195 protein-coding genes and 8 pseudogenes (2 of these 203 cut by a window edge) are annotated in these 230,686 nt (G+C 58.0%); 94 read left to right on the forward strand and 109 right to left on the reverse strand.

The genetic code is table 11. The annotated features are described in order from the left end of the window. The 4 genes in view from O987_RS13925 to O987_RS13940 are tightly spaced (at most 20 nt apart) and all read left to right on the forward strand, a layout consistent with a single transcriptional unit that may run on beyond the window. Positions 1–1,181, forward strand: partial view of a TraU family protein gene (locus O987_RS13925; RefSeq protein WP_019042343.1) — the 3' portion only. It extends 49 nt beyond the left edge of the window; 1,181 of the gene's 1,230 nt are visible here — the last part of the coding sequence; its start codon lies beyond the left edge, outside the window; it ends in the stop codon at positions 1,179–1,181. Positions 1,182–1,201: 20 nt separating this feature from the next. Then, the gene (locus tag O987_RS13930) at positions 1,202–2,584 is read left to right on the forward strand and encodes an integrating conjugative element protein (RefSeq protein ID WP_019042342.1); all 1,383 of its coding nucleotides are present in this window, start codon (positions 1,202–1,204) and stop codon (positions 2,582–2,584) included. Further along, complete coding sequence (locus O987_RS13935; RefSeq protein WP_019042341.1) at positions 2,581–2,994, forward strand: hypothetical protein; 414 nt, start codon at positions 2,581–2,583, stop codon at positions 2,992–2,994. Before O987_RS13930 ends, O987_RS13935 begins: the two co-directional genes overlap by 4 nt. Positions 2,995–2,999: 5 nt before the next feature. Next, positions 3,000–4,616 carry a conjugal transfer protein TraG N-terminal domain-containing protein gene (locus O987_RS13940; RefSeq protein WP_019042340.1) on the forward strand — a complete coding sequence of 539 codons (1,617 nt, stop codon included), beginning with the start codon at positions 3,000–3,002 and terminating at the stop codon, positions 4,614–4,616. 7 nt (positions 4,617–4,623) lie between these two features. Here O987_RS13940 and O987_RS13945 read toward each other — a convergent pair whose 3' ends face one another. The 9 genes from O987_RS13945 to O987_RS13980 form a co-directional block, all read right to left on the reverse strand. Further along, positions 4,624–4,857: a hypothetical protein gene (locus tag O987_RS13945; RefSeq protein ID WP_230629839.1), complete on the reverse strand. Its 234-nt coding sequence runs from the start codon at positions 4,855–4,857 to the stop codon at positions 4,624–4,626. Positions 4,858–5,053: 196 nt separating this feature from the next. Further along, on the reverse strand, positions 5,054–5,263 hold the full coding sequence (locus O987_RS28810; protein WP_034385147.1) for a hypothetical protein: 210 nt from the start codon (positions 5,261–5,263) through the stop codon (positions 5,054–5,056). Positions 5,264–5,349: 86 nt separating this feature from the next. Beyond that, positions 5,350–6,060, reverse strand: a complete 711-nt coding sequence (locus O987_RS13950; RefSeq protein ID WP_131326353.1) for a hypothetical protein — start codon at positions 6,058–6,060, stop codon at positions 5,350–5,352. Positions 6,061–6,143: 83 nt separating this feature from the next. Next, complete coding sequence (locus O987_RS13955) at positions 6,144–9,257, reverse strand: error-prone DNA polymerase (protein WP_019042336.1); 3,114 nt, start codon at positions 9,255–9,257, stop codon at positions 6,144–6,146. A 15-nt stretch (positions 9,258–9,272) separates the two neighbouring features. Further along, entirely contained in the window at positions 9,273–10,583 is a 1,311-nt protein-coding gene (locus tag O987_RS13960) for a Y-family DNA polymerase (RefSeq protein ID WP_034356769.1), read from the reverse strand. Beyond that, positions 10,528–11,328, reverse strand: a complete 801-nt coding sequence (imuA, locus tag O987_RS13965) for a translesion DNA synthesis-associated protein ImuA (protein ID WP_122974731.1) — start codon at positions 11,326–11,328, stop codon at positions 10,528–10,530. The genes O987_RS13960 and imuA overlap by 56 nt, the downstream gene beginning before the upstream one ends. 179 nt (positions 11,329–11,507) lie before the next feature. Next, entirely contained in the window at positions 11,508–11,717 is a 210-nt protein-coding gene (locus O987_RS13970; RefSeq protein ID WP_034356767.1) for a hypothetical protein, read from the reverse strand. An 88-nt stretch (positions 11,718–11,805) separates the two neighbouring features. Further along, complete coding sequence (locus tag O987_RS13975) at positions 11,806–12,192, reverse strand: type II toxin-antitoxin system VapC family toxin (protein WP_019042333.1); 387 nt, start codon at positions 12,190–12,192, stop codon at positions 11,806–11,808. Then, positions 12,192–12,407 carry a DUF2191 domain-containing protein gene (locus O987_RS13980; RefSeq protein WP_034356765.1) on the reverse strand — a complete coding sequence of 72 codons (216 nt, stop codon included), beginning with the start codon at positions 12,405–12,407 and terminating at the stop codon, positions 12,192–12,194. Before O987_RS13980 ends, O987_RS13975 begins: the two co-directional genes overlap by 1 nt. Before the next feature lie 84 nt (positions 12,408–12,491). Here O987_RS13980 and O987_RS13985 point away from each other — a divergent pair. Together O987_RS13985 and O987_RS29840 are read left to right on the forward strand one after the other, a co-directional pair. After that, positions 12,492–13,309: pseudogene (locus O987_RS13985) on the forward strand (SprT-like domain-containing protein). Between the two features lie 147 nt (positions 13,310–13,456). Further along, positions 13,457–14,057: pseudogene (locus O987_RS29840) on the forward strand (IS5 family transposase); the annotation flags it as partial. Between the two features lie 68 nt (positions 14,058–14,125). Here the strand turns inward: O987_RS29840 and O987_RS29480 are convergent. Next, on the reverse strand, positions 14,126–15,799 hold the full coding sequence (locus O987_RS29480) for a phosphoethanolamine transferase (protein ID WP_230629841.1): 1,674 nt from the start codon (positions 15,797–15,799) through the stop codon (positions 14,126–14,128). 251 nt (positions 15,800–16,050) lie between these two features. Here O987_RS29480 and O987_RS28075 point away from each other — a divergent pair, with 251 nt between their 5' ends. Next, entirely contained in the window at positions 16,051–16,440 is a 390-nt protein-coding gene (locus O987_RS28075) for a CzcE family metal-binding protein (RefSeq protein WP_080571250.1), read from the forward strand. Positions 16,441–16,519: 79 nt separating this feature from the next. Here O987_RS28075 and cadR (O987_RS28080) read toward each other — a convergent pair whose 3' ends face one another. Further along, positions 16,520–16,966, reverse strand: a complete 447-nt coding sequence (cadR, locus tag O987_RS28080; protein ID WP_080731523.1) for a Cd(II)/Pb(II)-responsive transcriptional regulator — start codon at positions 16,964–16,966, stop codon at positions 16,520–16,522. A 76-nt stretch (positions 16,967–17,042) separates the two neighbouring features. On the opposite strand from cadR (O987_RS28080), the gene O987_RS14000 reads away from it, so the two are divergent. From O987_RS14000 to O987_RS28085, 5 genes are all read left to right on the forward strand, one after another. Continuing rightward, the gene (locus tag O987_RS14000) at positions 17,043–19,274 is read left to right on the forward strand and encodes a heavy metal translocating P-type ATPase (RefSeq protein ID WP_029158351.1); all 2,232 of its coding nucleotides are present in this window, start codon (positions 17,043–17,045) and stop codon (positions 19,272–19,274) included. Between the two features lie 49 nt (positions 19,275–19,323). After that, the gene (locus O987_RS29845; protein ID WP_080571249.1) at positions 19,324–19,596 is read left to right on the forward strand and encodes a double zinc ribbon domain-containing protein; all 273 of its coding nucleotides are present in this window, start codon (positions 19,324–19,326) and stop codon (positions 19,594–19,596) included. 181 nt (positions 19,597–19,777) lie between these two features. Further along, a complete protein-coding gene (gene flgB, locus O987_RS14010) occupies positions 19,778–20,161 on the forward strand; it encodes a flagellar basal body rod protein FlgB (RefSeq protein ID WP_019042325.1) in 384 nt (127 codons plus the stop codon). Positions 20,162–20,309: 148 nt separating this feature from the next. Next, positions 20,310–21,044, forward strand: a complete 735-nt coding sequence (locus tag O987_RS14015) for a phosphatase PAP2 family protein (protein WP_034356759.1) — start codon at positions 20,310–20,312, stop codon at positions 21,042–21,044. Beyond that, on the forward strand, positions 21,013–21,414 hold the full coding sequence (locus tag O987_RS28085) for a diacylglycerol kinase (protein ID WP_019042324.1): 402 nt from the start codon (positions 21,013–21,015) through the stop codon (positions 21,412–21,414). The genes O987_RS14015 and O987_RS28085 overlap by 32 nt, the downstream gene beginning before the upstream one ends. A 1,355-nt stretch (positions 21,415–22,769) precedes the next feature. Here the strand turns inward: O987_RS28085 and O987_RS14030 are convergent. Continuing rightward, positions 22,770–24,164 carry a heavy metal sensor histidine kinase gene (locus tag O987_RS14030; protein ID WP_019042322.1) on the reverse strand — a complete coding sequence of 465 codons (1,395 nt, stop codon included), beginning with the start codon at positions 24,162–24,164 and terminating at the stop codon, positions 22,770–22,772. Continuing rightward, positions 24,161–24,853 carry a heavy metal response regulator transcription factor gene (locus O987_RS14035; RefSeq protein WP_019042321.1) on the reverse strand — a complete coding sequence of 231 codons (693 nt, stop codon included), beginning with the start codon at positions 24,851–24,853 and terminating at the stop codon, positions 24,161–24,163. Before O987_RS14035 ends, O987_RS14030 begins: the two co-directional genes overlap by 4 nt. A 175-nt stretch (positions 24,854–25,028) precedes the next feature. Here O987_RS14035 and O987_RS14040 point away from each other — a divergent pair, with 175 nt between their 5' ends. The 5 genes from O987_RS14040 (at position 25,029) to O987_RS28095 (ending at position 33,246) form a co-directional block, all read left to right on the forward strand. Continuing rightward, positions 25,029–26,306 carry a TolC family protein gene (locus O987_RS14040; RefSeq protein ID WP_034356756.1) on the forward strand — a complete coding sequence of 426 codons (1,278 nt, stop codon included), beginning with the start codon at positions 25,029–25,031 and terminating at the stop codon, positions 26,304–26,306. A gap of 22 nt (positions 26,307–26,328) precedes the next feature. Next, positions 26,329–27,678 carry an efflux RND transporter periplasmic adaptor subunit gene (locus tag O987_RS14045; RefSeq protein WP_029158349.1) on the forward strand — a complete coding sequence of 450 codons (1,350 nt, stop codon included), beginning with the start codon at positions 26,329–26,331 and terminating at the stop codon, positions 27,676–27,678. 13 nt (positions 27,679–27,691) lie between these two features. Beyond that, entirely contained in the window at positions 27,692–30,865 is a 3,174-nt protein-coding gene (locus O987_RS14050; protein ID WP_019042317.1) for an efflux RND transporter permease subunit, read from the forward strand. A gap of 200 nt (positions 30,866–31,065) precedes the next feature. Then, positions 31,066–31,410, forward strand: a complete 345-nt coding sequence (locus O987_RS28090; RefSeq protein WP_019042316.1) for a DUF4148 domain-containing protein — start codon at positions 31,066–31,068, stop codon at positions 31,408–31,410. 252 nt (positions 31,411–31,662) lie between these two features. Continuing rightward, positions 31,663–33,246: a phosphoethanolamine transferase gene (locus O987_RS28095; protein ID WP_235214139.1), complete on the forward strand. Its 1,584-nt coding sequence runs from the start codon at positions 31,663–31,665 to the stop codon at positions 33,244–33,246. Positions 33,247–33,875: 629 nt separating this feature from the next. On the opposite strand, the gene O987_RS14060 is transcribed toward O987_RS28095, so the two are convergent. Continuing rightward, the gene (locus O987_RS14060) at positions 33,876–34,844 is read right to left on the reverse strand and encodes a tyrosine-type recombinase/integrase (RefSeq protein ID WP_235214140.1); all 969 of its coding nucleotides are present in this window, start codon (positions 34,842–34,844) and stop codon (positions 33,876–33,878) included. A gap of 215 nt (positions 34,845–35,059) precedes the next feature. Between O987_RS14060 and O987_RS14065 the strand changes: the two genes are divergently transcribed. The 12 genes from O987_RS14065 to O987_RS14120 are packed head-to-tail and all read left to right on the forward strand — an operon-like array spanning position 35,060 to position 47,221. Beyond that, a complete protein-coding gene (locus O987_RS14065; protein ID WP_019042139.1) occupies positions 35,060–35,821 on the forward strand; it encodes a DsbC family protein in 762 nt (253 codons plus the stop codon). After that, entirely contained in the window at positions 35,818–36,390 is a 573-nt protein-coding gene (locus tag O987_RS14070) for a hypothetical protein (protein ID WP_019042140.1), read from the forward strand. Before O987_RS14065 ends, O987_RS14070 begins: the two co-directional genes overlap by 4 nt. Before the next feature lie 2 nt (positions 36,391–36,392). Continuing rightward, positions 36,393–37,289, forward strand: coding sequence for a hypothetical protein (locus O987_RS14075; RefSeq protein ID WP_019042141.1), 897 nt, complete (start codon positions 36,393–36,395; stop codon positions 37,287–37,289). Between the two features lie 7 nt (positions 37,290–37,296). Next, complete coding sequence (locus tag O987_RS14080; protein ID WP_019042142.1) at positions 37,297–37,878, forward strand: lytic transglycosylase domain-containing protein; 582 nt, start codon at positions 37,297–37,299, stop codon at positions 37,876–37,878. An 8-nt stretch (positions 37,879–37,886) separates the two neighbouring features. Continuing rightward, entirely contained in the window at positions 37,887–38,690 is an 804-nt protein-coding gene (locus tag O987_RS14085; protein ID WP_230629849.1) for a TcpQ domain-containing protein, read from the forward strand. Then, positions 38,687–40,477, forward strand: coding sequence for a hypothetical protein (locus O987_RS14090; protein WP_019042144.1), 1,791 nt, complete (start codon positions 38,687–38,689; stop codon positions 40,475–40,477). The genes O987_RS14085 and O987_RS14090 overlap by 4 nt, the downstream gene beginning before the upstream one ends. A gap of 7 nt (positions 40,478–40,484) precedes the next feature. Further along, positions 40,485–41,828: a type 4b pilus protein PilO2 gene (pilO2, locus tag O987_RS14095; RefSeq protein ID WP_019042145.1), complete on the forward strand. Its 1,344-nt coding sequence runs from the start codon at positions 40,485–40,487 to the stop codon at positions 41,826–41,828. Positions 41,829–41,862: 34 nt separating this feature from the next. Next, positions 41,863–42,267 carry a hypothetical protein gene (locus O987_RS14100; RefSeq protein WP_019042146.1) on the forward strand — a complete coding sequence of 135 codons (405 nt, stop codon included), beginning with the start codon at positions 41,863–41,865 and terminating at the stop codon, positions 42,265–42,267. A 10-nt stretch (positions 42,268–42,277) separates the two neighbouring features. Then, the gene (locus O987_RS14105) at positions 42,278–44,068 is read left to right on the forward strand and encodes an ATPase, T2SS/T4P/T4SS family (RefSeq protein ID WP_019042147.1); all 1,791 of its coding nucleotides are present in this window, start codon (positions 42,278–42,280) and stop codon (positions 44,066–44,068) included. Beyond that, the gene (locus O987_RS14110) at positions 44,068–45,192 is read left to right on the forward strand and encodes a hypothetical protein (protein ID WP_043372978.1); all 1,125 of its coding nucleotides are present in this window, start codon (positions 44,068–44,070) and stop codon (positions 45,190–45,192) included. The genes O987_RS14105 and O987_RS14110 overlap by 1 nt, the downstream gene beginning before the upstream one ends. Positions 45,193–45,228: 36 nt before the next feature. Next, positions 45,229–45,810, forward strand: a complete 582-nt coding sequence (locus O987_RS14115; protein ID WP_019042149.1) for a prepilin-type N-terminal cleavage/methylation domain-containing protein — start codon at positions 45,229–45,231, stop codon at positions 45,808–45,810. Positions 45,811–45,853: 43 nt separating this feature from the next. Next, a complete protein-coding gene (locus O987_RS14120; RefSeq protein WP_019042150.1) occupies positions 45,854–47,221 on the forward strand; it encodes a type II secretion system protein in 1,368 nt (455 codons plus the stop codon). Positions 47,222–47,645: 424 nt separating this feature from the next. On the opposite strand, the gene O987_RS28820 is transcribed toward O987_RS14120, so the two are convergent. The 26 genes and pseudogenes from O987_RS28820 to O987_RS14255 all read right to left on the reverse strand — a co-directional run bounded on the left by O987_RS28820 (position 47,646) and on the right by O987_RS14255 (position 74,008). Next, a complete protein-coding gene (locus O987_RS28820) occupies positions 47,646–48,716 on the reverse strand; it encodes a CAP domain-containing protein (RefSeq protein WP_131326365.1) in 1,071 nt (356 codons plus the stop codon). Positions 48,717–49,016: 300 nt separating this feature from the next. Then, complete coding sequence (locus tag O987_RS14130; RefSeq protein ID WP_034398723.1) at positions 49,017–51,410, reverse strand: DEAD/DEAH box helicase; 2,394 nt, start codon at positions 51,408–51,410, stop codon at positions 49,017–49,019. A gap of 101 nt (positions 51,411–51,511) precedes the next feature. After that, on the reverse strand, positions 51,512–52,027 hold the full coding sequence (locus O987_RS14135; protein ID WP_231879660.1) for a hypothetical protein: 516 nt from the start codon (positions 52,025–52,027) through the stop codon (positions 51,512–51,514). Between the two features lie 141 nt (positions 52,028–52,168). Next, positions 52,169–52,420 carry a hypothetical protein gene (locus tag O987_RS14140; protein ID WP_019042155.1) on the reverse strand — a complete coding sequence of 84 codons (252 nt, stop codon included), beginning with the start codon at positions 52,418–52,420 and terminating at the stop codon, positions 52,169–52,171. Next, the gene (locus O987_RS14145; protein WP_029158312.1) at positions 52,413–52,760 is read right to left on the reverse strand and encodes a hypothetical protein; all 348 of its coding nucleotides are present in this window, start codon (positions 52,758–52,760) and stop codon (positions 52,413–52,415) included. Before O987_RS14145 ends, O987_RS14140 begins: the two co-directional genes overlap by 8 nt. A gap of 223 nt (positions 52,761–52,983) precedes the next feature. Continuing rightward, on the reverse strand, positions 52,984–53,280 hold the full coding sequence (locus O987_RS14150; protein WP_230629851.1) for a hypothetical protein: 297 nt from the start codon (positions 53,278–53,280) through the stop codon (positions 52,984–52,986). An 845-nt stretch (positions 53,281–54,125) separates the two neighbouring features. Beyond that, a complete protein-coding gene (locus O987_RS14160) occupies positions 54,126–55,253 on the reverse strand; it encodes a DUF6094 domain-containing protein (RefSeq protein ID WP_019042159.1) in 1,128 nt (375 codons plus the stop codon). 77 nt (positions 55,254–55,330) lie between these two features. Then, a complete protein-coding gene (locus tag O987_RS14165; protein ID WP_019042160.1) occupies positions 55,331–55,891 on the reverse strand; it encodes a hypothetical protein in 561 nt (186 codons plus the stop codon). Between the two features lie 101 nt (positions 55,892–55,992). Beyond that, the gene (locus O987_RS14170; RefSeq protein WP_019042161.1) at positions 55,993–56,226 is read right to left on the reverse strand and encodes a hypothetical protein; all 234 of its coding nucleotides are present in this window, start codon (positions 56,224–56,226) and stop codon (positions 55,993–55,995) included. 214 nt (positions 56,227–56,440) lie between these two features. Then, positions 56,441–56,725, reverse strand: a complete 285-nt coding sequence (locus O987_RS14175) for a hypothetical protein (RefSeq protein WP_003054979.1) — start codon at positions 56,723–56,725, stop codon at positions 56,441–56,443. A gap of 453 nt (positions 56,726–57,178) precedes the next feature. Continuing rightward, complete coding sequence (locus O987_RS14180; protein WP_019042162.1) at positions 57,179–57,853, reverse strand: DUF3275 family protein; 675 nt, start codon at positions 57,851–57,853, stop codon at positions 57,179–57,181. A gap of 383 nt (positions 57,854–58,236) precedes the next feature. Then, positions 58,237–58,968, reverse strand: a complete 732-nt coding sequence (locus O987_RS28100; RefSeq protein ID WP_080731525.1) for a DUF3577 domain-containing protein — start codon at positions 58,966–58,968, stop codon at positions 58,237–58,239. 537 nt (positions 58,969–59,505) lie between these two features. Then, positions 59,506–60,570 carry an NAD(P)-binding domain-containing protein gene (locus O987_RS14195; RefSeq protein WP_197565159.1) on the reverse strand — a complete coding sequence of 355 codons (1,065 nt, stop codon included), beginning with the start codon at positions 60,568–60,570 and terminating at the stop codon, positions 59,506–59,508. Positions 60,571–60,603: 33 nt separating this feature from the next. Beyond that, positions 60,604–60,954: an ArsR/SmtB family transcription factor gene (locus O987_RS14200; protein WP_034359702.1), complete on the reverse strand. Its 351-nt coding sequence runs from the start codon at positions 60,952–60,954 to the stop codon at positions 60,604–60,606. Positions 60,955–61,040: 86 nt separating this feature from the next. Continuing rightward, positions 61,041–62,090: an ArsO family NAD(P)H-dependent flavin-containing monooxygenase gene (locus O987_RS14205; protein ID WP_019042281.1), complete on the reverse strand. Its 1,050-nt coding sequence runs from the start codon at positions 62,088–62,090 to the stop codon at positions 61,041–61,043. A 19-nt stretch (positions 62,091–62,109) separates the two neighbouring features. After that, a complete protein-coding gene (locus O987_RS14210) occupies positions 62,110–63,294 on the reverse strand; it encodes an MFS transporter (protein WP_043372985.1) in 1,185 nt (394 codons plus the stop codon). A 9-nt stretch (positions 63,295–63,303) separates the two neighbouring features. Then, positions 63,304–64,021: pseudogene (gene arsH, locus O987_RS14215) on the reverse strand (arsenical resistance protein ArsH). After that, the gene (gene arsC, locus O987_RS14220) at positions 64,008–64,439 is read right to left on the reverse strand and encodes an arsenate reductase (glutaredoxin) (protein ID WP_019042278.1); all 432 of its coding nucleotides are present in this window, start codon (positions 64,437–64,439) and stop codon (positions 64,008–64,010) included. Before arsC ends, arsH begins: the two are co-directional and overlap by 14 nt. A gap of 25 nt (positions 64,440–64,464) precedes the next feature. Beyond that, on the reverse strand, positions 64,465–65,754 hold the full coding sequence (locus O987_RS14225; RefSeq protein WP_019042277.1) for an arsenic transporter: 1,290 nt from the start codon (positions 65,752–65,754) through the stop codon (positions 64,465–64,467). Positions 65,755–65,875: 121 nt separating this feature from the next. Continuing rightward, positions 65,876–66,382: an arsenate reductase ArsC gene (locus tag O987_RS14230; protein ID WP_043372988.1), complete on the reverse strand. Its 507-nt coding sequence runs from the start codon at positions 66,380–66,382 to the stop codon at positions 65,876–65,878. Positions 66,383–66,428: 46 nt separating this feature from the next. Then, entirely contained in the window at positions 66,429–66,752 is a 324-nt protein-coding gene (locus O987_RS14235; RefSeq protein WP_029158336.1) for an ArsR/SmtB family transcription factor, read from the reverse strand. Positions 66,753–66,875: 123 nt separating this feature from the next. Beyond that, a complete protein-coding gene (locus O987_RS14240; protein ID WP_019042274.1) occupies positions 66,876–69,341 on the reverse strand; it encodes a heavy metal translocating P-type ATPase in 2,466 nt (821 codons plus the stop codon). Between the two features lie 351 nt (positions 69,342–69,692). Then, the gene (gene copD, locus O987_RS14245) at positions 69,693–70,619 is read right to left on the reverse strand and encodes a copper homeostasis membrane protein CopD (RefSeq protein WP_019042273.1); all 927 of its coding nucleotides are present in this window, start codon (positions 70,617–70,619) and stop codon (positions 69,693–69,695) included. Between the two features lie 4 nt (positions 70,620–70,623). Beyond that, positions 70,624–71,010: a copper homeostasis periplasmic binding protein CopC gene (gene copC, locus O987_RS28105; RefSeq protein WP_019042272.1), complete on the reverse strand. Its 387-nt coding sequence runs from the start codon at positions 71,008–71,010 to the stop codon at positions 70,624–70,626. 111 nt (positions 71,011–71,121) lie between these two features. After that, positions 71,122–72,093: a copper resistance protein B gene (locus O987_RS14250; RefSeq protein ID WP_003055078.1), complete on the reverse strand. Its 972-nt coding sequence runs from the start codon at positions 72,091–72,093 to the stop codon at positions 71,122–71,124. A gap of 25 nt (positions 72,094–72,118) precedes the next feature. After that, a complete protein-coding gene (locus O987_RS14255; protein ID WP_043372992.1) occupies positions 72,119–74,008 on the reverse strand; it encodes a copper resistance system multicopper oxidase in 1,890 nt (629 codons plus the stop codon). Between the two features lie 366 nt (positions 74,009–74,374). On the opposite strand from O987_RS14255, the gene O987_RS14260 reads away from it, so the two are divergent. Next, entirely contained in the window at positions 74,375–75,058 is a 684-nt protein-coding gene (locus O987_RS14260) for a heavy metal response regulator transcription factor (RefSeq protein WP_019042269.1), read from the forward strand. Beyond that, complete coding sequence (locus O987_RS14265) at positions 75,059–76,462, forward strand: heavy metal sensor histidine kinase (RefSeq protein WP_019042268.1); 1,404 nt, start codon at positions 75,059–75,061, stop codon at positions 76,460–76,462. It begins immediately after the preceding gene. Positions 76,463–76,502: 40 nt separating this feature from the next. Here O987_RS14265 and O987_RS14270 read toward each other — a convergent pair whose 3' ends face one another. Further along, a complete protein-coding gene (locus tag O987_RS14270; RefSeq protein WP_003055071.1) occupies positions 76,503–76,787 on the reverse strand; it encodes a heavy-metal-associated domain-containing protein in 285 nt (94 codons plus the stop codon). Positions 76,788–77,084: 297 nt separating this feature from the next. Between O987_RS14270 and O987_RS28110 the strand changes: the two genes are divergently transcribed. From O987_RS28110 to O987_RS14290, 4 genes and pseudogenes are all read left to right on the forward strand, one after another. Continuing rightward, positions 77,085–77,429: a DUF4148 domain-containing protein gene (locus O987_RS28110; protein ID WP_019042267.1), complete on the forward strand. Its 345-nt coding sequence runs from the start codon at positions 77,085–77,087 to the stop codon at positions 77,427–77,429. A 920-nt stretch (positions 77,430–78,349) separates the two neighbouring features. After that, positions 78,350–79,582, forward strand: coding sequence for a TolC family protein (locus O987_RS14280; RefSeq protein ID WP_029158333.1), 1,233 nt, complete (start codon positions 78,350–78,352; stop codon positions 79,580–79,582). Further along, positions 79,579–81,101, forward strand: a pseudogene (locus tag O987_RS14285) (efflux RND transporter periplasmic adaptor subunit). Before O987_RS14280 ends, O987_RS14285 begins: the two are co-directional and overlap by 4 nt. Beyond that, a complete protein-coding gene (locus O987_RS14290) occupies positions 81,098–84,634 on the forward strand; it encodes a CusA/CzcA family heavy metal efflux RND transporter (protein WP_029158332.1) in 3,537 nt (1,178 codons plus the stop codon). The pseudogene O987_RS14285 and the gene O987_RS14290 overlap by 4 nt, the downstream one beginning before the upstream one ends. 96 nt (positions 84,635–84,730) lie before the next feature. Here O987_RS14290 and O987_RS14295 read toward each other — a convergent pair whose 3' ends face one another. Both O987_RS14295 and O987_RS14300 read right to left on the reverse strand, forming a co-directional pair. Next, positions 84,731–86,692: a cytochrome c/FTR1 family iron permease gene (locus O987_RS14295; RefSeq protein WP_080571243.1), complete on the reverse strand. Its 1,962-nt coding sequence runs from the start codon at positions 86,690–86,692 to the stop codon at positions 84,731–84,733. A gap of 64 nt (positions 86,693–86,756) precedes the next feature. Then, positions 86,757–89,447, reverse strand: a complete 2,691-nt coding sequence (locus tag O987_RS14300) for a heavy metal translocating P-type ATPase (RefSeq protein ID WP_326998620.1) — start codon at positions 89,445–89,447, stop codon at positions 86,757–86,759. A gap of 314 nt (positions 89,448–89,761) precedes the next feature. On the opposite strand from O987_RS14300, the gene cadR (O987_RS28115) reads away from it, so the two are divergent. The 3 genes from cadR (O987_RS28115) (at position 89,762) to O987_RS27590 (ending at position 100,508) form a co-directional block, all read left to right on the forward strand. Beyond that, entirely contained in the window at positions 89,762–90,172 is a 411-nt protein-coding gene (cadR, locus tag O987_RS28115) for a Cd(II)/Pb(II)-responsive transcriptional regulator (RefSeq protein WP_019042261.1), read from the forward strand. A 517-nt stretch (positions 90,173–90,689) separates the two neighbouring features. Then, positions 90,690–98,981: an autotransporter-associated beta strand repeat-containing protein gene (locus O987_RS14305; protein ID WP_080731526.1), complete on the forward strand. Its 8,292-nt coding sequence runs from the start codon at positions 90,690–90,692 to the stop codon at positions 98,979–98,981. A 363-nt stretch (positions 98,982–99,344) separates the two neighbouring features. Beyond that, positions 99,345–100,508, forward strand: coding sequence for a HEPN/Toprim-associated domain-containing protein (locus O987_RS27590; protein ID WP_371878546.1), 1,164 nt, complete (start codon positions 99,345–99,347; stop codon positions 100,506–100,508). A 536-nt stretch (positions 100,509–101,044) separates the two neighbouring features. Here the strand turns inward: O987_RS27590 and O987_RS14315 are convergent. The 5 genes from O987_RS14315 to O987_RS14335 form a co-directional block, all read right to left on the reverse strand. After that, a complete protein-coding gene (locus O987_RS14315) occupies positions 101,045–101,479 on the reverse strand; it encodes a hypothetical protein (protein ID WP_019042258.1) in 435 nt (144 codons plus the stop codon). 107 nt (positions 101,480–101,586) lie between these two features. Beyond that, complete coding sequence (locus tag O987_RS14320) at positions 101,587–102,573, reverse strand: hypothetical protein (protein ID WP_019042257.1); 987 nt, start codon at positions 102,571–102,573, stop codon at positions 101,587–101,589. A gap of 111 nt (positions 102,574–102,684) precedes the next feature. Then, complete coding sequence (locus O987_RS14325; RefSeq protein ID WP_029158329.1) at positions 102,685–102,930, reverse strand: hypothetical protein; 246 nt, start codon at positions 102,928–102,930, stop codon at positions 102,685–102,687. A 64-nt stretch (positions 102,931–102,994) separates the two neighbouring features. Next, on the reverse strand, positions 102,995–103,738 hold the full coding sequence (locus tag O987_RS14330; protein ID WP_029158328.1) for a hypothetical protein: 744 nt from the start codon (positions 103,736–103,738) through the stop codon (positions 102,995–102,997). A 77-nt stretch (positions 103,739–103,815) separates the two neighbouring features. Then, the gene (locus tag O987_RS14335) at positions 103,816–104,253 is read right to left on the reverse strand and encodes a hypothetical protein (RefSeq protein ID WP_003054965.1); all 438 of its coding nucleotides are present in this window, start codon (positions 104,251–104,253) and stop codon (positions 103,816–103,818) included. 252 nt (positions 104,254–104,505) lie between these two features. Here O987_RS14335 and O987_RS14340 point away from each other — a divergent pair, with 252 nt between their 5' ends. Then, on the forward strand, positions 104,506–104,802 hold the full coding sequence (locus tag O987_RS14340) for an H-NS family nucleoid-associated regulatory protein (RefSeq protein WP_003065080.1): 297 nt from the start codon (positions 104,506–104,508) through the stop codon (positions 104,800–104,802). A gap of 63 nt (positions 104,803–104,865) precedes the next feature. On the opposite strand, the gene O987_RS14345 is transcribed toward O987_RS14340, so the two are convergent. From O987_RS14345 to O987_RS29660, 14 genes are all read right to left on the reverse strand, one after another. Further along, the gene (locus O987_RS14345) at positions 104,866–106,194 is read right to left on the reverse strand and encodes a DEAD/DEAH box helicase (protein WP_235214142.1); all 1,329 of its coding nucleotides are present in this window, start codon (positions 106,192–106,194) and stop codon (positions 104,866–104,868) included. Between the two features lie 49 nt (positions 106,195–106,243). After that, a complete protein-coding gene (locus O987_RS29490; protein WP_235214143.1) occupies positions 106,244–106,717 on the reverse strand; it encodes a hypothetical protein in 474 nt (157 codons plus the stop codon). A 149-nt stretch (positions 106,718–106,866) separates the two neighbouring features. Then, the gene (locus tag O987_RS28120) at positions 106,867–107,151 is read right to left on the reverse strand and encodes a hypothetical protein (RefSeq protein WP_003065071.1); all 285 of its coding nucleotides are present in this window, start codon (positions 107,149–107,151) and stop codon (positions 106,867–106,869) included. A gap of 54 nt (positions 107,152–107,205) precedes the next feature. Then, a complete protein-coding gene (locus O987_RS14350) occupies positions 107,206–107,532 on the reverse strand; it encodes a hypothetical protein (protein ID WP_003054957.1) in 327 nt (108 codons plus the stop codon). A gap of 27 nt (positions 107,533–107,559) precedes the next feature. Further along, entirely contained in the window at positions 107,560–108,006 is a 447-nt protein-coding gene (locus O987_RS14355; protein ID WP_003054955.1) for a single-stranded DNA-binding protein, read from the reverse strand. 66 nt (positions 108,007–108,072) lie between these two features. After that, positions 108,073–108,693: a hypothetical protein gene (locus tag O987_RS14360; protein ID WP_235214144.1), complete on the reverse strand. Its 621-nt coding sequence runs from the start codon at positions 108,691–108,693 to the stop codon at positions 108,073–108,075. After that, complete coding sequence (locus O987_RS14365) at positions 108,638–109,762, reverse strand: PFL_4669 family integrating conjugative element protein (protein WP_043005126.1); 1,125 nt, start codon at positions 109,760–109,762, stop codon at positions 108,638–108,640. Before O987_RS14365 ends, O987_RS14360 begins: the two co-directional genes overlap by 56 nt. Before the next feature lie 28 nt (positions 109,763–109,790). Continuing rightward, complete coding sequence (locus tag O987_RS14370) at positions 109,791–110,243, reverse strand: hypothetical protein (protein WP_003054949.1); 453 nt, start codon at positions 110,241–110,243, stop codon at positions 109,791–109,793. Between the two features lie 161 nt (positions 110,244–110,404). After that, positions 110,405–112,162, reverse strand: coding sequence for a hypothetical protein (locus tag O987_RS14375; protein WP_003054947.1), 1,758 nt, complete (start codon positions 112,160–112,162; stop codon positions 110,405–110,407). A 12-nt stretch (positions 112,163–112,174) separates the two neighbouring features. Beyond that, the gene (locus tag O987_RS14380) at positions 112,175–112,621 is read right to left on the reverse strand and encodes a hypothetical protein (RefSeq protein ID WP_043005125.1); all 447 of its coding nucleotides are present in this window, start codon (positions 112,619–112,621) and stop codon (positions 112,175–112,177) included. A gap of 49 nt (positions 112,622–112,670) precedes the next feature. Then, positions 112,671–113,294: an STY4526/YPO1902 family pathogenicity island replication protein gene (locus tag O987_RS14385; protein ID WP_003054944.1), complete on the reverse strand. Its 624-nt coding sequence runs from the start codon at positions 113,292–113,294 to the stop codon at positions 112,671–112,673. A 16-nt stretch (positions 113,295–113,310) separates the two neighbouring features. After that, complete coding sequence (locus O987_RS14390; protein ID WP_235214145.1) at positions 113,311–114,999, reverse strand: hypothetical protein; 1,689 nt, start codon at positions 114,997–114,999, stop codon at positions 113,311–113,313. A 15-nt stretch (positions 115,000–115,014) separates the two neighbouring features. After that, entirely contained in the window at positions 115,015–115,908 is an 894-nt protein-coding gene (locus tag O987_RS14395; protein WP_003054942.1) for a ParA family protein, read from the reverse strand. 207 nt (positions 115,909–116,115) lie between these two features. Next, positions 116,116–116,241 carry a hypothetical protein gene (locus O987_RS29660; protein ID WP_268746911.1) on the reverse strand — a complete coding sequence of 42 codons (126 nt, stop codon included), beginning with the start codon at positions 116,239–116,241 and terminating at the stop codon, positions 116,116–116,118. Between O987_RS29660 and O987_RS29850 the strand changes: the two genes are divergently transcribed. The 6 genes from O987_RS29850 (at position 116,209) to O987_RS29080 (ending at position 119,098) form a co-directional block, all read left to right on the forward strand. Continuing rightward, positions 116,209–116,655 carry a VC1465 family Xer recombination activation factor gene (locus O987_RS29850; RefSeq protein WP_158407675.1) on the forward strand — a complete coding sequence of 149 codons (447 nt, stop codon included), beginning with the start codon at positions 116,209–116,211 and terminating at the stop codon, positions 116,653–116,655. The two genes, O987_RS29660 and O987_RS29850, sit on opposite strands and share 33 nt — an antisense overlap. Then, positions 116,639–116,857 carry a hypothetical protein gene (locus O987_RS14400; RefSeq protein ID WP_019042368.1) on the forward strand — a complete coding sequence of 73 codons (219 nt, stop codon included), beginning with the start codon at positions 116,639–116,641 and terminating at the stop codon, positions 116,855–116,857. The genes O987_RS29850 and O987_RS14400 overlap by 17 nt, the downstream gene beginning before the upstream one ends. Beyond that, positions 116,857–117,132 (forward strand): hypothetical protein, encoded by a 276-nt coding sequence (locus O987_RS14405; protein ID WP_144244930.1) that lies wholly within the window; start codon positions 116,857–116,859, stop codon positions 117,130–117,132. Before O987_RS14400 ends, O987_RS14405 begins: the two co-directional genes overlap by 1 nt. Positions 117,133–117,199: 67 nt before the next feature. Continuing rightward, the gene (locus O987_RS27595) at positions 117,200–118,093 is read left to right on the forward strand and encodes a rolling circle replication-associated protein (protein WP_051962184.1); all 894 of its coding nucleotides are present in this window, start codon (positions 117,200–117,202) and stop codon (positions 118,091–118,093) included. A 473-nt stretch (positions 118,094–118,566) separates the two neighbouring features. Then, the gene (locus tag O987_RS14415) at positions 118,567–118,875 is read left to right on the forward strand and encodes an antibiotic biosynthesis monooxygenase family protein (protein ID WP_003054941.1); all 309 of its coding nucleotides are present in this window, start codon (positions 118,567–118,569) and stop codon (positions 118,873–118,875) included. A gap of 55 nt (positions 118,876–118,930) precedes the next feature. After that, positions 118,931–119,098 carry a hypothetical protein gene (locus O987_RS29080; protein WP_019042243.1) on the forward strand — a complete coding sequence of 56 codons (168 nt, stop codon included), beginning with the start codon at positions 118,931–118,933 and terminating at the stop codon, positions 119,096–119,098. Between the two features lie 3 nt (positions 119,099–119,101). On the opposite strand, the pseudogene O987_RS14420 reads toward O987_RS29080, so the two are convergent. The 3 genes and pseudogenes from O987_RS14420 to O987_RS14430 all read right to left on the reverse strand — a co-directional run bounded on the left by O987_RS14420 (position 119,102) and on the right by O987_RS14430 (position 121,851). After that, positions 119,102–120,074 (reverse strand): annotated as a pseudogene (locus O987_RS14420) (Bug family tripartite tricarboxylate transporter substrate binding protein). A 31-nt stretch (positions 120,075–120,105) separates the two neighbouring features. Then, positions 120,106–120,468 (reverse strand): hypothetical protein, encoded by a 363-nt coding sequence (locus O987_RS14425; RefSeq protein WP_003054939.1) that lies wholly within the window; start codon positions 120,466–120,468, stop codon positions 120,106–120,108. 3 nt (positions 120,469–120,471) lie between these two features. Then, complete coding sequence (locus O987_RS14430) at positions 120,472–121,851, reverse strand: acyclic terpene utilization AtuA family protein (RefSeq protein WP_043373025.1); 1,380 nt, start codon at positions 121,849–121,851, stop codon at positions 120,472–120,474. A gap of 80 nt (positions 121,852–121,931) precedes the next feature. On the opposite strand from O987_RS14430, the gene O987_RS14435 reads away from it, so the two are divergent. Beyond that, entirely contained in the window at positions 121,932–122,822 is an 891-nt protein-coding gene (locus O987_RS14435; RefSeq protein ID WP_043373027.1) for a LysR family transcriptional regulator, read from the forward strand. A 306-nt stretch (positions 122,823–123,128) separates the two neighbouring features. Further along, a complete protein-coding gene (locus tag O987_RS14440; RefSeq protein ID WP_043373030.1) occupies positions 123,129–124,697 on the forward strand; it encodes an argininosuccinate lyase in 1,569 nt (522 codons plus the stop codon). A 216-nt stretch (positions 124,698–124,913) separates the two neighbouring features. Here the strand turns inward: O987_RS14440 and O987_RS14445 are convergent, their stop codons facing one another. The 3 genes from O987_RS14445 to O987_RS14455 all read right to left on the reverse strand — a co-directional run bounded on the left by O987_RS14445 (position 124,914) and on the right by O987_RS14455 (position 129,608). Further along, the gene (locus O987_RS14445; protein WP_003054930.1) at positions 124,914–126,515 is read right to left on the reverse strand and encodes a bifunctional aspartate transaminase/aspartate 4-decarboxylase; all 1,602 of its coding nucleotides are present in this window, start codon (positions 126,513–126,515) and stop codon (positions 124,914–124,916) included. 44 nt (positions 126,516–126,559) lie between these two features. Then, a complete protein-coding gene (aspT, locus tag O987_RS14450; RefSeq protein WP_200879556.1) occupies positions 126,560–128,245 on the reverse strand; it encodes an aspartate-alanine antiporter in 1,686 nt (561 codons plus the stop codon). Positions 128,246–128,624: 379 nt separating this feature from the next. Continuing rightward, a complete protein-coding gene (locus O987_RS14455) occupies positions 128,625–129,608 on the reverse strand; it encodes a DNA-binding protein (protein WP_043373036.1) in 984 nt (327 codons plus the stop codon). 451 nt (positions 129,609–130,059) lie between these two features. On the opposite strand from O987_RS14455, the gene O987_RS14460 reads away from it, so the two are divergent. Then, on the forward strand, positions 130,060–131,166 hold the full coding sequence (locus O987_RS14460) for a site-specific integrase (RefSeq protein WP_043373039.1): 1,107 nt from the start codon (positions 130,060–130,062) through the stop codon (positions 131,164–131,166). Here the strand turns inward: O987_RS14460 and O987_RS14465 are convergent. After that, positions 131,136–132,056 carry an alpha/beta hydrolase gene (locus O987_RS14465; protein WP_043376493.1) on the reverse strand — a complete coding sequence of 307 codons (921 nt, stop codon included), beginning with the start codon at positions 132,054–132,056 and terminating at the stop codon, positions 131,136–131,138. The genes O987_RS14460 and O987_RS14465 overlap by 31 nt on opposite strands. A gap of 27 nt (positions 132,057–132,083) precedes the next feature. On the opposite strand from O987_RS14465, the gene O987_RS14470 reads away from it, so the two are divergent. Next, complete coding sequence (locus O987_RS14470) at positions 132,084–133,343, forward strand: outer membrane protein transport protein (RefSeq protein WP_235214146.1); 1,260 nt, start codon at positions 132,084–132,086, stop codon at positions 133,341–133,343. A 53-nt stretch (positions 133,344–133,396) separates the two neighbouring features. Here the strand turns inward: O987_RS14470 and O987_RS14475 are convergent, their stop codons facing one another. From O987_RS14475 to scpA, 6 genes are all read right to left on the reverse strand, one after another. Beyond that, entirely contained in the window at positions 133,397–133,861 is a 465-nt protein-coding gene (locus tag O987_RS14475; RefSeq protein WP_003054918.1) for a VOC family protein, read from the reverse strand. A gap of 69 nt (positions 133,862–133,930) precedes the next feature. Beyond that, the gene (locus O987_RS14480) at positions 133,931–134,743 is read right to left on the reverse strand and encodes a YdcF family protein (RefSeq protein WP_043373047.1); all 813 of its coding nucleotides are present in this window, start codon (positions 134,741–134,743) and stop codon (positions 133,931–133,933) included. Between the two features lie 231 nt (positions 134,744–134,974). Further along, positions 134,975–137,023 carry an acetyl-CoA carboxylase biotin carboxylase subunit gene (locus O987_RS14485; RefSeq protein WP_043373049.1) on the reverse strand — a complete coding sequence of 683 codons (2,049 nt, stop codon included), beginning with the start codon at positions 137,021–137,023 and terminating at the stop codon, positions 134,975–134,977. Between the two features lie 27 nt (positions 137,024–137,050). After that, positions 137,051–138,586 carry an acyl-CoA carboxylase subunit beta gene (locus O987_RS14490; RefSeq protein ID WP_043373052.1) on the reverse strand — a complete coding sequence of 512 codons (1,536 nt, stop codon included), beginning with the start codon at positions 138,584–138,586 and terminating at the stop codon, positions 137,051–137,053. A gap of 80 nt (positions 138,587–138,666) precedes the next feature. Further along, positions 138,667–139,671 (reverse strand): methylmalonyl Co-A mutase-associated GTPase MeaB, encoded by a 1,005-nt coding sequence (meaB, locus tag O987_RS14495; protein ID WP_019042236.1) that lies wholly within the window; start codon positions 139,669–139,671, stop codon positions 138,667–138,669. 37 nt (positions 139,672–139,708) lie between these two features. Then, entirely contained in the window at positions 139,709–141,883 is a 2,175-nt protein-coding gene (gene scpA / locus O987_RS14500) for a methylmalonyl-CoA mutase (protein WP_043373055.1), read from the reverse strand. 122 nt (positions 141,884–142,005) lie between these two features. On the opposite strand from scpA, the gene O987_RS14505 reads away from it, so the two are divergent. The 3 genes from O987_RS14505 to O987_RS14515 all read left to right on the forward strand — a co-directional run bounded on the left by O987_RS14505 (position 142,006) and on the right by O987_RS14515 (position 146,333). Further along, positions 142,006–142,641, forward strand: coding sequence for a GntR family transcriptional regulator (locus O987_RS14505; RefSeq protein WP_043373058.1), 636 nt, complete (start codon positions 142,006–142,008; stop codon positions 142,639–142,641). Between the two features lie 134 nt (positions 142,642–142,775). Continuing rightward, positions 142,776–144,320 (forward strand): MHYT domain-containing protein, encoded by a 1,545-nt coding sequence (locus O987_RS14510; RefSeq protein WP_043373061.1) that lies wholly within the window; start codon positions 142,776–142,778, stop codon positions 144,318–144,320. A gap of 66 nt (positions 144,321–144,386) precedes the next feature. Further along, positions 144,387–146,333: an AMP-dependent synthetase/ligase gene (locus O987_RS14515; protein ID WP_003054908.1), complete on the forward strand. Its 1,947-nt coding sequence runs from the start codon at positions 144,387–144,389 to the stop codon at positions 146,331–146,333. A 657-nt stretch (positions 146,334–146,990) separates the two neighbouring features. On the opposite strand, the pseudogene O987_RS28130 reads toward O987_RS14515, so the two are convergent. Continuing rightward, positions 146,991–147,160: pseudogene (locus O987_RS28130) on the reverse strand (Rrf2 family transcriptional regulator); the annotation flags it as partial. A gap of 715 nt (positions 147,161–147,875) precedes the next feature. On the opposite strand from O987_RS28130, the gene O987_RS14520 reads away from it, so the two are divergent. Together O987_RS14520 and O987_RS14525 are read left to right on the forward strand one after the other, a co-directional pair. Continuing rightward, positions 147,876–148,322 carry a universal stress protein gene (locus O987_RS14520; protein ID WP_043373063.1) on the forward strand — a complete coding sequence of 149 codons (447 nt, stop codon included), beginning with the start codon at positions 147,876–147,878 and terminating at the stop codon, positions 148,320–148,322. 65 nt (positions 148,323–148,387) lie between these two features. Continuing rightward, positions 148,388–148,762 (forward strand): hypothetical protein, encoded by a 375-nt coding sequence (locus tag O987_RS14525; protein WP_043373065.1) that lies wholly within the window; start codon positions 148,388–148,390, stop codon positions 148,760–148,762. Positions 148,763–148,865: 103 nt separating this feature from the next. Here O987_RS14525 and O987_RS14530 read toward each other — a convergent pair whose 3' ends face one another. Continuing rightward, positions 148,866–149,357 (reverse strand): DUF2938 family protein, encoded by a 492-nt coding sequence (locus tag O987_RS14530; protein ID WP_043373067.1) that lies wholly within the window; start codon positions 149,355–149,357, stop codon positions 148,866–148,868. 79 nt (positions 149,358–149,436) lie between these two features. Between O987_RS14530 and O987_RS14535 the strand changes: the two genes are divergently transcribed. After that, entirely contained in the window at positions 149,437–149,877 is a 441-nt protein-coding gene (locus tag O987_RS14535) for a helix-turn-helix domain-containing protein (RefSeq protein ID WP_043373069.1), read from the forward strand. 265 nt (positions 149,878–150,142) lie between these two features. On the opposite strand, the gene O987_RS14540 is transcribed toward O987_RS14535, so the two are convergent. Both O987_RS14540 and O987_RS14545 read right to left on the reverse strand, forming a co-directional pair. After that, positions 150,143–151,141 (reverse strand): tripartite tricarboxylate transporter substrate binding protein, encoded by a 999-nt coding sequence (locus tag O987_RS14540; protein WP_043373071.1) that lies wholly within the window; start codon positions 151,139–151,141, stop codon positions 150,143–150,145. A 2-nt stretch (positions 151,142–151,143) separates the two neighbouring features. Beyond that, entirely contained in the window at positions 151,144–152,364 is a 1,221-nt protein-coding gene (locus tag O987_RS14545; protein WP_043373073.1) for a M20 aminoacylase family protein, read from the reverse strand. Positions 152,365–152,458: 94 nt separating this feature from the next. Here O987_RS14545 and O987_RS14550 point away from each other — a divergent pair, with 94 nt between their 5' ends. The 3 genes and pseudogenes from O987_RS14550 to O987_RS28825 all read left to right on the forward strand — a co-directional run bounded on the left by O987_RS14550 (position 152,459) and on the right by O987_RS28825 (position 153,970). After that, positions 152,459–153,352 carry a LysR substrate-binding domain-containing protein gene (locus tag O987_RS14550; RefSeq protein ID WP_043373076.1) on the forward strand — a complete coding sequence of 298 codons (894 nt, stop codon included), beginning with the start codon at positions 152,459–152,461 and terminating at the stop codon, positions 153,350–153,352. A 126-nt stretch (positions 153,353–153,478) separates the two neighbouring features. Continuing rightward, a pseudogene (locus O987_RS28135) lies at positions 153,479–153,658 on the forward strand (hypothetical protein); the annotation flags it as partial. Between the two features lie 108 nt (positions 153,659–153,766). Beyond that, positions 153,767–153,970 carry a hypothetical protein gene (locus O987_RS28825; protein WP_144244931.1) on the forward strand — a complete coding sequence of 68 codons (204 nt, stop codon included), beginning with the start codon at positions 153,767–153,769 and terminating at the stop codon, positions 153,968–153,970. Positions 153,971–154,015: 45 nt separating this feature from the next. On the opposite strand, the gene puuE is transcribed toward O987_RS28825, so the two are convergent. Continuing rightward, a complete protein-coding gene (puuE, locus tag O987_RS14555) occupies positions 154,016–154,969 on the reverse strand; it encodes an allantoinase PuuE (RefSeq protein WP_003054882.1) in 954 nt (317 codons plus the stop codon). Further along, positions 154,966–155,643 (reverse strand): GntR family transcriptional regulator, encoded by a 678-nt coding sequence (locus O987_RS14560; protein ID WP_043373079.1) that lies wholly within the window; start codon positions 155,641–155,643, stop codon positions 154,966–154,968. Before O987_RS14560 ends, puuE begins: the two co-directional genes overlap by 4 nt. A 282-nt stretch (positions 155,644–155,925) precedes the next feature. On the opposite strand from O987_RS14560, the gene O987_RS14565 reads away from it, so the two are divergent. The 3 genes from O987_RS14565 to O987_RS14575 all read left to right on the forward strand — a co-directional run bounded on the left by O987_RS14565 (position 155,926) and on the right by O987_RS14575 (position 159,938). Further along, the gene (locus tag O987_RS14565) at positions 155,926–156,627 is read left to right on the forward strand and encodes a GntR family transcriptional regulator (RefSeq protein ID WP_043373081.1); all 702 of its coding nucleotides are present in this window, start codon (positions 155,926–155,928) and stop codon (positions 156,625–156,627) included. Between the two features lie 746 nt (positions 156,628–157,373). After that, a complete protein-coding gene (locus tag O987_RS14570; protein ID WP_235214147.1) occupies positions 157,374–159,131 on the forward strand; it encodes an NCS1 family nucleobase:cation symporter-1 in 1,758 nt (585 codons plus the stop codon). An 18-nt stretch (positions 159,132–159,149) separates the two neighbouring features. Next, a complete protein-coding gene (locus O987_RS14575) occupies positions 159,150–159,938 on the forward strand; it encodes an aspartate/glutamate racemase family protein (protein ID WP_043373084.1) in 789 nt (262 codons plus the stop codon). 391 nt (positions 159,939–160,329) lie between these two features. On the opposite strand, the gene O987_RS14580 is transcribed toward O987_RS14575, so the two are convergent. Continuing rightward, positions 160,330–160,563 carry a hypothetical protein gene (locus tag O987_RS14580; RefSeq protein WP_043373087.1) on the reverse strand — a complete coding sequence of 78 codons (234 nt, stop codon included), beginning with the start codon at positions 160,561–160,563 and terminating at the stop codon, positions 160,330–160,332. A gap of 166 nt (positions 160,564–160,729) precedes the next feature. Between O987_RS14580 and O987_RS14585 the strand changes: the two genes are divergently transcribed. The 4 genes from O987_RS14585 (at position 160,730) to rsxB (ending at position 165,784) form a co-directional block, all read left to right on the forward strand. Next, positions 160,730–162,121, forward strand: coding sequence for a PLP-dependent aminotransferase family protein (locus tag O987_RS14585; protein WP_200879557.1), 1,392 nt, complete (start codon positions 160,730–160,732; stop codon positions 162,119–162,121). A gap of 333 nt (positions 162,122–162,454) precedes the next feature. Next, positions 162,455–163,489 carry a tRNA dihydrouridine(20/20a) synthase DusA gene (gene dusA, locus O987_RS14595; RefSeq protein ID WP_080731531.1) on the forward strand — a complete coding sequence of 345 codons (1,035 nt, stop codon included), beginning with the start codon at positions 162,455–162,457 and terminating at the stop codon, positions 163,487–163,489. A 169-nt stretch (positions 163,490–163,658) separates the two neighbouring features. Next, positions 163,659–165,092: a polyhydroxyalkanoate depolymerase gene (locus tag O987_RS14600; RefSeq protein WP_003054857.1), complete on the forward strand. Its 1,434-nt coding sequence runs from the start codon at positions 163,659–163,661 to the stop codon at positions 165,090–165,092. Positions 165,093–165,109: 17 nt separating this feature from the next. After that, the gene (gene rsxB, locus O987_RS14605) at positions 165,110–165,784 is read left to right on the forward strand and encodes an electron transport complex subunit RsxB (protein WP_003054856.1); all 675 of its coding nucleotides are present in this window, start codon (positions 165,110–165,112) and stop codon (positions 165,782–165,784) included. 93 nt (positions 165,785–165,877) lie between these two features. On the opposite strand, the gene O987_RS14610 is transcribed toward rsxB, so the two are convergent. Beyond that, complete coding sequence (locus tag O987_RS14610) at positions 165,878–167,371, reverse strand: methyl-accepting chemotaxis protein (RefSeq protein ID WP_043373093.1); 1,494 nt, start codon at positions 167,369–167,371, stop codon at positions 165,878–165,880. Positions 167,372–167,560: 189 nt separating this feature from the next. Here O987_RS14610 and dapC point away from each other — a divergent pair, with 189 nt between their 5' ends. From dapC to prmB, 5 genes are all read left to right on the forward strand, one after another. Then, positions 167,561–168,766 carry a succinyldiaminopimelate transaminase gene (dapC, locus tag O987_RS14615; protein ID WP_043373095.1) on the forward strand — a complete coding sequence of 402 codons (1,206 nt, stop codon included), beginning with the start codon at positions 167,561–167,563 and terminating at the stop codon, positions 168,764–168,766. Positions 168,767–168,845: 79 nt separating this feature from the next. Then, complete coding sequence (dapD, locus tag O987_RS14620) at positions 168,846–169,679, forward strand: 2,3,4,5-tetrahydropyridine-2,6-dicarboxylate N-succinyltransferase (RefSeq protein WP_003054847.1); 834 nt, start codon at positions 168,846–168,848, stop codon at positions 169,677–169,679. A 198-nt stretch (positions 169,680–169,877) separates the two neighbouring features. Then, positions 169,878–171,047, forward strand: coding sequence for a PilT/PilU family type 4a pilus ATPase (locus O987_RS14625; RefSeq protein ID WP_003054845.1), 1,170 nt, complete (start codon positions 169,878–169,880; stop codon positions 171,045–171,047). Positions 171,048–171,101: 54 nt separating this feature from the next. After that, a complete protein-coding gene (gene dapE, locus O987_RS14630; protein WP_043373097.1) occupies positions 171,102–172,301 on the forward strand; it encodes a succinyl-diaminopimelate desuccinylase in 1,200 nt (399 codons plus the stop codon). Next, positions 172,298–173,236 carry a 50S ribosomal protein L3 N(5)-glutamine methyltransferase gene (gene prmB, locus O987_RS14635; RefSeq protein WP_043373100.1) on the forward strand — a complete coding sequence of 313 codons (939 nt, stop codon included), beginning with the start codon at positions 172,298–172,300 and terminating at the stop codon, positions 173,234–173,236. Before dapE ends, prmB begins: the two co-directional genes overlap by 4 nt. A 75-nt stretch (positions 173,237–173,311) precedes the next feature. Here prmB and O987_RS14640 read toward each other — a convergent pair whose 3' ends face one another. Further along, positions 173,312–174,172 carry a ferritin-like domain-containing protein gene (locus O987_RS14640; RefSeq protein ID WP_019043980.1) on the reverse strand — a complete coding sequence of 287 codons (861 nt, stop codon included), beginning with the start codon at positions 174,170–174,172 and terminating at the stop codon, positions 173,312–173,314. Between the two features lie 181 nt (positions 174,173–174,353). On the opposite strand from O987_RS14640, the gene O987_RS14645 reads away from it, so the two are divergent. After that, positions 174,354–175,334, forward strand: a complete 981-nt coding sequence (locus O987_RS14645) for a LysR family transcriptional regulator (protein WP_043373103.1) — start codon at positions 174,354–174,356, stop codon at positions 175,332–175,334. A gap of 114 nt (positions 175,335–175,448) precedes the next feature. Here O987_RS14645 and O987_RS29085 read toward each other — a convergent pair whose 3' ends face one another. Beyond that, positions 175,449–175,586 (reverse strand): hypothetical protein, encoded by a 138-nt coding sequence (locus O987_RS29085; protein ID WP_155496387.1) that lies wholly within the window; start codon positions 175,584–175,586, stop codon positions 175,449–175,451. A 25-nt stretch (positions 175,587–175,611) separates the two neighbouring features. On the opposite strand from O987_RS29085, the gene O987_RS14650 reads away from it, so the two are divergent. The 4 genes from O987_RS14650 (at position 175,612) to O987_RS14665 (ending at position 181,626) form a co-directional block, all read left to right on the forward strand. Further along, positions 175,612–177,207, forward strand: a complete 1,596-nt coding sequence (locus O987_RS14650; RefSeq protein ID WP_043376499.1) for a class I adenylate-forming enzyme family protein — start codon at positions 175,612–175,614, stop codon at positions 177,205–177,207. Position 177,208: 1 nt separating this feature from the next. Next, positions 177,209–178,429: an acyl-CoA dehydrogenase family protein gene (locus O987_RS14655; protein ID WP_043373105.1), complete on the forward strand. Its 1,221-nt coding sequence runs from the start codon at positions 177,209–177,211 to the stop codon at positions 178,427–178,429. Positions 178,430–178,467: 38 nt separating this feature from the next. Next, complete coding sequence (locus O987_RS14660; protein ID WP_043373108.1) at positions 178,468–179,481, forward strand: Bug family tripartite tricarboxylate transporter substrate binding protein; 1,014 nt, start codon at positions 178,468–178,470, stop codon at positions 179,479–179,481. Between the two features lie 99 nt (positions 179,482–179,580). Further along, positions 179,581–181,626 carry an ABC-F family ATP-binding cassette domain-containing protein gene (locus O987_RS14665; RefSeq protein WP_003054821.1) on the forward strand — a complete coding sequence of 682 codons (2,046 nt, stop codon included), beginning with the start codon at positions 179,581–179,583 and terminating at the stop codon, positions 181,624–181,626. A 736-nt stretch (positions 181,627–182,362) separates the two neighbouring features. Here the strand turns inward: O987_RS14665 and phbB are convergent. The 3 genes from phbB to O987_RS14680 form a co-directional block, all read right to left on the reverse strand. Then, positions 182,363–183,100 carry an acetoacetyl-CoA reductase gene (phbB, locus tag O987_RS14670; protein WP_003054817.1) on the reverse strand — a complete coding sequence of 246 codons (738 nt, stop codon included), beginning with the start codon at positions 183,098–183,100 and terminating at the stop codon, positions 182,363–182,365. Positions 183,101–183,359: 259 nt separating this feature from the next. Then, the gene (locus tag O987_RS14675; RefSeq protein ID WP_003054815.1) at positions 183,360–184,541 is read right to left on the reverse strand and encodes an acetyl-CoA C-acetyltransferase; all 1,182 of its coding nucleotides are present in this window, start codon (positions 184,539–184,541) and stop codon (positions 183,360–183,362) included. 145 nt (positions 184,542–184,686) lie between these two features. Then, entirely contained in the window at positions 184,687–186,585 is a 1,899-nt protein-coding gene (locus O987_RS14680) for a PHA/PHB synthase family protein (RefSeq protein WP_043373111.1), read from the reverse strand. A gap of 204 nt (positions 186,586–186,789) precedes the next feature. On the opposite strand from O987_RS14680, the gene O987_RS14685 reads away from it, so the two are divergent. Further along, entirely contained in the window at positions 186,790–187,104 is a 315-nt protein-coding gene (locus tag O987_RS14685) for a hypothetical protein (protein WP_003054813.1), read from the forward strand. Here O987_RS14685 and O987_RS14690 read toward each other — a convergent pair. Continuing rightward, complete coding sequence (locus tag O987_RS14690) at positions 187,021–187,938, reverse strand: polyphenol oxidase family protein (RefSeq protein ID WP_043376502.1); 918 nt, start codon at positions 187,936–187,938, stop codon at positions 187,021–187,023. The genes O987_RS14685 and O987_RS14690 overlap by 84 nt on opposite strands. Positions 187,939–187,948: 10 nt before the next feature. Next, positions 187,949–188,614, reverse strand: coding sequence for a maleylacetoacetate isomerase (gene maiA / locus O987_RS14695; protein WP_029158515.1), 666 nt, complete (start codon positions 188,612–188,614; stop codon positions 187,949–187,951). A gap of 162 nt (positions 188,615–188,776) precedes the next feature. Between maiA and O987_RS14700 the strand changes: the two are divergent. The 3 genes and pseudogenes from O987_RS14700 to O987_RS14710 all read left to right on the forward strand — a co-directional run bounded on the left by O987_RS14700 (position 188,777) and on the right by O987_RS14710 (position 192,944). Then, positions 188,777–189,473: pseudogene (locus O987_RS14700) on the forward strand (fumarylacetoacetate hydrolase family protein). Positions 189,474–189,611: 138 nt separating this feature from the next. Next, complete coding sequence (locus O987_RS14705) at positions 189,612–190,172, forward strand: NUDIX hydrolase (RefSeq protein ID WP_003054809.1); 561 nt, start codon at positions 189,612–189,614, stop codon at positions 190,170–190,172. Between the two features lie 297 nt (positions 190,173–190,469). Beyond that, on the forward strand, positions 190,470–192,944 hold the full coding sequence (locus O987_RS14710; RefSeq protein WP_029158420.1) for a putative bifunctional diguanylate cyclase/phosphodiesterase: 2,475 nt from the start codon (positions 190,470–190,472) through the stop codon (positions 192,942–192,944). Between the two features lie 78 nt (positions 192,945–193,022). Here the strand turns inward: O987_RS14710 and O987_RS14715 are convergent, their stop codons facing one another. The 6 genes from O987_RS14715 to O987_RS29235 all read right to left on the reverse strand — a co-directional run bounded on the left by O987_RS14715 (position 193,023) and on the right by O987_RS29235 (position 199,749). Continuing rightward, entirely contained in the window at positions 193,023–195,497 is a 2,475-nt protein-coding gene (locus O987_RS14715) for a YgiQ family radical SAM protein (protein WP_003054805.1), read from the reverse strand. Positions 195,498–195,734: 237 nt separating this feature from the next. Further along, a complete protein-coding gene (locus tag O987_RS14720) occupies positions 195,735–196,274 on the reverse strand; it encodes a PepSY domain-containing protein (RefSeq protein WP_003054803.1) in 540 nt (179 codons plus the stop codon). 213 nt (positions 196,275–196,487) lie between these two features. After that, the gene (locus O987_RS14725) at positions 196,488–196,676 is read right to left on the reverse strand and encodes a hypothetical protein (protein ID WP_003054801.1); all 189 of its coding nucleotides are present in this window, start codon (positions 196,674–196,676) and stop codon (positions 196,488–196,490) included. A 12-nt stretch (positions 196,677–196,688) separates the two neighbouring features. Beyond that, the gene (locus tag O987_RS14730) at positions 196,689–198,386 is read right to left on the reverse strand and encodes an FAD-dependent monooxygenase (RefSeq protein ID WP_043373118.1); all 1,698 of its coding nucleotides are present in this window, start codon (positions 198,384–198,386) and stop codon (positions 196,689–196,691) included. 187 nt (positions 198,387–198,573) lie between these two features. Next, positions 198,574–199,458 carry a helix-turn-helix transcriptional regulator gene (locus O987_RS14735; RefSeq protein ID WP_043373120.1) on the reverse strand — a complete coding sequence of 295 codons (885 nt, stop codon included), beginning with the start codon at positions 199,456–199,458 and terminating at the stop codon, positions 198,574–198,576. A gap of 123 nt (positions 199,459–199,581) precedes the next feature. Further along, positions 199,582–199,749, reverse strand: a complete 168-nt coding sequence (locus O987_RS29235; protein WP_003054798.1) for a hypothetical protein — start codon at positions 199,747–199,749, stop codon at positions 199,582–199,584. Positions 199,750–199,925: 176 nt separating this feature from the next. On the opposite strand from O987_RS29235, the gene O987_RS14740 reads away from it, so the two are divergent. After that, positions 199,926–200,522 carry an IMPACT family protein gene (locus tag O987_RS14740; protein ID WP_003054797.1) on the forward strand — a complete coding sequence of 199 codons (597 nt, stop codon included), beginning with the start codon at positions 199,926–199,928 and terminating at the stop codon, positions 200,520–200,522. 42 nt (positions 200,523–200,564) lie between these two features. Here the strand turns inward: O987_RS14740 and O987_RS29240 are convergent, their stop codons facing one another. The 3 genes from O987_RS29240 to O987_RS14755 all read right to left on the reverse strand — a co-directional run bounded on the left by O987_RS29240 (position 200,565) and on the right by O987_RS14755 (position 202,337). Next, positions 200,565–200,714 (reverse strand): hypothetical protein, encoded by a 150-nt coding sequence (locus O987_RS29240; protein WP_034366843.1) that lies wholly within the window; start codon positions 200,712–200,714, stop codon positions 200,565–200,567. A gap of 84 nt (positions 200,715–200,798) precedes the next feature. Further along, a complete protein-coding gene (locus tag O987_RS14750; RefSeq protein WP_043373123.1) occupies positions 200,799–201,287 on the reverse strand; it encodes a DUF6882 domain-containing protein in 489 nt (162 codons plus the stop codon). Between the two features lie 90 nt (positions 201,288–201,377). After that, positions 201,378–202,337 (reverse strand): LysR substrate-binding domain-containing protein, encoded by a 960-nt coding sequence (locus tag O987_RS14755; protein ID WP_419177844.1) that lies wholly within the window; start codon positions 202,335–202,337, stop codon positions 201,378–201,380. Between the two features lie 116 nt (positions 202,338–202,453). Here O987_RS14755 and O987_RS14760 point away from each other — a divergent pair, with 116 nt between their 5' ends. The 5 genes from O987_RS14760 (at position 202,454) to O987_RS14780 (ending at position 205,829) form a co-directional block, all read left to right on the forward strand. Then, complete coding sequence (locus O987_RS14760) at positions 202,454–203,101, forward strand: LysE family translocator (RefSeq protein WP_043373127.1); 648 nt, start codon at positions 202,454–202,456, stop codon at positions 203,099–203,101. 143 nt (positions 203,102–203,244) lie between these two features. Beyond that, positions 203,245–203,826, forward strand: a complete 582-nt coding sequence (locus O987_RS14765; RefSeq protein WP_043373130.1) for a peroxidase-related enzyme — start codon at positions 203,245–203,247, stop codon at positions 203,824–203,826. Positions 203,827–203,950: 124 nt separating this feature from the next. After that, on the forward strand, positions 203,951–204,511 hold the full coding sequence (locus O987_RS14770) for a YceI family protein (protein ID WP_043373132.1): 561 nt from the start codon (positions 203,951–203,953) through the stop codon (positions 204,509–204,511). Further along, positions 204,508–205,245, forward strand: coding sequence for a YceI family protein (locus O987_RS14775; protein WP_043373134.1), 738 nt, complete (start codon positions 204,508–204,510; stop codon positions 205,243–205,245). The genes O987_RS14770 and O987_RS14775 overlap by 4 nt, the downstream gene beginning before the upstream one ends. Next, positions 205,242–205,829, forward strand: a complete 588-nt coding sequence (locus O987_RS14780; protein ID WP_043373136.1) for an SRPBCC family protein — start codon at positions 205,242–205,244, stop codon at positions 205,827–205,829. The genes O987_RS14775 and O987_RS14780 overlap by 4 nt, the downstream gene beginning before the upstream one ends. 161 nt (positions 205,830–205,990) lie before the next feature. Here O987_RS14780 and O987_RS14785 read toward each other — a convergent pair whose 3' ends face one another. The 8 genes from O987_RS14785 to O987_RS14820 all read right to left on the reverse strand — a co-directional run bounded on the left by O987_RS14785 (position 205,991) and on the right by O987_RS14820 (position 214,980). After that, positions 205,991–207,469 (reverse strand): RtcB family protein, encoded by a 1,479-nt coding sequence (locus tag O987_RS14785; RefSeq protein WP_043373138.1) that lies wholly within the window; start codon positions 207,467–207,469, stop codon positions 205,991–205,993. 114 nt (positions 207,470–207,583) lie between these two features. Then, positions 207,584–207,973, reverse strand: a complete 390-nt coding sequence (locus O987_RS14790) for a thiol-disulfide oxidoreductase DCC family protein (protein ID WP_003054782.1) — start codon at positions 207,971–207,973, stop codon at positions 207,584–207,586. Then, the gene (locus O987_RS14795; protein ID WP_003054780.1) at positions 207,970–208,515 is read right to left on the reverse strand and encodes a DUF4166 domain-containing protein; all 546 of its coding nucleotides are present in this window, start codon (positions 208,513–208,515) and stop codon (positions 207,970–207,972) included. Before O987_RS14795 ends, O987_RS14790 begins: the two co-directional genes overlap by 4 nt. Continuing rightward, positions 208,512–209,624 carry a saccharopine dehydrogenase family protein gene (locus O987_RS14800; protein ID WP_043373141.1) on the reverse strand — a complete coding sequence of 371 codons (1,113 nt, stop codon included), beginning with the start codon at positions 209,622–209,624 and terminating at the stop codon, positions 208,512–208,514. Before O987_RS14800 ends, O987_RS14795 begins: the two co-directional genes overlap by 4 nt. Before the next feature lie 67 nt (positions 209,625–209,691). Continuing rightward, on the reverse strand, positions 209,692–211,014 hold the full coding sequence (locus O987_RS14805) for a sigma-54-dependent transcriptional regulator (RefSeq protein ID WP_043373144.1): 1,323 nt from the start codon (positions 211,012–211,014) through the stop codon (positions 209,692–209,694). Positions 211,015–211,027: 13 nt separating this feature from the next. Further along, a complete protein-coding gene (locus O987_RS14810) occupies positions 211,028–212,902 on the reverse strand; it encodes an ATP-binding protein (protein ID WP_051962185.1) in 1,875 nt (624 codons plus the stop codon). Positions 212,903–212,958: 56 nt separating this feature from the next. Continuing rightward, positions 212,959–214,248 (reverse strand): dicarboxylate/amino acid:cation symporter, encoded by a 1,290-nt coding sequence (locus O987_RS14815; protein WP_043373147.1) that lies wholly within the window; start codon positions 214,246–214,248, stop codon positions 212,959–212,961. 309 nt (positions 214,249–214,557) lie between these two features. Continuing rightward, entirely contained in the window at positions 214,558–214,980 is a 423-nt protein-coding gene (locus O987_RS14820) for an acyl-CoA thioesterase (protein WP_003054770.1), read from the reverse strand. A gap of 260 nt (positions 214,981–215,240) precedes the next feature. Between O987_RS14820 and O987_RS14825 the strand changes: the two genes are divergently transcribed. From O987_RS14825 to O987_RS14840, 4 genes are all read left to right on the forward strand, one after another. Further along, entirely contained in the window at positions 215,241–216,944 is a 1,704-nt protein-coding gene (locus O987_RS14825) for an electron transfer flavoprotein-ubiquinone oxidoreductase (protein WP_003054769.1), read from the forward strand. Between the two features lie 537 nt (positions 216,945–217,481). Continuing rightward, the gene (locus O987_RS14830; RefSeq protein WP_043373149.1) at positions 217,482–218,450 is read left to right on the forward strand and encodes an ABC transporter substrate-binding protein; all 969 of its coding nucleotides are present in this window, start codon (positions 217,482–217,484) and stop codon (positions 218,448–218,450) included. Positions 218,451–218,564: 114 nt separating this feature from the next. Further along, positions 218,565–219,449 (forward strand): ABC transporter permease, encoded by an 885-nt coding sequence (locus tag O987_RS14835; protein WP_043373151.1) that lies wholly within the window; start codon positions 218,565–218,567, stop codon positions 219,447–219,449. Between the two features lie 23 nt (positions 219,450–219,472). Then, the gene (locus tag O987_RS14840; RefSeq protein ID WP_003054766.1) at positions 219,473–220,267 is read left to right on the forward strand and encodes an ABC transporter ATP-binding protein; all 795 of its coding nucleotides are present in this window, start codon (positions 219,473–219,475) and stop codon (positions 220,265–220,267) included. Positions 220,268–220,342: 75 nt separating this feature from the next. On the opposite strand, the gene O987_RS14845 is transcribed toward O987_RS14840, so the two are convergent. After that, positions 220,343–221,809, reverse strand: coding sequence for an MFS transporter (locus tag O987_RS14845; RefSeq protein WP_043376507.1), 1,467 nt, complete (start codon positions 221,807–221,809; stop codon positions 220,343–220,345). A gap of 197 nt (positions 221,810–222,006) precedes the next feature. On the opposite strand from O987_RS14845, the gene O987_RS14850 reads away from it, so the two are divergent. Continuing rightward, the gene (locus O987_RS14850) at positions 222,007–222,897 is read left to right on the forward strand and encodes a LysR family transcriptional regulator (protein ID WP_043373153.1); all 891 of its coding nucleotides are present in this window, start codon (positions 222,007–222,009) and stop codon (positions 222,895–222,897) included. Positions 222,898–222,932: 35 nt separating this feature from the next. On the opposite strand, the gene O987_RS14855 is transcribed toward O987_RS14850, so the two are convergent. Continuing rightward, positions 222,933–224,120, reverse strand: a complete 1,188-nt coding sequence (locus O987_RS14855) for an MFS transporter (RefSeq protein WP_043373155.1) — start codon at positions 224,118–224,120, stop codon at positions 222,933–222,935. A gap of 725 nt (positions 224,121–224,845) precedes the next feature. On the opposite strand from O987_RS14855, the gene O987_RS14860 reads away from it, so the two are divergent. The 4 genes from O987_RS14860 to O987_RS14875 all read left to right on the forward strand — a co-directional run. Further along, positions 224,846–226,321 (forward strand): amino acid permease, encoded by a 1,476-nt coding sequence (locus O987_RS14860; RefSeq protein WP_019042564.1) that lies wholly within the window; start codon positions 224,846–224,848, stop codon positions 226,319–226,321. A 182-nt stretch (positions 226,322–226,503) separates the two neighbouring features. Then, positions 226,504–227,880: a DUF1329 domain-containing protein gene (locus O987_RS14865; protein ID WP_043373158.1), complete on the forward strand. Its 1,377-nt coding sequence runs from the start codon at positions 226,504–226,506 to the stop codon at positions 227,878–227,880. A 441-nt stretch (positions 227,881–228,321) separates the two neighbouring features. After that, on the forward strand, positions 228,322–230,034 hold the full coding sequence (locus O987_RS14870; protein WP_043376510.1) for a SulP family inorganic anion transporter: 1,713 nt from the start codon (positions 228,322–228,324) through the stop codon (positions 230,032–230,034). A 43-nt stretch (positions 230,035–230,077) separates the two neighbouring features. Beyond that, positions 230,078–230,686, forward strand: partial view of a GGDEF domain-containing protein gene (locus O987_RS14875; RefSeq protein ID WP_003054753.1) — the 5' portion only. 186 nt of this gene lie beyond the right edge of the window; 609 of the gene's 795 nt are visible here — the first part of the coding sequence; its start codon is at positions 230,078–230,080; its stop codon lies off the right edge, out of view.

Raw genomic sequence — 230,686 nt, forward strand, 5'->3', positions numbered from 1 at the left:
CGGCCATCATCGCGAATACGGCCAAGGCGGCCTTGTCTTGTGTGTCGTACTCCGTCGAGGGCGTGTGCTTTTTCTTGAGCTGCGGCTGGACCGGATGCTGGATTCGGACCTCGATCAAGATCTCCCACTATGTGCCAGATGTGGTGGTCAGCACCTACAACGAACCGCTGCGCCACCCTTGGACCGACATCGGCACGGTCGTGGCCACCACGTTGACAACGGCTGGATCTGCACTGACAGGACGGCTGCTGGACTCGTCCGCCGGCGGCCTGGACAGCAACTCAGCCATGGCGAACTTCAAAGGGGCGGATGCCATAGGCAATCCTGCCGGCATGTTTGCCAGCATGCTCGCGTCTGGCGGCATGTTCACAATGCCTAAGTCCATCGCATTTCCCACGGTTAGCGAGTTGGCCAAGTTTCCCTCGAAGGAGCTACCCAATATTGGGCGCCAGTGGACCCAAGTGCCTGCCAGCATTGCAGAAACTGTGGCATCTGATGCCAAGGGTCTGTTGAGCTCGGAATCATTGCTGGCCAGCCTTGGAACGATCCTCAAGACCATCGAGGGCGTGAAGCAGGTGATGGAGATCGCCGAGACCGTGCAGCAGATCCAGGCGGGCATCGCCGGTCTGCAGCAGCTCTCCGAAATTCTCTCGGGCAGCACCGGAGGTGCCCTCTTCTGTCCTGGCGGAGCCAGCTATTTCAACCTGCACTTCCAAAGCGAGCTCGATGCGCCTTTCTGGCGCGGCATCGTGCCTGTGGAAATGATCTATCCGCAGGCCTGGGTACCCGGACTGGGCGAGATCGGCTCAGGCTATACGCAGACCTGGGGCAACCTGTACCCACGTACCGGAGAAATCATCCAGTCGCACCCCGTGAAGGCTTCTGCAGTGCTAGCTGAGCGTGTCGCCTCGATCATCTACAAGGAAGCTCAGCCTCACATCTACTCGCGCGTCCAGCCCTCCGGGGGCTATCGCTACTTCAACTATGGCGAGAAGCGCAAATGGCAGATGTTGTATCCGCAGGCTTGGTCCGGGTGCCAGCAATTCGGCCAGAACGACTCGCTGTCGCTGACTTCGTTCGGGGATGGAGCCACCAGCTCCGATGACGGCTACGCCTGGAACCTTTGGCAAAAGTACACCTGCTGCCGGCGTCGTGGTGTGTATCTCTACTCCGTGCCCTGACCTCCCACTCCAATTTCACTATGACAATCGCACACTCCTCTTCTCTGCGCTTCAAGCGGATCTGCGCGGCCGTGACCTTGGCCTGCGTGCTGGCTCCCTCGGTCGTGACACCTGCGGCCGCCCAGACGATTACCTCGTCGGGTCTCTACTATCGGATGGGCGGGGGCTCGCCGATCAGCGCTGCCCCCCATCGCAGCGCCTTATCGATGCAGTTGGGTGCCGGCGTCCGCGCGAACTATTCCTGCGGGAAGTTTGACATCGGGCTCTCGTGGTCGGATCTCATGAATAGCATCCAGAACCTGGGTGCGACGATTACCGGGGCCGTGCAAGCCGGTATCTCGGCCCTGCCGCTGTATTTCCTCCAGCGCGCGCAGCCAGGCCTCTATCAGCTCTTCCAAAACTTCAGCCAGAAGGCGGATCTGCTGGTCTCTGCATCGCTGAAGACCTGTGAGGACATGGAGGCGATGATCAAGAATGGCCAGGACCCTTATGAGGAGTACATAGCCCTGGCCAAGGGCGATGCCTGGAAGGTCAAGGCCAATACGGGCGGCAGCGTAGTCAATGCCAAGCTCGATATCAACAAGAACGAGGCGGGCCAGCGTGCCGGATTGCCATGGGTATTTGGCAGCCGAGCCGGGGGTGCTGGGACCCCTCCTATCCAGCCAATCCGCGACCTGGCCGTCGCCGGCTACAACGTCACCATCAACAAGGCAGCCAACTCCCTGTCGACGGCGAACTACGGCAGCTCCTCGCTGGCATCGACGCGCCTGGTCCAGGCCTTCAAGACCCCGGACGATCTGGCTCGCTGGAGTGCCGAAGTCCTTGGCGATCAGAAAATCTATATGTGCACCCAAGGCTCCGATTGCCCGAGCCCCACCATCACCTCGACGGCGACCGGCCTGGCCCCGAAATTTGAGCGCGAGCTGGACGAGGTACTGCCCACGATGCGAAATATGGGCTTCAGCACTTCAAGCAGCCATGCCGACCTGGCCAAAGTCAGCGCTCCCGGCATGGCCGTGAGCCCACAGCTGATGGACGCCGTGCGCAAGCTGCCGACTGATGTGCGGTCTGTGGCCATTAACCGCCTGGCCCAGGAGGTTGCGGTCTACAAGACCATCGATAAGGCATTGATCGCGCGTAACGCGCTGATCTCTGGCATGAGCCTGCCCGAGGCCACAGGCGCTGCTCCCGTTAGATCCGAGGTACAGACGAAGATTGACCGCCTGACTCAGTACATCAACGACATGATGTTTGAGTTCCGCATACGGAAAGAAATGACCGGCGAGACAGCTTTGTCGATTATGGGCAACCAGCAGCAAGCCGGGGCCGCGTCGATGGATGTGCAAGGCGGCACGCGTGCAGATCCTGCGCCGTTGGTCGACGGACGTGTGAGCACAAGATGACCGGCACCGAAAAAGTCGAGGAAGCGTCTCAGCCGGTTCCAAAGCGTAAGGGGCGGCTTCGTCGTTGGCTGCCCTGGCTCATCTACGGTGCCTTGATCGTTTTGATTGGCGGCACCTTGTTAACCTGGCTGCTCAAGCTGGAGCCCTCACAGGTCGTCTCTGTCTCAGCATGGTTTCGCAAGGGCGCGCAACTCGGGACGCTTACTCAGACCGCACTGTGCAGCTGGGTGATTGTCAGTTGGCGTCCGATCGTGGCCTGGGGATTCAGACGCGGCTACGTGGCCAAGCATGAGCTGCGGGCGGTGCTGGCTATGCGCTGGCGCGTTGCCGGCATGCTGACGATGTACCTGGCACTCGTGCCAATAGGCGCGGGCAATATTGCCCGATTCATCATGGGCCTTATCTCCTGATCGATATGCAGCTCGATAGCTATCTTGAACTTTTTACGACGCTCTACGGCTGGGCATTCGCCAACCTTCTCGGCGAAATTTTGACCGGAACCGGCCTGGCCGCCCTGCCCTTCGCGCTCATCGTGTTTAGCGCGTGGCATAGCGCTAAAGAAGAAGGCGCAGGGTTTAACGGCGTGCTGGCTCTCATCGAGTCCATACAGACCAAGCTGATTACAGCATTGCTGGTTATGGCCCTGTGCTTCGCCACCACGCCTCTCACCTCGCTGCACAACATCAATCTCAGCTACAAGCCAGAGCGAGCTGCAGATGGTTCTGAGCCTCAGGTCGTGTCGACCCAAGGTGGGACGAACTCGGGCTACGACCGAGCGATGGCCGACGCGGTGAATGGGTCTTTTGCCCGATCGGGAAACCTGTCCTATGTCCCCTTGTGGTGGTACAGCGTCATGGGGCTGTCCTCTGGCATCAATGGCGCTTTTCGGGCGGGTATGACCAGCTCTGAGCGCGATCTGCGCGTCGTAGCAGATCTGGCCAGGATGGCCACAATTGAAGATCCGGCTCTGTTGCACGATGTGCAGCGCTTCTACAGCGAGTGCTTTGTGCCGGCACGGAGCCAGTATTTCTCGATGGACAAGAATCAGATCTCAGCAAATGGCCGAGGCATTCTCGCTGAGGGGAGCATCTATGGCCCTACGGATGTGGACTGGGTGGGCAGCCAGTTTTTCCGAACAGAGCCCGGTTTCTATGACGTGATGCGCTCATATAACCCGGTGCCTGGCTGGAGCATCGACTTCAATCGCGATAGCGAATACATGCAAGGCGGCGCTTCGGATCAGGGCTTTATGAACCCGGACTGGGGGCGCCCAACCTGCAAGCAATGGTGGGAAGCTGACGCTGCTACAGGAGGAGTACGTGAGCGCCTCACCAGCAACACCTCGACATGGCGGAGTCTCTTGCAAGTCGCCCAAAACACTATCACGTTCAGTTCGACAGATGAGGCCAAGGATGCCATGGCAAAGCTCGCTTTTGAGAAGGCCAACCCGACATTTGTTAGTCCTGACAAGATGCTGGGCGACGACTATGGCAAGGGCACGAACGCGTGGCGTACCGTCACAGGGGGGATTAGTACCATCGGGGTGGGTAAACAGGCATTTGAATCCTCACTCGGCATGGTCCCATTGTTGAATATGCTTCCCATGCTCCAAGCACTTGTACTGATGGCGTTGTATATGTTCCTGCCATTTATCGTAGTCATTAGTTGCTACGATTTAAAAGTGATGGTGATTGGTGGATTGGCAATATTCACGGTCAAGTTTTGGGCCGTCATGTGGTTTGTGGCTCGTTGGCTTGACGCTCATTTAATCGAGGCGATGTACCCAGGTTTGAGCGGATCTGCATTGATGCAAGAGATTACGCAAAGCGTGAGCTCAGGTCAGCCGCAGCTATATAAGCGCATGATTCTTAACACGTTATTGGCGCTGATGTTCATTGCGCTTCCATTCATTTGGAGCTCCATGATGGCGTGGGTCGGTTATCGACTTGGGTTTGAAAGTTCAACTCTCAATAAGGGAGAAAATCTTTCTTCCAACGCTGGCAAAGGCTCATCAATTAGACTGAAGCGCTGACGATGAGTTAGCGGTTTTCTTCTTCTGTGTAACGGTGCAGATCGGCCAAGCCTACCTCACCGTTGTACATTGCGGCATAGACATCGTTGACCGAGGTGATGATGGGGGCATCTTCTTCAGTCGCCTTTGGCGAAGTGAAGAAAGCCCAAGCAGCATTCCAGAGCGAACCAAGCACTAGACCGCCAACGATGAGGAAGACTCGCCAAAGCAGGCCGATGAGAGCGGTAAAGAGTTTGAGCATAGGGACTCCATCGAAGTGAAATGGATCTTCGTGGCTCCCTGTGCGATCGTGCATCGCACACGACCCAAATTGAGTGGCCTCCACATCCTTCTGGATGTGCGCCAAGCAGATCACATACCTGGCGAGTCCAAATCTTGGCCGTTAAAGCGCAAGCGTGTCAGATGGTAACGGGTTCCATGACTGATGTAAAGGTGAACTAAGCACCGGCAATCTCCACTGGGCCAATCCCGAGGTAGACCTGCGTACCTGCTATATCGGTGACCGACCAGCGGTCATTGTCCAACTGAGTGACTTGGTAATTTTCAGCGGTCAGCGGCAGGCCCATTTCTTCTTGGTAGCCCAGCCATGTCTCATAGCGTAGTACAGCTGAAGGAACGAATGTGCTTGTATCTGCTTTGATTTTCATGAGTTCTCGATCATGCACCGTAGGTGCTGTGAAGCGACTTAGCCATAGCGAATGAGTGTAGATTGACGGAAGTATTTCTCATATGGTTATCGCTCGTAACCCTTACTTTTCGTTTTATTCACTTCATTCTCGATAGATTTTTCGAGGGTTTGAATTTCCCTCTCCGCTGCTAGTTCCACCTCGGAGATAGATCGCTGTAGATCTCGAATGTCATCGAAAACAACAGCAGCTCTCAAACCTTCGGCATCAATGGAAACGGCAAGTCCGCCACACGTTCCGTTTGACACTTTCGTTAACTGGTCGACGTAATATTTAAATTGTTCGTGATCCACACCAATTTCAGTTGACGGAGTACTAATATAGTCCAAGCAAAATTTACCATCGCCGATCCAGTTATGATTTGTTGCTGGCTTGATAATAATGTCAATATATGGTAAAAATGCAAGACATTTCTTTTTACTATCGGAATATTCGCTGGCAACGCTCAAGAAATGGCAGCGTTTTGAAATATCATTGAAATTTGAATCTTTGAAAGATTCCAATTTATCCCGGAGAGATTTTTTACTTGCCTTGGTTTTTTCGCCAGCAATTTCTTTAAACTCTCTTTTGAACTCAATAATAATATTCCGTCCTCCTACAGAGGTCAAAAGGTCACCAATGGTTTTTTCGCCTTTTCGTGTTTGCTGATATAGCTCGATACCGACCGCAGTTTTTGCCCCTTTTGAGACTGCACTGAACATGTAGCCAAGGGTAAAGAGAAAGGTTCCGATGTAGACATTTTCGTAGGTAGGTTTCACTTTATCTCCTGGGGTATGAGGCAAACCAGAGATCATGCCCGAAGGATGGGGTTCCCTGGGGAAGTTCCGGTTCCAATTGGCGCTCACCTGAACTCCCTGCTTTCCGTTGTGAGCCGTCCTAGTAGGTGAGACAGGTCCGCCAGCCGCTCGGCGATCAGATTGCATACCTGACCCTGCCGCTGCCAGCGACCTTCCACGGCCAGCAGGCGCGACCCTAGTAGCACCTGGCGCTGTTCATCGCGCACATCGCGCCACACAATGACCTGTGTGCAGCCTTCTTCGTCCTCCAGGGAGACAAAAACCGTGCCGTTGGCCGTGCCTGGCTGTTGCCTCAGCGTCACGATGCCGGCAGTTCGCACCCGCTCGCCGCTGACGACCGTGCGCAGCTGCCTGGAAGTCTTCAGCTTGTACTTGTTCAGCCGCGGCCGCAGAAGGTGCATGGGGTGACTGCGCAGCGTCAGGCCTGTCGAGGCGAAGTCCCATAGCACTTCCTCTCCTTCCGGCGCTGCCGGCAGTTCAAGGAAAGCTTCGTCAACGGTGGCCACCTCCAGCAGCTCGGGCGTGGCGTGCATGGCTGCGGCATCCCACACCTGTTGGCGACGGTGCCCAGATAGCGTGGCCAGGGCACCTGCAGCGGCTAGAACCTTCATCTCGTGTTGCTGTAGACGCACACGCATGGCAAGTTGCTCAGCGGTGTCGAACGGTGCTCGATGACGCTCCTGTGCAATACGCTGCGCGCTGGTGCTGCGCAGGCTGGAGATAAGGCGCAGGCCAAGCCGAACAGCTGGCTTGGATTCGATGTCTTCGATCGTACAGTCCACCTCGCTGTGCATCACGTCGACGGGCCGTACTTCGACGCCGTGGCGGCGCGCGTCCTGGACCAGCTGGCTGGCGGAATAGAACCCCAGCGGCTGACTGTTGAGCATGGCCGCAAGGAATGCGGCAGGCTCATGGCGCTTGATCCAGCAGCTGGCATAGACCAGCAGAGCGAAGCTGGCCGCGTGACTTTCTGGGAACCCATATTCGCTGAAACCTTTGATCTGCTCAAAAATTTGCTCTGCGAACTCGCGCTCGTAGCCGCGTGAGGTCATGCCGTGCACGATCTTGTCGTAATACTTTTCGAGGCCACCTTTGCGCTTCCAGGCTGCCATGGCTCGGCGCAGACCATCGGCCTCGCCTGCAGTGAAACCTGCCGCAAGCATGGCCACCTGCATGACCTGCTCCTGAAACACGGGCACGCCCAAGGTGCGGCCCAAGGCCTCCTTTAGCGCTTCGCTCGGGTAGCTCACGGGGTCAATGCCCTGACGTCGGCGCAAATACGGGTGCACCATGCCGCCCTGAATCGGGCCAGGCCGCACGATGGCCACCTCGATCACCAGGTCGTAGAAGCGCCTGGGTTTTAAGCGTGGCAGCATCGTCATCTGCGCGCGGCTCTCGATCTGGAACACGCCAACCGTGTCTGCACGGCAAATCATGTCGTAGGTAGCCTTGTCCTCTGCAGGAATGTCCTGCATCGAAAAATTGAACCCACGGCGCCGACTGATGAACTCCAATGCTCGGCGGATGGCCGACAGCATACCCAGGGCCAACACATCAACCTTGAGCAGGCCTGCTGCATCCAAATCATCCTTGTCCCATTCGATCACTGTGCGATCCGGCATCGAGGCGTTTTCTACCGGCACCATCCTGCACAGCAGATCTCGCGTGAGCACGAAGCCGCCCGTGTGCTGGGAAAGATGCCGTGGGAAGCCGATCAGCTGCTCCGTCAACGTGATGAGCTGCTGCACGGCCAGCGAGCTCGTGTCCATGCCGAGCTCATCGAAACGCTCCTGACGAATGCTGCGGCCGTCAAACCACTGTTGCCCCTTGGCAATGGCGTCGACCACTTCGAGCTCGAAGCCCAAGGCCTTGCCCACATCGCGGATGGCGGATCGAGGCCGATAGGAAATGACGGCAGCCGTCAATGCAGCGCGGTCGCGGCCGTACTTCTGGTACAGGTACTGAATGACCTCTTCCCGGCGCTGGTGCTCAAAGTCGATATCGATATCGGGTGGCTCATTGCGCTCCCGGCTGATAAAACGCTCGAAGAGCACAGACATGCGCGCGGGATCTACCTCCGTAACGCCCAGGCAGTAGCAGACCACGCTGTTGGCTGCAGAGCCCCGGCCTTGACAGAGGATGTTGCGCGACCGGGCAAAGGCCACGATGTCATAGACCGTGAGGAAGTACGGTTCATACTTCAACTCGCAGATCAACTCCAGCTCGTGCTCGATCTGGTGCTGTACCTTCTCTGGGATACCGCCTGGCCAGCGCCGCCCTGCCCCTTCGTAGGTCGCCTGGCGCAAATAGCTGGCTGCCGAGTGCCCTGCAGGGACGACTTCATCAGGATATTGGTAGCGCAGCTCGTCCAGACTGAATTTGCAGCGTTCAGCGACCCTCAGCGTTTGAGCCAGCAGCTCGGCGGGGAATGTCTGAGCCAGCCGCAACCGGCTGCGCAAGTGCCGCTCCGCGCTGCGCTGGAGCGCATAGCCGCATTCAGTGAGCGGCTTGCCGACGCGTGTGGCCGTCAGCACGTCCTGCAGGGGCTTGCGCGAGCGCACATGCATGTGCACGTCGCCCACGGCCACGAGCGGCAATGCGGTTAGATCGGACAGCTCCCGCATGCGATGGAGCCACAGCTCATCATCCAGCCGGCGCACCAGATCCACGCCGATCCAGCAGCGGCCCGTGAAATGTGTCAAAGCCCAGCCGCCCATGGCTGCTAGCTGTGGGTCGGTCGCGCAGCGCTCTGGACACAGCAGCACCAGGTTGTCTCGAAGCTCCTTCCCGTCGATCTCATCGAGATCGAGCCGATAGGTCCCTTTTTCGGAAGAGCGGCGTAGCTTGGTGATGAACTGGCACAGGTTGCCGTAGCCGTTGAGATTCTGGGCCAGGACCACCAGGGTGAATCGTGCCTCGCTGCTATCACGCGGCTGGATGCTGAACTGTGCGCCCAGCAGCAGCTTTAAGCCCGCTTGTTTGGCTGCAACGTGTGCGCGCACCACGCCCGCCATCGAACACTCGTCTGTAATGGCCAGGGCGCTGTAGCCGAGCTCCTGAGCACGCTCTACGAGCTCCTCCGGTCGGCTGGCCCCACGCAGGAAGGTGAAATTGGAGATGCACCGCAGCTCCGTATAGGCAGGCAGGACGTTTTCCATGACGGCCGCTCTTTCTCAGGCGTAGTGCCCGTGCAGGAACCAGGCGGTTTGGTCGCCGGCGAGGCGTGCCTGGAAGATCCAGAGCAGACCTGCATGATCGCTGCGGGCAACCCAGTAGTCCCGCTGCACGTTCAGTGGGATTTCTTCGCCATTTCCCTCTTCATGGCCACGATGCCACCAGCCGCCCTCCACTCGATCAGGACCAAGCAGCAGCTGCAGGGTCCCTTGATAGATCGGGCGATTGGCGCGCTCTATCAGGCGTATGGGCTTGTCCAGCACCCAGCTGGGAAGCGGCAGCTCGTGCACAAGGTCGGACTTGGAAGCTCGGCGAGCTTCGGTCGAGCCCCACTCCTGCGTCCATTCGAGACGGTGATCGGCCGTCAGCTGTGGCCGACGCACCGCGCCATCACCCAGCCGTGCCTGGATTCGCTCTAGGGCCAACTTGGTGGATTGAGCTCTATTTGCAACCTCCGGGATCAGCGAGCGGCTTTCCTCAACAATGGGCTGCACCTCGGTAGCCAGGATCTCCAGCTCACCAGCTGGTGCGAGCAGCTCGACCTTGGCCAGATGCTCGCCGAGCAGCCGAGCGAAGTGCTCGACGTTCTGTGTTGGCTCCGCTGTACGGATGGTCAGTTCACCTCCGGTACCGGCATCGCGAGCACGCATGTCGTCATGACACCACCGCAATGTGAACGCAGTAGCTCCCAGCTGACGAGCTTTGAGCCAGCCTGCCATCTGCAGAAGCAGCCGCCGCGCCCCGAAAAGCATGGCAGGTGCCAGATCCACGCGACACATGAGCTCCAGCCGCGCTCGAAAGGTCTCAGGCACTGTCGCCCAGGCGTAAGCCTCCGGCCGTAGGCCATATGCGCGGTCCATTGCTTCAAGAAGCTCTTTGTCGAAGCGACGTACGATGCCGCCGCGCGGCAGCGCACGCACTTGACCAAGGGTTCTGCATCCAACCCTCGCCAGGGTCGGCTGATGCTTGGCCACCGCAGTGATTCGCTCCAGCAACAGCTGATCGAGCAGGCGCACTAACGGCTCGTGGAACCCATCGCTCACACCTTGTCGTGCCAACGCAAGCGCTGCCAGGCCTGTCGGTGCCCATGCAACGCTGGCTCCGAGTTCTCGCGCTCCAGACTCCACCAGCGAATGCAACGCCGCTGTACCGCCGAATAGCCGCATACTTGCCTCGACCTCCAGCAGTACGCCCTCTTCGACCATGGCCACGCGCGGCGTGAACTGCAAAGCCCAGACCGCTAACGACTGTAGATCAATGGGCGATGCGGAGCTTGGAAGCGATATGGGTATGAGAGCTGCCCAATGCATGGCGCACCTCCTGTGGAATGCTTGGCACTGGAATGCCAAGGTTGCGCATACGAGGCGGAATGATGGAATTTAGATTGCCTGGAACAGCATTCAGGTGCATTACTTCGACGGCAGCACCACCCCGGCGTTTGCGGATCTGCACATCAATGTCCCAGCCCTGGCCGAGAGACACAGAGAGCCGGAGCGGTGCCGGCGAGGCGTCGCGTAGGGCTGACTCGGGACGAATCAAGAACACTAGTGCATCGCATGCATGCGCGTGAACCTGCAGGCGGCGGATCTGGTCCTGCCTTGCTTGAGGAAGCCAGGCAATCACAGCACCGTCTGGCTCAGATTTAATGAGTTGCTCTGTGGCCCATAACCGTTCAGCCGGCCCCTGGGCATCAATCCAGACAAGTTGCTCTGGAGCTAGACCGAGCTGAGCAAGGCCCATTGCGAGTGGAGTCTTCGGAGGAGCAACCAGATAGACCCGACTACCCTTGTCCGCCAGCAGCTCAGGCAAGGCCGGCCCGAGCAACCGCCATTCACACAGTGCGGCCTGGGGCAACAGCAACTCGCTCAAGCCATGAGTCGGCCAGCCTCCACCGGGCAACGCGGCATTGAGCTCCGTAAAGCCAGTAGGGAAAGCTCTGCCGGTCGACCTTGCTACCTCTGTGCCGCGCCAAACCGCCTGCGCAAGATGCGACGGCAGATGCCAGCGGTCATAGTCACCGGGATCGTGTGTGATGGAGTGGGTTGCGGCATTCATGGCTTTTACCTGTATGGGCATACAGTATAAAAGCCTTGATGCAGATTTGCACCTGGATGTTGGCGTCGCTTAACCAGTGCTGCGGATTGAGGAGCAGCACTGCAGGTCTAGGTGCTGCCCGTGCGAGTTCAGGAGGCAGTGCATGGTGGCCTCTGCTTATCCGATGGGCAGGCAGGGCTTTACCTGCCGCTGATCAACTTATGGATGAGATCGCGCCTGTCTCCAATAGCCAGTGTATTAATCTGATCTTTGTTGGCTTGGTAGTGGGCAACAGCACGAGTAATTTCACCTTCGCTGACATCGCGGTGCAGTCGGTCCAGTCCACACCCAACAACGCAACCTATTTCGGTGTCGTAGCGTTCTATAAGCAAATCACGGTATTTAGTCATAAGGCAAACTCTCATCATCGAAGCGCTGCCGAAGCTTCGTGCTGCAGCGATTTACGCTGGCTTCATGGGCTGGCAGCGCCAAGGGCGATCAATGCAAAGGCGGTAGATAGGCCACGTTCAACTGTGTGGCCATGTCGGCGAGGCGTCGATCTGCAGTCCAAAGTAAGGCGCCAGGAGTGATAAGCGTAGAGGCAAGCAGCGATAGATCTACTAAGCCGCAGCCCTTGCCGAAAAGCTTGTTCTGCTCCAGAAATTCCAAAGTCTCTGGAATTGATGCCTCCTGGCTCGGCCGCAGCATCGCCAGAGCCGCCAGCGTGTCGGCACGCGGTGCTGGCGGCGTACCACAGGCCAGCTCTGCATGCACCATGGAATGCATCAGCACGCTGTCTTGCATAAGCAATTCCTGCAGGTGAGTGTCTGCCTCACGAAAATGTCTCACCCACACTGATGTATCGACTAGGACGGACACGGGCATTAGCGTGAGTCCTCAGCATCCGCCTCACTGCCACGGCGCGGCACATCGGGCATATTTGGCGCGGCACCGCCGAGCGCAGCCAAACGCTTACCTGCCTCGACACGTGTGAAGGTTTCCAGTGCGAGTCGTACCAGTTCCGGCACAGCAATACCGGGTGCCGCGACGGCGCGTGCGCGGTTTACGACATCGTCATCGATCGTGAAAGTCGATCTCATCGCTACTCCTTAAGCATCAGAACTGATGCAGTTTCGCATCAAACTGGATGTTTGTAAATCGCATTTGTACTGCACAATACAAATATGCAACCTAAGTCTACCGAGCTCGACCTTGCGCATACACGCCGCCTGGCGCCAACCCAGGAAACCTACAACGAGCTGCAGATGGCTTACGACCATTTCAATGCACGCCTGTTTGAGGGGCAACTGCCTAGCTGCTTGATTACGCTACAGCGGGAAAAACGTACTTTCGGATATTTCTCGGCAGCCCGCTTTGCCTCGGCCGACGGCTCCACGACCGACGAGATTGCACTGAATCCGACCTACTTTGCAGTGGTGCCAATCATTGAGACGCTCCAGACCCAGGTCCATGAAATGACGCACTTGTGGCAGCACCATTTTGGCAAACCAGGCCGAGGCCGGTATCACAACGAGGAATGGGCGCGAAAGATGGAGAGCATTGGACTCATGCCCTCCTCTACCGGGCAACCTGGTGGCGCGCGAACGGGTGATTGCATGGCGGACTATGCCATCGAGGGTGGCCGCTTCCTAGCTGCATGCCAGGAGCTGCTGACCGCAAATTTCACGCTCAGTTGGTACGACCGATTTCCCTCTGCCGATCATGTGATCGCTGGCCAAACCAGTATGGCCAACCACATTCAAGGCATCGAAGGACCAAGCCCCCCATGGCCAGCATCCCTGCCCTCGCCGAGGCAGTTAAGCCCACGGGCTTAGCTGTTGCCGCCACTGCAGGGGAAGACGGAGTTCTTACTACGCCCGCCAACAGATCCAATCGGGTGAAATATAGCTGCAGCGGATGCAAGAATCCGATCTCGGTATGGGGACGGCCAGGGCTAAAGCTGATCTGTGGCGCGTGCAGGGGCAACTTCACAGCTGTTTAGAGCAAAGCTGCGAGCGCTGGCCTTAATTGACCATCATTACGATACGCGATGACCGACCTGCTTGTTTTGACGACCGTCAGGAAACGACCAGAAGCGGAAATCCGAGTAAAAAATTAGGTCGCCAACTAGCCGTCGTTCAAATCTGACCTGAATTTGCTGCTCGACTCCACTGGCATCAAGTTCCTGGGCGAAGGAGAATGGAAATGTAAAAAGCATGGGGCGGAACGTCGACGTCAATGGCGCAAGGGGTACATCGGCATTGATTCCCAAAGTGCGAGCCGTCTGCGTGACCTTCAACAACGCAGCGATGCGGTGGCGGTGCCGCACTTGTTGGCACAACTGCCGGCAGATGAGTCATTGCTGACCATTACCGGTGATGGCGCCTATGACACACAGCCTGTCTATGCCGCCGTGATGGAGCGCAATGCCATGCCCATCATCCCTCCGAGAAAAATGCCTGAATGCCCGAATGCGCTATGAACGCAAGTTATGAAAGAGTTGGAGTGGCTATCACCACAGCAGCCTGTTGTAGACCAAGATGCATTGCATTAAACACCTGGGCGAGCGGGTCATGTCTAGAACTTTCGAGCACCAGGTCAACGAACTGCACATTCGAGCCTCCATTCTCAATCAGTTCACTGAACTGGTCTGTCCGCAAAAAGTGGCGGTGGCATCGTCACGTCTTGGGTCAGGGGAAGTTTGGCCCGGAACTGATTTATGCAACAGTGCCGTTTATATCCAGAAGTAAATTATCTAGCTTTGGCGGCTGGCTTGATCGGTTCTAGGCATTTCCTCAAGCCAGTCTTCTTTCATGTATTAATTGCCTGTTATTGTGTCATTTATAGGTAAGCGTGGACTAATCCAGCTATAGCTCGAGTTGATAATACTTCGGGATGGATCGTAACTATTCCAACGTAATGCCATTAGATCCGACATGGTCCAAGCGAGCCAGTCAGCTCTAAATGGTCTATCGGAAATATTTTTAGAAGCCACATCAGTTCCTGTTGATGTCCATATTATTGTGGGTATTTTATAACCGGATGCAGTACTGGGGCTGTGACCAACTTTATTTGTTTGATGACCAACCTCCTGCCCGTGATCAGATACGTAAATAACGGACTTGTAGTCCTCTGCGCTGGATGGGGAACTTTTTATTTTTTCAAAGACAGATGCAACTACAGTGTCTTGATAAAGAATAGCCGAGTCGTAGTCGTTTCTAAATTGCTGAACCCACATTGAGCGCTCAGCGACCGACATTACTTTTGATACTTCATCATCGGGAAATTGAGGCTGCTTTTCTGGGTACCGGAGACGATAATGAGGATGAGCCCCCAGCATATGTAGAACAATCAACTTTTGGGGATGTGGATCTTTAAGAGCTTCTTCATATGAAGGCAATAAAATCTCATCAAGTGAATTGCTAGATCTTCCTGGTTTATTATTTTCCATGGAAGTCACGTCGGCCATAGCTGCGTGCTTCTGCGTAATTGCAATATCGTCATGATTGCTTATCCACCAAGTCTTATATCCTGCTTCTTTCGCGAGAGCAATAATATTTAACTTCTTATCTGTTTCACCGGTTGTGAAGTTCATCATGCTATCGATGGCCGGAATAGTAGTTGCTTCCGTGGACCATGAATTACGAATAACGAGAAATCTATCGCCTATATCTTTCTGAAGCTTTTCAAGCATCGGTGTCGTATTCCTTTCATAGCCATAAATTCCCATGTTATCTCGATTTATGCTCTCGGAAATAACAAGAACCACGGTGGATTTATCTTTCCTAGCAATTGAAGGAATCTCATTTTTCGCCAACCTTTGTGCTAAGGCGCGCTCTTTTCCATATGACGTCCAGCTTTCTTTCGTAACCTTTACGGATTCAGCCAAATTAGACCAAAAGATAAGAGGATTTATTTTTCTCCATGGTTTACTTATGTAAGAAACGGCCGATATTAAGATGATGATGGATAAAGCGATCAACTCAATTTTAGAGACCTTTGTTTTATTTCTGGCCCCTTTTAAAGACAACCAAAGAGCAATTGCCGCTGAAATTATTAAAATAATACTGGATCCACTGAAATCACGGATGTGTGTGGATATATAGCCTCCAATTTCCGATGTATTTGTGTTAGCAAGTGCACTTACCACCATCGTGCTATCCGGCGCAGCAGCGTACATTGAGATGAGATGCGCTCGAACTGCTGAGTCCAATAAAAACACAAGAACAAAGCTCCATACAAGCAATGCTCTAATTAAGTTCAACCTTGAGTTATTAATTGGAATTAGTAATAGCAATAGTGTCGGTATAAGTAGAATACTTATCTGTAATATTTTTCTACCTTCATATCCTAGAGATGCAAAAACAATTTGCATCGCAAGCAGAGAAACAATAGTTAACCATAGCTTATGGCGATTGGTAGATTTTTGTAAAAACAAAGCTATTCTTGATCGGTGAAGTTTAAGATTATCTTCGGATGCTGGTGCGCTCATAGAAATCCTATTAACCCTAATAGAAATATCGAGATTCGATTTGGAATAGGGGCACAGAACTCTATGTGTGCAATACCGACAGAAATCTGACATCCAGATTACATTTTAGTAATCAGGTTAATTCACGCTGTAGATTACAAAAATATCATGTTGCAGACTATATTGCGTAAAGTGCCTGTCTATATATTTGATGTGTCTGGGTAGAAAGGCGCTCAGACACTCTTCAAGTAATTGATAAAGGACTCTTCATCATGAAAACTAATCTCGCAATTCTGGCTTCGATCCTGCTGTCCTCAGCCACCGTCGGGATGACAGCATCGGCAAATGAAAGCAGTTTCGTTGGTCAGTCTGGAAGCACGACTGCAAAGACCAACTCGACTACACGCGGTGCAGACAAAACATTTGGACGAGCAGGTGCTGCGTCTCAGGTCACACGCGTTGTTGACACAACACGAAGCACTCAATATCTCAATCTTGTGTGTGGAGAGACGGTTGCGTTCACCAATGGCGGGGAACAGTTCATCTGGAAATTTGATGTGATGGGTCACAGGCCCATCGAGTTGTCGAAGATCGCACCCGCAGCGTTTGCAGGCAGCACGCTAAAGATCTACGTTGCAAACAATGAGCTCGAACGCCATTGATTGCTGCTCTTGTCTACCACAATAGAAAGCCATGAGAGCCTGCCGCATCCACTCGGTCAATTGGTCGGCGCATGGCTCCCTAGTGCGCGCCGTCGATATGGCGCTGGGGGCGAGTAGACGCGCTGCTTGTCGTGGAGCTTGTCTCCAGTCTTGCAAGAACGCCGCATTCAGAAAGCGCCTTTGGAGCGCTGCAGCTTGCACGAATGGTCTGAAATTCAGTGACGAGAGCATTCAGTTCTTGAATGCGATGAGTGACATGTTCTATGTGTGTGTCCAAGAGTGCATTGACTTCTGCACAGTCCTTCGCAGATGACTCGCGTAGCAAGAGCAAAGCACGTACTTCATCAAGTGTCATATCCAGTGACCGGCAGCGTCGAATGAAGGCAAGTTGGCCTATGTGCTCCGCCGAGTACATCCGGTAGTTGTTTTCAGCTCTAGCAGCCGAAGGCAACAACTTCTCGCGTTCATAAAAGCGAATGGTCTCAACCGCCGTACCAGTGACCTCAGCCAGTTCACCAATCTTCATGGACCACCTCGAAATGAGTTGACTCTATACCAACTACAGGGTTTTAAATTGCCACATTGTCAACAGGAGATCGAGTATGAAGCACCCAAACATTGATGACAACACGCTTAGTACCGCCACAACGGATTGCTGCAGCTCACACACTACCCCGAGCCCGGTGGCAGCTCCGTTGGATAGAGGGCTAACTTACCGCATTCCGACAATGGACTGCGCTGGCGAGGAAGCTGAGATACGTCGTGCACTTGAACCAATTGCAGGTATCCGGGGACTCCGATTCCAGCTCTCGCAGAGGACTCTCAAAATTGACGCGGACACTGATGCCCTTGCTGCCGCATTGTTGGCGATCACTGAAGCGGGCTTTGAGCCAAAGCTGATCTCATCAAACACGGCGGACTCAAGCCATGCAGCTGGAGATGGCCACGACCATGAGCTTGTGCGTGGCACAACTCCAAAGTTGGTCGCGGCGCTTGCTCTTGCTATCGCTGCTGAAGGTGTCGGCTACTTCGCGCCAGAAACCATGGCTTGGAAAGTCGCCGGCTTTGCGGTCGCCGCGATTGCGATTTGGCTTGCGGGCTTTGACGTCTATAAAAAAGGGTTTGGAGCACTTCGTCGTGGCAAGCTGAACATCAATGCATTGATGACTGTTGCTGTGACTGGTGCGTTCGTCATCGGTCAATGGCCTGAAGCGGCGATGGTGATGGCGTTGTATGCCATCGCCGAGGCAATCGAGGCGAGAGCAGTCGATCGGGCCCGCAATGCCATTCAGGGGTTGCTTGCGATGGCTCCGGACCAAGCATCGGTTCTCCAAAGTGACGGTAGTTGGCTAACCGTCGCAGTTGCACAAATCGCAGTGGGCTCGACGCTGCGAGTCAAGCCAGGTGAGCGCGTTCCTATGGATGGAGTCGTTCAGACAGGGCAAACGAGCATCAACCAGGCCCCCGTAACTGGTGAAAGTATCCCCGTTGACAAGGCGGCGGGTGACCCAGTGTTTGCAGGCACCATCAACGAGTCTGGAACCTTTGAGTTTGAAGTTACTGCATTGGCCTCCAACTCGACGTTGGCGAGGATTATTCATGCCGTTGAGCAAGCACAAGCGACTCGAGCGCCTACTCAGGGGTTCGTTGATCGATTTGCTGCAATTTACACACCTGCAATTTTCGTTATCGCCGTAGTCGTAGCATTGGTAGGCCCCTGGCTACTCGGCTGGACGTGGATGCAGGCCGTCTATAAGGCACTGGTTCTGCTAGTTATTGCTTGCCCCTGCGCACTCGTAATCTCCACACCAGTGACGATTGTGAGCGGCTTAGCGGCGGCAGCCCGCCGTGGTATTTTGATCAAAGGCGGTATCTATCTGGAAGAGGCGCGCAAGCTTAAGGCAATCGCGCTGGACAAGACCGGAACAATTACTGAGGGCAAGCCGCGCCTTGTGGACTGGTCGTTGGTTGATGCCGCGAGCAGCCTTGATACCGCGGAGTCGGTGGCAGCAGCTCTCGCTGGCCACTCAGATCATCCTGTGTCGCGCGCCATCGCAGCGGGCCTGAAGCCTAACAGCGCAGACATTCAGAACTTCACGGCACTTGCTGGACGAGGTGTGCAGGCCGAACTGAGTGGAACAGTCTATGTACTAGGGAATCATCGCTTGATTGAAGAACGTGGCCAATGCTCCTCAGAGCTTGAAGCCACGCTCAAGCGGCATGAAGAATCCGGCCGTACTGTCACATTGCTTGCCGACCCGGAACGAGTCATCGCACTGTTTGCAGTTGCCGACACGATTAAGGGCTCCTCTCGTGAAGCTATATCTGAATTGAAAGCGCTTGGTATCACCCCAGTCATGCTGACTGGAGACAACCAAGCCACCGCCTCTTCAGTAGCCAGTGAGGCTGGTATCGAGCAAGCACGAGGAAACTTGTTGCCGGAGGACAAGCTAGCTGCCATCAAAACCCTCCAGAGCCAGTATGGACTCACCGCAATGACGGGCGACGGTATCAATGATGCCCCAGCGCTGGCCCAAGCAGACGTCGGGGTTGCCATGGGTGCCGCCGGTACAGATACCGCGATGGAAGCAGCCGACGTCGTCGTGATGAATGATGACTTGCGAAGGATTGCTGAGACAGTGAAGCTGTCTCGATCCACCCATGCGATCCTTTGGCAAAACATCACTCTTGCTCTTGGCATCAAGGCGGTATTTCTAGTCTTGGCAGTGTTCGGGAATGCATCCATGTGGATGGCTGTATTCGCTGATATGGGGGCAAGTCTCCTAGTTGTCGTCAATGGGCTAAGGCTGCTTGGAAAAGTGTCCAAGTCCTGAATTCGACAGAGGTTTTTCGTGTGCACCAACTTGAATTGTGAGGATAGTTATGAGCTTTTTTGAACGCCTACTCGGAGGCCATCACCGATCTGGTGGCGATCAGCATGGGAATGGTCATCATCAAAAACGGACACCCGCCTCCTACAACGATCCAAGAGTGTCCGGTGGGATCATTTGTCCTAACTGCCGAACTCAAAGCTCTCCCCAAGCACGGTTCTGTCAACAGTGCGGAAGCGGCCTAGCCCCCCAGGCCTGCAATGCATGCGGCGTCCAGATGGCGCTTGGATCGCGTTTTTGCGCAAACTGCGGAAAGTCTGCTTAGAACTTTGGAGAACAGCTGATCGGTGGGTTGATCTCTGTTCTCCTGAAGGTTCAGATTACAGAAAGGTGTCAAAAATGTAATCTTCAGACCATGTAAATGGCTGAATAGTGTCAAAAATGTAATCTTGCGGGGAAGGCAATTTAGCTACCATTGAGGCTTCGAAATTTACTAGAAAAATCCTATGGATTCTCTTAGATTCGAGGATGCCGCTCTATATCTTAGAGTTAAGAGGATGGAAGTATTAGCAAGCAATATTGCGAATGCTGACACTCCTGGATATCAGGCGAAAGATATAGACTTCAAGGCTGCGCTTGAAGAGACGCAAAGGCAAATGCTGACAGTGCAGTCTACGAATAAGTCTCACCTCGGTAACATAGCTCCAACATCAATTGATCCTCAGATTGCATTTCGCCCTGTTTCTCAGAATGCCATGGATAGAAATACGGTTGATCTCGATCAAGAGAGAGCTTCATTTACAGCTAATGCCATCCGTACGCAATTCGCTATGAGTCAAGCTGTCGATGAATATGTAGAGATGGGGCAAATGCTATCGAAATTAGTATAATTTTATTAAGTTGGTCATTCACAGAGCGCATTTACTTGCGCTCTTTTTTTAATTCAAGTAGTAGTGAAAATAAAATTCGCGACAAGATTATTTTCAAAAATTTCATTGTTGGAAATAATGAATATGTTCAAAAGCGATAAGATGGAAGATGTCAAATAATATAAATAAAAAATTCTTTGTAAATCATTTGCTGATTCCGATTACTTTCCTGGCGCTAACTTTTTATTATTTCATGTATCTAGGAGGAGATAGTCTCGTTGCCGCGAAGATATACGCACTCCAGGGTTATGAATGGTCATTGAATGATCATTGGGTTACAAACAAATTGCTTCATAAGGGTGGAAAGCATCTGAGCACCCTAGCAATCGTTGTGATCATTGCACTATATATATTTGTACTTGCCTCCAAATCTGAGCAGCGAAAAAAATGGCGGTCTCCGCTGCTTTACCTGATTTTATCTTGTTTGGTCAGTGTAATTTTGGTGAGCCTTCTTAAGGCATTAACAAATATGGATTGTCCATGGAATTTAAATCAATTTGGTGGCGATCGCCCTTTTATTGGTCTTTTCGAGCACAGGCCTCAAGAAATGGGGAGCGGAAAATGCTTTCCGGCTGGTCATGCGAGCGCTGGCTATGCCTGGGTTAGTTTATATTTCTTCTTTAAGATGATCATCCCTAAGTATCGATGGTTAGGATTGCTGTGCGGCATTATGGTTGGGTTGACATTTGGTATCTCTCAACAATTGAGAGGAGCCCATTTCATTTCTCATGACATTGCCACGATTTTCATTTGTTGGTTGATTGCCACACTTTTGTTTATATTCTTTAGCATCAAGAAATATACTGTTAAAAATGGAAAACAACTCGAAAGCCAACATCTTTAATAATATTCAAAAGAATAGAAAAGGATTTTCTAGAGTCTGGCATGCATCAAAGTACTCATGGTCGGGTATAAAGGATGCGTGGTTAGAGCCTGCATTCCGCCTTGAGGTGATATTGTTTATGATTTCGCTTCCATTGGCTCAATTGATTGGGCGATCCATGATGGAGAAATTGCTTCTGATCTCTTGTATTTGGTTTTTGATGATCGTTGAAGTAATTAATTCTGCGATAGAGTCTGCAATAGATAGAGTAGGATTCCAATATCACGAGCTTTCCAGGAAAGCCAAAGACTTGGGGAGTGCTTCTGTATTAATGACAATTATTTTTTGCCTGGTAGTTTGGGGTTCTTTGATTTATAAAAATACTATTTAATTTTCGCCGTAGGTGCTGGAACGCTTCACCGTGATGCGCATCATGCATCGCATAAAACGAGTCTTCACGCTTACAGCGGAGGGAGCGAGCTCCAGCTCTTGGTCTGCATCCTGCATGTTAGCTCTAGCCTCGCGAAGATTTCTCGGACTACTGCGCGCGACGACGCCTGGATTTTTTAGCCTACGAACCTTGTTGTGCGGAGTGGAAAGACTGATGAAGGTGAATCCTGCATCGACAGTAGAGCGTTAACTCGATCCTAAGTCACTGCAACTACAACTCCTGACCAGCCTGTGGGGCACAGGCTCTCCCGCAAGTCCCTCTCCCTCCCAAGCTCGCCAGACCAGGATCTCTCTGTCGTAGCAGTCCTTTGCGAAGGAGGCTGTGACTGCCCCCCGAATCGCACTTGATCTCAAAGCCGTCAGAGCACCTGCGCATGTTGCTCATCGGCACACTGACGTGACCAGCGTGAATGCGGCTCGAATGCCGCCGCTTGGGCTCTTTGGCCAACACCAGTCGATGCTGCGCCATGGCCCAGTGGATGCGCGCTTTTGGTTCGGCGCCTGTTGCCCTTGCGATCGCCTCTCTCGATCGAGCAGCGCACCGCCGCGGCGATAGCCTCGGCAATGTGGCGCCGCAGGTCGGCCAGCAAGAGCTCATCCGGGGTTGGAGTTCGGCTTCTGCGGCTGTCCTGCCAGTGGCCAGAGCGGTGATGCCGCACATGCAGAATCGAGCGCGACACGCCCTGCACCGAGCAGACCGACGTCATTGGTCGTTCACAGGCAACAAGGGCGAGCGCGCAATCCACTTTTTTCTGCGGCGAGCTCCACGGCTTCCTTGAGGATCTCGTTCTCCTAGGTCCCCCTACACACGTTGCAGCTTGGCGATGTCGGCGCGAGCTGCCGGTAGCTTCGAAGCCGCCACAACCACTTCGCCGGCACTCACGGCCACCAGCGAGCCTTCGCGATCCAGCCGCCGCCAACTGAATAGAAAGCTCGCCGACGCGCCCTCCTAGCGGGGCAGAAGCGAGGCGCTCATGCTCGGCTCATACGTTTTGCGAACAAAGGCAGCCTTCTCGGCAGCGGACCAACGCTGGTCCCGGGGAATCTCCTCAATCGTCTCTGTATGCCTAGTCATACGCACAGTCCTATGCCTACTCGAAGATAAGCGATGGACTCATTCCGGAGATTCAGGAGGCTATCGAAACCTATTTATACCTTCAGCCACCGAGAGCCCCTTCTCCGTGACTTGCATGACCGCCTCCCTCTTAAATTCCGGCGTAAACCGCTGTGCACTCATGGAATGCCTCCTATGCTCAAAAGGGCTGACCAGGTATGTCTACCTGCCTAGGGGCACTCTCATGAAGGAGATTTAAAGGTATCGGGCGATGCAATAGGTGATTCAGGTAAGGAAATCCCAATTTTGGTGATCCCGCTTGAAGAGATTGCAAAAGTGGTACCGCCGTGCATCCGTGCGATAGCTGCAACGATGGCCAATCCCAAGCCGTGATTGAGATTTGCATGTGCGCGGGACGCATCAGCACGATAGAACCGATCAAACAGGCGTGGCAGATGGATGGGATCGATCTCCGCTCCTCGGTTGATCACCGCAATGCTAACGTTGTCACGTTTGCCATCTGGTGTCTCCACTACGCTTTGGGAGATCTCGATAGTGATCGTTGATCCGGGTTCTGCATAGCGTGAAGCGTTGCCTAAAAGATTGGATAGTGCACGGCGAACCAAACGCGCATCCACAGCAACACTTGCATCTCCATCGATTAGAACTTGAAGGTGCGCTTCTTGAAGTACTGCCTCATGGAACTCGGCCACTTCTGAGGCAAGCTCTGCAAGACTCACTTTGGCGGATCGCCGCGCTTCAGTACCGCGGTCTGCGTGTGACAGAAACAGCATGTCTGCCACGATTCCAGCCATGCGCTGTAGATCCTCTAGGTTGGAGGCCAAGATGTCCTGTAGTTCAACAGCACTACGCGGTTTACGAAGCGCCAACTCGCAACTACTGATCAAGGTGGTCAACGGTGTGTTTAGTTCGTGTGCCACGTCAGCATTGAACGCCTCCATTTGTTGATAGGCGATGGCCAGTCGGTCAAGCAATGCATTGAACTGTGCGATCAATGGTCTTAATTCTTGAGGTTGATGGCTATCATCTAAACGGCGATGCAAGTCTTGCGCAGAAAGGCTTCGCGTTTGATCCACCAGTAGGCGTAAAGGCTTGAGTCCTATGCGAACAAGCCATGTGCTCGCAAATGAGACCAGCAATGCACCCGCCACGGCGGCAATGCCCAGGGTCCAGGCCAGACGATTAAGCAGTCGGTCATCTGGTCTACGGTCTAGCAACAGGACCGCTTGCATTGGCTGCAGGCCGTCGTTAACTGTCGGAACTTCCACTGAAAATTTGCGAACTGCAACCCGGTCGTCATCTTCAGGTTGGCGCAAAAGTTCAAATGCGCTTTTACCGGAGGTTGGCACCAGGCGTAAAGACAGTTCGTCATGCCCCGTGACGAAGTCGTTAAGCATGTGGTTCAAGGCCTCTGGGGAGTGAACCCCTCGGCTCTCGCTTAACAGGTGCTCGATTGCTGTTTTCTTGTGATCTAAGGTGTCTTGCTGACGTTCCGACAGCGTGACGGAGATCACAAAATAGACAGCAATGCATACAAAACCGAGGCCGACAATGGTTTGCAGTGCTAAGGCGCGGGCTAAACGTCGAGCTAAATGTGGTGCAGCGGTCTTGCTCATGTTGTGCGAGATTCGAGCACATAGCCCATGCCACGGACGGTGTGGAGGAGATGATGCTCAAAAGGCTGATCAAGCTTTAGTCGCAGCCGCCGGACAGCGACCTCTACCACGTTGGTTTCACTGTCGAAATTCATATCCCAAACCTGAGATGCCAACTCTGTTCTTGATAGAACCTCCCCTTGACGGCGCAATAGAAGGCTTAGCAAATTGAACTCTTTGGCCGTAAGCTCGATTCTTTGGCCCGCCCGTGTAGCCCTACGACGAATCAGGTCTAACTCTAGGTCAGACAAGCGCAGAGTTGTCGCTTCCGGGGCGGCTTGGGCCACACTGGGGCCACTGCGCCGCAATAGCACATGCAGGCGTGCGACCAGTTCAGAAAACGCAAATGGCTTCACGAGATAGTCATCGGCGCCACACTGCAGTCCCTTGACACGATCCTCCACTTGGCCACGAGCAGTCAACATCAGTACAGGTGTTTGCTTCGTTTGCCTCAGCGCAGCTAGCACGGCTAGGCCATCGATGCCCGGAAGCATGCCGTCAAGCACGATCAGGTCGTAGTCCATTTCACTGGCCAGGTGCAGACCGTCAATACCGTTATGGGCTACATCCACAGTGAAGCCCTCCTCCGCCAGACCCTTGTTTAGGTAATCGGCGAGCTTGATCTCATCTTCTACAACCAGGATTTTCATGCTGACTATTCTGAGATAGGTGCACGCATTTTGAAAATGACAAATTTGTCATCCGGCTGTCAGGATGGTGAGGGGAGCACTTTATTAGAGTGGCAGCGCCCACCCGCTTTCTATTCCTCACTTGGGCAAAGTAACGCCCGGCAGACTTTCGATTGCACGGGTAGGAGTTTTAACAATGATTTCTTCGTCGTCTCATCGCGCTGGCCGAGCAGCTTGTGCGTTGCGTCATGCGTTGTTGTTCACCAGTTTGGCTTTAACTGGCGTGGCAGGCATAGCGCAGGACAATCCTGCCAATAAGGCGTCTCTGGCACCGCTGACTCTTGACACGGCAGTCGCACGCGCTATCGACCAACACCCCCGTTTACGAGCTGCCCAGCGCGGTCTTGAGGCCAGCGATGGAGCTGTTCTGCAAAGTAAGGCGAGGCCTAACCCAGCGCTATCGTATTCACAAGAAGATACCAGCAGGGATAAGCGCACCTCTACAGTGCAATGGACCCAAATGCTGGAAATCGGCGGCAAGCGCGATGCTCGCATGCGTGCTGCAGCACGTGGCCGAGATGTGGCTGAAGCGGAACTGGATGCCGCCAAAGCTAACCTTGTCGCAGATGTCCGACTCGCATTCTTCGGGTTGTTAGTGGCACAGCAGCGTGAGGTCCTCGCAGGACAGACTCTTGACATCGCACGAAGCGCGCGTGAGGCCGCATCAAAGCGTGTAGCAGCGGGCAAGGCAGCGCCCCTAGAGGCCAACCGGGCCAGCGTAGCTGAGTCCAGTGCTGAACTGGAGCAAGCTCAAGCTCAGGCCGCAAAACGAGTGGCTCGTCAACAATTACAGGCCCTTATCGGAGAAGGAGGCCCTGTATTTGGTGATGCGCAAGGCAAACTTGACGCGTTACCTCCTGTTCCGGAAATTGGGTCTCTTCAAAGCCGCTTGGAACAGTCGCCTTCCATTCAGCAAGCTCGCTTCACTGTTGAACAGAGCCGGGCGACCGCAGATCTGGAGCGCGCAAAGCGAATTCCTGACCCAACGGTGAGTCTAGGTATGAAGCGCGCTCAAGAGACCGGCAATCAACTCGTAGTCGGCGTCTCCATTCCCTTGCCTGTGCTCGATACCAATCGAGGAAATCAGTTGCAAGCCCTCCGCCTGGCTGACCAAGCTGAAGAGCGCTTGCTAGCTACCCGGTTGGAACTTCAGTCTCAACTTTATGCGGCGCGAGAGACGCTAGAGGCAAGTCGTAAACAAGCTATCCAACTGTCTGAACGCGTGCTGCCGACTGCACAAGTCGCCTATGAGGCGGCAAGCAAAGGCTTTGCGCTAGGGAAATTCGGCTATCTGGACGTACTTGACGCGCAACGCTCTTTGTTTGATGTACGTAGTCAATACCTGGACCAGTTAATGGCCACACATCGTGCTTCGGCCGATATCGAACGCTTGTTGGGCACAACAGACGAGTAAGTTTTTTGCACAGATCATCAACATGAACGATACAAAATCATCTCCATTTGGGACTCGGCGCACTCAGATTGCAATTGCTGCAATCCTAGTAGTTGGCGCTCTTTCTGCTGCACTAATTCTTCGCAGTGGTCCGGACAGCAGCAGTGCTAAAGGTGCCGGAGGTCAGGGGCACTCAGAAGCCGCTAGCCACGCAGACACAGAACATCACGGCGAGAAGCAAAGCGGTGATCACAAAGATGAAAAAGGGCACGCAGATGGTGAGCACCATGATGAAAAAGAGCAAAACGACGGAGCCAAGTCTGCAGAGAAGAAAAGCGCCGAAGGTGCTCATGATGACGATGAAGGTCTTATCCAAATGGATTCGCAGCGTATGCAGGCTGCAGGCATTCGAACCGCAGAGGTCGGCTCTGCAACTGTTCGCTCAGTACTGCAACTTCCGGGGGAAATACGCTTCAACGAAGACAAAACGGCTCACGTTGTCCCTCGAGTCCCTGGCGTCGTCGACTCGGTACCCGCCAATCTCGGCCAGGTTGTAAAGAAGGGGCAGTTGCTGGCTGTGTTGAGCAGTGCGGCTGTTTCTGAGCAACGAAGTGAACTTCAAGCCGCTAGCCAACGCTTAGCACTGGCGCGTACAAGCTATGCCAGAGAGCAAAAGCTGTGGGAGGAGAAGGTATCGGCTGAACAGGATTACTTGCAGGCTCGGCAGACACTGCGCGAGGCAGAAATTGCCGTTTCAAATGCTCAACAAAAATTGGCGGCTAACGGCGCCGGAGGCGGAGGCGGTGCACTAAACCGATTTGAACTAAGGGCTCCTTTTGACGGAGTGATCGTCGAGAAGCATCTCGCCGTCGGTGAAGCTGTTCAGGACACTACCCAAGTTTTCACAATCTCAGACTTGCGTTCCGTTTGGGCTGAAATGAGGGTTGCAGCATCTGACTTGCCCGCCGTGAAGGTTGGGGAAAAAGCAACTGTCAAGGCGACAGCATTCTCGTCGTCTGCGACTGGGGTGGTTGCTTACGTGGGTGCTCTGATTGGTCAGGAAACACGTACTGCTCCTGCTCGAATCACTCTAGAGAATCCTGAAGGCGCGTGGCGCCCAGGTCTATTCGTCAATGTGGAGTTGACTGCCTCTTCGCAACAAGTGCCAGTAGCGGTAGCTTCCAGTGCTATCCAGCGTCTGGACGGCCAAAACAGTGTTGTGTTTGTGCCCGTCAAGGGGGGCTTCCGAGCTCAGCCCGTGCGCGTTGGTCGCTCGGACCCCCAGACAACAGAAATTCTTGAAGGGCTGAAGTCCGGCCAGTCCTATGTGACTGAAGGCAGCTTCATGCTTAAGGCCGAACTGGGCAAGGCTACAGCCGAGCACGCACACTAAGCAAGGGCTGCAAATGTTCGAACGAATTATCCGATTTGCCATTGAGCAGCGCTGGCTGGTCATGGTTGCCGTTCTGGCCCTAGCGGCTATTGGCGTATACAACTATCAACGCCTCGCTATTGATGCTGTACCTGACATTACCAATGTTCAGGTACAGATCAATACGCAGGCCAGCGGCTACTCGCCGCTTGAGACCGAGCAGCGAGTCACTTACCCAATTGAAACGGTGATGGCCGGCTTGCCCAATCTGGAACAGACTCGCTCGCTGTCGCGCTACGGCCTGTCGCAAGTGACAGTAGTGTTTAAAGATGGCACTGACATCTACTTTGCTCGCCAGTTAGTCAACGAACGTATCCAACAGGCCCGTGATAATCTTCCCGCTGGTGTCACTCCCACGCTGGGACCTATCTCTACAGGTTTGGGTGAGATCTATCTTTGGACCGTTGAGGCCGAGGATGGTGCAAAGAAGGCAGATGGAACGCCTTACACACCTATGGATCTGCGCGAGATACAGGACTGGGTGATCAAACCGCAACTGCGTAATGTGCCAGGTGTCACTGAAATCAACTCTATTGGCGGCTTCGCGAAAGAGTATCTGGTTTCGCCTCGCCCAGAACAGCTGGCGTCCTATGGTTTCACTCTTGCTGACCTGGTTGCTGCGTTGGAACGCAACAATACCAATGTGGGAGCTGGATACATTGAGCGTCAAGGTGAACAGTATTTGATCCGTGCCCCAGGTCAAGTCTCTGGCATTGCTGACATTCGAGAAGTGATCGTGGGTTCGGCTCAAGGCCAGCCCATACGTATTCGTGATTTGGCAGAGGTTGGCTTGGGTCGTGAGCTTCGCACTGGAGCTGCCACGGATAACGGCCGAGAGGTCGTGCTTGGCACGGTCTTCATGCTGATCGGGGAGAACAGCCGTGTGGTCTCGCAGGCTGTGGCTGCACGCATGGAGCAGATTAACCGCAGTCTTCCTGAAGGCGTGAAAGCGATCACGGTCTACGATCGCACAAACCTCGTCGATAAAGCTATCGCAACGGTCAAGAAGAATTTGGTGGAAGGTGCGGCTTTAGTTGTTGTCATCCTCTTCCTTTTCCTAGGCAACCTCCGCGCGGCCCTGATTACAGCGCTGATCATTCCATTGTCCATGCTGTTCACCTTTACTGGCATGGTGCAATACAAAGTCAGTGCCAACTTGATGAGTCTGGGCGCTCTTGACTTCGGCATCATCATTGATGGCGCGGTGGTCATTGTGGAGAACTGCGTGCGTCGTCTTGCCCACGCGCAAGAAGCACGCGGACGCTCTTTGACGCGCAGTGAACGCTTCCACGAAGTATTTGCTGCAGCCAAGGAAGCGCGTCGGCCATTGTTGTTTGGACAATTGATCATCATGGTGGTCTATTTGCCAATCTTTGCGCTCACAGGTGTAGAGGGCAAGATGTTCCATCCCATGGCGCTGACTGTGGTGATCGCGCTTGCTGGCGCAATGCTGCTGTCCATTACCTTCATTCCTGCGGCGATTGCTCTTTTCATGGGCAACAAGGTTGCGGAGAAGGAAAATCGCCTCATGGTTTGGGCGCGTCGCGTTTATGCACCAGCCCTTCATCGCGTCATGAGAGCTCCTGCAGTTGTTCTGACTGCCGCTGGTGTGGCGGTGGTGTTAAGCCTGCTGCTGGCAACGCGTCTTGGTAGTGAATTTGCACCAAACCTCAACGAGGGCGACTTCGCCATTCAGGCTCTGCGGATTCCAGGAACCAGCCTGACCCAGTCCCTTGAGATGCAAATGCAGATCGAGAAAACCTTGAAGAAAGAGTTTCCTGAGATCGACAGGGTATTTGCTCGTACAGGTACCGCGGAGATTGCCTCTGACCCGATGCCACCGAACATCTCGGACGGCTACATCATGCTTAAGCCGCAGTCCGAATGGCCGGATCCGGCACGTACACGAGACGATTTGTTGGCAGCAATTCAGGCAGCCGCAGATCGAGTTCCAGGCAACAATTTCGAGTTCTCTCAACCTATTCAACTGCGCTTCAATGAGTTGATATCGGGTGTGCGTAGTGATGTCGCTGTAAAGATTTTTGGCGACGACATGACTGTGCTGGAGAAGAACGCACAAGCCGTCGCAGGCATGTTGCAGCAAATTTCTGGAGCCTCTGAAGTCAAGGTCGAACAGACCACAGGCTTGCCAATGCTCACCGTGAAAATCGACCGTGAGAAGGCCTCGCGCTATGGTTTGAACATGGGTGACGTGCAAGACACCATCAGTACGGCACTGGGCGGTCGTGAAGCCGGCACAGTTTTTGAAGGAGACAAGCGGTTCGACATTCAGGTTCGTTTGCCGGACGAAGTGCGCAATGACATGGAAGCGATAGGACGCCTACCTATCGCGCTTCCACGCGGTACGGATGGCCGACTTGGTTTTGTTCCGCTTTCGGCCGTGGCTAGTTTTGATATCGCACCAGGCCCTAACCAGGTGAGCCGAGAGGATGGTAAGCGCCGCATCGTGGTGAGTGCCAACGTGCGCGGACGTGATATTGGATCTTTCGTCACAGAAGCACAACAACGCCTCGAATCGCTGCAACTGCCTGCCGGCTACTGGACCCGATGGGGCGGAACCTTCGAGAACCTCGAGTCGGCTAGAAAACGCTTGACGATTGTTGTGCCGGCAGCATTGCTGATGGTCTTTGTCTTGCTGTTTGCAATGTTCGGCAATGTTCGTGATGGTCTCATCGTGTTCACGGGCATTCCGTTTGCGCTGACAGGTGGCATCTTGGCGCTCTGGATGCGCGGTATTCCTTTATCCATTTCGGCTGCGATCGGGTTTATCGCACTGTCAGGCGTGGCTGTGCTCAATGGCTTGGTGATGATTGCCTACATCCGATCGCTGCGCGAAGAAGGCAAACGCCTGTATGAAGCAGTCACTGAAGGCGCTTTGACCCGACTGCGGCCTGTTCTGATGACCGCGTTGGTTGCATCGCTAGGCTTTGTTCCGATGGCCATCGCCACGGGCACAGGCGCAGAAGTTCAGCGCCCCTTGGCCACAGTGGTGATCGGCGGGATCTTGTCGTCGACTTTGCTGACCCTTCTCGTGTTGCCATTGCTCTATAGCTTGATACACCGCAAGGATCTCTCCGAGACGGAGGATGAGCAGGTGTTAGCTTCTACTGAGGAAAAGCCAGCCTGATACAAGTAGTTCTACTCGCCTCGTAAAAGCCATGGCCTCTAAGGCCATGGCTTTTTTCTTGTAACAATACTTAATATGACAACATTGTCACATTCCTGTTGGCAATCTGTCGGTGGGTATTTTCTACACTTGACCCATCTTCTCTGAATAGACCACTTTCTTAGATGGAGAAGAAAATCAATTCACTTAAGGAGTATTAAATGGCTCACCGTAAAATTTTTGCATCTCTCACCGCCGCAGCCGCAATGGCAACCGTTCTGGCAATGCCTGGCGTCGCAGTCGCAGATACGTACTGGCACCCCACAAATAACGAGGCCGGTGTAAAAGCATACCCTGGACACTTCAAGAGCTCTCAAACCCGTGACCAAGTCCGTGCAGAAGCAGCGAATGCAGTGCGCGATGGTGGGGATACTCGGATGCGCGCAGGAAATTACCCTGCGGTTAAGAGCACAGGCCCCGAGAAGACTCGTCAACAAGTTATTGATGAGCTGACAAAAGAAACCCCTTCGCAGCGAGATGCTCGTAACCAAGCTATGGCTGGGTAATCAGTAATATTTTCTTGGCGTGGATTCGTGGTGACACGATCCACGCTTTTTTTTTGCTCAAAAAATGACAAAAATGTAATCTAAATGTCATCGTTTAGATCAGATTTTATCTCTACTATTGTGGGTTTTTGTAAATTCAAAAATAGTTTCATTGAGAAGCTGAATAGTTCTTGATTAAATTCTTTCCGTAAAATGAAGACTTTCAATAAAATAAGTGAATTCCTGCTATCTAGTGGCATGCAATCAACACGCATGATCATTGGAGTTAGTATATGGATTGCTATTTTTTCTAATTATTATCTTTGGCTGAAAATATCTAAATTAGGTGAAGAATCGGATATAAGTCTAATAATATCCTTTGTTTTTATATTAATTGGTTTGAATATTCTTTCGATTTCTGTTTTGGGATGGGGGAGGCTTTTAAGGCCAATTGCCAGCATCTTTGTCGTAAGTGCGGCTTCAGTTGCCTATTTCATGCAAGCATACGGGATTGTTATTGATTCCAATATGATAACTAATGTGCTGCAAACAGACTTCAAAGAAGCCTCTGATTTGATTAATTTGCAGATGATTTTTGTGATTTTGCTGCTGTCGCTACCTCCATTGTGGTTTATATGGCGCAGAAATTTCTCAAAATCTACTTTTGGCAAACTGATATTGCAGCGTTTGATGCTTGCTCTCCTGGGGATTTCAATAGCAGTGGTAAGCCTAATCGTTTCTTTTCAGGCGTTCTCCTCAACCATGAGGAACCATAAGGAGATTCGCTATTTGATTAACCCATACAATGGACTATATGCGGTCTTCAAGAAAATTGACGATTCCCAGAAGAGGAAATCAAAAGATTTGGTAAAAATAGGAGAAGGAGCATACATTGAAGGGGCTGTAGACCCTATAGTATTTCTTGTAGTCGGAGAAACCGCTCGTTCAGATCATTTGGGGTTGAATGGCTATTCAAGAGATACCACACCTTTGCTATCAAGTCGAAAAGACATCTTGTCATTTAAAAATTCCTGGGCTTGTGGAACGAGCACCGCAGAGTCACTGCCGTGCATGTTTTCACACTTACCGAGGGAGAAGTTCTTTGATCGACGAGAAAATTACGAAAATTTATTAGATGTTCTAAAAAAGGCAGGTCTGGATGTGCTTTGGGTTGACAATCAATCAGGGTGCAAGGGGGTATGTGCGAGAATACCTGCTGAAAATCAAGAGATAATCAAAGGTGACATCAATTGCAGAGATGATGGTTGCTTTGATGCAGCAGTGTTGAACAATCTCCAAAAGAAAATTGAAAACTTACCAAAGCTTGGTAAAGCTAAAGGAACCGTTGTTTTAGTTCACCAAATGGGCAGCCATGGCCCAGCCTATTACAAGCGTTCTTCACCAGATAGAAAAACCTACTTCCCAGAATGTGAATCTTCAGCTCTGCAAACCTGCAGTCGAGAACAAGTAGTCAATGCATATGACAACAGCATAAGAGAAACTGATTATTTCATTTCGAAAGCAATTGATTGGATTAAGGAGACCTATCCAGATAGGCCAACTGCAATGATGTATGTCTCAGATCATGGCGAGTCTTTGGGAGAAAATAACATATACCTCCATGGTCTTCCTTATAGTTTGGCGCCCGATGCTCAGAAACGCATTCCTTGGATCGTTTGGTTCTCTGAATCATTTAAGCGCGAAAAATTCGAAGATAAGGGATGTGCTGCTCTATTAGACGTTGATGCCAGGATAAGCCATGATAATTATTTCCATTCAGTTCTGGGATTAATGAGCGTAAAGTCTGAAATTTATAATCCTGGTCTTGATATTTTTGAAGAATGCAGGCGATCTTGATTATGACGGATTGTTGAATAAATAATTTCTGATTATCTATGTGGCTAGTGCCTAAATTGTTGACACGAATGCCAGCGGCTTAACCACTGCTGACTACCGCAGGTGGAGGTACTAATGCCCAACGCAGTGCATACCAGCGTACCCCTCCGCCCTGAAATAAGGAGCCGATAGTGAGCGTCTCGCCCGACTGAAGCGGTGCCTTCATGCGAGCCAGGCGTTCTTGCGTGGTTAGCTCTGCATGGAGGGCTAGGATCACGATGCATACCTGCTGCGCAGTCAGCCCAGCAAACAGCTGAAGCATCCCGGTCACTTTGATATCGAAGACTGGGATCTCTTGGTCAGACGTGTTCTTGTGTGAGAAAACACGCACTCCCTTTGCGCAAAGATCTAGCTCATGGATTTCCTCGGAAATGGACGAGGAACCGTGTCGTTACTGCGCGCAAACAACACCGAACAAGGAGACATAGCTCCCTGTCCGGGTTGGATTAGGAGTCTTTGCACCGATCTAATGGAGCAATGCAGAATGGCACTAGGCCGGCTGATGCGCAGACAAAGCGGCAGTTACTCTCAAAAGCTCAATCGCGTAGAAAATGCAGCAATGCTACCGATTCAGCCTCAACGGTACAAGATTACCAACGCACATAGCGCTCGAAATTCGCGCTGCGTGGATGATGCTGATCCGCCATGGCCCGGATATCCTCATGCAAGATAGAGACATAGTGCGCAGTCGTCTCTTGATGCTCATGGCCCAGCAGTAGCTGGATAGTGTGCAGAGACGCCTTTCCCTGGTACAGATGCGACGCAAAGGCGTGTCGCAATGCGTGGGGTGTCAACCGAAGGCCGCATTCGCGACCGTACCGGCTGACCATTCTGCGCAACTGGTAGTAGCGATAGTCTGGATAGCGTCCGCTACTAACGAACAGTTTGGATGTGGATCTTTTGCCATGGCCTCCGGCTGCAAGGATCACTTGTCGTGCCGTTTTGTACTGCGCAATCCAATACCTGGCATGTTCTCCAACGACAACCAAGCGCTCTTTGCTCCCCTTCCCCCATATCTGCAAGGGCTTGCCGCTGGCGGGGACCTGATCGAGCGTAATGTTCAGCAGCTCTCCTGCACGTAGCCCGGATCCATAAAGGAGCTTCAAAGCTGCACGATCTCGCATGCCTTTGGCCGTTTTCGTGTCCGGTAGCTCCATCAGCTTAGCGATCGCGTTACTGGATGGTGGGCGACGCGGGCGACGCAAGCCCCCGCGAAGTGGTAGCAGTGCGCGGTGAACGCCAAGGTCCACGATGCCGGACTCTTTCGCCCAGCGGTACAACCGCTGCAGCATCCATTGTTTGAGGCGTAGTGCCGAAACAGATCTGGTGTCTTTCCAGCTAAGTAGGAATACCTGCAGGTCGTCGACCGAAGCATGTTCCCACGAGCGACCGGTCGCTTCCAACAGCCATGCGTTGAAAGCTCGCAACTGGATCTGGAGGACCTGAAGAGTGCTTTCTGCAAGGCCCTCTTGAAAAAATAGATCGGTTAGAAAATCTCCAAAACGGAAATCCCAGCCGGCGGGAACATCCATCGTGCCGGCAACTAGCAAATTATTCATTCATCTACCCGTGTGAATGCCCGCACGAAGAAGCCGCCTCATCGGCGCCTTCTTTGGCTGGCGAGACACACACCTCGACAGTTCAAATATAGATCAATTCGGAATTGATATGTCAAGCGGAAACCGTGATGTATGTAACGCACGGTTTCCGCTGGAGGCAACGCCGACCGCTCCCTAAAGTGCGGTCCATGCAAAAGCAATCACATATCAAAGCAATGCCTCGCATAGTGATAGGCAGGCTTGCCGCAGCCGCGGCTTTGTTCGTTGGCCTGACGGCTGGAGCAATAGCTGCAGACGTATCAGAGAAGGTTGCGGCGCAGATCAAGGCCGGCGTCAACGCAAACACGAACGGAGCGGTGCGTGTAGAGCAAATCAATACAACTCCGCTCACCAACATTTATGAGGTGATTTCCGAAGGGGAGATATTCTATGTGAATGAAACGGGTCGTTACAGTTTTGTGGGCGGCTCGTTGATGGATTTGAAGAGCAAAACAGACCTGACCGCCTTGCAACAAGACAAGAGGATGGTCATTCCATTCAACAAGCTTCCCCTGCAGCACGCGATTAAGGAAGTGCACGGAGATGGAAGCCGTGTGATGGCGCTCTTCGAAGACCCGTTCTGCCCCATCTGCCGAGTCTTCACAAAGTTCGTCGACCAGATCGACAACGTGACGATCTATCGCTTCATCTTCCCTATCACTGATCGGCGAAGCCAATCTCTTGCACGGATGGCCTGGTGCTCACGCGACCGTGCCGGCGTGTGGAAAGCCATCATGGACGGCGCACGGCCGCAATTGCCCGAGTCGTGCAACACCGATGGTTTGGTCGAGATCCTCAAGCTCGGTGAGCGCTATGGCATGAACAACACGCCCACCGTGGTGCTGGCAAGCGGCAAGCGCTTGGTTGGCGCCACACCGCCCGAGCAATTCATGGAGGAGTTGGAGCGTGGCGGTCGTTTGAAGGCGGACCAACGATGATCGCGCCCGCCTCCGTTCGCCCCCTCATTTCTGCCCTATTCCCTGCGCTTGCCATTGCCATGGCGACAAGCTCTCACGCGCAGTCCTGGGAGACCATGCGAGAAGTCGTCTTCGACAGCTCGGTGTTTTCGTCCACGGGTACAGCGGTGGACCGGGAGATCCTCAAGACAGTTTGGGCAACAGAGCTTTCCGCTCCACGACTGGGCAGCGCAGGAAAGCGCATGCCTGCGTTCGCGCTGCTGGGTGACACCGCAACCGCTGAGGGCAAAGTCATCTTCAGCATGTTCGCCGCTGCGGGCAACACACTTTGCCTGGATGCACCAAATGGCGCGGCAGCCATGGACATCTACAGCGTCTGCACCATGCGTGTCATCGCTTGGCCGCCTCGGCCTGGACTGCGCGCCATTGAACTCCCCGGCTACTGCATGTTGTACGCCAATACCGACCGATCACAGAACCGTGTCGAGTACCGCATAGAGCAGACCCAGCCAGCCCTGACGATTCGATTCCGGGCATGGCAGTTCGGCAAAGTCATTCCCGCATGCAATCGCGCTATGCGCCTGAGCTAGTCATGAGCTGCCGCATTTTCCCGCGACTATCCAAGCTTGTGTGGCTATTGCCAGCCGTGGCTTTGGCCGCCATCGTCAGCTCTTCAGACATTACCCAAGCCATTCAAAACTCGCCAAATGCGAGTGCCTGGCTAAAGCAGAACGCGCAGGCTGTGGCCAACCTTGCTATCAACGTCGAATCGGGCGGCAACACCAGCGCATTCAACGGCAGCTGCTGCTATGGCGTCCTGCAGATGAATAGGACAAACATCGCCAAGTATGCAGGAGTGACACCTGAACAGTATCGCCAACTGCCCCTGCAGGCTCAGATCGATGCTTGGTCGCAACTGACCGCCGACGCCATGCGTTCCGGCGTGGTCCGCCAATTGATTGGCTCGGGCACTTTTGATGGGCGCGCCGTTGACGGGAATCTGGTGCTCGCTTGCGTGCAGCTTGGCATCGGCAACTGCCAGCGAATGATTAACTCGGGGTCTTGCCGTGGCTTTGCCGACAGCAATGGCACATCTATATGCGACATGGCCGACAGGATGGCCAATGGACGACCTACCAACCCAGGCAACACCAACCCGCTCGGAAACGGCTCTGGAAGCACGGGTGGCAACGGTGGCACCGGGTTGGGGGGTAGCAGCTGCCCGCGAGACGCCACCGGTGCATGCATGGAAGTCTCGGCAGCAATGCAGCAAGGCTTCCTGCAGGGCTCCGGGATGCAGATGCCCAGCCTCAAGCAAATGCTGCTTGCAGGAAGCGGCGCGTTTTTCTTTCTTGTCACAGCCAGTGCCTTCAGCGGCCTTTACGGTCGCTACACCTCGGGACGTGTTGCCACGAGCGAGCTAGTGCACTATCTCGTGAAAGGCACAACAACCTTGCTCATTGGGCTGTTGGCCCTCTCGATGCTGTGAGGCGCGGATGTTTAGCCTAGCCCACATCACTCGCAATCTGCTATTAGCAACCCTCGTCGCTGCACCTGGCCTGTCCCTGGCCCAGTTGCCGCCGAAAAAGCTCCCGACCTACGACTGCCTTCGCGGAAATTCCAGGTCTGCCCACTGTGAGCAACTGCTCCGCAACTATTGGCAGCACGAGCCGGCCATTCGCGCGATCGCTGTTCACTACGGACTGGAACCAGCGCTGCTAATGGCTCTCGTGGCTATCGAGAGCCAATTCAACTCGCGTGCGAGATCGCCTGCAGGTGCGCTCGGTCTCACTCAAGTCATGCCAGATACGGCCCGTGGCGAAGGCTTGCGGGACCCAAAGGTCAACTTGTATCAGCCCGAGCTTGGGCTGGCCACCGGCGCAGCTTACCTGCGAAAGATGTGGTTCGAGTTTAGAGACTGGGAGCTGGCACTCGCCGCATACAACGCCGGCCCTGGCGCCGTGCGTAAGCACAAAGGCATTCCGCCGTACCGCGAAACACAAGCCTACGTCCCCATGGTTCTCGCTTTGTACCGCGAGTTTGCCTGGGCAGACGCCATGGCCCGAGCAAGCAAATGAGGAACGCAATGAAATTTCATCACCTAGGACGATGCGTTGCAGCTGTCGCTGTTGCGCTTACTGCCTGGCCGACCATGGCACAGGAAGCTGAAGGCACCAGCGCCAAATCAACGCTCCTGCAATCAGAAATCGAAGTCACATGGCAGGACAAGGCGCAAGGCCTGGCTCAACTCTTGGCAGATCGACTGGGCGTTCCCTTCACCAGCCCAGTACCACTGGACACTCAGGTGTCCGTCAAACAGGCAGGTGGCTCCACGGTCGCCAATCTGATCTCGACGGTCAACAGCCAACTCCCCCCTGGGATCAAGCTTCAGCTCACGGAAACTGCTGCTGGCACGAAGCTGGAAGCAGTAGCAGCGAGCGCACCGACTACAGCGGTGGCCACTGCAGTGGTACAGGGAAGCGCACCATCGCGCGCGCAGATTGAGGGACTGTTCACAACCAGCACAGTTCCAGGCTCTGGCTCGTGGGTGGACCAGGCGCGCCAACACTGGAAAGCCTCCTTCACTGACGGCTCTGGACAGCCTGCACGTCGCTGGGAGCTCAAGCTCCAGGACGTAACGCTGAACAAGGCCTTCACACGCTGGGCCGCAGAAGCCGGCTATCGCGTGCGCTGGGATGCGCGCAAGCATGTCGTGATCGGAAGCCCCGAGACCTACGAAATGCCATTCGAGCAGGCCGTGACCGCCGCCCTGTCGTCACCAGGCATTCAAGCGAGCGAATACCCGCTTGATGTCTGCTTCTACCCAAATAACCCGCCCTTGGCCCGTATCACCCGCCGTGGCGAGCAAGACAAGGAATGCACCCAATGATTCTGGCCAACCTAAAGCACAGTGTCGTACCCTCTGCTCTCGTTTCTGCTCTGTTGCTCGCAGGATGTGTCTCGCCTGCAGTCACCCAGCAAGTTCGTGGCCACATTGACAGCTCCTTGGAGGCTGCAGGTGTCATGAATCGGAGCCTGCGCGTAGAAGAGACCACACAGGGCCACAAGGCTGCCACAAATGCAGCGGCCGCCCGTCAGCTCTCGCCCATCGTTGCGCGCCGTGCTTCGCGTCCGTGGATCGGCTCCGAGATGATCGAGATCAGTTCCGAAGACTCCCTTCCCGCCATCTTCGATGAAACCTTCAAGCTCATCAGCTTTGAAGACAAAAGCACTGGCGGCAAGGTCAGCCTTACGGTTTGGGCCGAACGCATGTCTCGCATAACTGGCGTTCCGTTTCGCATCAAGCAGGACGTATACAGCCCCGCGTCATCGGCAGTCGCCTCTAGCCCAAGCACCGCTCAGCCGGCCAAGCCCGCGACCGCCACAGTTGCAGGAATGAGCATGCCTGCACCTCTGGCCGTTGCTGGCCAGCCGAGCGTCGAGGCCATACGCCCTGGTCCAAACCTCATGCTCGACACAGTTGAGATGGACTGGAAGAACAACACGCCGCGCGGCATCACTGAGTTCGTGACAGCCAGGCTGGGACTGTCCTATGCGTATCGCGATGGCGTGATCATTATTGAGCGCTACGTCACAGAAACCTTCGAGATCGCCGCTCTTGAAGGAAGCAAGGACTTTGCTATGAATTTGCAAGGTGGCTCAACATCGGGTGCTAGCAGCACCACCGGCGCTACTGGCAATTCCCAGTCCAATTTCCGCATCGACGAAGCTGGATCACTGGACATCTTCAATTCATTCATGAATAGCCTGCAGCAGATGGTGGCTGCGGTGCCCGGATCATCCATCGCTATCAACCAGGGTACCGGTAGGTTCGCGGTGACGACGACCAAGGAAGCCATGCAGCGCATCCGCCAAGTGGTCAAGTCCGAGAACGAGTCGCTGACACGCCAGGTCCGCATACAGATGGACATCTACTCCATCACGACAAAGGACGGAGACGAGAAGGGAGTGAACTGGGGCGTGGTGCTCAATTCGCTTACCTCCAAGTGGGGCGCAACCATTGACTCGCCCACTTCGCTAGTTGGTGATACGGCGGGCCAGATCGGGTTGACGATCCTCTCTCTGGCAAACGGAGGCAGCCCAAGCAGCGGCACGGTGCCCCGCTGGGGTGGCACACAAGCGGCGATCCAGGCGCTGAACGAGTATGGCACCAACATCCAGCATCGCCCCATAGAGATGCAGGCGATGAACCGCCAATGGGCACGCAAGACCAACCTCAACGACCGTTCTTACGTGTCTGAGACGCTGCCATCGACCTCTACTGCAGCCGGATCGGGCTCGGTGGGCATGAAGACTGCCAACGTCACTACGGGCGATCGCTTCATGATCCAACCCGCGATCTTGGACAACGGCTCAGTGCAGTTGAGATTCGGCATCAGCATGACCAACCTTGTGGCGATGACCGAGACGACCTCCGGCCAGGGTACTTCGATCTCAAGGGTCCAAAACCCCGAAAGGTCAGGCATCGACGATCAATCGACGGTCATGCTCAAAGCTGGCCAAGTCATGGTCCTCACCGGCATGGCCCGCTACAAAGCCAAAGACAACCGCCGCCGTCTGGCTGAAGGTTGGAGTTTGCTCGCTGGCGGCTCTGACGCGCAAAGCCTGGAACGTGAGGAATTCCTCGTTGTGGTTCGTCCTGTGCTCATGAACTGAGGCCACCATGAGTGCATACCTCATCGAACGGCGCTATGTGATCGGCGTGACTTGGCAGCAGACTGTCCAAGCCGTGAATCTCAAGAAGCACGCACAACAACTTGCCCGCAAGGGGAAGGCGGACTACTACTGCACGGTAGCTCCAGCCACCGTCGGCACCGCGAAACTCAAAGTGTCCAACCAGGGGGAAAAGCTCATCGCCTTGGCTACCGGCGTGGCCGCCTTCGCCAATGGCCATGTGTTTGCAGCCATCAAGCTCCCACAAGGGATCTGGATTTGCGCCGCAATCGACGGAGCACCAGCGACTGGCTTCGACGCGCTGGTGACGGACGAAGAAGCGGCTCGATCGCGGCTGGCTGCATTTGAGCGATTGGCCACCTCTTCCATCTCACTGTTCACGAATGAGCCAGATTTACTTTACCCCGCACCAGAGGTACAGCCCGTAACGCTGAGTCAGGTCATAAGCGCAGCTGCCAGCAACGAGGCCAGTGAGGCCTTGGCCAAGGTCGGCACCAGCATCCCTCCAGCTGTGCTCTACACCGTAGCCGGCGCGATCCTTTTGCTCGGGGGATTACGTGCTTGGGACTATTGGCAACTGGAGCAAAGGCGCCAAGCAGAGCTCTTGGCCAACGCCAATGAGCTGGACCCCAAGACAGCATGGACTCAGGCCTTCCAAGCATATGCACAGGAGAAGTCCACCTACGGGCATGAAGCGCTACGAGCATTGCGCGAAGCCACCGAAAAACTACCCACCAGCATCGCCGGGTGGCGCCTAAAGGAGACGGACTGTAAGCCAAGCGCTGGCAGCACTTGGGGTTGCACCCTGAAATTCGACCGCACCGCAGATGTGGGTCTAGACCCCACCAACGAAGACTTCGAGCATTTGCGTCCACGCGAGTGGACCGTCCGCTATTCCACAGTGGATGAAATAGAGGCCGTTATGCAAGTGTCAGCGCCTGCACGTCGCCTCAACTTCGATGAGCTGACCCCACTGGCCATCCAGCAAGTACGTGGACTTAGTTCCTTGCAACTGATCTTGCGCGCTTTCAGCGGAAAAACCATTGGGCAATTCCAGCCTGAAGCAGTTCCAGCACCGCTCAACAAGGTCGGAGAGCCCGTGTCCATGCCTGCTGAGCTCGGGCTGGCCATCTACAGAGCTGCGTTGACAAACCTGAGCGGCCCCTTGCTCAGCGTGGATCTGCTGATAACTCCAGAGGTACCGGTGGCGTGGACCTCTTTCAAGGTTGACTTTGCCCGACTGCCCAACGACTGGCAGGCCAACGGCGAAGCGTCTCTCAAGAAAAGCCTCATGACGGCCACCTTGGCCGGAGAAATCTATGCAAAGAACTAAGCCCGCCGTTGCAGCCGCGCTGATTGGCTTCGCTATGCACGCTGCCGCCCAGGATCTCGCTGCGGCCGCATCGCAGCCACAGCCAGGCTATGGCTTTGCTCCAACCGTGAAGAAGCTCTTGCAACTCGAAGCCGATAAAGCCGTTGAGGCTGCGCTCGGCCAAACGGGCGGCTCCACTACTGCAGCCGCGGCTCCACAAGGAGCAGCACCAACTGTGCAGCCAGCCGTAGAAGCACCGCCGGAGCCTCGCCCACTTCTTACCCTCAATGGCATCTATGGACGCGCAGGCCGTTGGACGGCCGAGGTCGCCATCGACGGTCGCATCTACGCCTTTACGCCTGCAGAGACGAAGGCAGGCTACACAGCAAAGCGCATTGATGCACGGTGCATCGAACTGCAGCACAGCAAGTTCCCGCAAAAGCTCTGCAGCGACCGCTGAGGAACCAAAGATGCAGTGGCCATTCTTCTCACGCCAACGTTCAACAGTCCCAGCTCCGCCGACTGCGACCACTTTCGTCCTCAGTCAACGTGTCATAAAGACAGAGACCGAGCTGCTCAAGGAAGTGAGCTTCCATCGCCCACTCGGGAAGGACAAGGACATCAACCTGGCGGGAAGTCTGGCCCAGCACATCTGTCCTCTCGAAACACGAAAAGACAGCAAGCAGTTCATTCTGCTCGTGAGCAACCGCCACCGAAGCTCGCAAGAACTACGGGCTACGACCGAGCTCCTCCTGTCCAAAAACTACCGTCTCGCACCAGGCGCCAACGTCTATCTGGTCGAGAGCGAAACCATCATCCATGCCGTCTCGCGTGGCCACATCGACGGGACCCAGGGGGAGCGCCTTCGCAACATTTTGGGCGACAGGGCAAAAGCGGGCTACTACCAGTCGTTCGAGGAACTGGTGCGTTACGGCGTAACCAACCGCGCCTCTGACATTCACCTGAACATCTTCACTGCCCAAACACGCAGCGAGGTCCGGTTCACCATCGAGGGCAAGTACGTGGCCCCACCACGCTTCCACTTGCCAACTGCAACGCTTCTGTCCATCGCTGGAGTCGCGTACCAAACTGCCAAGGGAGTCAAAGACCCCGTTTTCAATGGCACTGTCGAATCCCAGTGCCGGATCTTCATCGATCTGGCCGAGCTTGGACAGTTCATGCTGCGCTGGGCGTCGATGGCCTGTGACGAAGGCCCGCAGATCACCATGCGGATCACGCCAATCAATGCCAAGAAAGAACCGCTGACGCTGGAGCAACTTGGCTACCTCCCCACACAGATCTCCATGCTGATGCGGGCCATGCGATCCGAGGGCGGTGCAATCGTCCTCTCGGGGGTCGTTGACTCGGGCAAATCGACAACGATATCGACACTACTCAGTGGAGTTCCAAGCACGCGCAAAGTGATGACAGTGGAAGACCCGCGAGAAAACATCTTGCCTGGCAGTCACTTTCACCAGAACACGGTGAGTCGCGACCTTGAAAGCGATGACGACCCTTTCAAGCCAAAGAAGAGAACATTAAAGCGAACCGCACTTAACGATCTATTCATCGGTGAGATTCGTGACCAGCAAACTGCCGCCCTGCTTCAAGATGCTATCGAATCGGGCACGAACTGCTATACGACTGTCCACGCTCGTAATTGCATGGGTATACCAGCACGCTTGATATCGCCAGGTATTGGCATTGACATCGATGTCGTTTCCACCCCTGGAAATCTCAAGCTCTTGGGATATCAAGCACTACTTCCGAAAAACTGCCCCGGCTGCAAGCTAAAGGCCACAAAGCTCCTACAAGGTGAAAATGCAATGGAGTGGGAGGATTACTTCTCACGCATAAAACGTCTCTACGATATTGATCAAGAAACGATATATGTCAGAAACCCCGAGGGATGCGATAAATGCCGGCGTGATGGCTTGCCTGAATTGAATGGCTTACTTGGCCGCACCGTCGTCGCTGAGTTGGTTGAGCCAGATGACTATTTCCTGGAATGTATACGCGACGCCAAAACAATTGAACTGAGCCAGTATCTGGCGTCATCGCGTACCGCACCATATGACGATCCAGATATGACTGGAAAATCTGCAATGGACTGTGCCATCTACAAAATGAGCAAAGGTGAAATTGACCCTAGAGAGATCGAGCCTCGATTTATGTCATTTGTCACAGTAGAAAGACGCCGAGAAATGGCTGCAGTTCACACAAAGAATCATCAATCAATTAAGAAGCTGCAGGCTGTGTGATGCGATCCATCCTTGAGTTTTTCTCGCCATTAAAACGCGCAGCACGACAATTTAGAAGGCATCGTGCCGACTATTACGAGTATCTCGCTGACGTGCTTTCAGATTCCGATGGGCGAATCCTTATGCACGACATATTCGTAAAGGATGCTCAACGCTACGCACCAAAGAACCGCTGGCAGAAGCTCCGCCCCCATCCGCGAGCAGTGCTTTCCGAATACTGGGCAAGCAAGTTTCTGGACACTGGCACAGACATCGGCGCAACTTGGCGAGGCACGCTGCCCGATGCAGACATGCTGATTATTGCTTCAGCAGCTAACCACGGAGGCACTGGATCAGTACCGGATGCATTGAAAGAGGCTGCACGCTTGGTGAGAGTAGTTGATGAGGCTCGCAGTCTGTTTCTCTCAATCATTGCTGTTGCAATATTCTCAATTATTGTTGTACTGGCAACTCTCACAAGCGTGCCTGCTTTTGTCTGGCCGCAAATAAAAACAACCTTCGACTTTGTACCGGAAACACTTTACGGACCACATGCTTTTGATCTGGAACATTTCTCAAGGGTGTTCGCCTCATATATCATTCCTTTAACAATCGGGATACTAATACTTAGCATCGCCTTTAGTTGGTCCTTGACTCGCTGGAGCGGCCGTTCTCGTCAATGGGCAGAAAAATTCATTGTTTACAGGGTCTACAGGAACTATCGCGGCGCGATGTTTCTTTCGACCCTATCTACTCTGGTAAAGCGAGGCTCTGGTCTCAATCTTCGAGAAGGCATACAGGCAATCTCATTGCAGGCGGAGCCTTGGTTGCAATGGTATTGCCAACGCATCATGGAGAATATTGAGCTCGGCTTTGTGGATGGTAGGCTATTCGATGTGGGCCTGATGGAGTCGGATGCTCTTTATTACTTGTTCGATATTTCTGAAGCAAATTCTTTAGAAGCTGGTCTCCAACTAACAGGCCGTCGCACAGAGCGCGATATGGGAAAGAGCATCAAAAAACGTGCATTTATCATCCGATGGAGCATTTTATTTGTATCGTTGGCAATAGTCGGCTGGGTTGTTTTCAATACCTTTAATGCTATTCATGAAATGACCGATGCCGCAAAAATGGTTTTTCTGTGATCCCGTTTCAAACCGCTTTAACTAGGAGCAAACAATATGCAAAACATGATCAATATCACTCGTCGCACACGCAAATCGATTCGATGCAAGAACAATGAAGGCGGCTTCACGTTTATCGAACTGATGATTGTTGCGGCGATCATCGCGATCCTCGCAGTGCTTGCTGTACCAGTGCTGCAGGGCCTCTACCGCGAGTACCGCGCGCCCTACTTTGCGCGCGACTTGGCCAGGGCAGTCAACACGCTGCAAGGAGCTGCGAACACCGTGGCCACTGCGACGCCGTACACCGGCGTCACAACTGCAACACTGGCCAGCGCGCTGAAGGACACCGCATTCAGCGTCTCCGGCGCAGCGGCCACCCATTCGATCCAAGCGACCGGCCTGGCCCCTCAAGCAGTTGCCGTGACGGGCACGCCTGGCGCGAACCTCGTCATCACAGTCTCAAAGGTCCACGAAAAGGCCTGTATGCCCATGCTGACCCAGATGGTCCGAGTCGCTGAAAGCATCAAGGTGGGCACAACCCCAGTAAAGGTCGCTGGTGCGCAGCCTGCAATTGCGACGCTGCAAAGCGCCTGCGCGGTTCCCGCAGGCGCCGACATTGAATACACCATCCAATAACACCCCTCCCGCCGTGCCTAAGTAGGCACGGCAAAAGGACACCATGCTGCGCACGCGCCATCATCGCAAACAACAACAGGCGGGCTTCCTCATGCTTGAGCTCATCGCTGTGCTTGGCTTGACCGCTGTACTCGGCGTCTATGCATCCAAGGAGGCAATCGACAAGATCAACAGCGGCCGCGCAGAAGCTACCGGCGTCTACCTCTCGACGCTCAAGGATGGACTGGACAAGTTCCTGAACCTCAATGCCCAGGCCCTTGCCATGGGATCGGTTGTGGCCGGCTTCTCCGATCCACTCGCACCCACAGTCGACGAGCTGCGCACTGCCAAGTATTTGGCTGCCTCATTTCCTCTCATCGACCCAATGAGGCGCCGGCAACTCATCACGGTGGATCGATCTGGCTGCCCAGGATCGACGTGCTCGCTTACCGCCTATTCGTATAGCCACCTACCACTGACCGCCAGCTGCAATGGATATGCAACCGATGGAGCCTGCGCGGCTGCGATGGGCTCCATTTGGCATGTGCAAGCTGAAGAGATCAGATCCGCTAGCCAGGGTTATGGCGCTACGGTGACCTTGCTTGCGCCCACTCGCCTGCGCGGGAGCAGCTGTAACTATCCAACTCCAGGGGGCGCAGCTCCAGCCACATATGGCGTCTGCACGACCAGGACTGCAGCGATCTATTCTCAATTTGTACGCATCCGAGACGACCGCGATCCCGATCTGCAAGGCGACTTGAGCGTCGTGGGGAAAGTGAAGTCAGGCTCGCTCGTGTCTCAGTCGTTGTCGATCAGCAATGGACCAACCGAGACCGCCAGCATCAACAGCGGCGGCGACCTGACGGTTAAGAATGGCTCTGGTGTCCCTACGGCCGGCATCTCGATGAGCGACGGCTCTGGTCGAACGTATGGCCAGGTCATCAAGCCAACTAGCGTTCAAGTCAAGGGCAGCTCATGTACTGGAGCCAACCAGCAAGGCGATATTGCTCAGGACTCGACTAGCCAGGGACTCGTCATGTGCATTGGAGGTACTTGGAAAGGAATCTCCCCGCAAAAGGATGCTATAGCCGGAGGATGGTGTCCGCAGAACGGCGGAGTCGCATGGAATGCACAGGATATTGCCCTCTATTGCTCAGGAAACCAATGGGTACCGCTAGCAGATCGATTTGGAAAGAAGATATTTATTGAGTCTTACTCAGCTAGCAATGGGACTTGGATACCTAAACCGGCCTGTGTTTCTGGAACTGCGGGCTCGATGGTCATACTCACTCCCAAGAATCAAAGCACTGATGCAGTCAAGCTAAATCATTACGCCACTGACTACGGCTGGGCGTGGCTAGTATCAGTTGTTGATAACCTCGGCGCAGCAGCAGCTGGTGAAGCAATTGCACAGACATACTGCATTTATTAATACAGGTTCATATGAAGCGTACTCTGATCACATTATCAGTCTTGCTAGCAATCTCGGTGAACGGAATTGCACAGAATTATGATTCTACTGGCACCGTTCGGTTATGGGCTCCGAGTCCTCCTGGCGGAAATTTACCAGTTGTTGTTCCTGGCTATGGCTCCTTGGGAGAGGGAGCCATTAGTAACTCGTTTAACCTTCAGACTACAGGCGGCTGCTTTCCAGCTTGGACATACGGAGTCTGCGTGGTCAAAAGCGGAGGCGGAGGTTATTCGCTTGCCGGCTCTGATGGTCGGTGGCATAGCCTCTGCCCTTCGAATACATACGGAATCATTACCGGGACACAGGCTACCACTACCGGATCGGTGTGTGGCGGTGACTGAGCAATAAAAAAGGCCCTACAGGGCCTTTTTTATGATCACAAGATTTAGTTTTGTGTACCAGTGGAGAACACAAACACCTCATTCAGTGGTTTTCCATCCGATGTGCCGCTTACGGTAATTCGGTATTGGGTGTTCGCAAGCAGAGGCTTATCAGGGATAACAAACGCCTCGCCGATTGCAAGCAACTTATTCACGTCATCCGTGGAATTGAGGATTCTAGTTGCCACTGGAGCAGACGAGCTTACCTGAACCATTTCAGCAGTCTTGATTTCGATGGAGCCACCATAGGCAGCCTTGAAATAGACGGGCGTTCCCATGGGAGACGCGTTGAAGTCGCGGCTGGGATAGGGGCTTGGGGACTCGGGACCGAAGAGAGGTGATACGCCAGTTGTGCCGTTGCAGGGGAAGCTGCGGACCTTACCACCTGTGTAAACAGGAGTCGAGGTCCCAGCTGGCACGCCAAAATTCACAACAGCGACGCCATAGTAGGCAGTCTCTCCAGCGATAGGAGTCTTGTTGCCCGACACAGAGAAGCCCACCCCCATCTCCACCCATTCACTCGCGGCTGCCGACAAATGGTAAACAGAAGAGAAAAGACCTTTGATCCTTGCTTCACCGGATGGAAGATTTGGAGAGGTCTCAATGCCCGAGGGGCTAGTTCCTGCAAATAATGATCCAGAATTCTCGTTGGAAACAATTTCGCCGAGTGTAGTCGCCTGATAGCCTGCCGCCGTGGCACGCGCCAATAAATCCGCACCAGTAAAGCCAGGATTTGTATTGACCTGAGTATGACTGATAGTCTCATTCAATCGCAGGTAATTCGCATGACCTGATGAGGCAGTGTCTAGCAACGAGTTCTGCTTCAAGGCACCGAAACCACACGTAACGCGGTTCTTATTGATGATGTCGAAGATCTTGGCCCGGTTTACATCTGCATAGTTGCCCGGTTGCGCGTCAGAAGGATAGGTTTCTGTCGGTGTTTCTGGCTTCGGGGTAGTTCCACCACCGTTACCGGCACCAGCATTACTGTTCCCGGAGTCGCTGCCACCGCCGCCTCCGCATGCGGCGAGTGCGCAGGCAATTGCAACAATCGACAAAGTGCTGGAAATCTTCATCTGGAACCTCTATTTCAAATATGAAAGCTGCGCTCGATCGAATGAAACGTCGAGTGCGAAAATTGAACGGAAATTTGGAAGAGACGCGACAGTCGGTATGGACTGTGCAGGGGAACGATATGGCGTTATTTCATTGGTACTCCGCGTGGGACATATCTTGTGGGCTTCTCACAAGGGGTGACGCGAAGATTTCCAACGAAGCCTTGTGTAACTGTGCGTGACAATTGTATGTCTGTCAAGTGCCTCGAAAATAAAAAAAAATGACCACAAGCTGTGAAAACAGCTTGTGGTCAAAATGGGCTACATCGTCAAAAGGTCTCTCGCGAGAGCCATCTCAATGCTTTCGCCCTCGTTGTCGTTGAGAACGTCCAGTCCACTCTCAGGCATATCGCCAGAGGTGGACTGCGATACCGCGATTTTCTTGGCCATGAGTCGCAGGCATTCCATTTGTGAAGTGCCGGCGTAGCCAAGGAAGATCACGCGAACATCATGCTTCTGACCAATGCGCCAGGAGCGCCTGGCAGCCTGAAGCATCGTGTAGACGTTGAATCCCGATTGCATGAAAGCGATCGTTGGGAACTCAAGCAAATCCAGGCCAGTCTTCACAAGCTCGGGATTGGTGATGAGCACATCGATGCCTCGCTCTACCTGGTCCGCTACCCAGTCTTCCCGCTTGGCCGCATCTACGCTGGCACGCAGCACAGCTACCTTGAACCCCCTGGCTTCGAGCAGCATGCGCAACCGGGCCGTGGTGTCGCGGGTGCCTGAATAGATTGAATAGACCAGGACCTTGCGGCCGAGGGCTTTCTCATCCATGCAGAGCTCAATGAGCTTGGCCTCTTTCGGAGTGCATTCAACATCATCGAACAGAGCCGGCTGCATGTGCAGCAGCTCCTTGCTTCTTGGATGCCTCACCGTTTCCGAACGAAAGCAGCATTCTGGCCATGCAAGCAACACGTTCATGACCACACCCAACAGCGTGCTGTCCTTCATGGCCAAGGCCTGCTTCAGGATCTGCACCAGTTTCCTCGACATATCGGCGTATGCCTCAGCTTGGTCATCGCCCATTTGCACGTCAACAAAGGACTCGTCATACGCCGGCAGCACCTTCTGCCCAATGTCCCGCAGCTTTAGGAATACCGTAATGGGAAGCACGTAACGCAAGATACCCACGGGGCCGAACCCTGGAGCCTTGCTTGTGCGAACAGTCACGCCTTTACCCTTGGCCGTGCGGTGGGAAGTAGTTGAGGTCTCTTTGTAGATGTCCTTGAGCACTCCATGCACGCGCATGAAGCCCATGGTCGCAGCAGCCATGGAGCCGGTCTTGGATGGCTTGAAGCCGTCCTCGATCAACACCCTGGGATTGACGCGCCAGAGCAGGTGAAAAAGATCATCCGCATAGCCGCCCATGAGTGTGCCCGTCAGCAGAAGCACCTTTTCGCACTGGCTGGCCAACACGCCCATTGCCTGCCCCTGGGCCGAGCCCTCGTTTTTGTACTCGTGTCCTTCATCGACCACCAGCAAACCAAAGTAGTTGGTCGGCAGATAGCGCTTGATGAACTCCGTGGGCTGATAGCCGCCCTGCCCGATTGAAAACTCGAACGTGGCCAGGCTTCGCTCCATGCGCTTCGCCTGCTTGTCGCTGAATACCAGCTCCCCGTTCTCGTCCATCAAGTTCAAGAACTCGTAGACGTTGTCCTCCAGCATCGCAGCCAGTGTTTTCTCTCCAAACTTGCTGAGCAGCCGCTTCGCAGAAACCGGGCCGATGGTTGGCATCTGCTGAAGTGCGTTGAGCACCAGGTCGGACATAGAGTCGATGGGCCGCCCATTGCGAATCAGCATCCACAGCGTCGAGTTGCAGTGTTCGCACTTTCGCCGGCGGTCACTGAGGACCTGCTTGGCCAAGGGTACGGACATGGGCAAGGTCTCGTCGTCATCGCCCTTCGATTCGAGCGGCCGCATGCAGCAAGGGCAGCATGCAGCCACGAAACGCTGGCCACCAACGAGGATGGTGCGCTCGATAAAGGACGGACGCCAATGAAACCCCATACGCATCCGCACACGGCCCAGCACGAAGAACTCCGGCTGGCTCGTTGTGATGCCCAAGCGGGCACGCATCTGCAGCAGCTTGCGCAGCGTGTCCGGGCCATTCAAGATCCAGACCCGAGCGCCGGGTACCGTGTCAAGAATCTCGCGCCGCCACTTGTAGACAAGGTGCGGCGGTGAGATCACAAGAGTGCGAGGATTGCGTCGCTGCAGCTGCTGAAGCAGCACAGACACGCAGATGGCCATCATGGTCTTGCCCGTGCCCATCTCCGCGTTCAAGACCGCAGCTGGCTCGCCTCGATCAGCCAGGAGCTTTACGATGGCCTGAACCGCTTCGGATTGCTCTTTGAATGGCTTGCGCTTCAAATTGTCGAGGATCTGCTGGCGGGCCAGCCAGACCTCGGACAGTTGATCGCGCTGCGGTAGATAGACAGGCGGGTTCTGTGACCGGACCTGATCGAGCAGCCCTTGGCCAAACTCGCGTATGAAATCTCCAAGGGGCAGGGTTTCATCAATCACTTCGGCCAGAAAATCTGCGCCTTCGATCGTGCCAAGTTCATCAGCGACTTCCTGTACCACCGGGGCGGCCTCGGCCGCAGTAGTGGATGCCTCTGCCACAGCGGGCTCAGCAATTGCCAAATCGTTCATTGTTTGCTCCAAAAAAATGAGCACACACCCCACAAAGGAGTGCGCGCCCAACGGTTAGATGAATGAAGGTGAGAAAGGCCTCTGGCGAGGCCTTGATGGAGTTAAGGAAGGAGAACGCGGTTGCGAACGCCCTCACTTACATGCCGAATGAAGTGATCAGAAATACTTACACGCAGCGCGTGAAGATTTCCGATGCGCGGATAGAGGCCACCCCCGAGCTCGTGGACAGCGCCCTTCTCTCGACACCAGGCAATCAAGGGTCCTTGCCAGTGATCGAGCAGCGCAATGGGAGCCAAGGTTTTCACCAGAGCCCACACCTTCTCCTCGATGCCGGCGTCGACATTGGACACCACCCAGCCAATGCGGTTGGGCTTGTCGATCTCCTGTAAGCGTTTGTCGTAGACGAACAGATGGTTCAAAGATCCAAAGAGGTTCTGACGCGGTAGACGGCCGGTGAACTTTCCCAGGCGCTCCGCAGATCCAACCTGGACATGGTTACGCGTTCCTTCAGGGCTCACCAACGTGAAATCCGTGATTCCGTGCTCAGTCCTGCCCAGCTCCATAGCCGCGATGAACTGCATGGCAGAAGCATCGCGCCCATAGAACGAGAGAAACATGAGCTCGCCCTCATCGTTCCGCAGGCAAGCGTCGGCCCATAGATCCGCGAAACCCTCTATACGGTGAAGCGCTCTTTGCATGAAATGCTCCTTTTATGGAGCAGCCCACAAGGGGCGTGCCCCGTGTGGGTGGATGAAAGACTATGGATTCGGTATCCAGAGCCAGGCGGCGACGTAGGTACCGTCTTCCGCCGGCGCTACCAGCGGCAAGGGATCGATGACGCATTGGTCATTGGCGTGGATCTCCCTGGCACGGGCGATTGCATCGGCGCACTCAGCGCGATTCAGATCCTGGTTGTTGAGAAGCCTGCCGAGCTGCGTGACAGCACCGGCAAGGTCGCCCGACTCCCAGGAGTCAACGACATCCCGCGCTGCTTCCTCCAGCTCATGCATGGGCAGCCGCCTTGCGTTTCTCCAAGGCGTCGTAGTGCATCTCGACCTGCAGTTTGAGGTCCTCGATCTGGGTCAGCGCCTGCGTATGCTGTTCGCGGACAACCTTCTCAGTCACACGCTTAGGCTTTGAAGCCACGAGCGTCTTGCTGAAATCGCCATCGCCGCCAAAGCCCATGACAAAGCGCTTGAAACCTCCCTCCACCAATGACACAGAGGCCGATGTGACGAGGGAGCTATTCAACTTACGTGTTGAGACGGTGAGCACGCGCCGGTCGCCGAGATCAATCTCGGTGTTCCCACGGTGGCCATCACGGATGTTGTTAGAAAAAGATGTATTCATGGATCGCTCCTGGTTCAAGTGGATAGAGCGAGCCCCTCCCCTGCGGGACAGGCCCGCAAGGGTGGTTGAAGAAATGCCAAGGTCTCTCGACCTGGTGCGCCTTCATGGCTCAGCGCGCCTTAAAACCGTTTCTGACAGGTCAAACGGTTTTCCGCAGCTCACCTCTATGGGTAGGCTGGGGAAAACCGGCTGTAGCCGGTTCTCGTGGGTTTAATGGGTCCTATCAGAATCCATCACTGATGCATGGCTTGCTGCTGGAAGCAAGCAGGCCAAGCGCCAGTGACAGATCGAGGGCAACCAGGTTGCGAAACGTCCGGTCCGATTCCGTCATGCGCTCCCCGAGATGAAGCATGACGTTCTCAAGACTGGCTGATGCATCACATGCCTTGTTGAGCGCATCCAGGATGTGGGGGATCTTGGAGGGCAACTCTGCAAGCGCTTCGAGCATGAGCTCGTCCTGCGTCGTCAGCCCCTGCAGATGGAGGCTGAGGATGTGTTCAAGCAGCTGGAAGGTATTCATCGAGCTCGCCATCAATATTCCGAGGGCAGCAAAATGGTCGTGACCGCCCAATCTGCGTCGGTTATGACCCATACCTTCTTATCGCCTACCGAGTAGGAAGACATGAGACGGCTTCTGTCTAAAAGCGCCCGTCGATTCAATGACTTATCTGACTCGTCTAAGTCCCCCCAATCCCCGCGCACATGCCTAGAGAGCAAGTCGTACGGATTGAGGGCGAGACGACGAAGTAGATCGTCGGCTCCAACTGTGGCCACACAGCGGCCCAACTGAAAAAGTGGAGCTGCCGCCGTAGTAGGTGGTTGTTTTTGCATGATGGTCCTCGTTAAAAAAATCGGGGACCACCGGCCCTAGAGGCTAGTGCCCCCAAGGGTGGTTAGATTTACAGCGTGCTTCCAGTAAGGAACTACGCTGCGCGTGCTTCAGCGCTCCATTCGCATGAAAGCATCAGCTTTGTCACCGACCAGTCAGCACTTGTCACGACCCATACATACTCGCTGTTGACAAGAAATGCAGATAGTCGCTGGCCACGCGCCGCTTCCAAGTCACGCGCAAACATGACCAACTTCGTGTTGGCCAGCTCGCCTGGATCGCCACAGATGTGCCGCTGCAGGAGCTCGTGGGGATTGATGGTCCCCTGGCAAATTAGGTTGTCTAGGCCCAGCGTTGCTACGCATCGGCCCGGTCGAAACAGCGGTGTGTCATAGCGCTGCGATGGTTGTGCTGGCTTCACAGCATTTCTCAAGGTCATCTCCAATCAAGTGAATGAACGAGGACAACCTTCCCTGGGAAAGTGTCCCCAGGGGGTTGCGGTTCGCCGGCCGAGGCCAGCAGTGGTTAAAGAAAAGCTATGCGATGGCGACGATCCGACCCAGCCGGTGGTCGGGGGTGAACTCGATGGCATTGATGACGGGGACGAACCGGTCCAGCATCACCGTGGTCTGCGATGCTTGACCTTTCTCGTCAAAGTCAACGGACACCTTGCGCTCCTTGCGTTTGTAGGTATCCCCCTTTATCAGGAGAGTTCTGCCGCCGGCGCCGTGGATCATTCCGACCACCTGGCCAGCCGCAAGGGCAAGCGCAAGGTGCCATGGCGTCAGATCGCGCAACGGCGGTCGACAAGCGCCGCCGACCTGGCTGAACTGCGATGAAAGCCCGCTCCAAAGCAGACTCGATTCATACTTGTCCAGCTCGTCGCCGAGCTGCTCGGCATCGATCTGCACAGCGTGGAAGTCGAACTCCTGATCGACCTGCAGCGCAGGAATGACATATGGCTCCAACTCCCAGGAGTCTGGAATGACAGGGGCGCCCTCTTCCGAGGCTTGGGCCTCAGTCAGTGGCTGCAGGGCCGCCTTGGTGGCATGGGTTGCCCGGCAGCGCTTGCCAATCACTATGCATTGTCGAAACTGCTGCACTGGCGCCATGAAGATCCGCAGATCCTCAAAGTTGCGCACCAGGTAGCTGCGTATTTCGTCGTCGAGCGCGTAGTGCGGAATGATGTAGACAAGCACTCCGCCGTAGGCGAGATATGGCACAGTTTTGCGAAGAAAGGTTCGCTCCAGGCGCTCGGCCTTATCAGCCTCCGCTAACAGCGAGCGCTGGGCTGATTGATCGGCTACGCCGAAGCCATAAGGCGGATTTAGAAACAGCAGGCCCATGCTTCTCGGCTTGAGCACGACATCGTGCACGTCCGAATGAATCACACGGTCGAGGATTCCCTTTGCATGACGCGCTCTGTCACGGTCGAGCTCGATGCCGAAGGCCTCGGCACCGCCGATTCGCCCTCGATCGACGGTCAGTAGCTGCCGTAAATCGGCGAGCGCGCTGCCCTCGCCGCAGCAAGGGTCAAACATGCGTATGCCCCCCTTCTCGGGCATCTGCAGCAGGTTTGAGATCCGGCGTATGGATTCCTCGTCCGTGGGGTAGTAGCCGTTTTTGACATAGTTGTGCGCCAGGCGCGAGAACATTAAGGCCATGGGCGGCTCCAGAAATGGAAAAGCCAGTCTCCTTGTGGAGAGCTGGCTTGGTTAAAGAGGTGGTACTTCAGTACCGCTTAGAACGGGATCTCGTCTGGATCAAGGCCAACGCCGGTAAGCTCTTGAACCTTTCCGTAAATGTCGAGGCGCGGCAACGCGCGCTTCAAGGCTTCTCGGTAGAGAGGGTTAGAGCGTGCATGCACCGCGATGACGGACGCTGCAGACTGCTGAGCGGGTAAGTCTTGAATGCGGCGAAATGCCACGGTATCGGCAAGCGCCATCACTTCTTCTACGTCTGGCGACTGCAGCTCGTCAATCTCAGCACGCATCTCTAGGCGACGCATGATATGAAAGAGCGCCTCATGATCGAACAGCCTCTGCACGGTCGACAGCATGCTGCCGCCTTCATGCATCCATATGCCATTGACATACCGGATCTGCTCCACGGTGCGGTCCATGAGACGACACTGGAAGGCTGTCGAGCTCAACTCAGTTGCCTTCGCAATAGCGTCCTTCGCGATATAGAGCCGGTAGGTGACCTCCATACGCGTGTCGTAGATCTCATAGCGATGCGCGGGCTCATTCTGAGTCCACAGGAGAAGCTCTTTGAACGCAGCTTCATTTGCACTAATGGACATAGAGTCCTCCAAACTAGGCTCAGGGAACTCCAGCCCATAGGGGCCAAAGCCCCATAGGGAAAGAAAATGCCAGCCCTGATTTCTCAGGGACTGGCACGGGTTTAAAGGTGGTCCTTCTGGGACCAGTGACCCTTCGCCCAGGCCTTTTCAGCCTTGGCTTGGGTATTCCAAGTCTCCAGAGATTCACGAGTGAACGGGCCACGCTCGGTACAAGTACCGAGGTAGAAGCCGCCTCCACTACGCAGAACCTGCATCGGCAGAACCTCGCCACATTGAGCAGCGAGAACGCCGAAAGTCACACCAGTAGTTGCTTGCGATTGAACGATTTGCGTCATGTCTTTTCTCCTGTTGATGGGGGAAAAGGACGAGCGCGCCCGAATGGGACACGGCCCATCCGGGGTTGAGAGAGGTTGAAAACGTGAGACACTTTCCAGATGACTGAAAAGCGTCCCCAGTTGAGAGTAATAACAGGGACTCCTCGTCATGAGGAGCCTCTGGACCTAGTGCATCTTTTCGAGGAAATGGATGCGCGTGATGCGCTACCTATTCTTAGAAAGAGGATGCGTCAGCAGACGGCGGCGGCAAATTCCGCTCTTTCAATAGTTGAACCAAGCTCGACGGCATGCCGTCAAGCAGCTCCGGCTTTTGATAGCACGAACTGATCAGCGTCACGATCGAACAAACCTGCCCTGGTGCAACCTGCTCGCGCAGTCGCATCAGTGCTTCGTAGTCCTGCTCGGTACACATCGCCACGAACTTGCGATAGGCGTCATGCATTTGCATGCGCTGGTCCTCAGACCAGGCAATGAGCTTAAGGCTGGAAGGTGTGCCCATGGAGACTCCTCCCGATAAGGAGCGGGCACGCCGGCCCTTGCGGACAGTTGTGCCCGCGAGGGTTATAGAAAAATGATGCCCAGGGCATTGCTGCCAGCACTTTTCAAGGGCTCAAAGTGCGCGAAACCATATTGATGGTCAGATGGTTTCCCAGAAGATCCGCAATTGCTGCAGACACTCTGGGAACCCATCGGGCTCCCGGCATTGCCAGATTACAGTACCCAGGCCGCCTATAGGCTGGCCGGCTGTCACAACGGGCTCAGACAGCCAAGGAACGGCGCGGTCACGAGGCCGGCTTGGCTTTCACCGGACACGCACTATCGCAAAGCCGCTGCGCATCAGGTCGCAGCCACCCTATTTCCACCTTCCCGCTGCCTGGCTACCAGGCAGTAGGCTGATCCATATACGCGCGTTCACGCATATGGATCAGCCCGCTGATGCGGGCGATGGGCTTTACTTTGGATGCCAAGTTTGATCTTGGAACACAAATTTATAGGAGCCCAGTTGGCCGATGGCCTTGGTCTGCTCTCGCAACATCGAGCGATCGACAGTGGGATCGAGCTTCACTGGTTGAAGACCGCGGATCTGATCCCAGTATTCTCGGAGCACTTCAGGAAGATCGGGCGTATCGACCTGACCTACATCTTCGACTGAGGACGCTTGTGCAATTGCTTGGGTTGGTTGCCCAGGGTTACGCTTTATTCTCTCAATGCGCTCTCGCATCTGTTCGCCCAACCGCGTGGACCCCTCGGTCTTCGACTCGGTACTCGGCGCGGGCAGCGGAGCGGACCACACAGGCGTTTGAGACGTCAGGGATGGCGATTCAAGCAGTGGGTCGGGCTCGGCCAATTCGGTCTCGACAGGAGCGTCAGAGGCGCTATCGAGCTGCATGTCATGCAGCGTTGCTCTCATCTCAGTGACGGCTTTTCCAAACGCAATGTACTGATGCAGGAAGATTCGGCTGATCCACACAGTACCGTGATACTCGCCTTCTTCAAACTGATCCAGGAGTGAATCCTTGACCTTGAGTTCGCAGCACTCGTGGAATAGCTCCCCGACGCAGAAATCGCCGTAGCGGCCCCCTCGAATTTGTTTGACACGCAACGTCACGTTTTCGAGCTTTATCAAGCTTTTGCTCCATCAGATTGCGGAGCACCAGTCCAACGCGGGGCCAGGCCCGCGTGGGTGAAAGAAAAACACTCCACACGCATATGCCTGTGGAGTGCTGTTTGGAATTGCCAAAGGACTTCCGATCCTTTGGGAATGAGACAGAACACACCGGTTCGAGGTGTGCGTCAACGAGTGAAGTGTGTACGGTCTATAAGTGCCTCGGCCCGTAGGGCGCGCAAGTTTCAGAGGCTCACCTGCTTCGCTAGTTGCCTAGCATCCGGTTTGAGTGATACCGGCAAACACTTGGAAAGGCTGAGAGCATAGCGCAATTCCAGGGTATTCGGGCCACAAATCACGCCCTGAATTGCTTTCGCAATTCAGGGGTGGGTGGCTACTGCTGATTACGCGTAATCATGTTCGCGTCGATCAGCATATCCGCCTTGCCTTTGATGGCCAGGCGTAATGCCGTACCCGCCTGAGCGAGCTGGCTGGCGCGCAGGCGCCGAAGGTGTACGGCCCTGCGGAACAGGAGCACGATACTGAGGTTGCTGACGTGGAGCTTGAGCCGGTGCACGTTCCTGCGCTGCAGGTCCATGCGCTTGCTCATTTTGGCCACCCTGTTCAGAGTTGCCAGCACGTTCATCGTGAAACGCCTCATCGCCATGCGGTTGACTGCCCGACTGAGCAGCATCCGCATTCGACTCGGCACGTTGATACACGAGCTGACCGTCGACCTTAACGGAGTTAACCAGAATAAGACGGCCCTTGATGAGACCGGCCAGTTCCTTCTGCCCGGTGGGGCGTCCGCCTTGATCTCGCGCATCTCGCTCGTAAGAGTGAGCGTAGAGGTCAGCAATACGGAAAGAGATCAGCACCTTGCGGCGCTCATCAACTTCCTTTTGCAGACTATCGATCAGGTCAATGGCCTCGGCAGAGGACACGCGCAGATCGAAGTATGTGTAGTCGGGAGAATCCGTTGCCCCACGCAGCGCACTGATGGCGCAAGCGAGAAACGGTTCAGCCTTACGACCACGACCAGCGGGCGTTACCCAACGAACACGGTGCAAATACCCAATGCCGTTAGCGTGCAGGTTGAAAAACTCACGTTGAGCAGGTGCTTGTTGTTGCTGCATGATGACTCCAAATTTCCAATGTTTGGACGGAGCACAGCCACACCTGACCGCAAGGTCTGGATGGGGCGATGATCCCCATCCGGGTTGCGAGGTAATGCTTTGACCGATCCTTGGGGGATCGGTTGACGACTCTCAAAAGCTCAGTCGTCTATGTGTGCCCAAGGGCGTTCACGTGCAGGAGAATAAACGGTAGATTTCTGCCCGTCAAACAGTGTTGACAGTTGGCGCGGCGAGTTTGCGGGCGCTGGCCTTAATTGACCATCATTCCGAGACGTGATGACCGGCCTGCTTGTACTGACCACCGGCAGCAATCGACCCGCAGCGGTCGTTCATACGTATGAAAAGCGGACGCTCAACTGAGGATTCACATTTTTAGTCGATTGCACATTGCTCATAAGTTGGCGGCGAACCACCGGCCACAGCCATTCACATGTCGTTGGAGAACTTGGCACCTAGACGTACAAGTGATGATCGCTCTTTGAGCATTGCTGGGACGACTCTACATAGGGTCGGTGTTTGGTAGAGCCCGATGGTGCCTTAGATATTGAGATACTTGTGTAGGGAGTCCATGATTTGCTCAGAATCAGGACCAACACCGCGGAGCGTTGCTGAAGCGAAGTTTCGCTGCTTCGGCAAGCCCACGAAGAAGATGCCTGGGTTCGAAGTAGAAACCCCTTGATGTTGCTTGACGCCTTGCTGTGAATCCAGGATGTCCAGTGGCTCAAACGGTTTGAGATTTGGACGAAAACCTGTTGCGAAGATGATGCCGTCAATTTGATCTTCTGCTCCACCTGGCCAGACTACGCCGCTGGACGTTACTCGCTCAAACATAGATGTGTGAGCAAACAGACCAGACTTAAGTGCATTTCGGTAAGTGCCGTCATCGAGCACCGGTGTACTTTGATCATTGAGCCAGCGTGTTCTTTCTAGGCCCGTCCATTTGAGCCAAGAATGAAAGTCGACTCCCAAAATCCGTTGTGGAAAGAACCGAACGCTTTCGCGTGTGGCCAGTGTTACTTTGGCTACTTGCGCAAGTTCGTAGGCGATTTGTAGTGCAGAGTTTGCGGCTCCAACGACTACCACCCTCTGCCCTAGAAAAGGCTTCACATTTCGATAGGACGAACTGTGAATCTTCGTTCCCTCAAAGTTGTGGAGACCGGCAATGTTGGGAATGAAGGGGCGACTAAATGCCCCAGTCGCCACAACAATTGCTCTCGAAGAAAACTCCGTTCCATTTTCCGAGAGAAGTCGAAATCCACCGCTGTCCCGGTACACACGCACGATGCGAATGTTCGGCTGCACAGGCAGTTCGAAATGCTTGCTGTATTGCTCCAAGTACTTCACTACTTCGTCGCGTCGAGGGTACGCTGAGGGTGCCCCAGGAAAAGGCATTCCAGGAAGAGACGAGTACGAAGCAGGGGAAAACAGTGTGAGACTGTCGTAGTAGTGGCGCCAGTTCCCCCCAGGTTTATCCTGCTCGTCCAGTATTGTGAAGTCCAAGCCCCGCTGCTTCACGTGCCAGCCGCAGGCCAGTCCTGCTTGGCCTCCACCAACGACGATTACATCGTGCCTCTTACTCAAACTGTTCATTTGTGCGCACATATACACATTTCATTGAAAAAAAATGGACACGGTCTACAGTGAGGTGGCGGGACAGCAGTGTGCCGCTATGCCTTGAGTATGTTTAAGAATGCCTTCTAGGCGCGCAATGATGGCTGGACCATCCACCTCATAGAACATTTGGCGACCAACTTTGGTGGCTCGCACGATCCGTGCATCCAGCAAGACTTGCAGGTGGCGAGACACAACGGATCGCTCTTGAGGAAGGTCAGCTGCAATCGCGGTCACATCCGCTCTGCCCAATTGCATGACACGCTTGAGCACAGCGACTCGTGCAGGTTCACACAACGCACGAAAAAAGTTGCTGTCTAGCGAGGCAATTGCGGCCTCAATCGCCTGAGTACGAATTGAAACTACGGAGGACATAGTGGCAATCATATGTGTATAGGTTTGCACATGTAAAGGTTGCCCCCACCCGAGTATGTCCCCAGAGAGCATGGACAAACAACCCTCTACGAGAGGTACTGCTCAACTTCCTCGGCGGTGCTACGTGCTGTACGCATGACACCAATGAGCGTGGCCGACGCCGGCCCGGTCCACTCTCCGTAGCCCACCAGCCATAAACCTGAGACGCCACGCACCTGGGTGCCGTCTACCGCGACTCTGGATTCGTTGACAACGCCAAGAGTCTCCAGAGGCTGCAACGCAGGCCTGAAGCCGGTACACCAGATGATCGCGTCGAAGGGCTTGGTACTTCCGTCGCCCCATTGAGCCCCGTCCGCCGTGAGCTTCTCAAATGAGCCGACAGAATGCAGCACGCCGCGCTGGCGTGCTTCAAGGACAGGGGGAACCATCACGATATCGCCAAAGCCACCTGGCAGGTTCTCTGGATCTTTACCCTCCTGCAGGGCCTGCCAGCGCGCAGTGGCCCTCTCGAAGAGTACGCGCCCATCGACCTCGTCCGGTAAAAAGGCTGGAGGCTCCAGCGTGACCCAGGTCGTGGACTGCGCAACAAGCGAGACCTCCGCCAGGATCTGTGCGCCGGAGTTTCCTCCGCCGACCACCATCACCCTCTTGCCTGTGAACGGCTCAGGAGATGCGTACTGAGCTGAGTGCAACTGTTGCCCCTTGAAGGACATCAAACCCTCAACGTTGGGGACAAATGGATTTCGCCATGTTCCCGTGGCAAATACAACGGCACGCGAATGCCAGCTTCTCACTCCGGCATTGACCTGGAAGCCTTGCTCAGTAGGTTCAATGCCTGTGACGCATACCGGCCTCTCGATCTTGAGTTCGTAGCGTGCTTCGTACTTGCGAAGATAGTCAACCACATGGTCACGACTTGGATATTGCTCACCCGAAGCAGACATTGGCCATCCCGCGATGGAACTCCAGGAAGCGGGAGAAAAAAGCCTCAGCGAGTCCCATCCATGCTGCCAGGCCCCGCCTCCGGCTTCCTCGGCATCCAGCAGCAGCACCGACAGATTGGAGCGACGCAGGAAGTACGCCACCGATAGGCCTGCTTGACCAGCTCCGACGATGATCACATCGTGAAATGACATTGTTGACCTCCTTTTGCCTTTATTGCTGTGGACTCACACGCATGGACCACAGAGCCGCAAATGCACTGATCGCCAGCAGAGAAGACAGCCACAGAGCCTGGCTGCCCCAGTTTGCGACAGCCAGTCCGAAAAGAAACGGTGACCCGGCTTGCACGATGCGTGCAGGCACCATGAGCCAGCCTTGACGCTGGCCATATCCTTGAGAGCCAAACACCTTGAGTGGCAGCGTGCCTATGGCAATCGTCAAGATGCCGTTACCCAGACCATGCAGGATGGCAAAAATGCTGGCTGCAGGTGCACCGGCAAGGCCCAGACAGACAGCGGCCAGCGGATGGGCAAGGATGGCCAAGCGAGCAGAAAGCAGTGGGTGTGCCTTCTTGAGAAAGCTGTACTCCAACACCCTACCCGCCACCTGGGCAGGCCCGACCAATGCAGCAGCAGCAATCGAAGCAGCCAAAGTTGCACCGCTGGCCTGAAGAATCTGAGGCAGGTGGGAAGCCATGGCAGTGCTGATGAACCAGGATGCCGCGAAAACGTAGGCCATCAGATAGGCCGTGCGCTTAAGACTGATGCCCACGTTGTTTCCGCCCTGGGACACAGCTCCAAGCGGCTTTTGCTCTTCGATCACTTCCCTCGGGGTGGGCTTGGCACGCGACAACAAGGCATTGAGTGGAAGGCCCAGCAGCAGGTGCAAGGCGGCCCAGAACATGCATACGACGCGCCAGTCGTACAGGCCTTCCAGATAGCTGGAAAGCGGCCAGCCTACGGTGCTGGCAAAGCCAGCAAAAAGCGTGATTCCGGTAATGGCTGGGCGTGCATCCTGACCATACAGGTGCACCACACTGGCAAACGCGGCTTCGTAGAGGCCGCTACCCATTGCCACGCCCATGAACGCCCACGCCACGAAGATATGCAGTGTCTGCGTGGCCTTGCTCAACATCAGCAAGCCACAGGCAAAAACCAGATTGCTGGCGAGAAGCACCGACCTTCCGCCAAAGCGATCAATCAACCGGCCCGCGATGGGTCCTACCGCTGCAGCCACAAGCAAGGCTGCCGAGAACGCGCCGAACACCAGAGAGTACGAGGTGCTTGTCGACTGACTGATTGGCGTGGCCAGCACCGCAAGCAAGTAGTACGACGAGGCCCAGGACAGGGTCTGGGCAATCCCGAGCATGACTGTGACTTGCGTGCGGTTCAGTGCCATCTGTATTGTTTAAATGCTGCGTTGATTGACCCGTTTAGACAGTTCTTCAGCGCTTTCACGGCGCTCGCTGTAGCGATCCACCAGGTAGTCCGAACAGTCTCGCGTCAACAGCGTGAACTTGACCAGCTCTTCCATCACGTCCACCACCCGTTCGTAATACGAAGAGGGCTTCATCCGGCCAGCCTCATCGAACTCCGCGAATGCCTTGGCAACGGACGACTGATTCGGGATGGTGATCATGCGCATCCAGCGACCCAGCACACGCATCTGGTTGACCGCATTGAAGGACTGCGAGCCCCCCCGAGACTTGCATCACCGCCAGTGTCTTGCCTTGCGTCGGTCGCACGGCACCAGCGGACAAAGGAATCCAGTCTATCTGCGCCTTGAGGATGCTGGTCATCGCACCATGACGCTCAGGAGACGTCCAGACCATACCCTCGGACCATACAGCCAGCTCACGCAGTTCCTTGACCTTCGGGTGATCGTCAGGGGCACCATCGGGCTGCGGCAGGCCACGCGGATCGAAGATCCTGGTCTCGGCACCCATCTTGCGCAGCAGGCGCGCCGCCTCTTCGGTCAACAGTCGGCTATAGGAGCGGTCACGAACCGAGCCATACAGAAGCAGAATGCGCGGCGCGTGCTCAGCACGCTGTGCGGGCAACAGGCCTTCCAGGCTGGGCTTTTCAAAAACTTGTTCGTCGAGGTTCGGTAGATCAGAGCTTGCCAATTCGATTTCCTTTCGAGTCAATGACGGCTTCCCCGTCTTCTTTGGAGAATGCGGCCTGTTGAGGCTGCGGCAGGATGTCCAGCACGGCCTCCGAGGGACGGCACAGGCGGGTTCCCAGAGGGGTGACCACTATCGGACGATTGATCAGGATGGGGTGCTGGAGCATGAAATCAATCAATTGCTCATCCGTCCATTTGGGCTCGCCCAGGCCCAGCTCGTCATACGGCGTACCTTTTTGGCGCAACACATCGCGCACGGGCATGCCCATGGCTTGGATCAGGCCCACCAGGGTGGCGCGATCAGGGGGTGTCTTGAGGTACTCAATGACCTTGGGCTCTTCCCCGCTGTTGCGGATCAGGGCCAGAACATTGCGGGAGGTACCGCAAGCAGGGTTGTGGTAGATCGTGATGTCGCTCATAGCGCTAGATTCCCGTTGCAAAGGTTCATGACGCCACGCTGAGCCGCAAAGCCAGCGCTGCGAGGGTAATGAGCAGCACGGGCATGGTCAGCACCGCACCGACTTTGAAGTAGTAGCCCCAGCCAATCGTTGTGCCTTTCTTGGCGAGCACATGCAGCCAAAGGAGCGTGGCCAGGCTGCCAATCGGCGTGATCTTGGGACCCAGATCGCAGCCAATCACATTGGCGTACACCATGGCTTCCTTGACTGCCCCTGTGGCCGTGGATGCATCGATGGACAAGGCTCCGATCAGGACCGTGGGCATGTTGTTCATGATGGAAGACAGCACCGCAGACAGCACGCCTGTGCCCAGTGAAGCGGTCCACACGCCACCGGCTGCAAACTGGTTCAGCAACATGGCGATGTAATCCGTAAGGCCCGCGTTGCGCAGCCCATAGACCACCAGATACATCCCCAGCGAGAACACCACGATCTGCCACGGAGCACCATGAAGTACTTTCCTGGTGCTGATGACATGACCACGCGCAGCCACCGCCAGCAAGATCGCAGCCCCCACGGCGGCCACGGCGCTGACAGGGACGCCCAGGGGCTCCAGCGCGAAGAAGCCGACCAGCAGCAAGACCAACACGACCCAGCCAGCCTGGAAGGTGGCCAGATCCTTGATTGCAGCCGATGGCGACTTGAGCTGGGCCACGTCGTAAGTGGCAGGAATATCGCGTCGGAAAAACAGCAGCAATACACCCAAGCTCGCCAGGACCGAGGCAATATTGACGGGAACCATCACCGATGCGTAGTCATTGAAGCCGATCTTGAAAAAATCGGCGGAGACAATATTCACCAGATTGGAGACGATCAGCGGCAAGCTCGCAGTGTCGGCAATAAACCCGGCGGCCATTACGAACGCTAGCGTTGCCGCCGTAGAGAAGCCCAGTGCCACCAGCATGGCCATCACGATGGGCGTGAGAATCAAGGCGGCTCCGTCATTGGCGAACAGGGCCGAAACGGCAGCACCCAGCAGCACGATGAAGGCAAACAGTTTGACTCCGCTGCCGCCACCCCAGCGGGCAAAGTGCAATGCAGCCCACTCGAAGAAACCGGCCTCATCGAGCAGAAGGCTGATGATGATGACGGCGACAAAGGTAGCCGTGGCATTCCAGACGATATGCCAGACCACTGGAATATCAGCTAAGTGCACGACTCCCAGCAACAGTGCGATACCTGCCCCAATAGAGGCGCTCCAGCCAATGCCAAGGCCGCGCGGCTGCCAGATGACCAGCGTCAAGGTGAAAATGAAAATCAGGATGGCCGTCAACATGACGTATAGGTCCTAGAAAAAGCTATAAGTCGGCATCAGTCGCCCACCGCGTGCGGGCGTCAGTGAAGCCTGGTGCTGCAATCCAGACTCTGGATCTGGATCGCAATTGCAGTAACGGGATTTAGTGCGAAGAGAGTTCACGCGCCGTGGACTGGAGTACTGCCTGCTCCAGCTTTTGCGCTGGCAGGTTCACCAATAGCTCCAGGCGACGACGAATCATGTGCATCGTCTGCCGGAAGGCTTCCAGCTTTGCTTCGTCAGAGGCCTCGCCTTCCGAGGGGTCCGGGTAGCCCCAATGCGCTGTGGCGGGATGACCAGGCCAAAACGGACACACTTCACCAGCCGCGTTGTCGCATACGGTGATGATCAGATCCATATGCGGCGCACCAGGCACAGCAAATTCGTCCCAGCTCTTGCTGCGCAAGCCCTCGACCGAGACACCGGCCTTTTGCAGCACCTGCAGCCCAAGCGGATTGGGTTGCTGATTCTCGCAGGGGCTGCTGCCCGCCGAATAGGCTTTAAAACGGCCTTGGCCCATATCGTTGAGCAAGGCCTCAGCCAAGATGCTGCGTGCCGAATTGTGGGTGCACAGGAACAGGACGTTCAGGGGAGCTTTGTTGTCAGACATGGTTTTAGCAGCGGGACTTAGGGATGGGAAAAGGTTGCAGCGACGCTTAGCACTCGCACGACGCAACGGCGTCATCGGTACAAACCGCGCCCTGGCAGCAGTTCTCGGTGAGATATGCCAACAGATCGTTCATCACGGGAAAGGCCGCGCGATAGAGCACGTTTCGGCCCTGCCGCTCCTGGGTGACCAGGTCGGCATGAAACAGCTCTTTCAAATGAAAGGACAGCGCGTTCGGCGCGATGCCGAGCCGCTCAGCTAAGGCACTAGGTGTCAGGCCTTCAGGTCCAGCCACAACAAGGGCGCGAAATACGCGCAATCGGGCCTCATGGGCCAGAGCGGAGAGTGAGCGAATGACTTTTGCTTCTTGCATGAGTTGATAATACATCAATTATTGAATTGATGTATAGAGCTATGAGCAAAGTCGACCCCTCCATAAATGCAGCTTATGGCGAAAGGGGCCGAATCAGTGATTTCGTAGACACTGGCCGCTAATTCAGTTGAGGCGATTCGACTTACTCAACCGCAGCGCGTTGAAGATCACAGATGCTGAACTTAAGCTCATTGCTAACGCTGCGATCATTGGCGAAAGAAGCCACCCAGTGAACGGGTACAGAACTCCCGCAGCAATCGGCACACCAATTCCGTTGTATATAAAGGCAAATAGTAAGTTCTGCCGCATGTTGCGCACTGTGTCAGTTGAGATTTCACGCGACTGGGCAATGCCACGCAAATCACCCTTGACCAGCGTGATCTGACCGCTGTTCATTGCTACGTCGGTCCCTGTTCCCATGGCTACACCTACATCAGCTTTTGCCAAGGCCGGCGCATCGTTGATACCGTCACCAGCCATGGCAATCACATGGCCTTCACTTTGCAATCGCTCCACGAGAGCAAGCTTGTCAGCGGGCTTCACTTCGCCATGTACTTCATCAATACCAAGCTTGGCACCGACAGCCCTAGCTGTAGTCAAGCCATCTCCGGTCGCCATGACAATTCGCAAGCCGCTTGCATGAAGCGTTTGGATGGCATCCAGAGTGCTAGCTTTGATAGGGTCTGTTACCGCCAGAATGCCCGCGAACTTCCCATCAGCCGCTAAATGCATGATGCTTGCGCCCTCTCCTCGCAGGCGTTCTCCGTCCGCTTGCAAGGAAGATACAGAAACGCCTTCTTGAGCCATCAATGTGGTGTTGCCTAATGCCAAGCGCCGCCCCTCAACGGTTCCACGTACACCAATACCGCTGGCGGAATCGAAGTCCACTGGTTTAGCGAGTTGCAAGCCTTGTTCACGTGCAGCTCGGACGATGGCATCCGCAAGCGGATGCTCGCTACCCTGATCCAAGCTAGCGGCAAGCCTCAAAACTTCGTCAGCGGTGAAATCTGCAGTAGGAATCGCTTTATCGAACGCAGGCCGACCTTCTGTAAGGGTGCCCGTTTTATCTACGATGAGCGTATCCACTTCACGCATTTTTTCTATGGCGCCCGCGTCACGGAACAAAACGCCTTGCTCTGCAGCGCGCCCTGTGGCCACCATTACTGACATGGGTGTGGCCAAACCTAGCGCACATGGGCAGGCGATGATGAGTACCGCGACGGCATTGATCAACCCAAACACCCAACTGGGCTCTGGGCCAAAAATTCCCCAGACGAAGAAGGTCACTACAGCAACTAGCACGACAACCAGAACGAACTTTCCAGCCACTACGTCGGCCATTCGCTGCATCGGTGCCTTAGACCGTTGGGCCGATGCAACCATCTGAACTATCTGGGAGAGCATGGTGGCAGTGCCCACCTTTTCTGACCTCATGACCAGAGCTCCACTCGTATTGAGTGTGGCGCCGATCAGTTTGTCGTCAACGCGCTTTGTCACAGGTATTGGCTCGCCCGTGAGCATCGATTCATCAACGGCGCTTTGACCTTCCGTGACAATGCCATCCACGGGTACTTTCTCGCCTGGACGTACGCGCAGCAGGTCTCCGACATGCACGTGGCTGAGGGGAACATCTTCCTCACTGCCATCTGCATTGATACGCCTTGCCGTCTTAGGAGCTAGGCTAAGCAATGATTTGATAGCGGCCGAGGTCTGAGAGCGAGCCTTCAGCTCAATGATCTGCCCCAACATGGTCAAAGAAATGATGACCACCGCTGCCTCGAAATAAACAGCTACACGGCCCATGGATACGAACGAGTCGGGAAACACACCAGGTGCCAGCGTCGCTACGAGGCTGTAGACAAAGGCGGCTCCCGATCCCAAGCTGATCAACGTCCACATGTTCGGACTGCGGTGGATGATTGACTGCCAGCCTCGAACAAAAAAGGGCCAGCCCGTCCATAGCACCACGGGCAGGGAAAGAGTCAACTCGACCCATGTTTGGGTCTGCATAGTGAACCAGCCGAACTTGTGTCCGAACATGGCCAGAGTGGTAACAATCAGGGTGAGTGGTAGCGTCCACCAGAATCGCCGTTGAAAGTCTTGCAACTCGCTGTTGTCCTCTTCTCCAACCGGGATCAGTGGCTCCAGAGTCATTCCGCATTTAGGGCAGTTTCCGGGATGATCTTGCCGGACCTCCGGATGCATCGGGCAGGTATAGATCGCTCCGGCGGGAACCACGCCCGAGTCATCAAACGATTTCTGATCTGAATGACTTGCAGCCACATGAGCATGTTCGTGCGAGCTGAGCAACTGGGCCTCAGGCACTAAATGCATTTGGCATTTAGGACAACGCCCCGGATGATCTTGATGGACTTCAGGATGCATTGGGCATACATAGACTGAGCCCTCTACTGCGTGATCCGCCTGCCCGCTACTCGATATGAATTGCGCAGGGGCATGAGCAAATTTTTGCTGGCAATCGGCACTACAGAAGCGATAGGTCCGTCCCTCGTGAACTATCTGATGAGGCGACTGTAGAGAGACAGTCATGCCGCAAACAGGATCCTTCAAAGGCTCAGCCTCAGTCATGGTGTTTTCCAACTCAACTGACTCTGAAGAAGATCGATGCTGATGATGATGCATGCCGATGGCCCTTCACGATGTTGGATCGATTCTTGGCCCTTACACCATGTGAATGTCAAGCCAGAATCTGCTCGAAAAACAACTCTATCCACCTATTCTGAGATAGCGCAATCAGAGTTCGCTGCTTGTGGCCATCTCAATTTAAGAAATAGTTCTTTGTTGAGATGGCCTTTGTCTGACTACATGACGCGGACGCCATCCAAGCATGAATCGACGGAAGCGTTTTACCCTTCCTATCAGTGTCTACGTCTGCTTAGAGCAGCTCCGCTTCTGCTGTCGGTGGTTGATCTCGGAGGATCAAATTCCTTTTGGGGAAAGAATCCCTAGCCAAGCCACACTCGCCAAAACCAGAACTGCAAGTGTTGTCTCCATGAACAGGCTCTGGCGTAGCTTAGCGACTGCTTGCGCGCGATTCCCTGAGCCCAATGATGCCTCCAGACTTGGACTAAGCCGGAACCGATTTGCAGCTGCCAAAGCAAGCATTCCGAGAACCAGCACTAGCTTGCCTAGCAGCAACTGACCATAGAGTGTCGAAACAAGCGGATCAAGCGAAGGCCCTGCGATCAATACATAGTTGACTACACCACTGGCCGCAAGAACGAAAACGATCAGCGTTCCGACATGGGCAAAGCCGTTTGATGTGCGGCTCAATATGGCGACAGTGTCCTGTGTCGCATTTGCCCTACTTGTGGCTAAGATCAAAAAAGCAAGCAACGCGCCGACCCATGCACCTGCTGCCCAGAGGTGGGAGATGTCTGAAGCAAGGTGGATGTATCCACGCATTCCGTCGTCCATCGCTCCATGACCAGCCCAGGCCAGTGTCGCCAGCGCTACACCGCTAGATACGGACATGGCAACGAAGCGAAACGTTGGATTGAACTTCACTAGGGCAATCAAGATGCAAAGCGCTAGCGCAAGAATACGAATGCACCAAGCAAGGCCCATGTGAGTGCCGGTGATGAGCATCTCGAAGATATGCGTTGACAACTCGGAGTAAGTTTGCGCACCGGACATGGCCTTGGCAAGGACTGTCATGCCAATCACTGACAGTCCAATCCCGATTACTGCACATACACCAACGCAAACGCGATAGCGACGCGCAATTGCCAAGGATCGCTCGTCATGGCCAAGGGCATAGACGCCGAACACGGCGACGCCAAAAGCTGCAGCCATGTCCAGATAAAGCGCGAGGCGCAAAACGATGGTGAACCAATCCTCGGCCATTTGGTTACTTCACCTGAAATGTGACATTGCCATTGATCGGGTGTGTGTCCGAAGACACGGCACGCCAATCCACGCGATAGGCACCGGGTTGAAGTGCTTGCGCAGGAGTAATGACCATGGTTTTGCCATCGCTAGCGCCAGAGACGCTTGCGCTGACCTTCATTGCACCGTGGTTCGGCATCCCGGGCATGCCCGTCATGATCAAGTTCGCAGCCGAGAACTGAGGAACCAGCGTTTCCGAGAACTTCAGCTCAATCGTTGCAGGTGCAGCAACCTGCGACTTATCCGCAGGAGAGGAGGAAACTAACGAAGGATGTGCAAATGCTGCGGAAGCGAACAGTGTTGCGGCAATTGGCGCGATGAACTTAGCGACCAGGGTTGAGCGGTTCATGAGGACTCCTATCTAAGTGTGATGGTGGTTTGAAAATCGATTGCGAATCTGGGTCTATGGAGTTGGCGCGCCCTCAAGAACGCGCCAGCGAGGAAGTGCACATTGGTCTGGCTAGAACCAGAAGCGGACACCGGCCACCCATCGTGTTTGTTGAGCACGGCCGCCGTCTGCACGAACGAGATCTGCGGTTCGCCCGAAACTGCCCGCACGTTCGACGCCGATATATGGAGCGAACTGACGGCTGAACTCGTAGCGCAGTCGCAAGCCCGCAGATGCTTCGGCTAGGCCCTTGCCGATGTGGCGCTCTGGATCATCCTTGCCGTAAAACTGCATTTCAGCTCTAGGCTCAAGGATCAGGCGCTGAGTCAGCAATAGTTCGTAGCTTGCATTTAGGCGAAGCGCAGTTCTGCCGCCACTGCCAACATAGGCTGTGGCCTCCAGCTCGAACCAGTAAGGGGCTAGGCCCTGTACACCAAATGCCAGCCATTGACGGCTAGGTCCCACGCCGTTGTCTAAGCGCAGACCAAGCTGTGTATCCCAATAGGTTGTGGCAGCACGGCTCCATAGCAGTTCGGTGCGAGACTCTTCGAGCTTTCCTTTGGCGACGTCACCTTCTGCCTTCAAGACAGCTTTGTTGTATGAGGTCCCGTACCATGCTTGCAAGTCATAGGCCGTTGAATCATCACCTCTGCGTGAAAAACGGCGTTCCAGGGTCTCACCACGCAGCGAGGCAAAGGTATGCTCGTCCGCAAGCATCAAGCGCGGGACGCCAGGCACCGCGTAATCGCCCGATCCCAAGGTCAACCCATTGGAATACCCATGTGGGTCGCGAGCATCTGGAGGTGCGGATCCCCCTTGCATCTGCATGCTGCCGTGATCCATCGCAGGGCCGCTTGCAGCGCTGCCAGTCATAGCACCATGACCTGCATGTGGATCAGCTGCAGTTGTGGCAGGGCTTGCCGGTGCTTCCATTTGCATATTCGCTTGGCCATGCGATGAATGGTCGCTTTGCGCCTGGGCCGCAATACTCACCAGAGCGAGGAGCGCAGTGGACAATGCACGAATAGGGAGTGCTTTGGACATTTTTGATCTTCCTTGTGAGGTTTGTTCAAGACACTACGACTTCGCGGAACATGCCTGCATCCATGTGGAACATCAGGTGGCAATGCCATGCCCAGCGCCCCAGAGCATCTGCCGTCACCAAGAAGCTGATGCGTTGTGCAGGCTGTACTGGCAAGGTGTGTCGACGGGCGAGGAATCGACCATCAGGGCTCTCCAGTTCACTCCACATCCCATGCAAGTGCATAGGGTGAGTCATCATCGTGTCGTTGTGCAGGATGACTCGCAAACGCTCGCCGTGACGGAAGTGAACAGGCGTTGATTGCCCGAACTCCAATCCATCAAGAGACCAGGAATATCGCTCCATATTCCCCGTCAGGTGCAACTCCACCTCTCGTCCAGGACCGCGCGAGTCCATCGGACCTGAAGGTGTATGCAGATCTGCCAAGGTCAGCACCCGTCTGCCGTTATTGCGCAGACCGATACCGGGATCGTCAAGATTGGTGCGGGCCATATCGACTCGCATATCTGTTCTTGCGCCATATTCAGTGCGAGCATGGCGTGCGGTGGTGCTGGGCACTGCCAAGCTCCCAGCAGGCTTGGCATGCTGACTATGGTCCATCGCCATACCACCGTGATTCATGCCGGCCATCGCACCATGATCCATGCCGGCCATTGCCCCCGACATACCAGCCATCCCGGCCATACCCGTCATCCCAGACATGCCGGTCATCCCAGACATGCCGGTCATGTCCATGTCGGCTCCAGAACTGCCATGGCTCATGGCGCCCATCATGTCGCTCATACCCAGCCATTCGACGGGATCGAGTGCGGGGACTGGAGCCTGCAGGCCTTCGCGCACTGCTAACGTAGCGCGTGCGTAGCCTGTTCGGTCCATCGACTGGGCAAAAATCGTATAGGCGTCATCACGTGGCTCGACAATCACGTCTATGGTTTCGCCAGGGCCGAATCGGAATTCATCGACAGTCACAGGCTCTACGTCGACACCGTCAACATGCACCACCGTGAGCTTCAGGCCCGGTATACGTACGTCATAGAAGGTATTGCCCGCGCCGTTGACCATGCGCAGCCGGACACGCTCGCCCGGACGGAAAAGAGCAGTCCAATTGCCTGCAGGTGTGACGCCATTTGCGAGGTAGGTCAGGGTCGCAGAAGAGAGGTCGGCTAAATCCGTTGGATTCATGCGCATCTCGTTCCACATCTTGCGCTTGTCTAATGCCGCTGACACGCCATCACGCGATGCATCACGGAAGAAATCAAAGACCGTGGGCTGGTTGTAGTTGTAGTAGTCGCCCTGAACCTTGAGCTTTGCGAAAACGCGCATGGGGTCTTCGTCAGTCCAGTCAGAGAAGAGCACGACATGGTCACGATCTGCACGGATAGTCTCAGGTCCTGCGGGATCAATGATGATCGCTCCATACATGCCGGTGAGTTCCTGCATGCCTGAATGTGAGTGATACCAGTAGGAACCGCTTTGCTGAACCTTGAAGCGGTAGGTAAACGTCTCTCCAGGAGGAATGCCCGCAAAGCTGATGCCTGGAACTCCATCCATCTGGTAGGGCAAGATAATGCCGTGCCAATGAATAGAAGTGGCCTCGCGAAGCTTGTTAGTGACGCGAATCGTCACCGTCTCACCCTCTCGCCAGCGCAGGGTTGGAGCAGGAAGCGATCCATTGATCGTGGTCGCCATGCCAGGCTTGCCCGTAAAGTTCACTGCGGACTCGGCGATCACCAAATCGAACTCGTTACCCTTCAGCACCGGAGCGGCCCCGCGGACTGTGGAGCTCTGCTGTGCGAATGCCATGAGCGACTGCGTTGACAGGCCCGCCAGAACGCCTCCTGCGGCCAGCCCCTGAACGAAGCGCCGACGAGAGAACCCTTGAGTGGGAGTGACAAAAAATGGCGAATGACGCGGCATAAGGTGAAATCCTCCAGAGCTTCCAAGAAATTCGTTTTCGGTAACGCTTGCCTGATGCAATGAGCGCTCGATATGTTCAGTATGCTAGGGCGTGCTGAATTTCGGTGGAGTGACTCATTCATTACATTCATGTAATGCTCGCGTCATGTTTGGTGCGACAGAGGGCTTCTATCCAGCCATGCCCTCGTTGCAACCAGAAGGTTCACTCTGCTCACCACGCTTGATGGCTTCCCAGGAGAGAACAACAAGGCCGTGTTGAGCCTTTCTATCGCCAGGATTTCAGGAACATTACATTTTTCTTATCTTCATGTCAGAGGGCATCAAACTCGGCACACTCTTGATCGTCCACTGCAGCGGAGCGAGTACATGAGGATTTTGATTGTCGAAGATGAGCCTAAAACAGGTGAGTACCTGCGCCAAGGACTGACCGAGGCTGGCTACATTGCTGACCTCGTCCCAAATGGCTCAGACGGCTTACATCTGGCTCTGCAAGGTGAATACTCCTTGGTGATCTTGGATGTCATGCTGCCGGGCCTCAATGGTTGGCAGGTGCTCCAGTCTCTGCGTGATCGGGGACTACATATGCCGGTCCTGTTTCTTACTGCACGGGACCATGTCGAGGACCGTGTCAAAGGACTAGAGCTCGGCGCTGATGATTACCTGGTAAAGCCGTTTTCTTTCGCAGAGCTACTCGCCAGAGTTCGCATTATTCTTAGACGTGGACATCCGGCCAATGAAGGTACTACTCTGACTGTTGCAGATCTCGAGCTAGACCTGCTGCGTCGCCGCGTATCTCGCAACGGCAAACGTGTTGACCTCACAGCCAAAGAGTTCGGACTCTTGGAGTTGCTGATGCGCCGACATGGTGAAGTGCTGCCACGTTCATTGATCGCATCGCAGGTATGGGACATGAATTTCGACAGCGACACCAACGTCATTGAGGTGGCCATGCGCCGTCTGCGGGCAAAAATTGACGAAGGCCACTCGATCAAACTGATCCAGACCGTACGAGGAATGGGCTATGTGCTTGAAGTCCCCGAGGAGGAATAGGTGCAGCGTCTCACTCGCAAGGTAAAGCTCTCTTTAACGATTCGCTTGGCCCTCTGCTTCACGGCTGTTGCGGCAGCCGTAGTGCTAGGTTTAGGCGGCCTATTTCTAGTCGTTACAGAAAAGCATTTCGTGGAATTGGACCGAATGACGCTTCAGGACAAGCGCCATTTGATCGAGAAAATTCTCCAGAACACCAAGTCGGTCGATGATGCTCGTTGGCGTTTAAATGAGGCACTGAACTATCACGAGGATCTTCAAGTCCAGGTGAAAGATGCCCAAGGAGAAACCGTATTTCAATCGCCCGCATCCGGCTTTGCAGTGCCGGATCGCAACTCGGCTTCTATCGACAAGGAAGGATCGTTTGGGGTGTGGCGGCATGCAGACGCAGAATTCCACATCTTGAGCTTTGAGACGCTACCGGCCTACGCACCGTCACCATTAAAGGTACTGATCGCAGCAGACACCAAGCATCACATTCAATTCCTCAACGGAATTCGCACAAGCTTTGCCATTTATGTGATCGCAGCAATTTTGCTGTGCTCACTTCTGTCTTGGCTCGCCGCTCGACAAGGGCTGGCACCGCTGCGAGAAATGAAATCACGTGCGGCCGTTGTGACGGGACAGAAGATGAGTGAACGCATGCCGGTCGAGGCTGTACCCGTAGAAATGGCCGATTTGGCGCATGAGCTCAATCGCATGCTGGATCGGTTGCAGGACGATTTTCAGCGACTGACAGATTTCGCGTCTGATCTGGCCCATGAACTACGCACGCCCATCAGCAACCTGTTGACGCAGACTCAGGTTGTGCTGGCATCCAAGCGTGACGCCGCGACATACCGAGACATTCTTGCCTCTAATGCCGAAGAGTTTCAGCGTTTGGCTCGTATGGTGTCAGACATGCTTTTTCTGGCCAAAACTGAACGGGGCGTAAGCCTGCCGCGCAAGGAGCAATTTTCGGCACAGCAAGAATCGTATGCATTGCTGGAGTTCTACGAGGCTGTCGCTGAAGAAAAGCAAATTCATTTGAAGTTAAAAGGCGATGGACTCGTTGATGGTGATCGACTGATGTTCCATCGTGCTGTGAGTAATTTGCTATCTAATGCTTTGCGCTACACGCCGCATGCAGGCATGGTCACCATCGACATTGAGACCGCAGCTTCCTGGACACTTGTCACTGTGGAAAATACAGGGCAGGACATTGATCCCAAAGTCCTGCCCAGGTTATTTGACCGCTTCTACCGAGCTGACCCTTCCAGGGCTCATCCGGACTCAGACGGTAGCGGATTGGGTTTGGCCATCACCCGAGCAATTGCCGAAGCTCATGGAGGCTCCATTACCGCCACTTCAGCCGATGGACGAACTCGCTTCACCTTGAAATTCCCCACTCCGCAGCCGACTTCCTAAGCAGATCAGAAAACAGGCTTTTCTTGAAAGCAAGAAGACACTATCCGCAGCAAGATGTCTTTGCTGAAGTTGAGCCGCAGCATTTCGTCTGCGGCTTCTCAGCATTTGCCTGCTCGGCTTCGGCTAACGCCAATAATTCTGGAGTGTATCCAGCGGTCTGGATGGCCAACATGTAGTCGGCGTCGCTCAGATCGCCAGAGACTTGCACCGTTTTATCTCGCGCATTCACTCCGATCTTTGCTTCATCATCGATCGCCAAAATGGAGCGCTGAATCCGCGCGGCACAGGCACCACATTTCATGTCATTGATGCGAAAAATAGCCATTACGTACTCCTTTAAAGCTTGTGGCTAAAGTTTCATCCTTCACATGATGTGAATGTCAAGTATCTGTCTGCACATGCACTGGAGCACGCTGTGTACGTCAACTACGTTGGTCTTCGCTTTTCGCTTTGGGTTTATTGGTATGCAGATTTGGGGTAAGAGCTGCCGCGAAAAAGCTGACAACAATGTCACCGGACAGACCTGATTTTGTTGGGCTCCGACTCCTAAGATCAACCCATCTTCTCCTCACCTTGATCAAGGTCCAGGAGATGTGTTCATCAACTGTCTTAGGAGCCAACCATGTCTCAAAACCGCATCTCCATTTCCTCCGTACTCGCAAGCGTTGCTGCCGTTGTCACCCTGGCTCTTCCTGGAATGGCCTCTGCAGCCTACGAGCATCCAGCCAACAATGAACAAGGCGTGATCGTGCATCCGGAGCACTTTGTAAGCCAGAAAACCCGAGCTCAAGTCAAGGCCGAGACTGAAGCTGCCATGAAGCAGGGCCGCCTTTCTTACGGTGAAAGCAATTTCCCACGTGGAACTCCCGAGACAGGATCGAGCAAAACCCGCGAGCAAGTGATCAACGAAACGCGTAATGAATCGCCAGCTGCGCGAGATGCTCGCCTCCAATCATTTGCAGGCTGATCTCCATCAAAGACGCATGCATCGCGGATGCAGCTCTTTCCTGCATTTTTGTTCCGATCTACCGCAGAGGCCTCAAGCAACAGAGGCCTCTGCATGTAGAACATAAGCTTGAGCTAACTACAAATTTCCCGGAAGAATTTCGGCCCAGATGATCGCAATCATCACTTAGGGGGGCGACACTGGGTTCAACGATGCGCGGACTCACCGAGGCGGATATCGCTACCGAGCATCACATTGCATGTTTCCTCATCCATTAACTTGAGGATGGGACAGGACACCGCCTTCTTCAGAACTGAGTTGTGCATACGGTGTCGCGCTTCCTTCAGACACAGCTGTAGCGTTTGCTCCTAGGATGCGAGTTAACCACTGGCTTGCCGAAGATCTGTAGCAATTAAAGATCGGTAGCAACGTATGGCCTTCACCGCGTACCCCTGGTAGATTGACTACACTAACTGCTGCCATGCTACGAAGTCGCATTCACCGCCTATCCACCGCAGTCCTTGTGGCGCTTTCGCTGCTGTTCGCACAGTTGGCGTTGGCGGGTTACGTCTGCCCACAGGAGGAAGGCGTTGATGCAATGACGGCCAGGATGGAGGCCGGCATACCATGCGAAGGTATGGACCAACAGCAACCGGTTCTGTGTCATCAGTACACCAATGCCCCGGATGTGACCTTCGAAGCAGTCAAACTGCCCGTGGCGTCATTACCTGCCATCGTGCAGGTGTTGGAACTGCCGCTAGTGCTCGAATTTGATGCTGCACTTGCAGTGTCCTGGCCCATCACCTTGGAGGTTCGACCGCCTCCGGACCCTCTTTTTCTCTCTACTCTCAGACTCAGAGTCTGATCACTCCGTCGACTGACTGGTGCTGGCATGGCTTGTCCATACGCCGGCGATGCCCTCATTCGTCCACGGAGTTTCCATGTCCCCTATTTTTTTGCGAGCGGCCTCCCTGGCTGCCGTCTTTCTGCCGGCCGTTGCTGCTGCAGAATCGATTTCATTCGACCAGGCAATAAGCTTGGCCGTCCAACGCTCCGAAGCAGCCCGCGCAGCCCAGGCGGCGATGCAAGGCTCTGTCCATTCCATCCAGGCTGCGGGTCAGCTGCCAGACCCCATGCTGCGGGCCGGCATCGACAATTTCCCGGTTACCGGCTCAGACCGCTTCAGCGGTACCCGTGAGTCCATGACAATGAAGCGCATCGGTGTCAGCCAGGAGTGGCTCTCCGCCGATAAACGAGCCGCGCGCGAAGGTGCGGCTCGTGCAAGAGCCGACCGCGACGCCGTACAAAAAGACATTGCCGAAGCCGAGGCTCGCCTGCAGGCCAGCATGGCGTATGTCGATGCTTGGTTCGCCACTGAAGCACTCAAGCTAACCACCCAGACCGAACATCACTTGCACGAGGAGCTGAATGCGGCAAAAAGCCGCATAGCAGCTGCCACAGGCAACAGCGCAGAAGCGTTGCAACTCCTATCCGCCAAAGGGATTGCAGAGGATGAAAGTGAAGAGGTTCGCCAACAGCAGTCTGCAGCCATGGTCAGTCTGCAACGCTGGATCGGCGTTCTTCCCGACGCTCTCAACAAGCCACCGACCTTCCCGGTTCCCGAGGAGCGGGACTACGTGGCGAGATATCCAGCCGTCGCAGGCTTAAAAAGCGACGTCGAAATTGCTCGCCAGAGTGCAAACGTCGCAGCCAAGGAGCGCTCTCCCAACTGGACCTGGGAAGTGTCCTACGGCCAGCGCACTGGCTATTCCGATTTGGTTTCAGTCGGCGTCAGCATCCCGCTCCAAATCGCACCAAGCCAGCGCCAAGACCGCGAAACCTCGGCCAAGCTGGCCATGGTCGACAAAGCAGAGGCTGACCTGACGGAGGGAATGCGCGCAGCCATGGCCGATTACCGCACCTTGACTAGCGACGCCGCGCGCCTGCAGCAGCGTATCGAGAGATACCAAGGCTCCGTAGTGACTCCGGCCAGACAGCGCACTTCCGCCGCCCTGGCAGCCTACCGCTCAAATCAATTGGCCCTGACCGCCGTGTTTGAGGCACGACATGCCGAGGTCGAAGCTCAGAGAAAACTCCTCGCACTGCAGCGTGATTTGGTACGTACGCAGGCCCAACTGAACCTCAAACCCATCGCTCATGGAGGTGCCCAATGAAGCGCACAGCACTGGTCACTTCATTGGTTACGGCAGGCGTACTGCTGGCAGCCGGTGGCTTCTTTATTGGCCGCTTGACCTCCGAAGGCGCTGCCCCCCCCAGGCCGTAGCCGCCTCGGAATCCAAGGCTCCCACAGGCGAGCGCAAGATTCTCTACTGGCATGACCCCATGGTGCCGGGACCACGCTTTGACAAGCCCGGCAAGTCGCCATTCATGGACATGCAATTGGTGCCCGTCTATGCGGACGATGCCAATGACACAGGTGTCAAAGTCAGCTCAACGGTGCAGCAGAACCTCGGCATCCGGACCACGATGGTCAAGCGAGCCAACATCGGTGCGTCGTTCGATGCCGTTGGAACGGTACAGTTCGATGAGCGTCTGAGTGTCGCTGTCCAGAGCCGTGTTACCGGCTATGTCGAGCATTTGGCAGTACGTGCTCCAATGGAGCAAGTGCGGAAAGGTCAGGCGCTGGCCACCATTTTTGCGCCAGAGTGGCTGGGTCCGCAGAACGAGCTGCTCGCACTCAAGCGCGCAGGTGTGCCCCTGGAACTTATTACGGCAGCACGTGAGCGCATGCGCGCCATGTCCATCCCCGCAGAACTGGTCCGCAAGACTGAGGAAACCGGGGTCGCCCAGGCTCGCTACCCCTTGCAGGCTCCGGTAAATGGCGTGGTGACGGAACTCGGTGTTCGGGAAGGAGCCCAGGTGTCACCTGGCCTGACGTTATTCCGCATCTCCGGCCTGGAAAAGGTCTGGGCCGTAGCTGAAGTGCCGGAGGCACAAGCCGTACGCCTGACGCGTGGCCAGAAGGTCAAGGCCGTTCTGCAAGCCGATGCATCCCAAACCTTCGACGGCGAATTGAAGGAGATCCTACCGCAGGTCAACGCCAGCACGCGCACCTTGCAGGCACGATTCGAGGTCGATAACCGCAGCGGCAAACTGATACCGGGGTTGCTGCTGCGCTTGCAGGTTGGCGGGGCTCCAACCTCTCGCCTGGTCGTGCCTGCTGAAGCCGTCATCCGTACCGGCACCCGTGCATTGGTCATCGTCCGCAAGGAGTCTGACAACTTCGAGCCTCGGGAAATCAAACTGGGCGAGGACTTGGGTGATCAATTGGAGGTGCTGCAAGGCTTGCGCGAAGGCGAGGAAGTAATTACCAGCGGCCAATTCCTGGTGGACTCCGAAGCGCGGCTCAAGTCAGCTCTGGGAGCCATGGAAGCCGGCCAACCCCAACCTGTGCCTGCTACGGCCACCGAAGCCTCGGACATCTACCGCGCCGAGGGCAAGGTGGAAAGCATCGATGACGACGGGATCACGATCTCGCATGGTCCCGTACCCAAACTCAAGTGGCCCGCCATGACAATGAGCTTTGGCAAGGCCGACTCGATAACGCTCACGGGTTTGAAGCCAGGAGATCTGGTGCGCTTCGAGTTCCGAAAAGGCGGGCCCCTAGATTGGGAAGTCGTCTCCGTGCAGAAAAGCGGCAGTGACGCAGGAACCACCGGAGGCGCCAAGTGATTGCTACCCTTATCCGTTGGTCCATCGCCAACCGCTTTTTGGTGTTGGTCGTCACAGCGTTCCTTGTGGCGGCAGGCATCTGGTCGGCATCTCGCACTCCAGTCGATGCACTGCCAGACCTGAGCGACGTGCAGGTAATCGTCCGCACCACCTATCCAGGCAAACCACCTCAGGTGGTGGAAGACCTCGTGACCTACCCGCTGACCACGACCATGTTGAGCGTACCTGGGGCTAAAACCGTCCGAGGCTATTCGTTCTTTGGCGACTCCTTCGTCTACATCCTGTTCGACGACAAGACCGATCCGTACTGGGCACGGTCACGGGTGGTGGAGTATCTGAACCAGGTGCAAAGCCGCTTACCAGTAGGTGCGACAGCCGCGCTAGGCCCGGATGCCACAGGTGTGGGCTGGGTCTACGAGTACGCGCTGGTCGACCGCAGCGGCCATAACGATATTGGACAGCTGAGAGCCCTCAACGACTGGTTTCTGAAATTCGAGCTGAAAACCGTTCCGGATGTGGCAGAAGTCGCCAGCATCGGCGGCATGGTCCGCCAATACCAGGTGGTGCTCGACCCGGACCGGATGCGAGTGCTCGGCATTACGCAGTCCATGGTCGTGCAGGCTCTGCAGAAGGCCAATCAGTCGTCGGGCGGTTCGGTAGTGGAAATGGCCGAGACCGAGTACATGGTGCGCTCGCGCGGATTCCTTCAATCACTGGAGGACTTCCGTACCATCCCGCTCACCCTCAGCGGAGCGACACCTGTGCTGCTGAAAGACGTGGCCACCGTCCAGATTGGCCCAGAAATGCGCCGAGGCATCGCCGAACTGGATGGCGAGGGTGAAGTCACGGGCGGTGTGGTGGTCATGCGCTCCGGAAAGAATGCCCGTGCCACCATCGAAGCCGTCAAAGCCAAGCTGGAGAAGCTAAAGCCCAGTCTGCCCAAAGGCGTTGAGGTGGTGGAAACCTATGACCGCTCCCAGCTCATTGATCGTGCGGTCGACAACCTGCGTGTCAAGCTCCTGGAGGAGTTCGCCGTCGTCGCCGTAGTCTGTGCCATCTTCCTATTCCACCTGCGCTCCGCGCTGGTGGCCGTTGTAACGCTGCCTATTGGGGTGCTAGCGGCTTTCGGCGTGATGCACTGGCAAGGCGTGAGCGCGAACATTCTCTCGCTGGGCGGTGTGGCCATTGCTCTAGGGGCCATGGTCGACGCCTCTGTGGTCTTGGTCGAAGCTGCGCACAAGCATCTGGAGCACTTTGAAGAACGACATGGACGCCCGCCGTCCGTGGCCGAGCGCTGGGAACTGATCGCTCAATCGGCCGTGGAGGTTGGCCCAGCGCTGTTCTTTTCGTTGCTGGTCATCACCCTGTCATTCCTGCCCGTGTTCACACTGGAGGCCCAAGAAGGACGGCTGTTCTCGCCGCTAGCCTTCACCAAGACCTACGCGATGGCTGCTGCTGCCGGCCTCTCGATAACGCTGGTTCCGGTGCTGATGGGATACCTCATTCGCGGGCGCATACCTAAGGAAACTGCGAACCCGATCAATCGCGGCCTGATTGCGCTCTACCGACCGGCTCTCGAGCTAGTCTTGCGCTTCCCTATAGCAACGCTGCTGGCAGCGGCATTGGCCCTGGCTATCACCGCAATTCCGGTCATGCGGCTGGGCGGTGAGTTCATGCCGCCGCTGGACGAAGGCGATCTGCTGTACATGCCCTCGGCGTTGCCTGGTATTTCGGTCTCAAAGGCCGCAGAGTTGTTGCAACAGACAGACCGGCTTATCAAAACAGTGCCCGAGGTTAAGCGTGTGTTCGGCAAGGCGGGACGGGCCGATACCGCCACCGATCCAGCGCCATTGGAAATGTTCGAGACCACCATCCAGTTCAAATCGCGCGAGCAATGGCGCCCTGGCATGACGCCAGAGAAACTGGTCGAGGAACTCGACCGGGTGGTCAAGGTGCCGGGCCTGTCTAACGTATGGGTGCCGCCCATCCGCAACCGCATCGACATGCTGGCCACCGGCATCAAGAGCCCCGTGGGTATTAAGGTCGCCGGACCAGACCTCGCCACCATCGACAAGCTCGCGGCACAGATTGAATCCGCCGTGCGCGGAGTGCCTGGTGTTTCTTCCGCATTGGCCGAACGCTTGACTGGGGGCCGGTACATTGACGTGGATGTAGACCGACAAGCCGCTGCACGGTTCGGACTTTCTGTGGCCGACGTGCAGGCGGTCATAGCCACCGCCATCGGTGGTGAGAATGTCGGAGAAGTCATTCAAGGTCGAGAGCGCTTTCCGGTGAACGTCCGCTACCCGCGCGAAATCCGCGATTCGCTGGAACGCCTGCGCAAGCTGCCTTTCGTGACTGACAAAGGCGCCACCGTGCTCCTGCAGGACGTCGCCAAGATCGTCATCGCAGAAGGCCCGCCCATGATCCGTAGCGAAAACGCACGACTCTCGGGCTGGGTGTATGTGGATGTGCGTGGCCGGGACTTGCGCTCCGTCGTCCATGACATGCAAGCCGTTGTCGCCAAGCAGGTGGCAATGCCTGCCGGCTATGCCTTGTCGTGGTCTGGCCAATTCGAGTATTTGGAGCGGGCTACGGAACGCCTGAAAATCGTCGTACCACTCACTTTGGCCGTCATCTTCATGCTGCTCTACGTGCTGTTTCGCAGCGCAGGCGATGCCGCATTGGTCATGGCAGCAGTTCCATTCTCGCTGGTCGGTGGGTTCTGGTTCATCTGGGCGCTCGGTCACGCAGTGTCAGTGGCCTCGGCCGTGGGGTTCATTGCCCTGGCCGGCGTTGCCGCCGAGTTTGGCGTCGTGATGCTGGTCTACCTGCAGAACGCCTGGAAACAGCATCTGGCCGCAGGCGAGCCGGACAATGAGGCAACGTTGCTGGCCGCCATTCGCGAGGGAGCCGTCATGCGCGTGCGGCCGAAGGCCATGACCGTAGCGGTAGTGATGGCGGGTCTGCTTCCCATTCTGGTTGGACACGGCACCGGCTCGGAAGTTATGACCCGCATCGCCGCTCCGATGGTCGGCGGCATGGTCACAGCCCCGCTCCTGAGCATGCTGGTCATCCCAGCTGCCTGGTACTTGATCCATCGCAAGCGTCCAACTGCAGAGCGCCCCCCCCCTCAAACCTTGAAGCATCTGCAATCAAGGCTTCATAACCATTACACCTTGGAAGATAGAACCATGAAAACAGCCCACATCCTTACCGCAGCCGTCGCGTTAGCAGCGTTCACAACAACTCATGCGCAGGACATGAAAATGCCGATGCAGCCTGCAGCCCGAGCCACTTCGGCCAGCATGCCCCTCGTTGATGGCGAGGTTCGCAAAATCGACGCTCAAAAGAACCTCATCGTATTGCGTCACGGAGATATTCCGAACCTGGCCATGCCTGCCATGACCATGGGATTTGAGGTAGCCGACAAAAAGATGCTCGACGGCCTGAAGGTCGGCGACAAGGTTAAATTCCAGGCCGAGGCTATCAAGGGCAAGGCGATGGTCACGGAACTGAAACCGAACCATTGATAGAAAAAGGGACTGCCATGTAAATCGCAGTCCCTTTGTTGTAAAGCCTCGTTTAAACCGCAAACCCTGATAGCTATGCATCAGGTCTGCTATCCGTCATTGCGCTATATTTTCCGGCTTCCGTTGAGCATTTCGGAAAAAGAAGGCCAGCACGAACAGAAGAACCAGGCCCTGCGCGACAAGCCCGATCACTGAAGGGAAAATGCCTAACACTTCCAAACGAGGTGCTGGCAAAGCACTGGGAGCAATCCATCCTGCTTCCTGCAACGCGGCAATTCCCTTCCCGGTTAACACCACCGCCAAAACTGCGACCAGCCAAGAACTTACAGAGAAGAATTTACCAATTGGCAGCTTGGCGCTGTATCGCAGCAGCAGAACCGTTATCAGCGCAAGACACAGCACGCCCACCCCAAGGCCTGCAAGGATTGCTCCATCATTTCCTTGGCCCCACATTGCGGCGAAGAACAAGATGGTCTCGAATACTTCACGGTACACGGCGACGAATGCCAGACCAAACATAAAGAAGGCCGAACGGCGATTCAGTGCAGCAGACATGCGCTCTCGCAGATACGCCTGCCACTGACCAGCGACGCTCTTTTGGTGCATCCAGATACCCACACTCAAAAGCACTGCCGCTGCAAACAGGCTGGAAAGCCCTTCGGTGACCTCACGATTGGCACCGCTGATCGAAACTGCATACGTCGCAATAGCCCAGGTGACGCCACCTGCAGCCAATGCTCCGAGCCAGCCAGCGTGTACATAAGGCAGAACATCAGGACGCTTTGCCTGGCGCAGGAAGGCGATCATTGCGACAACGACTAAAAGCGCTTCGAGGCCCTCACGAAGTAGGATAGTCAAGCTGCCGAAGAATGCCGCGGTCGCGTCAGTGCTAGATTCAGTGAGAACCTGATCCGCCGCATTAAATAGATCCTGAATACCGATAGCTGCCGTTTCAATCTCTTGAGCCGAAGCCTTCGACGCAATCAACGAGCGATACTGACCCATAGCCACTTCAATGCGGGTCTTCAGTGTTCCGTCTCTTGTTGCCAGAGCTTGTTCGAAGGGCTCGACTCCATCTAAATAGGAAGACAAAGCAAACTCGGCTGCCTCCTTTGGTTTGCCGTCCTTGATGGCTGCAACACTCTGATTCAGTCGTTCACGGGCAAGCGTCAGGCTCTTTACACGCGGAGCAGAAAGCGAATCCGGATGAGCCTGAAGAAAAGCTACAGTGGCCTTGGCCTGGTCCTCTCCCAGAGAGTCCGCCAACTCTGCCTCAGTTAGACGAACAAAATGATCCATGCCTGCGACCTCAGTCCGGATCTTCTCTGACTCCTTCCAAAGTAGCTGCCCTTGTTGGCGTTGGTGATCATCATGAGCGAAAGTTCCTAGGAACATCGCCACAGACCAACGGTCCTCCTCTGAAAGCTGTGCAAATGCGGGCATTGCTGTACCTGCGATTCCCTGACTCACCGCCTGGTAGAGCGCGAAAACACTGCGCTGACGGGCACGGTCATGGTCCGTGAACGCAATGGGTTTGGGGTCAAGCTGCTTGGCTAAAACTCCGTCCCCATTTCCTGATGCACCATGACAAGCAGCACAGTTGGCCGCATACACAGAAGCACCCAATTGGAGATTCGGAACTGAGGTCGGGGCCAGTGGGACTGGATATACGGCAATCACGTGATTGGCTAGGCCCTTTGCCAAGCTCCCCACAGTAGCAGGATCTGACTTGGTCGCAATTGCAGCCTGTAGAGCTTCGCTCTCTTTCAGTAGCGTCTGGCGCTCCGGCTTTTCCTCCAGAGAACTGATCTTGTTGCGAGCTGTCTGTGCAAACTCCTGCATTTCGTCATACTCAGATGGTGCGATCACCTTTCCATCTTGCACAGCACCGCCATAGTCCACCGCGAGATAGTCAAGTATCTGCCACACACGACGCACGTCAGCTTCAGAAGCACTGGCAACTGCAGCCCAACTCACTGCGAGAAGCAATAGGCAAGTTGCAAGAACCTTTCGTGCAACGTGAGAGGTGGCTGGGTATGCCACGTAAGTACGACTCATTTTTGTTCCTGAGCGAAAAGCAGGCCCGTCTTGCGGGCCGAAAAATTGCGTTGAGCAACGCTAGTTAAACGCGGGAGGCTTTAAGAAGGCGAAGGCCATTGAAAACCACCAACAAGCTAGCCCCCATATCTGCAAAGACAGCCATCCACATCGAGGCGTTGCCAAAGACTGCAGAAGCAAAGAATACGGCTTTGATACCAAGGGCAATGGTGATGTTTTGCCAAAGGATTGCATGGGTTCGTTTGGAAAGACGAATGGTTTCAGCCACCTTGCGCAGATCGTCGTTCATGATCAGAACATCGGCAGCTTCCTTAGCCGTATCTGTACCAGCGGCCCCCATGGAAAATCCAATCGAGGCAGCCGCGAGCGAAGGACTGTCGTTCACGCCATCGCCAACCATACCGACGACGTGACCTTCAGCCATCTGCGCGACCCAGGACTGTTTGTCCTGCGGCAACAGATTGGCACGCACTTCATTGATACCAACCTCTCGTCCGATCGCTGCTGCTGTGGCTTCGTTATCGCCGGTCAGCATGACCGTCTGTACACCCAAGGCCTTCAATTCAGCAATGGCTTGCCGACTGGATTCCTTGGTGGTATCAGCGACCGCAAATACTGCGAGTACTTCACTGTCATTGGCAAACAACGACAGTGTGCGACCTTGCAACTCTTGTTCTCGCAGGGCCGCTTCAAGTTCAGATGAACACTGACCGCGTTCGTGAATCCAGCGATGATTGCCCAGCACGTAATTCACGCCACCAATGCTCCCGTGAACTCCTTTGCCCAGTTCCGCAGCGAAGTTCTGAACCTCTATCGCATCATTTGCCAAACCGTTAACAACGGCCTTAGACACGGGATGGTCAGAGCGCTCCGCTAGGCTCTTAGCCCAGCTCAGAACATCGGCTTCGCTGCTGACAGTGGATAGCACTTTGCTAAACACAAGCTTGGGACGCCCCTCGGTAAGAGTTCCCGTCTTATCCAGTCCGAGCATAGACAGCTGACGAGCCTGTTCCAAGTACGCTCCTCCCTTGATGAGGATGCCTCGACGAGCAGCTGCGGCGAGTCCACTGACAACAGTTACTGGGGTGGAAATGACCAAGGCGCATGGGCAGGCGATTACCAGAAGGACCAGTGCCTTGTAGATTGCTGTCATCCACTCCCACCCCAAAAACAAGGGCGTTCCAAGAGCGACCGCTAGAGCCATTACGAAGACTGCTGGCGTGTAGACGGCTGCAAACTTATCCACGAACCGTTGTGTTGGGGCGCGTTGGCTCTGTGCCTCTTCTACCGCATGAATGATCCGCGCCAACACAGTGTCGCTTGCCGGTCTAGTGATACGAAATTCCAGCGAGCCACTTTGGTTGATAGTGCCAGCATAGACATCGTCGCCTGGACTTTTATCCACGGGAACGCTTTCCCCTGTGACAGGAGATTGATCTACCGCACTGTTGCCTGCAATGACACGTCCATCCAAAGCAAACCGTTCACCTGGTTTCACGCGCGCCAATGATCCAACTGGCACCAGTTTCGCGTCCAAGGCGCTCCAAGAGCCATCCGGCTGCTGAATCTCCGCCTGTGACGGCGACAATGCCAGCAAGCCGGCGATGGCGTTGCGCGCTCGATCTACTGACCGAGCCTCAATCAGTTCGGCCAACGAATACAGCGCCATGACCATCGCGGCCTCAGGCCATTGTCCGATGAGAAATGCGCCAATCACTGCGACGCTCATCAGCGCATTGATATTTAACTGCCACCGCAATAGCGCACCAAGCCCTTTCTTGAAAACAGAAAGTCCAGATAGTGCAATGGCCATCGCCGCGACGCCCATACCAAGCCCCTTCCACGGCAGGCTGTCGGGCGCAAAAAAGTGGACGCCTTCTGCGAGTATTGCAACTACCAATGCTGCGATCAGGCGATTCAATTCAGTGCGTTGAGCTTGAGCCGTTTGCTCTGCCGACAAGGGAGCACTAAGCACTTCAGACTTGAATCCAGCGTTCAACAGCTCCTGGATGATCGAGTCTTTGGCCGACTCAGGGGCGTCTACGGACAACATGCGTGCGGGTAGATTGAACTGCAGTCTCCGCACTCCCGAAATGCCTTCGAGTGCGCGACGGATCTGCCCTTCTTCTGTAGGGCAGTCCATCGCGGGTACTCTCAGAAGTAATCCGCCCTCGATTGCATCAACCTTTGCGGTTGAGACTGGGAGCGTAAGGGGTGTTTCACATGCCGAGCCTCCGCAGCTTGTGCCCTCACACGAGCTATTGGATACGCGTGCAACTAAGTCAGCTTGCAACTGAGAATTCGACGTTTCTGGCTCAGCTTCAAACCCTAGTCGATTGATCGCTTCGATCACCGAAGGCCAGGATGTCTGGGTGGCATCTACGAACAGCTTGCGCTGTGCCAAATCGAAACGCATTCCCGACACGCCGACAACCTGCTCCACTGCGGCTCGAATAGGTCGCTCCTCGTTAGGGCAGTCCATTGATGGAATGTGCAGTCGCAATTCCTTCGGACTCACATCAGCATTCGGCTGCGCAGCAATGGGAGACGTCACTTCACATGCAGCGCTACTGCAAGGGGAATCTCCACAGTGTGTGCTTCCAGTTGAGATATCCGTTTTGCAGGCATCTTGTTTGGACAGCGGGGCTAAGGGCTCGACCTGAAAGCCCAACCCTCTGATCGCCTCAATTACCACCGGCCAAGAAGCGCTAGAGGCATCCACAGACAGGGTGCGCTGAGCCAAATCAAAGCGCATCCCAGTGACACCAGCGATTCGCTCTACGGCGTTCCGAATTGGGCGTTCTTCGTTTGGGCAATCCATGGAAGGGATGCGCAAGCTCAGAAATGGCACTGCCTTTGCCTCTGGAACACTGGACTGCTCGATTGACTGGTCGTCGATACAACTTAATGAGCAACCGCCCGAGCAGGTAGCAGGCTCGTGTGAAGCGGTTGTCGAAGGTGTTAGGCATGTAGGAGTGGTACTCATGACATCATTAGAAAACCTGTACCTACTACAGAGTCAAGCCCAAAAACCTTAAAATTTCCAAGCATTCACTTTGCGAGCACTCGATGAAAATTGGCGAGCTTTCCGTCTCCTCGTCCACGCCGGTAGAAACAATTCGCTTTTATGAGCGAGAAGGATTGTTGCCTGCACCTGCTCGGACCCAAGGGAACTTTCGGATCTACGAATCTTCGCATCTGGAGCGACTTCAAATGATTCGCCATTGCCGCAGCCTAGACATGTCTCTCGCCGAGGTGCGTGTACTACTTCGGTTTCGAGACGACCCCGGTGCTGCTTGTGGTGATGTCAACGCCTTGCTGGATGCGCATATCAGCCAAGTCTATGAGCGAATTAAGGAGTTGCATCTTCTACAAAAGCAACTCCAAGATCTACGCAAACGCTGTGGTGAGGAGCGAACTGCTCAACATTGCGGAATCCTTGCCGGCCTAAATGAGCACCTTCAGATTCATCCCGTATGACTGTGATAGCAAAGGCTTGACGGACGTGGAGATCGGAGACGCTTGCGCCATACAGCTACACACAAGATTGCAACACTCCTACCGCCTAAGCGGTAGTTAGTGTGTTGCATCTACGACTGCTAATGGGCGGCTCTTTGGCAGATCATCGAATGACTGGTCATGGCCGATTGCTGCCCGACATGAACGGCCGCTAACGGGTACTTCAGGTTTGTTTCGCTGCCCCATCAAGTCTGCTTTTCGGCGACAGATCGCTCCCAGGCTCGGATGAGGCCAAGTCATCGAGCCCCGTATTGACGTGGTTGCAATCATCTTCCACATCTAGGAAGGCTTCAGCGACTTGTGGGCTCTGGCAATGAAGGCCCTTCAATGGCAATAAGAATCTTGAATTCAATGATTGTCAAAGCAACTAAAAATCGTTACCTTTCGTGTCTTCTGTGAGTGATTGCGATCTTTTTCATGGATATGGATCACTCCTATGTAAGTGCATTTACGCAAGCATTTGGGAGGTATCTTCGTCATGAATCGGATTTACAGAAGCATCTGGAACGCAGCGTTAGGTACCTGGATTGCTGCTCCAGAAACCTCTCGTGCCGCAGGTAAGCGCGGAACCACCGTGGTCGTTGGCGCGGTAATCGGTGTAGTGCTTGCACTCAGCGCAACTCATGCTGATGCAGCCTGCACTGCGGCAGGCTTCAACGTCAGCTGTTCGGGCGCTGCCAATCCTCTGGCTCCCAGCTATTTCAATGCGGCCAGTAACCTCAGCGTCACGGTCAATCCTGGCGGTAGCCTGGGAGTGTTGCTCGGTGTCGGCGGCAATGCCATGACACTGAGTGGAAGCAATGGCACGCTGACCAACAACGGCCGCATCGACCCAACCCTGCTCGGCACCGGCTTGGGCGTGCTGTCCTCGGGCGTGGTGATGGGCAATGCCTCGGCCAGCACCCAGACGGTCACCAACAACGGCACCATGGCCGGTACCACCGGCCTGTCGATCGGCCTGACCGGCATGGCGCTGGCGGTGCAGAACGGTGCGGGCGGCACCACCAACATCATCAATACCGGCACCATGTCGACCAGCGGCATCATCGGTGCCACCCTGCTCGGCCCGGATGCTGGTGTGATCGCTGCCTATGGCGGCGGGCAGGTTAACGTCAGCAATTCCGGCACTATCACCGGGCGGGTGGCGCTTGGCAGCTCGGCCGGCGGCAACACCTTCACCAACTCCGGCACGGTGAACGGCAGCGTCTCGATGGGCGCCAACAGCACCAACCAGTTCATCGCCACCACCGATTCCTCGGTGAACAGTTCGGGCGGGACCGGCCTGGCGGTCAATCTCGGCATCGGCTCGGTCACCATCAGTTTCGCGGCCACCGGCACCGTCGACGGCGGCGCGGGCGGCAACAACAGGCTGATCCTGCAGCAGGGCACCTCCGCCACCGGCACCATCAACAACGGCAACTACGTCAATTTCAACCACCTCGACTTACAGAGCGGCACCTGGACGCTGTCGGGCGCATCGGGCGCGGTCGACGCGACACTGGGCAACGGTGCCACCGCGGTGGTCAACAATGCCGCCTCGCTCGGCACCGGCGCCATCAGCGCCAACGGCGGCGCGATCCAGTCGACCACGCCGGGCCTCACGCTGTCCAACAACATAGCCACCAGCGGCGCCGGGCTGGGCGTGTCGGGGAGTTCAAGCCTCAACCTGTCGGGCACCGTCTCGGGCACCGGGCCGGTCACCCAGTCGGGCAGCGGCACGCTGACCCTGTCGGGCAACAACACCTACACGGGCGGCACCAATCTCAACGCCGGCATGATCGTGATCGGCAACAACCAGGCGCTCGGCACCGGCACCCTGACGGCCGGCGGCAACGCCACGCTCGACAGCAGCCAGGCCGTCACCGTCGCCAACCAAGTGGCCGTCAACGCCGGCGCCTCGCTGGCGTTGGGCGGTAGCAACGCCATGACGGTCGGTGGCGTAATCTCAGGCGCGGGCGGCTTGCTCAAAAACGGCGCGGCCACCACCACGCTGACGGGCGCCAATACCTACACGGGCGGCACCACCATCAACAGCAGCACGCTGGCCCTGGGCGCGGGCGGCTCGCTAGCGGCCACCGGCGCGGTCAACCTGGCTGGTGCGGGCGCGGGCTTCGACATCAGCGCCTCGGGCGCCAACCAGACCATCGGTGCGCTAGCCGGCGCGTCAGGCACCACTATCTCGCTCGGCGCGAACACGCTGACCATGGGCGATGGCACCAACCAGAGCTTCGGCGGCTCCATTGGCGGCACCGGCGGCATCGTCAAGCAGGGCTCGGGCACCGAGGCGCTGACAGGTACCCACACCTACACAGGCGGCACCACCATCAACGGCGGCACCCTCGCCCTGGGCGCGGGCGGCTCGCTGGCTGCGAGCGGCAGCGTCAATCTCGGCACCGCCGGCGCGGGTTTCGACATCAGCGCAGCGGGCGCCAACCAGACCATCGGCGCGCTGTCGGGCGTGGCCGGTACCACCGTCTCGCTGGGCGGCAACACGCTGAGCTTCGGCGACGCGACCAACCAGACCTTTGGCGGCGCGATCGGCGGCACGGGCGGCATCGTCAAGCAGGGCTCGGGCACCGAGACGCTGACGGGCGCCAACACCTACACGGGCGGCACCACCATCAACGCGGGGACCATCGCGATCGGCGCGGGCGGCAGCCTGTCGAACCAGGGCACGGTGAACCTGGCGAACGCGGGCACCTCGCTCGACCTGAGCGGGGCGACCACGCCGCAGGCGATCGGCGGCCTGGCGGGGGCCGCAGGCTCCAGCGTGAGTCTGGGTGCCAACGGGCTGACATTCGGCGATGCGGGAAATCACACCTTCGGCGGCACGATCGGCGGAACTGGTGGCGTCACCAAGACGGGCACCGGCACGGAAACGCTGACGGACACGCAGACCTATACGGGCGGCACCACCATCAACGGCGGCACCTTGGCGCTTGGCGCTGGCGGCTCGCTGTCGGCCGGCGGCGCGGTACACCTGGGTGGCACGGGTGCGAGCTTCGACATCAGCGGCGCGGGCGCGGCACAGACCATCGGCGCCTTGTCCGGCGTGGCGGGCACCACGGTGGCGCTGGGCGGCAACGGCCTGACTTTCGGCGACGGCAGCAACCAGACCTTTGGCGGAGCAATCACCGGAACGGCCGGCATTGTCAAGCAAGGCTCGGGCACCGAGACGCTGACGGGCACCAGCACCTTTACCGGCGGCACCACCATTAATGCGGGTACGCTGGCGATCGGTGCCGGCGGATCGCTGGCGGTCGGCGGCGCGGTCAACCTGGCCAACGCAGGCACGAGCTTTGACATCAGTGGCGCGACCTCACCTCAGGTGGTTGGTGCATTGTTGGGCGTCGGCGGTTCGAACATCAATCTCGGCTCCAATACGTTGAGCTTCGGCGACGCAACCAACCAGACCTTTGGCGGCGCGATCGGCGGCACGGGCGGCATCGTCAAGCAGGGCTCGGGCACCGAGACGCTGACGGGCACCAACACCTACACGGGTGGCACTACCGTCAACGCCGGGACTATCGCGATCGGCGCGGGCGGCAGCCTGTCGAACCAGGGCACGGTGAACCTGGCGAACGCGGGCACCTCGCTCGACCTGAGCGGGGCGACGACGTCGCAGGCGATCGGAGGCCTGGCGGGGGCCGCAGGCTCCAGCGTGAGTCTGGGCGCCAACGGGCTTACATTTGGCGATGCGGGCAATCACACCTTCGGCGGCACGATCGGCGGAACTGGTGGCGTCACCAAGACCGGTACCGGCACGGAAACGTTGACAGGTACGCAGACCTACACGGGCGGTACCACCATCAACGGCGGCACCCTGGCGCTTGGCGCGGGCGGCTCGCTGGCGGCGGGCGGCAGCGTCAATCTCGGCACTGCGGGAGCGAGCTTCGACATCACCGGCGCAGGCGCGGCACAGACCATCGGCGCGCTATCGGGCGTGGCGGGCACCACGGTAGCGTTGGGCGGCAACGGCTTGACCTTTGGCGACGGCAGCAACCAGACCTTTGGCGGCTCGATCACCGGCACGGCCGGCATTGTCAAGCAAGGCAGCGGTACGCAGACCTTGACCGGCACAAGCACTTTCTCGGGCGGAACCGCCCTCTATGCCGGTGGTCTGATGATTGGAAACAACGCGGCGCTGGGCAGCGGCACTGTCACCGTCAACGGTGCAGCGACGCTGGATTCCGTGAGTGCGGCGACACTGGCCAACAATGTCGCGTTGAATGCGGACCTCACTGTTCTCGGCAGCAATGCACTGACCCTAAACGGCGATATTACTGGCACGGGCTCTCTGACCAAGGACGGAAGCGCGACGCTGACCTTGAATGGGACCAACGCTTACAGTGGCGGTACCTTCATCCGCGCAGGCACTTTGGCGCTCGGTGCAGGAGCAAGTCTTTACGCCAATGGCGTAGTCAATCTTGCAACCGGAGCCACCTTCGATCTATCGGCCGGCAATGGCACGCAGACATTTGGCACCCTCATTGGCAATGGCACCGTCAACCTGGGCGGGAACTCGCTGACTGTTGGAGGCCCAATTAACAGTGTATTTAGTGGCTCCATCGGCGGCACTGGAGGCCTGATCAAACAGGGAACCGGTACCGAGACTTTGACCGGTGCCAATACCTACACCGGCGGTACTAGCATCAATGCAGGCATCTTGGCGATTGGCGCAGGTGGCAGCCTGGCTTCTACCGGAGCCGTTAACCTGGCGGCTGCGGGAACGGGCTTCGACATAGCCGCAGCCGGCAATCAGACCGTGGGCTCTTTGGCAGGCGTTGCAGGTTCGAACCTGTTTCTGGGCGGTAACTCGCTCACACTCGGAGGAGTAGGCAACACGAATTTCGGAGGCTCCATCGACGGAACCGGAGGGCTGATCAAGAGCGGTCTTGGAGTGCAAACGCTGGCAGGAGCCAACACTTTCAGCGGCGGGACGACACTCAATGCGGGCGGCCTGGTCGTGGGAAGCAATAGCGCTCTTGGCACCGGTCTGCTGAGTGTTGCTGGCAGCAGTACTTTGGATAGCACTTTTCCTGTGCACCTGAGCAACGCCATTGACCTGGGGTCTGGTGTCAATCTCCAGTTGCTCGGCAGCAATGATCTGACGTTGAGCGGAGACATCTCCGGAGCAGGTGGATTGACCAAGGGCGGCGCAGCCACGGTGACTTTGGCGGGTTCCAGCAGCTATACCGGCGACACCACGATCAACAGCGGCGCAATCTTGGTGGGAGCTGGGGGCACACTCTCGGATCGCAGCACGGTCAATCTGGCTGGAGCCGGATCGCTCAACATCGGTGCCAGCGGCAATCAAAACATCGGAGGATTGGCTGGAGTGGCCGGCAGCACTCTGCTTCTCGGTGGCTCCAACCTGACGACTGGTGGCAACAACGCCAGCACCACGTTCTCGGGAACCATCAGTGGAACAGGTGGTCTGCTGCAAACAGGCTCTGGAACCCTGACACTGACGGGCAATAACCTCTATTCCGGCAGCACCACAATCAATGCCGGCGGCACGATACAACTCGGCAATGGCGGCTCAAGCGGAGCGGTGAACGGCAGCATCGTCAATAACGGCTCGCTGATTTTCAACCGCAGCGATGCGGTAACTGTTGCGGGCTCTATTAGTGGCAACGGCAACATCACACAGGCTGGCCAGGGCACCACGATACTGACTGGCGACAACACTTACCAAGGCAGTACCACGGTGGGTGCAGGCACCTTGCAGGTAGGCAATGGCGGCACTGGCGGTAGTCTGGGAAGCGGCGCGATCAACAACAACGGCACATTGGTCTTCAATCGCAGCAATGACCTCACGTTGAACAACTCCATCAACGGCTCAGGAGGCTTGACTCAGGCTGGCGGCGGCACGTTGACACTGAGCGGCAGCTCCAGCTACGGAGGTTCTACACAAGTCAACGCAGGAACCCTCAACTTCACAAATAGCAGCCATTCACTGGGCGGTGACTTGAACGTAGCGGGTAACGCCTCGCTAGGCGTCACGACAGGAGCCGCGGTCGCCGTATCAGGCACTGTTCGACTGGCCAACACATCCACCCTGTCGCTGGACTCAACGAGCTTGGCCCCGGGCTTGACAGCGTCCAGCCTGCAGATTGGCAGCGGTGTTGGCTTGAACCTCTCGGGCATCACCTCCTCCAGCCAACTCGACCGCGTGCTGATTTCGACCACAAACGGCATCAGCGGCGACTTTGCTCTCACCAGTGTGGGGGGCTTCACTGGCGAGGTCGACTACCTCACACTGAACACGCGCAAATCAGTGGACGGGAAACAGTATCTGGCCAGTTATAGCCAGAGCTGGACCGCCAACAATAATTTGGCACACGGCACCTTCACCCTGAGCAATTTGCAAGACCAGTTTGAGGTCGGCGTGGCTCTCGAAAACCAGGCATCCAACAGTGCTTTGGGATGGGATGGAACTTCGTTGACTAAAAACGGCGCCGGCAGCCTGACCTTGTCTGCCGCCAACAGCTATACAGGCACCACCCGCATCAATGGCGGCACCCTGCAAGTGGGCAACGGCGGCAGCGTCGGCAATCTCGGCTTGGGCGCGGTGACCAACAACGGATCTCTGGCCTTCAATCGCAACGACGCCTTAACTGTCTCCAACGATATCAGCGGCAGTGGTTCTCTTCAGCAAAACGGCTCCGGAACGACAACGCTAACAGGTACCAATACCTACTCGGGCGGCACCACAGTCACCGCAGGCACTTTGCGAGCGGGCTCCGCTGGCGCTTTGGTTCAGAACGCCAGTTATTCCATCAGCCAGGGGGCAACTCTGGACCTGAACGGTCATACATTGACCAGCTCTCAAATCGTTAGCAACGGCAATATCCAGCTGGGCTCTGCCAACCTGGTCATCAATAGTGCTTCCGGCCAGGTTGACAGCCTTGGCGGCAAGGTCTCCGGGACGGGACACGTGGTCAAGCAAGGCGCAGGCGTACTAGCCCTGAACAGTGCCAGTGACTTCAGCGGCGGCGTCGATCTCAAGCAGGGTACGCTGAACTTGGGCAATGAAAAGGGCCTTGGAAGTGGCACGCTGTCCATGGACGACGGCACCAAGATTAACTTGACCGCCAACGGCATGACCATTGCCAACAACCTGTACATGACTGGTGACAATGATCCCGTCGTAGACACCGGTGCCAACAACGCGACCTGGGCAGGTGCGATTACCGGTGCAGGCTTCCTGACCAAGCAGGGCACCGGTGTGCTGACGCTGACCAACACCGCCAACACCTACACCGGTGCCACCGACGTGGCTCAAGGCACCTTGCAGGCCGGAGCGGCCAATACCTTCAGCAGCACCTCGGCCCACACCGTGGCCAGCGGCGCCGTGCTGGACCTAGCCGGCTTCAACCAGACCCTGGCCAGCCTGAACAACAGCGGTACCGTCAAGCTCAGTAGCAACTCTGGAGCAGTACCAGGAGCCGTGCTCAAGGTCACCGGCCCCTATGTGGGCAACAACGGTAATCTGGGCCTGTCTACCGTGCTGGCTGCTGACGGCAGTGCCACCGACAAGCTGCTGTTGTCCGGTGCCACCGCCGTGGCCAGCGGCAACACCACGGTGCATATCACCAATGCTGGCGGTCTGGGTGCCCAGACGACAGGCAACGGCATCGAGGTCATCGGTACCGAGAACGGTGCCAGCCTGCAGCCAGGCTCTTTCACTCTGGTAGGCGGCCATGTGGATGCCGGTGCCTACGAGTACCGCCTGACACAGACCGCCCAAGGTGCGGCGCTGCAATCGACGAATACGACACCAACGACACCGACCACGGCCTACCGTGCCGAAGTGCCGCTGCTGTCGGCCCTGCCGGCACAGCTGCGCCAGGCCGACATGGCCATGCTGGGCGATCTGCGCAAGCGCATGGGAGATGAAGGCACGCAAGCGACCACCAGCTCCGACTCTGGTGCCAGCCGCCGTGTCTGGGGCCGCATTCTGCGCACCGATCCCAAGATCCGCCAGCAAGGCACGGTCAGCCCGGAAAGCAGCGGTCACCTGACCGGATTCCAGGCGGGTCTGGACCTGTATGCCGACCAGAGCATCAAGGCCGGCATCTATGTAGGCCAGCTCGAAGGCGACATGAGCGTCAAGGGCTTTGCCAGCGGCGAGGATCGCAAATACGTGGGCTTCAACAACCTGCGCACCCGCTACCTGGGTGTCTACGGCAGCTGGCAAGATGCCTCAGGCCTGTATGCCGATGCCGTGCTCCAGGGCGCGGACTACCGCAGCGATCTGCGCACGGCTGGCGATACGGCCCAGGCCCGCACTAAGGGCAGTGGCTGGCTGGCTTCTGTGGAAATGGGCAAACCCTTTGCAGTGAGCTCCAACTGGCAGATCGAGCCTCAGGCGCAGATCATCTACCGCAAGCTCAGCATTGATGACACGGCGCTGAGCCTGGCCACGGTCAAAAACAAGGCCGACGACGACTGGACCGTGCGCCTGGGCGCGCGCATCAAGGGCAACTTTGCAACCGGTGCCGGTGTGCTGCAGCCTTACGGTCGCATCAATGTCTACAGGGCCAGCAACACCACCGATATCGCCAGCTTTGTGGCGCCTGGCGGAACCACCGACATCAAGGCTAGGGGCGGCTACACTGCAACCGAGATGGCCGCCGGTGCCAGCCTGCAGATCAACCCGCGCACCAGCGTCTATGGTGAGTTGGGCAAGCTGTGGGCCAATGGCGGTGACAGCCGGGTCAAGAGCGGGGTACAGGCCTCCATTGGCGTGAAGGTGCAGTGGTAACCTCGAGGGAATAGCCAATAAGGCATGAGCCTAAGCTAACATCACAAAGGCTCGCAGTCATAGCAACTGCGGGCCTTTTCGTTTTTCGAAAGATGCTCTCTTCGGATGTGAGGCCCTGACATGCTTGTGGCCGAAAGCTGAGACAGCAAACGACCCATTTCGATCGTCCGGAACGCCTCGCTCAACGACTGCTGCGGAGCGACAATGGTCAATACAATTGTGGCGCTGACACCGCTGTCTGCATATCGCACGAAGCTTTCACTTGAGCCGCGACCCGGACTTGGGCGCTCACTTACGCTGGCAGTGAAACTGTCCCGTACCAAGACCCTCTACTAGGAGTTAACCGTGTCAACTTGGGCATCAGTGGATCTGGGCTGCATGACAGTCACAGAAATGCAGAATCACATCAACCAGTGGTACTTCAAAAGAAAAGAACGGACGGTCGAAAAGTCCGAAGATGAAGACTACCCCGTGAGATACCTCTACAAGGCACCAGTAGAAGTCATCGCACGCCGCCTAGCTCTGGACGGCTACGACAAGGATTCGCTGCGCACGGACTTCACCAAGGAGCTGGCACGAAAAGCTCAGTTATGCAGATACATGATTGCAGAGGATTTGGACACTGACGGCGCGAATGCTGCACTTTTGCCCGCTCTGGAGAACAGCACCCTTGAGGACTGGCTTGCCCGCCTCAAGAAGATCGCTACCGAAAACCTCAAGGCGAACATTTATGGAGAGAAGCGCACTAACTACAGCGATCAGCTTCTGAATTACATGCTGAGTGGCGCCGATGGATTTATCTTTTCAGACGAGCTTGGGATGGGCGGGTTTGGCTTTCCATGCTCAACAGAAAATATGTATGCAGTGGCGCTGATAGAAGTGATGCCGAATGAAAAATTCTTTGTCCTTGATGCAACCTATATGGTCGACTCAGGATGGACAGAGGATTTTGACGACTTGATCGAATACCACTCTGACAATACGCATTTCTTCAAGGACTTCACAGACTCGCTCGATTCAACCAAGGACTTGGCAAATCTGGCACCAGATAACCCAGCTCTCATGCGCTTGCTCTATGCCAACGTCATTACAGTGATGGAAGCCTACCTGAGTGACACCCTCAAGAAGCAAGTCATGAAGCGCAGCGCAGTGTTAAGGCGATTTGTCCAAAGCCACGATGCATTCAAAAACAGCAAAAGAGAGCCAATAAGCGAAATCTTCAATACATACGACAAAATATTGAAGCTGGCGAATGATGCTATTGACGAGATCAGCTTTCACAACGTTGTGACCGCGAAGACTCTCTATGAGAATGTACTGTCAGTCAATTTTCCAAAGGATGTTGCCTGGCTGATTAAAGCCACCACCAATCGACATGACATCGTTCACCGCAACGGCAGAACCTTAAAGAATGAGGTCCTGAATATTGTCAGTGCAGACATCGACGAACTCGTCACAAAGGTGGTAGCTTTAGTCAAGGAGATTGACGCACAGGTGAAGGATGGGTTGCTGGACAATATTGATTGACTATGGAATATTTAATGTTTTCCTGTCCAGGTCATTCATTAAGCGTGTACAACGACGTACCAGAGTAAGCTTCGCGTGTGTTGCCTTGGCTGGACTTTTGTTCCTGAGGCGCGCGAAGCCGACGTCTACGGCAATAAGATAAAGATGATCGGTTGCTCTTCTGGGTGAATTTAATATGTCAAAAGGCACGGACGTGCCCAATCGAGCTGAGCATTGCCCGCCCACGCTCGAGCAATCGACCCCAAGAACGAAGCAGCCGACCGTTACAAGTTGACGAGGAAGCCGTCATTCGGTGGAGCACTGCGACTGTCCGCTACTGGCCGAACTCAGTCGGTCACGACCAGCAGACTGGCCAGCAGCAACCGGCACAGGCGGTCAGTTCGACCGGAATACGCAGCATATCAAGGTAACGTACCTTCTGCGCATCTTTCCGTGATCGACGGACGGCCAAGGAAACTAGGACAGCAGGCCCGGCACCACCAATGAAAAAAGCCCAGTCACAAGAACTTGTGAGCTGGGCTTTTTGGGTGTGGCAATTACATGCCAGGACTCAGAGAGTCGTTAGTGACTTGCTTAAGCAATTGCTCGTGACGCAGGGTCACAAAGTCTGGGCATGTCAATGTAGCGATGTTGGCTTCAGCCTCGACGCCATCCCAACTATCGTTACACCAGGCACTGATGTCGAAGTCCGACGCAAGATCTGGGGAGTAGATGACATTGGTTTCGTTGTAGAAGAAAACGACCTCTGGTTTTCCGTTGAACTCCGCTTTCAGGATCACATAGGGGCTATGTTTCTCCTGAATGCCGGTCATCAAAGGCGCATCAGCGAGTAATGATGACGCGGCTGCTATCCACCCCTTAAAGGTGCGGAGATCGTGGCCAGCGATGGCAATGGCGACCTGTTCAGCAGTCAGTGCGTAGCTCTGACGATCCGCAGTTGTGCAAAGCGGCTGATTGTTAGTTGCGGTCATTTCCAACTCTCTAAACTGGAAAGGCGCGGCCCGACTGGGCGACAACGCCCGTCCGGGTTAAAAAATCGCTGGCCCTTGGCCAGCGCGAGGTTCAAATAGCTTGCGCTTTAGATGGCGATAACGGACGCAAAGCACACCTTCAGATACCCATCGGAATCCTGGTATCCAGGCCAGTCTTTACTGCAACTGCTCATATCACCTGGACGATAGTTGCAGTGGCCGCAAGATGCGCATAAGTCATCGTCAGCGATGCTTTTGACGCCAAATGACTGGACCTTGAGCAATGCACCGCTCGCCAAGGCATATGCCTCGTGAATAGGGATGCAGTTCTCGCCCTCCTCTGCTGTCACTTCACACGGCCCGAACACCTTTGCCCCGGAAAAGCCAGCCCAACTATCTCCAGCCCAAAAGCCCGTTTTATCTTGTACGAATTCGTGATCCGAGAAGACAACGAACAACTTGGATTCGAGCTGCAGAATTGGCGGCACAAAGCCCAGAATGCGGTTCAGAACCGATCCTATGCCTTCGCCAGGATGCTTTTGGAAAGCGCCCTTCAAGAGCCGCGCATGCATCGTGTCAAGACGCTTGAGCACATCCTGTTCATCGAGTACCGGCCATTCACCTTCTTGTGGCAAGACATCACAGAGCAGAGATGGCACATAGGCTTGATAGTCCTTGGATTGCAGCAAAGCATATGTGCCAAGATCTTCCTCGCTGTCAGTGAACCAAGCCCACACAGGGTTATCGGTTGGCAGCACGGACGGCATCTGTTGGCGAAAGCCCAGCTGTAGCAGTCGTCTGTCAGATTCCGTTTGCGTGTAAGGCTCGTGCTCGATGAAATCATTACTCCCATCGAACATTGCTTCGATAGCCAGGCGATCCATCATTTGGCGAGGGACTACTAAGCCATGCTCTGCAGTCACGGTGAGCAACCAGCCAGAGTCCTTCGACCCGAGCTCCACCAGTGAGGTGTAGTAAATGTCGCCTTCGGAATGAATATTGGCAAAGAATGAGCCTGTTGGGCGGTCGTAGCCGCATTCCAGAACCATTTCAATACCGTTCACGTTCGTTTGATTAATTAAGTGCTTGGACATGGGATTCCTTTCGTTGAAAGCAGAAAGGGGACCGTCCCCCCCAGGGGCATGACGGCGCCCCAAGGGTAAAAAGAGAGTTAGAAGAAGATTACCCAGTGAATACGGGACAAGTTACAGAACCCTGTCTTTCGCTGTGAGCGCTTTCTGGAGCATCGTGCGAAGATGATCCTGTTCCAGTACAACACGAGCCTTATATTTCTCTTTAGCAGATGGTTCCAAGGCATCGTTTGAAGCTAATGTCCAAATTAATGCAATCACCATTACCTGGTCCATCAACAATTCAATGCTCGGGTTTTTCTCTGTATGCACCATGGATTTGTAATTCCTTGGACGTTCAAAGGTGTTTTCGAGGCTCATATTCATCTCCAGTAGATAAGGAAGATGGACACTTGCCCCAGGGCATCTAGTGCCCATCAGGGATTTATAGGTTGACACCCAACTTGCTCATTGCCGCAGACGCCGAAGCCTGCACATTTGCTTTTCGGTATGCCAGGTACGCATCAATGTCTTTGGTACCCACGTACACGGACTTTTGATTGCTCATCAACTCAGAATGGACCCTGCGACAAGCGGAGGCGTAAACAAATGAATAGGCTACTGCCCGCATCCGTTCCTTCACGCTTTGTTTCTCATGAAAGGTCAGATATAGCGACAGGATAAATTCATTGGCTGGTACGTTGAGATACCGCTTATTCAAATGAAACCAATCACCAACGCAACTGCGCGTTTTGAAGTTGTCAGCCTCAAGCAATAACTCAAGCTCTAGCTGAAACTCCACTTCATCGCCATGCCAGCGTGCTTGCGCAAACGCATCGCATTCTTCATTCTGATCGGCAAGAACCGTCTTATCGTAGAACTCCTTATAGCTCTTAGCCCAATTTTCTAGCGGAACCAGCGACTCGGCGAGATCGCGCATCATTGTTGAGGCATCCTTCAATTGCTTCAATTGAGTTGGATTGAGGTTCTCGAAATTACTTTGAGCTTTCACCAATGAGGTGGCGGTTCGCTTCGCATGGGCAATCTGATGTTTGATCTTCGCAACGCCTCGGAGCTGAATTTCAAAGTACCAACGTTCAATGAGCTCCATATCCAATGACGCGCCACGCCTTGAAGCCTTCAATGGATGCAATTCGAGATAGCGTTCAAGGACTGATTTCTTATTCATATGGCCTCCAAATATTCGAACAAAGAAAAACCCACTACCCGACGAATTTCGGGTAATGGGTTGGTTAGAGCCTCTGCTTAGTTATCTGTGCCAGTTGCCTTGCGAGACAACGGGAGCATGATGACATTGGCAGAAGGAGCCGGTGGCTTAGGCGATTTATGGGACTTTTGCAGCTTGTACTCATTGAGAGCCACACGGGTCCAACGAGCAAAGCAAACGCTAAGCGACCAAAGGGCACGAAGCAACTCCAAACACTTTCGCTTGATTCGCGCAGTAGCCTGACCCACGTCATGAGCCTTTGCATATCGAATCTGCGAGCGCTTGACCGTCTCTTCCGCCATCAGATAGGCACCTAGGAACTGAAGTTTCAGATCCGGGTACATATCCAACGTGTTGAGAAATATGCGTGCTACGACAGGGTCGTTGACGCGAGAGATCATCTTCACCAGCAGCTGGCGATCCACGTCAAAAGGCGAGGATGCCGGCTTCTTGGCAGAACGTTGAGATTGATGCATGTGTTGCTCCTAGATGTTGGGCAACACGGTCCCCGACGGGATTGTGTTATCCCGTGGGGTTGAAGAATGTCCTCGCCAGCGTGAGCTGATGCGCATCTCTCAAGGACTCAGATGCTACAAAGCTCCGAAGAGCCAATGTGCGTCGATTTTAGCGCCGAAACTGAGTGCAACGCAATCCTTGCTTCCAGCAAAGCAACCATCATCTCTTAAAATGCCTCATAATATGTTCTGTCATTTTAATGGAGCATATTGATGTCTAACTCTGCGGTGTCGTACAAGGATCTGCTGGCCCAACGCGCAACACTCGAAGCCCAGATTGAAGCAGCACGTAAAAGCGAAATCGGCACAGCCGTGCAACAGATTAAGGGTTTGATCGCGACATATGGATTGACCCAAGACGATATATTCCCCCAAGCGAAAGCAAAAGCAACTCGCGGCTCTGTTGACCCCAAGTATCGTGACCCTGAGACTGGTCAAACTTGGACAGGCCGTGGCAAGCCTCCTGTCTGGATCAAAGATAAGGATCGCTCGCAATTCGAAATCAAATGATTGCAGCAGGTTTGATATTAGATGGCCACTAAGTGGCCATTTTTTATGAGCACTTAAAATAGATCAGGCATATTCAAGTGCCCGCACTTCCTCGCGAGCTTCATCTGGCACAGTTTCTACAGCCGCTCGTTGTTGGACAGGCAATGCTTTCTTGGCTGCCTCCACCACTTCTATTTCTGTGGTGTGCTTGTTCTCCTGCAGCTGCAGCACGCCCTCATCGATAGTGCCCTGGATGATGGGCACCAGGACCAGCACATCGCGGATCTGACCCAAGCGGTAGGCCCGGTCCTCTGCCTGGCGCATCAAGGCTGGCGTCCACGGCATGGAGGCAAATGCCACGATGTTGGCAGCCGTCAGCGTGATGCCCACGCCCGCAGCCATGGTGGTGCCAATGAATACCTTGATGCTTGCGTCCCTCTGGAACGCATCTACCGCAGCCTGCCGACGCTTCAAGCTATCCGAGCCGACCAGCGAGACACAGCCTACGCCAAGGCTGGCCAGGGCCTGTTTAAGGGCCTCCACGGTGCTCATGTACTCGCAGAAGATGATGAGCTTGCCGTCCTCTCCCATTGCCTGCACGGTTTCGACCAGGTACGGAACCTTCAGACCTTCAAGGCATTTACGCAGGCGAACGATCTTGGGCATGGCCTGCAGGGTCATGTCGCCATAGATCTCCTTGTAGACATCGAGCCCCTCTGGCGACAGAGGCACAAACTGCCTCGCCTTGTCACCCAGATCCTTGAGCACGTCCTTGCTGCGACGGATCATCCAGCCCTGGATCGCTGCAGCCAGTGCTGCTCGCTTCTCAGGGCTACCCGCGTAGCTCTTGCGGAACTCAGCCAGCGTGAGACTACCGAGGCGATGGCCCGTGATGCGCAGCAGTGTATGCATCTCAATCTCGCGATTGAGCAACGGCGTGCCGGTGACGACAAAGCATCGCTCTATCCGTGCTGCCAGCAGGAACACATTGCGCGTGCGGCCGCTCTTGTATTCCTTCAGGTAGTGGGCTTCATCCACGGCCATCACCGCGAACTCCAGCTCACTCTCGCGCACTAGGCCGCCCATGCGTTCGTAGTTGCCGATCACCCAGTCACAGCCAGCCAGCGTCGAAATCCGGTCCTCACCGATCATCCCGACGCGAGCGTCTGGGTAGACCATCTTGATCTCTCGCTCCCAGTTCAAACGTAGGGATGCAGGGCATACGATCAGGACCCGGCCGCTGCCAGCAGCCATCCGGGATGCCACGACCGTCTGGCGGCTTTTGCCCAGGCCCATGTCATCGCCCATGCAGGCGCCCGATTGGCGCAGCATATGTGCGACGCCTTCGGCCTGGTAGTCGCGCAGCACGCCACAGGCGACCAGGCTGGCCAGGGCCACCCGGTCATACGGCATGTCATCGACGTGGCCATGCTCAGTCGATAGGAAACCGGTGCCCTCTTCTTCACCAGGCCCGCCGCCCCCCGCCCAGCGGTGGCGATGCAGCGGGCACGCTGATAGGCGAGCCTTCGTTGCCACTTGTGGTCAACTCTTCGATGACCACCGGCTGCTCATGGACGAATACGAACTCCGACGACACGCCGGCAATGCTGGCCAGCCGCTCCATGATGAGCTCAGGATCGGCTCTGACTTGCCACGCTGACGCATGCTTGTGGAAGTAGCCGCCCAACGAGCGCATCGCCTTCACGCATAGCGGGTCGTAGGTAAAGCTAACCGCCCATGAACCGCGTGCTAGGTCTCCCTTCACCAGCGGGAAGATCTGAACATCGAGCAACTGCGAGAAGTAGTCGGGATCAGGAGCTGCGACAGCGGCGCGCAGTTGCACATCGAGCTGCTCCATATCCACGAAGTGCCCAGCAAACGCATGCTTAATCACATCGTCGGCATAACTGGAGTCGGTAGTTTGAAGCAGCCACATGCGCCGAGCTCCACTCCACCAAGCATCGTAGTTTGCAAGTGGACGGCTCACACCTGGAACTGCCAGGAGCTGCAGGCCGAGCCTGCGTCCATCCGAGACGGCTTTGATAAGGAGATCCGGCGGGCGGATCGTGACGGGCCTAGGCAACATCAAAGCCCCTCGCGAACAACTCTTGTTGCTGGTGACTCATAACCCCAACCTTCGGCCATCCATAGCGCCCATGTGAGCGTTGAATCAGAAACCTGCAGCCCCGATATAAGCGGATCAAAATCGCTGGAACACTTCAAGATAAAAGTGTCGTAGGACTTCCCGATCAGAGCGATATTTTTATTGAACACATCCTGGCAAGTATTGGCCCATGCCACAGGATCGAAATTCGTATCGACTGGATCGGGAACAACGAGCCCCAAAAATTGATATTTTTCTTGCACCATATTCTCCTGTGGACTCAATTGGCGACTGAGCATGCGCCACAGGAAAACCGATATTTATTCTGTCATCTGGTAGCTGAAGTTATGACGGACAAGCCATAACCGCACCACCGCATCAACGCGACTATCAAAGTCGCCAATCAACATAGAGTCCGACTGCGACGATTCATCGTATGTGACCGTGAGACGCGTGTGCCAGGTACCATCAAACTGGAGCTTGCAATATCCCACGCATACATCCTTGCCATTGGAATCTCGCACGACTAAGAATGCGGGTGCATTTTCTTCATTCACCTTTTGCGATGGCGCAACCACCATGGTGAATCGACCATCGACAAGCAATGTGATGTCGTCCGAGGCCTGTTGATCGGGATGTAAAGTCAAGATGTGCTCCTTGGTTAAAAACGGTCTTTAAGCAGGCTGGCCTGCGTGGTAGGGTTCCTGCACTTCGCCTGAGGAGCCATCCGACTGCTCCGTGGACGAGCGGCGTGAAGCCTCGAACTCAATGGTCTTCACACGCGACAGCAGAAGTGCGACATCCTGGGCCTCGATCTTGAACACCATCACTTGACCGCCAGTAGCCTCATCGCGCGCCATGTACTCAAGCTCTTCCCCCATCACTAGCACTCTGGCTCCCTTGCGCAGGAGCCGCGCGGCATCGCGAGCCTTCGCTCCGTAGATTTCCACCTCGCGCCAAAAACCGCCAACCTCTTCGATTCCGCCCTCCTCGGTGCGGCCGTATCGGCTGAACCGAACACGCATACTGGCGACATCAAACTCGCCGTTAGGCCCACCCTTGAGCGTCCTGAGACTAGGAGAACTACCCAGGTTTCCCTTGCCGATAAACAATTGCGACATATCCAATTTCCTTGCAGTGCTGATTGAATGCCCGAGCTGCTGCACCAGGTCAGCCCAGGCACGGACTTAGAGGGTCGAAATCGGGGAGCGTGGATAAAGAAAGACAGGAGCCTTGTCCACGCTCACGCGAATACGCTTGATATCGCCACGCGTCTGCTGGTGCTCCTCATTCAAGGCCACAGCGCGTTGGGACGCTGCCATGCACCATTGACGGAGTTCACTGGGCAGGCCTGACGCAAGCTCCTCCACCTCTTCAAAGCTCAAATGGCGGTTAGAGCCCATGCGTTGGCGCCAGCGCAGAAAGACATAGCCCGTTGTGCTTTTCTGGTGCACGACCAGATAGAAGCTCAGTCCTGGAACAGATTTCGACTTCTCGGACAAATCGCGCATCTGTTTCAGGATTGCGTCGATGCCGTCAAGTTTCTGGCGCAATCTGGACAGGGTGCCCCTACCCGTAAGGGCCTTTACGTCAGCTCGATCTTGACAGTCCTGATCCGCCAGGGCTTGACGACCCCACAGCACGTTGTTGACGACTCGGGCACGACCGGTGTGCTGCGAAGCCCCTTTTATTTCCAGATCCCTTTTCACACCAATCCCTTTCAATATCAGTTCCAAACGACTGCGCGCGGTCTTAATCAGCGGTGGCTGTAGCTTCTGGGCCAGTAGAAGCGGATGCATCGGAGCCATGCTCTTGCGCCTGCTGCAATTGGTCGCCAACTTGCTGCAGCAACGCACGTTCGGCTTCGCTGATGTTGATGAGCCGGCGCGAATGCGAAGGCTTCACTTCGGCCTTGTAAATCTGGGCTGGCACTGCACCAAACGTGCTCACCACAAACTGAATGCGCTTCGCAGCTTCCGGGTCTGCACTGAACCAGTCAGAACGGCTCAGCTCACGAATCTCTGGACGGCCAAGCCATTTGTCGAATCGGGCAGTGCCGTAGAACACGCCAAGGATGGCGCGGCTCATTGCGCTCAGCACAGCACGCGCCTGCTCATCACTCAGCAAGTTCTTGCGCTGCAGCGTTTTCTGGATACGAACAAAGTAGTCGTAGTCCACGATCAACATGGAGATCGCATAGCCGTAAGGGCTGCGGAATCCGAGGTTCAGGGTCATAGGGCGAGCGGACTGAACGATGCTCAGGCTCAGGCCGCGCTTGCGCTGGCTCTCCAGCAGCTCCTCGGCTTTAGCGATTTGGGTGCGCAACGACTCTTGAACTTGCGAGATGCCGTACTCATGGCGTACCAGTGCCCAATCTGCATATGGGTTGTCACGGCTCGTCAGTACCCAAAGGTTCCGCAGAGAGGAAGCAACGCGCTTGCCGCCAATGATCGCGTTCAAGCGCTTTTCAGGCTCCCCAGATCGCCCCTGAAAAAGTCGGTGGGCCTCGATGGTGTGAATCGTCATCTGGTCCACGCCTTCGTTCGTCAGCGGCCCGAGATCATCAATGCCTTGTGCTTCGGAGTTCGTCACCACCGCGTCCGCACCACGACGATCCCGTCGCTCCGCTTGCATCTTCTGGAATTGCTCTTTGCGATCTTCCAGCTCTACATAGCGATCAAACAAAGGATCGTCTTCAGACGCGCCAGCCTGGATGAATGCCGCCAAAGCAGCTTCTTCACCAGCAATTGAGTAGCCGTCACGAAATGGCGAATTCGGGTCGGTGACGAATTTAATGCCTGGTGCACCTGCACCCAATACACCGGCCAGCATTACTGGCTGAAAGCCGGGGTCTGTTTTGATTCGATCAGTAGCCAAGGTCTTCTCCCTAAATTAAATACTTCGTCTATCCAGCGTCCGGGACTTCTCCCGACTTCCCGCCCTCGTCGGCACTGGCGTTCTCTATTGCCACTTGCGCAGCTTCTTTAGCGATGTCTTCATTCCAACCGTCGATAAATGGAAAGTGCTTCTTACTAACTGATGGCAGCCGCTCGGCAATGGGCTGTCTTAGCAAATCGAGTACCGCATCGCGATTCACGGTCACCAGCGTTTTCGTGTTCTTCTGCACGCGGACATTAATAAATCCGGTCTCTTGCAACCGCTGGAGAGTTCGTTTTACGGTGGGTAATGGAATGGTTCGGCACAGTTCGACTTCAGTGATCGACCCAGACGTAATGGCGATCTCTCCAATATCCCCCCGCTCTTTGAGTAAGACCCAAAGAACCGCAGCATCCGTGTAGCTTCTGAATTGCTGAACGAGCTGAATAAATAGATCGTTCCCTGATTTCTGATAGCTCATATTGCTTCTCTTGAAAATTGCTGTGGCTCATTTCGAGCTACATGGCACTAAGTGCCGCGTGGTTCATTTCGAGCCACATGGCACTAAGTGCCGTGTGGTTCATTTCGAGCTACTTGGCACTGAGTGCCATATGGCCCATCTCGGGTTATTCGGAAGTCAGCTCATTTCTTCGCCATTCCGACCTTCGCTGCCCGCTCATTGCGAAGAGCAAGCAACTTGGCACGCGCCGCTTCTTTGCCCAAAGGCCCATTGCCTTCGACCGCCACTCGCACTGGATTGGCGACGGCGTTGGCCGATCCTTCGTGAAAAGCTTTCAGCGATGCTTCTTTCTGGGCCTGTTGAGCATCGGCCTGTTTGGCTAACTCAATGCGCTCTGCAGCGATGACGGGGGCATACGCCCAGATGCATTCGCCGTCTCTATATTTCTTCACCACACTGTTTAGCCAGGCCACTGGCGACTTCACTTTATGAAATCGCCGGTTCGCACCTTCCATCTCGTCCAACGCTTGCTGTTGTTGCTCAAGGGGAAACTTGGCCAGCACCTTGGAGAGGGACGCGTGCAGTGACTTCTCAATCCAGGTGGGGAAGATGAGGCCAGAGGCAAGTCCGGCGTTCAGCTTGTCCGAACTCGAAGACTTACCACCCTCACCTGCCTGAACGTCAGCCGTGCTGCTGGTGTTCACCGGCGAAGTAGTAGTGGATTGAATAGAAGTCCTTTGAATATTGATTGCGGGAAACGGCAGATCAAGCCTGCAGGTTTCGTCCAAAGAGTCAGGCTCTTGTTTGCAGGAAACGGCAAACGATTCCTTCGCTCCACCCTCGCTACCCTTATCGCTAAAGCTCTTCGCTAACTCCTTGCTGGCATTGGAGATTTGCTCCGACTTGGCGGGCTGCTCACTGATCGAAGAAGTAGCTCCAGCTTGTCGGATTTCGACAGGTTTGTGAGGCACCAGATCGTCGTTCAAAAAAGACAGCAAGAGATCGCGCGGGCGGGGAGCAGGAGGGGTCGCGGACAGTCCAAGCGTCGCTTGCGAGAACGCGAATGAAAGGCCGGACAGGTCCAGCGTCTGGTTCGTGGCTGGAGCGCTATTTGACGGTGCAGCCTTCGTTGACGCCGCAGGAGTAGCCTTGTCCGCGTCAGCCTTGCGAGGCAAAGGCTTGATGCTTTGCCCACGCAGGCACAGCAGAATGGCGTCGAAGTTAATGCGGACCAACGCTCCGCCGATGCCGACCTCGTTAATGAATCCAGCCTTCTTCAGCCGCTCCCGAGCATTGCGCTGGACCTTCGGACCGAGCACAAGCGCTGTTGAGATTTCATCCTGGCTGACCGGGATAGCGCCATCGGTGAGCTGGCCTAGCTTCAGACACTCCCGGTGCCGCTGCAGCAGATAGGCCAAGTACAGCCCGCCTGCGATGCTTCCAGCCACATCAGCCAGGGGCTTGTAGTAGACCTTGCAGCCCTTGAACCAGCTACTTGCCAAGTCCCACGTAAGTTTCTGCCCCTTGCCGCGCATGGCCAGTGCCTTGGCGAGTGCAGGTACGTTCAGGCGGTAGTTCAGCACCGCAGGACGCCCAACGAGCATCTCTTCGAGAACGCCCTCGCCCATCAGCAGCTCGCGCACACTGGCTTGCTCGGTGCGGGTCAGCCCAATGGCCGACTTCCACTGCTGCAAGGACATAAAGAACCAGCCACCGCGCTCGGGATGGTTGCGGAGACTGTGGCGCGTCCAGTAGAGCGCCATGCCCACGAAGATGGCGGCTTTGTGGCCGAATTTTTCAGCCAGCACCGGATGAAATGGAACGAAACCTCGATCGTCCAGGTGCAGAAAAATTTGCTCGGCACCCTGGTGGATCGGCGCATCCTCCGGCAGTTCATAACGAACTGTTGGAATAGCTGCGAGTGAAAGAGAGCCGCGCACTGACAAGCTCCATCAGTGCGCAGCTGCGGCTACGGAGGTTGTCGCTGCACTTCGCATTGCGCTGGCCAAGGGCATGGCTTGTTGCTGCAAAAGCTCAAGCAAGCGTCGCTTCGAGATCCGATAGGTAATGATGCGGCCCTGACCAGCATGCTCATGCAGGATGCCCAAGTCCACGAGTGTCTTGCGGCAGGTTTGCTGCTGTGCCCTCGTTATGCCGGTGTCCTTCGTGCAGCATGACGATGACATAAGGATTTCGAAAAAGTCCTCCGACTCACTGCGACGTTCCCGCTCCATCGCATAGGTAAGCCAGAGTGCGCTCAAGACGTTACCGGTGAGATCCACGAAAGCGCGGTTGATGGTGATGGGCTCTTGGCCGATGAGTTCCAGAAACAGTGCGGACTTCAGAAATTCACTATCACTATTCGACAGCTGGGCGGGTAAGTTCTTGGTGTTCTTCATGTTCAAGCTTTATCGATAATGGTTGTAAATAGAACGTCCTACGGCTGATTTATTTGCCCACCGGGAAGGCATTTCTCCTGGGAAGAGCCAGGCTATCCTCGTCTTCAAACTCTTTGAGCGTTGAATAAAGCGAGTCGATGGTGTACTCCGCAAAACGAGAATGGAGCTCGAAAATCCAATCACGTAGAGATTTCCCAGGCGCCGATTGGCTGGTAATTTCGGCCCAAGCTTGATGAATCTGATCCCGAACATCAAACTTCTTGGGTAATTTGGCCCTACCGCCGGTGACGCTTCCACCAACCAATTCACGCATCCTACGAATATCGTCTGCGGAGCGCTTAAAAAGCCGGGTAATCAGTGCACGCGATGCGCCATTACGCACAAAATATTCGCAAAGTGCATCGTCTTGCCGTTGTCGGTCCAGGCCTTCCAGTTGCTGCCGGAGTTCGCCAGGAGAAAATACGAGTTTAACCCTCGTTAACTTAGTAGAAATATCCAGAATATCGCGAGTCTTGCGATGCCGAAGTTGGTCAATCAGTTCGGCATCGCAACCCATCTGCAATAACTGATCTATTCCAACCTCGGTTTCGATAGCACGAATTACCTCCGTCAGCAGCAGAAAATTTAACTGCGGATTCGTGTGAATATCGACGGGAACAATATGATCTGTCATTGCTTAACTAACGTGTTTATTCCGTAAATAACGGTTTATAGGCTTCGCGGCTATCCTCTTGCACGGCGATATTAAATTCAGCGAGTGTTTGCATCAGTGCAGACAAGCATCTAGCAACCGCCGCATTGCCGAAGAGATACCCATAATGGTCAGAAGTGACATAAAGCTGCCCATTCTTCCCGCACAGAATTGCTCTATCTGTGCACTCCTGACGGAACGTATCAACGCCAGCCTGAATAGCCTTTACCCAGCGGCTTTCTGGGTCGCATTTCGAGAGTAGGTTTGCGTTGCACTGCCCGGTTTGCGTTGCAAGAAATGGCCAGAGATACACACGCAGAGTTTCGAGTTCTTCGGAGAGCTTTTGATCGCCCAAATACGACATACGTTCTGGAATATCCACCAAGAACCCGTATGGCAATGCCGGCATTGGCTTCACGAAGTCCGACAACGGTACGACAGCATTCAGATCCACAAGATTCTGCGATAGCCGTGCGGAAAACGCTGCCAGCTTGTCTGCTGGGCCAGCACCCGCCCCTTGCCGATCGGCCTTTGTGGTGGCTCTTTTACTGCTAGGCGATGCAGCCGCCGACACGCCGCCAAGCATTCCCGACAGTGGCGCCTGCTTGGCTTGCTGTTGCACCTTCTTGTTCTCGCTCTCTATCGAGCGCATGTCCTCAACAGAAAGCTTCGGGTCCTGGAGATAGGACTGGACGACTGACTCGATATGGTCGGCGGCAATACCAAAGTGCTTCGAGGATACAGACTGGATCTGGGTGAGCAGCGATTGAACATCCAACTTGACCTCTGTCCGGCTTGCAGGATCGGCCTCGGAGTTCGCTTGCTCCATGGCCTCAAGATCGGTCGCGTGCATCAAGAAGATTTCCTCGATGGAGTTTTTGACCTCATCACGCTTATCAAACTTAGATGCCATTTCGTGAAGTGCTGAAACGGTAGGACGAATATTTATATTCACGTCAGACGTTTGAAGCCAATTACCAATCAACGCGAGATTTTCGACAGCGAAGATGAAGTTTTGAACCATCCTCACGCCATAGCTCAATCCAACCTCTTTAAGTACTTTATTAAGTTCGGTGGCGGAGAATGATTTAGCAGTCTCCTTCTCAATTTCACGCTTGTAATTCATTACGCCCTGAGCTCGCTCCCAGAACGAAATATCACTTCGATTGTCGTTTTCGCTCAAGTGCGCGGCAATGACAGCAGCCTCGCCAGGCCACTTTCGAGTAACGACATGGATGCGCCGCAGTTTCTCGACGCCTTCATTCACCAGCTCTTTTGCGATCTCCACACGAGTATTTCCGCCACCATATGGAAAATACTTCTCCGTGGGGTTTCGACGCGTAACCGAGAACATGTTGGTGATGCCATCGACCTTCATACTCGCTTTGATTTCCGCCCGCTGGGAATTAGCTTTCTTGCGAGGATTCAGCGAATATTCATCAATATCAAAAACATCCAAGACGATGATGGAGCCATCAATCTCATCCATCGGATCAAAACTGGTAGTTGATCTTTCAGAGTCTCGATGAAGAGCTGCTTTAGCCGCCTCAAGACGTGCTTGATTTGGAGTGAGCTTTGGTTTATCTGGTGCAGTCATAGCTGACGTCCCTTGCTTATTTCCAGGGGACGTAGTTAGGTTTAGCGAGGCTGCCCGTTCGCGAGCAGTCATGGTTTCAGGTGTACGCATGCTTTCCTCCTAAAATTAATTGGAGGGTGCGTTCAGATCGAGATATTGGGGGTGGTTAGATGCGTACATCTCCGACACGCTGGGCACAATTTCCCAAAGAAGGGAATGAAGCGTGTTGGACGCTTTCACTGGATCAACCCAATGCACTGGAACTCCGGCACTGGCCGCTTTTTTCCAAGCCGTTGCATCGGGAACATCGGTATCCAGCATCGTGATTTTTCCGCTCAGCTCAATAAAGCTTTCGCGAATCATTGCGGACATTTCCTTGCTATCGCTAGTCTTCTGGCTTTTATTGAGAAATGCCTTCATCTGAGGCATCTTCAAGCCCATGCTAGACACGCTATCGTGGCGTTCAATGAGTGCCTTCACATTTGCGATGAACTCGCGAGCAGAGATCATGTCTGGCGTTGCAGGCACAAGAAGCAGATCAGCAGCAACCACTGCAGCATCTTGCAGATGACCCACAGCACCTTGGGTATCAATAATCACCACGTCATATGCGCTAGCGATTGCAGGGTGCTTCAAGGGATTCTTGAAGCTGAACTGCATGCTCACTGGATTGCGATTGGCCATCCAGACCTGCAAAGACGAGTCCTTGGCGTCAGAGCGAACGATATGCAGGCAACCGCCCTCGCTCTTAGGTGCCTTCTCAAGCTTGCCTTGATAGGAAGTCGGTGGCAGTTGGCAATGCGAGATGCAGTCCGGGGTCAGTGCACCAGACTGCACCAACTGCGTGAGCCCAAAAGGTGCCGCATAGCGCAGCTGGTAATAGCGTGAGAGCGACGGCTGAATATCGCCGTCGATCAGCAGCGTCCTAAAGCCGATGTCGTGCAGCAGGCCGCCCAGATTCGCAGCTGTAGTTGTCTTGCCGACTCCGCCCTTAGAAGCCAGCACAGTGATGATGAACATTGAAAGTCCTCGTTGAATGGTTGTTGATCCATTCAACGGGAGCTGAAGTTCGCTCGCGCATTGGTAGGCCATTGCGACCAGAACTCAGGTCGCAATGGCCCTAAGAAGCCACCCTTGATCGATGGTTATTTCGTAACCTTTTGTTGAATATCAGGCAAAAAGCCTTGACTTTCAGCTTAAAAAAGTGTCAGAAAATATACATCGTATTCAATAAAGAAGAAGTTCGGGCAGAGGCGTCACGACCGTGATACCCGCGCCCAGCTTGCTCAGAACTTCCGTGCCATGTACCGAAGCCTCGGCATGGATCTGCATGGCTGCGCGCAGTTTCTTCATGTGTCGACCAGGACTGTACATAACTGGGAATCCGGCAAGCACGACATCCCATATGCCACGTACAGGCTGATGCGCCTGCTCAACTTCATGGAGCTTCCAGGCAAGGCCTGGCAAGGCTGGTGCTTCGCTGGCGGCAAGCTGATTTCGCCCGAAGGTCGTTCGTTCGAAGGTAAGGACAGTAGCTGGTGGGGGCTGTTGCTTTTGAGGGCACGCGTGAACGACCGTCTCACGCAACGCTTGGGGGTCGAAGGCGCAGCGCGCACGGTCACGGGGGCAGCGGGAGCTGACCGCGTGGCCGGGGGCGTAGTGCCTCGTCCCACGGACGTGTCCGTGGGACGGCGCGAAGCGCCGGCCCTAGATTTATCTCATAGACACTTTGGAACATGGAGGGAGAGAAATGGTCGACGCGACTGACGATGAGCCTGATGAGATGGATCTCGGCGACTGCACACTGCGCTGCAACTTCGACACAAGGGTCATCACGATGCACCTCAAACCTGAAGCAGCGGTGTTTATGACGCGTCAAGAGAAGCGGGATCTGGAGCGCAGGACGTACAAAGCGGCTCTCAAGTGTGCTGAGGGCTTGGTTCTCAAAGTACAGAAAGGATGGGCTTGATGACAACTTTAGCAATCATGTCGGGTGCAACGCCCTCTCCTTGCCATAGCTTGGCAAGCTGCCTAGAGCAGGTCCAGCCAGGTCAAACCGTCATTGCAGACACCTTTGCTGCTCTGGGTGCGACTCTTGGCGAATGTATCGACAGCATGCTGCTCATCAAGGGTAAAGGGGGCTTCGTCCATGTACCCGGAGTCATGGACACCTCTACTGCTGGCGGGGCATTGGCAGTGGATCTGTTGAGCGCTGTGAAGATCGCTACGGTCGATCAGCACTAAAAGAAAAGCCCCAGCGCGTGTTCTAGCACGCCTGAGGCCATGACCAATCTTGAAAGGAACAAGACTGATGGATCGGATTGTAGGTCGTGATCGATTTGTTAGCACCTCTGGCGGCGGATACGAACTTGTTCGTCGCACTCTTGGCAATGGCCATGTCGAGTGCACTGTTCGGGAACTGGTGACCTGGCACCATGCCGGTGAGCTGACCGAAGAGGCCTATCAACAGTATCTAGAGGCACGTGAGGCCAACGCTGAGGAACGGCGCCAAGCCAATCTGGAGCGTGCGGCCAAGCGAGCCAAAACCCGTGTTCGACATCTGTGCAAGGCTGCAGGTGTGGACACCCTCCTCACCCTCACCTACCGAGCCAACATGACCTGCTGGGCTACGCTCAAGCGGCACATGAAGGAGTTCAATCGGCGTATGGCTCGGCTGATTCCTGGCTGGTTCTACGTTGCTGCGTTTGAACGTCAAGCTCGTGGAGCATGGCATGTACACATGGCCGTGCATCGTGTGCCGCAAATGCTCAAGCATCCCTGTGGTGTCAAAGTCAAAAGCTACAGCGTCATCCGTTCAGTGTGGCATGCCGTTGTCGGGGAGCTGGGTGGCAACGCTGACCTACAGCCAAGTAAACGTATGAGAGCGCCCTCCCGCATCGCTGCGTACCTGTCGAAGTACATGACCAAGGCCTTTGCGGATGGTGACGCCTGGAGCAACCGGTTCTCCTCCAGCAAGGGTCTGTCTGTGCCCAAGCCTCAGCGCATCCGATTTGTAGGGTGGAGCATGCCTGACGTGCTACAGGCAGTGTTTGATGACCTGGACTCAGTCGGTTACCAGTTCTCAGAGCAGTTGAGTGTGCGGCTAAGCCACTTCAAGGATGCCTGCTGGTTCATTCTTGATACCAACATCCCCATGAGGGAACCCTCTTGGGCTGAGGCATCCAGCAGCGCTTATTGGGGCTGATGGGGGTATCGGGGGCGTAGCCCCTGATGTAGCGAAGCGAAACCCGACAGTCGTCGATTAACCACTGGCGATATCCGCGATTAACTTCTGTTGAATCAACGGAGCGGCCGTTCGCGTCCTGATAAACAAGAAACCCTGAAAATAAATCCTCAACGGGGGATAAATAGGGTTTATTTACTCGCTGATGAAGATTATTATCTGGGGGAGTCCAGTTAATGCCTTATACATCGTATGATGTATTATTGAAAGCTACGAAAGCCCAAGTTACTTCATACAAATGAACGACAATCCAGCCTGCTCGCCAACTGGCAGCTCATCACCGTTCCGCTGAGTGCATTTTTTGCGCAGCCCAAGTGCAGTCAAGACACTGGGCAGACATACGGGTTGCGTCTTTATAAGCTTCGCGACCTCATCATCTGAGTGAGATGGAGCTCCTCATGAGCATCTTTCGTCGTACCAACAGGAGAAAGCTGATGATTGTTGAAATTGCAGACTTCAAGGTGGAGCCAGCCAAGCACAAGGATTTTGGAAGCGCCATTCGTCAGGCCGCAGACTCCGTGCTGAGCAAGGCCACTGGCTATCTTGGCCACACAGTCCTTGCCTGCATCGAGACCGAGGGCCGCTATGTGCTGACCGTACACTGGGAAACTCTGGACGACCACACGATTGGATTCCGCCAGTCCGCCGCTTTTGCCGAGTGGCGCGCCATCATCGGGCCTTATTTTGTGGAGCCACCGCATGTAGAGCACTTCACCGTCGAAGACAGCCGGGCTGCCAAGTAACGGAGATGGCTCAGATTTTCCACACCTGAGCCTTAACAGCCGCGGATCTCCATGCATGGAGCAACTGGTGCTCAAACACCAGTTACCTTCATCCGCCCTTCTCTATTCGAAGATTGCCGAGCTTCTGGCTTTCTCGATGATGAGTTCCGCATCACGCTGGAGCAAAAGCCGCTTCGGATTTCCACTGGACTCCCTGCATTGCAGGGAACTGATCCGGGCTTGACCCTTATTCAGGCGTGATGCCTGCCGCCTTGATGACCTGTCCCCACTTGGTGGTTTCTGCGGCCTGGAACTGTGCCAGTTCCGAGGCAGAGGTGGTCCAGGCTTCGGAGCCGGACATATTGAAGAAGGACTTGGCCGCAGCGCTGTTCACCGCCTTGGTCAACAGCTGATTGAGTTTGGCCGCGACAGGTGCTGGTGTATTGGCAGGCGTGTAGGCTGCGAACCAGTAGCCCATGTCATAGCCTTTGACACCGGCCTCCGCGATGGTCGGAACATCAGGCAACTGTGCGCTGCGCTTTTGTGTGGAGTAACCCAGCGGGCGCAGCTTGCCGGCCTTGATTTGAGGAACGCCCGTCGAGACGTCGGTAATCATCAGGTTTATTTGCCCCCCCGAGGAGATCCGTGAGGGCGAGCGGATTGCTCTTGTAGGGAACGTGAAGGATGTCGACGCCAGCGAGTTGCTTCAGCATTTCGCCAGCGACACGGCTCGAAGAGCTGCCGCTGCCAAAACTCAGCTTGCCGGGATTGGCTTTGGCGTAGCCCAGCAGATCGCCTACGGACTGATAGGGCGAAGTCGCAGGAACGACCAGGACCTGTCCACCTTTGCCCAGACCTGTGATAGGGGTGAAGTCCTTGACAGGGTCGTACGACAGCTTTTTGTACAAGTGCTCGTTGGCAGCGTGCGTCGTATTGGTCGTGATGAGCACGGTGTAGCCATCAGGTGCGGCCTTGGCCACCGCTTGAGCCGCAATCATGCCACTGGCACCGCCTTTGTTTTCCACCACGACCGGCTGCTTGGTCTGCTCGGAAACGGCTTGTCCCAAGGCACGCGCAAGCTGGTCTGTGGCACTGCCGGCGGCAAACGGAACGACAAAGGTAATAGGCTTGTTTGGAAATTCGCCCTGTGCAAAGGCCAAGGGGCTGAGCGCCAGGCTTGCACCGCATGCAAGAACAGTGCGTCGTGTCAGAAATTTCATGCTTTGTCTCCTAGTGGTTGTTGTAGAAAATTCAGGCGCTCGGACCGATGAGCAGTGGCTCGAGATGGCATGGAACCACGACGGGCATTTCAAGCACCCTGAAGCACAGCGTTTTTCCATGGCTGTCCAGGTTCAGCGAGTCGTTGACACCCCCATCCAGCACGTTGTCGAGCACCAGATTCATGGCGTGGAGCTTGGGTAGCAGGTATCGCCGGACATGGCTTGGCTTGCGGTCCGCAAACAGGTGCATCACGACTTGTTCGGTGACTTGTTCGCACACCAAGTCCCACAAATCCGGATGCCATGCAATGACGCTGATATTGGAGCGGTTACCTTTGTCTCCCGTGCGTCCATGCGCAACCCGGTAAAGGGGAACGGTAAGGGTTGAGTTCATGGCTTACTCCTGATGTGGCTTGGTCCAGTGGAAGCCAGTCGTAATCTGTTGCTGAGGTACCAAGCACGACACCATTCCCAGGCGCTGACGCATATGGGTGCGAACGCCCCCTCCCCCCGCCGGGCCGCAGCAGTACAAGGCGTTTATCTCGCGCGGCAGACGCGCAGCTACCGCATGGTCGGCATGCTGCCAGGCCATGCGAAGCCGGACATCCCGGGATTCGCCGGCAATGCCTGCTTCAGTCAGCCAGTCACTGCTGTCGTTTCCCCAGACGCTGGTGATACCGATCAGGTCGGTTCTGAGGGGAGCAATATTCGCCAAGCGCCTGGATATGGTCTGGGCCGCCAGACGCGCGCGCTCTTGCGCTCTCGGGCCCGCGTAGGAGATCTCTCCCTCGGCAAACCATCCTGACTCAAAGCAGACATTGACTTTGAGCATCTCCGGCCTCGGATGACCAATGACACCTTCCAGGCGCACCCGGTCAGGCCCAACCGAAATCACTTCTGCCTGAGTGATGTCGGCAACAACGTCTGGCGTGAGGTAGCAGGCAGGGTCATGGATTTCGTAGAGCAGTTGCTCCTTGACCGTGGCTGCAGTGATGCAGCCCCCGGTAAGAGATGGCTTGAAGATGGTGCTGTTGCCAGCGCTGTCGATTTCGGCAATGGGATACCCCAGGCGTTCCATGCCGGGTACATCTTTGTACCCCGGGTCTGCGAAATAGCCGCCAGAGACCTGGGTTCCACATTCCAGCAAATGCCCGGTCATCGTGGCTTGTGCCAGGCGATTCCAGTCATCCCAGGCCCAGCCGAAGTGGGCCATGGCAGGTCCCACTACAAGCGAGGGGTCGGAGACGCGGCCGCACACCACAATGTCTGCACCTGCCAGCAGTGCCTCGGCAATGGGTCGTGCACCTATATAGGCATTGGCGCTCACCAGTTGCTGGTCTGGCATGTCCGAGCCCAGAGCTTTTTCGAGCAGCTGGTAGTGCGCGGGTCCGCTGAGGTCATCACCATGAACAACCGCTATTTGGGGTAGGCGCGTTCCGAGCTCCTTGGCCAATGCAGCAATGGCCCGGGCTGCACCTTGCGGGTTGGCTGCACCAAAGTTGCTGACGATTCGAATGCCATGCGCCAGGCAGTCGGCAAGCACAGGCCGGAGAAACTCCACCATGAGTGGCTCATAGCCTGCATCGGGATTCTGACGACGAGCAAGCTGTGCCAGTGCCAGAGTGCGCTCGGCAAGCGTTTCAAAGATCAGAAAGGCAGGTTTGCTTTGTCGAACCAGCTCCTGTACGACGGGTTGAGCCGCATCAATTCGATCGCCGGAAAAGCCTGCTGCACATCCGATGAGCAATGACGTCGTTTCGTTTTGCACTCTTGTCATGAAACCTCCTGATGCCCACTATAGGAAAACCGCTATAAGCTGTGAAATCGATAATTGAGATTAATTAATCCGCATTTCAAATGAATCTATCGTCGCGTGATGTGCAGGCATTCCTGGTACTGGCCAAGCAAAAGAACTTCACCCAGGCCGCCAGCATGTGCCACCTGTCACAACCGGCTTTCAGTGCACTCATCCGCGCCATGGAGCAAACGGTAGGTCTCAAACTTTTCGACCGCAGCACAAGACACGTGGTGCTTACCCGCGAAGGCGAACGATTCCTGCAATCTGCAGAGCGCCTCGCCGCAGAATTCGCTGCCTGCGAAAGAGCGATGCGTGATACAGCACAACTGGCTCAGGGGCACGTATCAGTTGCATTGCTGCCATCCCTTGCCGCGGGCTGGCTTCCTGAGGTGCTGAAGGTGTACACGGCGCGGCATCCGGGAGTTCAGCTGGGTGTGTTGGATGTACTGTCCGAGCCATGCATCGCTGCCGTTGCCAACGGAGACGCGGATTTCGCGCTGGCCGCCATACGCGTGGATACACCCGACCTGAAGGCTGAGCCGTTTTGCAGCGACGGCTTCTATATGGTGTGCCCGGGCGACCATCCATTGGCGGACAAGGTCGAGCTGTCCCTGGAGGATCTGACACCCTGGCCGTTCATCCACCTGGCGCGCCACAGCAGTGTTCGCCAGTATCTGGATGCCGCTTTTTTTCCTCGAAAGATGCAGACTTTCGTTGAAGTTGAGCAATTGGCCACAGTGATGGGACTCGTACAAGCCGGACTTGGCATCACCGTAGCTCCCGCACTGAGCCTGTTTCACTTCGACAAGCCTGGACTGGTAGCGCGACACCTGCTGCTGCCGGGTATGGACCGGCAGATCTATATGGTCCGCAAGCGAGAGCGCAGCCTTTCACTGGTAGCTGAAGCGCTCTATCAATTGATGCAGCACATGCGTCCTGCAAATGCCTGACCTGGCTGATTGCAATATACACCTTGCCGATGCTAGCCCATCAGCCACAGGACGGAGCCGGCACAAGCCTCGCTGCGCAAAACACATATCTCGCCAGGGACAGCCGGAGGCAAGCCGGGAGACTTTAATAGCGCCAATCGGCATGCAGAGTAAGCAGCAGCTGCGCCCTGTCGGCAATTTCGCGTCGTGAAGACATGCATCATTCGCCATCAGCTCGCTCTCAGCCATCTGCCGTTACAGAGTTATCGAGTCGGTAATACAAGGCATCCAGCCTTGATCACCATCCCTAGAGCCCAGGAGACATACATGAAATACAGAACCAACCGCAAGCGCAGTGCCGTCTTGTCAAAATTGCCACATGGCCTTGCCGGTGGGGCGCTACGAAAGCTGATGGTTGCCACGTTTGCGCTGGCATCGCTGGCCAATGGCGCGCTTGCGCAGGAGTCGAAGCGCGACGCCTTCTTCTGGCTGGGACAGATCAACAAGGCATCGGCAGTGATCAATACCGATGAGGGCTTGCTCGACAAGTCCATGGCTCCCAGAATTGCGCGAGGTCTCCAGAGCGTCTTGAAGGCAGGCGACGCTCCGAATGGCAAACGGCCAGGTTTGGTCATCACTTTCGAGCCCCTGCTCATTGATGCCGCTGGTGTGGAAGCCACTCTTCTGCATGCCGGGCGCTCAAGCCAGGATATGTTGGCTACGGTGCGCTCTGCCATACAGCGGGACGATATGCTGCGCCTGAACAAACAGCTGGCGCAGACCCGTGCTCATCTACTGCGGCTGGCCCAGACTTATACCGACACGGTCGTTCCGAATTACACCAACGGGGTGGCCGCTCAGCCTAATAGCTATGGGCACTACCTTCTGGGACACCTTGCCGGTTTTGACCGGGACGCCCAGCGCCTTCACGAGGCATTCGCGCGCATTGACCAGTCAGCGATGGGCACCACGGTACTCAATGGGACCAGTTGGCCCTTGAATCGAGAGCGCATGGCCAAACACCTTGGCTATCCAGCCACAGTCGACAACGCCTACGATGCCGCGCAGATTCTGGCTGCCGAGATGCCGGTGGAGATCGGCGCGGTTGCGTCGAGCATTTCCCTGCACGTCGGAGCTTTTGTCGAGGACGTCATGGTGCAGTATGCCCAGCCCAGACCCTGGATCCTTCTTCGCGAGGGCGGAGGAAACACCTATGTGTCAAGTGCAATGCCCCAGAAGCGAAATCCCGGACTTCTCAACGACACCCGCGCCAACGCTTCCCGCGTGCTGGCCCTGGGTGTGGGACGCCTCATCGGCCAGCACAATATTCCACCAGGGATGAGCGATAACAAGTCGTCCCATGACTCCTCCGCGCTGATTGCAGCGACGATTTCCACTCTTCAGGGGTTTGACAAAGTGCTCAGCGGCCTGGTGATCAATCCCGAGCGTGCGCTTGAAGAACTGAATCTTGACTGGACGGCCTCCCAGGAGGTGGCGGATGTTCTGATGCGCAAGTACAAATTGCCCTTCCGCGTGGGTCACCACTTTGCCTCGGAGGTCGTCAGCTTTGCCAAGGAACGCAACATCACCCCTCGCGACTTCCCCTACGCCGATGCCCAGCGCATCTATGCAGCTACCGTCAAACACGAAATGTCTATCGAGAACGGCAAGTTGCCCATGTCGGAAAGCGAGTTCCGGGCGACGCTGGACCCCGTAGCAATCGTGAAGAATCGCGTGACAGCCGGAGGCCCCCAGCCATCGGAAATGGCGCGCATGATTGCACGATCCAAGCAAATGCTCTCTCAGGAAGAGCAATGGACCGCAGAGCGAAATAACCGGATTGAGACGGCAATCAAGGACCTTGATCGCGACTTTGCACGCCTGGCGACTCCGTAATTGGCAAAGAGGCCATAGGCCTCTTTGCTGCAGTCATTGCGTGCTCAGCCCTCATTCATTCAGTTTGGTGCGGGTGACAAACAAACATTGTCACAGTGCTGGGGCGTGTCCTGCCGAAAGCGGTCAGCTCCTTGCACGGAACAACGCCGGCGCACTTTCACGTAGAAAAGCCATCAGGAGGATCTGCTCATGGCTTTTTCTTTCAGGCATTACCGCTTAGAGATTCTGGGCTTGTCCGGAATATTCGGCGTAAAGCTCATCCGCCATTTTGCGCAATGCTCGGCCTATGGCTGCATATTCATATTCGTTGAGATTTGCCAAGGATGCCCGCCCCGATGGACGGTTCGAGCCGAAGCCGCGCCCTGGCAAGAGCACAATACCGGTCTCATCGGCAATCCGGAACAGCATGTCCCCCGTCGACGACTGCTTGACCGCCCACTCCGAAAAGGCTTCGCCGTAGAGCTTCGCGGTCACATCCTGCAAGTCAATCAAGGTGTAGTAGTCAACCGCGTTTTCGTCTCTTAGCGGCGGCATGCCAAGCTCGCGGTACAACGTGGTTTCGCGTCGCCGAATCAGTTGCTTGAGCGTGTGCTTGTACTCGTCCGCCTCGTCCATCAGCGCAAACAGCGAGAACAGGGCCATCTGCACTTGCTGCGGAGTGGACAGTCCGGCCGTGTGATTCAAAGCGACAGCACGACTGTCAGCCACCAGGCGGTCAATGAACTTCAAGGAGCGCACATCCGGCAGCAGCGAACGATAGCGATGATCCAGGGCGACTTTCTCGGACTCTTGCAGTTTGTCCAGCGCCAGGTCAAAGACATTTTGCTGATGAGCGGCCACGACCCCCAAACGCCAGCCAGTGGCGCCAAAGTATTTGGAAAATGAGTAGACCAGAAGCGTATTTTCCGGGCAAATCGCGAAGAGAGACTGGAAGTCATCTGCAAAAGTTCCATAGACATCGTCGGTCAGGATCATCAGATCCGGACGATGTTCTGCAACGATATTGCGCACGCGTTCCAGACTTCGCTGATCCATCTTCACCGAAGGCGGATTGCTGGGGTTGACGCAGAAAAAGATCTTGATGGCCGGGTCCTTGAGCTTGTCCAGCTCAGAGTCCGGATACTGCCAATTGAGACTCGGATCCGCGTTGATGGCGACTTCCTCCAGTGCGTACTGGGCCAGCTCCGGAATTTCTATATACGGCGTGAAAACCGGCATCCCAATGGCAACCTTGTCGCCGGCCTTGAGCAAACCGTTGAGCTTCAGGCTCTCGAAAATGTAAGCCATGGCAGCCGTTCCCCCTTCGACTGCAAACAGGTTCACGGACTCACTGGGTATTGCATCGGCCCCCATTTCCCGGATGATGTACTGGCGAACGATTTTTTCACTGATGTTCAGCATCCGCGGGGGAACGGGGTAATTGCAGCCCAGAATACCGTCAACCATTTCGTGCAGGAAGGCGGCCGGGTCCAAGCCCAGCTGGTCACGGACATAGCTCAGTGATTTACCGAGAAAGCGCACGCCCTCCTGATCCCGGTTCTCGGCGATATAACGTTCAAAGCGACCCTCAATCCCGTCGATCTTCGCCAGTCCGCCAACACCTACCGTTGTCATATAAGAGTAGGAAAGCTCCGATTCGGCTGCAGCGAACAAGCCCAGGCGAAAAAATGCTCTTCTCGGCGTTGTGGCCAGAAAGTTGGGATTGCCCCGCCCCGCATTGAGCATGAGGCGGTTTCCGTCGCTCGAGGCGATCTTGATCAACTCATCCTTGAGCTCGAACGGGCTCAATTTCGCCAGACTCTGATAATCCTTGCTCATATCGCAACTCCTTCCATTCGTCCTAGTGAATCAGTGCAGGGGGTTCACGCGAAGGCAATGACCAGCGGACCCAACAAAGTCAGGAACACATTGGCCAAGGCATAAGTGATTGCAAACGGGGTGGTGGGGATTGAATTGCCGGCCTTGTCCAGAACCTCGCCAAATGCGGGGTTGGCACTGCGTGCCCCGGACAGCGAACCCGCGAAAACGGCCACATTGTCGTAACGCAGCACATACTTGCCGAACAAAATGGCAATCAGCAGCGGGATGATGGTGACCAGAACGCCCAGCATGAACAGCGTCAAGCCCTGCTCCATGACCGTGCTTACCGCCTGCTGACCGGACTGCAGGCCCACCATGGCCACAAAACCGGCCAGCCCCAGATCGCGCAGCAATGTCGAGGCGCTTGTCGGCATATTGCCCATGGTGTGCTTGCGGCTACGCCACCAGCCAAACAGCAGGCCCGAGAGCAAGGCACCGCCACCGCTGCCCAAGGTGATGGGAATGGCGCCTATGCGCAGCACCAGCAGACCGATCAGCAGGCCGACGACAATGCCGAAGCCGTGGAACACCCAGTCGGTCTTGTCGCTGGGAACAATGATGGGGCCGGCGGCCTGGGCAGCCTTCTGAACATCCTGAGGTGTGCCGAACAAGGTGACCACATCGCCGGGCATCACCATGGTCTGCGCAGTGATGGGAACCGGCGATCCCGCGCGAATCAAGCCCTCGGCATAGACACCGTGCTTGAGGTCCTGAGACAGGCTGTCCAGAATGTCCTTGACGCTGCGGTTCAGAAACTGGGCATTGGAAATGGCCACATCGCGGCGCACCATCACCACATCCATGCCCTGGGCACCGGGCAGCTCATCGCCTACCGTCTGGCCCAGAGACACCACGGCGGGGCGGCGTCCGACCAGCAAAACAATGTCGCCAGCCTCTAGGACCAGGCTGGGGTCCACGCCGACCAGGGCATTCTTTCGCTGAATGCGCTCCACCGTGACCCTGCCCTGGGTCCCCCCGGCTTCGAGATCGGCCACGGTTTTGCCTGATTGGGCAACGCGGAAAATGCGCCCCACCAGATCGGGAGCTGCCGGCGACTCGCCCTGCGCGTAGACCCGCACGCCCTTGAGCTGCTCCTGCTCGGCCTGAACGGCGTCATCGCGTATGTTGCGCCCGGTAATCCAGGGCAGCACATTGACGCACATGATGATGGCCCCGAAGGATCCGAATATATAGGTGACCGCATAGCCGATGGCGACATTGGCCTGCATGCGCTGCACTTCCTCGCCCGAGAGCCCGAGTTTCTCAATCGCAGAACCAGCCGTCCCAATGATTGCCGACTGCGTCAGCCCGCCGGCCGCAAGACCTGCAGCCAGTCCCTTGTCCAGCCCGAATACCCGGGCAATCACCACCACCGTGATCAAACCGGACAAGGCGACCACGACGGCCATCATGATTTCCTTGACCGAATGGCGTCCCAGGGAATTGAAGAATTGCGGGCCGCTTTCAAAGCCCACGGCATAGATGAACAAGGCGAAAAGCACGGCTTTGATGCCTGAATCGATCTGAATGCCGATCTGGCTGATCAAGACCGCCGCCAATAAGGAACCTGCCACGCCCCCCAGCTGGAATGAGCCAAAGCGGAACTTGCCGACCCAGTATCCCAGGGCCAGAGACGCAAAAAGTGCGGCCTCCGGTGATTGGTGAAAAATGCTTTTGAGTAAATCCACGGCCACCTCTATTTCCGGATAAAAGAATCAAGCAACAGAAAGTCCGTCCAGGCTCCAATACCAGGGCCTGGAAATGCTTGAACTCAGGAGAAAGCGGTTTGCTATTAGCAAGCGTGCATCGAGATCGCCCATCTCAAAACTGATGCCGCATCCATTGGCTGGTTGGTTCTTGTCTTCTTCTATTTCCCACCACTATTAAAGACAAAAGCGTACCCAAATGTAGGACGTTGCCGATTAATTATTTCAGGATAGTCATGGCTGGTCCGCTGTGGCTTGGCATTCGCAGAGGATATTGATAAGCCACCGCATTAAGAGGCAGCCCGTGCAGCTGCATAGACAACAAGCCGCACGGGGCCGTGGCGGGACTGCCGGATATTGCCTAGCGCAGGGTTCGCCGGTTAATGGAGCGGCGGGTGGCCGCGAGATTGCTTCGACGAGACAGGGGTTGAGCCACATTCGACTCCGAGGTCGTGGCTGCAGCCGCAATTCTTTGCTGAGCCTCCAGCAGATTTTTGAGATCTGCAACACGCTCCTGCGCCAATGCTGCCGTGTTCTGGGCGGTCTGCAACTGGGCATGTAGATTCAGGATCTCCTGCTCGGATTGTTCAAAGCGAGTCTGCAACTCCTGATAGCGGGACTCTGCCTTGCGTTCCTGATCCTGCAGGCTTTTTCGCGCTGCAGTGAGTTCCTGCCGCGCACGATCGACCTCGTTGAGCATATGGCGCTCGTTACCCGCGTACTGCTCGGCCATGCGCTGGCGTTCCGCTGCGGCGGACTGAATTTCTTCGCTGTGCTTTTGCTGCTGCAACTCACGCTGGCGAACGGCATTGCCCAGCTCGTCACGCAGCTCTTCCAGGCGCTGATCGCGCTCCTGCAGCGTCTGCTGTATCTCGTCAAGACGACGTGCCAGGTCCTGGGCGTGGTTCTGGGCCGTCTGCAGGGCTTGATTCAGCGCATCTTTTTGCGCTTCCATGGTGGCCTCTCGCTGAGCGAGTTGCTCCTGCTGCGCCACAAAAGCCTGCTCCTCGGCTTTCAAAGCCTGTTCACGAAGATCCAAGGCCTTGCTGGCGGCAGCTTTCGCCTCTTCCAGTGCCGTATTCCAGAGCTCTTCGGCAAGGCGCTGCACAGGATCCGGCACCGACTGCAGCACGGATGGATCCTGTTCTCCCGCAACTCCCAGGCGACGCCCTAGCGTGGCAAACCAGGTCTCCAGCATGGGACTGACCGTATTCGGAGAGCCGCGCCCTATCTGCTGGCGCACGCGCTCTATGGTCGGGCGCAGACCCTGGGCGATCAAGACATCGGCTGCAGCCCAGACATCGGATTCCTGCACGCCCCTGGACGTGGTTTTGCTTGTATTCATATCTATTTTTCAAATAACTAACGATAAGTGATTGTTATCGTGATCTATTAATTAATTATGTAATACACAATACATATCATGTATTAAATATTACGTAAGAAATTTTCATACAGATGACAACGTACATTAACCCGTTTTCATCCCTTTTGTTCAGGGTGGAGTCCGTTCGGCGTTCGAGCGAGAGCAATTTCGTTGGCTTGTACATACTGGTTGTTCTGCCAGAGCCCATGCTCAGGCCGGCCTGGCCCCGCCAAGCAGTGTCCTGATCGCTGTCATTGATAGGCAAGCGATAGCTGCCATCAGCCGCTGGCTTGCCCACGGAGTTGAAGCTGCCTGACTTGGCGTGGAGCCAGGGCAAACACGGTCCGCAGTGCTGTACCACCTTTGCCGACAGCCCCAGAGCGGCAAATCGATTTCAGCCGGCATGTAAAGTCAGGGCGAAAATAGCGCCATGGATTCACACAAGCCCTCGCCCTTCCCTGCTCCAGCGGCCTTTGATGCCAACCGCCTACAGGTGCTGGATATGCCGGCTGCCGCCCTGGCACCCGAAGCGCATGAAGCCATCAAGGAACTGATGCATGAAGGCGAATCCAGCAACACGCGCAGCAGCTATCAAAGCGCCATGCGTTACTGGGCAGCCTGGCACCTACTGCGTCTGGGCCAGCCCATGCAACTGCCGCTGCAGGTTTCCACGGTGCTGCAGTTCATCATCGATCATGCCCAGAGGCAGAGCGGTGTCGGCCTGCTTCATGAGATGCCACCCGAAATCGATGAAGCCCTGGTAGCTGCAGGCTACAAGGGAAAAAAAGGTGCGCCTTCGCACAGCACGCTGGTGCACCGCATGGCCGTGATGTCCAAGGCACATCAGGTGCATGCCATGTCCAACCCCTGTCAGGACGGGGCAGTCAGGGAGTTGATGTCACGTACGCGCAAGGCCTATGCAAGACGCGGTGATCTACCCCAGAAAAAAGAGGCGCTGACGCGTGATGTGCTGGAGATGCTGCTGGCCAGCTGTGACGACAGCTTGCGTGGCCTGCGCGACCAGGCGCTGCTGTTGTTTGCCTGGGCCAGCGGCGGGCGACGCCGCTCCGAAGTGGCCGGCGCCGATATGCGTTTCCTGCGCGCCGTGGCTGGTGGGGAATTCATCTACACCCTGAGCCATAGCAAGACCAACCAGAGCGGCACCGACGCCCCCGAGAATCACAAGCCCGTCACAGGCCGTGCCGCCATCGCCCTGAGAGCATGGCTGGACGCAGCCTGCATCACCGAAGGTCCTATCTTCAGGCGCATTCGCAAAGGAGGCCATGTAGCAGAGCTGCTGACTCCCGCCGCCGTGCGAAATATTGTCAAGGAACGCTGTGCGCTGGCAGGCGTGGAAGGGGATTTTTCCGCACACTCGCTGCGCTCGGGCTTTGTGACCGAGGCCGGCAGACGCAATCTGCCGCTGGCCGACACCATGGCCTTGACGGGGCACCATAGCGTGAACACCGTGCTCGGCTACTTCAGGGCCGATTCGGCACTCAACAATCAGGCGGCGCGCATGCTGGACGAGGATTGAACAAGCCCCATCAGCTGCAGCGCAGTCTGATGAATGGCGGACTGCGGATCGGCCAGTTGCAGCGGCAAATCAAAGTGGTTGGTCGCCGGCGCTTCCACCCACCGCCCCGGCAGACAGCGTGCCTGCCAGGCCGCCAGATAGTCGCGCGACTGGCGCTTGAATTCATGGCTTTCAAACTCCCCACAGCTCACGCGCAGTTGGCTCTGAGCATGGGTACCCGCATCGGGCAGCAGAAAGCGCGGACTGTTGCGTATGGCAGCAGCATCGTCGAGTTGCATCCAGTCGTTGATATGGGTTGTCAACAGCGGCTGCAGGTCGAACAGACCGCTCAAGGTCAGCGCTGATCGGGGTACGGCCTGCGCTGGCAGGTCGTAGTCTTGCTGCCAGTCCTTGGCCAGCAGCATGCCCACCAGATGTCCTCCGGCCGAGCTTCCGCAGACACAGATATTGCTGGCATCGCCGCCGTAGATGGCGATATTGCGCACCACCCAGGCATAGGCCTGACGCATCTGATCGACTATATGGTCCAGTGTGACGGACGGGGCCAGATCGTAGTCAGGCACAACGACGATGGCGCCCTCCTGCGTCAGCGCCGGTGCCATGAATGCCGAATCATCCTTGCCCAAGGCCTTCCAGTAGCCGCCATGGATGAAGATGAAAACAGGCGCAGCTTGTGCGGTGCCTGCCTGGGTTGAGGGCAGATAGATATCCAGAACATCCGTAGCCCTGGGGCTGTAGCGCTGGTTGCGAACTGCGCCGGACAAGGCAAATGCGGCCTGGCTTTCCTGCGTGTAGCGCGCCAGGTAGGCAAGCGGATCCTGCACGCTGGCGCGGGCGTTGTATTGGCGGTCGTAGTAAGCGATCGTGGAGTTGGTCGAGATGGAAGGCATTTTCTGCGCGGCTTTGGGCTTCGGACGGTGATCAATCGCAGCGCACAGCATAAGTCAGGCGACAGACTCGTCACTGCCGCGTCAGCATCAACTATTCAAGCCAGCATCCTCCAATTAGACCTGTTCACCTGTCATGTAGATACATTAGATTACATGCATGCAGATGAAATCAGAGCGTTGGAGCAGGCGTTGATAAAAACAAAAGCGGGGGCTGGCTGTGCAGCCATGATGTGGGGACTCTGCGCCCAGGCCGGCGGCCTTGATAGAACGGGCCAGGACCTTGGGCCTTTGTTTGAAAACGGCCGCTATCTTTCCGTGGAGACCTATACGGTCAGGCCCCGGATCCAGGGCGCGGATGCGCTGGGAAAGTCCACCGGGCAAGTCGCCGACGACTATACCCAATGGGGCTTTGCATACAAGCAGGATGTAAATCCACGCACCTCGGTGCTGCTGATGTTGAGCAAGCCTTTTGGCCTTGACATCGCTTACAGCCCGCTGCAATCGCCTCTTTTTGGCGGCACGCAGGCCCGCGTGAGCAGCCATGAGCTTATGGGGGCGCTGCGCTACCGCTGGGATGAGCACTGGGCCGTGCATGGCGGTCTGCGCCTGCAGCGCACGGAAGGACATGTCGCCCTGGGGGGCATGGTATTTGGAGCGCTCAGTGGGTACCGGGTGGATTTCAGACCCAGTACCGAGCCAGGCTACTTGCTAGGCATGAGCTATGAGCGGCCGGATATGACTTTGCGCGTCGCTGCGACCTATTACTCGGCCATCAGGCACAAGATCGCGACCCGTGAAAACCTGTGGCCGGGCGAAACAAGGACCGCATCGACTGCTCCGCAGAGCTTCAACCTCGATGTTCAGACAGGCATCACGTCAAGTACCCTGCTCTTTGGACAGATCCGCTGGACCAACTGGTCGCAATTCCGGCTACACCCGCAGACCTTGGCGGCGATACTCCCAGGGCGCAGTCTGGCGGACATGGAGGACACCACCACCTACACGCTGGGTCTTGGGCAGAGGCTGGCGGCGAACTGGTCCGGCTTTGTCACCGTGGCTTATGACAAGCGCAGCGACAAGGCCGCGCTGTCGCCATTGCGCCCCACCGATGGCCGCCTTGGCTACACGGTAGGGGTGAGCTATCAGCAAGGAAAGTTCAAGCTCACGCCCTGGCTGAGCTACCAGCGTCTGGGCTCGGTTGATATCTCCAGCGGCGGCACGACCCTGGCGGCTTTCGATGCCGAGTCCGCCACGGCGTTCGGGATCAGGCTCGGCTATCAGTTCTGAGAGCAGTCGCAGCTTTCATGCTGCTGCAATCTGACAGCCGGCGCCCGAAGCGCTCAACCCAGCGCCGCAATCACGTCGGCCGGAGCCTGCACCAGCTCGATCAGCACGCCCTCGCCGGCAATCGGAAACTCGTCATTGCTCTTGGGGTGCAGGAAAGTGATGTCATAGCCTGCCGCTCCCTTGCGGATACCGCCGGGAGCAAATCGCACGCCATTGGCCGTCAGCCATTCCACGGCCTTGGGCAGATCGTCGATCCACAGGCCGATGTGGTTCAGCGGCGTGGCGTGCACGGCGGGCTTTTTCTCGATGTCCATGGGCTGCATGATGTCTACTTCCACCTTCATCGCGCCCCGCCCCATGGCCAGAATGTCCTCGTCCACGTTTTCGCGCTCGCTCTGAAAGGTGCCGGTCTGCTCCAGACCCAGCATGTCCACCCACAGCTTTTTCATGCGCTGTTTATCGGTTCCACCGATGGCGACTTGCTGAATACCTAGAACCTTGAAAGGACGGTTGCTCATGAGTGACTCCTTGATTGATAGCTTAAAGCGCAATATTGGTAAGCGCCAGAGCCGGTTTTTATTGAAATATCAGACCTCGCCAAGCAACCAGCTGCTGGCCATGGCAAAGTATTCGCGCAGCCAGGCATTGAAACGCGTGGCCAGAGGGGTCTCAGCCGCCACGGGATAGACCTGAGGCAGATCCTGCCGCTTTGCAATGTCCATGGCGCGCATCAGATGAAAGTCGCTGCTGACCATGGCCATGGGGGCATCCGCAGCCACACCGCGCTCGGCCAGCAAGGGCCGGCTGAGCTTGAGGTTCAGCTCGGTACTGGTGCTGAGCTTTTCCAGCACCAGCCGCTGCGCCGCAATACCGTGACGCTGCTGCAGATAGCGGGCCATGACCTCGGCCTCCGACTCTTTTTCACCCCAATCGACACCGCCGCAAACGGCGACCAAGGCCTGGGGCTGCAGCTTGGCCAGTTGCGCCGCCTGATCCAGCCGCGCAGCCAGAACTGGCCTGGGGTGACCATCGAGCGTGCCGCTGCCCAGCACGACGATGGATTGCACGGGCGGCACTTGCTGCGGCGAAAGACCCAGGCCGGACAGGCGGCTCCAGAACCAGAAAAGGCTGATCAGCCACAGCGCCAGGCCGGCCCAGGCCAGCGACCAGAGCCTTGCATGCAGGGGCCTGGCTGCACGCCAGTGCTGTACGGCCCGCCATTTCCAACTCAGCCCCAAGGCCGCAGCACCCAAGCCGGCTGGCAGCACCACCCCTACATTGAAGTGCCCCAGGCACATCAGCACCAATGCGTCAACCAGCAGCAGCAAGCCCACCACAGCCAGCAAGGCACGAACGAACTTGGCGCGACCGGGAATCGTTGCAGACGCTTTTAATATCATAGCTACTTACACTTACTGGATAAGGGATACAGCTATTTTCCAATGAAAACTTAAAAGCCCGCAAAGCCAAAGCCTTGCGGGCTTCCAATTTCAGGGCCTGAAGGCTGCGACGGCATTCAATGCCGGCCGGCCCCGAAAAATGACACCCCGCGCTCCTCACTGCGTGTGGTCTGGGCCCCTCCAAGAGGGGCGCTTTTCATCTTGGGGCGGCCCGGCGATGAAAAACCGGCATCACTCGAATTCCAGAATGATGTCGTCCACCGCCAGCGAATCTCCCTTGGCAGCGCTGATCTTGCTGACCACGCCATCCTGGGCCGCGAAGAGAATGTTCTCCATCTTCATGGCTTCGATGACCGCCAGCTTCTCGCCGGCCTGCACCTTCTGGCCGGGCTGCACCGCCACGTCGACCAGCAGGCCGGGCATGGGCGAGAGCAGGAACTTGGACAGGTCGGGCGGTGCCTTGTAAGGCATGAGCTTGTGCATCTCTGCGCCCTTGGGCGAGAGCACCAGCACATCGGCTTGCGTGCCATTGTGGATGACGCGCAGTGCCAGCGGGTTCTTGCCATTGCCGCGTTCGATCTGGCAGGTGAAAGCCTTGCCATTGCAAACGCCGCGCACCACCAGATCGCGAATGTCTGCATTGCTGCGGAACTCGTAGGCCTTGTCGCCAATGACGACCTTGCAGACGCGCGCCTGGGCATCGAAGTCGGTCACCTCGCCAGTCACATACTGGTTCTTGCCTTCAGCACCCAGAACCACTGCGGTGTACTTCTCGCCCACCTGCACCTGGTGGCCTTGCATCTGGCCGGTGATGGTCGATGCACGCGCACGATAGCGGCGATTGCGGAACAGGGCCAAAGCCACCAGGAAGTCGGGATCATCGTGGGGCACGTCCTCGGCATGGAAGCCGTCGGCATAGTGCTGGGCAATGAAGCCGGTGTTGAACTGGCCCGAGACAAAGTCCGGGTGTGCCAGCAGAGCTGCCTGGAACGGGATGTTGGAGCTGATGCCGCGAATGGCAAAGCCGTTGAGCGCTTCGCGGGCCTTGGCGATGGCGTCGTTGCGGTCCTTGCCGTGCACGATGAGCTTGGCGATCATCGAGTCGTAGTACATGGGGATTTCGCCGCCGTCATAGACGCCAGTATCCACACGCACGCCGTTCAGATGCTCAGTGTCGGACTGCCACATGGTCTGCTCGGGCGGCGCAAAGCGAACTAGGCGGCCGGTCGAAGGCAGGAAGTTGCGGAACGGGTCTTCGGCGTTGATACGGCACTCGATGGCCCAACCGTCGCGCTTCACATCGGCTTGGGCAAAGGACAGTTTTTCGCCGGCGGCCACACGAATCATCTGCTCGACCAGATCGAGTCCGGTGATGCATTCGGTCACCGGGTGCTCGACCTGCAGACGGGTATTCATCTCCAGGAAGTAGAAGTCCTGGTCCTTGCCGACCACGAACTCCACGGTGCCAGCGCTCTGATACTTGACGGCCTTGGCCAGGGCCACGGCCTGCTCGCCCATGGCCTTGCGGGTGGCATCGCTGATGAAGGGCGAAGGCGCTTCCTCGATCACCTTCTGGTGACGGCGCTGTATCGAGCACTCACGCTCGTTCAGGTAAACCACATTGCCATGGCTGTCGCCCAGAATCTGGATTTCGATGTGGCGGGGCTCCTGTACGAACTTCTCTATGAAGATACGGTCGTCGCCAAAGCTGTTGCGCGCTTCGTTCTGGCAGGAGGCAAAACCTTCAAAGGCTTCCTTGTCGTTGAATGCCACGCGCAAACCCTTGCCACCGCCACCGGCCGAAGCCTTGATCATCACGGGGTAGCCAATGCCCTTGGCGATTTCCACGGCCTGTTCGGGACCGCCGATGGCGTCGTTGTAGCCGGGGATGGTGTTGACCTGGGCTTCGCCGGCCAGCTTCTTGGACGCGATCTTGTCGCCCATGGCAGCAATGGAATGCGACTTGGGGCCGATGAAGGCAATGCCCTCTTCTTCGCAGCGCCTGGCAAAGCCCTCATTCTCCGAGAGAAAACCGTAGCCGGGGTGCACCGCCTGTGCGCCGGTCTGCTTGCAGGCCTCAATGATTTTTTCGCCCAGCAGATAGGACTCACGGCTGGGTGCGGGGCCCAAGCGCACGGCCTCGTCGGCGAGCTTGACATGGCGCGCGTCCTTGTCGGCGTCGGAATAGACCGCCACGGTCTGGATGCCCATCTTGCGGGCGGTGGCGATGACTCGGCAGGCGATCTCGCCGCGGTTGGCAATCAGAATCTTGGTAAACATGGATATATCTCCTGGTTCTTCTTGTTCTTACAGGGGGATGTTCCCGTGCTTGCGCCAGGGGTTGTCCAGCTGCTTGTTCTTGAGCATCTCCAGCGAGCGGCAGATGCGCTTGCGTGTTTCGTGCGGCTGGATCACATCGTCGATAAAACCACGGGCTCCGGCCACAAAGGGGTTGGCAAAGCGCTCCTTGTATTCCGCTTCGCGTGCAGCCAGCTTCACCGGATCATTCTTGTCCTCACGGAAGATGATCTCCACCGCGCCCTTGGCGCCCATCACGGCGATTTCGGCATGGGGCCAGGCCAGGTTCACGTCGCCACGCAAATGCTTGGAAGCCATCACGTCGTACGCGCCGCCATAGGCCTTGCGGGTGATGACAGTGATCTTCGGCACTGTGGCTTCGGCATACGCATACAGCAGCTTGGCACCATGCTTGATGATGCCGCCGTATTCCTGGGAAGTGCCGGGCATGAAACCGGGCACATCCACGAAGGTGACCACAGGGATGTTGAAGGCATCGCAAAAGCGCACGAAGCGCGCCGCCTTGATGGAGGACTTGATGTCCAGGCAACCGGCCAGCACCAGGGGCTGATTGGCCACGACGCCCACGGTCTGACCGGCCATGCGGGCAAAGCCGATGATGATGTTCTTGGCGTACTCGGGCTGCAGCTCGAAGAAATCGCCATCGTCCACGGTCTTGAGAATCAGCTCCTTCATGTCGTAGGGCTTGTTGGCGTTTTCGGGCACCAGCGTATCCAGCGACAGATCGGCGCGACCCACGGGATCGGTGGCCTCGCGCACAGGAGCCTTTTCCTTGTTGTTCAAGGGCAGGTAGTTATAGAGTCGACGCAGCATCATCAGTGCTTCCACGTCGTTGTCGAATGCCATGTCGGCCACGCCGCTCTTGGTGGTGTGGGTGATGGCCCCGCCCAGCTCTTCGGCCGTGACCTCCTCGTGCGTCACGGTCTTCACGACTTCGGGACCGGTCACGAACATATAGGAGCTGTCCTTGACCATGAAGATGAAGTCGGTCATGGCCGGCGAGTACACGGCGCCGCCGGCGCTGGGGCCCATGATCATGGAGATCTGGGGCACCACGCCCGAGGCCAGCACATTCTTCTGGAACACATCGGCATAGCCGCCCAGAGAGGCAACGCCTTCCTGGATACGCGCACCACCCGAATCGTTGAGGCCGATGACGGGAGCGCCGACCTTCATGGCCTGGTCCATCACCTTGCATATCTTCTCGGCATGGGTTTCGGACAGTGCGCCGCCGAACACCGTGAAGTCCTGGCTGAACACAAAGACCAGACGGCCGTTGATCATGCCGTAGCCGGTGACCACGCCGTCGCCGGGGATCTTGGTGTTTTCCATGCCGAAGTCCGTGCAGCGGTGCTCCACGAACATGTCCCACTCTTCAAAAGTACCGTCGTCCAGCAGCAGCTCGATACGCTCGCGCGCCGTCAGCTTGCCTTTCTTGTGCTGCGCGTCGATGCGCTTTTGTCCCCCACCCAACCGAGCGAGTTCTCGCTTGGCTTCCAGCTGCTTCAGGATATCGTCTTGCATGCTTGTCCTCTAACGTGATTTGGGTTGCTTGTCTCGCAATGGTGATGCTGCGATGCTATGGTAATAAGAGCTGCTAGCGCCTACTGCATTTGGGCTAGAAGTAGATTTCTTGCTGCGGTACTGGCAGCGATACGACCCGCTGTCACATCGTCCTGAAGGACGGGGAGCATGGCCTTGACCCGCGGATGCTGGCGAAACGCCTGCTTGAGGCCGAAGTCGATGCGCTCCCACATCCAGGCCAATGCCTGCTTCTCGCGGCGCAGGGCCAGGCGGCCGTTGGAGGTTTGCAGCTCCCTGAAGCTGCTGACTGCAGCCCAGAAGCCCTCCACTCCCTGTCCCAGCAAGGCACTGATCTGCAGTACGCGCGGCTGCCATAGTGCGCCGGTGTTGGCGTGGTCTGGATTGCCGTGCATGCCCAGCAGGCGCAGACTCGATGTAATCTGGGCCTGGGCACGCGTGGCGGCGTGGGGGTCGATGTCGGCCTTGTTGATGACCACCAGGTCGGCCAGCTCCATCACGCCCTTCTTGATGGCCTGCAGATCGTCGCCAGCGTTGGGGAGCTGCAGCACGCAGAACATGTCCGTCATGCCGTGCACGGCAATCTCGCTCTGGCCCACGCCCACGGTTTCGACGATGACCACGTCATAACCGGCGGCTTCGCAGACCAGCATGGCCTCTCGCGTCTTTTCGGCCACGCCGCCCAGCGTGCCGCTGCTGGGACTGGGGCGGATATAGGCCTCCAGCCGCATGGACAGTTGCTCCATGCGGGTCTTGTCGCCGAGGATGGAGCCGCCTGAAACGGTGCTGGACGGATCAATCGCCAGCACGGCCACACGCAGCCCCTTCTCTATCAGAAACAGGCCCAGGGCTTCGATGAAGGTGGATTTGCCGACGCCCGGCACGCCGCTGATGCCAAGGCGAAATGCCTTGCCCGTGTGCGGCAACAGAGCGGTGAGCAGACCGTCAGCCTGTTCACGGTGGTCGGCCCGGGAGGATTCAAGCAAGGTAATGGCCTTGGCCATGGCCCGGCGCTGCACGGCAGGGTTGCCGCGCAGGATGCCGTCTTGCATTTGCTCAGGGGTCACGTTGCGGTCGCCTTTGCTATCGATGCTTGCCGGCCGATCAGAGACCGTTGGCCTTCTTGATCTGCTCCAGCACATCCTTGGCGCTGGCAGGAATGGGAGTGCCGGGGCCGTATACGCCCTTGACGCCCGCGTTGTAGAGGAAATCATAGTCCTGGGCGGGAATCACGCCGCCCACGAAGACGATGATGTCGTCCGCCCCCTGCTTCTTGAGCTCGGCAATGATGGCCGGCACCAAAGTCTTGTGCCCGGCGGCCAGGGTCGACACACCCACCGCATGCACATCGTTCTCGATGGCCTGGCGCGCGCATTCTTCGGGTGTCTGGAACAGCGGCCCCATGTCCACGTCAAAGCCCAGGTCGGCAAACGCGGTTGCGACCACTTTGGCACCGCGGTCGTGACCGTCCTGACCCAGCTTGGCGATCATTACGCGGGGGCGTCGGCCCATGGCCTGCGAAGCGGTGTTGATCTCTTCCTTGAGCTTGTCCCAGCCTTCGGCCGAGTCATAAGCGGCAGCATACACGCCGGTCACCTTCTGGGTATCGGCGCGATGGCGACCAAACGCCTTTTCCATCGCGTCGGAGACTTCACCCACCGTGGCACGCAGGCGCACGGCCTTGATGGACAGATCCAGCAGATTGCCCTCTCCGGATTCTGCTGCAGCAGTGATGGCAGCCAGCGCTGCTTCGACCTGGACAGCATCGCGCTTCGCCTTGATATTCTTGAGCCGCGCGATCTGGCTGTCACGCACCTTGACGTTGTCCACTTCCAGGATGTCGACCGGGTCTTCCTTGGCCAGCTTGTACTTGTTGACGCCGACGATGACTTCCTTGCCGGAATCGATACGCGCCTGCTTCTCGGCGGCGGCGGCTTCGATCTTGAGCTTGGCCCAGCCGCTGTCCACAGCGGCGGTCATGCCGCCCATGGCGTCGACTTCCTCAATGATGGCCCAAGCCTTGTCGGCCATTTCCTGGGTCAGCTTCTCCATCATGTAGGAGCCAGCCCAGGGGTCGATCACATTGGTGATATGGGTCTCTTCCTGAATGATCAGCTGCGTGTTGCGGGCAATGCGGGCTGAGAACTCCGTAGGCAGGGCAATGGCCTCGTCCAGCGCATTGGTGTGCAGGGACTGGGTACCGCCAAACACGGCTGCCATGGCTTCGATGGTGGTGCGAACCACGTTGTTGTAAGGGTCCTGCTCGGTCAGCGACCAACCCGAGGTCTGGCTATGGGTGCGCAGCATCAGGCTCTTGGGGTTCTTGGCATCGAAACCCTTCATGATTCGGCACCACAGCAGGCGCGCGGCACGCATCTTGGCCACTTCCAGGTAGAAATTCATGCCCACGGCCCAGAAGAAGGACAGACGGCCCGCAAAAGCATCCACGTCCATGCCCTTGGCAATGGCAGTCTTCACATACTCCTTGCCGTCGGCCAGCGTGAAAGCCATTTCCAGAGCCTGGTTGGCACCGGCTTCCTGCATGTGATAGCCCGAGATCGAGATCGAGTTGAACTTGGGCATGTTCTGGCTCGTGTACTCGATGATGTCGCCAATGATCTTCATCGACGGCTTGGGCGGGTAGATATAGGTGTTGCGCACCATGAACTCTTTCAGAATGTCGTTCTGAATCGTTCCGGCGAGTTGATCCTGTGGGACGCCCTGCTCTTCGGCTGCCACCACATAGCCGGCCAGCACGGGCAGCACGGCGCCGTTCATGGTCATGGAGACTGAGACCTTGTCCAAGGGGATCTGGTTGAAGAGAATCTTCATGTCCTCGACGGAATCGATCGCCACGCCGGCCTTGCCCACATCACCCGTCACACGTGGATGATCGGAGTCATAGCCGCGATGGGTGGCCAGATCGAATGCGACGGAAACGCCTTGACCGCCGGCGGCCAGTGCCTTGCGATAGAAGGCGTTGGATTCTTCGGCGGTGGAAAAGCCAGCGTACTGGCGAATCGTCCAGGGCCGCCCTGCATACATGGTGGCCTGGGGACCGCGGATGTAGGGGGCGAATCCCGGCAGCGTGTTGGTGAATGGCAGATCTTCCGTGTCTTCCGCCGTGTACAGCGGCTTGACGGTAATGCCGTCCGGCGTGACCCAGTTCAGGTTGTTGATATCACCGCCAGGAGCTGCCTTGTTGGCGGCCTTGTTCCAGGCTTGCAGATCAGCGGGGGCGAATTCTTGTGGGTCCTGTACCGGATTCTCTTGGCTCATGTTGTCTCTCGTATGCGGTGCGCGCAGTGAAGTTTGGAATTGCGGTGAACTACCTAGATGCGTCTAGTGTACATGATTCATAATTATGAATTCAAAATACTTGCAGCATATAATCACGCGTAATGACAAGCAAAACACTTACTCCTCTTGCGCTATATGAGCAGGTCGCCGAGCAATTGCGCCAGCGCATCTTCCGGCGGGAGCTTGAACCTGGTGCCTGGATCGACGAGCTGAAGATTGCCGAGGAATACGGCATCAGCCGCACGCCCCTGCGCGAGGCATTGAAGGTGCTGGCCGCCGAAGGCCTGGTGACCATGAAGCTGCGCCGGGGTGCCTACGTGACCGAGGTCTCGCGCAAGGACATCTCCGACGTCTATCGCTTGCTGAGCCTGCTGGAAGCGGATGCAGCGGCCGAGGTTGCCGGCAAGGCCACGGACGAACAATTGCAGCGTCTGCAGCAGACTCATGAGGAGCTGAAACAGAACACAGCCGACGCCGAGCGGTTTTTCGCGCTCAACGAAAGCTTTCATATGCAGATTCTCGACATTGCCGACAACCGCTGGCGTAACCAGCTAGTAGCCGATTTGCGCAAAGTCATGAAGCTCAACCGCCACAAGTCGCTGTTCAAGCAAGGCCGTATCGAAGACTCTCTGGCAGAGCACGAAGCCATCATGCAAGCATTGCTGCAGCGAGATCCGAAAATCGCCATGAGCGCAGTGCAGCAGCATTTCGCGAATGGACTCGATGCGGCGATCTAGACGATCCCTCTTTGTCGGCTCATGGAAAATGCGCTTTGGTATTTATCCTACAAATTTGAAATATTGGATTACCCGATTCATGCGATGCTCGCAAAGTAACTGAATGTGCTTTCAGTGTTACAGGATCATGATTCATGCTGGCGCAATTTTTCTGGGGCTCCTCTGCTGACGCTCACTTGATCAAGGGCGAATATGACCCTTTGCTTGTAATCCTGTCGCTGGCAGTTTGCTGGATTGCTTCCGGACAGGCATTGCGCCATGCGTCTTTTGCCCGATCAGCCACTTCACGACAATTGCGCTACTGGTCTATTGTGAGCGGATCGCTGGCATTAGGCATAGGCATATGGGCCATGCATTTCATCGGCATGCTCGCTTATTCCCTGCATGCGGCGGTTCAGTATGATTTGACGGTCACGGTCCTTTCCATTATCCCGGGCATTGCGGCGTCTGCAGTGGCTCTCGCCTTGCTGACTCACAATGAGCTCAATCTCAGGCAATTGATCTTGGGAGGATTGGCGGTAGGCATTGGCATTGCAGCCATGCATTATTGCGGCATGGCTGCAATGCGCACACCGGCGACCCACCAGTATTCAGCCGCCTGGTTTTTCATCTCCTTGGTTGTCGGCGTCGCACTGGCTACGCTTGCTCTCTGGGTCCGTTTCGGGCTGGCGCGCTTCAAACTCAAACAGGACCATTGGCGCAAGACACTGGCGGCTGTCACCATGGGCGCAGCAATATCCGGCATGCATTACACAGCCATGCTGGCGCTGCGAGTCACTTCGGACCATGAGATCCATGATGCAACAACATCGAACGACCGCCTGATTCTGGCGCTGACGATTGCCCTGATTACGCTTCTATTCGGTGGATTGATTGCACAGGCCAATGCCTTGATCCATTACCGTAGTCGCTGGCAGAAAGTGGATATGAATGAGGCCAGACTGCAAGCCTTGGTCAATATGGCGGCGGATGGAATTATCTGCATCGACAATCAGGGCCGAGTGACGGATTACAACCCTGCAGCGGAAGTCCTATTCGGCTGGAGCCCGGGGGAAGTATTGGGCAAGAACGTGAAAATGCTCATGCCAGCCGCGTTAGTCACCCAGCATGATGCCTATCTGGAACAGCATGAAGCTGGTCAGCGCAATAACGCGCCCCCTCTGCAGAACAAGATTTCAGAGGTGCTGGGCCAGCACAAGGACGGTACGCTGGTTCCAATGCGTCTGGCATTGAGCCAGGCCGAGGCACGGGGCCAGCGGATGTATGTAGGGCTTCTGACCAATCTCTCGGACCGCAAGCGAACCGAGCGCCAATTGCATATCGCAGCCACGGTATTCGATCATTCCCACGAAGGCATGGTGGTACTGGATGCGAACCGAAAAATCGTGGACATCAATCCGGCTTTTTCGCGTATCAGCGGCTTGAAGCGCCAAGCCGCCAAGAACAAGGAGTTCGCCAGCCTTTTCATCCGTGGCGATGACGATTCGGATGTCCAGTGGTCGCAGATCTGGACGGAAATCGGCAGAAAAGGACACTGGCAAGGCCCGTGCGTCATGCAGCACGACATGAACCGGCACCAGATTTCCCTGACGGCGGTGCGTGACGAGCAGCAGCGCCTGCACCATTACATTGCCGTCTGCTACCAAAGCATCGATATCCCGCTCGGAGCCGCATTCTGAGTCCCGAATTTCCATAACGCTATCATTCACGTAGCGGGAAGCTGCCTGCTTCTTGAAGGTAAGCGCATGAACCAACAAAGTGAAATCGACGTACTGGGTCTCCGGACAGAGAATCGACATCTGACTATCGAGCAGGTGCAGACCTTGCCGGAGCTCCTGGCCATGCGGGTCAGCGCCACGCCATCAGCGGAGGCTTACCGAGCGTTCGATGAAAGCAGCAACGTCTGGAAAAGCCTGAACTGGGCCGAAACAGCCCAGCGGGTTGCCCTGTGGAGCCGCGCCTTGTGCGCATCGAATCTTCCTGCCGGTGCAAGGGTGGCAATCCTGCTGCCCAATGGCTTTGATGCGATGACCATCGACCAGGCCTGTCTGCGCTGCGGCTACGTACCCGTTCCTCTGCATGCCATAGACAATGCCGGCAGCATTGCCTACATCCTTGCCGATTCGGGGGCGTCCTTGCTGGTGGTGGCCGATGCCAAAGCCTGGCAAAAAATTTGCGCTACCGGTCAGGAGCTGCCCGAACTTCAGGCCGTGATCCACGCACAGCAAGGCCGTACCAACGAGTCATCGAGCGCCTCTCCCATACCCGCCGAACAAGCTGCGCAAGAGTCCGTCAAGACCCTTCAGCGAAAACCGCTCATCGTCTTGTCCGCCTGGCTTCAGGCTGGTCAACGGTATACCTCTGCCCTCCCCGAGCCACCAGACAAAACACAGCTAGCAGGCATTGTCTATACCTCGGGGACGACCGGAAAGCCCAAGGGGGTCATGCTCACCCATGACAACGTGGTCAGCGACTTGCACGCTGTGATGCAACGTGTGAAGGCTTTTCCCGAGGACGTCTTCCTCTCGTTTCTGCCGCTTTCACACACTTTCGAGCGCACTGCTGGCTACTACCTGGCCATTGCCACCGGCTCCTGCGTGGCCTACGCGCGTTCTGTCGCACAACTTGCGCAGGACATGAAGCAGGTCAAGCCGACCGTGCTGATATCCGTGCCTCGCATCTATGAACGTGTTTATGCCAAGGTTCAGGAATCGCTTGCCTCCAGCAGCCTCAAGCGCAAGCTGTTCGAGGCGGCAGTCAACAAGGGCTGGAAGCGTTTTTGCGCTCGTCAAGGCATCCCCTTGAGCGAGCAGCTCGATGCCCAAGCAAGCTGGGCTTCTGCCTTGCCAGCCTGGCTGCTGCGCAGCCTTGTCGCACAACCCTTGCTCGCACAGTTTGGAGGCCGGCTACGCGTGGCCGTGAGCGGCGGAGCCCCTTTGTCTCCAACCATTGCGCGCTGTTTTCTGGGTCTGGGCCTGCCCATGCTGCAAGGTTACGGAATGACCGAAACCGCCCCTGTGGTCAGTGCCAACGGCCTCGACGACAACTGGCCCGATACCGTTGGCCGGGTGCTGCCGGGGATTGAAGTCCGCATTGGCGATGATCAGGAACTGCAGGTCTCTGGCCCGGTGGTGATGCGAGGTTACTGGAACCGTCCGGAAGACACGGCCAAAGCCTTTACTGCCGACGGCTGGCTCAGAACCGGGGACCAAGCGGCCATCGAAAACGGTCGCATTCGAATCAAAGGTCGAATCAAGGAAATCATTGTGACGTCGACGGGTGAGAAAGTGCCTCCCAATGATGTGGAACAGGCCATCCTCGTCGATCCCCTGTTTGAGCAAGTGTTTGTGGTTGGCGAGGATCGTCCTTTCATCGCCTGTATCGCCGTTGTCAGTCAAATGGAATGGGAAGTGCTTGCCAGGAGTGTCGGCCTGAACCCGGATGACGCTTCCAGCCTGCACCATGCTGCTGCTGAGAGAGAAGCACTTGCCAGAATCGAAAAGCAGACACGTAGCTTTGCCCGTTATGCAGTGCCCAGAGCGATCCATCTGGTCAGGGATAGCTGGAGCATTGACAACGGCTTGATGACCCCTACCCTCAAGCTCAAGCGCAAGAACTTGATGGCTTACTACGAAGATGCCATCGAGCAGATGTATGGCAAGCCCATCGAAAGCTGGAAAACAAAAGCCTAGGAATGGTTGAATTCAGGGTTTTGGAACCTTGAATGAATTCATGTAAGTTACATTAAATAAGCCATATTATCTCTTGGAGGCCCATATGACATGCATGTACAGGCTAAAGAACTGTTGTTGTCCAAAGCCATGGCCCTGCAACCCGATGCTCCGGCAGTAAAAATGCCCGCTCGACTATGCAGCCTCGAGAACCCAAGAAGTGCTCAGAATCCTCACCCGGTTGTTTGCCAGTGTTGATCTTCGCCTCTGCCTCATTACGGCAGTGACACCCGCGTCAGCCGCTTCGTCGCTTGCACGGCCGGCCTCCTGCTGGCGACAACTGCAGCATCGCAAATGCATAGAGCCATCACCTATGCATCCATGCACTGACTGATATGGCGCTATGTGAGCTGGCGAAGTTTCATAAATCCCTGCGACAGTTGCTGATTTCACTGCTCATCGGCAGATGTCTGCACGCCATCGTATGCTTCGCTGGCCTGGTTGCATCCGCGGCGCATAGCCTGCCCTGCAATCTCCGGAACATGAAAGTACTAAGCGGACTACTGCCCGTGATCGCTCTCAGCGCATTGCGTTTCCACTGCCCTACCCTCACCGGCAAGAACCTGGCCGGTCGTCACTGCCAAAGCATTCAACCAGCGCGAAGTCGGGCTTCATTCAACGCACCACGGCGCCGATATTGATCTGTGCGTCATATGGGACAGGTGCATGCCGCCTCCTTTGCCACGCACCGTGACTATCCAGCCTTGCAGGGCCGGTTGATGCGTCACCTTCATCAGATGCGCCTCGGAAATTTCATAGGCCTGCGCGATCTCGGGAATCGTGCACAGCCGCTGGGATCAGAGTGAGAAGCATCGAAGGATTCCGTTGAAGCGGATTGTCTGGACTTGATCGCTGGCTGGGCTGCGGACAGTCCAGCAGGGGGTAGGCGCGGCCGAATCAGCAATGGCACAAAGCGCCACAGGTACAGGGCAAAGGCCAGCCACCTTCATCGGCTGCGCCCAGGCCAAATACCAGCAGCGGCAGACCGTAACTTGCTTCCAAGTCTCGTCAGCATGCAGGTTCTGATGCCTTGTCGATCATTGATGCGAGTCCTTGAGCAGCCGCCAGGGAGTCAAGGCGCAGCCGTCACGCCATCACAATATGGAACCGACCTTTGTGCAGGTAAGGGCCGCCGCACGGTGAAGCAAGGCGGACTGCACAGCAGCTGTTTTCTGAACCAGAACCACAACAGCAAGGGCCGCCCCACTCTTCACCACGCCCGGTCGATGAAGTCGAACTAGATACATTTCATGCCTCAACAACCTGCAGCAGCGCAAGCCACGAAGGAGGCGTCAGGAGAGCTGTTTTGATAGCTGTCATCGCTTTATGGGTAAGCGATAGAGGCGTTTTTACTTGCTTTCAAAGTTTTGATTGTCATCAAGAAATCGTCTGAATACTGATGCAGTGTGTTGCTTTGGCCGGCCCGGAGTGTGAGTATGAATACGGCATTCGATCGAATTCATTGCTCAACAACAGGCGCGCTGACGCGCCAGGAGGCTGGATATGTTCAAGCACATTTTGATTCCTACGGACGGCTCGAAACTCTCCGAGGCCGCGCTACGCGCGGGCATGCAGTTGGCCAAGGAGCAAGGTGCAAAGGTAACGGCGCTGTATGTAATGCCGGATTACACCGCCATGATCTATGGTGCTGAGGCGATGATGGCCTACAACTCTGCAGAAATGGCTAAGAGCGCTGAGAAGGAAGCCGACCAGGTGCTCAAGATTGCGACGGACATCGCCGCAGCCGAGGGCGTGGACTGCAAGACCGCACGGATGACGAATATCTCTATCAGCCAGGCCATCATCCACCAGGCGCAAGACAGCCATTGCGATCTGATCTGCATGGCATCGCACGGCCGCAAGGGTATCGCCGGCATTTTGCTGGGCAGCGAAACCCAGCGCGTGCTGGTCAACAGCAGCATTCCGGTATTGGTGCATCGCCCCGTGTGATTCATCAGCACTGCGAGTGAAAGCCTCGGGCGCTCGTCTCGTCTGAGGCTTTCACCTTTGCAGGAATGAACCAGATCGAAAACATCACCCCCTACGAGCGAATCGCCTATCAATGCGCACCGGCGAAACAGCTGCCACTGGCTGCTGACTGTGCCAGCCTGATTACCGCCCCCCAGGCCGCCCATCGGTTCAATCTGCCTCAGGTCAAAAGGGCAGCAGCACCAGGATGCGTGATGGCATTGAACAGCTATGGAGTTCTAAATCATGGAACAAACCTGCATTCAAGGTCTGACTTCCTTTCTGTGGCCGGGCAGAAAACAGCAGCTCCCCAGATGAATGTCAGCCATGTACTCGCAACCTCCGCCGGCATGAAAGTCAGCGCCGAGGTCGAGCTCATCGCCATCAATGTCAAGGTCGCGTGCCATGACGAAGCGGCTTGATGGGTGAAAGAATGCACCGGCGTGCAATCCTTGACGTTGCTCGCTTTATACAAGGTCTTGGCACGATGCAAAGCATTCTGCATCTTGCTGCGCAACTCGAAACCTAGATCAATGCCATTGCTTTCGCACAAAGATAGAGGTTCCCACCAAAAACAAGATGCGTAGTCAGTCCCACCGCGCGGTTGCGCCAGGGACGAGGTGTTTTTCCGCTAGCCACCCCAGCTCCTAACGCTGGCTGCAGAACGAACCAGGGCAGCGCCACGGTTGCTGCGCCAAATACCAGCGCGGGCACTAGGGCAGGATCCTCTGTCCACGAAGGTTCCGCAATGCTCAAGAACATCATGGCAAACAGGATGCCGGTCAGGTAATGCACCGTCCAGCCAATGATTTTTTCGCCATGTGCAGCGCAAGCTTCTCCAATGGACTGGTGGAACCAGGTACCGCTTCGCCAGTGGAGGCACCAGCGTCCAAGCAGTGCGTAATTCAGGGTGGCAACGCCCATGCGGCGCAGCATTGCAGACCACAGGTCCATCAGCAATGTCGCGCCGATACCGACAGCCAGAGCCGGTGTAAAAATACTCGTCAGATTAATCATTTCCTAGCATCGCCTCTGAGGATTACAGTGATGCGAACCACTGTAGGTGCTCAAGTGCACTTGAGCGCAAGAGCTGAATATGGAAATCTCAGAAGTAGTAAGAAGAACCGGGCTACCCCCATCGACACTTCGCTTCTACGAAGAGAAGGGATTGATACATTCCATCGGCCGACAGGGACAGCGACGCCTGTTCGATGCACAGGTACTGGAGCGACTGTCCGTCATCGCCCTTGGGTGCGCTGCCGGGTTCTCACTGGAAGAAATCCGCTCAATGCTGCCCTCTGACGGAAAAGTGCAGGTCAGTCGCGAAATGCTGCTTGCCAAGGCAGATCAGGTGCAGCAGTCCATCAAGCGGCTGAAGGCCGTGCGTGACGGCTTGCGGCATGCGGCCAATTGCCCTGAGAAAAATCATCTGGATTGCGCTAGGTTTCAAGGACTGATGCATGCAGCCCTGGCAGGGAAAATCACGCCATTAACAGTCGCAGCCAGCAAAGCCAAAGGGGTTGAGCTCCTGCTCTGATGGTTCACCGAGCAATCCACAGCCAACCGCTGTAGGTCACCCCAAGCCTGCACGAATGTCCGCCGAGACAAACGTTCTGGATCACCGCATCCCGGCTGTGCCTGCTAGCTGTACCCCGCTGGTCATTTCCTGGCAGAGTAAGTCGCAAAGCTTGGCGGGCTGATTGCGACCTTTTTAGCTTCAGGCAGCCCAGGCTGAACTTCCTGTGCGTGCTGCTGGCCGCCGCACTTGCGAAAGCTTCCTGTACGGATTGAGCCTGCGGTTCTTACTGCGGCTGGAGTTGAATGTTTTTGGCCATGGCGCGAAATTTGACGGTGTCTTCCCTGAGTTTCCGCTCCGCCTCAGCCAGCGTCTGGGGTTGCGGCGCTTCCGATCCGGTGGCCGCAATCTGGCGCCGCACCTCGGGATCACGCAGCACTTCGGCCAGTGCCTTGTTCAGACGTACCACCATGTCCTCGGGAGTTTTGCGGCTCACCATGAGACCGGCCCAGGTGGAATGGCTGAAGTTCTTCAGAATCTGGCCTTCGCCAAGAGCGGGCACAGAGGTATCCAGCTCGCTGCGTGTGGGAGCCAGCCACCCGATGAGCCTCAGGCGCCCCTGCTCGGACATTCCCTTGAAGCTCGTTGCATAGGGCAGGATGGCAAAGTCGATGCTGTTTCCTCCGACATCCTGCACCATGGGTGCCATGCCCTTGTAGGGCACATGCGTGACGTGGATCTGGGTCTGCTGCGCCATGCTTTCAGCCAACAGGTGATACATGGAGCCCATGCCGACGCTGCCATAGGACAGACCTTTGTCCTGGGTCTTGGCATAGGCAATGAATTCATCGACGTTGCGCACCGGCAGTGTGGAGCGGGTCAGCAAAACCAGCGGATTCACTGCCACCTGGCCCAGCATGCGAAAGTCTTCGGCTCTTAGCTTCACGGCGGCGTTGACCATCGGCGAGAGAATCACCTCGTTGGGTGAGCCGAGAAAGATCATGTGCCCGTCAGCGGGCGCGTTCAACACCTTCTGCGCGGCCAGTGATCCGCTGACGCCGCCCAGATTGTCCACAATGACCTGCTGGTTCAAGGCCCGGCCCAATGCCGCGCTTATCGCCCGGGCGATCGAATCCGACAGGCCACCGGCCGGATACGGAACGAGCAAAGTCACCACACGCAGATCGGCTGCCCGGGCAGCGCCCATTGCGAATGGGGCCACACACAAGGAAGCCAACGACAGGACGAAGGCATGTCGACGGAAGGTGGAGACGGTTTTTTTCATGATCAGCTTGGGGCGTGGGTTGAAAGAAAGAAATGGGCCAGAGCCGTCCAGAATGTGGCGCCGGTTTCGAGGTTGCGATCGTTGAAGTCGAAACTGGGGTTGTGCACATTGCAGGGTCCCGAGGCGCTGCCATGTGTGTGACCGTTGTCACCATTGCCTATGAAGAGGTAGCAACCAGGGCGCTCTTCCAGCATGTAAGCGAAATCCTCACTCGCGCACAGCGGATCGGCATTGGCTATGACCCGCGCATCGCCGAACAGCGACCGCGCTATACCCATCGCAAGCCGGGTTTCAGCGGGAGAGTTGACCAGCACCGGGTAGCCGCGCTCATAGGTGATGTGACACTGTGCGCCAAAGCTGTCGGCCTGACCTTGCGCCACAGCCCGAATGCGCTCCTCCAGCAGGTCGCGCACCTCGGGCTTCAGGGCCCGGATGCTCAACTCCAGTTCGGCGGTCTCCGGGATCACGTTGTAGGTTTTCCCGGCCTGAAGGCGTCCCACGGTGATTACTGCAGATGCCAGCGGATCTACATTGCGTGCGACGATGCTTTGCAAGGCCATTACTGTGGACGCGGCAACCACCGTAGGATCGGTCGCCAGGTGCGGCATGGCGCCGTGGCCGCCGCAGCCCTCGAACACCAGAGTTGCCCTATCGGAGGAGGCCATGCAAGCCCCTTCACGAAACAGGATCTGGCCCTGCTCCATGCCTGGCATGTTGTGCATGGCAAAGACCGCGTCGCAGGGAAAGCGCGAAAACAGTCCCTCCTTCATCATGCGCTGGGCGCCGCCCGCACCGCCCAGTTCTTCCGCAGGCTGGAAGATCAGATGCAGCATGCCATCCATTACATGCTTGCCTTCGCGATGCAGCTTGGCTAACGCCTGTGCCGCGCCAAGCAGCATGGTGGTGTGACCATCGTGCCCGCAACCGTGCATTTTTCCGGGCACCTCGCTGGCCCATGGCAGGCCCGTGTCCTCCTGAATGGGCAGTGCGTCCATTTCCGCACGCAGTCCCAGGCGTCTGGAACCAGGGCCAAACTTCAGGGAGCCAACCAATCCTGTTCCCGCGAGGCCGGTGGTGACTTCATAGCCCCATTCGTGCAGGCAATGCGCTACCAGCGCGCTGGTCTGGAACTCCTCAAAACCCAGTTCAGGCTGGCGATGGATGGCGTGCCGCCATGCAAGCATGGCATCGGTATCTATGTAGGAGCTGAATTTCGAGTGCATGCAAAAAATGTAGCGTCTCGGTCATCGCACCAAAAGCCGGTATATTTTCCGAGGAGACAACCAAAACGATTCACCCGATGAAAACCCTGCCCCCATGAAAAATCATCAGATTCGGGCTTTCACCCAGGTCGCCGAAAGCGGCTCCATACGTGCTGCCGCCCGTGCACTCTTTCTGAGCCAGAGCGCCCTGACCAAGTCGCTTCGCGAACTGGAGGAGGATGTAGGTGCAGAGCTGCTGGTACGCAGCTACAGGGGCATTGAGTTCACCCCGGCTGGAAAAGTGCTGCTATCCCATACACGCCTGGCGCTGTCGATGCTGGACAAGGCGCGCGAAGAGGTACGGCTGATCCGCGGCGGCTCGGGCGCCCGGGTGGCCGTGGCAATGTCGCCCCTGGTTTCGATCAAGGCGCTGCCCGAAGTCTGGAAAACGTTTGAACAGTTGGCGCCGGGTGTGCAACTAGCGCTCAGTGAAGGCTTTCTTAGCAGCTTGATTCCGGCTCTGCTCGAGGGACGACTGGACTTCGCGCTGGCCATTGCCGACCCCACAGATCTGCCTTATGAACTGGTCTTCAAACCGCTGATGGACGTGATTGCCTTGCCCGCCGGAAGACAGGGCCATCCGCTGGCCAAGGCGAAAACCTGGGATGAGCTTCGTGACGCGACCTGGGTTTTGAACTACTCGGCGGGCAGTCAGAGCGAGACGCTGGTGAGCTGGCTTCGAGGCCAGGGTCTGGCGGAGCCACGCAAGATGGTCAACTGCACCTCCTCCACGCTGATGAGCGAGCTGATGAGGCGCACTGATGTACTTGGCTTCTGCCCCGAAATTCTCCTGAACGACAAGATTTATGGAGCAGGACTACAGCGTCTGCACGTGGAGCCACTGCCACCCCCCATGGCGCTTGGCTTGGTCCAGTTGCGCGGTGTGCCGTTGAGCAGCGCAGCGAAGCCACTGGCGACACTGTTCATGAAGTATTTCCGCAAGACTTAGGAAGTGATTAGACATGCTTGTATCGGCCCAGAGCTCTGAGAATCATTGCGCAGACTGATATCCGGCCCTGGGGCTGCTTCAGGCTACAGAGAGCCGCAGACTCTCCTGCGATCCAGATGTAGCCAGGCCATGAACAGCGACATGCTCATGGACGGCATCCGCTGCGACTCCACCACCAACCGTAACTTTGAAGATCGTCAAGGCCGAGGGGATATCACCCACCTCATGAGTGCCGTGATCGCGCACCAGATGGACACCGTCTGCCAAGCCCATTCCAGGCTCAGCCCGGCAAGCCGTTCGACTTGACCGAGCTGCGGGTCAGCAAGCGCTGTGAACAGTTCACCATGCACCAAGTACATACCGGCAAGAAGCCCTGGCAGGCCGCCGGCCATAACTGTGTAGGACACAAAAGCCGTGATCCGCGAGGGCCTGCAGTCCGGCCCTGAGCATGCCTGGCTCAGCCGCAGCGATGCCCACATTCCTGCCGCAACACAGGTGCTCTGCGGCGGCGAGCATGCCTCGGTGACCTTCCCCGTCCAGCGACTGGTAGCCCTTCTTCTGGCTCCCTGGGTTCTCGGGTCGCAGAGATTGAAGGCGCCTATTCCCGCCCATCCATGATGGCTAAGTCTCTGCCTGACTTGGTCTTGCTGAGTCCAGATGGGTTCATCGCATAGGGAAACGCTCGGCCCAGTGGCGAGCCAAATCAATACGGCGGCACACCCACACGTTGTCGTGCTTCTGGATGTGGTCGAGGAAGCGCTGCAGCGCTGTAATCCGGCCGGGACGGCCCAGCAGTCGGCAGTGCATGCCGATGCTCATCATCTTGGGGGCGTTGTCGCCGCTGGCATTGCCCTCGGCGTACAGGACATCGAATGTGTCCTTCATGTACTGGAAGAACGGATCGGCATGCGAGTAACCCTGGGGCAGCGCAAAGCGCATATCGTTCACGTCCAGCGTGTAGGGAACGATGAGCTGGTTGTGCGTCGTGCCGTCGCTCTTGGCGACCTTCATCCAGAAGGGCAGGTCGTCGCCGTAGTAATCGCTGTCGTAGCTGAAGCGGCCGGCATCGGCCACCAGACGGTGGCTGTTGGGGCTGTCGCGGCCGGTGTACCAGCCCAGGCCGTGGTCGCCGTCCGCTCCGTACAGCTCTTCAAAGATGTCCACGCATTGCTGCATGTGGGCGCGCTCGATCTCCTCGGGCACGTTCTGGTAGTGAATCCACTTCAGGCCGTGGCAGGCCACTTCGTGACCGAGTTCGTCAAAGGCCTGGGCCAGCTCGCGATGCTTTTGCAGCGCCGTGGCCACGCCGAACACGGTCAGCGGCAGACCGCGCTTCTCGAACTCCTTGAGAATGCGCCACACGCCGGCGCGCGAGCCGTATTCATAGATGCCGTCCATGCTCATGTGACGGTCCGGGTAGCTGGCGGGATTGAACATCTCCGACAGAAACTGCTCGCTGCCGGGGTCGCCATGCAGGATATGGTTCTCACCGCCTTCTTCGTAGTTCAGCACGAACTGAACGGCCACGCGGGCTTTGCCGGGCCATTCGGGATGGGGCGTGTTGCGGCCGTAGCCAATCAGGTCGCGTGGGTAGGAGGCGGTGGAATCGTAAGTCATAGGGATACGGATGAAAGTGCCATCGACAGATCGCGCGTTGGCAAAATACGGTTGAAGGACATGTCCTCTTCCATGTGATCGAGGTGCTGCAACATCAGCTGCACCGCATGTTCGGCATCGCCCGCAGCCAGCGCGGTCACGATGTCGGCATGTTCTTCGTGCGAATGCTCGGCCGCCGGTGCAGACTGGTACATCAGGGTGATCAATGCGCAGCGGGAAATCAGCTCGCCCAGCAGCTGTGCCAGCACCTCGTTGCCCATGAGCTCGGCCATGCGCACGTGGAAGTCGCCCAGCATCTCGGAGCGTTGGCCCACGTCATTCGCTTCCATGGCCTTCCTCTCGGCAGCCACATGTGCCTTGAGTTCCAACAAGCGAGAAGGTGTCTGCTGCGCAGCAAAATTGCGCACCATTTCGGCCTCTAGCATTCGGCGCACGGCAAACACCTGGCGCGCTTCCTCGACCGAAGGCGTGGCCACAAAGGCACCGCGCGTAGGCTCCAGCTTGATCAGGCGGTTCTGTGAAGCCTGAAACAAAGCCTGGCGAACCAGAGTGCGGGAAACGCCAAAGTGGTTGGCCAGCTTCTGCTCCGACAGCTTGGTACCCGGCATCAGTCGATGTTCAACGATTGCTTTGGTCAGACTTTCAGCGATAGACCAAGTGAGTGAGGTTTCCATTGCTTCATCATAAATCTTGAACTCAAGACTTGTATACAACATCAATAAATGAAAGCCTAGGTGTTCTCCCTTGGTTCACCTTCGCAGTTCACCAAGCAACCGTCAGCGGACGATAAAGAGATAGCACGCCCGGCCTATTTGGCCTACTCTCCTCCTTAGGAGGGCGCCATTACATGACCTTCTGCATGCAACCGTTGCCAGTTGCTATCGCGGGCACGGGCGAACTCTTCCACTCTGCAGAGCAACCACTTAGGTATGGTACGGTCGCATAAAATCAATTGAATGAGTACTCCAGTCATCACTAAAACCAAGATCGCCGAGCGTCTCATAGAGTCGATCCTGACAGCCAAGCTACGTCCGGGAGAGAAGCTTGGTGAACAAGACATTGCGGACTTATTTCAGGTCAGTCGAACCTTGGTCCGCGAGGCATTGATGCATCTGCAGACCCGAGGTTTTGTGGAGGTCCGATCCAGGGTTGGCTGGTATGTTGCAGAGCCTTCGTTTGAAGAGGCTCAGGAAACCTATGCGGCGCGGCGCGTCGTTGAGCCAGGCATGCTACGTGATGCTGGTCAGCCCTTGCAGACGACACTTAAGCGCCTGCGCAAGCATATCGCTGAAGAACGCAAAGCCATTGCCTGTGGAGATGCGGAAGCTCGCAGCTGGCTGCTGGCCGACTTTCATATCTGCCTGGCCGAGTGTCTTGGCAATCGTTTTTTGACGTCCATGATGGTCGATCTCTCTGCGAGAACGACTCTGATTTCGGATCTATACCAATCGAAAACCGAGGCCAAGGTTTTCAATGACGATCATGCAGCCATCGTTGATGCGCTGGCGGAAGGCGACAATTTAAAGGCTGAACAGTTAATGATTGCTCATATCGATGCCTTGGCATCGCGCCTTGATGAAAGCCTGATTGGTCGTCGCGGAGCCCGCAACCGACTGCGCTCCATCCTGGCTCCTGAAGATTCGTCTTCAGCCAAATAAGTGTTCTGACGCCAGCAGGCGTCCTCCAATTCAGCCCGATCCAGCCGCTCGGCTGCTTCGCTGATTTTGGCCCTAGCTCCCAACACTTCCTGGCGAGCCAGCATTGAAGCTTGAAACGCTGGCCCTCCCAGTGATAGTACTGGCAGCGATTAAGTTCGCCATCTGTGCCGGTGATGACTTACGCGTTCGCTGATCGCGCCGTGGAATGGGCTTCCCGCAAGAATTGCCAATGCCACTGAACGCAACGATGTGCCCGTCTCCGCAGTCCCTGCCGAATGGGCTGCCCAGCTATCTCGGTTGCTGCAACGCCAGGTGAGTGCAGCGGCCAAAGTCTTGCCCTTCATTTCAACTAATCTCACCGCCATAGAAAAATCAGCGCCAATTACTCCTTGGCAAGCAATAGTGGTGTGGTGCGGTGCAAGCAGCCCGAATGTGGGCTTTGCAGCCGCTGGGAAATGACTGCGCTGCTCAGCTTCGAGGCTCTCTTCTATGGCACAGCAACATCACAGCACCTAGCAGTGCCTGGCGGTGCTCGTCGACGATTCAAAGATAGAGATCTGCGCAAAACAGCCGTGATCAAAGTGTAGCTTCCCGTCTTTGCCTGTGACTGAAATGCCCGCCAGAGCTTGCTAGGCCTGATAGCGACCAGTTCTCATCGCCCCCAAGGATTGCGCCAAGCCTGGATTCACTGCCGATAGAACAAGGGTTCTTACTAGCGTCTTGAATTCATGCCTTGTATACATTGAATGCATGTCAGCGATGTGTTCAACAAATCGCTGCACAGACTTGCTGAAACAGGTGTTCATGGGGGCAAATTCGATTGGCTTCATGAGCTTTGGCAGCAAACGCATGGCTGCAGGCTTGCATCGTCTGTAGCCGTTAATAACGGTAGACAAACATGGTCTTACTCAGCCGAAATGAGGCCATGGCAAAGGGGCTCCACGGTGCACCCTGATGGAAGGCGGCATATGAACAACCTAGTACTGGACACCCATGGTGAGTCATTGACCTCGGGAGCCAACACCACAAGCCATAAGCGCGATAAAGGCCTGCCGGCCGGGGTTTCTCCCGCGCTGTACAACCATGATCTGGCTCCCACCTCGAAACAGGGACGCACCTGGGGCAGCTACAGCCTGTTCACCCTCTGGGCCAACGATGTTCACAGCCTTGGCAACTACGCCTTTGCCATCGGTCTTTTCACGCTTGGACTCGGTGGACATCAGATCCTGATGGCACTGCTGCTGGGTGCCGCATTTCTGTTCGTACTACTGTCCCTCTCCGGCTTTATGGGGACCCGTACAGGAATCCCTTTTCCGGTGATGAGCCGTATCAGCTTTGGTACACGCGGCGCTCAGATTCCTGCACTGATCCGCGGCGGAGTCGCCATTGCGTGGTTTGGCATTCAAACCTATCTGGCATCCATGGTGCTCGACGTGATGCTGATCACGCTGTTTCCCGGCTTACAGCCGCTGAAAGAGCAAGTCGTGCTGGGCCTGCCATTGCTGGGCTGGATCAGCTTTTCCATCCTGTGGGTTGTGCAGGTGCTCATTGCCTGCTGGGGCATGGAGAGCATACGAAAGTACGAGGCCTTTGCGGGACCGGTGATTCTGCTGACCTTCATTGCCCTGGCAGGATGGATCTTCCATAGCGCAAAATGGACCTTACATTGGTCTGCCCCGTTTGCAAGCAGCGGCGGAGCCATGTGGCTGCAGATCCTGGGCGCTGCTTCGCTATGGGTGGCGATCTACGGGACCTTCGTGCTGAACTTCTGTGATTTCACACGCGCCGCCACCTCAAGCAGCGCCGTGGTGAAAGGCAATTTCTGGGGCATTCCGATCAATATGCTGATCTTCGGCTTGATCGTGGTCATCCTGACGGGCGGCCAGCTTGCCATCGACGGCACGCTGATTCAAAGCCCGACCGACATCGTCCAGAACATTCCCAATAAGCCGCTGTTGATGTTGGCCAGTCTTTCGCTGCTGATCTTGACCGTTGCCGTGAACCTGATGGCCAATTTCGTGGCTCCTGCCCTGGCACTGGCCAACCTCATGCCCAGGCATCTGAACTTTCGCCGGGCAGCTCTTGTCAGCGCAGTCCTCGGCTTCGTGATCCTGCCCTGGAACCTCTACAACTCTCCGCTGGTCATCGTCTACTTCCTGGGCGGACTAGGTTCATTTCTGGGTCCGCTGTTCGGCATCGTGATGGCCGACTATTGGCTGATCCGCAAACAGCGTGTGAATGTGCCGGCGCTCTATACACACGACCCTGCAGGCCCTTATCACTACCGCAATGGCATCAATCCCAAGGCAATTCAGGCCCTGATTCCCTCGTCCCTGATCTCGCTGTTATTTGCGTTCCTGCCGACGTTGCAATCGCTGTCCCAGTTCTCCTGGTTCATCGCAGCCGGACTAGGCGCCCTGTTCTATTGGATGGTTGCACCCAAAGGCCTCACCTACGAAGACCAGGATGGCGAAGCCATTTCCGTAGCCTCCGCCAAGCACTGAGAAAGAAAGTTAAAAATCATGCGCATTTTGATCGTGAACGTGAATACCACCGAGTCGATGACCCATGCCATCGGCATGCAGGCTCAGAAAGTGGCTGCGCCAGGCACGGAGATAGTCGCTCTGACCCCGCGCTTTGGGGCCGAATCGGTTGAGGGGAATTTCGAGAGCTATCTTGCCGCGGTCGGAGTTATGGATGCGGTGATGAGCTATGGCCAATCCTTTGACGCCGTCATTCAAGCTGGCTACGGTGAGCATGGCCGCGAAGGCCTGCAGGAGTTGCTGGATGTTCCCGTGGTGGATATCACCGAGGCTGCGGCCACGGCTGCCATGTTCCTGGGCCACAAATACTCTGTGGTCACGACGCTGGATCGCGCTGTGCCATTGATCGAGGATCGACTCAAGCTCGCAGGCCTGAACGACCGCTGCGCATCGGTTCGCGCCAGTGGCATGGCTGTGCTGGAGCTGGAGACCCAACCCGAGCGTGCGGTCGAAGCGATTGTTCGCCAGGCTGGCCTTGCCGTCAGCGAAGACCATGCGGAAGTCATTTGCCTTGGCTGTGGAGGTATGGCCGAACTGGATGCCAAGATCCGCGAACTCACCGGTGTGCCGGTAGTCGATGGTGTGGCTGCTGCCGTGGCCATTGCTGAGTCGCTCGTGCGTCTGGGCCTGAGCACATCCAAGGTGCGGACCTACGCCCCGCCCCGCACCAAGCGTGTGACGGGCTTCCCCTTCACGGGTCACACCCCTACTGCCCGGATTTTTGCGAATGGTTCCAAGTCTCTTGCTCCAGTCAAGCAAGCGTCTTAATGAACAGTCTTCATCGCCTCGAAGAATTCCGGGGTGAAGGGCCGAAACGGCTCTGAAAACAAGACCATGGCAAGGTCGATGTCTCAGGTCATTCGGCATGATCCGACCTTGCCGTACCAGCATACAAAAAAGCGCTTCATTGAAGCGCCCTTTTTTTTGGGGGGTAGCTCAGGAGCTTGCACAAAGCCGTTGAAAGGGCCGCTTCACGCAGTCATCAGCCCGGAGCCAGCCTCGTGTACTCGGGCAAAAGATGTCCCGAAGCCTGAAATCAAAGGCAGTGTGCCACGGCGACACCAGGCAGATTGCCATTGCCATGAAGTCACCATTCAAGGTTAGCCCGACAGTTGCAGGGTTGATCGCATTACCGGCTCTAGCTGCCCAGTCCGTCCAGTCAAGGAAGACTCAAGTCCATACCGAGCATCCTGGCGAGGCCAAAGGTAAAGAGCAATACACCCAGCAGTGCGAGCATGAAGATGGCAACCAGCTTGGCACTCGTGCGTAGTAGCGCGCGCCTGTCCACGCCCTTCTTCCCTTGGTCGTAATGCCACTTGATGGCGAAGAACATGCATGTGCCGAAGATGAGCACCTTGAACGTTACAAAGACTACAGGGACCCAATCGATCATTTTGAGAATTTCCAGCCTATGACTGACACTGTCTGTTGTGGGGAACACCACCTCCCAGGCATGAGAGGCAAAACGTCAGCGATTGCCATACAAGAGTGATTTCGCTGCCGTGTCGAGGCATATTACTTAAAAGCAATTTCCATACATTGAGACAGAATGTATGTATATGAAAGCCATACAAGATGACCGTTTGCGCGCGTGGTTGCCGCGATTGTCCGCGCATGGAGGGCCGCGTTTTCTGCAGATTGCAGATGCCTTGCAGGCAGCCATGGCAGACGGATTCTTGAGTCCGGGTGACCGTCTACCTCCACAGCGCCAACTGGCAGCACAACTAGGCATCGACCTGACAACGGTCACGCGCGCGTATGACGAAGCCAGACGCCGCCACTTGCTGGAAGGCCGCGGCGCCCGAGGCACCTATGTCGCAGCACCGAAAGTGGAACTGACCACTGTCCTCGACCTGGGCATGAATACCCCACCGCCGCCCGACGGTGTGGACTTTGAAGATATGTTGAAGCAAGGCCTGTCCCAGGTGCTGATGAGAGCAGATGCCAATCTGCTGATGACTTACCACCTGGGCGGAGGGAGCGACTCCGACCGCAAGGCGGGAGCCCGATGGCTTGAGCCCATGCTTGGACAGCGGGATCCAGAGCAGGTTGTTGTCTGCCCAGGCGCACAAGCGGCGATCGCTGCATTGATTCTTGCGCAGACCAAGCCTGGCGATGTGATCCTGGCGGAACCGATGGCTTATCCGGGCCTGCGCACCGCAGGGACACAGTTCGACCGACGCATCGTTGCAGTGGATGCGGATCAGCACGGCATGGTGCCCGAAGCGCTTGAGCAGGCGTGCCACAAGCACAAGCCTGGGCTGATCTATCTCAATCCGACATTGCAGAACCCGACAAGCATCACCATTCCTGAGCACCGCCGAAGGGAACTCGCCAGCATCGCGAAGCGCTGCAATGTACGCATCGTCGAAGATGACCCCTACTGGCTGCTTGCCGATGCCCCGCCGCCGCCTATTGCCTTCTTCGCTCCAGAGCAGGTGTGCTACATCTCGACCCTGTCGAAATGCCTGACTCCGGGCTTGCGCGTGGCCTTCGTTCTCGTTCCTGATATGCACGAACGCGAACGCTTCCTCGCCACGCTCAGATCATTTGCGCTGATGGTCGCACCTCTGACGGCCGCACTGGCCACGCAGTGGATCTTCGATGGTTCAGCAGCTGAATTGATGGAAGGAGTACGCAAGGAGGCCCGCCTGCGCCACTGGATGGCCAGAGACATTCTAGCGGGACGCTACATCGGCGTCGGAGATGGCCTGCATGTATGGCTCGAATTGCCGAGCTACTGGAGCTCCTCGCAGCTCGCACATGCCGCTGGCAGCGAAGGCATAGCAGTCACGCCGGCGGAGGCATTCGCCACTGGCAACCGCTCCGTAAACGCCATTCGCATCTCTTTGGGCAGCATCAAGGACCGTGAACGCTTGCAAGCCGGTCTTCACCGGCTATCTCATCTGCTGGCGCGACAGCCCGACTCGTTGATTGCCGCCGTGGTCTAGCGTCCAGCAAGCGGCTTTTCGCGTCGCAGACATGCGTCCTTACTGGCGATTCCGCAGCCTCCAGCGAGCGGATATCCAAAGTCATCGCGCTTCTGGCTCCGTGATTCCCACAGCCATGTCTTCGCCAAAGCCTTGCTCGTGAAAGTCTGCGCCTGTGTGTGCACAATACTGCCCTTATCTTTTGGGCGAGTCTGGGCCGTATATACGCTTGGGTCATCTACCCTTTCCTGGCTGAAATAGTCCCCATAGTGAAGGCACTGAGGGGCAAAATATTGGGGTTTCTGGGTGTTTTTCAGGGCGATGTATGGTGCTGCAAGCCCACAGATTTCATCAATGAACAAAGAAAATATCCAAACGAATCAACCAGTTCACAGCATGTGGCGCATGTCGGTGGCCCCTATGATGGACTGGACGGACAAGCATTGCCGCTACTTCCACCGTCTGCTCAGCCAGCACACCCTGCTCTATACCGAAATGGTGACCACCGGTGCTCTGGTGCATGGCGATGTGGCCCGCCATCTGCGTTTCGAAGCCGAGGAACATCCTGTGGCGCTGCAGCTGGGAGGCTCGGAGCCGGCCGATCTGGCGCACAGCGCGCGCCTGGGCGTGCAGTGGGGCTATGACGAGATCAATCTCAACTGCGGCTGCCCTAGCGAACGCGTGCAGCGCGGCGCTTTCGGCGCCTGTCTGATGAACGAGGCCGCACTGGTGGCCGATTGCGTCAAGGCCATGGCAGATGTGGTGTCCGTGCCGGTCACCGTCAAGCACCGAATCGGCATCGACAAAATCGAAAGCTATGATTTTGTGCGCGACTTCGTCGGGACCGTTGCCGACGCGGGTTGCCATGTGTTTGTGGTTCACGCTCGCAATGCCTGGCTCAAAGGCCTCTCCCCCAAGGAAAACCGTGAGATTCCGCCGCTGCGCTATGAGGTCGTGGCACAGCTCAAGCGCGACTTTCCGGGCCTGACAATCGCCGTCAACGGCGGCATCAAGACCGATGATGTGGTGCTGCAGCAACTGCAGCAGGTCGATGGAGTCATGGTGGGTCGCGAGGCCTATCACAATCCCTGGTGGATGGCGTCCTGGGATGCTCTCTACTATCAGGATGAGAGCAGAGAACGCACGCGCGAGGGAATTGAGGAGCAAATGGTGCTGTATATGGAGCGCGAAGCACGCGAGCATGGCACGCACTGGTATTCGATTGCCCGGCATATGCTCGGTCTGCGCAACGGTCTTGCCGGTGCGCGCCGCTGGCGTCAGGTCTGGAGCGACCACCGCCTCAAGCCCCTGCCACCGCACGAGGTGATGAAACTGGCCCGCACCAAGCCGAACGAGATCCAGCAGGAAGCCGCAGAGCAGATGCTATGAGCCTGCATGAAAAGCTGACTTCAGTCAGCTTTTTTACTTTCAGACACCGCGAAATTCGGCCTTCGTTGCGCAATCCCCGCAGATCCGGAGCTTGAAGGGAATTCACTACTTCGCATGTCAAACTCTGCTGTTATATTGCACTGCAACATAACCCGCAAAAGTGCCTCCGATGCTCTATCAGATCTACGAAATGCAGCGCGCAATGGTCGAGCCATTTGCAGACTTTGCCCAGGCCGCGTCCAAGTTCTACAACAATCCTCGTTCGGTCTTCAGCCAGGTGCCCTTGGCCCAGCGCATGGCTGCGGGCTTCAACCTGATGTATCGCCTGGGCAAGGACTACGAAAAGCCCGAGTTCGATCTGCATAACGTCGAGGTCAACGGCGTGGATGTCACCATCCGCGAACGTGTGGAGATCGACAAGCCGTTTTGCGAACTGCGCCGCTTCAAGCGCTTCTCCGACGACCCTGAGACGCTGGATCTCATGCTCAGCCAGCCTGTGGTGCTGATCGTGGCCCCACTCTCCGGCCACTACGCCACCTTGCTGCGCGACACCGTGCAAAGCATGCTGGGAGGCCACAAGGTCTATATCACCGATTGGAAAAACGCCCGCATCGTGCCGCTGTCCGAGGGCGAATTCCATCTGGACGACTATGTGAACTATGTGCAGGAGTTCATTCGCTATCTGCAAGGGCGTTATGGTCAGTGCCATGTGGTCAGCGTCTGCCAGCCAACGGTGCCGGTGCTGGCGGCGGTTTCGCTGATGGCCAGCCGTGGCGAAGTCACGCCGCTGTCCATGACCATGATGGGCGGGCCCATCGATGCGCGCCGCTCGCCAACGGCTGTGAACAATCTGGCCGAAACCCGCAGCTACGAATGGTTCGAGAACAACGTCATTTACGAAGTACCGAACAATTACCCCGGCGCCGGCCGCCGTGTCTACCCGGGCTTTTTGCAGTACTCGGGCTTTGTGGCCATGAATCCCGACCGCCACGCCAACAGCCACTACGACTATTTCAAAGACCTGATCAAGGGCGACGAGGCCAGCGCCGAACATCACCGCAAGTTCTATGACGAGTACAACGCGGTACTGGACATGGACGCCGACTACTACCTGGAAACCATCGCCACCGTGTTTCAGGAATACAAGCTGGTCAAGGGCACCTGGGAAGTCAGGAACGAGCAAGGCAAGCCCGAGCTGGTGCGCCCGCAGGACATCAGGAACACGGCCTTGCTGACGGTTGAAGGCGAGCTGGACGATATTTCGGGTGCCGGCCAGACCCGTGCCGCCCATGATCTGTGTGCCGGCATCGCTGCCGAGGCACGCCAGCATATCGAAGTGCAAGGCGCGGGCCATTACGGCATCTTCAGCGGCAGCCGCTGGCGCAAGACCGTCTACCCTCAGGTGCGTGACTTCATCCTGTCCCACCAGCCAGCCAGCGCCACGGCCGCCAGCGCCGCTGGTCATCTGAGCAGCGTCAGCGATGATGGGCCCGAGCTGGAAAGCAATGAAGCCCATGCCGACAAGCCTGTCAAGACTGCGAAAACAGGTGAAAATAGTGCTCCTGCCCAGAAAGGACGCGGCTCCCACCGCGCCAGGGCGTAAAGGCTCACCAGACCAGAATGAACTCATCCCTGTCCGCAGCCTCTTCGCTTCAAGCATTGGCTGCGAACATTGATGCAGCCCTGCCCCAGACACAGTGCACGCGCTGCGGTTATCCCGACTGCGCGTCCTATGCCCAGGCCATTGCAAGTGGAGAAGCCGCCATCAACCAATGCCCCCCCGGCGGCCAGGAGGGCGTACGCCGACTGGCGTCCATCACCGGCAGGCCAGAGTTGCCGCTCAATCCCGAGAACGGCCTGGAGGCACCCCGCGCCCTGGCAGTGATCGACGAAGCATGGTGCATAGGCTGCACGCTGTGCATCAAGGCCTGCCCTACCGATGCGATTCTGGGTGCCAACAAGCGCATGCATACCGTGATTGCCGACCATTGCACGGGCTGCGAACTGTGCATTCCCGTCTGCCCGGTCGACTGCATAGAACTGATCAATGCCAGTGCTGACACCACAGGCTGGTCTGCCTGGAGCGCTGCGCAGGCGGAACATGCCCGCAGCCGCTATGGCTCACATCTGCAGCGCACGGGCCGCAAGGCCAACGCGCCGGTGCGCACCACGGCGCAGCCCGCGGCAACAGGAACCGGCGCTCAAGCCGTCACGACGGCAGCGCCAGCTCAGGACAAAAAGGCGGCGATTGCCGCCATTCTCGCCAAGGCCAAGGCTCAGCGCGCCCAGAATTGATACCAAATAAGCCTCTATCACTTATATATAAAGCGCCAGATGCTCTTAATTCAATAGTATCCTCTGGGACTGCAAAGGTCTCTCGGGGTTTCACTAGGCGCCGACCAGGCTCTTGTAGACGCCACAACCCCAGTAAAGGCCTGCGTGCTTGCAGACATAGGACATCTTGGTCTGCACCTGCTGATTGCTGGGGTTGATGTAGTCGTATTCCACCCAGCCCGGGCGAAGTTCGGCCTGGGCCATGATATCGGCCATCAGGCGGTCGCCGTCGATACCGGGTACGTCCTGCACACGCAGACCCACTTTGGCCGGATTGCCGCCGAAGGCCCGGTACTCCCCTTCGGAGGACAGGGCAAACACATACATATCGCGGTCGTGAAACGGCTGCGCAGGATCGGAGACGACCTGCAGCAGGCTGGCGACACTCGAGGAGCTTCTGGCTTGCCGCATGGTCGCATTCACCAGCGCCACGGCCTCCTCGGCCGTGCCCTGCTGCAACCTGAAGCGCGACACTGCGTCCGACAGATGCTGGGCACGCAGCTGCAACTCCTGCGCCTGCTGCAACGCCTGGCTCACCATCTGGGCGTTGTGCTGGGTGATTTCATCGATCTGGTGCACGGCATTGCTGATTTCCTGAAGCCCTGTGCTCTGGCTGCTGGCCGAGTCCGAGAGCTCCCCCATATGACTCACCACGTCGTGGACGGCCCGCGTCACACCCTGGATTTCCTCGACTGCGCCGCGCAGCAGCTGCGTGCTCCGGCCGACCTGCTGCACGGTTTCGCCTATCAGTTGCCGAATCTCCTTGGCTGCCTCGGCGCTGCGCTGGGCCAGCGTACGCACCTCACTGGCCACCACGGCAAAACCGCGCCCCTGCTCGCCGGCCCTGGCGGCTTCCACCGCCGCGTTGAGCGCGAGAATATTGGTCTGAAAGGCAATACCGTCGATCACCCCGATGATTTCCCGCATGCGCCCTGCATTGCGCTCGATCAGTTCCACCGACTGCACCGCATGCTGCATGGCTCGGGCCCCCTGGTCGGCAGCCGAGCGCACTCCGTCGGCGCGGCCATGGGCCGCCTTGCTCACCTCGGCATTGTGCTGAACCGCCGCCGTGAGCTGCTCGACACTGACCACGGTCTGCGCCAGATTGCTTGCCTGCGTCTCGGTACGCTCGGACAGGGCCTGATGGTCCTTGACCATACTCTGCCCGGCCTGGGCCACCAGGGCCGCGTTGCTGCGGACATCGGCCACCATGGCCGACAGCGCATGCACCATGGACCCGGTGAGGCTTGATGCCTCCGGTCCATGGCCGGGCTTAGCGCCAGCGCTCATGCTCAGGTCTCCTTGGGCGACCTTTTCCAGCGCCAGCTGCATGTCCTGCCACTGCTGCTGCCAGCGTTTGTGAAGAGCGCCTAGCCACAGCAGCACTCCCAGGGCCCACAATGACAACCAGCCCAGCTGCAAAGTTGCGCTGAGCCCCAGCACGGGCAAAACAGGCCCGGCGAGCAGCCATGGCAGCCCCAGCCACAGCAATCCGGAATTCCTCACTCGTACGTGGTTTTTTTTGTCGGGCAAGATGCGCTTTTGCATTGCCAGTCTCCATTCGTTTTTTGTTGTTGACTTCGTTTGCTGACTTCGCAGCTTGTTCACGGTAGCCACTTGCTCTGTCATCCAGCTTACGTAACAAATTGCAATTTCCAGAGCCTGCAAACCCGCAAATTCGAAACCATGAGCACTGTTTTCTCATGCGAAAATGGCATCAGCCCATAATGTGTCACTATGAATCCCCTGCTCTCGCGCTTACAGCCTTATCCGTTTGAACGTCTTCGCCAACTGTTTGCCTCTGCTCAACCGCCTGAGGGCCTGCGCCCCATCAGTCTGGGCATTGGAGAGCCGCGTCATGCCACGCCAGCGTTCATTGAAAAAGCACTGAGCAGCGAACTGCAGGGTCTGTCCGTCTACCCTGCCACCGCCGGTCTGCCGGCCTTGCGCCAGGCCTGCGCCCAATGGGCCAACCGACGCTATGGCATCGAACTGGATGCCGCGACCCAGGTTCTGCCCATCAATGGCTCGCGTGAAGCCCTGTTTGCCTTCACCCAAGTGGTGGTGGACAGCACCCGGACCGGTGCGCGCGTAATCTGCCCCAACCCCTTCTACCAAATCTACGAAGGTGCGACGCTGCTGGCTGGGGCTACCCCGTATTACGCCGCCAGCGATGCCGCGCGCAACTTCGCCGTGAACTGGGACGCCGTGCCCGAGGAGGTATGGCAGAACACGCAGATGATTTTTGTCTGCTCGCCCGGCAATCCCACCGGCGCCGTGATGCCGCTGGGCGAATGGGAAAAGCTGTTTGCGCTGTCCGACAAGCACGGCTTTGTGATTGCCAGCGACGAGTGCTACAGCGAGATCTACTTCCAGGAAGAAGCTCCGCTGGGCGGTCTGGAAGCCGCTCAGAAGCTGGGACGCCATGATTTCAAGAATCTGGTGATGTTCACCAGCCTGTCCAAGCGCAGCAATGTGCCAGGATTGCGTAGCGGCTTTGTGGCGGGCGATGCGGCCCTGCTCAAGTCCTTCCTGCTCTACCGAACCTATCACGGCGGTGCCATGAGCCCTGTGGTGCAGACGGCATCGGTCGCTGCCTGGGGCGACGAAGCCCATGTGCAGGAAAATCGCCGCCTGTACCGCGAGAAGTTTGCCCAGGTCACGCCCGTGCTGCCCAAGGTCATGGATGTCAAGCTGCCCGATGCCAGCTTCTACCTCTGGGCCGGCATTCCGCCGGAATTGGGCATGGATGATGCACAATTCGCCAAAGAGCTGTATATTCATACAGGCGTGACGGTTTTGCCGGGAAGCTATCTGGCACGCGAGGCCCATGGATTCAACCCCGGAGCCAACCGCATCCGAATGGCTCTGGTGGCCGAAACGGCAGAATGCCTTGAAGCAGCTCAGCGTATTGCCCAGTTCATCGAGTCCCGCACACGCTGATTTCCACCCAAGGTCTGCCTTGCGCAGGCCTCATGACCCAACGATTCACCTCAACTTTCGATCTTTGACCGAAAACATCATGACGCAACAACTGCAATCCATCATCGACAACGCCTGGGACAACCGTGCCAATATCTCGCCTTCCGCCGCCCCCAAGGAAGTGGTGGATGCCGTGGAGCACGTGATTGCCGAGCTCAACGACGGCAAGCTGCGCGTGGCCACCCGCGAAGGTGTGGGCCAGTGGACGGTGCACCAGTGGATCAAGAAGGCCGTGCTGCTGTCCTTCCGTCTCAAGGACAATGCACTGATCAACGGCGGTGCCCTGAACTTCTTCGACAAGGTGCCCACCAAGTTCGAAGGCATGAGCGAAGCCGAGATCGCCGCCACCGGCGTGCGCGTGGTGCCTCCTGCCGTGGCCCGTCGCGGCTCCTTCATCGCCAAGGGCGCCATCCTGATGCCTTCCTATGTGAACATCGGCGCCTATGTGGACGAAGGCACCATGGTCGACACCTGGGCCACCGTGGGCTCCTGCGCCCAAGTGGGCAAGAACGTGCACCTGTCCGGTGGCGTGGGCCTGGGCGGCGTGCTCGAGCCCCTGCAAGCGAACCCCACCATCATTGAAGACAACTGCTTCATCGGCGCCCGCTCCGAAGTGGTCGAAGGCGTGATCGTGGAAGAGAATTCCGTTCTGGGCATGGGCGTGTACATCGGCCAGTCCACCCCTCTGTTCAACCGCGAAACCGGCGAAATCACCTACGGCCGCGTGCCCAGCGGCTCGGTGGTGGTCAGCGGCAACATTCCAAAGCAGACCAAGGACGGCAAGGACTACTCCATGTATGCCGCCATCATCGTCAAGCGTGTGGATGCACAGACCCGCTCCAAGACCAGCATCAACGACCTGCTGCGCGACTGATAGGCGCCCGGCCATGCTCGCTCCGCCCTGGTGCGGAAGCTGCACCGGCAAGCCCTGCACAAAAGCCTGCCCGCTTATTAGCGCGCAGGCTTTTTTCATGCCGAAGGTCGGCTTTGGGCGTCATGCACCATCTGTACCGATTGGACACGCGCTAACATGCGCGGACAGAGAGGCTGCGCAAAAGAGGATGAAGAGCAAATGAGCACCATGGAAAAAATTCTGCGTCTGATGTCCGAGAAAAAGGCATCGGACGTGTATCTCTCCGCCCGGGCACCCGCGCTGATCAAGATCAACGGCATCTGCATCCCCATCAACAATCAGGAGCTGCCGGTCGAAGCTCCCCTGGCCTTGCTTTCCGAAGTCGTCAAGCCCGAAGCCATCGAAGAGCTCAAGCAGACTGGCGAGCTGAACATGGCGATTCCCATGAGCGGCATCGGCCGTTTTCGTATCAGCGCCATGCGACAGCGTGGCTCCTATGCGGTGGTCGTACGCTTTATCTCGTATCAGATTCCGTCGCGCAATGAACTGAATCTGCCTGCCATCGTCAGCGAACTGGTCATGGAAAAACGCGGCCTGGTGCTGGTGGTCGGCGCAACGGGCTCGGGCAAGAGCACGACGCTGGCGACCATGATCGAAGAACGCAACGAAAAGCTCACCGGCCATATCCTGACGGTGGAAGACCCCATCGAATTCCAGTTCCGCAACAAGAAATCGATTGTCAACCAGCGTGAGGTCGGCACCGATACCAGCACACTGGCGACCGCACTCAAGAATGCGCTGCGGCAGGCCCCCGATGTCATTTTGATCGGCGAAATCCGCGACCGCGAAACCATGTCGGCCGCGCTGGCCTATGCCCAGTCCGGTCACCTGTGCCTGGCCACCCTGCACGCCAACAACAGCTATCACACGCTCAACCGCATCCTGTCCTTTTTCCCCGAGGAAGTGCGGCCCAGCATGCTGGGCGAGCTGGCAGCCTCGCTCAAGGCAGTGATCTCCCAACGCCTGGTCCGCACCGTCGACGGCACGCGCGTGCCGGCCGTGGAGGTGATGCTCAACACCAAGCTCATCAGCGACATGATCGTCAAGGGCGACTTCGGCGGCGTCAAGGAGGCCATGGAAAAATCCATGGCCGAAGGCTCTCAGACCTTTGAGGAAGCACTGGCTGCGCTGGTGCGCAGTGGCACAATTGAGCGCAACGAAGCGCTGGCCTATGCCGACTCGCCCACGAATCTGATGTGGCGTATGGATAATGACGTCAGCCATGCGGCCACTGCTGTCAAAGCTCCGGCCATCACCGATGTGATCCTGCCCGGCGACGACGATATGCCGTCCTTCACGGAAATCACCCTGGATGTCAGAACCGCCTGAAGCCGTCCGCCAAGGCGGCTTTGGCATTGTTTTAGTTTCAAGCCTTCTCCCTACATGTCCCGGACCCTGCAACTGACCGAGCAGCTCATCAGCCTGCCCTCCGTCACTCCCGAAGATGCTGGCTGCCTTGAGCTGCTCGCCGCTGCCCTGATGCCCATGGGCTTTGCCTGCGAGCGGCTGGATAGCGGCCCCGCCGACTTCCGCGTACAGAATCTGTGGGCAAAACGCTCTCCAGCGCTTTCTCAGTCTACGCAAGGCGCTATCAATCCAGATAGATCTGTGCTGGTCTTTGCCGGCCATACCGATGTGGTGCCACCCGGTCCGCTCAAGGAATGGACCAGCCCGCCTTTTGTGCCCATGCACCGCGACGGCAAGCTCTATGGCCGTGGGGCCAGCGATATGAAGACCTCCATCGCGGCCTTTGTCGTGGCGCTGGAAGAGTTTCTGCAGGCCACGCCCGAGCCCGCCTTTGACATTGCGCTGCTGCTGACCAGCGACGAGGAAGGCCCCTCGGTCGACGGCACCAAGGTCGTGGTCGAGCAGCTACGCCAACGCGGCGAACGCCTGGACTGGTGCATTGTGGGCGAGCCCACCTCGGTCAAACAGACCGGCGACATGATCAAGAACGGCCGCCGCGGCACCATGAGCGGCAAGCTCACCGTCAACGGCGTACAAGGCCATATCGCCTATCCGCAGCTGGCACGCAATCCCATTCACGAGGCCCTGCCTGCACTTGCCGAGCTCGCCGCCACGGTCTGGGACCAGGGCAATGCCTTCTTCCCGCCCACCAGCTGGCAGATCAGCAATATCCATGGCGGCACGGGCGCCAGCAACGTCATTCCCGGCCACGTGGTGATCGACTTCAATTTCCGTTTCTGCACCGAGTCCAGTTCCGACTCCCTGCAAAAGCGCGTGCATGAAATCCTGGACCGTCACGGGGTCGAATACTCGCTGATCTGGACTGTGGGCGGCCAGCCCTTTTTGACCACGCCGGGCACGCTGGTGCAGGCCGTGCAGACCGCCATCAAGGATGAAACCGGACTGGATACCGAGCTGTCCACCACCGGCGGCACCAGCGATGGTCGCTTCATCGCCCAGATCTGCCCCCAGGTCATCGAGATGGGCCCGCCCAATGCCAGCATCCACAAGATCGACGAACACATTGCCGTGGCCGATATCGAGCCGCTGAAGAACATTTACCGCAAGACGCTGGAGCAACTCCAGCGCCAGCAGACCGCAACCCAGACCGCATGAGCACTACCAGTACAACCCTGATCTCCGGCAACACCGTTGCCGAACTGATTGCCAGCGGCACCCGGGCGCTCACCGCTGCCGGCGTGGCTTTTGGTCATGGTACGGCCACGGCCGAAGACGAAGCGGCCTGGCTGGTGCTCTGGAAGCTGGGCCTGCCCCTGGACAGCGAGCTCACTCCAGGCGCTCCGGAATCTGTCGCAAATCAGCCTGTTTCCCTTGATATACAAGCGCAGACAGCTAAGCTTTTTGATGAGCGTATCCGCAGCCGCAAGCCCGCCGCCTATTTGACGAACGAAGCCTGGCTGGTAGGGGTACCCTTCTACATCGACGAGCGCTCCATCGTGCCGCGCAGCTTCATCGCCGAGCTGCTGGCCGACGGCAGCATCGACGGCTGGCTGTCCGACAAGACCGTTCAGGTGCTGGATCTGTGCACCGGCAACGGCTCCCTGGCCTGCCTGGCCGCCATGGCTTATCCCGAAGTCCGGGTGACCGGAGCCGATATCTCTACCGATGCCCTGGCCGTCGCACGTATCAATGTGGACAAGCATGGGCTGCAGGATCGCGTGACACTGCTGGAGAGCAATGGCATGAGCCAGGTGCCCGGCCCCTGGGATCTGGTGCTGTGCAACCCACCCTATGTGAATTCGGACAGCATGGGCAAGCTGCCCGCCGAGTACCAGGCCGAACCCGAGCTGGCCCTGGCCGGCGGCACCGACGGCATGGACTTCATCCGCCAGCTGCTAGAGGATCTGCCTGCGCGCCTGAACAAGGATGCCGTGGTGGTGCTGGAAATCGGCAATGAAAAGCCGTACTTCGAGGCCGCCTTCCCTGATCTTCCCGTGTTCTGGCTCGACACCAGCTCGGGTGACGAGCAGGTGCTGCTGATTACCGAAGAGGCCCTGCGCCACTGGTCCGACAACGCGCTATCCTCATAAAGGCCGAAGCTGTCAGCCAAAAAGGCCCGGTCGAACCGGGCCTTTTTCTTTTTGCCGCTCGCCAGGCATGCCAAGTCAATACGCCATGATGCGTGTGGCCAGCTTCGAGATCGGCGTGCGTATCAGTCCCTCGACCCTGGTCGGCAACAACATGGGTTTGAGCAACATGCGCACGGCCAGGTCGGCAGGCAGACGGCGGCTGACCAGCTCGTAGATGCGCTGGGCCATGTCCTCGAAGCGCGTGCTGCCATCGGCGAAATAGCGGCCCTTGTGCGCCCAGACATGGCGCAGCGCGATATCCGAATCGCTCTCGCGCAGCTCCTTGAGGCGGCCGTAAAGGGCCTTGGCAATGCGCGCACGGCCCACGGGCGACTGCTGCTGCAGCTCCTTGAAATACTTGAGGAAGTGCTTGAAGTGGTTGACCTCGTCATTGCGGACATTGCCCAGCAACTCGCTGAGTACCGGCTCGTCGCTGAGCTCGCGCAAGGTGTGATAGTAGGCCGTGGTGCCGGTCTCCACCACGCAGCGCGCCACCATCTCCAGCCGCGGGTCGGGGTAGAGCTCCTCCATGGTGCACAGCTGCGAATATTCAGCGAAAAAGCTGTCGTAGGCTTGCTGCCAGGGAAACTCCGGCCATACGGTCTCCACATAGGCCCGCAGCGCGCGCCCGTGTTGCAGTTCCTCGAACTCCCATTGATCCTTGAGCCAGACCGCGATTTCGGGCCAGGCCGCGTAATGCTCCGCGAGGTTGGCCGCGTAAGTATCCGAGCCGGTTTCGATGAACGAGGCGCTCATCAGCAGAAAGAAAAGATCCTGGTTGTGCTCTATGGCGCGGCGATCGATGGCAGAGAAGTCAATGTCTTCAATGCGCCAGTGGGCAGAGCCGTTTCTGCTCGGAGTGTTTGAAGGTGAAGAGAGGGACACGTTTTGCTGCATCAGTTGTAGGACCGACATACTGAATATGTCGGACTTCAGACTTAGAGATATGCCATCTTGTCGACATTTGGCCCTTGCGCCATGTCAGATTACGCCGACATTACAGGAGGCTAACAATTCTTCAATTAGCCTTCTACAGGCTTTCACACCAGCCTTCAAGCTGATTTTTTAAGTGGCAATCATGGATCTTCGCGGGCTTCGCTATTTCATCACCGTGCTGGAGGCTGGCTCGATCTCGCGGGCTGCCCATTCCCTCTATGTGGCCCAGCCGGCACTGACCGCGCAGATCAAGAAGCTGGAGTCCGAGCTCGGCATCCAGTTGCTGGAGCGGACCCACGCGGGAGTCACGGCCACGCCAGCGGGCAGCCGGCTGTACGAGGATGCCCGCCGCCTGCTCTCCGATGCCGACGCCATGTGCGAACGCCTGCAGCGCCTGCCCATGGGGCCGGAAGGCTCGGTCAGCATTGCCATGCCGTTCCTGCTGACCGGACTTCTCATGGGACCGGTGATTGCCGGTCTTCGCCAGAGCCACCCGCGAATACGGGTGTTTGTGCTCGACGACTCCAGCCTGATGGTGCAAAAAGCCATGCTGGAGCGTCGTGCCGATCTGGGCGTTCTGGTGGACACAGCCAGTCTGCAGGGCCTGCAGGTGCAGCCCATGGCCACCGAGCCCATCTATTTCTGCGGCCATGACGCACTGGGCAAGGTCGCACCCCTGCTCTATCGACACAGCACCGCAGAAAACACTCCCTGCCTGGACTTTGCCCATGCTGCGGCACAGCCACTGGTGTTGCAGTCACGGCGCTTTTCCATACGCCAGACGGTGGAGCAAGCCGCCAGCGATCTGCAGCTCGGTCTAAACATCGTGCACGAGCATGACTCTGCCCGTGTCATTCGATCGCTCTATCAATGCGGCGGGGGCTTTACCTTCAGCCCCGCCTGCTCGGTGGCAGAGAACCCCCTTCCCCAGAACGCCGGCAGCGCCTGGATCGTGGCCAGAGTCTGCAACCCCGACCTGCAACGACGCTACTATCTGGCACGCCAGCCCGGACGCACCCACGACGCTGCGGTACAGGTGGTTCAGGACGCCGTTCTGCGGCAGGTCGAGGCCATGATCGGCGAGGGCCGCTGGCCAGCCCACTGGGACTACGCTGAGGCATAAAGCGCAGCCAAGCACGGTGAACACGGCAAATGCAGCGGCCAACTGTCAGCTGTGCTCCTGGCACGGGACAAACCCGCAGCACAGCACCCTGCAACCAGGCACGTGGGGCACAAGTCATTGATATTCCAAGCCATCAAAAATATTGATGAGGATGGATAAGCAAACGGTATTTCCTTGATCTCCTTCGTTTTGGGACAGTCCGAGCAGATGCCGCACACCGGTGCGACGCTGCTTCAACAAGGACTTGCCCATGACCACTGCTTTGCCCGCGGCCCATATGCCCGGCGTCCCTACCGCCCCTGTGCCGGGCGCTCCTATATCCAATGTCGGTGCACTCGTTGCGCGCTGCTGCCGTCTGTATGCCGACCACCTCGCGGTGACCAGCGCCAGCAAAAGCCTCAGCTATACCGCGCTGGAGCAGCGCAGCAACCGCCTGGCCAATGCCTTGCTGGCTCAGGGTCTGCAGCGTGGCGACCGCGTGGGCATCTACCTGCCCAACTGCACCGAAATCGTCGAAATCGAGCTGGCCTGCTACAAGGCCGGTCTGGTCAAGGCACCGTTCAACGCCCGCCTGTCGCCCCGTGAAGTGATCGAGATAGCCGACAACAGCGATGCAGCCCTCATCGTCACCACGGCGGAACGTGCCGAGAGCTTTCGCGCCCAGCTACGCAAGCCGCAGGTTCGGCTGATACTGTTGGGTGACAATGAAAATAATAGCTATGAGCGCTTGCTGGAAAGGGCTTCAGACCAATTTTCATCGGTATCCGTGCATGAACACGAAGTGGCCGTGCTGCACTACACCTCTGGCTCTTCGGGCACGCTCAAGGCCGCCATGCAGACCTTCGGCAACCGCCTGGCCCAGCTGCGCAAGTTCCTGATGCGCGGCGAAGGGATGCAGCCTGGTCATACCCTGGGTCTGGTAGGCCCTGTCACCCATGCCTCGGGCATGCAGCTGATGCCGGCCCTGTGCACAGGCGCCACCATCCACCTTTTCAGCAGCTTCGAGCCTGCGCGCTTTCTGCAGGACATGCGCAGCCTGCGCGTGACCCACACATTCATGGTGCCGACCATGATCAATATGCTGCTGGCAGAGACCGCAGGCCGATACCGTCCCCTGCCCGATCTGCTGCGCCTGGGCTACGGCGCCGCCCCCATGGCACCGACTCGCATTCTGCAGGCCATGGATGTATTCGGGCCCGTGCTCAGCCAGGGCTACGGCGCGGGAGAAACCACCTCGGGCGTCTGCGCACTTACCGTGCAAGACCATCTTTATGCCCGCGCCGCCAGGCCCGAGCTGCTGTCCTCCTGCGGGCGGCCTTTTCTCGAGTCCTGCGTGGAAGTGGTGGATGACGAAGGCCGGCCGCTACCCCAGGGTGAGGTGGGAGAGATCGTGGTCAGCGGGGCCGACGTGTTTGCCGGCTACTGGCGTGCCCCCGAACTGACAGCCGAGGTGCTCAAGAACGGCCGCTATCACACCGGCGACCTGGCACGTGTGGACGAACATGGCTTTGTCTACATCGTGGATCGCAAGAAAGACATGGTGATTTCGGGCGGCTTCAATGTCTATCCGTCCGAAGTGGAGGCCGTGCTCCATGAACATGCGGCGGTGCAAGACGCCTGTGTGTTTGCCATACCCGACGACAAATGGGGTGAAGCCGTGGCTGCCCACATCGTGCTCAAGCAGGGGCAGACACCCGGTGACACGGGAATCAACGAGGCCATCGACCGCTTCTGCGCCGATCGCCTGGGCGGTTTCAAGCGCCCGCGCCATATCGAGTTTGTGCAGCAGCTGCCCAAGAACCCGAATGGCAAGGTCATGCGCAAGACCGTACAAGCGCCCTACTGGGCCAACCACATCCGAAAGGTGAACTGAGATGAATGCCAAAGACACCATGCAAGCCGTATCCCCGAGCTCTGCCTTGCTTGCCATGCCGTTTGAGGGCTCGCCGCGCGCTGCCGAGCTGATTGCAGCCCTGCAGGATTTCCTGCATGGCGAGCTCGCAGAGCTGACCCAAAAGCACGGCATCAGCCATGACAACAGCGCCAGCAAGGAGTTGCTGCGACAGGTCTGGAAGCGTTCGCGCGAGCTGGGCTTCTACGGCATGACGCTGCCCCGCGCCATGGGCGGCGAAGAGCTCTCGGTGCTGGACCAGGTGCTGATCAAGGAAGCCATCTATGCCAGTGGCTCACCGTTCGCCCCCCATGTGCTGGGCGAGCTGAGCGGCCCGCCGCGTATCGGCTCTCTGGTGCGCAAGGCCACGCCTTTTCAGATGGAGCAGTTCATCGCACCCGTGGCGCGCGCCGAAAAAGCCATCTGCTTTGCGCTGACAGAATCCCAGGCGGGATCCGATGCAGGCGCTCTGCAAACCAGGGCCGTGCGCGAAGGCGAGCACTATGTGCTGACCGGTCGCAAGCGCTTTATTTCGGGATCGCCGTTTGCCGACTTTGCCGTGCTCATGGCCTCCACCGCCCCCGAGGGCAGCGCCGAACGGGAGATCAGCGCCTTCTTTGTGGACCTGGCCGCCCCCGGCGTGGAAGTGGTCGGCGGCTACAAGACCATGGCCGGGCAGTCGCACACCGGCGATATTCATCTGAACGCCGTGCGCGTGCCCGTGGCGCAGCTGATTGGCGAGCCAGGCCGCGGCCTGGGCCTTGCGCTGGGGCGCATTACCGTCAACCGGCTGCTGCACTGCCCCGCCATGCTAGGTCTGGCTCAGTGCGCGCTGCGCGATGCGCGCGACTATGCGCTGAGCCGCCGGCAGTTCGACCGCAGCATTGCCCAGTTCCAGTCCATACAGCACATGCTTGCCGATATGGCCACCGACTGGACAGCCGCCCGCGCGCTGATGATCCAGACCGCCCGCGCGCTGGATGCAGGCATTGATGCACGCGCCCAGGCCTCGATGAGCAAGCTGTTTTGCTCGGAAAAAGCCTTTGCCATCGCCGATCGTGCTGTGCAGATCCACGGCGGTGAAGGCATTGTCCAGGGCCGTCGCGTCGAATTTCTGTTCCGCATGCTGCGCATGTACCGTGTGCTCACCGGCACCAGCGAAATCCAGCGCAACACCATCGCCAAGGAACTGCTTACGCCCTGACGAGACATAACCAATTAGCGATAAAAACAGGAGACAAAATGAGCACGCAACCCTTGAACCTCTCAGCCAGCAACAGCGAGCGCCGCCAGTGGCTGCGAATCGCTGGCGCCCATCTGGGCGCCGCAGGCCTGGGTGCTGTCGGTCTGGCCGCCCAGGCCCAGAGCTGGCCCAGCCGCCCCATCAAATGGGTGGTTCCCTATATGGCAGGTACCGGTCCGGACAATGCCGCGCGCATCGTCTCCGAGGCGCTGGGTCAGCAGCTGGGCCAGCCTGTGGTGATCGAAAACCGCCCCGGCGCAGGCGGCAACATCGGTGCGCGCCAGGTCGCCCGCGCTGCCGCAGACGGCTACACGCTGCTGTATTCAGGCTCGCCCATGGCAGCCGCGATGCGCATGTACAAAAACCCGGGCTTTGAGGTGTTCAAGGATTTCCGGCATGTGATGGGCATGTCCCGCTCGGACATTCTGCTCGTGGTCCACCCTGGCTCCGGACTGCGCAGCCTGGCCGACCTGATCGCCGCCAGCAGATCCCGCGATATCGACTACGCCTCTGGCGGCGTGGGCACGCCGTCGCACCTGGGCGTGGAGCTGCTGCTCTCGGCGCTGCAGATCAAGGCCACGCATGTGCCTTACAAGGGGGCATCCGATCTGGTCAACGCAGTGCTGGGCCAGCAGGTGGTGTTTGCGGCACCTATCTTTTCCGTCGCCTACCCCCATGTGCAGGCGGGCAGGCTGATCCCGCTGGCAGTCGCCGGCGAGCAACGCAATGACAAGCTGCCCCAGGTCCCCACGCTGGAGGAAACCGGCGTGAAGAACGTGCATCTGAGCTCCTGGGGCGGCCTTTCGGTGCCCAGGGACACGCCGCAAGCCATCACCACCAGGCTGCGCAATGCCATGGATGCGGTGCTGAGCCAGCCCAAGGTGCGCCAGCTGCTTGAGATGGATGGCGGCAAGGTGCAGATTCTGGACTCCGCTGCCTACACCCAGGCGTTCGAGCATGAGCTGAAATTCACCGAAACCATGATGAAGCGCATAGGCCTTCAAGCGGTATGACGACTCCGACTGAGCCGCCGTACCCGGGGCGCCGCTGCCGCCTGCTCATTCCCGCATGCTCCTGAGGCTGCGGGCATTCGCGGATAATCGGCTCCAGTCATGATCAGTCTCAAGAACATCACGCTGCGCCGCGGCACCAAAGTCCTGCTCGACCAAGTCAGCACCACCATCAACCCGGGAGAGTCCGTCGGCCTTGTCGGCCGCAACGGTGCCGGCAAGTCCAGCCTGTTTGCCCTGCTCAATGGCAGCATCAGCGAAGACGGCGGTGATTTTTTCATCCCTCCTCAGTGGCGCATGGCACAGGTGGCCCAGCACATGCCGGAAACCGACGAATCTGCCACCCGGTTCGTACTGGATGGCGACACGCGCCTGGCCGAGCTGAACGCCCAGCTGGCTGCAGCCGAAGCTTGCGGCGATGGCATGGAGATCGCCCAGGCCTATGTGGATCTGGCCGATGCCGGTGCACATGATGCAGAATCGCGCGCACAAGCCTTGATTCTGGGTCTGGGCTTCAAGGTTTCCGAACTGGATCACCCCGTCAACAGCTTCTCGGGCGGCTGGCGCATGCGTCTGCAGCTGGCCCGCGCACTGATGGCTCCCAGCGATCTGCTGCTGCTGGATGAACCCACCAACCACTTGGATCTGGATGCCCTGGTCTGGCTGGAGGCCTGGCTCAAGCGCTATAGCGGCACGATGATCGTCATCAGCCATGACCGCGAATTCCTGGACGCCATCACCAACGTCACACTGCAGATTCAGGGCGGGCAGATCAACCGCTACGGCGGCAACTACTCGCGCTTTGAAGAGCTGCGCGCCCAGCAGCTGGAGCTGCAAGCGGCCAGCTTTGCCAAGCAGCAGGAAAAAATGGCTCACCTGCAGAAGTTCATTGACCGCTTCAAGGCCAAGGCCAGCAAGGCCAAGCAGGCACAAAGCCGGGTCAAGCAGCTGGAGCGCATGGAAAAGATCGGGCCGGTCCTGGCCGAAGCCGAGTTCACCTTCGAATTCAAGGAACCTGCCAACCTGCCCAACCCGATGCTGGCGATTTCCGACGCCAGCTTCGGCTATGAAGACGAGGACGGCAGGCAGACCACCATCTTGCGGGGCGTCAACCGCTCCGTACTGGCAGGCCAGCGCATCGGCATTCTGGGAGCCAACGGCCAGGGTAAATCGACCCTGGTCAAGACCATCGCCCGCGAGATGAAGGCGCTGGCCGGTACCGTCACCGAAGGCAAAGGCCTCAATATCGGCTACTTTGCCCAGCAGGAGCTGGACGTGCTGCGCCCCAGCGAGAACCCGCTGGAGCACATGATCCGCCTGGCCAGGGAACTCGGCGCTGCCGCACCTGCCGCCAGCCGTGAACAGGACTTGCGCAACTGGCTGGGCACTTTCAACTTCAGCGGCGACATGGTCAAACAGTCCGTGGGCAGCATGAGCGGCGGCGAAAAAGCCCGGCTGGTGCTGGCCATGATCGTCTGGCAACGCCCCAATCTGCTGCTGCTGGACGAACCTACCAACCACCTGGACCTGGCCACCCGCGAAGCGCTGGCCATGGCGCTCAACGACTTCGACGGCACCGTGATGCTGGTCTCCCATGACCGCCACCTGCTGCGCGCCGTATGTGAAGACTTCTGGATGGTGGGCCGCGGCGTTGTCGGCCCCTTCGATGGCGACCTGGACGACTACCAGCGCTATCTTCTGGAAGAGTCCAAGCGCCTGCGTGAGGAAGCACGCAATGCCGAACAGCAGGCCGCAAGCACGCCAGCGGTGCAGGCTCCGGAAGAGTTCAAACCAAATACGCCTGAAGCCCTCGCTACAAAAGTGCCAGACGCTCCGAAAACAGAAGCAATCACTGACGCAGCTGACCCTAAGGAAGCCCGACGCCTGGCTGCTGCAGCTCGCCAGCAACTGGCCGAAAAGACCAAGCCTTTCAAGAAAGAGCTGGAACAGATCGACAAGACGCTGCCCAAGCTCAATGCAGAGCGCGGCACTCTCGAAGCCAAGCTGGCCACGCCTGGCCTGTCGGGCGGCGATATCGTTGAAGCCGGCAAGCAGCTGAGCGCCGTCAACGCCGAAATCGATCAATTGGAGGAGCGCTGGCTGGAGCTTTCGGAGCAGATCGAAGCCCTGTCCACCGAAACCTGCTGAGACCGTAAAGCCGCCCTGCCCTTGCCCAGCATTGGCAGGGCGCTATTCATTTTGAATAGATTCAGTAGCCGCTTACAACATCAGCAAACGTGAGTTGCATTTTCTTGCGCGGTTGATTCAGCTTCTTGTCAACCTGCAGTTCAGGCCAGGCGTTGAACACGCAAAGGAGTGAACTGCAATGACCACCACTGTTACCGACACCGCCAAAGCCCAGCCTGTAAAGGCAGCAGCAGCTATGTCTCTGATGGCCTGGCCTTGGGACGAGCGCGATCGCAAGCGTACCCCTGCATTCGCAGCCTGATGATCACTGGATAAAAGAACAGGCAAAAAATTTCCAAAAAGCTGTCAACGAGCTGAATCTGTCAGACGTTAAACAGACATACAGGAGAGATTCCCATGCAAACCACGAACATCATGTCCATCTGGCCCGAAGACGAACGCGATCGCAAGCGCTAAGCGCTCGCCGCGCAGCACTGTGCAGACCAAAGCGCAGTGTGTTGCAGCCAGGTGCCCGGGCAGTCGGCACTGATAGGCCAAAGAACCCACAAGCCTTGCTGCCCCGCGCTTGACCTGCCGCTCTCTGAAGTGGCTCCCCTTCCTCAAAACCCGCATGAATGATTTCTGCGGGTTTTGTCATTTGCTGAACCGAATTTCCCGGCCGCAGGCGAGCAATGCAAAGCGAGGGGCATGAAAAAAAGGAGCCTGAGCTCCTTTTTTGCTGAATGCCTGAACAGGCTTAATGCATGTGCAGACCGCCGTTGACCGCAAAGTCAGCGCCGGTGGAATAGCTGCCCTCTTCCGAAGCCAGCCAGGAGATGATGGAGGCAATCTCTGCAGGCTCGCCCAGACGCTTGACGGGCACGCCCGCCACGATCTTTTCGAGTACATCGGGACGAATGGCCTTGACCATATCGGTGCCGATATAGCCCGGGCTGACCGTATTCACGGTCACTCCCTTGGCGGCCATCTCTTGCGCCAGCGCCATGGTGAAGCCATGCATGCCCGCCTTGGCGGCCGAGTAGTTGGTCTGGCCGGCCTGGCCCTTGGCACCGTTGACCGAGCTGATGTTGATGATGCGGCCCCAGCCCTTTTCCACCATGTCTGCCACCACCTGCTTGGTGACGTTGAACATGGAGTTGAGGTTGGTTTCGATGACCGACTTCCAGTCATCCGGCGTCATCTTGACGAACATTCGGTCGCGAGTGATACCCGCGTTGTTCACCAGCACATCGATGTTGCCGTGCTCTGCCTTGGTCTGGTTGAAGGCTTCGACGGTGGATTCCCAATCCCCCACATTGCCAACCGAGGCATAAAACGTGTAACCCAATTGCGCCTGCTCGTCCAGCCACTTGCGGTAGTCGCGCGATGGTCCGCAACCCGCGATCACCTTGAAGCCATCCTTATGCAAACGCTGGCAGATTGCGGTACCGATACCGCCCATGCCCCCCGTGACGTACGCTACTTTCTGACCCATTCATCTCTCCTGTCAATCAATGGTTATTTCACGATCACCCTATCAACGATAAACACTCTTAGGTATTGCTTATCGTTTTGAACGCCACACACCCTGCACGCTGGCCATGCCAGTATGCAATCGAGTAGGTCCGAATGAACCCGCTTTCGCCGTGGTTTACCTCGTGATCTTCCCTAGGGTCGATGGGAGGCGGGCTTCAGCAGGCTGCTCAGACTGCCCGGCCTTCAGGAGCACCGCAGCAGTCTGCAATCCTGAAGCCTCAGCAGGCTTCCAGAGCCATAGCAACACCCATGCCACCGCCTATGCACAGGCCGGCCAGGCCCTTCTTGGCACCGCTGCGCTGCATTTCATGCAGCAGCGTCACCAGAATGCGGCAGCCCGATGCACCAATGGGGTGACCGATGGCGATGGCACCGCCGTTGACGTTGACCTTGGCGGTGTCAATGCCCAGATCCTGGTTCACCGCGCAGGCCTGTGCGGCAAAGGCTTCGTTGAGCTCGAACAGGTCCACATCGGCAGCCTTCCAGCCGGCGCGATCCAGTGCCTTGCGCGTGGCATAGACAGGGCCCAGGCCCATGACCTCTGGGGCCAGGCCGCTGGTGGCATAAGACACGATCTTGGCCAGAGGCTTGAGGCCCAGAGCCTTGGCCTTGGCCGCCGTCATCACCACCACGGCTGCGGCGCCGTCGTTCAGACCCGAGGCATTGCCGGCGGTCACCGAACCCGCCTTGTCGAAAGCGGGCTTGAGGGTGGCGAGCACATCGGCATTGGTCTTGCGGTTGATGTATTCGTCGCTGTCGAACACGATGGGGTCTCCCTTGCGCTGGGGAATGTTCACAGGAACGATTTCGTCCTTGAACTTGCCCGCATCCTGCGCAGCCGCAGCCTTTTGCTGGCTGGCCAGCGCCAGCGCATCCTGCTGTGCCCGGCTGACGCTTTTTTCCTTGGCCACGTTCTCGGCAGTGATGCCCATGTGGTACTGGTTGTAGGCATCCCACAGACCATCCACGATCATGGTGTCCACCATCTTCCAGTCGCCCATGCGCTGGCCGTCGCGCGAATTGGGTACGGCATGGGGGGACAGGCTCATGTTTTCCTGACCGCCGGCAACCACGATTTCGCTGTCTCCGGTTGCCACGGCCTGAGCCGCCAGCATCACGGCCTTCAGGCCGGAGCCGCAGACGGCATTGATCGTCAGCGCAGGAGTCTCCTTGGCAATGCCGGCCGCCATCATGGCCTGACGTGCAGGGTTCTGTCCGGTCGCTGCCGTCAGCACCTGACCCATGATGACTTCACCGACCTGGTCCTTGCCCACCTTGGCACGGGCCAGAGCCTCGGAAATCACGGTCGCACCCAGCTGGGTTGCAGGAATCTTGGCCAGAGAGCCGCCGAACTTGCCGACCGCCGTACGCACGGCGGAAACGATAACGATGTCTTCCATTGCTGACGAACCTTTCTAGGTTTCTTACAAGTGATGCATGCGTGCGGGTCGCATTCTGTTCATCGTGCCACCCGACGCTTCCTATCACGGTGCAAGCCTTGTTTGCTGCACCGCAATATGGAACTGATTGTGCCTCATGCCTCTCTCAGGCTTTTGACAGAACGTAGCGACCCGGTGCCTCTTCGATGGCAGCATAGGCGCGCGCACGGCCATAGCTCCTGGGAGCCGCCAGCTGCTTGCCCGCATGGCTGCCCAACCAGGCGCTCCAGTCGGTCCACCAGCTTCCCGGATACTCCGTGGCATCGGCCAGCCAGTCGCTGAACGACTCTGGAAACTCGCCATCCTCACGCAGCCAGTGGCTGCGCTTGTTCTTGGCCGGAGGATTGATGACGCCGGCGATATGGCCGGAGGCCCCCATCACGAAACGCAGCTCACCGCCCAGCACCTGGGAGGAGGCGTAGGCCGCGCCGACAGGGACGATATGGTCCTCGCGCGAGCCGTAGATATAGACCGGCATCTTGAGCTGACCCATATCGATCTTCTCGCCGCACACGGTCAGCACGCCAGGCTTGATCAGATTGTTTTCGAGGTAGAGATTGCGCAGATACCAGGCGTAGAACGGGCCGGGCAGATTGGTCGAGTCACTGTTCCAGTAAAGCAGATCGAAGGGCGGTGGCGTTTCGCCCTTGAGGTAGTTGCCCACCACATAGTTCCAGACCAGATCGTTCGGCCGCAGAAAGCTGAAAGTGGACGCCATGTCCTGACCCTTCATCAGCCCGCCCTTGCCCATCTGCATCTCGCGCAGACGCACCATGTTTTCATCGATGAAGATATCCAGAATGCCGGTGTCGCGAAAGTCGATCAGCGTGGTCAGCAGCGTCATGCTGGCCACGGGGAATGGCTGGGCCTGCGTCTTGACCGCAGCAGCCGTCCTGGTGCCGGTCTTTGCTGCAGCAGCGCGGCTGCGCGCAGGCCTGGCGGCTGGTAGCTCTCCATGCTCGCGGGCGTGGCGTGCGGCCAGCACTGCCATGGCCGTAGAGACCATGGTGCCGCCCACGCAAAAGCCCAGCACATTGATTTGCGGCGCCTCGCAGATGTCCTGCACCGTGCTCACGGCCTTGAGCACGCCATCTTCGATGTAGTCGTCCCAGGTCTTGTGGCCCAGGCTTTCGTCGGGATTTCGCCAACTGACCACAAAGGTGCGATGGCCCTGGCTGACGGCATAGCGAATGACCGAGTTGTCCGGCTGCAGATCCAGGATGTAGAACTTGTTGATGCAGGGCGGCACCATCAGAAAAGGCTTCTCGAAGACCTTGGCCGTCAGCGGCTTGTACTCGATGAGCTGGAACAGCTCGTTCTCGAAAACCACCGCGCCTTCGGTGGTCGCCACGTTCTGTCCCACGGTGAACAGGCTTTCGTCGGTCATGGAGACATGACCTTGACGCATGTCGGCCAGCAGGTTGGCAATGCCCTGGGCCAGGCTCTCGCCCTTGGTTTCCACGACCTTGTTGAGCGCATCGGCATTCAGCGCCAGAAAATTGCTGGGCGCCATGGCCGCCACCCACTGCTCGACCGCGAAGCGCACGCGGTTGCGCGTTTTCTCGTCACCCTGCACTGCCTCGGCCATGCCGGTCAGCATGCGGCTGCCGAGCAGATAGTTGGCTGCGGCCATCGCCGCAACAGGATTGGCGCTCCATTCGGGCTTGGCGAAGCGCTTGTCCCTGGCCAGCAGGGCCTGAACCTGATTGGCATCCGCAAGCGACTGCACGGACTGGAGATACTCCTGCTGCAACCCCTGCAGTTTGGGGGTATCGAACTGAACCGTCTGAGCCGAGCCGGCCGCCACCTGGGGCATGGCCGACTGCATGGCCTCCGTGATGGAGGCCCAGGGGTTGGGTGCAGCGCCCAGACCCGGCATGGCGCTGAGCCCCATGGGGGCACCGGCCTGCATTTGCTGGAGCGTCTGTAGACTTTTGCTCCAATGCTCCTGCCAGAATTGTTGAACGGATTGGCCAGCCTGGCCCCAGCTCGGGTCAAAATTCATGCTTACATCCTAGTCAAGGCAAGCGACCGGCGATCTCAGGGTCTGGGGACGCTTGCGGAATCTGCAATACGGCTCACACGGCGGCATTGTCACCTATGTGCCACTCGGTTCCGACAAGAAGCTGCGTCATTTCGCCGTTATGAAGCTGTTTTGACACAAAACACAGTGCTGCCGACATGCCTGGCGACTCTTAAGATAGACACCATGTACCTTATAGCCATCGCCTGGATGTACGTTGTCGTGATGATGACGATCGCCGAGGCAGCCAGCCCCGGCGGCACCCTGCTGGGTGCATTTTTCACCTTTGTGCTCTATGGTCTGCTGCCGCTTTCCATCCTGCTCTACATACTGGGCACGCCGGCCAGAAAGCGCCGCCTCAAAGCCCGCCAGGAGCAGGAAGCACTAGCTGCAGGACACGTGCCGCCTAGCCCCTATTCAGGCGTCGCGCCAGATGCTGGCAGCCAACCGACCGCTGCTGCCCAGACGGACGGCATCGCGTCGGTGCGAGAAGAAACGTGATGCATTGCTGACCGTGCACCAGGGCTGGCTGCCATCGTTGCCGAAGATTGCAGCAATGCCCAAAGCAGCAAGCCTCTGACGCGCCAGTTGCGCCAGATCGGCCAGATATTTGCCCCTGCTGCCCGCTACCGGCACAAAATGCTGCGCAGCACCAGGGTCATGGGCCATAAAGATATCGCGCACCTCGGCCCCCACCTCGAAGGAATCGGGGCCTATGCATGGGCCCAGCCAGACCTGGCTGTGCGCAGCAATCCGGGAGCGCTCTGTTTCAGCCCCTGAGAGCGATGGCTGCATCTGCACCTTGCGACAGAAAGCTTCGAAAAGTGTCTCCAGCACACCGCCGGGCAAGGGCCCGTCAGACGGCTTTCTGCCGGGCGGCATGCCGGCCAGACCGCGCCAGCCCGCATGGGCCGCTCCCACGACCAACCCCGAATCATGGGCCAGCAACACGGGCAGGCAGTCCGCCACCATGATGGTGCAGACCACGCCTGCCTCGTCGCTCACACAGGCATCAAAGGCCGCACCGTTGGATTCGGCCACATTGCCTGCATCCAGCGTCAGCACGCCCACACCATGCACCTGCTGCAAGAACGCCGTACAGGCACCAGGCGTGCGGGCCTGCAGCGCCGCATTGAACAGTTCACGGTTGCGGCGCACATGAGCGGGGTCGTCGCCCACATGCTCGCCCAGATTCAAGCTCCCCCAGGGGGCCTGACTGACGCCGCCCTCGCGCGAGGTACAAAGCGCATGCACGCCGGGCAAGGCAGGCCATTCAGGAACCAGCCAGGAGTCGGGCCAGGAGTTCGACAGGTCCGGCCTGTAGTTCTCGCTCATGGCGCCCTCTTCACTCCGCATCCGGACAGGCCGAAGGATGGGCCTGCTTGAAAGCCGGCAAGGCGTTGCAGCGCTCGACCACGCCCATCAGGCGCGGCAACGCATCAAGATTCACATTGAAGCGCTGGGCGTTGTAGATCTGCGGCACCAGGCAGCATTCAGCCAGCGTGGGCGTGTCACCCCAGCAAAAAGTCGAGGGCACCAGCCCCGCGGCCTTGCGTTCGGCATCCAGCAGCGCCAGCTGACGCTCGAAGGCTTCGAGGCCGGAGCGTACCCAGTGCGCATACCAGCCATTCTTGGCTTCGTCGCCGACCCCCATTTGATGCACCAGATACTTGAGCACGCGCAGATTGTTGAGCGGATGGATTTCACAGGCCACCATCTGCGCCAGTGCCCGCACATGGGCACGGCCCAGCGCGTCTGCGGGCAGCAATGGTGTTTGAGCATGGGTCTCATCGAGATATTCGATGATGGCCATGGACTGCGTGAGCCAGAGCCCTTCATCCGTCACCAGTGTGGGCACCAGGGCATCGCCCACATGGGAGGCATAGGCCGCAGCCTTTTGCTCGCCGCGCACCAGATGTACGGGTACGGAGTCATAGGGCAGGCCCTTGAGTTGCAGCGCAATGCGCACACGGTAAGAGGCGGAGGAGCGGAAATAGGTATGCAGCTTCATGATGTCGCCAGCATAGCGCGAGCCGCGCAGACTGGCATTTTCCCTAGGTCCGGAATACGTAAAAGCCGACGAACGCCGCGCCGCCGGCGCGCCCGCACCGTGGCACACTGCTTGCCACATCAACCATTGCTGATTTCAGCGCCTGTTCCTGCCGAGGACCTCATGAGTTACGTGTTCACCCCCCCCTGCTGTTGCCTGCCTGCCTGTTGTGGGCCGTGGCGAGCGCTTTCCCATTCACCGCATCTACTGCGTGGGCCGCAACTATGAGGATCACGCCAAGGAAATGGGCTTCACAGGCCGCGAGCCACCGTTCTTCTTCATGAAGCCTGCGGACGCGACCGTGGCGCTGGAAGCCGGCAGCACCGGCCAGGTGGCCTATCCCACGCTGACCCAGAACCTGCATCACGAGATCGAGCTGGTCGTCGCCATCGGCAAGGCCGGCAAGAACATCAAGGCCGCCGATGCACTGCAGTACATCTACGGCTATGCCGTGGGTCTGGACATGACGCGCCGCGATCTGCAAAACGAGATGAAAAAGCAGGGCCGCCCCTGGTGCATCGGCAAGGCTTTCGAGCAATCGGCTCCCATCGGTCCCATCACGCCAGCCGATCAGGCGGGCGACATCGCCAACGCCGAGATTTCGCTGCAGGTCAATGGCGACTATCGCCAGCGCAGCCACATCCACAAGCTGATCTGGAACATCGCCGAGACCATCGAACATCTGTCCAGCGCCTGGGAGCTGCAGCCCGGCGACCTGATCATGACCGGCACTCCCGAAGGCGTGGCCGCCGTGGTCAAGGGCGATGTGCTGGAAGGCGCCATCACCGGACTTGAGGCCATCAGGATCCAGATTGCCTGAAAACCGTTGGCGCACAAGCATTTAGCGCCAACCAAGCTCCAGGGGAGTCACACCGGCATCAGGGTGTGACTCCCTTTTTCATAGCTATTTGCACATGTCGGGCCTGCGCCTGCGGCCTGATTTGCTTATAGTTGCGGAATGATTTTTCGCAGCCCCATCAAGTTCTGCCGCGAATGCGGCACCGCAGTCACCTACCGCGTTCCTGACGATGGGGACACACGCGAACGTGCCGTTTGCCCGGCCTGCCACACCATCCACTATGAAAACCCGCTCAATGTGGTCGGCACCCTGCCCGTGACGGACGACGGGCGCGTGCTGCTGTGCAAGCGCAATATCGAACCGCGCCGCGGCAAGTGGACGCTGCCCGCGGGCTTCATGGAACTGGCCGAGACCACCAGCCGCGGAGCCCAGCGCGAAACCGACGAGGAAGCCGGAGCCGACATCGAACTGGGCAGGCTGTTCAGCCTCATCAACGTGCCCCAGGTGGGACAGGTCCACCTCTTCTATCTGGCCCGCCTCAGGAGCACCCAGCTCTACCCCGGCCCCGAGACCATGGAGGCCCAGCTGTTTGCCGAGGCCGACATCCCCTGGGAAGAAATCGCGTTTCGCACCGTCAAGCTCACTCTGGAGCGCTTCTTTGCCGACCGCAGGGCCGGCGTGCTGGAGCAGCCGCAGGTGCACTGCATAGACCTGATCTGAGCTGCCAGACTGGCTACCCACTTTCTCACAGAAATCACCGCTCTGTCGTCGAGGGACAGAGGAAGTTGTCTGACGCCACGCTCACGTCTGCAGGCCAAAAATTACCAATGAATACAAATTGCGTGTGACCTGACATATCTCCTACGCAATGCTGTGAAAGGTCGAGCATGAGAGCGGGCATCGCGACGGAGTTCTGATCGCCAACGGGCATGGCGCCTGCTGGCTGTTTCGTACCCCCGTGCGCCTTGTGGATGCCTGAGCCCATGCTTCTACAGTCTATTTACTGGATGAGGCGTCATGAAGGCATCTTTGAGCCCCGCACTGAAGTCTCAACAATTGCTGCAGCGTGTCTGGGCTTTTGCGCTCCTGGCACTGATTCTGCTGCTCAGTGCCAGCTGCAGCCTGTACCTGCTCTCGGCCGTGCGCGCCTTCGTCAACGGAGAAAGCCTCTGGTCCAAGGCCCAGAAGGATGCGATCTACTCGCTGTCCCGCTATGCCGACGAAGGCAACCCGGTGGACTTCGCCCACTACCAGCGGGCCCTGCAGGTGCCCCGCGGGGATGCCGAGGCACGCATCGCCCTCTACGACAAGCCACTGCGCCTGGACCTGGCGCGCAAAGGCATAGAACAAGGCCAGAACCACCCCGATGACGTCAGCTCCCTGATCTGGCTGCTGCGCACGTTCCGCTACTTCAGCTGGGTGCAGGAGCCCGTGGCCTACTGGAAGCTGGGCGACGAATATCTGAATCAGCTGGACACCCTGGCCCAGGAAATCCGGCGCGGCTACGAAGTGGGCAATATCAGCCGCGAAAACATTGCCACCTGGAAGCGCGAGATCGACCTGATCAACCAGGGCGTGACGGCCCTGACCCGAGCCTTCAGCGACTCTCTGGGCCAAAGCTCACGCAACATCGTCTGGCTGCTGCTCGCGCTCAACGGTGCCCTGGCTATCGGACTGGTGAGCCTGTGGGTCTGGAACACCTGGCGGCTGATCCTGCTGCGAGAGCAGGTTCAGGAAGGCCTGAACAGCGAGAAAGAGCGCGCGGAAACCACGCTCGCAGCGCTCAGCGATGCGGTCATCACAACCAATGCCAAGGGCCTGATCAACTACGTCAACCCGGCCGCCATCGGCTTGTTGGGTCTGCAAAAGCAAAACTATCTGGACAAGCCCATCAAGCAGGTGCTGCAGTTCTACACCATGGACGCCTCCATCACCAGCGAAGGCCTGCTCGCCCAGCTGGTCAGCGAAACCAAGGAAAGCACCGTCGTGCGTGACGAGCAAACGCACTGGGTGCGCCGCACCGACCACAGCATCGTGCCGGTCAAGGTGCTGGGCTCCGCCATGCAGCGCGAGGGTCAGACATCGGGCGCCGTCTTCGTGCTGCGCGATGTATCGCGCGAGCAGCAATACATGGATCAGATCTCCTGGAACGCGCGCCACGACACGCTGACTGGGCTGGAAAACCGCGGCGAATTCGAGCGACGCCTGCAAAAAATGCTGACCCAGGGCCTGCATCAGGTCAAGCCCTATGCCCTGCTCTACATCGACCTTGACCAGTTCAAGCTCATCAACGAAACCAGCGGCCATGCCGCCGGCGACGAGGTGCTGTGCGAAGTCTCGCGCATGCTGCAGGCCAATCTGCGCGAAACCGATTGCCTGGCACGCATGGGCGGCGATGAGTTTGCCGTGCTGCTGGAAAACTGCCCCCCCTCCAATGTGGCAAGCATTGCCGAGAAGCTGCGCCTGGCAGCCCAGCAATTGCAAACCACATGGGGAGAGAAGATATTGCGCACCGGCTTTTCCATCGGCGCCGTGCATGTTCCGGGCGATGCGGTGAATGCCTCCGACCTGCTGCGCATGGTCGATATGGCCTGCTACCAGGCCAAGGAGCGTGGGCGCAACAAGGTCTTTTTCTACAAGGCCGAGGATGGAATCTACAGCCGCTATGTCAGCGAGATGGAATGGGCTACGCGCATTCGCACCGCCTTGGACGAAGAGCGCTTTTGCCTGTATGCCCAGAGCATTGCACCGCTGCAGCACAGCAAGAGCGGCAAGCATGGCGGCATGCACTTCGAGGTCCTGCTGCGCCTGCGCGACGAAAACGGACAGATACTGGCGCCCGGCCATTTCATCCCCGCCGCGGAGCGCTACGGACTGATGCCCTCGCTAGATCGCTGGGTGATCTCCAAGACTCTGCAGACGCTGGCCCAGCAGCCAGGACATGCCAAGCTGGTGGAAACCTGCGCCATCAATCTCTCCGGCCCCAGCCTGGACGACGACGGCCTGCTGGAGTTCGTCAAGGAGCAGCTGCAGCTGCACGCAATTGCAGCGCAGAAGCTGTGCTTTGAAATCACCGAAACCAGCGCCATCGGCAACCTCAGCAATGCCACGCGGCTGATTCAGGCGCTGCGCGCCCTGGGCTGCCGCTTTGCCCTCGATGATTTCGGTGTCGGCATGTCGTCGCTGACCTATCTGAAGCAGCTGCCCGTCGACTACCTCAAGATCGATGGCGGCTTTGTGCGCGACATGCTCAAGGACAAGGGCGATCACGCCATGGTGGAGATGATCAATCGCATCGGCCAGACCCTGGGCAAAAAAACGGTTGCCGAGTTCGTCGAAAGCCGCGAAATCGCCGAGGAACTCATGAGCATGGGCGTGGACTATGTCCAGGGCTACGCCATCGCCCGCCCCAAGCCCATGACCAGCGAATACTTTGCTCCCACGCAGGAAAACCAGCTGCCCCAGTGGTGCGGGGCACTGGCCATGAGCTGAAAGCAGCGCACGCCAGCAATAAAAAAACGACGCCTGAGGCGTCGTTTTCCTTTTTAGGCGGCACTCAGGCTGCTGCCATCAGCGAGGCTTGCGCGAAGCCTGACCCGCAGACTTCGCCGGCCTGGCTCCAGGCCGGGCCTTGCCCGTCACACCGGCACGCGGAGGCAGGCCTGTGTGCTGGGTCAGCATCTTGCCGGGTTGGGGCTGGCTGCTGCGAAAGCGCACATCCCCCTTGGGCTCAAGGCCTGCATCATCCTGGCGACGACGCACGGCCACGGCCTTGCCATCCTTGTTGGTGGTGTAGCCGATGCCGCCACCGCTCTTGGACGAGGTGCTGTTCTTCTTGCGAGCACTCTGATAGCTGCCGTCGACCAGAGGCTGGAAGGTCGGAATCAGATGCTGCTTGCCGTTGCCGATCAGATCAGCACGACCCATGGTCTTGAGCGCCTCGCGCAGCAGCGGCCAGTTGTTGGGGTCGTGATAGCGCAGAAAAGCCTTGTGCAGACGGCGGCGCTTTTCACCGCGCACGATGTCCACGCGCTCCTCGTCCTCGTCGCGCATCTGCCGGCGCACCTTGGTCAGCGTATTGCGACCGCTGTGGTACATGGCCGTAGCCGTGGCCATGGGGCTGGGATAGAAGGTCTGCACCTGGTCGGCGCGGAAGCCGTTCTTCTTGAGCCAGATGGCCAGATTCATCATGTCTTCATCGCTGGTGCCCGGGTGGGCGGCGATGAAATAGGGAATCAGGAACTGCTTCTTGCCGGCCTCTTCGCTGAACTTCTCGAACAGCTGCTTGAACTTGTCATAGCTGCCGATGCCCGGCTTCATCATCTTGGTCAGCGGGCCTTGCTCGGTGTGCTCGGGGGCGATCTTCAGATAGCCGCCCACATGGTGCTGGACCAGTTCCTTGACGTACTCGGGCGACTTCACGGCCAGGTCGTAGCGCAGACCCGAGCCGATCAGGATCTTCTTGATGCCGGGCAGCTTGCGCGCGCGGCGGTAGATCTTGATCAGCGGCCCGTGGTCGGTATGCAGGTTCTGGCAAATGCCGGGGAAGACGCAGCTGGGCTTGCGGCAGGCGGCCTCGATCTGCGGACTCTTGCAGCCCAGGCGATACATATTGGCCGTGGGCCCGCCCAGGTCGGAGATGGTGCCGGTAAAGCCCTTGACCTTGTCGCGGATCTCCTCGAGCTCCTGGATGATGGAATCTTCCGAGCGGCTCTGGATGATGCGGCCCTCGTGCTCGGTGATGGAGCAGAAGGTGCAGCCACCGAAGCAGCCGCGCATGATGTTCACCGAAGTGCGAATCATCTCCCAGGCCGGAATCTTGGTTGCGCCCTCGTGGCTGCCGCTTTCGTCGGCATAGACAGGATGCGGGCTGCGGGCATAGGGAAGACCGAAAACCCAGTCCATCTCGGCCGTGGTCAGAGGAATGGGCGGCGGGTTCATCCACACATCGCGCGCCGTGGCTCCCTCGCCATGGGCCTGGACCAGCGCACGGGCATTGCCGGGGTTGGTCTCCAGATGCAGAACGCGATTGGCGTGGGCGTACAGAACCGGATCGCTCTTGACCTCTTCGTAGCTGGGCAGACGCAGCACAGTGCGCTCGCGCGGGGGCAGCTTGGACTTGCTGCGCAGCGAAAGATTGGGCACGAACTGGATGGGCTGGACCTTGGCTACCGATGCGCCGTCATTGGGGCCGTCCGCTTCAGATTTCGCGGCATCTTCCTTGGAGCAGCTCTGGCCCTGGGCCTCGGCCTGCTCGCTGGTCGTCATATAGGGGTTGATATGGGGCTCGACTTCGCCGGGCTCGTCCACCGTAGTGGAGTCGACTTCGAACCAGCCTTCCTCCGAAGCACGGCGAAAGAACGAAGTACCGCGCACATCGGTGATCTGCTCCACCGGCTCGCGCGCCGCGATGCGGTGCGCCACTTCGACCAGGGCACGTTCGGCATTGCCGTAGAGCAGGATGTCGCATTTGCTGTCCACCACGATGGAGCGACGCACCTTGTCGCTCCAGTAGTCGTAGTGGGCAATGCGACGCAGCGAACCCTCGATGCCGCCCAGCACGATGGGCACATCCTTGTAGGCTTCGCGGCAGCGCTGGCTGTAAACGATGGCCGCCCGATCGGGGCGCTTGCCGGCCACATCGCCGGGGGTGTAGGCATCGTCGCTGCGAATCTTGCGATCAGCCGTGTAACGGTTGATCATCGAGTCCATGTTGCCGGCCGTCACGCCCCAGAACAGATTGGGCTTGCCCAGGGCCTTGAAGGCCTCGGCGCTGGTCCAGTCGGGCTGGGCGATGATGCCCACGCGAAAGCCTTGCGCCTCCAGCACGCGACCGATGACGGCCATGCCGAAGCTCGGGTGATCCACATAGGCATCGCCCGTGACCAGAATGATGTCGCAGCTGTCCCAGCCGAGCTGATCCATCTCCGCGCGACTCATGGGCAGGAACGGCGCCGGGCCGAAGCGCTTGGCCCAGTACGGCTTGTAGCTGGTCAGCGGCTTGGCATCGCGATGGAAAAAGGAAACATCAACCGGGGCGTTCATGTGGATGGGCTTTATATGGCCTCATGGCCTATGCGGAGAAAGAACCCGTCAGTGTACTTTTCCGCCCTCGGCCTTGCACGAGCAAGGTCTTGCGAAAAAAGGGCTGAAACTCTGAACTTCATAGCAGCCAGCGCTTGTGACCATTGAAATTCAATGCTTAAAACATCTTAAACCTTTGATTGACAAGCGCCAGATACTCACTTATTAATAGCATCAAAATCCCGCCGCCACGCTGCCTCAATCCTTTTCCTGGCCCGTGACGGCACCGGTGACCGGGTCCAGCCGCAGCTTCATGACCGTCTGGTCGGCCCGCAGCAACTTGACCTTGTAGCTAGTCCTGCCCCAGTCCGAATCCAGCTGGGCCTCCAGCGGCTTGCCCGGCAAGGAGGCAACGGCGGCATCGACCGCCTGCGCCAGCGTGATCCGGGTATCGGCCAGACGCTTGACATGCTTGGCCTCGGCCCGTCCCTTGTTCTTCTCCACGGCGGCATCGCCGGTGCTGGCATTCACACGCAGCCTGATTTCCTCGTTCGCCGGCGACACCAGGGTGACCGCGTAATAAGGAGCGGCGCCTTTCTTGCCCTCTTCCAGCTCGGCGTCTATCGCGTTTCCGGAAACGACGGCCTGGGCTTTCTCGACGGCCTGGGTCAGGCCGATCTGGACGGCGCCGGTCAGGGCCAGCCATTCGGCAGCCGATCTGGCCAGGGCCGGAGCCGCGCTCCATCCGGACAGACTCAGGGTGGCAGCTAGCAGCAAGGTGCTGGAACGCAATCTCATGAACCCATCCTCCGGCAGTGGCGACCCTTGCAGTCTGCCCCGATTCCGGAGCTCGGGCTTGTCAGATATCAAGCCGTATCGACTTTGAGAAAATCCATGCAAAGCCTTTGCCAGACAAAGCGTTCTCGCTATGACATTCAAGAGTCCCGTGCAAACAGCCCGCCAGGGCCGGTCCTTGGCGGGCTGCAATCGGATCGGAAACAGGCCGCTGGCTTACAGATCGCGCTGGGCTGCGGCAATCAACTCGCCGAACTGGCCGGCATCACCCAGCCGATTGGCGGCCAGCAGCGCCAGCTTGACCAGCAGCAGCTCGGACTTGTCCGCGCCCACGGCATCGATGGCGACAGCCAGCTGGTCGTACACGGTCTCCAGACCGGCGATATCAAGGGTGGTGGGTTTCATTTGCATCTCTCCTCAGGCGGGCAGGGCCGCCTTGAATGCCGCTTGCAGGCGATTGGCGTCCAGCGCCATCCAGCGCGCACAGACATGTTGATCGGGACGCAGCAGATAGGCAGCGCCATCTGCCATCACGCCATAGCGGGCGCGGCAACGGCCTTCGCTGTCGTCGAGCACCAGATCGGCACCCTGTATCGCGCTGGCGACCTGGCTGCTGACGGCAATCAGGCGCACGCCGATGCCGCGAGCCCTGATCCCGGCCACGACCGCTTGCAGTTCGGCAGGTATCGCCTTGCCGTTCGTGAAATACAGCAGATCGAAGCCGCCACCCAGATGGTCGAGCAGATAGCTGTCCGGCGCAAAGCGTACGTTCAGAGGCGGCGCGCCGTGGGCGGGGCCGGCCTTGAACAGCAGATTGTCGTCGCCCATGCTGTTGAGCGGCGAGCCGCCGTACTCATGCGGGCGCGAGGTGCGCCAGTGGTAGAGCGGGCCGACAAAGGGCTGGCTCAGCGACAGGGACAGCACGGCATCGCGCAGCAGTCTGAAGCCTCGGCTCGGCGGTGCCATGAAACGCGTGCTCTTGCCGGCCTCCTCCACAATCTCGCGGGCCGCACCCACGCGCTCGCTACTGTAGCTTTGCAGCAGCGCGGCGCTGGCCGCCCCCTTGGCGACGAGTGCCAGACGCCAGCCCAGGCCCTGGGCATCCTGAAAACCGGTGTTGGCGCCGCGCACGCCGAAGATGGGCAGCATATGGGCGGCGTCGCCCGCAAAGATCACGCGGCCATGCACATAGTCGGGCAGGGTCAGCGCGCGGGCCGAGTAGACGGAGCTCCAGTCCATCTCCCAGGGCGTGCCGCCAAAGCCGATCATCTCCAGCTGCGCATCGATGCGCGCCTTCAGCGACTCGGGCCTGAGCGCATCCTCGGGATCTTCGCCAGCAGGCAGCTGGTAGTCCACACGCCAGATGCCATGCGGCTCGCGGTGCATGAGGATGGTGTTGCCCGGGTTCCATGAGGGATCGAAGAATGCGAGGCGCTCGGTGGGCAGGGGCAGGTCGATGCGAATGTCGGCGATCACGAAGCGGCCCTCGTAGGAGGCGCCCTCCATCAGCAGACTCATGGCCGTGCGAATCCCGGAGCGGGCGCCGTCGCAGGCCACCAGCCAGTCGGCCCGCAGCTCATAGCTGCCTTCAGGGGTATCCACTTCCACCCAGGCCTGCTCGCCCTTTTGCTCGACCTTGCTCACGCGATTGCCCCAGCGCAGCTCGATCAGCGGGTTGGCCTGCGCTGCATCGACCAGGTATTCCTCCAGGTACTGCTGCTGCAGATTGATCATGGGAAAGAAGCGGTCGTCGTCGGCACGCGCGTTCTCCATGCGAAACACGCGCTGGCCGCGATAGATGCTGTTGCCGTAGCACCAGGGCAGTCCGGTCTCCGTCACGCGCTGGGCCACGCCCACCTGTTGCAGGATTTCCATGGAGCGGCGCGTGAACACGATGGCACGACTGCCTTCGGACACCTGCAACTCGGACTCCAGCACCACGCAGCGCTGGCCGTGGCGGGCAATCTCCAGCGCTGTGGTCAGGCCCACTGGGCCGGTGCCGACGATGACGATGGGGTGGTTTTGCTCGCCCGGATGCCGGGAGGCGAGCCAGGGCTGGTGCACCTGGTACTGGTAGTAGATGGAGCAGCGTGGCTCGGCAAATGGCTGGTGCATGTTCTTGTCTCCTGGGGGCGCTGTTGTGGTCAAACCGGTGCGCGTTCATCCCCTTTGCGGTCTGGTTTGCAATGCAGTGTAGAAAAGCAGCCCACCGCCGATGTCACCAGATGGAGACAACATCTATTCCAAGTCAAATTTCAATGGAATCAGCCTTCATCCCTTTTCCATCAATCGATGGCAGCTATCAAAGTTGACCATCGACAGCTTCGGCAGGCTCCATCAGCAACGCAAAAAGCTCGCGCTGCCCCTGCACGCCCAGCTTGGCGCAGACGCGCTTGACATAGGTGCGCGCGCTGCTGACGGTAATGCCCAGACGCTGCGCCAGCGCATCGGCATCCAGGCCCTGGGCCAGCGCCCGCACCACATCGAGGTCGCGCGGCGTCAGTTGCTCGAAGCGCCTTGCCAGTCGCGCCAGCACCAGCCCGACCAGATCGTCCTGCAGCGTCTGCCCTGCGTAGTGCAGACGCATGGCCTGCATGACCAGGGGCGCGAAAGCCTCGATCCGGGCAATGGCTGAGGCGTCGAAGCTGCCATGCTCCTCGCCGCGGTACAGGTTCACGGAGAGCCAGCGCGCGTTTTCCTGCAGCATCAGCAGCGACAGCCGCTCGGCGATGCGCGGCAGCTCATAGCAGACATGACGGTATTCGGGATGCTGCACATCGCGCGGACCCTGGCGATGCAGCCAGACGCGCGGCTTGGCATGCGGGTCCTTGGCAAGGCGTGCCAGCTCGGCCTGCATCACGCGCTGCGAACCGTCGAGCGGATAGAAGCGTTCGCTGTAATCCTGGGAAATCATGGGCAGTGCCCCCGTGCGCGCCCTGTCGCCCATGCCCACCACGCGCGGCCTGGCCATGCCCTGGAAGGAGAAGATCGTGCACTGCGCCAGCGGCACATGGCTCCCCAGCAGTTGCAGGATCTGCCCGGCCACGGCATCGCTGCTGTTGCGCCCCACCCTTTCCATCATGGCCGTCACATCGGCCAGAGCCACGGGCAACTGCGCTGCCTGCGCGGCAGCCGGCAGCAGCATCCAGTGCGAGGAATCGGGAAACGGCGCGCAGCAGGCATTCATAGACCGCGATTCTCGCCGCTGCAGCGCGGCTGCGGACAGGAAAAACCGGCTGTCCCTTTCAGGAGCGGCCGGCCTGGCTTGTGGCGGAAATTGAGGCAGAAAATGCGGTCGGGCTCTGGCGCCCTACCACTCGCCCACATTGCGTATGCGCTGCAGCAGCTCCCATTCGTCTTCGGCAGCCGCAGCCTGCAGGGCCTGAGGCTCTGCCAGTTCCTGGGCCAGCGGAGGCGGCGTGAAGTGTTCACGGCCAAAAGTATGTTCGCTCAGTGACTCTGGGTGCGGATGGTTCATGATGGCCTCCTTTGCTCGAAGCTTAAGCCTCGAAGCGGGCCGCTCCTGTAGGAATTGGCTTAAGGACACTGTCGAGCAATCCCCACAGGCCGCGTCGTCGTGTCATGGATATGTCACAACTGCCATCATCGTGCCATGCTGCTCGGCCCCGACTTTGCGGTTATGCTGCCGCCGCTATGCCTCAGACCCTTCGTGCACCCGTCTCCAGCGAACTCATCATCAAGAAAAGCCGCTTCATCGGCTGCGTGCAGCCGATGACGGACCGGGCCAGCGCACAGGCCGTGGTGGATGCACTCTGGCGCGAGCATCCGGGCGCGGCCCATGTCTGCTGGGCCCTGCTGGCAGGCGGTCAATCGGCCGCCGTGGATGACGGCGAGCCCAGCGGCACGGCAGGCCGCCCCATGCTGGATGTGCTGCGCCATCAGGACCTGGAAGGCGTGCTGGCCACCGTGGTGCGCTATTTTGGCGGCGTCAAGCTCGGCGCCGGCGGACTGGTGCGCGCTTATACCGATGCCGTGGCACAGGCCTTGCTGCAGGCCGAAAAAGTCGCCATCCAACGCATGCAGACCTTGCGGTGCACGGTCCCCTATCCGCTGGAAGGTCTGGTGCGGCGCATGGCCGACACGGCAGGCGCGGAGTTGCTGGAGGTCGATCATGGTTCTCTGGTGCGCTTCACGCTGCAGATGCCCGAGGCCGATGCCGCCCAGTTTGTCAGCACCCTCAATGAAAGCGGCCAGGGCCGCATTGGATGGCTCAAGCCCGACGAGCTATAGGAAGCAAAAAACCCGCCTGAGCGGGTTTCTTCAGCAGCCTTATCAGCAATTGCCTTTTTTGGCCTGGCCCGGAGGGCAGCCATGGGGATGGGGCTTTTTGTAGCCATCGTCGTAATACCCGCCGCGGCCGTCATAGACCGCGCAGCCGCTGAGCACCCATAGGGTCGCAGCCAGCGCAAGCATGGTTTTCATGGGTTGGACCTTTTTCTGATTTTTCGGAGCGCCAGTCTAGAGGCGATCCCGCTCGCCTTCTGTCAACAATCTTTTCTGCAGCTCTCAATTGGCAGACTGCTGCTCGGCCGCCACCTGCAGGTGCAGCAAGGTGAAATACAGGGTCACATCGCCCTGCTGGTCGATGAAGGTGCCCACGGCGCGCTGCAGGCGGGCGGCAATGCACAGGCACTCCATGGCCTCAGGACGGCCGCCGGGAATCCTGGCCGTGGTCAGCAGTGCCAGCTGGTTCTGGCGACCGAAGTCATGCACGACCTCCAGCGCTTCGCCATGCTGTCTGGGAATGGCTTCATTAGCCCAACTCCAGACAAAGCTGCCGTCCTGCTCGCTGCTGGTGCCCACCAGGCAGACCGTGGCAACCACCTCATGCAGCGGAGCTTCCAGTGCCAGCAGCGCACGTTCGAGATCCCAGCGGTACTTGGGGCTGCCCTCCAGGCCGAACTGCCGAGGCCATTCAGCATTGCGGGCCTGCATCATTTCGACGGCCTCACGGCTCCAGGCGGCCCAGTCGGTGGTTTGTGCGTCGTTGCTCATCGCGTATCCATTGCTTTTCAACAGAGCGCATTGTCAGGCAAGAAGCGAGCATGCCGGGGCGTGGAACCCTATGCACCCGCAGGCCTGCGTTCAGTTCTTCATCTGCTGCGCTATCCAGTCAGCCAGAAGCTGCTGCACCGAGCCGGCAACCCAGCCTTGCGGGGCCAGCAGACAGTATTGCGAGCCGTCCGGCACAAAGCCCAGCGGCGCCACCAGCCGTCCGGCGGCTATATCGTCCTGCACCAGCAACTGCGGACCCATGGCCACGCCCAGACCCGCTGCGGCGGCCTGCAGGCTCAGGTAGAAATGCTCAAGCACCAGAGCGCCGGCTGCTTGTGCTTGCCCCAGCTGCATCGGGAGCTGAAGAGACACAGATTGACACCAATCCGCCCAGGCTCCGGGTCGCGTCCTGCTGTGCAACAGCGCCGCCCCGCCCCGCAGCTCCAGGCTGCCATCCGCCTTCGAGGCAAAGAACTGCTCCAGCCGGTCCGGCTGGCAGACCGGCCCCATGCGCTCTGCGCACAAGGGCTGTACATGGACGTTGCGCCCCCAGTCGAAGTCGTTACGGCGTATGGCCAGATCGATGCCGCGCGCCCATTCGACGGTACCGCCGCCTGCGACCAGATGCACGATGTGCTGCGGGTAGCGAGCCTGAAAGTCGCCCCAGCGCGGAATCAGCCAGCGCATGAGCAGCGTGGGTTCGCAGGACAGCAGCAAAGGCCTGTCGGCCACCTGCCGGCGCACCGCTTCTGCCGCGCGCGCCATCTGCGCCAGCCCGACATGCACGCCATCGAACAACAAGCGGCCTGCGGCATTGAGAAACACGCGGCGATTGCGGCGCTCGAACAGCGGCGCCCCCAGCTCCTGCTCCACCGCGCGCACCGCACGGCTGATGGCGCCATGGGTCAGGTGCAGCTCGTCGGCAGCGCGGCTGAAACTCTCCAGCCGTGCTGCGGCTTCAAAGCAGCGCAAGGCCACCAGCGACGGCATGCGCTGAGGACTGACCGCGGTTATCTGTGATCCAGATTCACTATTTTCTTGAGAAATCATCGTTATTCAAAAAGCTATAACCGCCCTAGAGTTCAGGCCCATAGAGCGCTGGATGCCATTTTCCCGCAGCACAGCCATCAAACAAACAGCAATTAAAACTCAACCAAACACATAGCATGAACGCCTGGCCTACCGTGATTCTTGTCACCTCTCTTGCCGTCATCAGTCCCGGCGCCGACTTCGCCCTGGTCACCCGCACCAGCCTGATGGAATCGCGCCGTGCAGGTCTCTGGGTGGCGCTGGGCATTGGCAGCGGTGTGCTGATCCATGTCGCCTATACCCTGCTGGGACTGGGCCTGGTCCTGCAGCGCCTGCCCTGGCTGTTCGACCTGCTCAGATATGCGGGTGCAGCCTATCTGGTCTGGCTGGGAATTTGTCTATGGCGCGGCGCCAGCCGTGCAAGCGTGGGTTCGTCAAAGCCTGCCCGCGGTGCTGCAACCGGCCATGCTGCCGGCTTCTCGCTTTTTGCCCTGGGTTTTCTGACCAATGCACTCAACCCCAAGACCGCGCTCTTTATCATCAGTCTGTTCATGCAGGTCGCCGGCCCTGCCGTGCCCATGACCAGCCAGTTGGCCTACGGACTCTTCATCGCACTGACCCATGTGCTGTGGTTTGCGCTGGTCGCCTGCTTTTTCTCCACCCCGGTGCTGCAACTCAGGATGCAGGCTGTACGCCCCTGGGTGGACCGCAGTCTGGGCCTTGTGCTCATGGGCCTGGGTGGGTTGCTGATCGGCGCCAGCACCACACGGCAAATTCAATTTTGATAGCTGCAGGTAATTGATATGAAAGGGCTTCAAACCAAAAAGGTGCTCAATAGCAGTATATGCAACGTAAACGACAGCTTTGGAGCGCTCACCCATGCCATGCTTGGTCGGTATCAGTGAAAAAGCCAGAGGAGACCAGCACCATGAAGAATCGCTACCCCTTCCCCGATCTGAACAGCCTGCCGGAAGACATCAGGCAGCGCATTGCCGAAGTGCAGGAAAAAACCGGCTTCATCCCCAACGTGTTTCTGGCCTTTGCACGCCGCCCGGCAGAGTGGCGGGCCTTTTTTGCCTACCACGATGCGCTGATGCTCAAGGAGGAAGGCAGCCTGAGCAAGGGCGAGCGCGAGATGATCGTCACCGCCACCAGTGCCGCCAACCAGTGCCTGTTCTGCGTGGTGGCCCATGGAGCCATCTTGCGCATTCACGAGAAAAAGCCGCTGATTGCCGATCAGATAGCCGTCAACTACCGCAAGGCCGATATCAGTCCTCGCGAACGGGCGATGCTGGACTTTGCCATGAAGGTCTGCCTGCACAGCCAGGATATCGACGATGCCGATCACGAAGCGCTCTATCCCCACGGCTTTGACGACGAGGATATCTGGGACATCGCGGCCATCACCGCCTTCTTCGGCCTGTCCAACCGCATGGCCAGTTTTGCGGGCATGCTGCCCAATCCGGAGTTCTACCTCATGGGTCGCGTGCCGCGCGAGAAAAAGGCCTGAAGCCAGCGGCAACAGGCGGTAACTCGTTGGCTTCAATCTGTGCAATAGGCGCCGGAATGGCGCATCATCCCTCGCAGAGCAGCGGCCGAACCGGCAAAGCGCTGCTTGCCGGAGGCCTATCGAGATGCGAAAAACCGTTTGCTGCCTCGCCGTGCTCGCGGCGTTCTGCGCCACAGCGGCTCATGCTGCCACCTGGCAACTCGAGCCAGGGCCCGATAACCGGCTGGAGTTCACTGCCACCTTCGAGAAGACGCCGGTGACGGGGGTATTCAAGGACTTCAGCATTCGCTTTGATTTCGACCCGCAGCAAGCTGCCGACAGACACCTCAACGTCCGCATTCGTGTCAGCAGCGCCGATATGAACAGCAAGGACATCAACCAGGCCATCGCCGGCATGGACTGGTTTGACTTTGCCCGCTATCCAGAGGCGGTCTTCGATACCCGCGAAATCCTCGGCACGCCGGGCACTGACCGTCATCTGGCACGCGGCACGCTGCTGCTGAAAGGCGTTCGGCAGCCGCTTGCGCTGCCGTTCAGCTGGAAGCCCGAGCAGCGCCTGATCGAGGGCGAATTCCTTACCCGCCGCACCCTCTTCGGCATAGGCACAGGACAGTGGCAGAGCAGCGACGCCGTGGGCGACGAGGTGAAAGTGAAATTTCGCGCCCGGCTGCGCGAGCTGCCATGAAGGCCGTCAAACCGCAGATTGCGGTCCTGATGGTTCTGATGGCCCTTGTGACCCTGATTGCGGGATGCTCCCAACCGGGGCTGGAAGCCGTGCCGCCCACCAGCCCGCAGGCAAGGCCTGCCGACTTTCCTGCAGCCTTCTACGAGCAGGCCGCAGCCAGCGGTCAGCAGGTACTGAAGGTAGACACCTCGCGTTCACTGGTCTCCATCACTGTGCGTCGCGCTGGCGCCCTGGCCAGCCTGGGGCACGATCATGTGATTGCCAGCCGGCAGCTGCAAGGCTATGTGGCGCCCCGGTTGGGCCGGGCCGACCTGTATGTGGCGCTGGACAGTCTCTCGGTCGACGAACCCGCTCTGCGTGCCGCTGCGGGCCTGGACACCCAGCCCAGCGCCGCCGATATCGAGGGGACCCGCGCCAATATGCTGAGCAGGGTGCTGCAGACCCAGCTCCATCCGTTTGCACGCGTTCAGGTGCGCACCACCCCGAATGCGGACGGCGAGGTCGTGCTGGTCGTGGAACTCACCGTCCACGGAGTCACGCGCAGCCTGAGCGTTCCGGCCCGGATCGTGAAGGAGCAAGGTGCTATCCGTATCAGCGGAGCGTTGAGCATCGATCAATCAGACTTCGGCATCACGCCTTTGTCCATCCTGGGCGGCGCCATCCAGGTCCGGGATAGGCTCGATCTGAGCTTCGAAGTGCTCGCCGGCCCAATGAAGCGGGAATCCGGATCATGAGACCAGGGAGTTGGCGTGCCCCGAGCGCAGCGCTGCTGCTGATCTGCTGCGGCCCGCTGGTGTCGGCACAGCAGCTGCAGATCGAGACCGCCGAGCAGGATGAAGCCGTGCTGGTAAACGCCTCGGCCATCATGCAGGTCAGGCCGGCCACTGCCTGGAGCGTGATTTCCGACTACGAGCATCTGGCCGAATTCGTGCCTGGAATGCAAAGCTCTCGCGTGCTGCAACGCAACGGCAACCAGGTGGTGGTGGAGCAGAAAGGCAGTCTGGGATTCCTGTTCTTTCGCCAGGCCATCGAAATCAGGCTGGCCGTGAACGAATGGCCGCATCAGCGCATCATCGCCCATGCGGTAGGCGGCAATCTCAAGCAGATGGACGGCAGCTATACCCTGGAAACCCTGGCGGACGGCCGTGTACGCCTGAGCTATAGCGCCCGCCTGGTTCCTGCGTTCACCATCCCCCCGCTGCTCGGAAAAGCGGTGGTGCGCCAGTTGCTGACGCGCCAGTTCAAGGCACTGGTGGATGAAATCCTGCATCGCGAGGCATTGAGCCTCGGAAGCGACAGCCTGCCATCAAAAAATTAGCGCAAAGCCTCTCATTGCGAGGAGTACTACCGGATTTTCCGTGACGATCCGCCAAAGCAGTCCAGGGCGTATCCAAGCCTGCACAGAGAGCGATTTGCCTGGCCGCCGGGAAGCCATGACTGCCGGCATTCGTTCATCAAGCGCCGACAGCCATGGCGTTTTCAGGCCTTGAAAGTCAGCCAAGGCTTCAATTTCAGGCTCGCCCGGATCAGCCCCGCCTCCTCCTGCGCCTGCAGCACCGGTCCCACGGGTTTGTAGGCACTTGGAGCCTCCTCGATCAAGCGCTCCTCGCGCAGCGTGATGCACTGCCACATGGACTCGATCAGCGGCTGCTTCATGCGGCGTGTGTCCTGTCTGCGCACCTGCCGACCTGCGCCGTGGCTGCACGATTGCAGCCAGTCTTCATGGCCCAGGCCCTTGACAAGGAAGGAGTAGTCGCCCATGGAGCCCGGAATCAGCGCCCACTGGCCGTCGTGCGCCGGGGTCGAGCCCTTGCGGTGCACATTGAACTCGCCTTCGGTCATCACCACGTTGTGCGGCACATCCACAATCAGGCGCGATGCATCGGGCGCGGCAATGTCCTCCAGTTCTTTGCGCACCAGCTCGGCCAGCGCCATGCGGTTGAACCATGCATAGCGCGCGGCCACGCCCATGGCCTGCAGGTAATCCTGGGCCAGCGCACCGCTCAGACCATACAGGCCGTGCCGCGGGTGCTTGATGCCTTGCGGCCATTGCTGCCTGGCCAGATCCATCCAGCGGCGGCCGACATAAAAGCCGACATCGCGCGAGCCGGTATGGATCATCACCGTGACATCACCCTTCTTGAGCCCTGCCGCATAAGCGGCGTGGCGATCGAAAATCTCATCGACCACGCAGAACTCCAGAAAATGATTGCCGCTGCCCAGGTCGGCGGCAGACGGCGGGCGCAACAGCTCACGCGCCTGCAGCAGGGCTTCGGGCGCGTAACGACTGCGGCCCGCAAAGCCTTGCAGTCCCACGCAGCCGGCCAGCTCGGCCTGCAGGCGATCGCGATTCACGCCCTGCCACAGGCCAGCATCAGGCAAGTGTTCAATAAAGGCATCCGGGCCCTCGTCGAACAATGCCTTGAAGCCTGCGCTGCGCACGGGTACATCGCGCCCGTTCTGCAAGATGACCCGGGTCAGACGCTGGACGATGGTGGTTCTGTGCAGCTCGGCCTGCGCCTGGGTCAGGCCCGTGCTCAGCAGGCGTATGCCGCAGTTGATATCCGTGCCGATGGCAGCAGGAATCACGAAATCCGGCGATGTCGCCACCACGGCCCCCACTGGCGCAATGCTGCCGGGGTGAAAGTCCGGCGTGGCACAGGCTTTGCAGACTGCGCCATGGCCCTGCGGGTCGGCGACCGAGGCAAACTCCAGCAACTGGCTGACGGCCTTGTGCTCCAGCGGCAGACTGTCAGGCAGCAACACAGTGGCGGCCGCCTGCTCGTTATGGATTTGATAGATGTGGTCCCGATACGAGACCTGGATGCCCTGACGTGACAGAGCTTTTTGCAGTCGGGAAAGCTTCCCGGAAAGATGGGGCATGATGCTGAGAAAAACAGGTACGCAACAGCGCATCTCCGAATCTGGGAGATGCAACGCACCTTCGAGCAGCAGCATCAGGAAGGATGGGTAAGCCGCAGATTCTAATGATTAGCGGCCCGGCCGCCAAGCATCGGTGTTGCCGGCAGGCTGCAGTGCACTTGATGGGCCAAGGCACTTTTCATCAGGACTTCAATCAAGAAAGCGCGCTGCCACGGCCGGGTCCGGCATCAGGCATTGCTCGCTTTTGCCAAACCAGCGGTAGCGGTTTCTGGCAATCAGGCGATAGAGCGCATCGCGCAATGCAGCGGGTATCAGTCGGAACAGCGCTGTCAGGCGCCAGGGCCAGCCCAGCGCGTGCAGCACGCGCAGGATGGCATCGGTGTGCTGCCAGGAACACTTGCCGTCGACCAGCAGCAGGGTTTGCAGACCTTCCAGGCGCAGGCCCGCATCGGCCAGCAGCTTGCCGCCTGCCTCTCCCTGGATGGCGGCGAACTGAAAAATGCCATGCTTGTCGTGCTTGAGCAGAAACTGCACCCAGCCGTTGCACAGCAGGCATTGCGCATCGAAGACCACAATCATTTTTTCTCCTCGGGCAGCCGCAGGTGGCCTCGGTAACTGGCCACTACGCCAATCAGCGGGACTGCCGCCTCGATATGAAACTGCAAGCGCTGCCCGACCCCGGTTTCCTCGGCCACGATGCGCGGCGCCAGCCAGCCCGGACAAGGGATGCCCAGAAAATACAGGCGCTGCAGTCGCATGTGCAGCCGTCCATCCACCGCCCGCAGGGCAAAGCACAGCCGCGCTGGCCCGAGACGCTCGACCAGGCCGCCTTGGTGCAAATGCATGCTGGAGCGCATGACCTGCTCGGGGAAGATGCGAGTCCAGGTCTCGGCGTCCGGACTGGCCTGCAGCTCGAAATGAATCTCCCCCTCAACGGCCGTGCGCGGCGTACCCAGGGCCAGGCCCAGCAACCTGGCCAGCAGCGTCCGGGGCGCGCCGGTCTGCACCCTGCCCTCCAACTCATGCTCGCCCTGCAGGCGGTGAAAGCGCTGCAGCACGGCATCGAGCCTGCCGAACTCTTCACCCATGGCCTGCTGAAACAAGGAAGCGCTCTGCGTCATGGGGCCAGCTCCTGCATCCGGATGTCCAGCCCCCGAGCCTCGGCCATGAAGTCCTGAAGCGTCAGCAGCCCCATGCAGGGCCGGGCACCAGGCGCCAGCGCAGCACCTGCTGCCAGCTTGCGCACCAGTGCACTGGCTGCCAGCGTGGGAACATAGGGCCCGTCGCCGGAGCCCGCCGTCAGCACCCAGCTACGCTGGCTGGCTTGCCCCTGTGCATCCAGCCCACTGACGGTGACATGCATGGCACCCACATCACTGCCCCGCTTCTTGAACCAGTCCGCCATGCGCTTGAGCGTGCTCGCATGGATGGACCAGTCGCGCACCAGCCCTTGGTGCGCCAGACAGGCCATGGCGTTCATGCCTCGGTGCAGAAGCGGCAACTCAAGCCCCGCGCCAAATCTGACAGAACAGTTCTGATAACGACGCGGCAGCAATGCAAGATCGGGCACATCGCAGGCCGACAGCAGCCGCCGCCCCACGGGAGCCGGATAGTCATGTGCATAGCTGCGCAGCCAGCCGATCACGGCCTGCTGGCCCGCACCGGGCAGTGGCTTGCCGCAATAGCTGAGGATGGCAGCGACGGTGGACAGGCCTCTGTCCGTTCGATTGCCCGGGCTGATGCCGATGTCGATATGGTCGACGCGAGCCATGCTCCTAGCCAGCGCATCCACCACCGCCGAGGACAGCGCCGGCACCGAGCTGGCACCACTGAGCAGCAGCACGCCGGCAGCTTTGGCCTGCGGCTCGAGCTGGTCTATGCCGCAGACAAACTCACGTCCATCGGCCAGATCCACATAGTGCACGCCGACCTGGGCACAGGCCAGGGCCACGCGGTAGTCCTGCCCCTGAAACGGGCCCGAGGTGTGAATGAGCGCATCCACCGCCAGGGCCTTGAGCCGTTCTTGCAGCCCCGGAGCCATCACGTCCAGCACCGCATGGCTCAGGCTTGCGCGGGCATCCCGGGCCAGACCTTCAAGCAGCGCATGCGCCGCAGAAGCCGAGCGCCCTGCCACCACGATGTGCAGACCGCTTTGCCTGGCCAGGCTGGCAACCAGGCGACTGCCGAAGAAGCCATAAGCACCAACGACCATGACCTTGAATTCACGCATGCCCCAGTGTAGCTGGACGCAAGTTCCGCCCTGCAGCCCAGACACGGCAGACGCCTTCATGGCCGGCTCACAGCCCGTGCTTGCGAATCTTGTCGTGCAGCGTGGTCTTGGGAGTGTGCAGCGCCTGCGCCGTGCGCGTCAGATTGCCTTCGTTGTTGCGCAGGGCTTCGGAAATCAGGGAACGCTCTATGGACTCCATGGTCGACGCCAACGAAGCAGCAGTCCCGGGCGTGGCGCCCGACGGGGATATGCCGGCATCCAGCCCCAGCGTGATGCGCTCGGCCGTGTTGCGCAGCTCGCGCACATTGCCGGGCCAGTCGTGGGCCAGCAAGGTCTGAAGACGCTGCGGCGTCAGTTCGGCCACAGGTCGCTGGTGGCGGGCCGCGGCCTGCAGCGCGAAATGCTCGAACAGCAGCGCAACATCCTCGCGGCGCTCACGCAGCGGGGGCAGGTTCACGGTCGCCACATTGAGACGATAGTAGAGATCGGAACGAAACAGGCCCTGGCGGCTGAGCTCCAGCAGATCGACCTTGGTTGCCGCAATCACGCGGCAATCCACGGGAATGAGCGTGTTCGATCCCAGACGCTCCAGCACTCTTTCCTGCAGCACGCGCAGCAGCTTGGCCTGCATGGCCAGGGGCATGCTCTCGATCTCGTCGAGAAACAGCGTGCCACCGCTGGCATGCTCGATCTTGCCAATGCGCTTTTTGCCTGCGCCGGTAAAGGCCCCGGCCTCGCTGCCGAACATTTCGCTGTCGAACAGGGTTTCCGGCAGACCGCCGCAGTTGATGGCGACGAAATTGCCGCTTTTGCGCCGGCTGGACTCGTGCAGGCTGCGCGCGACTCTTTCCTTGCCGGTGCCGGTTTCACCCCAGATCAGCACATCGGCCTCGCTGGCCGCAAGGCTCTGCAAGGTACTACGCAGCTGCTGCATGGGCAGCGACCGCCCCAGCAACTGGTGCTGCAGCACATCCCGGCTCTGCAGTTGCTGACGCAGGCTGCGCACCTCCAGCACCAGACGACGTCGCTCCAGCGCACGGTGCACGGTCTCCACCAGGCGCTCAGGCGCAAATGGCTTTTCCAGAAAATCGGCCGCACCATCCTTCATGGCCTGCACGGCCATGGAGATATCGCCGTGACCGGTGATGAGAATCACGGGCAGCTCGGCGTCCAGCGCGCGAATCGCGGCCAGCAGCCCCAGCCCGCTCATCTGGGGCAAACGGATATCGCTGACCACCACGCCGGCGAAATCCGGCGACAGGCGCTTTAGCGCCTGCTCGGCACTGCTCGCACAGACGCAGTCCAGGCCCTCGAGGCGCATGGTCTGCTCGCAGGCCATGGCGACATCGGCATCGTCTTCAACGATCAGGACTTGGAGGGATGGGTTCATGGGCAGCAGGCAATCAGGACAGCGGCCGAGTATCCACCAAGGGAAGGCGCAGCGTGAAGATGGCCCCGCCTTCCGGATGGTTGCCGCCGCTCAGGCCGCCACCTGCTGCATGGGCAATTTCTGCCGACAGCGGCAGGCCCAGACCCAGTCCCAAACCCTCGGGCTTGGTCGTGAAAAAGGGCTCAAACAGCCGCGCCTGAGCCTGCTCGCTGAGTCCGGGGCCATGATCGCGCACCGTGATCTGTGCCCAGGCACCGGACCGGTTGCAGGCAATTTCCACGCACCGCGTGCAGCCGCCCTGCACGGCGTCCAGCGCGTTGCTCAGCAGATTGATCAGCACCTGCTGCACACGATTGGCATCGCACCAGGCACTCAGCGCGAGATCCGAAGGCTGTCGCACGATCATGACGCCGCTTTGCGCAATGCGCGGCTCCAGCAGGGTCAGAGCGCCATCGACCACCTTGGCCAGTTCGACCTGTGCCGGCTGACCCGCGGACTTGCGCGCAAAGTTGCGTAGCTGTCCGGTAATACGTCCCATGCGCTCCGTCAGCTCGGCCATGCGCTGCAGATTGCTGTGCACCATCTCGCCCTGGCCGCGCTCCAGAAAACGCTGGCTGTTGCCGGCAAGCGCCCGCAACGCCGCCAGGGGCTGATTCAGCTCATGGGCCACTTCTGTGGAGAGCTGGCCGATGACGGCCAGTTTGCCAGCCTGCACCAGCTCATCCTGCGCAGCGCGCAGTGTGGTCTCGGCATGCATGCGCTCCACAACCTCCTGCTGAAGTGCCAGATTGGCGTTCTGAAGATCGGCCGTGCGCTGCTGCACTTTCTGCTCCAGCACCTCGTTGGTCTGCTTCAGAGCCTGCTGGGCCGCCAGTTGCTCGCGCACATGCCTGCGCCGCTGATAGAGCAAAGCCCCCAGCAAAAACATCAATGCAATCAACACCCCGGTCACCCATGCACGGCTCGCCGCCAGCTGCAATGCAACACTCAGGGGAGACAGCACGGTGATCTGCCAGGGCGTGCCGGCCAGCGGCGTGGACTGCGCCAGAAAGCGACCCGCACTCGGCCCTGCCGCGGCATCCTTGAGATCAGGAATGCTGACCTGCCTGATACCCGTGGCACCGCTCACACCTCCCCAGCTCAGCGACCTCAGATTCAGACGGTTGTATTTCTGCGACGCTTCCAGCTCCGCGCGTCTTGCTTCGTTCAGCGGCTGCAAGGTGGCAAAGCGCCAGGCAGGCATGTTGCTGAGGATGACCACGGTGTTTTCATCGCTGACCATTACCGGCGACTCTGCGCTGGCCCAGGACTGCTCGAGCTGCGCCAGCCCGACCTTGACCACCACCACGCCATGCAGCTCGCCCTGGCCCAGGGTCGTGGTCAGGTAATAGCCAGGCTCACCACGCGTGGTGCCGACACCGAAGTAGCGCCCCCGCCCTTCCCGCAGCGCCTGCTGGACATAGGGCCTGAAGCCGAGGCTCTCGCCCACAAAGCTGTCAGCGCGGCGCCAGTTGCTGGCGGCCAGCACAAGACCCTGGTGATCCAGCATGTAGACGCTGAGCGTGCCCGCTCGGCGGCTCAGCTCTTCCAGATAGAGGTTGGCACGGGATTGCAGCGTTTCGTCGCCTGGCGATTTCAGCAGGGACAGGATCTCGGGCTGCAGGGCCACCACATCGGGCAGAAAGGCAAATTTGTCGATCTCGCGCCGAAGGCTGGCTGCATAGAGATCGAGGCGGTTGTTGCCGGCTGCCGCCACCGTCTCGAGACCGATCTTGACAAAGCCCTGATAGCCCAGCCAGCCGCCCAGGCTGCTTGCAGCCAGCCAGAGCAGGATCAGCAAAGCAGCGCGCAGGTGCGGGGGCAGGAAAGCTAGCATGGTGCGGGCCATGTTAGCAGCGCCCGACACAGCGGCAGGCAGTAAGTCGGGCAAGGCGGGGGTCAGGCTCAGGCGCGGGCGGCCTCGGCCATGATCACGGGCTGGGCTGCCGAGTCCGTGGAAGACTCCGGAGCTTCATCGCCTTCCCATTTGGCCACCACGGCAGTGGCAATGGCGTTGCCCAGCACATTGGTCAGGGTGCGACCCATGTCCAGGAAGTGGTCGATGCCCAGAATCAGCAGGATGCCGGCTTCCGGCAAACCGAACATGGGCAGCACGGCAGCCACCACCACCAGCGAGGCGCGCGGCACGCCGGCAATGCCCTTGCTGGAAATCATCAGCACCAGCAGCATGGTCAGCTGTGCGGTCAGCGACATCTCGATGCCATAGGCCTGAGAGATGAAGATGGCCAGAAAGGTGGTGTAGATCATGGAGCCGTCGAGGTTGAACGAGTAACCCAGCGGTAGCACAAAACCGGTGATGCGTGGCTTGATGCCGAATTTCTCCAGCTGCTCCATGAGCTTGGGCAGCGTGGATTCGCTGCTGGCCGTGAAAAAGCCCACCAGCACCGGGCCGCGAATCAGCGACAGCAGACGGAAGACATCCTTGCCCAGCACCACATAGCCGGCACCGATGAGCAGCACCCACAGCGCGGCCAGCGCAATATAAAAGCCCAGCAGGAACTTGCCGAACACCAGCAGCATGCCTAGTCCGTGGGTGGCAATGGTGCCGGCGACAGAGCCGAACACGCCCACGGGCGCAAAGCGCATCACATATTCGGTCACGCGCAGCATGACATGCGAGGTCTCTTCCATCAGATCGACCAGCATGTGCTTTCTCTGGTGGTTCAGATAGCCCAGGGCAATACCGAAGAACAGCGCGAACACGAGGATCTGCAACACCTCATTGGTGGCCATGGCCTCGAAGATGTTCTTGGGAAAGACATGGGTGATGAAATCCTTGAAGTTCAGCGCACCGGTCTTCAGACCCAGGCTCTCGGCATTCGTGGGAAGCTCCACGGTCAGGCCGTGGCCGGGTTGCAGCACATTGGCAAACACCAGACCCAGAAACAGCGAGCAGAACGAAGCCGCGATAAACCAGCCCAGCGCACGACCACCCACGCGGCCCACGGAACCGGCATCGCCCATATTGGCCAGGCCCGCCACCAGCGTGGCAAACACCAGGGGCGCGATGATCATCTTGATCATGCGCAGGAATACGTCGGTGAGAATGCCGAAATAGCCGGCAATATCTTTGGCAGTCTCCGGTGTCGCGGCGTTGGCGTGGACGAGATAGCCCACGACCACACCCAGAACCATGGCCAGCAGAACCATGATGGTCAGGCGATTGGATTTCATTTCTTGGAATCTTGGTATGCGTTGTTTGAGTCGCTGCCGGAATCCAGGCCTTGCAGGCACCGGGTTCTGACAGCGACAACAAACCGAGACGGACCGCCGACGCAACCGAGGTTTCGTCAGCCAGGTCCAGCCCCAGTCTCACTTGGTCAGCCGCAGCGAAGCGGCGTGCCGTCCTTTAAGCACATACCGTGCCAGCCAACAGATCACAGCCAAGTCTTTGATTTGCTTATATTCAAAATACTTTTTTGCATAACAAGAATCGGATTTCCGGACAGCACCCGGACAGATGTACGGAATTCCGAACAATACTCAGGCTGTGACTGCCGAACGTATCCAGTCCGGCAGCGCAGCGGCTTTCTGCCTGGGAAAGTCCACCCAGATCACCGTGCCTCCGCCGGCGGCGCAAATGACTCCCGGCTGTGCCACACGCTCCATCGTGGCCCAGGTCTCGAACGTGGTGCGCGCGGGATCGCTGACAAACATCTTGAGCAGCACCTCGTCGGGATAGGCCAGCTGCTGATAGAAATTGCAGAAGGCGTTGACGATGACCGGCCCCTGCCCTGCGGGATCCGGATTCAGACCCATGCCGCGCATCCAGTCGATACGGGCAGTCTCCAGGTAACGGAAGTACTGTGCATTGTTGACATGGCCCATGGCGTCCATATCACCCCAGCGCACGGGAAAGCGCGTTTCATAGACCTGTTTCTTGTGCTCTGGCAACTCGATTTTCATGCCGCTATGTCTCCTGATTGAACGAGGTCTGCAACTGCCTCATCATCCCCTTGTTCTAGTTTCTTTGAGGGATGGCGTGCCCCGGGGGGAGCACTAGCCTATGGACTTTGCCGCAACACTGATTGATGCGCTGTCGCCAAATCTGCACGGTCGTGCCGGACTGTCAGCATAGAATCGCCCGCATCGTGGTTTTTGCAGACGCACCTGCCAAAGCCGCGCACGCCAGTTTTCCCAATCCAATATCAAGCGAGACTTTCCCGATGACAAACGAAGAGATCCTGGCCCAGTACGGCCCGCGAGAGGCCATGGAATATGACGTGGTCGTGGTCGGTGGAGGCCCAGGCGGCCTGGCCACTGCCATTCGCCTCAAGCAGCTGGCGGCCGAAAAAGGTCAGGATGTCTCCGTGGTCGTGCTGGAAAAAGGCTCGGAGCCCGGAGCCCATACTCTCTCGGGCGCCATCATGGATCCTCGCGCTCTGACCGAACTGATCCCCGACTGGAAGGAAAAAGGGGCCCCCCTGAACCAGCCGGTGACCGAAGACGCCATGGTCTTCCTCGGCGAGAAGAGCTCTCTGCGCACGCCCAACTGGCTGCTGCCCAAGTGCTTTCATAACGAAGGCAACTACATTGTTCGCCTGGGCTTTGTCACCAAGTGGCTGGCGGAACAGGCCGAAGCCCTGGGCGTGGAAATCTTCCCCGGCTTCACGGCCGCCGAAGTGCTCTACAACGAGGACGGCTCCGTCAAGGGCGTGGCCACCGGCAATATGGGCATCAGCAAGGAAGGCGAGCCCACGGGCGACTTCCAGCTGGGCATGGAGCTGCACGGCAAGTACACCATCTTTGCCGAAGGTGCGCGCGGCCATCTGGGCAAGCAGGTCATCGCCAAGTATTCGCTGGACGCCAACCGCGACCCGCAGACTTACGGTCTGGGCATCAAGGAACTCTGGGAGATCGACCCCCAGCGTCACAAACCCGGCATGGTGCTGCACACTGCCGGCTGGCCCATGAAGAGCGACACCTACGGTGGTGCCTTCCTCTATCACCTGGAAGACAATCTGGTCACGCTGGGCTTCATCACCGGTCTGGACTACTCCAACCCCTATCTGTCTCCGTTCGAGGAGATGCAGCGCTGGAAGACCCATCCCAATATCCGCTACTACCTGGAAGGCGACGAAGCCAAGGGCATCAAGCCCGCCAAGCGCATCAGCTACGGTGCGCGCGCCATCACGGCCGGCGGCATCTCCAGCCTGCCCCGCTTTGTCTTTCCCGGTGGAGCATTGGTGGGCTGCGAAGCCGGCTTCCTCAATGTCAGCCGCATCAAGGGCAGCCATGCCGCGATCAAGACCGGCATGCTGGCCGCCGAAGCCGCCTACGCCGCCATCGTCGCCGGTCGCCAGGGCGACGAGCTGACGGCCTATACCTATGCGTTCGAGAACAGCTGGCTCTATGAAGAGCTGTGGAAGGCGCGCAACTTCAAGGCCTGGTTCAAGAAGGGTCTGACCACGGCCACCGTGATGAACGGCCTGGAGCAGTTCGTGCTGCGCGGCAATATCCCCTGGACGCTGCATCGCAACAAGCCCGACCACGCCTATCTCAAGCCCGCCGACGAGTGCACCCCCATCGAGTACCCCAAGCCCGACGGCAAGCTGACCTTCGACCGCCTCTCCAGCGTGTTCATCAGCAGCACCAATCATGCGGAGAACCAGCCGGCCCACCTGACGCTCAAGGACGCCAGCGTTCCTGTCGCCGTGAACCTGACCAAGTTCGCCGGCCCCGAGCAGCGCTACTGCCCCGCAGGCGTGTATGAGTTCGTGGAGGACGAGGCCGATGCCGGCAAGCAGCGTCTGCAGATCAATGCGCAGAACTGCGTGCACTGCAAGACCTGCGACATCAAGGATCCGACGCAAAACATCGTCTGGGTCACACCCGAAGGCGGAGGCGGCCCCAACTACTCGGGCATGTAAGCCATGCGATGGCATTCGGCGGCAGCCGCTGCCGGATGCACTCCCCAAAAGCCTGCGCCAGTTCCGACTGCGCAGGCTTTTTTCATGGGCTGAATGTTTTTAGCAACGCAGCCCGTCAAATGCCCACAAATTTGCAGCATCCTGAAAATTCTCAGGCCACAGCAAGGGCCGTGAATCTCCCAATGGAGATCGGCTTGCGGCCGGGAAGGCGCTGCGACCAAAAAACAGGCAATCGCCTCAATATCCTTGACCTGGGCAAATCAAACGCAGGAAAAATGCAGTAAAAAGCAGAAACCCTGCCCCACTCAACGCAATATTGCGCGCCATTGAATAGCATCCGCACACACAAACACCAGTCAAATAGCGCTTTGCGCAGCTTTCATGCCATTTTTTCGCGATCATCGTATAGGGATAAACAAGGTTATCTCAATTGCGAAGACAGCCAGATCGGTGCAGTAGACTTTGCCGCGAGGCGACGCGCATCGAGTCCTGCCGTCTTAATTCACCTGGAACACACAACAAACGCTGGAGATACACATGAAGCAGCTGTCCTTGGCCCGCATGGGCGCACTGGCCCTGGCAATTTCCGCCATGTCGGGTGCCTATGCCGCCGACACCAAGTCCGTGGCCGTGACCGCCATTGTTGAACACCCTGCCCTGGATGCGGTGCGTGACGGCGTCAAGGACGCCCTGAAGGCTGCCGGCTACGAAGAAGGCAAGGCCCTGAAGTGGCAGTACCAGAGCGCACAGGGCAATACCGGTACAGCAGCCCAGATCGCCCGCAAGTTCGTGGGTGACAAGCCTGACGCCATCGTCGCCATCGCCACGCCTTCCGCTCAGGCCGTGATCGCGTCGACCAAGACCGTGCCCGTGGTGTTCTCGGCCGTGACCGACCCCGTGGCCGCCAAGCTGGTCCCCAGCTGGGAGCCTTCCAAGAACAACGTGACCGGCGTGTCCGACCTGCTGGCACTCGACAAGCAGATGGAACTGGTCAAGCAGGTCGTGCCCAATGCCAAGCGCATCGGCATGGTCTACAACCCCGGCGAAGCCAACTCCGCCGTGGTCGTCAAGGAGTTGCAGGCCCTGCTGCCCAAGATGGGTTGGACCCTGGTGACCGCTGCCGCGCCCCGCTCGGTGGACGTCTCCAGCGCCGCACGCTCGCTGGTGGGCAAGGTCGATGTGATCTACACCAACACCGACAACAACGTGGTGTCGGCCTACGAATCGCTGGTCAAGGTGGGCCAGGACGCCAAGATTCCTCTGGTGGCCTCTGACACCGACTCCGTCAAGCGCGGCGCCGTGGCTGCCTACGGCATCAACTACCGCGACCTGGGTGAACAGACCGGGCGCATGGTGGTGCGCATTCTCAAGGGCGAAAAGCCCGGCGACATCAAGCCCGAAGTCTCCACCAAAATGGAACTGTTCGTGAATCCCGGCGCTGCCGAAAAGCAAGGCGTGAAGCTGTCCGACGCGCTGATCAAGTCCGCTGCGACCGTGGTCAAGTAATCCACTCCCCTGTCGCCAGCACTGCCACCAGGCAGTGCCAGCGCAGCGGCAGGTGCCGTGGCAACATGGCCCTGCCGATTTTTTTAGACGTTTGCCGCGCCTGTCGCTCTCTCTATGTCTTTATTTTCCATCCTCGGTGCCATTGAAATTGGCCTGATCTTCAGCCTGGTGGCGCTGGGCGTCTTCATCTCCTTTCGCTTGCTGCGTTTTCCCGATCTGACGGTCGACGGCAGCTTCCCCCTCGGTGGTGCGGTCTGCGCCATCCTGATTTCCTCGGGCACCAACCCCTGGCTGGCCACGCTGGCCGGCACGGCTGCCGGTGCCGTGGCCGGCTTCATCACGGGCTGGCTCAACGTCAAGCTCAAGATCATGGACCTGCTGGCCTCCATCCTGATGATGATCGGCCTGTACTCGGTGAATCTGCGCATCATGGGCGGCCCCAACGTGCCGCTGATCAACGAACCCACGCTGTTCACCATGCTGCAGCCGGCCAACATTGACGACTATGTGATGCGCCCGCTCATCATGCTCGGCTTCGTCATCGTGGCCAAGCTGGCTCTGGACTGGTTCTTTGCCACCGAGCGCGGCCTGGCCATCCGTTCCACGGGCTCCAACGCCCGCATGGCCCGCGCCCAGGGCGTCAACACCGGCGCCATGATCTTGCTGGGCATGGCGATCTCCAACGGCCTGGTCGGCCTGGCAGGCGCACTGTTCGTGCAGACCCAGGGCGGCTCCGACATCTCCATGGGCATCGGCACCATCGTCATCGGTCTGGCGGCCGTGATCGTGGGCGAGACCATACTGCCTTCGCGCAAGATCATCTGGGCTACGCTGGCCGTGGTACTTGGCGCCGTGGTCTACCGCTTCTTCATCGCGGCAGCCCTCAATATCGATGCCATCGGCCTGAAGGCGCAGGATCTGAACCTGGTGACGGCAGTGCTGGTGACCATCGCACTGGTGATTCCGCAAATCAAGAAAAAGCTGAGCAAGCGCAAGTAAGAAGAAGGACGGCGGAGAACACCATGCTGAACGCACAAAACCTCGAACTCACCTTCAACCCTGGCACGCCGATCGAAACCCGCGCGCTGCGCGGCCTGTCGCTGTCGATTCCCGACGGTCAGTTTGTGACCGTCATCGGCTCCAACGGCGCAGGCAAGTCCACGTTTCTGAACTGCGTCTCGGGCGACCAGAGCGTGGACAAGGGCAAGATCGAAATTGCCGGCATCGACATGACGCGCATGCCGGTATGGTCCCGCTCCAAGCAGGTGGCCCGGGTGTTCCAGGACCCCATGGCCGGCACCTGTGAAGACCTGTCCATCGAAGAAAACATGGCACTGGCGCACGAGCGCGGCAACTTCCGCGGCTTGTCCAAGGCCGTAAAAGCCAGCAATCGCGATCTGTATCGCGAGCGCCTGGCCACGCTGGGTCTGGGCCTGGAAAACCGCCTGACCGACCGCATCGGCCTGCTCTCGGGCGGACAGCGTCAGGCCGTGAGCCTGCTGATGGCGGCGCTGCAGCCTTCGCGCATTCTGCTGCTGGACGAGCACACTGCCGCTCTGGACCCACGCACCGCCGACTTTGTGCTGCAGCTGACAGCGCGCATCGTGCAGGAAGCCAATCTGACCACCATGATGGTGACGCACAGCATGCGCCAGGCGCTGGATGTGGGCACGCGTACCGTCATGCTGCACCAGGGCAATGTGGTGCTGGACGTCAGCGGCGAAGAGCGATCCAGGATGGATGTGCCCGACCTGCTGCACATGTTCGAGAAGGTGCGCGGCGAAAAGCTGGCCGACGATGCATTGCTGCTGAGCTGAGCCAGAAACCATCAAAGCAATAGCTGCTAACGCTTTATCCATAAGCGTTAGCAGCTATTTTCATATCAATTCAACTCAGCCAAGCTGAGGCTTCGGCTCATGAACCAGCGGCCTGCGCCCCATGAGCGCACAGACCAGCAAGGCCACCAGAGCAATCAGCGCGGTGCCCCATTCCGCATTCTGCAGACCCAGGGCATTGGCCTGCTGCAGCGCCTGGGCACTTGCCGAACCCGTGGCCTGCACCTGAGCCACCGGCACGGCTGCCACCATCACCAGCACGGCCAGCCCCAGTGCCGCCCCCACCTGCTGGGCCGTGGCGGCCACACCGGAAGCCACCCCCTGGTGCTGCGGCGCAATGCCCTCGCCCACCAAAACCCACATGCCGGTCCAGCTGGCACCCTGGCCTATGCTCATCACGATGAAGCCCGGCACCAGCCACCAGTAATTGCCGGCCAGCGGCAGCACGGCGGCGGTCCAGACCAGGCCCGCCAGTCCTGCAGCCCAGCCGCCCATCAGCACAAAGCGGGCGCTGTGGCGCGCCAGACCGCGCTCGGCGCAGCGAATACCCACGGCACAGGCGATGGTGGGCAGCACAAAGGCCAGCCCGGCCTGCAGCGGGCTCCAGCCCAGCACCTGCTGAAAGTACAAACCCAGAAAGTAGTACTGCACGCCGTAGCAGCTCATGAACAGCAGTGTCAGCAGCATGGCATGCCGCAGGCTGCGTACCTTCAGCATGACCAGCGGCACCAGCGGCGCGCCCACCTGTTTTTCAATGACAAAGAATGCCGTCAGCGCCAACGCAGCCAGCAGCACCAACGCCAGCGTACGCCCGTCCAGCCAGCCCCATTGCGGGCCTTGCACCAGGGCCGTGACCAGCAGACAGCTGCCCAGCGTCACGCTGATGCAACCGGCCACATCAAAGCGGCGCTGATGACGCGGCACGCAGGGCATCGCAGGCAGGTAGCGCAGCGCAGCTACAGCACAAGGCCAGGCAATCGGCACCAAGACCCACAGCACCCACTTCCAGCCCAGTAACTGGGTCAGCACGCCGCCCAGCAAGGCCCCAGCCGCCAGGCCCCCGGCGCTGGCCGTGCTCCACACGGCCAGCGCCCGATTGCGCTCGGCACCGGGGCGATACAAGATGTTGATCATGGCCAGTGTGGCCGGGAACAGCAGCGCCGCCCCCACGCCCTGGGCCGCACGCGCCGCGATCAGCAGCCAGGCGTCGGTGGCAAAGCCACCGGCCAGTGACGCCAGCCCGAACAAGGCCATGGCTGCTATGTACATGCGGCGCTGGCCGAGCAAGTCGGCGCAGCGCCCGCCCAGCAACAGGCAACCGCCAAAAGCCACGCTATAGCCGCTGATCACCCACTGCAGATGGTGGGCAGGCAGTTGCAGGTGCTGGCCCATGGAGTCCAGCGCCACAAACACAATCGTCGCATCCAGCGCAATCAACAACTGCGCCAGCGACAACAGGACCAGCGCTGCACGCGGATAGCGCAGGCTGGGCAGGGCTGGCAACTTGTCTTTCTCTTGATCCATCACATCGGTCCTCATTCTCGAAAAGGAGCGGCTGCTCGCCTCATCGCTGCGGCGGGCGTGAGTGCTCCAAAGCGTGCTGCATTGCAGGTACAGCGTGAATGACCGGTCAGGCAGACATCGTATTTAATTCAAGGATGTAGATAAACATGAAAATCATGTTTAATTTATGCATATACGCATTAATCTGCAGAAGAACCATGGATCTGAATGCCGTACAAATGCTCATCAAGGTGGCCGAGTGCAAAAGCTTTACCCAGGCCGCACATATTCTGGGGACCACGCAGTCCCGCATCTCGCGGGCGATTGCTCAACTGGAGGCCGACCTGGGCACTCGGCTGCTGCATCGCAATACGCGCAATGTCTCGCTCACGCCCGACGGCTTCACTCTGGTGGACCACAGCACCGCGCTGATTGCCGGGCTTGAGGAAGCGCGCCAGCTCCTGCTGGACCGGCGCTGCGAACCCACTGGCGTGCTGCGCATGACCGCACCCTCGGTGCTGGGGCGGGTGGTGCTCACGCCGCTGCTGGGGCCCATGATGGATCGCTATCCGGGCCTGCAGATCGACGCCAGCTTTACCGACAGGGTGGTGGACATGGTGGACGAAGGCTTTGACGCAGCCGTGCGCATAGGCCCTCTGGCCGACAGCCGCATGATTGCGCGCCGCCTGCCGCCGCTGCGCTGGGTGACCGTGGTCGCACCCAGCTATCTGCAAGCCCATGGCGCACCGCATACGCTGCAAGAGCTGGCCCGGCACCGCTGCCTGTCGGTCTACAACCACTACCTGGGATTCAAGGTTCCCTGGCAGTTCAAGGCCGAAGGGCAAGAGCCGCTGGACTGGATGCCCCCGCAGTCCATCAGCTTCGACAGCGGCGACCCTTTGGTCGAGGGCTCACTGGCCGGTCTGGGCGTGGCCCAGGTCATGGAGTTTGCCGTGCGCGAGCACATTGCCAGTGCACGGCTCATACCCGTGCTGACCGAGCTCGAAGGCCGCAGCCGCGAGCTGTCTCTGGTCTACCCGCGCACCCGCCATGCCTCGCCCAAAGTCAAGGCGCTGACCCAGATGCTGCTGGAGCAGGCGCGCTGGTAAGCGACAGGCCGCAGCCGCTCGGAACGGCAGCACCGTCAAACCTTGCGAACGGCACTCTCGCCAGCCGCTTGCGCCGCAGGACTGCGGCCGGCCTTGCCCAGCCAGACCAGGCCCAGACCGCCTGCAGCCAGCGCAGCGCCCACCAGCGGCACGGCCGCATATCCCAGGCCCTGACCGATGACGAAGCCGCCCAACGCAGCGCCCACCGCATTGCCCAGATTGAATGCCCCCACATTGACCGATGAAGCCAGGCCCGGCGCCTGCGCTGCGGCCTGCATGACCCGCATCTGCACTGGCGGCACGATGCCAAAGGCCGCAGCGCCCCAGACCACCAGACCGATGGCCGCCCCCAGATGGGTGGTCATGACCAGCGGCAGCAAGGCCATGATGATGGCGAGCAGCGCCAGAATGATCTTGGTGGCACCGTCCAGCGACCAGTCGGCCAGCTTGCCGCCCAGCGTATTGCCCAGCGTGAACCCGATGCCGATCAGCACCAGGGCAAAGGCCACAAAGCCGGGGCTGGCGTGCGTGATCTCGGCCAGCACGGGTGCCACATAGGTATAGAGCGCAAACATGGCGCCGGCCCCCAGCACCGTGGTGCCCATGGCCAGCAGCACTTCGGGGCGTGCCAGCACCTTCAGTTCGCGGCGCACGTCGGGGCGTGTGCCCGGTTCGCCCTTGGGCAGTGCCAGCCACAACGCAGCAATGGTGATCAGGCCCAGCACGGCCGTGCCGCCAAAAGCCAGGCGCCAGCCCACTTGCTGGCCGATCCAGGTCGCAGCGGGCACGCCACCGATATTGGCAATCGTCAGGCCCATGAACATCGCGGCAATCGCGCTGGCCTGCTTGTCCCTGGGCACCACGCTCGCTGCCACCACGGCACCGATGCCGAAGAAAGCGCCGTGGTTGAGACTGGTGACCAGACGCGACAGCAGCAGCGTGGTATAGCCCGGGGCAAAGGCCGACAGTAGATTACCCATGGTGAACAGCACCATCAGGCCCATCAGCGCAGCCCGTTTGCCAAAACGGCTGAAAAGCAGCGTCATGACCGGAGCCCCCAGCATGACACCCACGGCATAGGCCGAGACCAGCATGCCCGCCGTGGGAATGCTGACCTGCACCCCATCGGCAATCACGGGCAGCAATCCCATGGGAGTGAACTCGGTCGTGCCAATGGCAAAAGCGCCAACGGCAAGGGCAAATAAGGCGGCAGATGATTTCATAGCCCGCAGTGTGCCGGCTTCATCTTTGCCGATTAAGCCCTGTATTCAATAAATTCTCTTGAATTGAATTCAAAAATAGAAATACTCACGAAACCATCACCGGCACACTGCAGCCTGTTTCGGCCGGGATGCTCAGATGGCATCTTGCAACTGCCGGGGACTGCCGATCTACTCCACCGCCCGCATGCAGGCACAGCCGGAAGAACAGCGCCAGACCGCGCAGCCGCGTCGTGGCAGCATGCAAGTTGCAGGCTCTGTGTTGCTGCCGCCGTTAAAACCGAGGTCTGGCAAATCGGGCTGCGGAAAAATCACCGACGCTCCAGGCTCGCTGCAGCCTCTACCGGCTGGCCGAAAGACCGCTGTCGGTCCGTGCTTTGCCTCGATCCGTTGCGTCCATGCCACCATTTGTGCGCCACCGCTCCATGCAAAGCCAATGCCGCCCACAAGAGGCAGCCACCGGACCGAGCCCGTAAACCCATAAAAAACAGATACTTGGAAGAATTCCAGCCAATTCGCTGCACTTCATGACAACCCGAAGCGCACGCACCGCCCATAAATCCCTCACAATCTGCACCCACTGAACGGCAATGAGTGTCATCGCCGATCGCGCACGCCGCGTTGTTATCCCAGGGCCGGCCGTGCAGAACCACAATAATGCAAGCCATGACAACGGCCTTAGCCAGCCTGTTTCCCCTTGTCATGTCCTGCCAGAAAATCTCGTATTCATGAGCGACAGCGAATCCACTGCAGCAACCGGCCAGTTGCACCGTTCCCTCAAGGCCCGTCATATGTCGATGATCGCCATCGGCGGCTCCATCGGCACCGGCCTTTTTGTCGCCTCCGGCGCAACCATCTCCCAGGCAGGCCCAGGCGGCGCCTTGCTGGCCTACATGATCGTGGGCCTGATGGTCTATTTCCTGATGACCAGTCTGGGCGAGATGGCCGCCCACATGCCCGTCTCCGGCTCTTTTGCCACCTATGGCGCCAAGTACGTGGATGAAGGTTTCGGCTTCGCGCTGGGCTGGAACTACTGGTACAACTGGGCCGTGACCATTGCAGTGGATCTGGTGGCCGCACAGCTGGTGATGGCCTACTGGTTCCCGGGCACCAACGGAGTGCTCTGGAGTGCGCTGTTTCTGGCCCTGATGTTCGGCCTCAACGCACTGTCGGCCAAGGGCTTTGGCGAATCCGAATTCTGGTTCGCCGCCATCAAGGTGACCACGGTGCTGGTATTTATTGGCATCGGCGTGCTGATGATCTTCGGCATTCTGCAAGGCGGCGCACCTGACGGAATCTGGGGCAATATTGCCAACCTGAGCACGGGCGACGCCCCGTTTGCAGGCGGCTTTGCGGCCTTGATCGGCGTGGCCATGGTGGTGGGCTTTTCCTTCCAGGGCACGGAGCTGATCGGTATCGCCGCCGGCGAGTCCGAAGATCCCGCCAAGAATGTACCCAAGGCCGTGCGCAAGGTGTTCTGGCGCATTTTGCTGTTCTACGTCTTTGCCATCCTCATCATCGGCTTGCTGATTCCCTACACCGATCCCAAGCTGCTGCGCAACGACCTGGGCGATATCGCCGTCAGCCCATTCACGCTGGTGTTCGAGCGTGCCGGCCTGCTGGGCGCCGCAGCCGTGATGAATGCCGTGGTGCTGACCTCGGTGCTGTCGGCCGGCAACTCCGGCATGTATGCCTCCACCCGCATGCTCTATGCGCTGGCCAAGCAAGGCATGGCGCCCAAGGTGTTCGCCCAGGTCAACACGCGTGGCGTGCCCGTGCTGGCCTTGATCGCCACCACCGTGATCGCCGCCCTGTGCTTTCTGACCAATATCTTCAGCCCCGAAGTGGTATACATCTGGCTGCTGAATCTGTCCGGCATGTGCGGCTTCGTTGCCTGGCTGGGCATTGCCATCAGCCACTATCGTTTCCGCAAGGGCTGCGAGGTGCAGAACTACGATATGAACCAGCTGCCCTACAAGGCAGCGGCCTTCCCCTTCGGCCCCATCTTCGCCTTTGTGCTGTGCCTGATCATCACCCTGGGCCAGAACTACGAGAACCTGATCAAGGACCAGATCGACTGGGTCGGCGCCATCGCCACCTATATCGGCCTGCCTCTGTTCCTGGCCATCTGGTTTGGCTACAAATGGGTCAAGGGCACGCGCATCGTCAAATACTCGGAAATGGATCTGAACGGCTCGCGTTAATACCTAGTCATTTTTGATCCCCCCTAAGGGCAGCACCGGCAACGGCGCTGCCCTTTTTGCATCATGGGCCGGCCCCGGACGCTGCCGATTAGTCTCAACAGACGATTCATGTCATGACAAATATCTGAAGAATCGATGCTCGCAGGCAAGAGCCTGCATGGTTTTCACCAGGGAGGAGAGCAATGAAAAACAAGACGATGAATATGGCGCTGCTGCTGTGCATGGGTTTGCTGAGCGCAGGTGCAGCCTGTGCCAAGGTTCCCGCCGCCGAGGCCGACAAGCTGGGCAAGGAGCTGACCTGCACGGGCGCCATCAGGGCCGGCAATGCCGACGGCAGCATTCCGCCCTTCACGGGCAAGATCCTGGGTGTGCCGCCCGGCGTCAAGTTCACCAGGTCCGTGGGACAGTTCCAGCCCGATATCTATGCCCACGAGAAGCCGCTGTTCGAAATCACGGCCGCCAATATGGCGCAGTACGGCGACAAGCTCAGTGAAGGCCAGAAGGCGCTGCTTGGCAAATTCCCTGCCAGCATGCGCATTCCCGTCTATCCGGGCCACCGCGACTTCCGCTATGACGACGATATCTGCGCCGTCGCCAAGCGCAACGCTCAGGAAGCCGAAATCACCAACGACGGCAACGGCGTCAAGGGCTATATGGGCGCCCTTCCCTTCCCCATTCCGAAGAGCGGCGTGGAGCTGCTCTGGAACAACCTCATGCCCAGCCGCGCCAGCACCGAAGAGGTGGAACGCGACATGGCACTGGTGGGCGCAGGCGGTGATATCGCCTGGGGCCGCACCAGCTACATCCAGCTCAGCCGCTATGACTCCAAGGAAAACCTGGGCAAGCCCAACGAAGGCAAGTACGCCTATGTGACCAACTTCTCCATCCTGCCCGAGCGCGAAAAAGGCGGCGTGATCCTGTCCATCGAGCCCATGAACTTCGGCACGGACAAGCGCCTGGCCTGGAACTACGACCCCGGCACCCGCCGCGTGCGCCAGCTGCCCGAGTTCGGCTATGACCAACCCTCCCCGGGCACCAGCGGCAAGGCGACCATCGACTCCGAGCGCCTGTTCAACGGTGGCTCCGAGCGCTATGAGTGGACCATGCACGGCAAGCGCGAAATGTTCGTTCCTGCCAATACCTTTCGCATCAACCAGCCGCTGAAGTACGCCGATCTGCTCAAGCCCGGCCACCCCAACCCGGCCTACACCCGCTATGAGCTGCGCCGTGTCTGGGTGCTGGAGGGCAAGCTCAAGCCGGGCTTTCGCCACCTGTACTCCAAGCGCGTGATGTTCATCGACGAAGATACCGGCCACGCCGTCTCGGGCGACTTCTACGATGCACGCGGCCAGCTGTGGCAGCACGCCGAGATCAATTACTACTATGCCTACGACATCAGGAAATGGCATGCAGGCACATCGTTCTACTACGACCTGAATGTCGGCTCCTATGTGAGCATGAATCTGGTCCAGGAGCGCCCCAAGGCGCCGATCCTGGGCAAGGACAACCTCAAGCCCAGTCAGTACACCCCCGAAGCGATCCGCAATCTGGGCAACTGATAGACGACAGGTGGCTCAGCCACCGCACGCACCGCACCAAAGGGTGCAAGGAGAGGCCATGGGCCTCTCTTTTTTTATGGCTGCTCCAGCGCCCGAAACTGGCACGCCCCCCGCATAGGCCCGGGCAGCGTGCTAGGATGAAACACGGCGCCGGCATTGAAAACCATGGCGGCTGACGCCGTTTTTCTGTCTTCGAGTCGATTTCAACGTGAGCATCATTCACAAGCAGCCAGCGCCCCACCCGGTCACCTGGCAAAGTCCGGATTCATCGGCCATCCGCCGACACCCTTGCCGCCATCGATGCCATGCGGGCCCGGTTCGGACAACACGTCCCGAGTCCCCCCCCTCGACCCAGGTCGCAGCCTCGCCCTGTTTTAATCTCTGCACAACAAAGCCCGACTAAGCTTGCAGACGGTTTAGTTCGCCGCAATCATGACTTCCATGCAATCCCTGGCCCGATGGCTGCCCTTTCTCGATTGGCCCAAACCTACTTTCGGCCTGCTGCGCGGCGAATTCTGGGCCGGCCTGACCGTGGGCCTGATGCTGCTGCCCCAGGGCGTGGCTTACGCGGCACTGGCCGGCATGCCACTGATCACCGGCATCTACGCCTCCATCATTCCGGCCGCGGTGGCCATTCTCTTCAGCCCCTCGCCACGGCTCGGCGTGGGGCCGACGGCGCTGAGCGCCTTGCTGATCGGCGCCTCCCTGACCGGCATGGCCGAACCGGGCTCGGCCCAATGGGTGGTGCTTGCGGCATGGATGGCGATTCTTTCCGGCCTGGTGCAATGGAGTCTGGGCGTGGTGCGCGCAGGCTGGCTGCTCAACCTGGTCACCTCCCCCGTACTGGCAGGTTTCACCCAGGCAGCGGCCCTGCTGATCCTGGCCTCGCAGCTGCCCACCCTGCTGGGCATGCGTGCTGACTGGTCCACCGTCTGGCACTCGCCGTCCATCTACCTGTTCAGCATCCAGTCCATCGCCTACGGCCTGGTCAGCATGGCTCTTCTGATGCTGGCCAAGAAATGGCGTCCTGCCTTTCCCTCTGCCATTTTCATCATCGGCCTGAGCGGCTTCATCAGCTGGATCACGGGTTTTGCCGATGCGGGCGGCTCCGTGATCGGCCACCTGCCTGCGGGACTGCCCAGCTTCCAATGGCCCGGTATGCTGGACTGGGAACAGTTCGGCGCCCTGGTCATGCCGGTGCTGGTCATCTCCCTGGTCAGCTTTCTGGAGACGGCCTCCAGCGCCCAGGTCGAGCATCAGCAGGCCGGCACACGCTGGAACGAGAACCAGGATCTGATTGCCCAGGGCCTGTCAAAGATCAGCGCCGGCCTGTTCGGCAGCTTTGCCACCAGCGCCTCGTTCTCACGCTCGGCGGTCAATCTGCTCGCCGGTGCCAAGACCGGCTATGCGAATGTCTTTTCCATTTTGCTGGTGGTGGTGGTCGTGCTCTGGTTCATTCCCTGGCTCTACCATGTGCCTCAGGCCACGCTGGCAGCCATCGTGATCACTGCCGTGCTCAACCTGGTCAAGCCCAGCGCGATCCTCAAGCTGTTCAGGGTCTCCAAGGTGGAAGCCAGCATCAGCGTCGCCACACTGGTGCTGACCATCGTCACCGCCCCGCGCATGTACTGGGGGGTGTTTGCGGGCATCATGCTCAGCCAGGCTTACTACCTCTATCACCACCTGCACCCGCGCATCATCGAGATCGGCGAGCATCCCGACGGCAGCCTGCGCAGCCGCCAGCTCTGGCAGTTGCCCGCCCTGGCGCCCAATTTGGTGGCCCTGCGCATGGACGCAGACCTGGACTTCGCCACGGCCACAGCCCTTGAGCGCTACGCGGCCGACGCACTGCAGCAGGCGCCTCAGGCCAAAGACCTGGCCTTGCTGATGCAGTCCATCAACAGCATCGACATCACCGGCGTCGAGACCTTTGCCCGCCTGGAGCGCATGGTTGCCCTGCGCGGTGGCCTGCTGCATGTGGTGGGGCTGAAATTGCCTGCCGAGCAACGGCTGGAGCGTGCCGGCCTGCTGCACCAGAGCGGCAGCCCCATCAGGCTCTACCGCACGGATGCCGACTTTCTGCGAACGCTTGGCAATTTCCCCACAGAACCGCGCCCTGTCAACGCTGACGAAAAGCCTACACCCACAAAATGATAAGGGTCGCTGCTACACTGACGGCCACCATTGATAGCTTGTCGTGACCTCATCCGCCCCCCATCAATCCGTGTTCCTGCGCGATCTGCGCCTTGCCACCGCACACAATCTGGTGACTCGCGCGGGCGGTGGCGATATCCGTCTGCCCACCGACACTCCCACCCATTACCTGCAAGCCCTGATTGATGGCTTGTGCGCTCTGTCATTGCGCGACCCTCTCACGGGACTGGCCAACCGCCGCCATTTCCGCTCCGTGATCGAGCGCGAAATCGACCGCGTGGCCCGCTCGGGCGAGACCGCCCTGCTGCTGATGCTGGACATCGACCACTTCAAGCAGATCAACGACGAGCACGGGCATATCGCCGGCGACATGGTGCTGCAATCGGTGGCACAGACGCTGTCGGAAATCATTCGCCCCATGGACACGCTGGCGCGCTTCGGCGGCGAGGAATTCGCCATAGTGCTGCCGGTCTGCCCCGCGCATCAGGGCCGTGCGGTCGCCGAGCGCCTGCGCCAGGCCATCGAAGACAACTCCATTGCGGTGTCCTCGGGTCAGATGCTGAAGGTCACCGTGAGTATCGGCGGGGTCTATGCCCAGCAATGGATTCGCAGCACGGCGCAACTGTGGACCGAGCGTGCCGATCGCCAGCTC

The organism is Comamonas testosteroni TK102, assembly GCF_000739375.1.
In the GTDB taxonomy this organism is placed as follows: domain Bacteria; phylum Pseudomonadota; class Gammaproteobacteria; order Burkholderiales; family Burkholderiaceae_C; genus Comamonas; species Comamonas brasiliensis.

Excerpts from the sequence above, each read along its gene's own strand:
- O987_RS14345 (WP_235214142.1), bottom strand. The coding sequence starts at position 106,194 with ATGCCGTATGACCGGGTGGCCCTGGCCAGCCTGGTCGCCTGTGGCGTG.
- O987_RS14485 (WP_043373049.1), bottom strand. The coding sequence starts at position 137,023 with ATGTTTACCAAGATTCTGATTGCCAACCGCGGCGAGATCGCCTGCCGA.
- O987_RS14160 (WP_019042159.1), bottom strand. The coding sequence starts at position 55,253 with ATGGCCTTAATGTTCTCGCGCCTGGCGCACAACTATGTCAAAAACGGC.
- O987_RS14865 (WP_043373158.1), top strand. The coding sequence starts at position 226,504 with ATGAAAAACAAGACGATGAATATGGCGCTGCTGCTGTGCATGGGTTTG.
- O987_RS14575 (WP_043373084.1), top strand. The coding sequence starts at position 159,150 with ATGCGCATTTTGATCGTGAACGTGAATACCACCGAGTCGATGACCCAT.
- pilO2 (WP_019042145.1), top strand. The coding sequence starts at position 40,485 with ATGAGTGCATACCTCATCGAACGGCGCTATGTGATCGGCGTGACTTGG.
- O987_RS14730 (WP_043373118.1), bottom strand. The coding sequence starts at position 198,386 with ATGCACCAGCCATTTGCCGAGCCACGCTGCTCCATCTACTACCAGTAC.
- O987_RS14545 (WP_043373073.1), bottom strand. The coding sequence starts at position 152,364 with ATGCACTCGAAATTCAGCTCCTACATAGATACCGATGCCATGCTTGCA.
- O987_RS14825 (WP_003054769.1), top strand. The coding sequence starts at position 215,241 with ATGACAAACGAAGAGATCCTGGCCCAGTACGGCCCGCGAGAGGCCATG.
- O987_RS14835 (WP_043373151.1), top strand. The coding sequence starts at position 218,565 with ATGTCTTTATTTTCCATCCTCGGTGCCATTGAAATTGGCCTGATCTTC.
- prmB (WP_043373100.1), top strand. The coding sequence starts at position 172,298 with ATGAGCACTACCAGTACAACCCTGATCTCCGGCAACACCGTTGCCGAA.
- dusA (WP_080731531.1), top strand. The coding sequence starts at position 162,455 with ATGAACAAAGAAAATATCCAAACGAATCAACCAGTTCACAGCATGTGG.
- O987_RS14790 (WP_003054782.1), bottom strand. The coding sequence starts at position 207,973 with ATGATTGTGGTCTTCGATGCGCAATGCCTGCTGTGCAACGGCTGGGTG.
- O987_RS14360 (WP_235214144.1), bottom strand. The coding sequence starts at position 108,693 with ATGGCTCCGATGCATCCGCTTCTACTGGCCCAGAAGCTACAGCCACCG.
- O987_RS14785 (WP_043373138.1), bottom strand. The coding sequence starts at position 207,469 with ATGCTGCTGCTCGAAGGTGCGTTGCATCTCCCAGATTCGGAGATGCGC.
- arsC (WP_019042278.1), bottom strand. The coding sequence starts at position 64,439 with ATGAGCGACATCACGATCTACCACAACCCTGCTTGCGGTACCTCCCGC.
- O987_RS13935 (WP_019042341.1), top strand. The coding sequence starts at position 2,581 with ATGACCGGCACCGAAAAAGTCGAGGAAGCGTCTCAGCCGGTTCCAAAG.
- O987_RS14165 (WP_019042160.1), bottom strand. The coding sequence starts at position 55,891 with ATGTCCATTAGTGCAAATGAAGCTGCGTTCAAAGAGCTTCTCCTGTGG.
- O987_RS14100 (WP_019042146.1), top strand. The coding sequence starts at position 41,863 with ATGCACGCTGCCGCCCAGGATCTCGCTGCGGCCGCATCGCAGCCACAG.
- O987_RS14845 (WP_043376507.1), bottom strand. The coding sequence starts at position 221,809 with ATGGATCAAGAGAAAGACAAGTTGCCAGCCCTGCCCAGCCTGCGCTAT.
- O987_RS14580 (WP_043373087.1), bottom strand. The coding sequence starts at position 160,563 with ATGATCGATTGGGTCCCTGTAGTCTTTGTAACGTTCAAGGTGCTCATC.
- O987_RS14810 (WP_051962185.1), bottom strand. The coding sequence starts at position 212,902 with ATGGCCCGCACCATGCTAGCTTTCCTGCCCCCGCACCTGCGCGCTGCT.
- O987_RS29490 (WP_235214143.1), bottom strand. The coding sequence starts at position 106,717 with ATGTGGCTGCTTCAAACTACCGACTCCAGTTATGCCGACGATGTGATT.
- O987_RS14280 (WP_029158333.1), top strand. The coding sequence starts at position 78,350 with ATGTCCCCTATTTTTTTGCGAGCGGCCTCCCTGGCTGCCGTCTTTCTG.
- O987_RS28075 (WP_080571250.1), top strand. The coding sequence starts at position 16,051 with ATGAAAACTAATCTCGCAATTCTGGCTTCGATCCTGCTGTCCTCAGCC.
- O987_RS28120 (WP_003065071.1), bottom strand. The coding sequence starts at position 107,151 with ATGGTGCAAGAAAAATATCAATTTTTGGGGCTCGTTGTTCCCGATCCA.
- O987_RS13975 (WP_019042333.1), bottom strand. The coding sequence starts at position 12,192 with ATGCCCGTGTCCGTCCTAGTCGATACATCAGTGTGGGTGAGACATTTT.
- O987_RS14140 (WP_019042155.1), bottom strand. The coding sequence starts at position 52,420 with ATGCATGAGCTGGAGGAAGCAGCGCGGGATGTCGTTGACTCCTGGGAG.
- O987_RS14145 (WP_029158312.1), bottom strand. The coding sequence starts at position 52,760 with ATGAATACATCTTTTTCTAACAACATCCGTGATGGCCACCGTGGGAAC.
- O987_RS14675 (WP_003054815.1), bottom strand. The coding sequence starts at position 184,541 with ATGGAAGACATCGTTATCGTTTCCGCCGTGCGTACGGCGGTCGGCAAG.
- O987_RS14830 (WP_043373149.1), top strand. The coding sequence starts at position 217,482 with ATGAAGCAGCTGTCCTTGGCCCGCATGGGCGCACTGGCCCTGGCAATT.
- phbB (WP_003054817.1), bottom strand. The coding sequence starts at position 183,100 with ATGGGTCAGAAAGTAGCGTACGTCACGGGGGGCATGGGCGGTATCGGT.
- O987_RS29240 (WP_034366843.1), bottom strand. The coding sequence starts at position 200,714 with ATGAAAACCATGCTTGCGCTGGCTGCGACCCTATGGGTGCTCAGCGGC.
- O987_RS14870 (WP_043376510.1), top strand. The coding sequence starts at position 228,322 with ATGCAATCCCTGGCCCGATGGCTGCCCTTTCTCGATTGGCCCAAACCT.
- O987_RS14770 (WP_043373132.1), top strand. The coding sequence starts at position 203,951 with ATGCGAAAAACCGTTTGCTGCCTCGCCGTGCTCGCGGCGTTCTGCGCC.
- O987_RS14295 (WP_080571243.1), bottom strand. The coding sequence starts at position 86,692 with ATGAGTCGTACTTACGTGGCATACCCAGCCACCTCTCACGTTGCACGA.
- O987_RS14385 (WP_003054944.1), bottom strand. The coding sequence starts at position 113,294 with ATGACAGATCATATTGTTCCCGTCGATATTCACACGAATCCGCAGTTA.
- O987_RS28085 (WP_019042324.1), top strand. The coding sequence starts at position 21,013 with ATGGAAAACAACTCGAAAGCCAACATCTTTAATAATATTCAAAAGAAT.
- O987_RS14330 (WP_029158328.1), bottom strand. The coding sequence starts at position 103,738 with ATGAATAAGAAATCAGTCCTTGAACGCTATCTCGAATTGCATCCATTG.
- imuA (WP_122974731.1), bottom strand. The coding sequence starts at position 11,328 with ATGAATGCCGCAACCCACTCCATCACACACGATCCCGGTGACTATGAC.
- O987_RS14335 (WP_003054965.1), bottom strand. The coding sequence starts at position 104,253 with ATGCATCAATCTCAACGTTCTGCCAAGAAGCCGGCATCCTCGCCTTTT.
- O987_RS14135 (WP_231879660.1), bottom strand. The coding sequence starts at position 52,027 with ATGTTTCTCTCGTTCTATGGGCGCGATGCTTCTGCCATGCAGTTCATC.
- O987_RS29080 (WP_019042243.1), top strand. The coding sequence starts at position 118,931 with ATGGAGCAACTGGTGCTCAAACACCAGTTACCTTCATCCGCCCTTCTC.
- maiA (WP_029158515.1), bottom strand. The coding sequence starts at position 188,614 with ATGAAGCTGCATACCTATTTCCGCTCCTCCGCCTCTTACCGTGTGCGC.
- O987_RS14625 (WP_003054845.1), top strand. The coding sequence starts at position 169,878 with ATGAGCACCATGGAAAAAATTCTGCGTCTGATGTCCGAGAAAAAGGCA.
- O987_RS14390 (WP_235214145.1), bottom strand. The coding sequence starts at position 114,999 with ATGCGTACACCTGAAACCATGACTGCTCGCGAACGGGCAGCCTCGCTA.
- O987_RS14690 (WP_043376502.1), bottom strand. The coding sequence starts at position 187,938 with ATGAGCGAGAACTACAGGCCGGACCTGTCGAACTCCTGGCCCGACTCC.
- O987_RS28095 (WP_235214139.1), top strand. The coding sequence starts at position 31,663 with ATGATCATTGGAGTTAGTATATGGATTGCTATTTTTTCTAATTATTAT.
- O987_RS14570 (WP_235214147.1), top strand. The coding sequence starts at position 157,374 with ATGCATGTCAGCGATGTGTTCAACAAATCGCTGCACAGACTTGCTGAA.
- O987_RS14480 (WP_043373047.1), bottom strand. The coding sequence starts at position 134,743 with ATGATATTAAAAGCGTCTGCAACGATTCCCGGTCGCGCCAAGTTCGTT.
- O987_RS13945 (WP_230629839.1), bottom strand. The coding sequence starts at position 4,857 with ATGCTCAAACTCTTTACCGCTCTCATCGGCCTGCTTTGGCGAGTCTTC.
- dapD (WP_003054847.1), top strand. The coding sequence starts at position 168,846 with ATGACGCAACAACTGCAATCCATCATCGACAACGCCTGGGACAACCGT.
- O987_RS29480 (WP_230629841.1), bottom strand. The coding sequence starts at position 15,799 with ATGAGCGCACCAGCATCCGAAGATAATCTTAAACTTCACCGATCAAGA.
- O987_RS13970 (WP_034356767.1), bottom strand. The coding sequence starts at position 11,717 with ATGACTAAATACCGTGATTTGCTTATAGAACGCTACGACACCGAAATA.
- O987_RS14320 (WP_019042257.1), bottom strand. The coding sequence starts at position 102,573 with ATGTCCAAGCACTTAATTAATCAAACGAACGTGAACGGTATTGAAATG.
- O987_RS14110 (WP_043372978.1), top strand. The coding sequence starts at position 44,068 with ATGCGATCCATCCTTGAGTTTTTCTCGCCATTAAAACGCGCAGCACGA.
- O987_RS14840 (WP_003054766.1), top strand. The coding sequence starts at position 219,473 with ATGCTGAACGCACAAAACCTCGAACTCACCTTCAACCCTGGCACGCCG.
- O987_RS14230 (WP_043372988.1), bottom strand. The coding sequence starts at position 66,382 with ATGTCTGACAACAAAGCTCCCCTGAACGTCCTGTTCCTGTGCACCCAC.
- O987_RS14440 (WP_043373030.1), top strand. The coding sequence starts at position 123,129 with ATGAAATACAGAACCAACCGCAAGCGCAGTGCCGTCTTGTCAAAATTG.
- O987_RS14765 (WP_043373130.1), top strand. The coding sequence starts at position 203,245 with ATGAAGAATCGCTACCCCTTCCCCGATCTGAACAGCCTGCCGGAAGAC.
- O987_RS14000 (WP_029158351.1), top strand. The coding sequence starts at position 17,043 with ATGAAGCACCCAAACATTGATGACAACACGCTTAGTACCGCCACAACG.
- O987_RS14820 (WP_003054770.1), bottom strand. The coding sequence starts at position 214,980 with ATGAAAATCGAGTTGCCAGAGCACAAGAAACAGGTCTATGAAACGCGC.
- O987_RS14735 (WP_043373120.1), bottom strand. The coding sequence starts at position 199,458 with ATGAATGCCTGCTGCGCGCCGTTTCCCGATTCCTCGCACTGGATGCTG.
- O987_RS14520 (WP_043373063.1), top strand. The coding sequence starts at position 147,876 with ATGTTCAAGCACATTTTGATTCCTACGGACGGCTCGAAACTCTCCGAG.
- O987_RS14205 (WP_019042281.1), bottom strand. The coding sequence starts at position 62,090 with ATGTCATTTCACGATGTGATCATCGTCGGAGCTGGTCAAGCAGGCCTA.
- O987_RS14060 (WP_235214140.1), bottom strand. The coding sequence starts at position 34,844 with ATGAATAATTTGCTAGTTGCCGGCACGATGGATGTTCCCGCCGGCTGG.
- cadR (WP_019042261.1), top strand. The coding sequence starts at position 89,762 with ATGAAAATTGGCGAGCTTTCCGTCTCCTCGTCCACGCCGGTAGAAACA.
- O987_RS14475 (WP_003054918.1), bottom strand. The coding sequence starts at position 133,861 with ATGAGCAACCGTCCTTTCAAGGTTCTAGGTATTCAGCAAGTCGCCATC.
- O987_RS14415 (WP_003054941.1), top strand. The coding sequence starts at position 118,567 with ATGATTGTTGAAATTGCAGACTTCAAGGTGGAGCCAGCCAAGCACAAG.
- O987_RS14850 (WP_043373153.1), top strand. The coding sequence starts at position 222,007 with ATGGATCTGAATGCCGTACAAATGCTCATCAAGGTGGCCGAGTGCAAA.
- O987_RS14130 (WP_034398723.1), bottom strand. The coding sequence starts at position 51,410 with ATGAACGATTTGGCAATTGCTGAGCCCGCTGTGGCAGAGGCATCCACT.
- O987_RS14380 (WP_043005125.1), bottom strand. The coding sequence starts at position 112,621 with ATGAAGAACACCAAGAACTTACCCGCCCAGCTGTCGAATAGTGATAGT.
- O987_RS29850 (WP_158407675.1), top strand. The coding sequence starts at position 116,209 with ATGGATCTGCATGGCTGCGCGCAGTTTCTTCATGTGTCGACCAGGACT.
- O987_RS14075 (WP_019042141.1), top strand. The coding sequence starts at position 36,393 with ATGAGCTGCCGCATTTTCCCGCGACTATCCAAGCTTGTGTGGCTATTG.
- O987_RS14045 (WP_029158349.1), top strand. The coding sequence starts at position 26,329 with ATGAACGATACAAAATCATCTCCATTTGGGACTCGGCGCACTCAGATT.
- O987_RS14065 (WP_019042139.1), top strand. The coding sequence starts at position 35,060 with ATGCCTCGCATAGTGATAGGCAGGCTTGCCGCAGCCGCGGCTTTGTTC.
- O987_RS14150 (WP_230629851.1), bottom strand. The coding sequence starts at position 53,280 with ATGAATACCTTCCAGCTGCTTGAACACATCCTCAGCCTCCATCTGCAG.
- O987_RS14105 (WP_019042147.1), top strand. The coding sequence starts at position 42,278 with ATGCAGTGGCCATTCTTCTCACGCCAACGTTCAACAGTCCCAGCTCCG.
- O987_RS14120 (WP_019042150.1), top strand. The coding sequence starts at position 45,854 with ATGCTGCGCACGCGCCATCATCGCAAACAACAACAGGCGGGCTTCCTC.
- O987_RS14250 (WP_003055078.1), bottom strand. The coding sequence starts at position 72,093 with ATGTCCAAAGCACTCCCTATTCGTGCATTGTCCACTGCGCTCCTCGCT.
- O987_RS14090 (WP_019042144.1), top strand. The coding sequence starts at position 38,687 with ATGATTCTGGCCAACCTAAAGCACAGTGTCGTACCCTCTGCTCTCGTT.
- O987_RS14795 (WP_003054780.1), bottom strand. The coding sequence starts at position 208,515 with ATGACGCAGAGCGCTTCCTTGTTTCAGCAGGCCATGGGTGAAGAGTTC.
- O987_RS14340 (WP_003065080.1), top strand. The coding sequence starts at position 104,506 with ATGTCTAACTCTGCGGTGTCGTACAAGGATCTGCTGGCCCAACGCGCA.
- O987_RS14170 (WP_019042161.1), bottom strand. The coding sequence starts at position 56,226 with ATGACGCAAATCGTTCAATCGCAAGCAACTACTGGTGTGACTTTCGGC.
- scpA (WP_043373055.1), bottom strand. The coding sequence starts at position 141,883 with ATGAGCCAAGAGAATCCGGTACAGGACCCACAAGAATTCGCCCCCGCT.
- O987_RS14445 (WP_003054930.1), bottom strand. The coding sequence starts at position 126,515 with ATGAGCAAGGATTATCAGAGTCTGGCGAAATTGAGCCCGTTCGAGCTC.
- O987_RS28110 (WP_019042267.1), top strand. The coding sequence starts at position 77,085 with ATGTCTCAAAACCGCATCTCCATTTCCTCCGTACTCGCAAGCGTTGCT.
- O987_RS14740 (WP_003054797.1), top strand. The coding sequence starts at position 199,926 with ATGCCTCAGACCCTTCGTGCACCCGTCTCCAGCGAACTCATCATCAAG.
- O987_RS14540 (WP_043373071.1), bottom strand. The coding sequence starts at position 151,141 with ATGAAAAAAACCGTCTCCACCTTCCGTCGACATGCCTTCGTCCTGTCG.
- O987_RS29660 (WP_268746911.1), bottom strand. The coding sequence starts at position 116,241 with ATGAAGAAACTGCGCGCAGCCATGCAGATCCATGCCGAGGCTTCGGTA.
- O987_RS27595 (WP_051962184.1), top strand. The coding sequence starts at position 117,200 with ATGGATCGGATTGTAGGTCGTGATCGATTTGTTAGCACCTCTGGCGGC.
- O987_RS14600 (WP_003054857.1), top strand. The coding sequence starts at position 163,659 with ATGCTCTATCAGATCTACGAAATGCAGCGCGCAATGGTCGAGCCATTT.
- O987_RS14560 (WP_043373079.1), bottom strand. The coding sequence starts at position 155,643 with ATGGAAACCTCACTCACTTGGTCTATCGCTGAAAGTCTGACCAAAGCA.
- O987_RS28090 (WP_019042316.1), top strand. The coding sequence starts at position 31,066 with ATGGCTCACCGTAAAATTTTTGCATCTCTCACCGCCGCAGCCGCAATG.
- O987_RS14015 (WP_034356759.1), top strand. The coding sequence starts at position 20,310 with ATGTCAAATAATATAAATAAAAAATTCTTTGTAAATCATTTGCTGATT.
- O987_RS28100 (WP_080731525.1), bottom strand. The coding sequence starts at position 58,968 with ATGCAGCAACAACAAGCACCTGCTCAACGTGAGTTTTTCAACCTGCAC.
- O987_RS14715 (WP_003054805.1), bottom strand. The coding sequence starts at position 195,497 with ATGAACGCCCCGGTTGATGTTTCCTTTTTCCATCGCGATGCCAAGCCG.
- O987_RS14405 (WP_144244930.1), top strand. The coding sequence starts at position 116,857 with ATGACAACTTTAGCAATCATGTCGGGTGCAACGCCCTCTCCTTGCCAT.
- O987_RS14760 (WP_043373127.1), top strand. The coding sequence starts at position 202,454 with ATGAACGCCTGGCCTACCGTGATTCTTGTCACCTCTCTTGCCGTCATC.
- O987_RS14530 (WP_043373067.1), bottom strand. The coding sequence starts at position 149,357 with ATGATTAATCTGACGAGTATTTTTACACCGGCTCTGGCTGTCGGTATC.
- copC (WP_019042272.1), bottom strand. The coding sequence starts at position 71,010 with ATGAACCGCTCAACCCTGGTCGCTAAGTTCATCGCGCCAATTGCCGCA.
- O987_RS14235 (WP_029158336.1), bottom strand. The coding sequence starts at position 66,752 with ATGCAAGAAGCAAAAGTCATTCGCTCACTCTCCGCTCTGGCCCATGAG.
- dapE (WP_043373097.1), top strand. The coding sequence starts at position 171,102 with ATGTCCCGGACCCTGCAACTGACCGAGCAGCTCATCAGCCTGCCCTCC.
- O987_RS14030 (WP_019042322.1), bottom strand. The coding sequence starts at position 24,164 with ATGAGCAAGACCGCTGCACCACATTTAGCTCGACGTTTAGCCCGCGCC.
- O987_RS14550 (WP_043373076.1), top strand. The coding sequence starts at position 152,459 with ATGAAAAATCATCAGATTCGGGCTTTCACCCAGGTCGCCGAAAGCGGC.
- O987_RS14270 (WP_003055071.1), bottom strand. The coding sequence starts at position 76,787 with ATGGCTATTTTTCGCATCAATGACATGAAATGTGGTGCCTGTGCCGCG.
- O987_RS13955 (WP_019042336.1), bottom strand. The coding sequence starts at position 9,257 with ATGGAAAACGTCCTGCCTGCCTATACGGAGCTGCGGTGCATCTCCAAT.
- O987_RS14860 (WP_019042564.1), top strand. The coding sequence starts at position 224,846 with ATGAGCGACAGCGAATCCACTGCAGCAACCGGCCAGTTGCACCGTTCC.
- O987_RS14305 (WP_080731526.1), top strand. The coding sequence starts at position 90,690 with ATGAATCGGATTTACAGAAGCATCTGGAACGCAGCGTTAGGTACCTGG.
- O987_RS14455 (WP_043373036.1), bottom strand. The coding sequence starts at position 129,608 with ATGAATACAAGCAAAACCACGTCCAGGGGCGTGCAGGAATCCGATGTC.
- O987_RS29235 (WP_003054798.1), bottom strand. The coding sequence starts at position 199,749 with ATGAACCATCCGCACCCAGAGTCACTGAGCGAACATACTTTTGGCCGT.
- O987_RS14655 (WP_043373105.1), top strand. The coding sequence starts at position 177,209 with ATGAATGCCAAAGACACCATGCAAGCCGTATCCCCGAGCTCTGCCTTG.
- O987_RS14355 (WP_003054955.1), bottom strand. The coding sequence starts at position 108,006 with ATGTCGCAATTGTTTATCGGCAAGGGAAACCTGGGTAGTTCTCCTAGT.
- O987_RS14050 (WP_019042317.1), top strand. The coding sequence starts at position 27,692 with ATGTTCGAACGAATTATCCGATTTGCCATTGAGCAGCGCTGGCTGGTC.
- O987_RS14260 (WP_019042269.1), top strand. The coding sequence starts at position 74,375 with ATGAGGATTTTGATTGTCGAAGATGAGCCTAAAACAGGTGAGTACCTG.
- O987_RS14720 (WP_003054803.1), bottom strand. The coding sequence starts at position 196,274 with ATGAGATTGCGTTCCAGCACCTTGCTGCTAGCTGCCACCCTGAGTCTG.
- O987_RS14665 (WP_003054821.1), top strand. The coding sequence starts at position 179,581 with ATGATCAGTCTCAAGAACATCACGCTGCGCCGCGGCACCAAAGTCCTG.
- O987_RS14855 (WP_043373155.1), bottom strand. The coding sequence starts at position 224,120 with ATGAAATCATCTGCCGCCTTATTTGCCCTTGCCGTTGGCGCTTTTGCC.
- O987_RS14510 (WP_043373061.1), top strand. The coding sequence starts at position 142,776 with ATGCTGGCGCAATTTTTCTGGGGCTCCTCTGCTGACGCTCACTTGATC.
- O987_RS14805 (WP_043373144.1), bottom strand. The coding sequence starts at position 211,014 with ATGAACCCATCCCTCCAAGTCCTGATCGTTGAAGACGATGCCGATGTC.
- O987_RS14565 (WP_043373081.1), top strand. The coding sequence starts at position 155,926 with ATGAGTACTCCAGTCATCACTAAAACCAAGATCGCCGAGCGTCTCATA.
- O987_RS14610 (WP_043373093.1), bottom strand. The coding sequence starts at position 167,371 with ATGCAAAAGCGCATCTTGCCCGACAAAAAAAACCACGTACGAGTGAGG.
- O987_RS14645 (WP_043373103.1), top strand. The coding sequence starts at position 174,354 with ATGGATCTTCGCGGGCTTCGCTATTTCATCACCGTGCTGGAGGCTGGC.
- O987_RS14195 (WP_197565159.1), bottom strand. The coding sequence starts at position 60,570 with ATGTGCGCACAAATGAACAGTTTGAGTAAGAGGCACGATGTAATCGTC.
- cadR (WP_080731523.1), bottom strand. The coding sequence starts at position 16,966 with ATGAAGATTGGTGAACTGGCTGAGGTCACTGGTACGGCGGTTGAGACC.
- O987_RS14435 (WP_043373027.1), top strand. The coding sequence starts at position 121,932 with ATGAATCTATCGTCGCGTGATGTGCAGGCATTCCTGGTACTGGCCAAG.
- O987_RS14780 (WP_043373136.1), top strand. The coding sequence starts at position 205,242 with ATGAGACCAGGGAGTTGGCGTGCCCCGAGCGCAGCGCTGCTGCTGATC.
- copD (WP_019042273.1), bottom strand. The coding sequence starts at position 70,619 with ATGGCCGAGGATTGGTTCACCATCGTTTTGCGCCTCGCGCTTTATCTG.
- O987_RS13930 (WP_019042342.1), top strand. The coding sequence starts at position 1,202 with ATGACAATCGCACACTCCTCTTCTCTGCGCTTCAAGCGGATCTGCGCG.
- O987_RS14325 (WP_029158329.1), bottom strand. The coding sequence starts at position 102,930 with ATGAGCCTCGAAAACACCTTTGAACGTCCAAGGAATTACAAATCCATG.
- O987_RS14430 (WP_043373025.1), bottom strand. The coding sequence starts at position 121,851 with ATGACAAGAGTGCAAAACGAAACGACGTCATTGCTCATCGGATGTGCA.
- O987_RS14370 (WP_003054949.1), bottom strand. The coding sequence starts at position 110,243 with ATGAGCTATCAGAAATCAGGGAACGATCTATTTATTCAGCTCGTTCAG.
- O987_RS14080 (WP_019042142.1), top strand. The coding sequence starts at position 37,297 with ATGTTTAGCCTAGCCCACATCACTCGCAATCTGCTATTAGCAACCCTC.
- O987_RS14815 (WP_043373147.1), bottom strand. The coding sequence starts at position 214,248 with ATGAAATCCAATCGCCTGACCATCATGGTTCTGCTGGCCATGGTTCTG.
- O987_RS14515 (WP_003054908.1), top strand. The coding sequence starts at position 144,387 with ATGAACCAACAAAGTGAAATCGACGTACTGGGTCTCCGGACAGAGAAT.
- puuE (WP_003054882.1), bottom strand. The coding sequence starts at position 154,969 with ATGACTTACGATTCCACCGCCTCCTACCCACGCGACCTGATTGGCTAC.
- O987_RS14315 (WP_019042258.1), bottom strand. The coding sequence starts at position 101,479 with ATGACCGCAACTAACAATCAGCCGCTTTGCACAACTGCGGATCGTCAG.
- O987_RS14750 (WP_043373123.1), bottom strand. The coding sequence starts at position 201,287 with ATGAGCAACGACGCACAAACCACCGACTGGGCCGCCTGGAGCCGTGAG.
- O987_RS14505 (WP_043373058.1), top strand. The coding sequence starts at position 142,006 with ATGACAAGCAAAACACTTACTCCTCTTGCGCTATATGAGCAGGTCGCC.
- O987_RS14775 (WP_043373134.1), top strand. The coding sequence starts at position 204,508 with ATGAAGGCCGTCAAACCGCAGATTGCGGTCCTGATGGTTCTGATGGCC.
- O987_RS14200 (WP_034359702.1), bottom strand. The coding sequence starts at position 60,954 with ATGTCCTCCGTAGTTTCAATTCGTACTCAGGCGATTGAGGCCGCAATT.
- O987_RS14400 (WP_019042368.1), top strand. The coding sequence starts at position 116,639 with ATGGTCGACGCGACTGACGATGAGCCTGATGAGATGGATCTCGGCGAC.
- O987_RS14070 (WP_019042140.1), top strand. The coding sequence starts at position 35,818 with ATGATCGCGCCCGCCTCCGTTCGCCCCCTCATTTCTGCCCTATTCCCT.
- O987_RS14525 (WP_043373065.1), top strand. The coding sequence starts at position 148,388 with ATGAACCAGATCGAAAACATCACCCCCTACGAGCGAATCGCCTATCAA.
- O987_RS13940 (WP_019042340.1), top strand. The coding sequence starts at position 3,000 with ATGCAGCTCGATAGCTATCTTGAACTTTTTACGACGCTCTACGGCTGG.
- O987_RS14210 (WP_043372985.1), bottom strand. The coding sequence starts at position 63,294 with ATGGCACTGAACCGCACGCAAGTCACAGTCATGCTCGGGATTGCCCAG.
- O987_RS14425 (WP_003054939.1), bottom strand. The coding sequence starts at position 120,468 with ATGAACTCAACCCTTACCGTTCCCCTTTACCGGGTTGCGCATGGACGC.
- rsxB (WP_003054856.1), top strand. The coding sequence starts at position 165,110 with ATGAACTCATCCCTGTCCGCAGCCTCTTCGCTTCAAGCATTGGCTGCG.
- O987_RS14710 (WP_029158420.1), top strand. The coding sequence starts at position 190,470 with ATGAAGGCATCTTTGAGCCCCGCACTGAAGTCTCAACAATTGCTGCAG.
- O987_RS14650 (WP_043376499.1), top strand. The coding sequence starts at position 175,612 with ATGCCCGGCGTCCCTACCGCCCCTGTGCCGGGCGCTCCTATATCCAAT.
- O987_RS14460 (WP_043373039.1), top strand. The coding sequence starts at position 130,060 with ATGGATTCACACAAGCCCTCGCCCTTCCCTGCTCCAGCGGCCTTTGAT.
- O987_RS14085 (WP_230629849.1), top strand. The coding sequence starts at position 37,887 with ATGAAATTTCATCACCTAGGACGATGCGTTGCAGCTGTCGCTGTTGCG.
- O987_RS14115 (WP_019042149.1), top strand. The coding sequence starts at position 45,229 with ATGCAAAACATGATCAATATCACTCGTCGCACACGCAAATCGATTCGA.
- O987_RS14725 (WP_003054801.1), bottom strand. The coding sequence starts at position 196,676 with ATGAAACCCACCACCCTTGATATCGCCGGTCTGGAGACCGTGTACGAC.
- O987_RS14800 (WP_043373141.1), bottom strand. The coding sequence starts at position 209,624 with ATGCGTGAATTCAAGGTCATGGTCGTTGGTGCTTATGGCTTCTTCGGC.
- O987_RS14535 (WP_043373069.1), top strand. The coding sequence starts at position 149,437 with ATGGAAATCTCAGAAGTAGTAAGAAGAACCGGGCTACCCCCATCGACA.
- O987_RS14685 (WP_003054813.1), top strand. The coding sequence starts at position 186,790 with ATGTACCTTATAGCCATCGCCTGGATGTACGTTGTCGTGATGATGACG.
- O987_RS29845 (WP_080571249.1), top strand. The coding sequence starts at position 19,324 with ATGAGCTTTTTTGAACGCCTACTCGGAGGCCATCACCGATCTGGTGGC.
- O987_RS14465 (WP_043376493.1), bottom strand. The coding sequence starts at position 132,056 with ATGCCTTCCATCTCGACCAACTCCACGATCGCTTACTACGACCGCCAA.
- O987_RS14660 (WP_043373108.1), top strand. The coding sequence starts at position 178,468 with ATGAGCACGCAACCCTTGAACCTCTCAGCCAGCAACAGCGAGCGCCGC.
- O987_RS14585 (WP_200879557.1), top strand. The coding sequence starts at position 160,730 with ATGAAAGCCATACAAGATGACCGTTTGCGCGCGTGGTTGCCGCGATTG.
- dapC (WP_043373095.1), top strand. The coding sequence starts at position 167,561 with ATGAATCCCCTGCTCTCGCGCTTACAGCCTTATCCGTTTGAACGTCTT.
- O987_RS14255 (WP_043372992.1), bottom strand. The coding sequence starts at position 74,008 with ATGCCGCGTCATTCGCCATTTTTTGTCACTCCCACTCAAGGGTTCTCT.
- O987_RS29085 (WP_155496387.1), bottom strand. The coding sequence starts at position 175,586 with ATGGGCAAGTCCTTGTTGAAGCAGCGTCGCACCGGTGTGCGGCATCTG.
- O987_RS14240 (WP_019042274.1), bottom strand. The coding sequence starts at position 69,341 with ATGACTGAGGCTGAGCCTTTGAAGGATCCTGTTTGCGGCATGACTGTC.
- O987_RS14225 (WP_019042277.1), bottom strand. The coding sequence starts at position 65,754 with ATGTTGACGGCCATCCTGATTTTCATTTTCACCTTGACGCTGGTCATC.
- O987_RS14755 (WP_419177844.1), bottom strand. The coding sequence starts at position 202,337 with ATGATTTCTCAAGAAAATAGTGAATCTGGATCACAGATAACCGCGGTC.
- O987_RS14640 (WP_019043980.1), bottom strand. The coding sequence starts at position 174,172 with ATGCAGCAAAACGTGTCCCTCTCTTCACCTTCAAACACTCCGAGCAGA.
- O987_RS14040 (WP_034356756.1), top strand. The coding sequence starts at position 25,029 with ATGATTTCTTCGTCGTCTCATCGCGCTGGCCGAGCAGCTTGTGCGTTG.
- O987_RS13980 (WP_034356765.1), bottom strand. The coding sequence starts at position 12,407 with ATGAGATCGACTTTCACGATCGATGACGATGTCGTAAACCGCGCACGC.
- O987_RS14300 (WP_326998620.1), bottom strand. The coding sequence starts at position 89,447 with ATGCGCTTTGATTTGGCTCAGCGCACCCTGTCTGTGGATGCCTCTAGC.
- O987_RS14035 (WP_019042321.1), bottom strand. The coding sequence starts at position 24,853 with ATGAAAATCCTGGTTGTAGAAGATGAGATCAAGCTCGCCGATTACCTA.
- O987_RS14395 (WP_003054942.1), bottom strand. The coding sequence starts at position 115,908 with ATGTTCATCATCACTGTGCTGGCTTCTAAGGGCGGAGTCGGCAAGACA.
- O987_RS14705 (WP_003054809.1), top strand. The coding sequence starts at position 189,612 with ATGATTTTTCGCAGCCCCATCAAGTTCTGCCGCGAATGCGGCACCGCA.
- O987_RS28810 (WP_034385147.1), bottom strand. The coding sequence starts at position 5,263 with ATGAAAATCAAAGCAGATACAAGCACATTCGTTCCTTCAGCTGTACTA.
- O987_RS14175 (WP_003054979.1), bottom strand. The coding sequence starts at position 56,725 with ATGGGCACACCTTCCAGCCTTAAGCTCATTGCCTGGTCTGAGGACCAG.
- O987_RS14490 (WP_043373052.1), bottom strand. The coding sequence starts at position 138,586 with ATGCAAGACGATATCCTGAAGCAGCTGGAAGCCAAGCGAGAACTCGCT.
- O987_RS28820 (WP_131326365.1), bottom strand. The coding sequence starts at position 48,716 with ATGAAGATTTCCAGCACTTTGTCGATTGTTGCAATTGCCTGCGCACTC.
- O987_RS13960 (WP_034356769.1), bottom strand. The coding sequence starts at position 10,583 with ATGCATTGGGCAGCTCTCATACCCATATCGCTTCCAAGCTCCGCATCG.
- O987_RS14680 (WP_043373111.1), bottom strand. The coding sequence starts at position 186,585 with ATGAATTTTGACCCGAGCTGGGGCCAGGCTGGCCAATCCGTTCAACAA.
- flgB (WP_019042325.1), top strand. The coding sequence starts at position 19,778 with ATGGATTCTCTTAGATTCGAGGATGCCGCTCTATATCTTAGAGTTAAG.